General features: G+C 67.3%; 208 protein-coding genes, 1 tRNA gene, 2 rRNA genes and 1 other RNA gene (1 of these 212 cut by a window edge). 126 read left to right on the plus strand and 86 right to left on the minus strand.

Going from position 1 to position 228277, the window contains the following annotated elements; translation table 11 throughout:
* The 4 genes from CFB52_RS02515 to CFB52_RS02535 form a co-directional block, all read left to right on the plus strand.
* Nucleotides 1-239 (plus strand): 23S ribosomal RNA (locus tag CFB52_RS02515); the annotation flags it as partial.
* A gap of 189 nt (nt 240-428) precedes the next feature.
* Nucleotides 429-541: ribosomal RNA gene (gene rrf, locus CFB52_RS02525) — 5S ribosomal RNA — on the plus strand.
* A 379-nt stretch (nt 542-920) separates the two neighbouring features.
* Complete coding sequence (locus CFB52_RS02530) at nt 921-2996, plus strand: molybdopterin-dependent oxidoreductase (protein WP_099316043.1); 2076 nt, start codon at nt 921-923, stop codon at nt 2994-2996.
* Between the two features lie 137 nt (nt 2997-3133).
* On the plus strand, nt 3134-4807 hold the full coding sequence (locus CFB52_RS02535) for a long-chain fatty acid--CoA ligase (protein ID WP_059580818.1): 1674 nt from the start codon (nt 3134-3136) through the stop codon (nt 4805-4807).
* Nucleotides 4808-5095: 288 nt separating this feature from the next.
* Here the strand turns inward: CFB52_RS02535 and CFB52_RS02545 are convergent, their stop codons facing one another.
* Nucleotides 5096-6247, minus strand: a complete 1152-nt coding sequence (locus CFB52_RS02545) for a porin (RefSeq protein ID WP_099316045.1) — start codon at nt 6245-6247, stop codon at nt 5096-5098.
* Between the two features lie 276 nt (nt 6248-6523).
* Here CFB52_RS02545 and coq7 point away from each other — a divergent pair, with 276 nt between their 5' ends.
* From coq7 to lpxC, 18 genes are all read left to right on the plus strand, one after another.
* Nucleotides 6524-7150 (plus strand): 2-polyprenyl-3-methyl-6-methoxy-1,4-benzoquinone monooxygenase, encoded by a 627-nt coding sequence (gene coq7, locus CFB52_RS02550; RefSeq protein WP_059580823.1) that lies wholly within the window; start codon nt 6524-6526, stop codon nt 7148-7150.
* Nucleotides 7151-7536: 386 nt separating this feature from the next.
* Nucleotides 7537-7965: a division/cell wall cluster transcriptional repressor MraZ gene (gene mraZ / locus CFB52_RS02555; protein ID WP_006487094.1), complete on the plus strand. Its 429-nt coding sequence runs from the start codon at nt 7537-7539 to the stop codon at nt 7963-7965.
* Nucleotides 7966-7988: 23 nt separating this feature from the next.
* On the plus strand, nt 7989-8930 hold the full coding sequence (gene rsmH, locus CFB52_RS02560) for a 16S rRNA (cytosine(1402)-N(4))-methyltransferase RsmH (RefSeq protein ID WP_059581194.1): 942 nt from the start codon (nt 7989-7991) through the stop codon (nt 8928-8930).
* Nucleotides 8927-9268, plus strand: a complete 342-nt coding sequence (gene ftsL, locus CFB52_RS02565; RefSeq protein ID WP_099316046.1) for a cell division protein FtsL — start codon at nt 8927-8929, stop codon at nt 9266-9268. The genes rsmH and ftsL overlap by 4 nt, the downstream gene beginning before the upstream one ends.
* Nucleotides 9265-11112, plus strand: a complete 1848-nt coding sequence (locus tag CFB52_RS02570; protein WP_059580829.1) for a penicillin-binding protein 2 — start codon at nt 9265-9267, stop codon at nt 11110-11112. Before ftsL ends, CFB52_RS02570 begins: the two co-directional genes overlap by 4 nt.
* The gene (locus CFB52_RS02575) at nt 11109-12647 is read left to right on the plus strand and encodes a UDP-N-acetylmuramoyl-L-alanyl-D-glutamate--2,6-diaminopimelate ligase (RefSeq protein WP_059580831.1); all 1539 of its coding nucleotides are present in this window, start codon (nt 11109-11111) and stop codon (nt 12645-12647) included. Before CFB52_RS02570 ends, CFB52_RS02575 begins: the two co-directional genes overlap by 4 nt.
* Nucleotides 12644-14050, plus strand: coding sequence for a UDP-N-acetylmuramoyl-tripeptide--D-alanyl-D-alanine ligase (gene murF / locus CFB52_RS02580; RefSeq protein WP_099316047.1), 1407 nt, complete (start codon nt 12644-12646; stop codon nt 14048-14050). The genes CFB52_RS02575 and murF overlap by 4 nt, the downstream gene beginning before the upstream one ends.
* Nucleotides 14051-14066: 16 nt before the next feature.
* Nucleotides 14067-15236 carry a phospho-N-acetylmuramoyl-pentapeptide-transferase gene (gene mraY / locus CFB52_RS02585; protein ID WP_006477019.1) on the plus strand — a complete coding sequence of 390 codons (1170 nt, stop codon included), beginning with the start codon at nt 14067-14069 and terminating at the stop codon, nt 15234-15236.
* A 28-nt stretch (nt 15237-15264) separates the two neighbouring features.
* Entirely contained in the window at nt 15265-16773 is a 1509-nt protein-coding gene (gene murD, locus CFB52_RS02590; RefSeq protein ID WP_099316048.1) for a UDP-N-acetylmuramoyl-L-alanine--D-glutamate ligase, read from the plus strand.
* Nucleotides 16770-18053, plus strand: a complete 1284-nt coding sequence (gene ftsW, locus CFB52_RS02595) for a putative lipid II flippase FtsW (protein WP_059580840.1) — start codon at nt 16770-16772, stop codon at nt 18051-18053. Before murD ends, ftsW begins: the two co-directional genes overlap by 4 nt.
* Nucleotides 18054-18174: 121 nt before the next feature.
* Entirely contained in the window at nt 18175-19278 is a 1104-nt protein-coding gene (murG, locus tag CFB52_RS02600; protein ID WP_099316049.1) for an undecaprenyldiphospho-muramoylpentapeptide beta-N-acetylglucosaminyltransferase, read from the plus strand.
* The gene (gene murC / locus CFB52_RS02605) at nt 19275-20672 is read left to right on the plus strand and encodes a UDP-N-acetylmuramate--L-alanine ligase (protein WP_059580845.1); all 1398 of its coding nucleotides are present in this window, start codon (nt 19275-19277) and stop codon (nt 20670-20672) included. Before murG ends, murC begins: the two co-directional genes overlap by 4 nt.
* An 84-nt stretch (nt 20673-20756) precedes the next feature.
* Nucleotides 20757-21698: a D-alanine--D-alanine ligase gene (locus CFB52_RS02610; RefSeq protein ID WP_034206326.1), complete on the plus strand. Its 942-nt coding sequence runs from the start codon at nt 20757-20759 to the stop codon at nt 21696-21698.
* A gap of 19 nt (nt 21699-21717) precedes the next feature.
* Nucleotides 21718-22470: a cell division protein FtsQ/DivIB gene (locus tag CFB52_RS02615; protein ID WP_034186356.1), complete on the plus strand. Its 753-nt coding sequence runs from the start codon at nt 21718-21720 to the stop codon at nt 22468-22470.
* Nucleotides 22471-22496: 26 nt separating this feature from the next.
* Nucleotides 22497-23729: a cell division protein FtsA gene (gene ftsA, locus CFB52_RS02620; RefSeq protein WP_006487138.1), complete on the plus strand. Its 1233-nt coding sequence runs from the start codon at nt 22497-22499 to the stop codon at nt 23727-23729.
* Between the two features lie 116 nt (nt 23730-23845).
* Entirely contained in the window at nt 23846-25042 is a 1197-nt protein-coding gene (gene ftsZ, locus CFB52_RS02625; RefSeq protein WP_021159911.1) for a cell division protein FtsZ, read from the plus strand.
* A gap of 188 nt (nt 25043-25230) precedes the next feature.
* Nucleotides 25231-25737: a peroxiredoxin gene (locus CFB52_RS02630; protein WP_059580848.1), complete on the plus strand. Its 507-nt coding sequence runs from the start codon at nt 25231-25233 to the stop codon at nt 25735-25737.
* A gap of 240 nt (nt 25738-25977) precedes the next feature.
* A complete protein-coding gene (gene lpxC, locus CFB52_RS02635) occupies nt 25978-26895 on the plus strand; it encodes a UDP-3-O-acyl-N-acetylglucosamine deacetylase (RefSeq protein ID WP_059580853.1) in 918 nt (305 codons plus the stop codon).
* 80 nt (nt 26896-26975) lie between these two features.
* Here lpxC and CFB52_RS02640 read toward each other — a convergent pair whose 3' ends face one another.
* A complete protein-coding gene (locus tag CFB52_RS02640; protein WP_006487136.1) occupies nt 26976-27452 on the minus strand; it encodes a DUF721 domain-containing protein in 477 nt (158 codons plus the stop codon).
* A 256-nt stretch (nt 27453-27708) separates the two neighbouring features.
* On the opposite strand from CFB52_RS02640, the gene secA reads away from it, so the two are divergent.
* From secA to CFB52_RS02660, 4 genes are all read left to right on the plus strand, one after another.
* The gene (secA, locus tag CFB52_RS02645) at nt 27709-30507 is read left to right on the plus strand and encodes a preprotein translocase subunit SecA (protein WP_060312593.1); all 2799 of its coding nucleotides are present in this window, start codon (nt 27709-27711) and stop codon (nt 30505-30507) included.
* Nucleotides 30508-30651: 144 nt separating this feature from the next.
* Nucleotides 30652-31893, plus strand: coding sequence for a bifunctional glutamate N-acetyltransferase/amino-acid acetyltransferase ArgJ (gene argJ, locus CFB52_RS02650; RefSeq protein WP_099316050.1), 1242 nt, complete (start codon nt 30652-30654; stop codon nt 31891-31893).
* A gap of 19 nt (nt 31894-31912) precedes the next feature.
* The gene (locus CFB52_RS02655; RefSeq protein WP_027783462.1) at nt 31913-32782 is read left to right on the plus strand and encodes an ATP-binding protein; all 870 of its coding nucleotides are present in this window, start codon (nt 31913-31915) and stop codon (nt 32780-32782) included.
* Nucleotides 32779-33222: an NUDIX domain-containing protein gene (locus tag CFB52_RS02660; RefSeq protein WP_059580864.1), complete on the plus strand. Its 444-nt coding sequence runs from the start codon at nt 32779-32781 to the stop codon at nt 33220-33222. Before CFB52_RS02655 ends, CFB52_RS02660 begins: the two co-directional genes overlap by 4 nt.
* A gap of 57 nt (nt 33223-33279) precedes the next feature.
* Here the strand turns inward: CFB52_RS02660 and CFB52_RS02665 are convergent, their stop codons facing one another.
* From CFB52_RS02665 to CFB52_RS02705, 9 genes are all read right to left on the minus strand, one after another.
* On the minus strand, nt 33280-33480 hold the full coding sequence (locus CFB52_RS02665) for a DNA gyrase inhibitor YacG (protein WP_021159902.1): 201 nt from the start codon (nt 33478-33480) through the stop codon (nt 33280-33282).
* A gap of 28 nt (nt 33481-33508) precedes the next feature.
* Nucleotides 33509-34264, minus strand: a complete 756-nt coding sequence (gene zapD / locus CFB52_RS02670) for a cell division protein ZapD (protein WP_059580870.1) — start codon at nt 34262-34264, stop codon at nt 33509-33511.
* A gap of 109 nt (nt 34265-34373) precedes the next feature.
* Nucleotides 34374-34979, minus strand: a complete 606-nt coding sequence (gene coaE, locus CFB52_RS02675) for a dephospho-CoA kinase (protein ID WP_059580872.1) — start codon at nt 34977-34979, stop codon at nt 34374-34376.
* Nucleotide 34980: 1 nt separating this feature from the next.
* Nucleotides 34981-35892 carry an A24 family peptidase gene (locus tag CFB52_RS02680; RefSeq protein WP_099316051.1) on the minus strand — a complete coding sequence of 304 codons (912 nt, stop codon included), beginning with the start codon at nt 35890-35892 and terminating at the stop codon, nt 34981-34983.
* A 46-nt stretch (nt 35893-35938) separates the two neighbouring features.
* Nucleotides 35939-37144: a type II secretion system F family protein gene (locus tag CFB52_RS02685; RefSeq protein WP_099316052.1), complete on the minus strand. Its 1206-nt coding sequence runs from the start codon at nt 37142-37144 to the stop codon at nt 35939-35941.
* Nucleotides 37145-37146: 2 nt separating this feature from the next.
* Nucleotides 37147-38409, minus strand: coding sequence for a GspE/PulE family protein (locus tag CFB52_RS02690; RefSeq protein WP_099316053.1), 1263 nt, complete (start codon nt 38407-38409; stop codon nt 37147-37149).
* 83 nt (nt 38410-38492) lie between these two features.
* Nucleotides 38493-39785 carry an HlyC/CorC family transporter gene (locus CFB52_RS02695; RefSeq protein WP_081059040.1) on the minus strand — a complete coding sequence of 431 codons (1293 nt, stop codon included), beginning with the start codon at nt 39783-39785 and terminating at the stop codon, nt 38493-38495.
* A 140-nt stretch (nt 39786-39925) separates the two neighbouring features.
* Nucleotides 39926-40002: transfer RNA gene (locus tag CFB52_RS02700), tRNA-Pro, on the minus strand.
* 148 nt (nt 40003-40150) lie between these two features.
* Complete coding sequence (locus tag CFB52_RS02705; protein ID WP_059580886.1) at nt 40151-41146, minus strand: polyprenyl synthetase family protein; 996 nt, start codon at nt 41144-41146, stop codon at nt 40151-40153.
* Between the two features lie 210 nt (nt 41147-41356).
* Here CFB52_RS02705 and rplU point away from each other — a divergent pair, with 210 nt between their 5' ends.
* The 4 genes from rplU (at nt 41357) to proB (ending at nt 44465) form a co-directional block, all read left to right on the plus strand.
* The gene (rplU, locus tag CFB52_RS02710) at nt 41357-41668 is read left to right on the plus strand and encodes a 50S ribosomal protein L21 (protein ID WP_006025184.1); all 312 of its coding nucleotides are present in this window, start codon (nt 41357-41359) and stop codon (nt 41666-41668) included.
* Between the two features lie 24 nt (nt 41669-41692).
* Nucleotides 41693-41956 (plus strand): 50S ribosomal protein L27, encoded by a 264-nt coding sequence (gene rpmA, locus CFB52_RS02715; protein WP_006476999.1) that lies wholly within the window; start codon nt 41693-41695, stop codon nt 41954-41956.
* Between the two features lie 186 nt (nt 41957-42142).
* Nucleotides 42143-43255, plus strand: coding sequence for a GTPase ObgE (gene obgE / locus CFB52_RS02720; protein WP_059580889.1), 1113 nt, complete (start codon nt 42143-42145; stop codon nt 43253-43255).
* 91 nt (nt 43256-43346) lie between these two features.
* The gene (gene proB, locus CFB52_RS02725; protein ID WP_059580892.1) at nt 43347-44465 is read left to right on the plus strand and encodes a glutamate 5-kinase; all 1119 of its coding nucleotides are present in this window, start codon (nt 43347-43349) and stop codon (nt 44463-44465) included.
* Between the two features lie 96 nt (nt 44466-44561).
* Here proB and CFB52_RS02730 read toward each other — a convergent pair whose 3' ends face one another.
* Nucleotides 44562-45170 carry a CNP1-like family protein gene (locus CFB52_RS02730; RefSeq protein WP_059580894.1) on the minus strand — a complete coding sequence of 203 codons (609 nt, stop codon included), beginning with the start codon at nt 45168-45170 and terminating at the stop codon, nt 44562-44564.
* Between the two features lie 13 nt (nt 45171-45183).
* Nucleotides 45184-45828, minus strand: coding sequence for an RNA pyrophosphohydrolase (locus tag CFB52_RS02735; RefSeq protein ID WP_006496762.1), 645 nt, complete (start codon nt 45826-45828; stop codon nt 45184-45186).
* 228 nt (nt 45829-46056) lie between these two features.
* Here CFB52_RS02735 and CFB52_RS02745 point away from each other — a divergent pair, with 228 nt between their 5' ends.
* Together CFB52_RS02745 and CFB52_RS02750 are read left to right on the plus strand one after the other, a co-directional pair.
* A complete protein-coding gene (locus CFB52_RS02745) occupies nt 46057-47793 on the plus strand; it encodes a proline--tRNA ligase (RefSeq protein ID WP_059580899.1) in 1737 nt (578 codons plus the stop codon).
* 20 nt (nt 47794-47813) lie between these two features.
* Nucleotides 47814-48416 carry a MarC family protein gene (locus tag CFB52_RS02750; RefSeq protein WP_059580901.1) on the plus strand — a complete coding sequence of 201 codons (603 nt, stop codon included), beginning with the start codon at nt 47814-47816 and terminating at the stop codon, nt 48414-48416.
* A gap of 92 nt (nt 48417-48508) precedes the next feature.
* Here CFB52_RS02750 and CFB52_RS02755 read toward each other — a convergent pair whose 3' ends face one another.
* Together CFB52_RS02755 and ffh are read right to left on the minus strand one after the other, a co-directional pair.
* The gene (locus CFB52_RS02755) at nt 48509-49060 is read right to left on the minus strand and encodes a hypoxanthine-guanine phosphoribosyltransferase (protein ID WP_059580903.1); all 552 of its coding nucleotides are present in this window, start codon (nt 49058-49060) and stop codon (nt 48509-48511) included.
* A gap of 94 nt (nt 49061-49154) precedes the next feature.
* Nucleotides 49155-50522 (minus strand): signal recognition particle protein, encoded by a 1368-nt coding sequence (gene ffh / locus CFB52_RS02760; protein ID WP_059580906.1) that lies wholly within the window; start codon nt 50520-50522, stop codon nt 49155-49157.
* Nucleotides 50523-50611: 89 nt separating this feature from the next.
* Here ffh and CFB52_RS02765 point away from each other — a divergent pair, with 89 nt between their 5' ends.
* The 7 genes from CFB52_RS02765 (at nt 50612) to CFB52_RS02805 (ending at nt 58543) form a co-directional block, all read left to right on the plus strand.
* Nucleotides 50612-51505: an inner membrane protein YpjD gene (locus tag CFB52_RS02765; RefSeq protein ID WP_059580909.1), complete on the plus strand. Its 894-nt coding sequence runs from the start codon at nt 50612-50614 to the stop codon at nt 51503-51505.
* Nucleotides 51506-51518: 13 nt separating this feature from the next.
* On the plus strand, nt 51519-51827 hold the full coding sequence (locus CFB52_RS02770) for a PP0621 family protein (protein ID WP_059580911.1): 309 nt from the start codon (nt 51519-51521) through the stop codon (nt 51825-51827).
* Nucleotides 51824-52414 carry a 1,6-anhydro-N-acetylmuramyl-L-alanine amidase AmpD gene (gene ampD / locus CFB52_RS02775; protein WP_059580913.1) on the plus strand — a complete coding sequence of 197 codons (591 nt, stop codon included), beginning with the start codon at nt 51824-51826 and terminating at the stop codon, nt 52412-52414. The genes CFB52_RS02770 and ampD overlap by 4 nt, the downstream gene beginning before the upstream one ends.
* A gap of 452 nt (nt 52415-52866) precedes the next feature.
* On the plus strand, nt 52867-55881 hold the full coding sequence (locus tag CFB52_RS02785; RefSeq protein WP_059580916.1) for a ribonucleoside-diphosphate reductase subunit alpha: 3015 nt from the start codon (nt 52867-52869) through the stop codon (nt 55879-55881).
* A gap of 365 nt (nt 55882-56246) precedes the next feature.
* Nucleotides 56247-57458 carry a ribonucleotide-diphosphate reductase subunit beta gene (locus CFB52_RS02795; protein WP_006476978.1) on the plus strand — a complete coding sequence of 404 codons (1212 nt, stop codon included), beginning with the start codon at nt 56247-56249 and terminating at the stop codon, nt 57456-57458.
* Between the two features lie 82 nt (nt 57459-57540).
* On the plus strand, nt 57541-57867 hold the full coding sequence (locus tag CFB52_RS02800; protein WP_081059043.1) for a hypothetical protein: 327 nt from the start codon (nt 57541-57543) through the stop codon (nt 57865-57867).
* A gap of 28 nt (nt 57868-57895) precedes the next feature.
* A complete protein-coding gene (locus CFB52_RS02805) occupies nt 57896-58543 on the plus strand; it encodes a histone H1-like DNA-binding protein (protein WP_081059044.1) in 648 nt (215 codons plus the stop codon).
* A 242-nt stretch (nt 58544-58785) separates the two neighbouring features.
* Here the strand turns inward: CFB52_RS02805 and CFB52_RS02810 are convergent, their stop codons facing one another.
* The 10 genes from CFB52_RS02810 to CFB52_RS02855 all read right to left on the minus strand — a co-directional run bounded on the left by CFB52_RS02810 (nt 58786) and on the right by CFB52_RS02855 (nt 67081).
* Nucleotides 58786-59259 (minus strand): glycine zipper 2TM domain-containing protein, encoded by a 474-nt coding sequence (locus CFB52_RS02810; RefSeq protein WP_059580922.1) that lies wholly within the window; start codon nt 59257-59259, stop codon nt 58786-58788.
* Between the two features lie 19 nt (nt 59260-59278).
* Complete coding sequence (locus CFB52_RS02815; RefSeq protein ID WP_059580925.1) at nt 59279-60217, minus strand: carbohydrate kinase family protein; 939 nt, start codon at nt 60215-60217, stop codon at nt 59279-59281.
* Between the two features lie 85 nt (nt 60218-60302).
* Entirely contained in the window at nt 60303-60806 is a 504-nt protein-coding gene (gene tpx, locus CFB52_RS02820; protein WP_050013872.1) for a thiol peroxidase, read from the minus strand.
* Between the two features lie 71 nt (nt 60807-60877).
* Nucleotides 60878-62287, minus strand: a complete 1410-nt coding sequence (locus CFB52_RS02825; protein ID WP_099316054.1) for a zinc-ribbon and DUF3426 domain-containing protein — start codon at nt 62285-62287, stop codon at nt 60878-60880.
* 45 nt (nt 62288-62332) lie between these two features.
* Complete coding sequence (gene prmA, locus CFB52_RS02830; RefSeq protein WP_099316055.1) at nt 62333-63235, minus strand: 50S ribosomal protein L11 methyltransferase; 903 nt, start codon at nt 63233-63235, stop codon at nt 62333-62335.
* A gap of 2 nt (nt 63236-63237) precedes the next feature.
* Nucleotides 63238-64605, minus strand: coding sequence for an acetyl-CoA carboxylase biotin carboxylase subunit (accC, locus tag CFB52_RS02835; RefSeq protein ID WP_059638042.1), 1368 nt, complete (start codon nt 64603-64605; stop codon nt 63238-63240).
* A gap of 85 nt (nt 64606-64690) precedes the next feature.
* Nucleotides 64691-65164: an acetyl-CoA carboxylase biotin carboxyl carrier protein gene (gene accB / locus CFB52_RS02840; protein WP_059638044.1), complete on the minus strand. Its 474-nt coding sequence runs from the start codon at nt 65162-65164 to the stop codon at nt 64691-64693.
* Between the two features lie 66 nt (nt 65165-65230).
* Nucleotides 65231-65683, minus strand: a complete 453-nt coding sequence (aroQ, locus tag CFB52_RS02845; protein WP_040143361.1) for a type II 3-dehydroquinate dehydratase — start codon at nt 65681-65683, stop codon at nt 65231-65233.
* 194 nt (nt 65684-65877) lie between these two features.
* Nucleotides 65878-66429, minus strand: coding sequence for a TlpA disulfide reductase family protein (locus tag CFB52_RS02850; protein ID WP_059638048.1), 552 nt, complete (start codon nt 66427-66429; stop codon nt 65878-65880).
* Nucleotides 66430-66436: 7 nt separating this feature from the next.
* On the minus strand, nt 66437-67081 hold the full coding sequence (locus CFB52_RS02855; protein ID WP_059580939.1) for a hypothetical protein: 645 nt from the start codon (nt 67079-67081) through the stop codon (nt 66437-66439).
* Between the two features lie 247 nt (nt 67082-67328).
* On the opposite strand from CFB52_RS02855, the gene mpl reads away from it, so the two are divergent.
* From mpl to CFB52_RS02950, 18 genes are all read left to right on the plus strand, one after another.
* Nucleotides 67329-68714 carry a UDP-N-acetylmuramate:L-alanyl-gamma-D-glutamyl-meso-diaminopimelate ligase gene (gene mpl / locus CFB52_RS02860; protein ID WP_059638051.1) on the plus strand — a complete coding sequence of 462 codons (1386 nt, stop codon included), beginning with the start codon at nt 67329-67331 and terminating at the stop codon, nt 68712-68714.
* A complete protein-coding gene (locus CFB52_RS02865; RefSeq protein ID WP_060965552.1) occupies nt 68711-69280 on the plus strand; it encodes a YqiA/YcfP family alpha/beta fold hydrolase in 570 nt (189 codons plus the stop codon). The genes mpl and CFB52_RS02865 overlap by 4 nt, the downstream gene beginning before the upstream one ends.
* Nucleotides 69281-69360: 80 nt before the next feature.
* Nucleotides 69361-71442 (plus strand): RNB domain-containing ribonuclease, encoded by a 2082-nt coding sequence (locus CFB52_RS02870; RefSeq protein WP_099316056.1) that lies wholly within the window; start codon nt 69361-69363, stop codon nt 71440-71442.
* Complete coding sequence (gene aroE / locus CFB52_RS02875; protein ID WP_059580948.1) at nt 71439-72305, plus strand: shikimate dehydrogenase; 867 nt, start codon at nt 71439-71441, stop codon at nt 72303-72305. The genes CFB52_RS02870 and aroE overlap by 4 nt, the downstream gene beginning before the upstream one ends.
* Before the next feature lie 12 nt (nt 72306-72317).
* Nucleotides 72318-73055 (plus strand): monofunctional biosynthetic peptidoglycan transglycosylase, encoded by a 738-nt coding sequence (gene mtgA / locus CFB52_RS02880; protein ID WP_059580951.1) that lies wholly within the window; start codon nt 72318-72320, stop codon nt 73053-73055.
* A gap of 426 nt (nt 73056-73481) precedes the next feature.
* A complete protein-coding gene (locus tag CFB52_RS02885; protein ID WP_180278185.1) occupies nt 73482-75092 on the plus strand; it encodes a S10 family peptidase in 1611 nt (536 codons plus the stop codon).
* A gap of 76 nt (nt 75093-75168) precedes the next feature.
* Nucleotides 75169-75567, plus strand: a complete 399-nt coding sequence (locus CFB52_RS02890; protein ID WP_099316057.1) for an EF-hand domain-containing protein — start codon at nt 75169-75171, stop codon at nt 75565-75567.
* 349 nt (nt 75568-75916) lie between these two features.
* Nucleotides 75917-76816 carry an IclR family transcriptional regulator gene (locus tag CFB52_RS02900; RefSeq protein ID WP_059580957.1) on the plus strand — a complete coding sequence of 300 codons (900 nt, stop codon included), beginning with the start codon at nt 75917-75919 and terminating at the stop codon, nt 76814-76816.
* Nucleotides 76813-77838 carry a 2-dehydro-3-deoxygalactonokinase gene (locus CFB52_RS02905; protein ID WP_099316058.1) on the plus strand — a complete coding sequence of 342 codons (1026 nt, stop codon included), beginning with the start codon at nt 76813-76815 and terminating at the stop codon, nt 77836-77838. The genes CFB52_RS02900 and CFB52_RS02905 overlap by 4 nt, the downstream gene beginning before the upstream one ends.
* Nucleotides 77839-77860: 22 nt before the next feature.
* The gene (locus CFB52_RS02910) at nt 77861-78538 is read left to right on the plus strand and encodes a 2-dehydro-3-deoxy-6-phosphogalactonate aldolase (protein WP_059638065.1); all 678 of its coding nucleotides are present in this window, start codon (nt 77861-77863) and stop codon (nt 78536-78538) included.
* A complete protein-coding gene (locus CFB52_RS02915) occupies nt 78538-79317 on the plus strand; it encodes an SDR family oxidoreductase (RefSeq protein ID WP_099316604.1) in 780 nt (259 codons plus the stop codon). Before CFB52_RS02910 ends, CFB52_RS02915 begins: the two co-directional genes overlap by 1 nt.
* Nucleotides 79318-79428: 111 nt before the next feature.
* A complete protein-coding gene (locus tag CFB52_RS02920) occupies nt 79429-80424 on the plus strand; it encodes an arabinose ABC transporter substrate-binding protein (protein WP_059580965.1) in 996 nt (331 codons plus the stop codon).
* Between the two features lie 67 nt (nt 80425-80491).
* Complete coding sequence (gene araG / locus CFB52_RS02925; RefSeq protein WP_099316059.1) at nt 80492-82003, plus strand: L-arabinose ABC transporter ATP-binding protein AraG; 1512 nt, start codon at nt 80492-80494, stop codon at nt 82001-82003.
* A gap of 88 nt (nt 82004-82091) precedes the next feature.
* A complete protein-coding gene (araH, locus tag CFB52_RS02930; RefSeq protein WP_089434525.1) occupies nt 82092-83108 on the plus strand; it encodes an L-arabinose ABC transporter permease AraH in 1017 nt (338 codons plus the stop codon).
* Nucleotides 83109-83131: 23 nt separating this feature from the next.
* Nucleotides 83132-83941: an SDR family NAD(P)-dependent oxidoreductase gene (locus CFB52_RS02935; RefSeq protein WP_099316060.1), complete on the plus strand. Its 810-nt coding sequence runs from the start codon at nt 83132-83134 to the stop codon at nt 83939-83941.
* A gap of 50 nt (nt 83942-83991) precedes the next feature.
* The gene (locus CFB52_RS02940) at nt 83992-85053 is read left to right on the plus strand and encodes an aldose 1-epimerase (RefSeq protein ID WP_060312623.1); all 1062 of its coding nucleotides are present in this window, start codon (nt 83992-83994) and stop codon (nt 85051-85053) included.
* 39 nt (nt 85054-85092) lie between these two features.
* Nucleotides 85093-85920 (plus strand): orotidine-5'-phosphate decarboxylase, encoded by an 828-nt coding sequence (pyrF, locus tag CFB52_RS02945; RefSeq protein ID WP_006483119.1) that lies wholly within the window; start codon nt 85093-85095, stop codon nt 85918-85920.
* 198 nt (nt 85921-86118) lie between these two features.
* Nucleotides 86119-87177, plus strand: a complete 1059-nt coding sequence (locus CFB52_RS02950) for a phosphorylcholine phosphatase (RefSeq protein ID WP_099316061.1) — start codon at nt 86119-86121, stop codon at nt 87175-87177.
* A gap of 33 nt (nt 87178-87210) precedes the next feature.
* Here CFB52_RS02950 and CFB52_RS02955 read toward each other — a convergent pair whose 3' ends face one another.
* Genes CFB52_RS02955 through thiL form a run of 3 tightly spaced genes read right to left on the minus strand, consistent with a single transcriptional unit; the run spans nt 87211 to nt 89276 of the window.
* Nucleotides 87211-87711: a CinA family protein gene (locus CFB52_RS02955; RefSeq protein ID WP_059580979.1), complete on the minus strand. Its 501-nt coding sequence runs from the start codon at nt 87709-87711 to the stop codon at nt 87211-87213.
* Between the two features lie 31 nt (nt 87712-87742).
* The gene (locus tag CFB52_RS02960; RefSeq protein ID WP_099316062.1) at nt 87743-88288 is read right to left on the minus strand and encodes a phosphatidylglycerophosphatase A; all 546 of its coding nucleotides are present in this window, start codon (nt 88286-88288) and stop codon (nt 87743-87745) included.
* Entirely contained in the window at nt 88278-89276 is a 999-nt protein-coding gene (gene thiL, locus CFB52_RS02965; RefSeq protein ID WP_099316063.1) for a thiamine-phosphate kinase, read from the minus strand. Before thiL ends, CFB52_RS02960 begins: the two co-directional genes overlap by 11 nt.
* A 134-nt stretch (nt 89277-89410) precedes the next feature.
* Between thiL and CFB52_RS02975 the strand changes: the two genes are divergently transcribed.
* From CFB52_RS02975 to CFB52_RS02985, 3 genes are all read left to right on the plus strand, one after another.
* Nucleotides 89411-91753, plus strand: coding sequence for an NADP-dependent malic enzyme (locus tag CFB52_RS02975; RefSeq protein ID WP_367033070.1), 2343 nt, complete (start codon nt 89411-89413; stop codon nt 91751-91753).
* Between the two features lie 375 nt (nt 91754-92128).
* On the plus strand, nt 92129-92560 hold the full coding sequence (locus tag CFB52_RS02980; protein WP_060312627.1) for a ribonuclease domain-containing protein: 432 nt from the start codon (nt 92129-92131) through the stop codon (nt 92558-92560).
* A 16-nt stretch (nt 92561-92576) separates the two neighbouring features.
* Nucleotides 92577-93140, plus strand: coding sequence for a barstar family protein (locus CFB52_RS02985; RefSeq protein ID WP_059581000.1), 564 nt, complete (start codon nt 92577-92579; stop codon nt 93138-93140).
* Nucleotides 93141-93447: 307 nt separating this feature from the next.
* On the opposite strand, the gene CFB52_RS02990 is transcribed toward CFB52_RS02985, so the two are convergent.
* The 3 genes from CFB52_RS02990 to speE form a co-directional block, all read right to left on the minus strand.
* A complete protein-coding gene (locus CFB52_RS02990) occupies nt 93448-94215 on the minus strand; it encodes a 16S rRNA (uracil(1498)-N(3))-methyltransferase (RefSeq protein ID WP_060313526.1) in 768 nt (255 codons plus the stop codon).
* 17 nt (nt 94216-94232) lie between these two features.
* On the minus strand, nt 94233-94649 hold the full coding sequence (locus tag CFB52_RS02995) for a glyoxalase/bleomycin resistance/extradiol dioxygenase family protein (RefSeq protein WP_059581002.1): 417 nt from the start codon (nt 94647-94649) through the stop codon (nt 94233-94235).
* Between the two features lie 88 nt (nt 94650-94737).
* Nucleotides 94738-95595 carry a polyamine aminopropyltransferase gene (gene speE, locus CFB52_RS03000; RefSeq protein ID WP_059581005.1) on the minus strand — a complete coding sequence of 286 codons (858 nt, stop codon included), beginning with the start codon at nt 95593-95595 and terminating at the stop codon, nt 94738-94740.
* A 217-nt stretch (nt 95596-95812) separates the two neighbouring features.
* Between speE and tkt the strand changes: the two genes are divergently transcribed.
* Together tkt and gap are read left to right on the plus strand one after the other, a co-directional pair.
* Complete coding sequence (tkt, locus tag CFB52_RS03005) at nt 95813-97885, plus strand: transketolase (RefSeq protein WP_059581007.1); 2073 nt, start codon at nt 95813-95815, stop codon at nt 97883-97885.
* An 87-nt stretch (nt 97886-97972) separates the two neighbouring features.
* Nucleotides 97973-98983 (plus strand): type I glyceraldehyde-3-phosphate dehydrogenase, encoded by a 1011-nt coding sequence (gene gap, locus CFB52_RS03010; RefSeq protein WP_060312631.1) that lies wholly within the window; start codon nt 97973-97975, stop codon nt 98981-98983.
* A 77-nt stretch (nt 98984-99060) separates the two neighbouring features.
* On the opposite strand, the gene CFB52_RS03015 is transcribed toward gap, so the two are convergent.
* Entirely contained in the window at nt 99061-99951 is an 891-nt protein-coding gene (locus tag CFB52_RS03015; protein WP_059638093.1) for a LysR family transcriptional regulator, read from the minus strand.
* A gap of 152 nt (nt 99952-100103) precedes the next feature.
* Here CFB52_RS03015 and CFB52_RS03020 point away from each other — a divergent pair, with 152 nt between their 5' ends.
* Both CFB52_RS03020 and CFB52_RS03025 read left to right on the plus strand, forming a co-directional pair.
* Nucleotides 100104-100877, plus strand: a complete 774-nt coding sequence (locus CFB52_RS03020) for an SDR family NAD(P)-dependent oxidoreductase (protein ID WP_099316605.1) — start codon at nt 100104-100106, stop codon at nt 100875-100877.
* A gap of 15 nt (nt 100878-100892) precedes the next feature.
* A complete protein-coding gene (locus tag CFB52_RS03025) occupies nt 100893-101951 on the plus strand; it encodes an L-idonate 5-dehydrogenase (protein WP_099316064.1) in 1059 nt (352 codons plus the stop codon).
* A gap of 250 nt (nt 101952-102201) precedes the next feature.
* Here CFB52_RS03025 and CFB52_RS03030 read toward each other — a convergent pair whose 3' ends face one another.
* Nucleotides 102202-102924: a FadR/GntR family transcriptional regulator gene (locus CFB52_RS03030; RefSeq protein ID WP_179231710.1), complete on the minus strand. Its 723-nt coding sequence runs from the start codon at nt 102922-102924 to the stop codon at nt 102202-102204.
* A gap of 210 nt (nt 102925-103134) precedes the next feature.
* Between CFB52_RS03030 and CFB52_RS03035 the strand changes: the two genes are divergently transcribed.
* The 3 genes from CFB52_RS03035 to CFB52_RS03045 all read left to right on the plus strand — a co-directional run bounded on the left by CFB52_RS03035 (nt 103135) and on the right by CFB52_RS03045 (nt 106140).
* Nucleotides 103135-104454, plus strand: a complete 1320-nt coding sequence (locus CFB52_RS03035) for a C4-dicarboxylate transporter DctA (protein WP_059581022.1) — start codon at nt 103135-103137, stop codon at nt 104452-104454.
* A 130-nt stretch (nt 104455-104584) separates the two neighbouring features.
* Entirely contained in the window at nt 104585-105592 is a 1008-nt protein-coding gene (gene alc, locus CFB52_RS03040) for an allantoicase (protein WP_059581025.1), read from the plus strand.
* Nucleotides 105593-105606: 14 nt separating this feature from the next.
* The gene (locus tag CFB52_RS03045; RefSeq protein WP_099316065.1) at nt 105607-106140 is read left to right on the plus strand and encodes an ureidoglycolate lyase; all 534 of its coding nucleotides are present in this window, start codon (nt 105607-105609) and stop codon (nt 106138-106140) included.
* 93 nt (nt 106141-106233) lie between these two features.
* Here the strand turns inward: CFB52_RS03045 and fur are convergent, their stop codons facing one another.
* Entirely contained in the window at nt 106234-106662 is a 429-nt protein-coding gene (gene fur / locus CFB52_RS03050; protein ID WP_006400349.1) for a ferric iron uptake transcriptional regulator, read from the minus strand.
* A gap of 141 nt (nt 106663-106803) precedes the next feature.
* Between fur and CFB52_RS03055 the strand changes: the two genes are divergently transcribed.
* From CFB52_RS03055 to CFB52_RS03095, 9 genes are all read left to right on the plus strand, one after another.
* Complete coding sequence (locus CFB52_RS03055; protein WP_059581029.1) at nt 106804-107601, plus strand: outer membrane protein assembly factor BamE; 798 nt, start codon at nt 106804-106806, stop codon at nt 107599-107601.
* Between the two features lie 65 nt (nt 107602-107666).
* On the plus strand, nt 107667-108464 hold the full coding sequence (gene dapB / locus CFB52_RS03060) for a 4-hydroxy-tetrahydrodipicolinate reductase (RefSeq protein WP_059581032.1): 798 nt from the start codon (nt 107667-107669) through the stop codon (nt 108462-108464).
* A 19-nt stretch (nt 108465-108483) separates the two neighbouring features.
* Nucleotides 108484-109152 carry a MotA/TolQ/ExbB proton channel family protein gene (locus CFB52_RS03065; RefSeq protein ID WP_099316066.1) on the plus strand — a complete coding sequence of 223 codons (669 nt, stop codon included), beginning with the start codon at nt 108484-108486 and terminating at the stop codon, nt 109150-109152.
* 24 nt (nt 109153-109176) lie between these two features.
* Nucleotides 109177-109632 carry a biopolymer transporter ExbD gene (locus tag CFB52_RS03070; RefSeq protein WP_060965568.1) on the plus strand — a complete coding sequence of 152 codons (456 nt, stop codon included), beginning with the start codon at nt 109177-109179 and terminating at the stop codon, nt 109630-109632.
* 182 nt (nt 109633-109814) lie between these two features.
* Nucleotides 109815-112409, plus strand: coding sequence for a leucine--tRNA ligase (leuS, locus tag CFB52_RS03075; RefSeq protein ID WP_059581040.1), 2595 nt, complete (start codon nt 109815-109817; stop codon nt 112407-112409).
* 38 nt (nt 112410-112447) lie between these two features.
* A complete protein-coding gene (lptE, locus tag CFB52_RS03080; protein WP_006483412.1) occupies nt 112448-112999 on the plus strand; it encodes an LPS assembly lipoprotein LptE in 552 nt (183 codons plus the stop codon).
* 18 nt (nt 113000-113017) lie between these two features.
* Nucleotides 113018-114112, plus strand: a complete 1095-nt coding sequence (holA, locus tag CFB52_RS03085) for a DNA polymerase III subunit delta (RefSeq protein WP_059581043.1) — start codon at nt 113018-113020, stop codon at nt 114110-114112.
* A gap of 166 nt (nt 114113-114278) precedes the next feature.
* Nucleotides 114279-115550 carry a glutamate-5-semialdehyde dehydrogenase gene (locus CFB52_RS03090; protein ID WP_060965571.1) on the plus strand — a complete coding sequence of 424 codons (1272 nt, stop codon included), beginning with the start codon at nt 114279-114281 and terminating at the stop codon, nt 115548-115550.
* Between the two features lie 23 nt (nt 115551-115573).
* Entirely contained in the window at nt 115574-115996 is a 423-nt protein-coding gene (locus tag CFB52_RS03095) for a CopD family protein (RefSeq protein ID WP_089464534.1), read from the plus strand.
* An 88-nt stretch (nt 115997-116084) separates the two neighbouring features.
* On the opposite strand, the gene CFB52_RS03100 is transcribed toward CFB52_RS03095, so the two are convergent.
* Nucleotides 116085-116933: a MurR/RpiR family transcriptional regulator gene (locus CFB52_RS03100; protein ID WP_059581048.1), complete on the minus strand. Its 849-nt coding sequence runs from the start codon at nt 116931-116933 to the stop codon at nt 116085-116087.
* Between the two features lie 294 nt (nt 116934-117227).
* Here CFB52_RS03100 and edd point away from each other — a divergent pair, with 294 nt between their 5' ends.
* The 4 genes from edd (at nt 117228) to CFB52_RS03125 (ending at nt 121822) form a co-directional block, all read left to right on the plus strand.
* Nucleotides 117228-119084 (plus strand): phosphogluconate dehydratase, encoded by a 1857-nt coding sequence (gene edd, locus CFB52_RS03105; protein ID WP_099316067.1) that lies wholly within the window; start codon nt 117228-117230, stop codon nt 119082-119084.
* A gap of 19 nt (nt 119085-119103) precedes the next feature.
* The gene (gene eda / locus CFB52_RS03110) at nt 119104-119730 is read left to right on the plus strand and encodes a bifunctional 4-hydroxy-2-oxoglutarate aldolase/2-dehydro-3-deoxy-phosphogluconate aldolase (RefSeq protein WP_059581053.1); all 627 of its coding nucleotides are present in this window, start codon (nt 119104-119106) and stop codon (nt 119728-119730) included.
* A 213-nt stretch (nt 119731-119943) separates the two neighbouring features.
* On the plus strand, nt 119944-121305 hold the full coding sequence (locus tag CFB52_RS03120; protein ID WP_059581055.1) for a GntP family permease: 1362 nt from the start codon (nt 119944-119946) through the stop codon (nt 121303-121305).
* A gap of 13 nt (nt 121306-121318) precedes the next feature.
* Nucleotides 121319-121822 carry a gluconokinase gene (locus tag CFB52_RS03125; protein ID WP_059581058.1) on the plus strand — a complete coding sequence of 168 codons (504 nt, stop codon included), beginning with the start codon at nt 121319-121321 and terminating at the stop codon, nt 121820-121822.
* Nucleotides 121823-121899: 77 nt separating this feature from the next.
* On the opposite strand, the gene CFB52_RS03130 is transcribed toward CFB52_RS03125, so the two are convergent.
* The gene (locus CFB52_RS03130) at nt 121900-122547 is read right to left on the minus strand and encodes a TetR/AcrR family transcriptional regulator (RefSeq protein WP_059581060.1); all 648 of its coding nucleotides are present in this window, start codon (nt 122545-122547) and stop codon (nt 121900-121902) included.
* A gap of 284 nt (nt 122548-122831) precedes the next feature.
* On the opposite strand from CFB52_RS03130, the gene CFB52_RS03135 reads away from it, so the two are divergent.
* Entirely contained in the window at nt 122832-124253 is a 1422-nt protein-coding gene (locus CFB52_RS03135; RefSeq protein ID WP_059581063.1) for an FAD-binding oxidoreductase, read from the plus strand.
* A 76-nt stretch (nt 124254-124329) separates the two neighbouring features.
* Here CFB52_RS03135 and purB read toward each other — a convergent pair whose 3' ends face one another.
* Nucleotides 124330-125718, minus strand: a complete 1389-nt coding sequence (gene purB, locus CFB52_RS03140; RefSeq protein ID WP_059581065.1) for an adenylosuccinate lyase — start codon at nt 125716-125718, stop codon at nt 124330-124332.
* 255 nt (nt 125719-125973) lie between these two features.
* On the opposite strand from purB, the gene CFB52_RS03145 reads away from it, so the two are divergent.
* The gene (locus tag CFB52_RS03145) at nt 125974-126939 is read left to right on the plus strand and encodes a LysR substrate-binding domain-containing protein (RefSeq protein WP_099316068.1); all 966 of its coding nucleotides are present in this window, start codon (nt 125974-125976) and stop codon (nt 126937-126939) included.
* A gap of 21 nt (nt 126940-126960) precedes the next feature.
* On the opposite strand, the gene CFB52_RS34520 is transcribed toward CFB52_RS03145, so the two are convergent.
* A complete protein-coding gene (locus CFB52_RS34520) occupies nt 126961-127128 on the minus strand; it encodes a hypothetical protein (protein WP_155634631.1) in 168 nt (55 codons plus the stop codon).
* Between the two features lie 93 nt (nt 127129-127221).
* Here CFB52_RS34520 and CFB52_RS03150 point away from each other — a divergent pair, with 93 nt between their 5' ends.
* The 5 genes from CFB52_RS03150 to CFB52_RS03170 all read left to right on the plus strand — a co-directional run bounded on the left by CFB52_RS03150 (nt 127222) and on the right by CFB52_RS03170 (nt 131915).
* Nucleotides 127222-128508 carry a Glu/Leu/Phe/Val dehydrogenase gene (locus tag CFB52_RS03150; protein ID WP_059581070.1) on the plus strand — a complete coding sequence of 429 codons (1287 nt, stop codon included), beginning with the start codon at nt 127222-127224 and terminating at the stop codon, nt 128506-128508.
* 289 nt (nt 128509-128797) lie between these two features.
* Nucleotides 128798-129691 carry a glutamate/aspartate ABC transporter substrate-binding protein gene (locus CFB52_RS03155; protein WP_059581206.1) on the plus strand — a complete coding sequence of 298 codons (894 nt, stop codon included), beginning with the start codon at nt 128798-128800 and terminating at the stop codon, nt 129689-129691.
* Between the two features lie 84 nt (nt 129692-129775).
* On the plus strand, nt 129776-130516 hold the full coding sequence (locus CFB52_RS03160; protein WP_059581071.1) for an amino acid ABC transporter permease: 741 nt from the start codon (nt 129776-129778) through the stop codon (nt 130514-130516).
* Nucleotides 130516-131193 (plus strand): glutamate/aspartate ABC transporter permease GltK, encoded by a 678-nt coding sequence (gene gltK, locus CFB52_RS03165; protein WP_059581074.1) that lies wholly within the window; start codon nt 130516-130518, stop codon nt 131191-131193. Before CFB52_RS03160 ends, gltK begins: the two co-directional genes overlap by 1 nt.
* Entirely contained in the window at nt 131190-131915 is a 726-nt protein-coding gene (locus CFB52_RS03170) for an amino acid ABC transporter ATP-binding protein (RefSeq protein WP_059581077.1), read from the plus strand. The genes gltK and CFB52_RS03170 overlap by 4 nt, the downstream gene beginning before the upstream one ends.
* 82 nt (nt 131916-131997) lie before the next feature.
* On the opposite strand, the gene CFB52_RS03175 is transcribed toward CFB52_RS03170, so the two are convergent.
* The gene (locus CFB52_RS03175; protein ID WP_099316069.1) at nt 131998-137229 is read right to left on the minus strand and encodes an autotransporter outer membrane beta-barrel domain-containing protein; all 5232 of its coding nucleotides are present in this window, start codon (nt 137227-137229) and stop codon (nt 131998-132000) included.
* Nucleotides 137230-137846: 617 nt separating this feature from the next.
* A complete protein-coding gene (locus CFB52_RS03180; protein WP_180278186.1) occupies nt 137847-138761 on the minus strand; it encodes a class II glutamine amidotransferase in 915 nt (304 codons plus the stop codon).
* A gap of 204 nt (nt 138762-138965) precedes the next feature.
* On the opposite strand from CFB52_RS03180, the gene pyrC reads away from it, so the two are divergent.
* The 3 genes from pyrC to rnpB all read left to right on the plus strand — a co-directional run bounded on the left by pyrC (nt 138966) and on the right by rnpB (nt 141341).
* Complete coding sequence (gene pyrC / locus CFB52_RS03185) at nt 138966-140030, plus strand: dihydroorotase (protein ID WP_059638126.1); 1065 nt, start codon at nt 138966-138968, stop codon at nt 140028-140030.
* The gene (locus CFB52_RS03190; protein WP_099316070.1) at nt 140027-140917 is read left to right on the plus strand and encodes a DUF3025 domain-containing protein; all 891 of its coding nucleotides are present in this window, start codon (nt 140027-140029) and stop codon (nt 140915-140917) included. Before pyrC ends, CFB52_RS03190 begins: the two co-directional genes overlap by 4 nt.
* A 12-nt stretch (nt 140918-140929) precedes the next feature.
* An RNA gene (rnpB, locus tag CFB52_RS03195) (RNase P RNA component class A) lies at nt 140930-141341 on the plus strand.
* A gap of 67 nt (nt 141342-141408) precedes the next feature.
* Here rnpB and CFB52_RS03200 read toward each other — a convergent pair.
* Both CFB52_RS03200 and CFB52_RS03205 read right to left on the minus strand, forming a co-directional pair.
* Nucleotides 141409-141873 (minus strand): OsmC family protein, encoded by a 465-nt coding sequence (locus tag CFB52_RS03200; RefSeq protein ID WP_012492957.1) that lies wholly within the window; start codon nt 141871-141873, stop codon nt 141409-141411.
* 410 nt (nt 141874-142283) lie between these two features.
* Nucleotides 142284-142589, minus strand: coding sequence for a DUF1090 family protein (locus CFB52_RS03205; protein ID WP_059581090.1), 306 nt, complete (start codon nt 142587-142589; stop codon nt 142284-142286).
* 311 nt (nt 142590-142900) lie between these two features.
* Between CFB52_RS03205 and rplM the strand changes: the two genes are divergently transcribed.
* From rplM to erpA, 3 genes are all read left to right on the plus strand, one after another.
* The gene (gene rplM, locus CFB52_RS03210; protein WP_009687896.1) at nt 142901-143329 is read left to right on the plus strand and encodes a 50S ribosomal protein L13; all 429 of its coding nucleotides are present in this window, start codon (nt 142901-142903) and stop codon (nt 143327-143329) included.
* 11 nt (nt 143330-143340) lie between these two features.
* Complete coding sequence (gene rpsI, locus CFB52_RS03215) at nt 143341-143733, plus strand: 30S ribosomal protein S9 (RefSeq protein ID WP_011883283.1); 393 nt, start codon at nt 143341-143343, stop codon at nt 143731-143733.
* A 228-nt stretch (nt 143734-143961) separates the two neighbouring features.
* On the plus strand, nt 143962-144333 hold the full coding sequence (gene erpA, locus CFB52_RS03220) for an iron-sulfur cluster insertion protein ErpA (RefSeq protein WP_034187117.1): 372 nt from the start codon (nt 143962-143964) through the stop codon (nt 144331-144333).
* A 107-nt stretch (nt 144334-144440) separates the two neighbouring features.
* On the opposite strand, the gene CFB52_RS03225 is transcribed toward erpA, so the two are convergent.
* On the minus strand, nt 144441-145589 hold the full coding sequence (locus CFB52_RS03225) for an anhydro-N-acetylmuramic acid kinase (protein ID WP_099316071.1): 1149 nt from the start codon (nt 145587-145589) through the stop codon (nt 144441-144443).
* A gap of 142 nt (nt 145590-145731) precedes the next feature.
* Between CFB52_RS03225 and tyrS the strand changes: the two genes are divergently transcribed.
* Genes tyrS through CFB52_RS03240 form a run of 3 tightly spaced genes read left to right on the plus strand, consistent with a single transcriptional unit; the run spans nt 145732 to nt 148117 of the window.
* On the plus strand, nt 145732-146973 hold the full coding sequence (gene tyrS / locus CFB52_RS03230; RefSeq protein ID WP_059581097.1) for a tyrosine--tRNA ligase: 1242 nt from the start codon (nt 145732-145734) through the stop codon (nt 146971-146973).
* Nucleotides 146970-147428: a D-aminoacyl-tRNA deacylase gene (dtd, locus tag CFB52_RS03235; protein ID WP_006483442.1), complete on the plus strand. Its 459-nt coding sequence runs from the start codon at nt 146970-146972 to the stop codon at nt 147426-147428. The genes tyrS and dtd overlap by 4 nt, the downstream gene beginning before the upstream one ends.
* A 23-nt stretch (nt 147429-147451) precedes the next feature.
* Nucleotides 147452-148117, plus strand: a complete 666-nt coding sequence (locus CFB52_RS03240; protein WP_059581098.1) for a histidine phosphatase family protein — start codon at nt 147452-147454, stop codon at nt 148115-148117.
* Nucleotides 148118-148178: 61 nt separating this feature from the next.
* Here the strand turns inward: CFB52_RS03240 and CFB52_RS03245 are convergent, their stop codons facing one another.
* The 10 genes from CFB52_RS03245 to CFB52_RS03290 all read right to left on the minus strand — a co-directional run bounded on the left by CFB52_RS03245 (nt 148179) and on the right by CFB52_RS03290 (nt 158727).
* Nucleotides 148179-149303, minus strand: coding sequence for a ParB/Srx family N-terminal domain-containing protein (locus CFB52_RS03245; protein ID WP_099316606.1), 1125 nt, complete (start codon nt 149301-149303; stop codon nt 148179-148181).
* Between the two features lie 147 nt (nt 149304-149450).
* The gene (locus CFB52_RS03250) at nt 149451-150404 is read right to left on the minus strand and encodes an oxygenase MpaB family protein (protein ID WP_099316072.1); all 954 of its coding nucleotides are present in this window, start codon (nt 150402-150404) and stop codon (nt 149451-149453) included.
* Nucleotides 150405-150428: 24 nt separating this feature from the next.
* On the minus strand, nt 150429-151499 hold the full coding sequence (ruvB, locus tag CFB52_RS03255) for a Holliday junction branch migration DNA helicase RuvB (protein ID WP_059581103.1): 1071 nt from the start codon (nt 151497-151499) through the stop codon (nt 150429-150431).
* A 108-nt stretch (nt 151500-151607) separates the two neighbouring features.
* The gene (gene ruvA / locus CFB52_RS03260; protein WP_031402135.1) at nt 151608-152189 is read right to left on the minus strand and encodes a Holliday junction branch migration protein RuvA; all 582 of its coding nucleotides are present in this window, start codon (nt 152187-152189) and stop codon (nt 151608-151610) included.
* Nucleotides 152190-152372: 183 nt separating this feature from the next.
* Nucleotides 152373-152915: a crossover junction endodeoxyribonuclease RuvC gene (gene ruvC, locus CFB52_RS03265; RefSeq protein ID WP_059638140.1), complete on the minus strand. Its 543-nt coding sequence runs from the start codon at nt 152913-152915 to the stop codon at nt 152373-152375.
* A gap of 156 nt (nt 152916-153071) precedes the next feature.
* Nucleotides 153072-154637, minus strand: coding sequence for a bifunctional phosphoribosylaminoimidazolecarboxamide formyltransferase/IMP cyclohydrolase (purH, locus tag CFB52_RS03270; protein WP_089464543.1), 1566 nt, complete (start codon nt 154635-154637; stop codon nt 153072-153074).
* Between the two features lie 44 nt (nt 154638-154681).
* On the minus strand, nt 154682-154915 hold the full coding sequence (locus tag CFB52_RS03275) for a Fis family transcriptional regulator (RefSeq protein WP_006476892.1): 234 nt from the start codon (nt 154913-154915) through the stop codon (nt 154682-154684).
* Entirely contained in the window at nt 154912-155979 is a 1068-nt protein-coding gene (gene dusB / locus CFB52_RS03280) for a tRNA dihydrouridine synthase DusB (protein WP_059581116.1), read from the minus strand. Before dusB ends, CFB52_RS03275 begins: the two co-directional genes overlap by 4 nt.
* Nucleotides 155980-156116: 137 nt before the next feature.
* Entirely contained in the window at nt 156117-157304 is a 1188-nt protein-coding gene (locus CFB52_RS03285; RefSeq protein ID WP_099316073.1) for a UbiH/UbiF/VisC/COQ6 family ubiquinone biosynthesis hydroxylase, read from the minus strand.
* 37 nt (nt 157305-157341) lie between these two features.
* On the minus strand, nt 157342-158727 hold the full coding sequence (locus CFB52_RS03290; RefSeq protein WP_099316074.1) for an aminopeptidase P N-terminal domain-containing protein: 1386 nt from the start codon (nt 158725-158727) through the stop codon (nt 157342-157344).
* Between the two features lie 188 nt (nt 158728-158915).
* Between CFB52_RS03290 and CFB52_RS03295 the strand changes: the two genes are divergently transcribed.
* Nucleotides 158916-159527 carry a glutathione S-transferase family protein gene (locus CFB52_RS03295; protein WP_059581211.1) on the plus strand — a complete coding sequence of 204 codons (612 nt, stop codon included), beginning with the start codon at nt 158916-158918 and terminating at the stop codon, nt 159525-159527.
* Nucleotides 159528-159643: 116 nt separating this feature from the next.
* Here CFB52_RS03295 and CFB52_RS03300 read toward each other — a convergent pair whose 3' ends face one another.
* From CFB52_RS03300 to CFB52_RS03310, 3 genes are all read right to left on the minus strand, one after another.
* Nucleotides 159644-161263, minus strand: coding sequence for an FMN-binding glutamate synthase family protein (locus CFB52_RS03300; RefSeq protein ID WP_099316075.1), 1620 nt, complete (start codon nt 161261-161263; stop codon nt 159644-159646).
* 120 nt (nt 161264-161383) lie between these two features.
* Complete coding sequence (mnmA, locus tag CFB52_RS03305; protein ID WP_099316076.1) at nt 161384-162550, minus strand: tRNA 2-thiouridine(34) synthase MnmA; 1167 nt, start codon at nt 162548-162550, stop codon at nt 161384-161386.
* Nucleotides 162547-163056, minus strand: a complete 510-nt coding sequence (locus tag CFB52_RS03310) for an NUDIX hydrolase (RefSeq protein ID WP_059501004.1) — start codon at nt 163054-163056, stop codon at nt 162547-162549. Before CFB52_RS03310 ends, mnmA begins: the two co-directional genes overlap by 4 nt.
* A gap of 282 nt (nt 163057-163338) precedes the next feature.
* Here CFB52_RS03310 and CFB52_RS03315 point away from each other — a divergent pair, with 282 nt between their 5' ends.
* From CFB52_RS03315 to CFB52_RS03325, 3 genes are read left to right on the plus strand one after another with little or no spacing between them, the layout of a single operon-like run.
* Nucleotides 163339-164478 (plus strand): Re/Si-specific NAD(P)(+) transhydrogenase subunit alpha, encoded by a 1140-nt coding sequence (locus CFB52_RS03315; protein ID WP_059638152.1) that lies wholly within the window; start codon nt 163339-163341, stop codon nt 164476-164478.
* 11 nt (nt 164479-164489) lie between these two features.
* Complete coding sequence (locus CFB52_RS03320; protein WP_006476884.1) at nt 164490-164816, plus strand: NAD(P) transhydrogenase subunit alpha; 327 nt, start codon at nt 164490-164492, stop codon at nt 164814-164816.
* Nucleotides 164813-166267, plus strand: coding sequence for an NAD(P)(+) transhydrogenase (Re/Si-specific) subunit beta (locus CFB52_RS03325; protein ID WP_059581136.1), 1455 nt, complete (start codon nt 164813-164815; stop codon nt 166265-166267). The genes CFB52_RS03320 and CFB52_RS03325 overlap by 4 nt, the downstream gene beginning before the upstream one ends.
* A 107-nt stretch (nt 166268-166374) precedes the next feature.
* Here the strand turns inward: CFB52_RS03325 and CFB52_RS03330 are convergent, their stop codons facing one another.
* The 9 genes from CFB52_RS03330 to CFB52_RS03375 form a co-directional block, all read right to left on the minus strand.
* Complete coding sequence (locus CFB52_RS03330; RefSeq protein WP_089464547.1) at nt 166375-166782, minus strand: T6SS amidase immunity protein Tai4 family protein; 408 nt, start codon at nt 166780-166782, stop codon at nt 166375-166377.
* Between the two features lie 405 nt (nt 166783-167187).
* Nucleotides 167188-167874: a YafY family protein gene (locus CFB52_RS03335; protein WP_059581139.1), complete on the minus strand. Its 687-nt coding sequence runs from the start codon at nt 167872-167874 to the stop codon at nt 167188-167190.
* A 73-nt stretch (nt 167875-167947) separates the two neighbouring features.
* A complete protein-coding gene (locus tag CFB52_RS03340; RefSeq protein ID WP_059581142.1) occupies nt 167948-168352 on the minus strand; it encodes a VOC family protein in 405 nt (134 codons plus the stop codon).
* Nucleotides 168353-168666: 314 nt separating this feature from the next.
* Nucleotides 168667-169968 carry a class I SAM-dependent RNA methyltransferase gene (locus CFB52_RS03345; protein ID WP_059581144.1) on the minus strand — a complete coding sequence of 434 codons (1302 nt, stop codon included), beginning with the start codon at nt 169966-169968 and terminating at the stop codon, nt 168667-168669.
* 158 nt (nt 169969-170126) lie between these two features.
* Nucleotides 170127-172256, minus strand: coding sequence for a site-specific recombinase (locus CFB52_RS03350; RefSeq protein WP_059581147.1), 2130 nt, complete (start codon nt 172254-172256; stop codon nt 170127-170129).
* A 483-nt stretch (nt 172257-172739) separates the two neighbouring features.
* The gene (locus tag CFB52_RS03360; protein WP_059581149.1) at nt 172740-173462 is read right to left on the minus strand and encodes a membrane integrity-associated transporter subunit PqiC; all 723 of its coding nucleotides are present in this window, start codon (nt 173460-173462) and stop codon (nt 172740-172742) included.
* Nucleotides 173459-175078 (minus strand): intermembrane transport protein PqiB, encoded by a 1620-nt coding sequence (locus CFB52_RS03365; protein WP_059581152.1) that lies wholly within the window; start codon nt 175076-175078, stop codon nt 173459-173461. The genes CFB52_RS03360 and CFB52_RS03365 overlap by 4 nt, the downstream gene beginning before the upstream one ends.
* Nucleotides 175071-175706 carry a paraquat-inducible protein A gene (locus tag CFB52_RS03370; protein ID WP_059581155.1) on the minus strand — a complete coding sequence of 212 codons (636 nt, stop codon included), beginning with the start codon at nt 175704-175706 and terminating at the stop codon, nt 175071-175073. The genes CFB52_RS03365 and CFB52_RS03370 overlap by 8 nt, the downstream gene beginning before the upstream one ends.
* Nucleotides 175703-176368, minus strand: a complete 666-nt coding sequence (locus CFB52_RS03375; protein WP_059581157.1) for a paraquat-inducible protein A — start codon at nt 176366-176368, stop codon at nt 175703-175705. Before CFB52_RS03375 ends, CFB52_RS03370 begins: the two co-directional genes overlap by 4 nt.
* A 258-nt stretch (nt 176369-176626) precedes the next feature.
* On the opposite strand from CFB52_RS03375, the gene CFB52_RS03380 reads away from it, so the two are divergent.
* The 7 genes from CFB52_RS03380 to CFB52_RS03415 all read left to right on the plus strand — a co-directional run bounded on the left by CFB52_RS03380 (nt 176627) and on the right by CFB52_RS03415 (nt 181692).
* On the plus strand, nt 176627-177187 hold the full coding sequence (locus CFB52_RS03380; protein ID WP_059581160.1) for a cytochrome b: 561 nt from the start codon (nt 176627-176629) through the stop codon (nt 177185-177187).
* Nucleotides 177188-177195: 8 nt separating this feature from the next.
* Nucleotides 177196-177756, plus strand: a complete 561-nt coding sequence (locus CFB52_RS03385) for a YceI family protein (RefSeq protein ID WP_006482463.1) — start codon at nt 177196-177198, stop codon at nt 177754-177756.
* Between the two features lie 65 nt (nt 177757-177821).
* Nucleotides 177822-178403, plus strand: coding sequence for a YceI family protein (locus CFB52_RS03390; protein WP_034187441.1), 582 nt, complete (start codon nt 177822-177824; stop codon nt 178401-178403).
* 200 nt (nt 178404-178603) lie between these two features.
* The gene (locus CFB52_RS03400; protein ID WP_099316077.1) at nt 178604-179881 is read left to right on the plus strand and encodes an MFS transporter; all 1278 of its coding nucleotides are present in this window, start codon (nt 178604-178606) and stop codon (nt 179879-179881) included.
* A 211-nt stretch (nt 179882-180092) separates the two neighbouring features.
* Nucleotides 180093-180833 carry a LysM domain-containing protein gene (locus tag CFB52_RS03405; RefSeq protein ID WP_059581167.1) on the plus strand — a complete coding sequence of 247 codons (741 nt, stop codon included), beginning with the start codon at nt 180093-180095 and terminating at the stop codon, nt 180831-180833.
* Nucleotides 180821-181255 (plus strand): lysozyme inhibitor LprI family protein, encoded by a 435-nt coding sequence (locus CFB52_RS03410; protein WP_059581169.1) that lies wholly within the window; start codon nt 180821-180823, stop codon nt 181253-181255. The genes CFB52_RS03405 and CFB52_RS03410 overlap by 13 nt, the downstream gene beginning before the upstream one ends.
* Nucleotides 181256-181260: 5 nt before the next feature.
* The gene (locus tag CFB52_RS03415; RefSeq protein WP_226094209.1) at nt 181261-181692 is read left to right on the plus strand and encodes a hypothetical protein; all 432 of its coding nucleotides are present in this window, start codon (nt 181261-181263) and stop codon (nt 181690-181692) included.
* Between the two features lie 14 nt (nt 181693-181706).
* Here the strand turns inward: CFB52_RS03415 and CFB52_RS03420 are convergent, their stop codons facing one another.
* Nucleotides 181707-181949, minus strand: coding sequence for a hypothetical protein (locus CFB52_RS03420; protein ID WP_099316078.1), 243 nt, complete (start codon nt 181947-181949; stop codon nt 181707-181709).
* Nucleotides 181950-181951: 2 nt separating this feature from the next.
* On the opposite strand from CFB52_RS03420, the gene CFB52_RS03425 reads away from it, so the two are divergent.
* Nucleotides 181952-182257, plus strand: coding sequence for a hypothetical protein (locus CFB52_RS03425; protein ID WP_257219930.1), 306 nt, complete (start codon nt 181952-181954; stop codon nt 182255-182257).
* 151 nt (nt 182258-182408) lie between these two features.
* Here the strand turns inward: CFB52_RS03425 and secF are convergent, their stop codons facing one another.
* From secF to yajC, 3 genes are all read right to left on the minus strand, one after another.
* Nucleotides 182409-183359, minus strand: a complete 951-nt coding sequence (gene secF, locus CFB52_RS03430) for a protein translocase subunit SecF (protein ID WP_059581175.1) — start codon at nt 183357-183359, stop codon at nt 182409-182411.
* An 18-nt stretch (nt 183360-183377) separates the two neighbouring features.
* Complete coding sequence (gene secD, locus CFB52_RS03435; protein ID WP_059581177.1) at nt 183378-185396, minus strand: protein translocase subunit SecD; 2019 nt, start codon at nt 185394-185396, stop codon at nt 183378-183380.
* A gap of 106 nt (nt 185397-185502) precedes the next feature.
* On the minus strand, nt 185503-185826 hold the full coding sequence (gene yajC, locus CFB52_RS03440; protein WP_006476868.1) for a preprotein translocase subunit YajC: 324 nt from the start codon (nt 185824-185826) through the stop codon (nt 185503-185505).
* Between the two features lie 593 nt (nt 185827-186419).
* Between yajC and CFB52_RS34110 the strand changes: the two genes are divergently transcribed.
* The gene (locus tag CFB52_RS34110; RefSeq protein ID WP_124658310.1) at nt 186420-186980 is read left to right on the plus strand and encodes a hypothetical protein; all 561 of its coding nucleotides are present in this window, start codon (nt 186420-186422) and stop codon (nt 186978-186980) included.
* Entirely contained in the window at nt 186970-187308 is a 339-nt protein-coding gene (locus CFB52_RS03450; RefSeq protein WP_124658309.1) for a hypothetical protein, read from the plus strand. Before CFB52_RS34110 ends, CFB52_RS03450 begins: the two co-directional genes overlap by 11 nt.
* A gap of 292 nt (nt 187309-187600) precedes the next feature.
* Here CFB52_RS03450 and tgt read toward each other — a convergent pair whose 3' ends face one another.
* Both tgt and queA read right to left on the minus strand, forming a co-directional pair.
* Nucleotides 187601-188800 (minus strand): tRNA guanosine(34) transglycosylase Tgt, encoded by a 1200-nt coding sequence (tgt, locus tag CFB52_RS03455; protein WP_059581185.1) that lies wholly within the window; start codon nt 188798-188800, stop codon nt 187601-187603.
* A 197-nt stretch (nt 188801-188997) separates the two neighbouring features.
* Nucleotides 188998-190065, minus strand: a complete 1068-nt coding sequence (gene queA / locus CFB52_RS03460) for a tRNA preQ1(34) S-adenosylmethionine ribosyltransferase-isomerase QueA (RefSeq protein ID WP_059581187.1) — start codon at nt 190063-190065, stop codon at nt 188998-189000.
* Nucleotides 190066-190232: 167 nt separating this feature from the next.
* Between queA and recG the strand changes: the two genes are divergently transcribed.
* The 7 genes from recG (at nt 190233) to ubiA (ending at nt 198406) form a co-directional block, all read left to right on the plus strand.
* Nucleotides 190233-192548 carry an ATP-dependent DNA helicase RecG gene (gene recG, locus CFB52_RS03465; RefSeq protein ID WP_099316079.1) on the plus strand — a complete coding sequence of 772 codons (2316 nt, stop codon included), beginning with the start codon at nt 190233-190235 and terminating at the stop codon, nt 192546-192548.
* 126 nt (nt 192549-192674) lie between these two features.
* A complete protein-coding gene (locus CFB52_RS03470) occupies nt 192675-193634 on the plus strand; it encodes a LysR substrate-binding domain-containing protein (RefSeq protein ID WP_006754461.1) in 960 nt (319 codons plus the stop codon).
* A 394-nt stretch (nt 193635-194028) separates the two neighbouring features.
* A complete protein-coding gene (locus tag CFB52_RS34970) occupies nt 194029-194157 on the plus strand; it encodes a hypothetical protein (RefSeq protein WP_257219934.1) in 129 nt (42 codons plus the stop codon).
* A 101-nt stretch (nt 194158-194258) separates the two neighbouring features.
* Nucleotides 194259-196445, plus strand: coding sequence for a catalase/peroxidase HPI (katG, locus tag CFB52_RS03475; protein ID WP_060312681.1), 2187 nt, complete (start codon nt 194259-194261; stop codon nt 196443-196445).
* Between the two features lie 110 nt (nt 196446-196555).
* Nucleotides 196556-196726: a hypothetical protein gene (locus CFB52_RS34525; protein WP_167351603.1), complete on the plus strand. Its 171-nt coding sequence runs from the start codon at nt 196556-196558 to the stop codon at nt 196724-196726.
* 120 nt (nt 196727-196846) lie between these two features.
* Nucleotides 196847-197335 (plus strand): non-specific DNA-binding protein DpsA, encoded by a 489-nt coding sequence (gene dpsA, locus CFB52_RS03480; RefSeq protein WP_059574306.1) that lies wholly within the window; start codon nt 196847-196849, stop codon nt 197333-197335.
* A 207-nt stretch (nt 197336-197542) separates the two neighbouring features.
* Entirely contained in the window at nt 197543-198406 is an 864-nt protein-coding gene (gene ubiA, locus CFB52_RS03485) for a 4-hydroxybenzoate octaprenyltransferase (protein ID WP_099316080.1), read from the plus strand.
* A 105-nt stretch (nt 198407-198511) separates the two neighbouring features.
* Here the strand turns inward: ubiA and proC are convergent, their stop codons facing one another.
* The 6 genes from proC to CFB52_RS03515 all read right to left on the minus strand — a co-directional run bounded on the left by proC (nt 198512) and on the right by CFB52_RS03515 (nt 205639).
* Entirely contained in the window at nt 198512-199324 is an 813-nt protein-coding gene (proC, locus tag CFB52_RS03490) for a pyrroline-5-carboxylate reductase (RefSeq protein ID WP_099316081.1), read from the minus strand.
* A 53-nt stretch (nt 199325-199377) separates the two neighbouring features.
* Nucleotides 199378-200076 (minus strand): YggS family pyridoxal phosphate-dependent enzyme, encoded by a 699-nt coding sequence (locus CFB52_RS03495; protein WP_099316082.1) that lies wholly within the window; start codon nt 200074-200076, stop codon nt 199378-199380.
* 115 nt (nt 200077-200191) lie between these two features.
* Nucleotides 200192-201418 carry a glycolate oxidase subunit GlcF gene (gene glcF, locus CFB52_RS03500; protein ID WP_099316083.1) on the minus strand — a complete coding sequence of 409 codons (1227 nt, stop codon included), beginning with the start codon at nt 201416-201418 and terminating at the stop codon, nt 200192-200194.
* Nucleotides 201419-201425: 7 nt separating this feature from the next.
* A complete protein-coding gene (gene glcE, locus CFB52_RS03505) occupies nt 201426-202514 on the minus strand; it encodes a glycolate oxidase subunit GlcE (protein WP_059574301.1) in 1089 nt (362 codons plus the stop codon).
* Between the two features lie 183 nt (nt 202515-202697).
* The gene (locus CFB52_RS03510) at nt 202698-204191 is read right to left on the minus strand and encodes an FAD-linked oxidase C-terminal domain-containing protein (protein ID WP_099316084.1); all 1494 of its coding nucleotides are present in this window, start codon (nt 204189-204191) and stop codon (nt 202698-202700) included.
* 38 nt (nt 204192-204229) lie between these two features.
* Nucleotides 204230-205639: an FAD-binding oxidoreductase gene (locus tag CFB52_RS03515; protein WP_059574299.1), complete on the minus strand. Its 1410-nt coding sequence runs from the start codon at nt 205637-205639 to the stop codon at nt 204230-204232.
* 136 nt (nt 205640-205775) lie between these two features.
* Between CFB52_RS03515 and CFB52_RS03520 the strand changes: the two genes are divergently transcribed.
* Together CFB52_RS03520 and hmpA are read left to right on the plus strand one after the other, a co-directional pair.
* Nucleotides 205776-206327, plus strand: coding sequence for a cob(I)yrinic acid a,c-diamide adenosyltransferase (locus CFB52_RS03520; protein WP_059574298.1), 552 nt, complete (start codon nt 205776-205778; stop codon nt 206325-206327).
* 95 nt (nt 206328-206422) lie between these two features.
* The gene (gene hmpA / locus CFB52_RS03525; RefSeq protein WP_059574297.1) at nt 206423-207631 is read left to right on the plus strand and encodes an NO-inducible flavohemoprotein; all 1209 of its coding nucleotides are present in this window, start codon (nt 206423-206425) and stop codon (nt 207629-207631) included.
* Between the two features lie 90 nt (nt 207632-207721).
* On the opposite strand, the gene CFB52_RS03530 is transcribed toward hmpA, so the two are convergent.
* The 6 genes from CFB52_RS03530 to CFB52_RS03560 form a co-directional block, all read right to left on the minus strand.
* Nucleotides 207722-208111: a type II toxin-antitoxin system VapC family toxin gene (locus CFB52_RS03530; protein WP_059574296.1), complete on the minus strand. Its 390-nt coding sequence runs from the start codon at nt 208109-208111 to the stop codon at nt 207722-207724.
* Nucleotides 208108-208377, minus strand: a complete 270-nt coding sequence (locus tag CFB52_RS03535; RefSeq protein ID WP_099316085.1) for a type II toxin-antitoxin system Phd/YefM family antitoxin — start codon at nt 208375-208377, stop codon at nt 208108-208110. The genes CFB52_RS03530 and CFB52_RS03535 overlap by 4 nt, the downstream gene beginning before the upstream one ends.
* Nucleotides 208378-208501: 124 nt before the next feature.
* On the minus strand, nt 208502-209575 hold the full coding sequence (gene aroG / locus CFB52_RS03540; RefSeq protein WP_059642150.1) for a 3-deoxy-7-phosphoheptulonate synthase AroG: 1074 nt from the start codon (nt 209573-209575) through the stop codon (nt 208502-208504).
* Between the two features lie 395 nt (nt 209576-209970).
* Nucleotides 209971-211437, minus strand: coding sequence for a metalloprotease TldD (tldD, locus tag CFB52_RS03550; RefSeq protein WP_059574293.1), 1467 nt, complete (start codon nt 211435-211437; stop codon nt 209971-209973).
* 86 nt (nt 211438-211523) lie between these two features.
* Nucleotides 211524-212351, minus strand: coding sequence for a carbon-nitrogen hydrolase family protein (locus CFB52_RS03555; protein ID WP_099316086.1), 828 nt, complete (start codon nt 212349-212351; stop codon nt 211524-211526).
* Between the two features lie 60 nt (nt 212352-212411).
* Complete coding sequence (locus CFB52_RS03560) at nt 212412-216611, minus strand: YhdP family protein (protein WP_099316087.1); 4200 nt, start codon at nt 216609-216611, stop codon at nt 212412-212414.
* Between the two features lie 233 nt (nt 216612-216844).
* On the opposite strand from CFB52_RS03560, the gene glnE reads away from it, so the two are divergent.
* Nucleotides 216845-219649 carry a bifunctional [glutamate--ammonia ligase]-adenylyl-L-tyrosine phosphorylase/[glutamate--ammonia-ligase] adenylyltransferase gene (glnE, locus tag CFB52_RS03565; protein WP_059574290.1) on the plus strand — a complete coding sequence of 935 codons (2805 nt, stop codon included), beginning with the start codon at nt 216845-216847 and terminating at the stop codon, nt 219647-219649.
* Nucleotides 219650-219778: 129 nt separating this feature from the next.
* On the opposite strand, the gene recN is transcribed toward glnE, so the two are convergent.
* Together recN and CFB52_RS03575 are read right to left on the minus strand one after the other, a co-directional pair.
* Nucleotides 219779-221428, minus strand: a complete 1650-nt coding sequence (recN, locus tag CFB52_RS03570; RefSeq protein ID WP_059574289.1) for a DNA repair protein RecN — start codon at nt 221426-221428, stop codon at nt 219779-219781.
* Nucleotides 221429-221447: 19 nt separating this feature from the next.
* The gene (locus CFB52_RS03575; protein WP_006492558.1) at nt 221448-222350 is read right to left on the minus strand and encodes an NAD kinase; all 903 of its coding nucleotides are present in this window, start codon (nt 222348-222350) and stop codon (nt 221448-221450) included.
* A gap of 131 nt (nt 222351-222481) precedes the next feature.
* On the opposite strand from CFB52_RS03575, the gene hrcA reads away from it, so the two are divergent.
* The 3 genes from hrcA (at nt 222482) to CFB52_RS03590 (ending at nt 225202) form a co-directional block, all read left to right on the plus strand.
* Nucleotides 222482-223504, plus strand: coding sequence for a heat-inducible transcriptional repressor HrcA (hrcA, locus tag CFB52_RS03580; RefSeq protein WP_059451324.1), 1023 nt, complete (start codon nt 222482-222484; stop codon nt 223502-223504).
* Nucleotides 223505-223645: 141 nt separating this feature from the next.
* Nucleotides 223646-224710 (plus strand): ferrochelatase, encoded by a 1065-nt coding sequence (gene hemH / locus CFB52_RS03585; RefSeq protein WP_060312709.1) that lies wholly within the window; start codon nt 223646-223648, stop codon nt 224708-224710.
* Nucleotides 224711-224794: 84 nt separating this feature from the next.
* Nucleotides 224795-225202 (plus strand): RNA-binding S4 domain-containing protein, encoded by a 408-nt coding sequence (locus tag CFB52_RS03590; protein WP_059574287.1) that lies wholly within the window; start codon nt 224795-224797, stop codon nt 225200-225202.
* Here the strand turns inward: CFB52_RS03590 and CFB52_RS34530 are convergent.
* Nucleotides 225174-225335: a hypothetical protein gene (locus tag CFB52_RS34530; protein ID WP_006476841.1), complete on the minus strand. Its 162-nt coding sequence runs from the start codon at nt 225333-225335 to the stop codon at nt 225174-225176. The genes CFB52_RS03590 and CFB52_RS34530 overlap by 29 nt on opposite strands.
* 353 nt (nt 225336-225688) lie before the next feature.
* Between CFB52_RS34530 and grpE the strand changes: the two genes are divergently transcribed.
* The 3 genes from grpE to dnaK form a co-directional block, all read left to right on the plus strand.
* Complete coding sequence (gene grpE / locus CFB52_RS03600) at nt 225689-226234, plus strand: nucleotide exchange factor GrpE (protein WP_059574286.1); 546 nt, start codon at nt 225689-225691, stop codon at nt 226232-226234.
* Between the two features lie 10 nt (nt 226235-226244).
* Nucleotides 226245-226700: a co-chaperone YbbN gene (locus CFB52_RS03605; protein ID WP_099316089.1), complete on the plus strand. Its 456-nt coding sequence runs from the start codon at nt 226245-226247 to the stop codon at nt 226698-226700.
* Nucleotides 226701-226848: 148 nt separating this feature from the next.
* Nucleotides 226849-228277, plus strand: partial view of a molecular chaperone DnaK gene (gene dnaK / locus CFB52_RS03610; protein ID WP_059574284.1) — the 5' portion only. Its footprint extends 524 nt past the window's final position; only the first 1429 of its 1953 coding nucleotides appear in the window; it begins with the start codon at nt 226849-226851; its stop codon lies beyond the right edge, outside the window.

Here is a 228277-nt window from a genome sequence, read left to right on the forward strand (position 1 = left end):
CCGGAGTGGACGAACCTCTGGTGTACCGGTTGTCACGCCAGTGGCATCGCCGGGTAGCTATGTTCGGAAGAGATAACCGCTGAAAGCATCTAAGCGGGAAACTCGCCTTAAGATGAGATATCCCTGGAGGCTAGACCTCCTTGAAGGGTCGTTCGAGACCAGGACGTTGATAGGTCGGGTGTGTAAGCGCAGTAATGCGTTCAGCTAACCGATACTAATTGCCCGTAAGGCTTGATCCTATAACAAGTCTGTCTCGATGCCCGTTAGCGCTTTAGCGCTTACGGACATCGAGCGTCGAGTGCAAGGCACTCGACGTACGACGGTTGAAGTACCGCGTACGTGTGAGATACAGCTCACAACCCAAATCAAAATTACTGCTTCTTCCAAGATTGGTTCTGTTGGCCATGCCAGCAGAACAACCCCCTTTGCCTGATGACCATAGCGAGTCGGTCCCACCCCTTCCCATCCCGAACAGGACCGTGAAACGACTCTACGCCGATGATAGTGCGGATTCCCGTGTGAAAGTAGGTAATCGTCAGGCTCCCTCAAGCCAAAAACCCCCGCCCGACAAGGCGGGGGTTTTTGCATTTCAGCGATGGAAATGCACGCGGACGGGCAAAGCGTTGCCAAGGTGACCTACCTGAGTGAACTTCCCGTCCGACACATCGATCGCGGCGTCGATTCTCCCAATGGCTGCCATCTCTAGTGATTCAGCCGCATACTGGCCGTATCTCCGATCAAGGTCGCATTTGCTTTGAAGCGCCTCACCGGCAAGCAGTCCAGTGCGGTTGCTTTCCCTCCACCGCACCCGGCACCTCCACTTGGTCTTCGGTCAGATAATCCCCAATCGGTGCGAAATGAACGCGTTATTCAGCGTGTCCACGTAAAATTTGCGAATCCCCATCTCTGCATTCAAGACCATGAACGCCGCCACCCAAGTAGCCCGGGCCGTTTGCCCGCATGATTGTCCGGACACATGCGCAATGCGTGTAACCGTCGAAAATGGCAAGGCGATCAAGGTCACGGGCGATCCCGACCATCCGCCGACGCAGGGCGTGTTGTGTACGAAAGTCAGCCGATACGCGGATCGCGTTCATCATCCCGACCGCCTCACTGTCCCGCTCAAGCGTGTCGGTGCCAAGGGGGAAGGGCGTTTCGTGCCAATCAGCTGGAGCGAGGCGTTCGACGAGATTGGACGTCGACTCGGTGAAATCGCCGCGCGCGCGCCGGAGGCGATCGTGCCATACAGCTATGCGGGAACGATGGGGCTCGTGCAAGGCGAGGGCATCGCGCAGCGCTTTTTTCACAAGCTCGGCGCCTCGCGGCTCGAGCGCACGATCTGCTCGGCAGCCGGCGCAGCGGGGTTGCGATATACGTACGGCGGCAACGTCGGCATGCATCTCGAGTACTTCGAGGAAAGCGAGCTGATTCTGATATGGGGCGCGAATCCGATTGCATCGAGCCTGCACTTCTGGACCCGCGCGCAGGAAGCGAAGCGCCGGGGCGCGCGTCTTGTCGCGATCGACCCGTATCGTTCGCTGACCGCGGAGAAATGCCACCAGCACATCGCATTGAAGCCCGGTACCGATGGCGCGTTTGCGCTCGGCATGATGCATGTGCTGATTACCGAAAACCTGCTCGATCACGGTTACATCGCCGACCATACGCTCGGCTTCGACGCGCTCAAGGCGCGCGCCATGTCCTATCCGCCGGAACGCGTTGCGCAGATCTGCGGCATCGACCCATCGGAACTGATCGATCTTGCGCGTCGCTACGGCGCCACCCGCAAGGCTTCGATCCGCCTCAACTACGGCATGCAGCGCGTTCGCGGCGGCGGCAATGCCGTGCGCGCGATCGCCAGCCTGCCGGCGTTGACCGGGGCATGGCGCGATCGGGCCGGTGGGCTGCTGCTCTCGTCGTCGGAATCCGCACCGGTCAACCAAGCGGCGCTGCTGCGTCCGGATCTGATGCCGGGTTGGCCGCACAAGCTGCCGCGCATCATCAACATGAATGCGATCGGCGACGCGTTGCTGCACCCGGGCGACGCGACATTCGGGCCGAAAGTCGAAGCGGTGATCGTGTACAACTCGAATCCGGTCGCGGTCGCGCCCGATTCGTCGAAGGTCGCCGCAGGCTTCGCACGCGACGATCTGTTCACGGTCGTTCTAGAGCACTTCAAGACAGATACGGCCGATTTCGCCGACATTGTCTTGCCGGCGACCACGCAGCTCGAACATCTGGATGTCCATAAGTCGTACGGCCACACCTACGTGATGGCAAACCTGCCGGCGATTCCGCCGGTGGGCGACGCGCGGCCGAACACGGAGATCTTTCGCGGGATCGCACGCAGTATGGGACTCGACGAGCCCGCGCTCTATCACAGCGACGAAGAGGTCGCGCGCGCGGCGCTTCGCTGGGACGATCCGGCGCTCGACAGCGACTGGGACACGCTGAAGCAGGCCGGCTGGCTGAAGCTCAAGCTGCCGGACGCGCCGTTCGCGAACGGCGGCTTCCGCACGCCTTCGGGAAAGTGCGAGTTCTACAGCCCGCGGCTCGAGCAGATGGGCAAGGACCCCGTCCCCGACTACCTGCCGCCGTTCGAGTCGGCCGAGGCCGCGCCCGAGCTCGCCGCACGCTATCCGCTGGCGATGATTTCGCCGCCGGCCCGCCACTTCCTGAACAGCACGTTCGTGAACGTCGACAGCCTGCGTTCGACGGAAGGCGAGCCGCATCTCGACATGCACCCGTCCGACGCCCGCGCGCGCGGCATCGCGGAGGGCGACGTCGTCCGCATCTTCAATGACCGCGGCTCGATGCAGGCGCTCGCGCGAATTACCGATCGTGCGCGTGCCGGGCTGGTCGTCGGGTTGTCGATCTGGTGGAAGAAGCTGTCGCCGGACGGCAGGAACGCGAACGAAGTGACGAGCCAGGCGCTGACCGATCTGGGCAATTCGGCGACGTTTTACGATTGTCTTGTGGAAGTTGAGCGGATTTGATCGATTATTGCCGTATGATCAGACGATATCGATAGGGAAGTTCGAAGTGGACATCTAACCCTGTTGTCTCGGGGCGGGGGAGCCGTTAGGATGCGTTTTAGCACGACCATTCGAAAATCTGTGAGGAGACGCGCGGTATGGACAAAATTTGGCTGAAATCGTACCCACCCGGCGTTCCAGCCGAAATTGACTCCTCGCCTTATCCGTCTGTCCCTGACCTGCTCGACGAGAGCTTCCGTCAGTATCGGGACCGTACCGCGTTCGTCTGCATGGGCAAGGGCATCACGTACGGCGAACTCGACACGCTGTCGCGCGAGTTCGGTGCGTGGCTGCAATCCCGCGGTCTGGCACGCGGGGCGCGCGTCGCGATCATGATGCCGAACGTGCTGCAATACCCGGTGACGATCGCCGCGGTATTGCGCGCCGGCTATACCGTGGTCAACGTCAATCCGCTCTATACGCCGCGCGAGCTCGAGCATCAACTGAAGGACAGTGGTGCCGAGGCGATCGTCATCCTGGAGAATTTCGCGTCGACGCTGCAGGCCGTCATCGCCAATACGGCCGTCAAGCACGTGGTCGTCGCATCGATGGGCGACCTGCTGGGCATCAAGGGATGGCTCGTCAATTACGTCGTGCGCAACGTGAAGAAGATGGTGCCGGCGTGGCAACTGCCGTCGTTCACGCGCTTCAAGGCCGCGCTGTCCGAAGGCGCGCGGCAGACGTTCAAGCCGCAGAAAATCGGCCCCGACGACGTCGCGTTCCTGCAGTACACGGGTGGTACGACCGGCGTCGCGAAGGGGGCGACGCTGCTGCACCGGAACATCGTGTCGAACGTGCTGCAGGCGGGCGCCTGGCACCATCCGGCTCATGAGAAATTCCCGGACGTGAAACAGTTCGTGACGGTCGTCGCACTGCCGCTGTATCACGTGTTCGCGCTGACCGTCTGCGGTTTCCTGACGATGCGCACGGGCGGCATGGGCATCCTGATTCCGAACCCGCGCGACATCGCCGGCATGATCAAGGAGCTGAAGGGCTACCAGATCTCGACGATTCCGGCCGTCAACACGCTGTACAACGCGCTGCTGAACCATCCCGAATTCGGTCAGCTCGACCTGTCGAAGCTCGTGATCGCCAACGGTGGCGGCATGGCGATCCAGGAAGGCGTGGCGAAGCGCTGGTATGAAAAGACCGGCACCGCGATCATCGAAGGATACGGGTTGTCCGAAACGTCGCCGGTGGCCACCTGCAACCCCGTGACGGCGACCGAATACAGCGGCACGATTGGTCTGCCGCTGCCGTCGACCGAAGTCGCGATCCGCGACGATGCCGGCAACGACGTCCCGCTCGGCGAACCCGGCGAGATCTGCATCCGCGGACCGCAGGTGATGGCCGGCTACTGGAACCGGCCGGATGAGACCGCGAAGGTCATGTTCGCGGACGGCTTCTTCAAGACGGGCGATGTCGGCGTGATGGATGCGCGCGGCTACGTGAAGATCGTCGATCGCAAGAAGGACATGATTCTCGTATCCGGCTTCAACGTGTATCCGAATGAAGTCGAGGACGTGGTGGCGTCGCATCCGGGCGTATTCGAGGTGGCGGCGGTCGGCGTGCCGGACGAGCATTCCGGCGAAGCCGTGAAGCTGTTCGTCGTGAAAAAGGATCCGGCGCTGACCGACAAGGACATCCTCGCCTATTGCAAGGAGCGGCTCACCGGGTACAAGCGGCCGAAGCTGGTCGAGTTCCGCACGGAGCTGCCGAAGACGAACGTCGGCAAGATCCTGCGGCGCGAACTGCGCGACGGACGCGCGTAACGCGCGCAACGATGCGATCGAACGAGAAAGCCCGGCACTTGCCGGGTTTTTTGTCTGTGGGGCGGGCTGGATGACGGAAGCGCGCGCTACGTGCGGGAGACCGCGGCAAGCCTCGCGTTTCGGCCTGACGGTCGGGGGGAAGGGACGGCGCGCCACGACGTACGTCTACCGTCGACCCGCTCGACCCACTGCCGCCGCCCCGCCACCCGCCGGCCTCCCCGCCGCCCCGGAAAAGAAAAAGGCGCCCGAAGGCGCCTTCAATATGCCGCGGCTTGTCAGACAAGCTGATTAGAACTTGTGACGGATACCGACGCGTGCCGCGACCTGATTGCTCGTGCTCGACCCGGCCAGACCGTTGATCGCTGCCGTTGCCTTCAGGACGTTGCCGTTCGAATCGAGCACGTTGCCCGATGCGTGCTGGTACACGCCGATCGCGTAGACGTCGGTGCGCTTCGACAGGAAGTAGTCGACGCCCAGCGAGCCCTGGTGGTACTTGGCCGCCGAGTTGCCGTCGATCTTGCTGCCTTGCGTGTAGTCGTACGCCGCGCCGAGGATCAACGCCGGGGTCAACTGGTACTTGAAGTTGATTTCGCCGTTGTTGAACGTCGCGGTCTGGTTCACGAACGGGCCCGCCGAGAAGCCCTTGAACTTCGTGTTCGAGTACGTCGCACCGATCGTCGCCGCGCCGAACGTGTAGGCACCGCCCGCGCCGATGACCTGGTACGTGTTCGCGTTGTTCGCGTACGCGCCGTAGATCGGCGACGAGACCGACGAAGACGTCGAGCCGTTGTTGAACATGCCGCCGAACTGGTTCGGCGTGCGTGCGTTCAAGTAACCGACGCCCAACACCAACGGGCCGTTGGTGTAGCCGGCGCCGAGCGACCAGACCTGGTTCTTCGAGAACTGGCCCGCCTGACCGCCGAAGCTGTACAGGCCGCCGAACGTGAGGCCGCCGTAGTTCGCGCTCGTGAACTTGACCGCGTTGTTCACGCGATACGCGTTGTTGAAGTTGTCGAGGTCGCCCGGGTGAGCGGCGATGTAGCCGCCCCACTGGTCGCCTGCCTCGAGCGGGCCGACGAAGTCGACGACGGAGTCGTACTGACGACCCAGCGTGACCGTACCGTACGGGCTCGACAGGCCGACGTAAGCCTGACGACCGAACATCAGGCCGCCCTGACCGAGCCTGCCGCTGTTCACGTCGAAACCGTTTTCGAGGGTGAAGATCGCCTTCAGGCCGCCACCGAGATCTTCGGTGCCGCGCAGGCCGAAGCGGCTGCCTTGCATCACGCCGCTGGCGAGGCCGTACAGGTGCTTGCCGCCTGCGTTGTTGTTGAAGAGGAAGCCTTCATCGATGATGCCGTAAAGCGTCACGCTGCTTTGCGCATGGGCAGCGCCAGCGAACGCGCCCAGCGCGACGAGCGCGAGAAGCGACTTTTTCATTAGCGGATCTCCAAGAATCACTGAATTTTTTTGACGGGGCGGATAGTTATGTTCTGTCGACGAGCCCCATCAACTTCGCAAGAAGTCGGACGTAATGTAGCAAAGCCGATTTTTGCCACAAAGCGAAATGCTGCTGCTCAAGGTCGCCATGTTTCCTTTATGCAACAATGGTTAAAATCACGGGTTAACCGCAATTTCCGCTGAATAATCAAGTCGGTTACGCAGCGGACTCGTGCCTTTGCCGCGCGCAGCGGCACCTGCAGCCAGGAGAACAGGATGGTGTTGGATGAACTGATCAGCGAATTCGATCGTGGCCTGCGATCGCTGACCGGCATTAGCCGGATGAGCCGGCCGGTGCCCGTGCCGGCCGATGCGCCGGACGTCGAACTGACGCTCGCCGAGCGCACGCACGCGGCCGGACTGATGCGTGTGAACCACGTCGGCGAGGTCTGCGCGCAGGCGCTCTACCAGGCGCAGAAGCTCACCGCGCGCACGGCGTCGGCGAAGGCGATGTTCGAGGAGGCCGCGCGCGAGGAGGAGGATCACCTCGCGTGGACCGCGCACCGGCTGAAGGAACTCGACTCGCGGCCGAGCCTGCTGAACCCGCTGTGGTATGCCGGCGCGCTCGCGATCGGCGTGGCGGCCGGCACCCTCGGCGACAAGGTCAGCCTCGGCTTCATGGCCGAGACGGAGCGGCAGGTCGAGAGCCATCTCGAAGGTCACATGTCGGAGTTGCCGGCCACCGACGCCGCGTCGCGCGCCATCGTCGACCAGATGCGGATCGACGAAGTGAAGCACGGGAAGGCCGCGACCGACGCCGGCGGGATCGAGCTGCCGCTGCCCGCGCGGATGCTGATGCGTGCCGCGTCGAAAGTCATGACGAGCACCGCGTACTATCTCTGAGATTTGCGCCGGGGCGGCGTGGGACGTCGCCCCGGTTCGCCGCCTCCGGTATCGCCCGCCTACTCCTCGTTTTCCCGCCCCCGAAAGCCCCGTCCGCACGCCCGTCTGGCCCGTCTTTCTCACGTATCACCTTCACAAGTTGCACTAGCTCATTCATTTATAACGGTTTTTGGTATGAGGGGTCGCATGAGCTTGTGCGCGTAAGTCCTTGTTCTAACTAACAAAATTCGTCAAAAAAGCGGGCCGCTCCCTTGACCGTGCCACACCCTTCCACTAAAGTGGGAGACAGTGTGAGAAAGTGTATTTTTGTGTGATTTAGCAGGCTGTTCCGGCTAAATTCTCAGCATTGAGCGGGTGCTTCGGTGCCCTGAACGGGAGAGCGGAAAGTGTTCCAAGGGGCGTCGGCGCTGACGCTCGATGCGAAAGGGCGGATGTCGGTGCCGGCTCGCTATCGCGAAGCGCTGCAAGGACAGGCAGAAGGACGGGTGACTGTGACCAAGCACCCGGACGGCTGCCTGTTGCTGTTTCCGCGCCCCGAATGGGAAGTGTTCCGCGCCAAGATCGCCGCGCTGCCGATGGACGCGCACTGGTGGCGGCGAATTTTTCTCGGCAATGCGATGGATGTCGATCTCGACAGCGCGGGCCGGATTCTCGTATCGCCCGAGCTGCGCATGGCAGCCGGACTGGAAAAGGAAGTCATGTTGTTGGGAATGGGTAGTCACTTCGAGCTGTGGGATTCGCAGACCTACAACGCGAAGGAGCAGGCAGCGATGGCGCAGGGCATGCCCGACGCGCTGAAGAATTTCACGTTCTGATTGCGGTGACGGAGACGCCCGCGATGGGAAATGAATTGCGGCATCGGACGGTGCTGTTGGATGAGGCGGTCGAGTCGCTCGTGACGCGGCCGGACGGCGTGTATGTCGACGGCACGTTCGGGCGCGGCGGTCACAGCCGCGCGGTGCTCGCGCGGCTGGCGGCGGCCGGGCGGCTGATCGCGTTCGACAAGGATCCGAGGGCGATCGAGACGGCGCAGGGCATCGAGGATGCGCGCTTCTCGATCGTGCATGACAGCTTTGCATCGATGCGCGACGCGCTTGCGGCGCGCGGCGTCGAGAAGGTGTCGGGGGTGTTGCTGGACCTGGGCGTGTCCTCGCCGCAGGTGGACGATCCGGCGCGCGGCTTCAGTTTCCGCGCCGATGGTCCGCTGGACATGCGAATGGATCCGACGCGTGGCGAGTCGGCGGCCGAATGGCTCGCGCGGGCTTCGGTGCAGGAATTGACGGAGGTGATACGGGATTATGGGGAAGAACGGTTTGCTTTTCAGATTGCAAAGGCGCTTGTTGCTCGCCGGGCAGAGTCCGACCGTCTTGGGCCTCTCGACACCACGGGCGAGCTTGCCCAAATCGTGGGTCACGTCGTCAAAACCCGTGAGAAGGGCAAGGATCCGGCAACCCGCACCTTTCAGGCTATACGGATTCACGTCAATCAAGAGCTTGCGGACCTGCAAGTCGTACTAGACGCGGCACTGTCGTTGCTGGAGCAAGGGGGGCGGCTGGTGGTCATCAGCTTTCATTCACTCGAGGACCGGATCGTCAAGCGATTCATGCAGGCGCACGCGAGTGCGCCTGCGGTCGATCGTCGCCTGCCGATCCGTGCCGTCGATCTCCCGAGCCCGCCGCTCAAGATCATCAGCCGCCAGTTTCCGAGCGACGCGGAAGTCGCCGCGAATCCGCGCGCCCGCTCGGCCGTGATGCGCATCGCGGAGCGCGTCACACCATGAGCCGCCTCAATATCTTCCTGCTGATCATCGTGATGGGTTGCGCGCTGTCGGTCGTCAACTCGACGAACCAGCAACGCCAGATCTTCATCCAGCTGCAGCGCGCGCAGTCGCAGGAGCGTCAGCTCCAGCAGGACTACGCGCAGCTTCAATATCAGCAGAGCGCGCTGTCGAAGACGTCGCGCATCGAGCAGCTCGCGAACGATTCGCTGAAGATGCAGGCGATCTCGACGGGCCGCACGCAATACCTGACGCTGCCGCCGGGCGCCGCGAAGGCGATCGACGCGCCGATCCCGGCGTCGGCCGACACGGCCGGCAAGGGCAAGGGAGGCACGCGATGAAGCCGTCCCCGAAGCGCCAGAACGTGAAGTTCTCGTCGAGCCCGGTGCTGGGCGTGCATCTGCCGATGTGGCGCTCGAAGCTCGTCGTGTTCCTACTGTTCATGGCGTTCGTCGCGCTGGCCGCGCGGGCGTTCTGGATCCAGGGGCCCGGCAACGCGTTCTATCAGAAGCAGGGCGAAAGCCGCTACCAGCGCACGATCGAACTGCCCGCGACGCGCGGCAAGATCCTCGACCGCAACGGGCTCGTGCTCGCGACGAGCCTGCCCGTGCGCGCGATCTGGGCGATTCCCGACGCGGTGCCGGACGATCTCGACGCCGACAAGATCAACCAGCTCGGCAAGCTCCTCGGCATGACGCCGAAGGAACTGCGCGTGAAGCTGTCGGAAGACAAGGGCTTCGTCTATGTGAAGCGCCAGGTGCCGATCGACGTCGCGGACAAGGTCGCCGCGCTCGACATTCCCGGCATCTATCAGCGCAACGAGTACAAGCGCTTCTACCCGGAAGGCGAGATCACCGCTCACCTGATCGGCTTCACGAACGTCGAGGACGAAGGGCAGGAAGGCGTCGAGCTGGGCGACCAGAAGATGCTGTCCGGCACGTCGGGCATGCGTCGCGTGATCAAGGACCGGATGGGGCACATCGTCGAGGATGTCGCCGAGCAGATCCCGCCGCACAACGGCACCGACGTCGACCTGTCGATCGACAGCAAGATCCAGTACATCGCGTACGCGAACCTGAAGGCCGCCGTCGAGAAGTTCAAGGCGAAGGCCGGCGCGGCGATGGTCGTCGACGTGCGTACCGGCGAAGTGCTCGCGCTCGTCAACTATCCGACGTACAACCCGAACGACCGCTCGCGCATGACCGGCGAGCAGTTGCGCAACCGGATCATGACCGACGTGTTCGAGCCAGGCTCGATCATGAAGCCGTTTACGGTATCGCTCGCGCTCGACTTGCACCGCGTGACGCCGAACACGCTCGTCGAGACGGGCAACGGGCATTTCGTGCTCGACGGCGCGCCGATTACCGATGACGCCGGCTTCGGCACGCTGACGGTCGGCGGCGTGATCCAGAAGTCGAGCAACATCGGCGCGACGAAGATCGCGATGACGATGCGGCCCGAGGAAATGTGGAACATGTATACGAGCATCGGCCTCGGCCAGGCGCCGAAGGTCGGCTTCCCGGGCGCGGTGGCCGGCCGCCTGCGGCCGTGGAAGAGCTGGCGCCGCATCGAGCAGGCGACGATGTCGTACGGCTACGGGCTGTCGGTGTCGCTGTTCCAGCTCGCGCGGGCGTATACGGCGATCGCGCACGACGGCGAGCTGATGCCCGTGACCATTTTCAAGACCGACCCCAACCAGCCGATCGCGGGCACGCAGGTGTTCAACCCGACCACCGCGCGCGAAGTACGCGCGATGCTCGAGACGGTCGTCGCGCCGGGCGGCACGTCGCCGGATGCGGCCGTGCCGGGCTATCGCGTCGGCGGCAAGAGCGGCACCGCGTACAAGCACGAAGGCCACGGCTACACGCGCAAGTACCGCGCGTCGTTCGTCGGGATGGCGCCGATGCCGAACCCGCGCGTCGTGATCGCGGTGTCGGTCGACGAGCCGACGGCCGGCAGCCACTTCGGTGGCCAGGTGTCGGGCCCCGTATTCTCGGCGATCGCCGGCGACACGATGCGCGCGTTGAACGTCCCGCCGAACATGCCGATCAAGCAGCTCGTCGTGTCCGGCGATTCGCCGGATTCCGCCGCCGCAAAAGGCCCGCAAAAGCTGGCTACGGGGGGCGGCGCGAAGCATATGATCGTATCCAGCACGACCCGTAATTCACCAGGAGTTGTTCGATGAGCGCCGCCCGCAGTTCCCATCCGGCGCATCAGCAGATCGCAGCCGCGCTCGCGTGGCTGCGTCAGCATGTGGCCCCCGCGGCGCAACTGCATGCCGACACGCGCAGCCTCGAGGCTGGCGACGTGTTCGTCGCGTATGCGGTCGACGGGGCAGATAACCGCGCTTTCATGGCCGACGCCGTCGCACGCGGCGCGGCCGCCGTGCTGTATCAGCCGGAAGGGCTGGTCGACGCGCCGGCCGTACCCGTCGCGCTCGCGGTGCCGGCGCTCGATCAACTCGCCGGCGAGATCGCCAGCGGCTGGTACGGCGATCCGAGCGACAGCCTGCTCGCGATCGGTGTCACGGGCACGAACGGCAAGACGTCGTGCACGCAATGGATCGCCACCGCACTGACGGCGCTGCGCGAGCCGTGCGCGGTGATCGGCACGCTCGGCACCGGGATGCCCGGCCAGCTCGTGCCGACGGGCTTCACGACGCCCGACGCGCCGCAGCTGCAGCGCAGCCTCGCGCAATTGCGCGACGCGGGCGCGCAGGCCGTGGCGATGGAAGTATCGTCGCACGCGCTGCACCAGGGGCGCGTGAACGGAACGGCGTTCGACATCGCGGTGTTTACGAACCTCACGCAGGATCACCTCGACTATCACGGCACGTTCGATGCGTACGAGGCCGCGAAGGCGAAGCTGTTCGCATGGCGCGGCCTGCGCGCGGCGGTGATCAACCGCGACGACGCGGCAGGCCGCCGCCTGCTCGAGAAACTGGCCGGCCGCGTGCGCACGATCGCGTACGGAATCGGCGACGCACCGGCGCCCGACGCCGATCGCGCGCTGGTCGCGCTCGACGTGCGCGCCACCGCGACGGGTACCGCATTCCGCCTGCGTTCGTCGTGGGGCGACGCGGACGTCGAGGTCGGCACGCTCGGCACGTTCAACGTCAGCAACCTGCTTGCCGTGCTCGGTTCGCTGCTCGCGGCCGACGTGCCGTTCGACGCGGCACTCGCCGAGATCGAGCGGCTCGAGTCGGTCAACGGCCGGATGCAGCGGCTTGGCGGCCGGCTGCAGAACGACGAACCGCTCGTGGTGATCGACTACGCACACACGCCCGATGCGCTCGAAAAGACGCTCGATGCGCTGCGCCCGATCGCCGCGGCGCGCGGTGGCCGGCTGATTTGCATGTTCGGCTGCGGCGGCGATCGCGATGCGACGAAGCGCCCGCTGATGGGCGCGATCGTGGAGCGGCTTGCCGACGAAGCAGTCGTCACGAGCGACAACCCGCGCAGCGAAGATCCGCAGCGCATCATCGATCAGGTCGTCGCGGGCATGACCGCACCCGATCGCGCACGCCGTATCGAGGATCGCGCGAGCGCGATCCTGCAGGCCGTGCGCGGTGCCGCACGCGAGGACGTCGTCGTGCTGGCCGGCAAGGGCCACGAGGCCACGCAGGAAATCATGGGCAAGAAACGCGCATTCTCCGACCAGGACCACGCACGGCTCGCGCTCGCGGCGCGCGCGACGCACGGCAAGGGAGGCGCCGAATGACGATGCTCAGTCTCGGCGAAGCCGCCCGCCTGATTCCCGGCGCCACCATCCACGGCGACGCGGGTGTTACGTTCGATCGCGTGTCGACCGACAGCCGCACGGTCGGTCCGGGCGACCTGTTCGTCGCGCTGAAGGGCGAGCGCTTCGACGCGCACGACTTTCTCGGCGACGTCGCCGCGCGCGGAGCGGCCGCGGCGCTCGTCGCGCACGCGCCGGCGGGCATCGCGATGCCGATGATCGAAGGCGGCGAAACGCGCGCCGCGCTCGGCGCGCTCGCGCATGGCTGGCGCATGCGGTTCCCGCTGCCGCTCGTCGCGGTGACGGGCAGCAACGGCAAGACGACCGTCAAGGAAATGATCGCGTCGATCTTCGCGGCGGCGGTAGGCGCCGACGCGCGGCTCGCGACGGCCGGCAACCTGAACAACGATGTCGGCCTGCCGCTGACGCTGCTGCGCCTGTCGGCCGCGCATCGTCTCGCGGTGATCGAGATCGGCATGAACCACCCGGGCGAAACCGAAGTCCTCGCGCGTCTTACCGCGCCGACGGTGGCGCTCGTCAACAACGCGCAGCGCGAGCACCAGGAATTCATGGCGACGGTCGAAGCCGTCGCGCTCGAACACGCAGCCGTGATCCATGCGCTGCCGCCGGACGGCGTCGCGGTGTTCCCGGCCGACGACGCGTACGCAAGCATCTGGCGCGTCGCGGCGACCGGCAACCGGATCCTCGATTTCGCGCTGCACGACGCCGAACGGCAGAACGACGCGCAGGTCGTCGGTCGCCTGCACGGCGGCGAACTCGCGATCGACACGCCGGCGGGTGCCGTCACGGTGCGGCTGCGCGCGCTCGGCGAACACAACGCGCGCAACGCACTCGCCGCGACGGCCGCTGCGCTCGGCGCCGGCGTCGCGCTGTCGGCGATCCGGCAGGGGCTCGAATCGTTCGAACCGGTCAAGGGCCGGCTGCAGGTGAAGCAGGCGAGCGTCGGCAGCCTCGCCGGCGCGACGGTCGTCGACGATACCTACAACGCGAACCCCGATTCGATGCGCGCCGCGATCGACGTGCTCGCCGCGCATCCGGCGCCGCGCGTGCTGGTGATCGGCGACATGGGCGAGGTCGGCGATGAAGGGCCGGCCTTCCACCGCGAGATCGGCGCGTACGCGCGCGAACGCGGGATCGACGCGCTGTTCGCGCTCGGCGACGCATCACGCGACGCGTGCACGGCCTACGGCGACACCGCACGCCATTTCGGCGACGTCGGCGCGCTCGTGTCGGCGCTGCTCGCGGCCGGTTACGGCGCGCAGGCGACGGTGCTCGTGAAGGGCTCGCGGTACATGAAGATGGAGCGCGTGGTCGACGCGCTGACGAACCAACCCGCGGCGGGCACGGTGCCCGCCGCACACTGAGTAGAAGGAAGGAAGCATGCTGCTGGCGCTGGCGCAATGGCTGCAAGGAGACGCAAGCTTTTTGCGCTTGTTCACGTACCTCACGTTCCGTGCGGTGATGGCCACCATCACCGCGCTCGGGATCGGGCTCGTGTGCGGACCGTGGGTGATCCGCAAGCTGACGCAAATGAAGGTCGGGCAGGCCGTGCGCAAGGACGGCCCGCAGACCCACCTCGTCAAGTCCGGCACGCCGACGATGGGCGGCGTGCTGATCCTGATCGGCATCGCGGTCGCGACGCTGCTGTGGGGCGACCTGACGAACCGTTTCATCTGGATCGTGATGCTCGTCACGTTCGGTTTCGGCGTGATCGGCTGGGTCGACGATTACCGCAAGGTCGTCCACAAGGACCCGCGCGGGATGTCGTCGCGCGAGAAGTATTTCTGGCAGTCGGTGATCGGACTGTTCGCGGCCGTCTATCTCGCGTTCAGCGTGTCCGAGGCGAACAACGTGCGCGTGTTCGACCTGTTCATGGCGTGGGTGAGGAGCGGCCTGTCGATGGGGCTGCCGGCGCGCGCCGACCTGATGCTGCCGTTCCTGAAGTCGATCAGCTACCCGCTCGGCGTGTGGGGCTTCATCGTGCTGACCTACTTCGTGATCGTCGGCGCGAGCAACGCGGTGAACCTCACCGACGGCCTCGACGGCCTCGTGATCATGCCGGTCGTGCTGGTCGGCGCGTCGCTGGGTGTGTTCGCGTACGTGATGGGCAGTGCGGTCTATTCAAAATACCTGCTGTTTCCGCACATCCCCGGCGCGGGCGAACTGCTGATCTTCTGTTCCGCGATGGGCGGAGCCGGGCTCGCGTTCCTTTGGTACAACACGCACCCCGCGCAGGTGTTCATGGGCGACGTCGGCGCGCTGGCGCTGGGCGGCGCGCTCGGCACGGTCGCGGTGATCGTGCGCCAGGAAATCGTGCTGTTCATCATGGGCGGCATCTTCGTCGCGGAAACGCTGTCGGTGATGCTGCAGGTGTCGTGGTTCAAGTACACGAAGAAGCGTTATGGCGAAGGCCGGCGCCTGCTGAAGATGGCGCCGCTGCATCACCATTTCGAATTGTCCGGCTGGAAGGAAACGCAGGTGGTCGTGCGTTTCTGGATCATCACGCTGATGCTGTGCCTGTTCGGTCTGACCACCCTCAAGCTGCGGTAAAGGAAAGGTAACAAGGATGTCTGGCGAGATGTTTGGAGATCGGCAACGGCCGATGGTGCTCGTACTGGGGCTCGGGGAATCGGGTCTCGCGATCGCGCGATGGTGCGCGAGGCACGGGTGCCGGCTGCGTATTGCCGATACCCGCGAGGCGCCGCCGAACCTTGCCGCGCTGCAGGCCGAAGGCATCGACGCGGAATTCGTCGGCGGGGCGTTCACGCCCGCGCTGCTCGACGGCGGCGTCGAGATCGTCGGGCTGAGCCCCGGGCTGTCGCCGCTGGAGCCGGCGCTCGCGGCGCTGGTCGCGGCCGCGAACGAGCGCGGCATCGCGGTATGGGGCGAGCTGGAATTCTTCGCGCAGGCGCTGCGCGCGCTCGGCACGAGCGGCTACCAGCCGAAGGTGCTCGCGATTACCGGCACCAACGGCAAGACCACGACGACGAGCCTCACGGGCCTGCTGTGCCAGCGCTCGGGCAAGAAGGTCGCGGTCGCGGGCAACATCAGCCCGGCGATGCTCGACCGGCTCGCGAGCGCGATCGACGAAACCGCGTTGCCGGACGTCTGGGTGCTCGAACTGTCGAGCTTCCAGCTCGAGACCGCACGCACGTTCGCGCCCGATGCGGCCGCGATCCTCAACATCACGCAGGACCACCTCGACTGGCACGGCAGCTTCGACGCGTACGCGCAGGCAAAGGGCCGGATCTTCGGCGCGACGACGACGCGCGTGCTGAACCGCGACGACGCGGCCGTGATGAAGTTCGCGCCGGCAGCCGGCGCGGCCGACGCGCCGCGCACGGTCACGTTCGGCCTGAACGAGCCGACGCAGGACGGCGACTACGGGCTGTCGCGCGACAACGGCATCGCGTGGCTGGTGGAGGCCGTCGATCGCGACGCGCCGGATGAGGCGACGACCCGCCGGCGCAAGCGCGACGCCGCGCACACGCCCGACATCGCGCAGAAGCGCCTGATGCCGGCCGACGCGCTGCGCATCCGCGGGCTGCACAACGCCGCGAACGCGCTGGCCGCGTTTGCGCTCGCTCGCGCGATCGATCTGCCGGCCGCGCCGCTGCTGCACGCGCTGCGCGAATACCGCGGCGAAGCGCATCGCGTCGAAGTGATCGCGACGATCGACGACGTCGACTACGTCGACGATAGCAAGGGGACGAACGTCGGCGCGACGGTGGCCGCGCTCGACGGGCTCGCGCAGAAGACCGTGCTGATCGCGGGCGGCGACGGCAAGGGGCAGGATTTCGCGCCGCTCGTCGCGCCGGTCGCGCGCTGGTGCCGCGCGGTGATGCTGATCGGCCGCGACGCGCCGGCGCTGCGCGACACGCTCGCCGAAACGGGCGTGCCGCTCGCCGACCACGCGACGCTCGAAGGCGCGGTGCGCGCGGCGGCCGAGCTGGCCGAGCCGGGCGATGCGGTGCTGCTGTCGCCCGCGTGCGCGAGCCTCGACATGTTCAGGAACTACGCCCATCGCGCGGAAGTGTTCCGCGCGGCGGTCGACGCCATCGCCATCGACAAAGGAGCGACGCCATGAGCTGGTCCGATCGCCTCGTCTCCCGTTTCAACGACCGACGCGACACCGGCGGCAACGCCGCGGGCGGCCGCGTCGCATCGGCCACGCGCGCCGCGACGGGCGGCCTCGCCAGCGTCGTCAACGGCGTGCGTCCGACCCGTTCGCGGATGCTCGATTTCGACTATTCGCTGCTGTGGGTCGCGATCGCGCTGCTCGGGCTCGGCGTCGTGATGGTGTATTCGGCGTCGATCGCGATGCCCGATTCGCCAAAATACGCGTCGTATCACGATTACGCGTTCCTGATGCGCCACTGCGTGTCGCTCGGCGTCGCGTTCGGCGCGGCGGTGATCGCGTTCCGCGTGCCGGTGTCGACCTGGGATAAATACGCGCCGCATCTTTTCCTGATCGCGCTCGTCGGCCTCGTGATCGTGCTGATCCCGCACGTCGGCAAGGGCGTGAACGGTGCGCGCCGCTGGATTCCGCTCGGCATCACGAACATGCAGCCGTCGGAAATCATGAAGCTCGCGGTGACGATTTACGCGGCGAACTACACGGTGCGCAAGCAGGAATACATGCAGAGCTTCGCGAAGGGCTTCCTGCCGATGGCGTTCGCGGTCGGTCTCGTCGGCGCGCTGCTGCTGCTCGAGCCCGACATGGGCGCGTTCATGGTGGTCGCCGCGATCGCGATGGGCGTGCTGTTCCTCGGCGGCGTGAACGGCAAGCTGTTCGGCGGCCTCGTCGCGACGGCGGTCGGCACGTTCACGATGCTCGTGTGGCTGTCGCCGTGGCGTCGCGAGCGGATCTTCGCGTATCTCGATCCGTGGGACGAACGCTACGCGCAGGGCAAGGCCTACCAGCTCACGCACTCGCTGATCGCGTTCGGCCGCGGCGAATGGTTCGGCGTCGGTCTCGGCGGTAGCGTCGAGAAGCTGAACTACCTGCCGGAAGCGCATACCGACTTCATCCTCGCGGTGATCGGCGAGGAGCTCGGTTTCATCGGCGTGCTGGTCGTGATTCTGCTGTTCTACTGGATCGTGCGCCGCGCGTTCGAGATCGGCCGCCAGGCGCTCGCGCTCGATCGCACGTTCGCGGGCCTGATGGCGAAGGGCATCGGCATCTGGTTCGGCGCGCAGACGTTCATCAACATGGGCGTGAACCTTGGGCTGCTGCCGACCAAGGGCCTGACGCTGCCGCTCGTGAGCTACGGCGGTTCGGGCATTTTGCTGAACTGCGTCGCGCTCGCGGTGCTGCTGCGGGTCGATTACGAAAATCGCGTACTGATGCGGGGAGGGAAGGTATGACCTCCCCGCGTCAGTACGCGATTTCGGTGAAGGCTAACTTCGTGCGCGAAGCGCGCGAAGTCAAGCGAAGCGGCCGTAGCCAAAACATGCGTTCATTCTTGCTGATGCGGGGAGGGAAGGTATGACCGCGTCGCAACGCACGCTGATGGTGATGGCAGGCGGCACCGGGGGCCACGTGTTCCCGGGGCTCGCGGTCGCGCACCGGATGGAAGCGGCGGGCTGGCGCGTCGTATGGCTCGGCAATCCGGCCGGGATGGAAGCGACGCTCGTGCCGAAGCACGGCATTCCGATGGAGTACGTGCGGTTCGGCGGGCTGCGCGGCAAGGGCCTGATGACCAAGCTGACGCTGCCGGTCAACCTGCTGCGCGCATGCTGGCAGAGCCTCGGCGCGCTGCGCCGCGTGCGGCCGGACGTCGTGCTCGGGATGGGCGGCTACATCACGTTCCCGGCGGGCGTGATGACCGCGCTGTCGGGGCGTCCGCTCGTGCTGCATGAACAGAATTCGATCGCGGGCCTGACGAACAAGGTGCTCGCGAAACTCGCGAAGCGCGTGCTCGTCGCGTTCCCCGGCGCGCTGCCGCACGCGGAATGGACGGGCAACCCGATTCGCGCGGAACTTGCGCACACCGAGCCGCCCCAGGCGCGCTATGCGTCGCGCAGCGGCCCGCTGAACGTGCTGGTCGTCGGCGGCAGCCTCGGGGCGGCCGCGCTGAACGAAGTCGTGCCGCGCGCGCTGGCGCTGCTGGCGCCGGGCGAGCGCCCGCGCGTCGTGCACCAGGCCGGCGTGAAGCACATCGATGCATTGAAGGCGAATTACGAAGCGGCCGGTTTCGCGGCCGGCGAAGACGTGCGGCTCGTGCCGTTCATCGACGACATGGCGGCCGCGTATGCGGCGGCGGATCTGGTGATCTGCCGGTCGGGCGCGATGACGGTGTCGGAGATCGCGGCGGTGGGCGTGGCGGCGCTATTCGTGCCGTTCCCGTACGCGGTCGACGATCACCAGACGACCAACGCCGCGTTCCTCGCCGATGCGGGCGCGGCCGTGCTGGTGCAACAACGCGACCTGTCGGCGGAACTGCTCGCCGACTGGCTGCGCGGCCAGTCGCGGGCATCGCTCGCGGAGATGGCGGAACGTTCGCGCTCGCTCGCGAAGCCCGAGGCCACCGACGAAGTCGCGCGTGTGTGCGCGAAGGCGGCCGGCGCGAACCTGGAACAACTGCAATGAAACACATCGTCAAACACATTCATTTCGTCGGGATCGGCGGCGCGGGCATGAGCGGCATCGCCGAAGTGCTCGTCAACCTCGGCTACGCGGTCAGCGGCTCGGACCTGTCGCGCAACGCGGTGACCGATCGCCTCGCGGCGCTGGGCGCGCGGATCGCGATCGGCCACGACGCGGCGAACATCGAGGGCGCGAACGCGGTCGTCGTGTCGACGGCCGTGCGTTCGGACAATCCGGAAGTGCTGGCCGCTCGCCACCAGGGCGTGCCGATCGTGCAGCGCGCGGTGATGCTGGCGGAGCTGATGCGCCTGAAGCAGGGCATCGCGATCGCCGGCACGCACGGCAAGACCACGACGACGAGCCTCGTCGCGAGCGTGCTCGCGGCGGGCGGGCTGGACCCGACGTTCGTGATCGGCGGCCGGCTGATCAGCGCCGGCGCGAATGCACGGCTCGGCACGGGCGATTTCATCGTCGCCGAGGCCGACGAGTCGGACGCGTCGTTCCTGAACCTGTATCCGGTGATCGAAGTCATCACGAACATCGACGCCGACCACATGGACACCTACGGCCACGATTTCGCGCGGCTCAAGCAGGCGTTCATCGAATTCACGCAGCGCCTGCCGTTCTACGGCAGCGCGGTGGTGTGCGTCGACGATCCGAACGTGCGGCAGATCATTCCGTTCATTTCGAAGCCGGTCGTGCGCTACGGCCTGTCGCCGGACGCGCAGGTGCGCGCGGAGGACATCGACGCGCGCGACGGCCGGATGCATTTCAACGTGATCCGTGAAGGTCGCGCGCCGCTCGCGGTGGTGCTGAACATGCCCGGCCTGCACAATGTGCAGAACGCACTCGCGGCGATCGCGATCGCGACCGATCTCGGCGTGTCGGACGACGCGATCCAGCTGGCGCTGGCGGAATTCAACGGCGTCGGCCGGCGCTTCCAGCGTTACGGCGAAGTGCCGAGCGCGGACGGCGGCCAGTACACGCTGATCGACGACTACGGTCATCACCCGGTCGAGATGGCCGCGACGATCGCGGCCGCGCGCGGTGCGTTCCCGGGCCGCCGCCTCGTGCTGGCGTTCCAGCCGCACCGCTACACGCGCACGCGCGACTGCTTCGACGATTTCGTCAACGTGCTGTCGACGGTCGATGCGCTGGTGCTGACGGAAGTCTACGCTGCCGGCGAGGCCGCGATCCCGACAGCCAGCGGCGACGCGCTGTCGCGTGCGCTGCGCGCGGCGGGCAAGGTCGACCCGGTGTTCGTCGCGACGGTCGACGACGTGCCGGACGCATTGGCGAAAGTCGCGCAGAACGGCGACGTGGTGATCACGATGGGCGCGGGTTCGATCGGCGGCGTGCCGGCGAAGCTCGTGCAACACACTGAACAGAAGGCATGACATGAAACGACTCCCACGCTTACTTCGTTCGCTGCCCCCCGCGGGGGCGGTCAGCCTCCTTGGGGCGGCCCGGCGGAGGTCGGCATGAGCGGAATCGATCCGAAACGCTTCGGCAAGGTGGCGGTGTTGTTCGGCGGCGAATCCGCCGAGCGCGAGGTGTCGCTCACCTCGGGCCGCCTCGTGCTGCAGGGCCTGCGTGACGCGGGCGTCGACGCGCATCCGTTCGACCCGGCCGAGCGGCCGCTGTCGGCGCTGAAGGACGAAGGCTTCGTGCGCGCGTTCAACGCGCTGCACGGCGGCTACGGCGAGAACGGCCAGATCCAGGGCGCGCTCGATTTCTACGGGATCCGCTACACGGGCAGCGGCGTGCTCGGGTCGGCGCTCGGCCTCGACAAGTTCCGCACGAAGCTCGTGTGGCAGCAGACGGGCGTGCCGACGCCGCCGTTCGAGACGGTGATGCGCGGCGACGATCTGGCCGCGCGCGCGACCGACATTGTCGCGAAGCTCGGCCTGCCGCTGTTCGTGAAGCCGGCGAGCGAAGGCTCGAGCGTCGCGGTGCTGAAGGTGAAGACGGCCGACGCGCTGCCGGCCGCGCTCGCGGAAGCCGCGACGCACGACAAGATCGTGATCGTGGAGAAGAGCATCGAAGGCGGCGGCGAATACACCGCGTGCATCGCCGGCGATCTCGACCTGCCGCTGATCAAGATCGTGCCGGCGGGCGAGTTCTACGACTACCACGCGAAGTACGTCGCCGACGATACGCAGTACCTGATCCCGTGCGGCCTGCCGGCGCAACAGGAGGCGGAACTGAAGCGCATCGCGCGCCGCGCGTTCGACGTGCTCGGCTGCACCGACTGGGGCCGTGCGGATTTCATGCTCGACGCGGCCGGCAACGCGTATTTCCTGGAAGTGAACACGGCCCCCGGGATGACCGACCACTCGCTGCCGCCGAAGGCCGCGCGCGCGGTCGGCATCGGCTATTCGGAGCTGGTCGTGAAGGTGTTGTCGCTCACGCTCAACGACTGACGCAGGAACGGAACGACGTATGTGGAACAACGTTCGCCAACTCAACCTTGCCGCCAGCGCGCTGTACGCGCTGCTGCTGCTCGTGTTGGCGGCGGCCGGCTGCTACTGGCTGATCCAGCGCCCGACGTTCGCGCTGCGGGAAATCCGGATCGACGGCGACACCGAGCACATCAACTCGCCGACGGTGCGCGCGGGCGTGGTCGGCCGGCTGAAGGGCAATTTCTTCACGGTCGATCTCGATGCGGCGCGTGCCGCGTTCGAGCAGATGCCGTGGGTGCGTCACGCGAGCGTGCGCCGGGTGTGGCCGAATGCGCTGGCTGTCACGCTCGAGGAGTACAAGCCGCTTGGGACCTGGGGCAGCGATCAGCTGGTGAGCGTCGACGGCGAGCTGTTCACCGCGAACCAGGGCGAGCTGGAGCAGGAACTGCCGGCGTTCGACGGCCCGGAAGGCAGTGCGAAGGAAGTCGTCACGCGGTATCGCGACTTCGGGAAATGGTTTGCGCCGCTGAAGGCGGCGCCGGAAGAAGTGACGCTGTCGGCGCGGTACGCGTGGACGGTGAAGCTGTCGAACGGCATGCAGGTCGAGCTGGGCAAGGAACGCAACAGCGACACGCTGCATGACCGGAGCCAGCGCCTGGTGGCCGCGTGGCCGGCCGTCACGGAGCGTTGGGGCAACGACATCGAGTACGCGGATCTGCGTTATCCGAACGGATTCGCGATTCGCGCGGCAGGCATGCGGTTCCTGACCGATACCGACAAGCGCAAGAAGTAACGAGAGATCACACGCAAGAGCACTTTATGAGCAAAGACTACAAGGATCTGCTGGTTTCCCTCGACATCGGCACGTCGAAGGTAGTGGCCATCGTCGCCGAGCTGAAGGGCGAGGGTCACTACGAGGTGATCGGTCTCGGCCAGAGCGAGTCGAAGGGTCTGAAGAAAGGTGTGGTGGTCAATATCGAGGCCACCGTGCAGTCGATCCAGCGCGCGCTCGAGGAAGCCGAGCTGATGGCCGACTGCAAGATCACCAACGTGTTTACGGGGATCGCGGGCAGCCACATCCGCAGCTTCAACTCGAGCGGGATGGTCGCGATCAAGGACAAGGAGGTCACGCAGACGGACGTCGCGCGCGTGATCGAGACCGCGAAGGCGATCAACATCCCGACCGACCAGCAGGTGCTGCACATCCTCACGCAGGAATTCATCATCGACGGCCAGGAAGACGTGCGCGAGCCGATCGGGATGAGCGGCATCCGGCTGGAAGTGAAGGTGCACATCGTGACGGGCGCGGTGAGCGCCGCGCAGAACATCGTCAAGTGCGTGCGCCGCTGCGGGCTGGAAGTGAACGACCTGATCCTGCAGCCGCTCGCGTCGTCGCTGGCGGTGCTGACGGAAGACGAGAAGGATCTCGGCGTGGTGCTGGTCGACATCGGCGGCGGCACGACGGACATCGCGATCTTCGCCGAAGGCGCGATCCGCCACACAGCGGTGATTCCGATCGCCGGCGACCAGATCACGAGCGACATCGCGATGGCGCTGCGCACGCCGACGCCGGATGCGGAAGACATCAAGGTCGGCTACGGGATCGCGAAGCAGGCGCTCGCCGATCCGGACGAAATGGTCGAAGTGCCGGGCCTCGGCGAACGCGGCCCGCGCACGCTGTCGCGCCAGGCGCTCGCGGCCGTGATCGAGCCGCGCGTCGAGGAACTGTTCTCGCTCGTGCAGCAGGTCGTGCGCGAGTCGGGTTACGAAGAACTCCTGAGCTCCGGCGTGGTCATTACCGGCGGCGCTTCGATGATGCCGGGCATGGTCGAGCTCGGCGAAGACATTTTCCTGAAACCGGTGCGCATCGGCGCGCCGGAATATGCAGGCGGCCTCTCCGACGTCGTGCGCAATCCGCGCTACTCGACGGCGATGGGGTTGCTCGTCGAAGGCAGTGCGCAGCGCATGCGCGGCCGCAAGGTCGCCGTGCAGTCCGGCAACGCGGGGCAGGTGTTCTCGCGGATGAAGGAATGGTTCCTGAGCAACTTCTGACGAGTCGAACCGAATCGAAATTCGCGCTGGTGCCGGCGGCTGGCGCGCGACAGGGGGTTGCCCGATCTCCTGCCGAATAACGGCCGAGTAGCAGTCATTCTCTTGACGGAGGCAACATGGAATTCGAAATGCTGGAAACCGAGACCAACGGCACCATCATCAAGGTGGTCGGCGTTGGCGGCGCTGGCGGCAATGCCGTCCAGCACATGATCAACCGCGGCGTGCAGGGCGTCGATTTCATCGTGATGAACACGGACGCCCAGGCGCTGTCGCGTTCGCGTGCATCGTCGGTGATCCAGCTCGGCAACACGGGTCTTGGCGCCGGTGCGAAGCCGGAAATGGGCCGTGCGGCAGCGGAAGAGGCGCGTGAGCGCATCGCCGACGCACTGCGCGGCGCGCACATGGTATTCATCACGGCCGGCATGGGTGGCGGCACGGGCACGGGCGCGGCGCCGGTGGTCGCGCAGATCGCGAAGGAGATGGGCATTCTGACGGTCGGTGTCGTCAGCAAGCCGTTCGAGTTCGAAGGCGGCAAGCGCATGCGCGTCGCCGAAGCAGGCTCGCAGCAACTGGAGGATCACGTCGACTCGCTGATCGTCGTGCTGAACGACAAGCTGTTCGACGTGATGGGCGACGACGCCGAGATGGACAAGTGCTTCCAGTGCGCGGACGACGTGTTGAACAACGCGGTGGCGGGTATCGCGGAAATCATCAACGTCGACGGCCTCGTGAACGTCGACTTCGAAGACGTGAAGACGGTGATGGGCGAGCAGGGCAAGGCGATGATGGGCACGGCGACGGTCGCCGGCGTCGATCGCGCGCGCCTCGCGGCGGAACAGGCCGTGGCGAGCCCGCTGCTCGAAGGCGTCGATCTGTCGGGCGCGCGCGGCGTGCTGGTCAACATCACGTCGAGCCGCTCGCTGCGCCTGTCGGAAACGCGCGAAGTGATGAACACGATCAAGAGCTACGCGGCGGAAGATGCGACGGTGATCTTCGGTGCGGTGTACGACGACGCGATGGGCGATGCGTTGCGCGTGACGGTCGTGGCGACGGGTCTGGGCCGTGCGGCGAAGAAGCAGCAGTCGGCACCGATGACGCTGCTGCGCACGGGTACGGACAACCAGCCGGTCAGCGCGGTGTCGCACGGCTATGCGCCGGCGCATCACGTCAGCACGGCCGACTACGGCGCGCTCGATACGCCGGCGGTGTGGCGCAACTCGCGCGAAACCGCGGCATCGCACGTGCAGGCGCTGCAGGAGAAGGGGGTCGACACGTACGACATCCCGGCTTTCCTGCGCAAGCAGGCTGACTGACGCAAACACAGGCGAAGCCGCGGCGACACCGCCGCGGTATCGCCGGCGTGACGGATGTCACGGACCACGACAGGCCGCGTCGGATGCGACGCCGGGCCGGGAAAGGTGCCCTCTTCGCTTGAGCGGAGCGGGATGGGCCGTGCTGTCCGCGACACGCTGAAAAACCGTATCGCTATGAGGGACCAGCCATGATTCAAGTGGGCGACGCGCTGCCCGACGCGCAATTGTTCGAGTTCGTCGACGACGCGCGCGAAGGGTGCACGCTGGGGCCGAATGCCTTCAGCGTGCGCGACCAGGTTGCGGGAAAGCGGGTGGTGATCTTCGGATTGCCGGGCGCGTTCACGCCGACCTGCTCGGCGCAGCATGTGCCGGGCTACGTCGAGCACGCCGAGCAACTGCGCGCGGCGGGTATCGACGAGATCTGGTGCGTGTCCGTCAACGACGCATTCGTGATGGGCGCATGGGGACGTGATCTGCACACCGCGGGCAAGGTGCGCATGATGGCGGACGGCAGCGCGGCTTTCACTCATGCGCTGGGGCTGACGCAGGATTTGTCCGCGCGTGGCATGGGAATTCGTTCCCTGCGCTACGCGATGGTGATCGACGGCGGTGTGGTCAAGACGCTGGCCGTCGAGGCGCCGGGCAAATTCGAAGTGAGCGATGCGGCGAGTGTGCTCGCGACGTTGACGTCCTGATCGTGCGGCGCGCCGTTGCCTTCCGGCAACGCTGCTCGCCGGCCTCAGGGCAGTTGTAACACGGGTCGATGACCGGAAACGCCTCCGTTCCGGGCATCGGCCCGTCCCGTATCGGCGCGGGTAAACAGTCGAAACAGATTGATACGCAGTTTCAGACAGCGTTGAATTGGGAATTACGCTATAATCGCGCCTATCGAATATAACTCCTGATTGATATCCTCAATCAAGACGAAGAAGACCATGTTGAAGCAGCGCACCATCAAATCCATCGTGAAGACCGTCGGTATCGGTCTCCACTCGGGCCGCAAGGTCGAACTGACGCTCCGTCCGGCCGCGCCGGGCACGGGTATCGTGTTCTCGCGCGTCGACCTGCCCACGCCCGTCGATATTCCGGCCTCCGCGATGTCGATCGGCGACACGCGGCTCGCGTCGGTGCTGCAGAAGGATGGCGCGCGCGTGTCGACGGTCGAGCACCTGATGTCGGCGTGCGCCGGCCTCGGCATCGACAACCTGTATGTCGACGTGACGGCCGAGGAAATCCCGATCATGGACGGCAGCGCCGCGTCCTTCGTGTTCCTGATTCAATCCGCCGGCATCGAAGAGCAGAACGCGCCGAAGCGCTTCATCCAGGTGAAGAAGCCGGTCGAAATTCGCGATGGCGACAAGTTCGCGCGTCTCGATCCGTATTTCGGCTTCAAGCTGAAGTTCACGATCGACTTCCGTCACCCGGCCGTCGACAAGACCGGCCAGGAGTTGGAGGTCGATTTCGCGAATACGTCGTACGTACGCGAGATCGCGCGCGCGCGCACGTTCGGTTTTGCCCATGAAGTCGAAATGATGCGCGAGCTGGGTCTCGCCCGCGGCGGCAGCATGGACAACGCGATCGTGCTCGACGAGTACCGGATCCTGAACAACGACGGGCTGCGCTACGACGACGAGTTCGTGAAGCACAAGATGCTCGATGCGATCGGCGACCTGTACGTGATCGGCCACCCGCTGCTGGCGTCGTACACCGCGTACAAGTCGGGCCACGGGCTGAACAACGCGTTGCTGCGCGAGTTGCTCGCGCACGAAGACGCGTACGAGATCGTGACGTTCGACGATCCGCAGGCGGCGCCGAAGGGGTTCGCGTTCGACGCGCAGACGGCCTTCGCGTGAACTGTGTTCAGCGCAAGCAATAAAAAAGCGACCCTCGGGTCGCTTTTTTATTGGCGGGCCGCCGCCTGCGGCCCTGGCGATCAACGCGGCTTCGCGCCGTGCCGTGCCGCCATCCGCGCGAGCGCCGCCTGCAGCGGCGACGGTTCGAGGTGATCGGCGAGGTCGCGCAACGCGGCGGCGCCGGCCGAGGTCATCCGCGCCTGCTTCACATGTGGCGGTTCGGGCGCGTCCTTCGGCCGCACGCGCACCCGCAGCGTCGTCACCGGCCAGCCGCGCTTCTGGAGATCGCCGAGCAGCCGCACTTCGACCTGCCGCAGCCGTGCTGCCAGCGCATTGTGTGCGGCAAAGAGGGTCAGGGTGCCGTCCTTGATGAAGCCCGGTTCGACGTGATTCGCCAGATAATCGGGCAGGCACGCGCCGAGGTCGCGCTGCAGCGACGCGATCTGCTCGACGCCGGCGCGCAACGCCGCGAACGCGTCGGTACGGCCGAGCACTTCGGACACGGGTTGCGGACGATAGGCGGCGAGCGGGCCGAAACGCTTGGAAAATCGGTTCATCGAGGCTTTCTTCGAGCGCGCACGCGCGCGGAGGTTGCAGCCGATTGTACTCGCGCCGGCTCGCGCACGCGCGGCTTTCGCCCCTGTCCGCCCGGCCCCGGCGCGCGATGGCCGTCCGGCCGGGACGCGGGCGCATGCGTCCCCGCGTGCTAAAATTCGACGTTTGAGTCCACTAATTCGCTAAGCCGCCGAGGCTCGGGCGCCGGGGCGCGCAACACGCGCCGGGCGCCGGTGCTGCGACGCAGGATCCGATCCGATGACAACCGGTTTTCTCCAGAAAATTTTTGGCAGCCGCAACCAGCGGCTCGTCAAGCAATACCAAAAGACCGTCGCGACGATCAATGCGCTCGAAACGCAGATCGAGAAGCTGACGGACGACCAGTTGCGCGGCAAGACGGACGAATTCCGCCAGCGGGTCGCGGCCGGCGAGTCGCTCGACAAGCTGCTGCCCGAAGCGTTCGCGGTCTGTCGCGAGGCAAGCCGCCGCGTGCTGAAGATGCGCCACTTCGACGTGCAGCTGATCGGCGGCATGGTGCTCCACTACGGCAAGATCGCGGAAATGCGCACCGGCGAGGGCAAGACGCTCGTCGCGACACTGCCCGTGTACCTGAATGCGCTGGCCGGCCGCGGCGTGCACGTCGTGACCGTCAACGACTACCTCGCGCAGCGCGATGCCGAGTGGATGGCGCGCCTCTACAACTTCCTCGGTCTGTCGGTCGGCATCAACCTGTCCGGCATGGAGCACGACCAGAAGCAGCAGGCGTACGCGGCGGACATCACGTACGGCACGAACAACGAATTCGGCTTCGACTACCTGCGCGACAACATGGTCTACGAGACCGACGCGCGCGTGCAGCGGGCGCTGAATTTTGCCGTCGTCGACGAAGTGGACTCGATCCTGATCGACGAAGCGCGTACGCCGCTGATCATTTCGGGTCAGGCCGAGGATCACACCGAGCTGTACGTGCGGATGAACGCACTGCCGCCGCTGCTCGAGCGCCAGATCGGCGAAGAGAAGGCCGACGGCACGGGCGTCGAGAAGCCGGGCGACTACACGCTCGACGAAAAGTCGCGCCAGGTGTTCCTGACGGAATCGGGCCACGAGAAGGCCGAGCGCCTGCTCGCCGAATGGGGCCTGATCGGCGAGGGCGAGAGCCTGTACGCGCCGCAGAACATCACGCTGATGCACCACGTGTACGCGGCGCTGCGCGCCCACACGCTGTTCCACAAGGATCAGCACTACGTCGTGCAGAACGGCGAAGTGGTGATCGTCGACGAATTCACGGGCCGCCTGATGGCCGGCCGCCGCTGGTCCGACGGCCTGCACCAGGCGGTCGAGGCGAAGGAGCACGTGAAGATCCAGAGCGAGAACCAGACGCTCGCGTCGATCACGTTCCAGAACTACTTCCGGATGTACGCGAAGCTTGCCGGCATGACGGGTACCGCGGACACCGAAGCGTACGAATTCAACGAGATCTACGGCCTCGAGACGGTCGTGATCCCGACCAACCGCCCGCCGAAGCGGATCGACAAGCAGGACCAGATCTACAAGACGGCCAAGGAGCGCTACGACGCGGTAATCCGCGACATTCGCGACTGCTACGAGCGCGGCCAGCCGGTGCTGGTCGGCACGACGTCGATCGAGAATTCCGAACTGCTGTCGCACCTGCTGAAGCAGGCGGGGCTGCCGCACGAAGTGCTGAACGCGAAGCAGCACGAGCGTGAAGCGGCGATCGTCGCGGAAGCCGGCCGTCCGAAGCGCATCACGATCGCGACCAACATGGCTGGCCGCGGTACCGACATCGTGCTCGGCGGCAACGCGGAGAAGCAGGCGGCGTTCATCGAGGCCGACGATGCGATTCCGGCCGACGAGAAGGCACGCCGCATCAAGCAGCTTCACGACGAGTGGGAAACGCTGCACGAGGAGGTGAAGGCCGCAGGCGGCCTGCACATCATCGGCACCGAGCGCCACGAATCGCGCCGGATCGACAACCAGCTGCGCGGCCGTGCGGGCCGTCAGGGCGATCCCGGCTCGTCGCGCTTCTACCTGTCGCTCGACGATCCGCTGCTGCGCATTTTCGCGGGCGACCGCGTGCGCTCGATCATGGATCGCCTGAAGATGCCGGAAGGCGAGGCGATCGAGGCCGGCATCGTCACGCGGTCGATCGAATCGGCGCAGCGCAAGGTCGAGGCGCGCAACTTCGACATCCGCAAGCAGCTGCTCGAATACGACGACGTGTCGAACGACCAGCGCAAGGTGATCTACCAGCAGCGCAACGAACTGCTCGAAGCGCACGACATCACCGAGACGATCACCGCGATGCGTCACGGGGTGATCACCGAAGTCGTCCGCCAGTTCGTGCCGGAAGGCAGCATCGAGGAGCAGTGGGACGTGCCGGAGCTCGAGGAAGCGCTGCGCAACGACTGGCAGCTCGATCTCGCGATCCAGGAAATGGTGAACGAGTCGTCGTCGATCACGGCCGACGAGATCCTCGACGCCGTGACGACGGCCGCCGACGAGCAGTACGAGGCGAAGGTCGCGATGGTCGGCCGCGAATCGTTCAGCGCGTTCGAGCGCTCGGTGATGCTGCAGACGGTCGACCGCCTGTGGCGCGAGCACCTCGCGGCGCTCGACCACCTGCGCCAGGGTATTCATCTGCGCGGCTACGCGCAGAAGAACCCGAAGCAGGAGTACAAGCGCGAGGCGTTCGAACTGTTCGCCGCGATGCTCGACGCGATCAAGCAGGAAGTCACGCGCATCGTGATGAACGTGCAGATCCAGTCGCCGGAGCAGCTCGAGGAAGCCGCCGAACAGATCGAGGAGCGCAGCGGTCATCTCGAGAACGTCGAATACCAGCATGCCGATTACGCGGACGCCGGCGCGCCGGTGGCGAACGTCACGGCAGCCGCGGCGGCCACGGCGACGGCCGACATGGTCGGCAGCGCGATGACGCACAGCGGGCCCGGCGGCGAAATGCCGAAGGTCGGCCGCAACGATCCGTGCCCGTGCGGCAGCGGCAAGAAGTACAAGCAATGTCACGGGAAGCTGTCATGATCGGCGGCGGCGCGCATCACGCGCGCCGCGTCGTTCGCAGCTTCCAGTCAGTGACGTGAGTTGTGGCGGCCCGCGCGTGCGGCCGCCGGTTCTTCCAATCGATGCCGGCACGTGCCGGCATTTTCCATCCGGCAGGTGTGCCCCATGGCTGTCAATTTTCCGTCGATCGATCCCGCCCAACTCCATCCCGTCGCCGGCGTCACGCTCGGCTGGGCGGAAGCGAACATCCGCAAGCCGAATCGCAAGGACGTGCTGGTCATCTCCGTCGACGAAGGCGCGGCGGTCGCGGGCGTGTTCACCGAAAACCGTTTCTGCGCAGCGCCGGTCACCGTCTGCCGCGAGCACCTGGCGAAGGTGCGTGCCGGCGGCGCGGGCATTCGCGCGCTGGTCGTGAATACGGGCAATGCGAACGCGGGCACCGGCGAGCCGGGCCTCGTGAACGCGCGCGAAACCTGCACGGAACTCGCGCGTCTGGCCGGCATCGAGCCGGCGCAGGTGCTGCCGTTCTCGACCGGCGTGATCCTCGAGCCGCTGCCGATCGATCGCCTGAAGGCCGGCCTGCCGGCCGCGCTCGCGAACCGCAAGGCCGCGAACTGGTTCGACGCCGCGCAGGCGATCATGACGACCGACACGCTGCCGAAGGCGACGTCGCGCCAGGTGACGATCGACGGCCACACGGTCACGCTGACGGGCATCAGCAAGGGCGCGGGCATGATCAAGCCGAACATGGCGACGATGCTCGGCTTCCTCGCGTTCGATGCGAACGTCGCGCAGCCGGTGCTCGACACGCTCGTGAAGGAAGTCGCCGACCGCTCGTTCAACTGCATCACGATCGACGGCGACACGTCCACGAACGACTCGTTCATCCTGATCGCGTCGGGCAAGAGTACGCTGCCCGCGATCACGTCGACCGATTCGCCCGCCTATGCGGCGCTGCGCGACGCGGTGACGGAAGTCGCGCAGGTGCTGTCGCAACTGATCGTGCGCGATGGCGAAGGCGCGACGAAGTTCATGACGGTGCAGGTCGAAGGCGGCAGGAGTGTCTCCGAATGCCGCCAGATCGCGTACGCGATCGGCCATTCGCCGCTCGTGAAGACCGCCTTCTACGCATCCGACCCCAACCTCGGCCGGATTCTCGCGGCGATCGGCTATGCGGGCGTCGCGGATCTCGACGTCGGCAAGATCGATCTTTATCTCGACGACGTGCTGGTCGCGAAGGCGGGCGGCCGCAATCCGGCCTACCAGGAAGAAGACGGCCAGCGCGTGATGAAGCAGAGCGAGATCACGATCCGCGTGCTGCTGGGGCGCGGCGATGCGCAGGCCACCGTCTGGACGTGCGACCTGTCGCACGATTACGTGAGCATCAACGCGGATTACCGCTCCTGATCGGGAGCGCTCGAACGACATGGACAAGCTTGAACAGTTTCTGACACGCGCGGAAGCGCTGCTCGGCCGTCTCGAAGGGATGTTGCCGCCCGCGCCGGCGGCCATCGACTGGAACGCGGCGCACGCGTTCCGCTGGCGCAAGCGCCAGGGGCGCGGTTACCTGCAGCCGGTGCCGGCCGTGTCGTCGATCACGCTCGGCGACCTGCACAACATCGACCGCCAGAAAGCGCTGATCGACCAGAACACGCGCCAGTTCGTGCAGCGCAAGCCGGCCAACAACGTGCTGCTGACCGGCGCACGCGGTACCGGCAAGTCGTCGCTGATCAAGGCGTGCCTGAATGCGTACGCGAACGACGGGCTGCGCCTGATCGAAGTGGACAAGGACGACCTGCACGATCTCGGCGACATCGTCGACCTGATCTCGCAGCGGCCGGAGCGGTTCATCGTGTTTTGCGACGACTTGTCGTTCGAGGACGGCGAATCGGGCTACAAGGCGCTGAAGGTCGCGCTCGACGGCTCGATCGCCGCGCAGTCGGACAACGTGCTGATCTACGCGACGTCGAACCGCCGTCACCTGCTGCCCGAGTACATGAGCGACAACGAGTCGTACAAGCATCTGCCGGACGGCGAGATTCACCCCGGCGAAGTCGTCGAGGAGAAGATCTCGCTGTCGGAGCGCTTCGGCCTGTGGGTCAGCTTCTATCCGTTCAAGCAGGACGACTACCTCGACATCGTCGCGCACTGGCTGCGTCACTTCGGCTGCCCGGATGCGGAGATCGAGACCGCGCGCGGCGACGCGCTCGTATGGGCGCTCGAGCGCGGCTCACGCTCGGGCCGCGTCGCGTGGCAGTTCGCGCGGGACTGGTCGGGCCGCAAGGAGCAGGCATGAGCGCGGATCAGGCACAAGGCGCCGTGCGGGCGCCGGACGGCCGCAAGGTGACCGAAGTCGCGGTTGGCGTGATGGTGCAGCCGGACGGCAGGTATCTGCTCGCGCAACGCCTGCAGGGCAAGCCGTATGAAGGTTACTGGGAGTTCCCGGGCGGCAAGCTGGAGGCCGGCGAAAGCGTCGAGGACGCACTGGCGCGCGAGCTGCACGAGGAACTCGGCATCGAAGTCACGGCCAGCCACCGCTGGCACACGCTCGAGCACGATTATCCGCACGCGTATGTCCGGCTCTATTTCTGCAAGGTGACGGGCTGGACGGGCGAGCCGCACAGCAAGGAAGGACAGGCGTTCGTGTGGCAGCAACTGCCGGTCGAGGTCGCGCCGCTGTTGCCGGCGGCGCTGCCGGTGCTCGAACTGCTCGAGAAGGAAGCGGCGTCGCAGTGACGCCGCGGCGGCCTGCCTGAAACGCAGGCCATATTGGCGGACGGCGCCGCGCGCCGCTCAACTGTCGCGGCGATTGTCCGTGCCGTCTTCTTCCGACGACGGGCCCTCGTCGGAAGAACCGCCGATCCGATACTTTTCCGCGGCCCATGCGCCGAGGTCGAGCTGCTTGCAGCGGGCCGAACAGAAGGGACGGAACTTGTTTTCAGGCGTCCAGCGCACTTCTGCGCCGCACGAAGGACATTTCACGACGGTAGTCATACGAAAGCGTTGAACCGGCACGCGGCCGTTACAGATTACACAGGGTCAGATGGAACGGCACGTCGATGTCCACCGCGCGCGGCCGCACGTCGCCGTCCTGCATCGTGAACCGCACCCACAGCATGTATTTGTTGGCGCTCGCCTCGGGAATCACGCGCAGCTCCGGCGACACCCGCACCTGCATCAACTGATAGCTGCGCCCGGACAGCATCTGCTGGTAGCTGCCCTGCATCGCCATGACCTTCGACGCCTGACCCGATTCGCGCGCGAGCCGCAGCACGATCGCCGCTGCGTCGCGCAACGGCAGCAACGGCAGGATCCACTTCGCGATGTCCTGGCGCCGCTGCTCGGCCGGCCATTGCTGCCACGCGTAGTACGACGGCAGGTCGAATTTGCACGTACCGCCCGGGATCACCGCGCGGCTGCGGATGCTGGCGAGCCACTCGTTGTCGACGAGGTGCTGGCCGGTCTTGCCCTGCATCTGCGCGAGATTCGCGAGCGTCTGCTCGATTTCGCCGAGCACGGCTTCGAGCGCGTTCTGCTCGATGCCCGGATTGCCGCGAAAGGGGGCGAGCGTCTGGCGTTGGCGTTCGAGCTCCTTCATCAGATCCGATTTCAGGTCCGCGCGGCCCGTCACCTCGGCGATTTCGAACAGCGTCGTCAGCGCGACGTGGTGCTCACGCGGGTCCTCCTGAGCCAAAAAGAACGCGAAGCGCTCGAACAGATCTTCGAGACGCAACAGCGTGCGAATTCGCTCGTTGAACGGATACTCGTAAAGAATCAAGCGCGCTCGCCTCTTGGGTAGGGATTGAAACAATGAAGGACATTCTAATGCCCCCTCTCTACCCTAGCAACGCGCCAATTTCGTACACCATCAGGATTGCATGCGATGCTCAGTGCGCGGCTGCGAATCCGACGTAGCGTTGGTGCAGTGCATCGACCTGCGCGGCGAGCGCGTCGGGCGTGACCGCGTCGTTGACGATCACGTCGTCGGCCGCCGCGAGGCGGGCCTCGCGCGTCGCCTGTCGCGCGATGATCGCTTCGACCTGTTCGCGCGTGAAGCCGTTGCGCCGCATCACGCGCGCGATCTGCGTTTCGACCGGGCAGTCGACGACGAGCACGCGATCGCTCCGCGCCTTCCAGGTGCCCGACTCGACGAGCAGCGGCACGACGAACATCACGTACGGGCCCCGCGCCTCGCGCGCCTCGCGGTCGGTCTCCGCGCGGATCAGCGGATGCGTGATCGCTTCGAGGCGCCGGCGCGCGTCGTCGTCGCTGAAGATCAGCGTGCGCATCTTCGCGCGATCGAGCGAGCCGTCGGCGGCCACGAAGCCGCGGCCGAAGGCCTGCTCGATCGCCGGCATCGCGAGACCGCCCGGCGCGGTGATGCGGTGGGCGATCAGGTCGGTATCGACGAGCGATGCGCCACGGGCGCCGAACAGGTCGGCAACGGTCGTCTTGCCGCTGCCGATGCCGCCCGTGAGTCCTACTGAAAACATGTCAGCCTCCGAGCGCCGCATAGAAAGGGGTGCCGAAAAACAGCGTGGCGACGCCGCCGGCCGCGAGGAACGGGCCGAACGGAATCGGCTCCTCGAAGCGCATGCGGCCGCGCCAGGTCGCGACGAGCCCGACGATCGCGCCGGTCACCGCCGCGAACAGCACGACCTGCGGCAGCGCGGCCCAGCCCATCCATGCGCCGAGCGCGGCAAGCAGCTTCAGGTCGCCGAAACCGATGCCCTCGATGCCGCGCAGCCACTTGAACAGCCAGTAGATCGACCACAGGAACAGGTAGCCGGCCATCGCGCCGATCACGGCCGAGCGCAGCGACGTGAAGGTGCCGCCGAGGTTGAGCGCGAGCCCGGCCCACAGCAGCGGCAGCGTCATCGAATCGGGCAGGTAGCCGGTGCGGATGTCGATCGCGCTCATCGCGAGCAGCGCCGCGCACAGCGCGAACGCGGCAAGCGCGGCGACGGTCGGGCCGAACGCCGCGAGCGAGACGGCGGCGAGCAGCGCGCACGCGAGTTCGACGAGCACATAGCGGATGCCGATCGAATGGCCGCAGCGCCGGCAGCGCCCGCGCAGCACCAGGTAGCTGACGAGCGGGATGTTCTCCCAGGCGCGTAACACGTGGCCGCAATGCGGGCAGGCGCTGCGCGGGCGCCACAGATCGTAGCGCGGCGGATAACCGTCGTCGGGCGGCGGGGGCTCGGTGCCCGTCGCTTCGGCGATTTCGGCCTGCCACGCACGCTGCATCATCACGGGCAGCCGGTGCGCGACCACGTTCAGGAAGCTGCCGACGCACAGGCCGATGACGATCGCGAACGCATACTGCAGCGCAGGCGGCAGCATCGCCAGCGCGAGCAGCGTGCTCTCGGGCGAATCGGAAACGGCGGGCAGGAGCGCTGGCGTCATGAGGATCAAGGTTCGGGACAAAAAGGCGACAGAGTCGGTTGCGATGCTACACCACGTTGCCGAGCTGAAGGATGGGCAGGTACATCGCGATCACGAGGCCGCCGACGAGCGCGCCCAGGACGATCACGATCAACGGTTCGCCGAGCGCCGCGAGCGCATCGAGGCGCGCGTCGAGCTGACGTTCGCACAACGCGGCGATGTCGGCGAGCATCGTGTCGAGCGCACCGGTTTCCTCGGCGACGGCGATCGGTTGCACGACGTCGTCCGGAAAGCAGCCGGCCGAATGCATCGCATCGGCCAGGCGCACGCCGCGCAACACGCGTGCGGCGATGTGCGCGGTAGCCTGCGCGAACACCGGGTGGCCGGCCGTGCGCTCGAGCGTGGCGAACGCATCGGCGAGCGGCACGCCGGCGCCGAGCAGGGTCGCTAGCGAGCGGCACCAGCGTGCGGCCGCGAACCGCTCCAGCGCGCTGCCCGCGAGCGGGGCGCGCAGCAGGTGTCGCGCGAGCGCATGGCGCAATGCGGACGAGCGCCGAAGCGCGTGCTGCGCGGCAAGCCCCGTGGCGGCCGCGCCGGCCAGCAGCACGCCGCCCCACGCCGACAGCGCGGAGGACAGCGCGAGCAGCGCGCGGGTCGGTGCGGGCAGGGCGGCGCCGAAACCGTCGAAGATCTGCCGGAAGGTCGGCACGACCCACACCATCAATGCTGCCGAGATCGCGAGCGCGAACAGGATGACGGCGGCCGGATACGCGAGCGCGGCACGCAGCTTGCGCCATTGCGCGTCGGCGCGCTCGCGGTGTTCCGCGACCCGCGTCAGCACGATGCCGAGCGAACCGGACGCCTCGCCGACCTCGATCAACTGACGATACAGCGTACCGAACTGCGAGGGATAACGTGCGAGTGCGTCGGCGAAGCGCCGGCCGCCGACGATCTCGCGGGCGAGCCCCGCGGCGATGCGCGGCACGCCGTCGCGCGTGCGGGTGCGCGCGAGCATCTCGAGCGACGGTGCAAGCGGCAGGCCGGCCTGCAACAGGCTCGCGAGCTGGCGCGTGAAGCGTGTGATGTCACGGGCGCCGGCCGCCGGCGGACGGGCCGGCCCGCGGACGTCGAGCGATAGTACCGCGATGCCGTCGCGCGCGAGCGTGGCGCGCGCGGCCGCCGCGTCGAAAGCGATGACGATCCCGCGGCGCGGCGCGCCGTCGCGATGGCGGCCGCGCCATGCAAAGCGGGTTTCGCGCGGTGGCGTGCGCATCTTCACGCCGCGGGCGTGGCGGCGACGGCTTCAGCGATGCTCGTCGTGCCGTCCAGCACGCGCGCGAATGCCGCGTCGCGCAGGGTACGCACGCCCTCGGCCGCCACGCATTGCGCGAGTTCGCGGACGCTTGCCCGCGCGACGATGCGCTCGGCCAGCCCGGGCGATACCGGCATCGTCTGATGCAGGCCGATGCGGCCGCGATAGCCGATTCCGTGACAGGCGGAACAGCCGCGCGCGACGAACGGCCGCCAGCCGGTTGCCAGCGCCGCCGGGTCGCAGCCGGCTTCCCGCAGCGCGCGCGCCGATGCGTCCGAATGCACGCGGCAGGCGACGCACAGGCGCCGGACGAGGCGCTGCGCGGTGACGAGGTGCAGCGCGGCCGCGACGTTGTACGGTGCGACGCCGATGTCGAGCAGCCGCGCGACGGCGGCCGGCGCGTCGTTCGTATGCAGCGTCGACAGCACGAGATGGCCTGTCTGGGCGGCCTTGATCGCGACATCGGCCGTCTCCGCATCGCGAATCTCGCCGACCATGATGACGTCGGGATCCTGTCGCAACAGCGCGCGCAGCGCGGTCGCAAACGTGAGACCGGCCTTGTCGGCGACGCCGACCTGGTTGATCCCGTCGAGCTGGATCTCGGCGGGATCCTCGACCGTACAGACGTTGTGCGCGTCGCGATCGAGCATCTGCAGTGCGCAGTAGAGCGACAGCGTCTTGCCGCTGCCGGTCGGGCCGGTGACGAGCACGAGGCCATGCGGCGCGCGGATCGCGGCCTCCATCGCGGCGGCCTGCCGCGCGTCGAAGCCGAGGTTGGCAAGCGTGAGATCGGGCGGCAGCGTTTCGAGCCGCCGCAGCACGAGCTTTTCGCCGAACAGCGTCGGCAGCGAACTGACGCGGTAGTCGCCGCGCGTGCCGCCGTCGATCGCGATGCGCAGCCGGCCGTCCTGCGGAAGCCGCCGCTCGGCGATGTCCATGCGCGAGAGCACCTTGATCCGCGTCACGAGCGCATCGCGCAGGTGCAGCGGCGGTCGCGCATGTTCATGCAGTACGCCGTCGATGCGCAGACGGATGCGCCAGCCGGCTTCGAACGGCTCGACGTGGATGTCTGACGCGTCGCGCACGCGCGCCGCGTGCAGCGTGTCCGTCAGCAGCCGTACGGCGGGGGCATCGTCGAGCTGGGCCGCATCGAGTGCATGGGGTGCGGCGGCGTGCGCGGGCGCCGACTGCGTGTGCGGCGACGCCCCGGAGGAAGGGAAGTGCATGTGAGCCGGCACGCTGGCCGCCTGTTGACCGTGATGCGCAGATGATCGCGCGTCGCGGGCGGCGCCGGCAGTCGGCCGTTCGGCTAGCGGGAGGCGGCGCGCCCGGTGCGCGTGCCGCGCGGCTTGAAGAGCTTGACGGTACGTACTGCCTGATCGTCGCTGCGCATCACTTCGAGCATCACGTCGCCGATTTTCAGGCACACGTCGTCTTCAGGAATTTCCTCGAGGATCTCGAGCACCAGCCCATTCAGCGTCTTCGGCCCGTCGGTCGGCAGTTTCAGGTGCAGCCAGCGGTTCAGTTCGCGCAGCGGCATGCTGGCCGACACGATGCATTCGCCGTTCTCGTCCCAGCCACCCGCGCGTTCGCTGCGCGGCATCGACGTCGTGAATTCGCCGATCAGCTCCTCGATGATGTCCTCGGGCGTGACGAGTCCTTCGAGCTCGCCGTACTCGTTGACGACGAGCGCGGTGCGCTGCCGCGTTTCCTGGAAGAACTGGAGCTGCTGGACCACCGGCGTGCCCGACGGCACGTAGTACGGCTCGGCGAGCAGCGTGCGCAGCGTCTCGCGGTCGAAATCCTGGTTGTGCAGCCCGGTGAGCGTCTTGCGCACGTGCAGTACGCCGAGCACCTTGTCGATGTCGCCTTCGTAGACCACCAGGCGGTTGTGATAGCAGGTTTCGAGCTGATGCAGGATGTCGTCGAGCGGCGCGTAGAAGTTGAGCGACTCGATCTGGCGGCGCGGCACCATCACGTCGTCGACCGTGATGTTCTCGAGGTCGAACAGGTTGAGCAGGATGCTGCGGTGCTTGGTCGGCATGAAACTGCTCGATTCGAGCACGATGGCGCGCAGCTCGTCGGCCGACATTCGCTGGTCGCGGCCCTTCTTCGTGTTGATGCGCAGCACCCACAGCACGCCGTTCGCGAGCGCATTGACGAACCAGACGACCGGCTTGAACACGCGCATCAACGGGGCGATCACGAGGCTCGCGGGCAGCGCGATGCGCTCGGGGAACGTCGCGCCGACGATCTTCGGCGCGATTTCCGCGAACACGATGATCAGGAACGCGACGACGCCGGTCGCGATCGACAGCGCGAGGTTGTTGCGGCCGAACGTATGGAGCGCGAGCGACGTCGTGAGGACCGGAATGATCGTGTTGAACAGGTTGTTGCCGATCAGGATCACGCTGAGCAGCAAGTCAGTGCGCGTGAGCAGCCCCTGCGTGGTTTTCGCGCCGAGCACGCCCTGGCCGGCGAGATGCTTCAGCCGATGGCGATTGAGCGCCATCATCGCGGTCTCGGAAATGGAAAAGAAGCTGGAACAGAGGAGAAGCAGGAAGACGGCGCCGATTTGCGCCCATAAGGGAATTTGGTCCACGCGTTGGAAAGGGCAGTGAAGGACAGGGATGGGGCAAATATAGCAGAGGCCGGCGACCGCGATGTGTCGCGCGCGACACGAGGGCCCGCGGCGGCCGGACGAAAAAAAACCGTGCACAAGGTGCACGGTTTTTTTAAATCTGGTCGGGGTGAGAGGATTCGAACCTCCGGCCTCTACGTCCCGAACGTAGCGCTCTACCAGGCTAAGCTACACCCCGATTTTTGCTCTTCGGACTTCGCCGTCTTCTTGAAGATCGCTGCGTCGTCACAAGCAAGAACGTAACTATAACGATGTTTTTTCTAAAAGGGAATACTTTGGTGAAGAAATTTTTCGAGACAAGGCGTCGCTTCCCGTTCGCCGCGTGTTTACGACTGCCGCGACGTCGAGTATGAACACAACCCGAGCAGGCTTTCCTTGTAGATCGAATCGGGGAACGCGGCAATCGCCGCCGCCGCCGCCTGCGCTTCCTGGCGTGCGCATTCGAGCGTGTGGTCGAGCGCGCCCGAGCGCGTGATCGCTTCGAAAATCGTGTCGAAGCGATCGGTGCCGCCGTGTTCGATCGCCTCGCGGGCGAGCGCCGACTGGTCGGGCGTGCCGCGTTCGATCAGATAGATGAGCGGCAGCGTCGGCTTGCCTTCGCGCAGGTCGTCGCCGGCATTCTTGCCCATTGCCTCCGCGGTGCCCGCATAGTCGAGCCAGTCGTCCATGATCTGGAATGCGGTGCCGATCCGGCGGCCGTATTCGGCGGCGGCGGCCTCGGTCGGCGCGTCGGCGCCCGCGAGCACCGCGCCCAGGCGGGCCGACGCCTCGAACAGCTTCGCCGTCTTGTAGCGGATCACCTGCATGTAGCGCGTCTCGTCGACGTCCGCGTCGTGCATGTTCAGGAGTTGCAGCACCTCGCCTTCCGAAATGATCGTCGTCGCTTCGGACAGGATCTCCATCACGCGCATCTTGCCGACGCCGACCATCATCTCGAACGAGCGCGAGTAGAGGTAATCGCCTACCAGCACGCTCGCCGCGTTGCCGAACAGCGCATTGGCGGTCTGGCGGCCGCGGCGCAGCTCGGATTCGTCGACGACGTCGTCATGCAGCAGCGTGGCCGTATGGATGAACTCGACGACGGCGGCCAGCACGTGCCGCTGGTGCGACGTTTCGCCGAGCGCGCCGGCGACGAGCAGCAGCAACGCCGGACGCAGCCGCTTGCCGCCCGCGCCGATGATGTACTCGGCGATCTGGTTGATCAGCAGCACGTCGGACGCGAGGCTTTGCCGGATAACGCGATTCACCTGCTCCATGTCGCTGGTGATCGGGGCGAGCAGGTGGGCGGCGCTGAGGGTGGGGGAGGCGGTGGACGACGACATGATGATGGAATTGGGTGATGCGGCGGATTATAAGTCGAATCCGCGATATGCCGGTCTGTCAGACATACCCGTGGCGCGATTTTGGCCGTCCGGTCGAGGCCCGCGCGCGGCAATCGTCGATCGGCTTTGACTTGGGTGCTAACCCCATGTATAATCACGTGTTTTCCGCGCGTGGTGTGCGGAAAAATTGGATCCAGAGTGAGGTTCTCAATGTACGCGGTCATAAAAACCGGCGGCAAGCAGTACAAGGTTGCCGTTGGCGAAAAACTCAAAGTAGAACAGATACCGGCTGACATTGACGCTGAAATCACGCTCGACCAGGTTCTCGCAGTGGGCGAAGGCGAATCGATTAAGTTCGGTACGCCGCTGGTCAGTGGGGCTTCCGTCAAGGCCACCGTCGTGTCGCACGGTCGTCATGCCAAGGTCACCATCTTCAAGATGCGTCGCCGGAAGCACTACCAAAAGCACGGCGGCCACCGCCAGAACTACACTGAGCTGCGCATCGACGCGATCAACGCGTAAGCGCCTCGGTAAAGGAGCAATCAGATGGCACACAAAAAGGCAGGCGGCTCTTCCCGGAACGGCCGCGACTCCGAGTCGAAACGTCTCGGCGTGAAAGTGTACGGCGGCCAGGCAATCAACGCTGGCGGCATCATCGTGCGTCAGCGCGGCACGCGCATGCACGCTGGCGAGAACGTCGGCATGGGCAAGGATCACACCCTGTTCGCGCTGGTCGACGGTCACGTCAAGTTCGCGACGAAGGGCGCGGACAAGAAGCATCTGGTCATCGTTGTCCCGGCGGCTGCCTGAGTCAGGCACCCACGGGCTTCGTAGCCGAAAGGCCCCGCAGTCTTCGCGGGGCCTTTTTTATTGGGTCGCCGGCCGCAAATGCGGGCCGGCGACCCTCGCGCAACCGGCGTACGATCGGCCGAACGGCAGATTGTTCAAGCGTGTCGGCGCGCGGCACAATAGCGGAAATACTGGGCGGAGTGACGAATGAAGTTCATTGACGAAGCACGAATCGAAGTCATCGCCGGCGACGGAGGCGATGGCAGCGCGTCGATGCGCCGCGAGAAATTCGTCCCGTTCGGCGGGCCGGACGGCGGCGACGGCGGCCGGGGCGGCAGCGTTTACGCGATCGCCGACCGCAACATCAACACGCTGATCGACTACCGTTACGCGAAGAAGCATCTCGCACGCAACGGCGAAAACGGCCGCGGCTCGGATTGCTACGGCAAGGGTGGCGACGATGTCACGCTGCGCATGCCGGTCGGCACGATCATCAGCGACATGGATACCGGCGAGCTGATCGCCGATCTGACCGAGCACGACCAGCGGGTGATGCTCGCGCAGGGCGGCGCCGGCGGCCTCGGCAACCTGCATTTCAAGTCGAGCACGAACCGCGCGCCGCGCCAGAAGACGGACGGCAAGCCGGGCGAGCGGCGCATGCTGAAGCTCGAGCTGAAGGTGCTCGCCGACGTCGGCCTGCTCGGCATGCCCAACGCGGGCAAGTCGACCTTCATCTCGTCGGTGTCGAACGCGAAGCCGAAGATCGCCGACTACCCGTTCACGACGCTCGCGCCGAATCTCGGCGTGGTGCGTGTCGGGCCGAGCAAGAGCTTCGTGATCGCCGATATCCCGGGGCTGATCGAAGGGGCGGCCGAAGGCGCGGGCCTCGGGCATCAATTCCTGCGCCACCTGCAGCGTACCGGCGTGCTGCTGCATCTGGTCGATCTCGCGCCGTTCGACGAAAGCGTCGATCCGGTCGCGGAAGCGACGGCGATCGTCGGCGAGCTGCGCAAGTACGACGAGGCGCTCTACGAGAAGCCGCGCTGGCTCGTGCTCAACAAGTTGGACATGGTGCCGGAAGACGAGCGCGAGGCGCGCGTCGCGGATTTCCTCGACCGCTTCGGCTGGGACGGCCCCGTGTTCGAGATCTCGGCGCTCACGGGCCAGGGCTGCGAAGCGCTGTGCTACGCGATCTACGACTACCTCTCCGAACATTCGGACGCGCATCGCGCGGCGGAGGCGGAGGATCTCGCGGCGGACGTGCGTTTCCGCGAGGCGCCGTCGGCGAAGGGTGGTGCGGCGCCGGGCGACGACGCCTGAACGGTTCGCTGACGCGCCGGGCGTGCCGCCCGGCGTTGGCGTTCCATCGGGCCCGGCCGGGGCGGGCATCAGATACAGGAGACAGTGCAGGATGCGTTCGATCATCGCGGATTCGAAGCGATTGGTGGTGAAGGTGGGCTCCAGCCTCGTGACCAACGACGGCAAGGGGCTCGATCATGCTGCAATCGGCCGCTGGGCAGCCCAGATCGCTGCGCTGCGTGCGCAGGGCAAGGAAGTCGTGCTCGTCAGTTCGGGCGCGATCGCCGAAGGCATGCAGCGGCTCGGCTGGAGCAAGCGGCCGCGGGAAATCGACGAGTTGCAGGCCGCCGCCGCGGTCGGCCAGATGGGGCTCGCGCAAGTCTACGAAAGCCGCTTTACCGAGCACGGCATCCGCACCGCGCAGATCCTGCTCACGCACGCCGACCTGGCGGATCGCGAACGCTATCTGAACGCGCGCTCGACGCTGCTCACGCTGCTGCGGCTCGGCGTCGTGCCGATCATCAACGAGAACGACACGGTCGTCACCGACGAAATCAAGTTCGGCGACAACGACACGCTCGGCGCGCTCGTCGCGAACCTGATCGAAGGCGATGCGCTGATCATCCTCACCGACCAGTCGGGGCTGTTCACGGCCGATCCGCGCAAGGATCCGAATGCGACGCTCGTCGGCGAGGCCAATGCGGGCGCACCGGAGCTCGAGGCGATGGCAGGCGGAGCCGGTTCGAGTCTGGGCCGCGGCGGAATGCTGACGAAGATCCTCGCGGCGAAGCGGGCGGCGCACAGCGGCGCGAATACCGTGATCGCAAGCGGCCGGGAGTCCGACGTGCTCGTGCGGCTGGCGGCCGGCGAGGCGATCGGCACGCAACTGATCGCACGGACGGCGCGGATGGCGGCACGCAAGCAATGGATGGCCGATCATCTGCAGGTGCGCGGCCATGTCGTGATCGATGCCGGCGCGGTCGAGAAGCTGACGGCCGGCGGCAAGAGCCTGCTGCCGATCGGCGTCACCGACGTGCAGGGCGCGTTCGCGCGCGGCGAGGTGATCGCGTGTGTCGGCCCGGACGGGCGCGAGGTGGCGCGCGGGCTCACGAACTACAGCAGCGCGGAAACGAAGCTGATTCACCGCAAGCCGAGCGGCGAGATCGAGGCCGTGCTCGGCTACATGCTGGAGCCCGAACTGATTCATCGCGACAACCTCGTGCTGGTGTGATCGCCAGCCGGTTTTCGTCGTCGAAATGAAAAAGCCCGCATCGCGCGGGCTTTTCGTTGCAGCGGGGCGATGCGGGCGACGGGCCCCCGCGCGTCGTCAGCGCAGCTGCGTCATCGCGGTGCGGTGGAACCGGATGTTTTCGAGGATCTGCCGGGTGGAGCCCTGGGGCATCTTGTTCGAGCAGAAGTAGTCCTGGTAGAGCGCGGAGTGGTAGGCGTTCAACTCGCCGTTCTCGATGCGCCGCCAGTCGTTCTCGACGGTGCGATCCCAGCCGTTGTGGTCCGCGTTCAGGCCGGCGTACTGGCGCCATTCGTAGGTGTCGCAGCGGATGCCTTCGTAGTTCACGTTGCGCGCGCCGGCCGGGCTCGTGATCACGACGGCGTAGCGCACGACGCCGTCGGTGCCGACGTCGAGCGACTTCGCATCGACGAAGAACTTGAGCGGCGTGTTCTGCGACACGTTGAATGGCAGCAGATCGCCCGTTTGCGGCAGCGGCGGCAGCGTGTCGACGGCGTTTTCCTTCCAGGTTCCCTGACGGTCGAGCAGGTACACGAACTCGCTGTCATCCTTGTTGGACGGCGCTTTCGAGTTCGCGCAGCCGGCCAGGGCGGCCATCGCGGCGATCGATGCGAGCGCGAGAGCAATCGCTTTCAATATGCATTCCTCGTAAAAAAAGGGCGCGACACCAAGGTCGCGCCCGGTCATGCAGTCCAACTCGTCATTTGCCGACGATCACGCGGGGCGGCATCTCGTCGAGCGTGCTCGCTTCCACTTCGATCTCCGAACAGACTACCGATGCGTCGACAATCGTCAGCGTCTGGGCCTGTGCGCCGATGACGCGCGGATAGCGCGACACACGCGGCCCGCGCGGCTTCTCGGCTCGCTGCGCCGGGCGGCGCAGGAAGCGCGACAGTTCCGTCAGCGCCAACTGATAGACATCCCGCTTGAACTCGATCACCGCATCGAGCGGCACCCAGTACTCGTTCCAGCGCCACGCATCGAACTCCGGGTGATCGGTCGCGCGCAAGCAAATGTCGCAATCGCGTCCGACCATCCGCAGCAGGAACCAGATCTGCTTCTGGCCGCGGTAATGACCGCGTACTTCGCGTTTGATGAACTTGTCAGGCACCTCGTAACGCAACCAGTCGCGAGTGCGGCCGATTATCTTGACGTGTTCCGGATGCAGGCCCGTTTCCTCGTGCAGTTCCCGGTACATCGCCTGCATGGGGGTCTCGCCGTACTTGATCCCACCTTGAGGAAACTGCCAGGAATGCTCGCGGAGCCGCTTGCCCCAAAACACCTCGTTGCGCGCGTTCAAGAGGATGATGCCGACGTTCGGGCGAAAGCCTTCACGATCCAGCATACAACCACCTTCGAATCCTTTAAAATTGCTTTGATTATAAACAGATAACGGGCGCTGCGCACCGTGACGGAGCGAATCCGCGCGGGGTACGCCGGCTGAATTGTCCCTGATTAGTCTGCTACGTCGTCTGCGCCATCGTCGTCCCTCGTTGTTCGCCGCGCGCAGCTTTTTCACCTTGAAACTTTTTCGGGCGCCCCGCCTGGGGGCGCCGTTTTTGGAACCGTCCGCATGAAAGCTTCCCGTTTCTTTATCGGCACCCTGAAAGAGGCACCCGCCGACGCAGAGATCGTCAGCCACAAGCTGATGGTCCGCGCCGGCATGATCCGTCGCGTCGCCGGCGGCATCTACAACTATCTGCCGGTCGGCCTGCGTTCGATTCGCAAGGTCGAGGCGATCGTGCGCGAGGAAATGAACCGGGCGGGCGCCATCGAGCTGCTGATGCCGGCCGTGCAGCCGGCCGAGCTGTGGCAGGAATCGGGCCGCTGGGAACAGTACGGCCCCGAGTTGCTGCGCTTCAAGGACCGCAAGGACAACGATTTCGTGATCGGGCCGACGCACGAGGAAGTCGTCACCGACATCGCGCGCAACCAGATCAAGAGCTACCGGCAGATGCCGGTGAACTTCTACCAGATCCAGACGAAGTTCCGCGACGAGATCCGTCCGCGCTTCGGCGTGATGCGCGGCCGCGAATTCATCATGAAGGACGCGTATTCGTTCGACAAGGATGCGGCGGGCCTGAACGAGTCGTACCGCAAGATGTACGACGCGTACGTGCGCATCTTCACGCGCCTCGGCCTCGAGTTCCGCGCGGTGGCGGCCGACAGCGGCTCGATCGGCGGCAACTTCTCGCACGAATTTCACGTGATCGCCGACACCGGCGAGGACGCGATCGCGTACTGCCCGACGTCCGAATTCGCGGCGAACGTCGAGGCGGCCGAAGCGCTGCCGCTGATTGCCGAGCGCGCGGCGCCGGCCGAAACGATGGAAAAGGTCGCGACGCCCGGCAAGGCGAAGTGCGAGGCCGTCGCCGAACTGCTGTCGATCCCGCTCGAGCGCACGATCAAGTCGATCGTGCTCGCGACCGACAATGAAGGCGCCGAGCCGACCATCTGGCTCGTGATGCTGCGCGGCGATCACGATCTGAACGAGATCAAGGTGTCGAAGCTGCCGGGCCTGAAGAACCACCGCTTCGCGACCGAGCAGGAAATCGTCGAGTGGTTCGGCACGCCGCCGGGCTACCTCGGCCCGGTCGGCACGAAGAAGCCGGTGAAGGTAATTGCCGACCGCACGGTCGCGAACATGAGCGACTTCGTCGTCGGCGCGAACGAGGTCGACTATCACATCGCGGGCGTGAACTGGGGCCGCGACCTGCCGGAGCCGGAAGTCGCCGACGTGCGCAACGTGAAGAAGGGCGATCCGTCGCCGGACGGCAAGGGCGTGATCGACATCTGCCGCGGCATCGAAGTCGGCCACGTGTTCCAGCTCGGCACCAAGTACTCGGAAGCGATGGGCGCGACGTTCCTCGACGAGTCGGGCAAGCCGCAGCCGATGCTGATGGGCTGCTACGGCGTCGGTATCACGCGTATCCTGGGTGCGGCGATCGAGCAGAACTTCGACGACCGCGGCATCATCTGGCCCGAGTCGATCGCGCCGTTCGAGGTCGTGCTGTGCCCGATGGGCTACGACCGCAGCGACATGGTGCGCGAGACGGCCGACAAGCTGTACGCGGAACTCGTCGCCGCCGGCATCGACGTGATCCTCGACGATCGCGGCGAGCGCCCGGGCGTGATGTTCGCCGACTGGGAGCTGATCGGCGTGCCGCATCGTCTCGTGATCGGCGAGCGCGGCCTGAAGGAAGGCAAGGTCGAATACCAGGGCCGCCGCGACGCCGAAGCGACGCTGCTGCCGGCCGACGCGGCCGCGGCGACGGTCGCCGAGAAGATCCGCGCCGCGCTCGCGCACTGAGCGCGGCGACCGGGGACACGATGGAATACACGTTCCTGTCCGCCACCGTGCTCCTCGTGCTGATCACGGACCCGCTCGGCAACATCCCGCTGTTCATTTCGGCGATGCGGGATGTGCCGCGCGAGCGGCGCGTGAAGCTGATCCTGCGCGAAGTGGGGATCGCGTTCGTGATCCTGCTGTTCTTCATGCTGGTCGGCGATCGCTTTCTGCGGATGATGAGCCTCACCGACCTGTCGCTGCGGCTCGGCGGCGGGATCGTGCTGTTCTTGATCGCGCTGCGGATGATTTTCCCGCATCCGGACGGCGCGCTCGGCAGCGATCCGCGCGCGGGTGGCGAGCCGTTCATCGTGCCGCTCGCGATTCCCGCGCTGGCCGGGCCGTCCGCGCTCGCGACGGTGATGCTGATGACGTCGCAGGCGCCCGGCAAGATGCTCGAGTGGGTCGGCGCGCTGACGGTCACGATGCTCGTCTGCGCGATCACGCTGGTGCTGGCCGAACGGATCCAGCAGTGGCTCGGCGAGCGGACGGTCGCGGCGTTCGAGCGGCTGATGGGGCTCGTGCTCGTCGCGATCTCGGTCGAGATGCTGCTGGCCGGCATCCGCGCGTTCGCGCACCAGTTATAAGCAGGCGGCGCGGAAACAAAAAAGCGGCGCTCCGGGCAACCGGCGCGCCGCTTTCTATTTATATGGCGGGTATATGGCGGACAGCGCGGCGATCAGACGTTCGCGGTCAGCGCGCGGATCGTCGGCAGGTTGCGCCAGTAGCCCTTCGCGTCCATCCCGCAGCCGAACACGTAGCGGTCCGGCACCGAGAAGCCGCAGAAGTCGGGGTGCAGCGGTTTCGCCTTCGTGAGCGTCTTCTCGCACAGCACGGCGGACATGAAGCGCTTCGCGCCCATGTCGAGGATGCGGTCGCGGATCGCGGCCATCGTCTCGCCTTCGTCGAGGATGTCGTCGAGTACGAGCACGATGCGGTCCTTCACCGATTCGCGCGGTGCGACGCGCCAGTGCATCTCCGGGCTGCCCTGCGTCGTGTTGCGGTAGCGGGTCAGGTGGATGTAGTCGAATTCGAGCGGGAAATCGAGATGCGGCAGCAGCATCCCGGTAAACACCGCGGCGCCGCCCATCACCGAGAGAACGAGCGGGAACGCGTCGCCGATCTCGGCGCGGATCGCGTCGGCCATCTTCGAGATCGACGCGTTGACGGCGTCGGCCGAGACGATCTCTTCGGAGTGGTCGAAAATGTGGAGGGCTTCTTCGCGGTTCATGTGTTCTGGCGGGCAGTCGGTATACAAATAAGGATGAAGCAGAACGGCCGGCGCGCGCTACGGCAAAAACCCGCGCGCCGGCCGACGGGCGAAATCAGCGCATGCCGGGCATCATGCCCTTCAGCCCGCGCATCATCTTCTGCATGTTGCCGCCCTTCAGCTTCTTCATCATCGTACGCATCTGGTCGTACTGGTTCAGCATCCGGTTGACTTCCTGCACCGGCACGCCCGCGCCGGCTGCAATGCGGCGCTTGCGCGTCGCCTTGATGATTTCGGGTTTCGCGCGCTCGGCGGGCGTCATCGAACTGATGATGCCTTCCATCCGGCGGATCGACTTCTCGGCCTGACCCATGTCGGCACCGGCCGCCGCCTGCTGGAACTGCGCGGGCAGTTTGTCCATCAGCGACGACAGGCCGCCCATGTTCTTCATCTGCGAGATCTGCGCGCGGAAATCGTTCAGGTCGAAATCGCCGCCTTTCTTGACCTTGTCGGCGAGCTTCTGCGCGGCCTGGACATCGACGCCGCGTTGCGCTTCCTCGACGAGCGCGAGGATGTCGCCCATGCCGAGGATCCGGTTCGCCATCCGGTCGGGGTGGAACACCTCGAGGCCGTCGAGCTTCTCGGCGACGCCGACGAACTTGATCGGCTTGCCCGTGATGTGCCGCACCGACAGCGCGGCGCCGCCGCGCGAGTCGCCGTCGAGCTTGGTGAGTACGACGCCAGTGAGCGGCAGCGTGTCGTTGAACGCCTTCGCGGTGTTGACCGCGTCCTGGCCGAGCATCGCGTCGACGACGAACAGCGTTTCGGCCGGCTTCAGCACGCCGTGCAGCGCGGCGATTTCCTGCATCATCGCCTCGTCGATGCCGAGGCGGCCGGCCGTGTCGACGATCAGCACGTCATGGTAGTGGCGCTTCGCCCAGTCGACGGCCGCGAGCGCGATGTCGACGGGCTTCTGGTCCGGCGTGGACGGGAAGAAATCGGCGCCGACCTGTTCGCTCACCGTTTTCAGCTGCATGATCGCGGCCGGGCGATACACGTCGCACGACACGGTCAGCACCTTCTTCTTGTACTTCTCGCGCAGCAGCTTCGCGAGCTTGCCGGCGGTCGTGGTCTTGCCCGCGCCCTGCAGGCCGGCCATCAGGATCACCGCGGGCGGCGTGACCGCGAGGTTCAGCTCGGCGGCCTTGCCTTCGTAGTCGCCGCCGATCACGGCGGTGAGTTCCTTCTGGACCACGCCGACGAGCGCCTGGCCCGGCGACAGGCTGCTGATCACTTCTTCGCCGAGCGCCTTTTCCTTGACCTTGGCGATGAATTCGCGGACGACCGGCAGCGACACGTCGGCTTCCAGCAGCGCGAGACGCACCTCGCGGAGCATCTCCTGCGTATTCGCCTCGGTGAGCCGGGCCTCGCCGCGCAGCGTCTTGACGACGCGCGCCATCCGTTGAGTGAGATTGTCGAGCATGGGGAGCGATGGACAGTGGGGCCCGAAGGCGCGGCGGAACCGAACAAAGGGAGCCGTCGCGGGGAGGGGGCCTAGTGTAAACTTCGAACATGGATATTGTACTGTATGCCCTCACCGCATTCCTGTACGGCGGCCTCGCCGTCGCAGGCTGGCGTGCGCACCGCCAGGGTGCGACGCCGCTCGTCGCGAGCGTGCCGGCCGTGCCGGTCCCGGCGTCCGCCGCGTCCGGGATGAGCGGGGCCGGCCGCGCGCTGCTGTTCGCCGCGCTGGTCGCGCACGGCGTGCTGCTGCACATGACGATCTTTCCGAACGACGCGATGGTGTTCGGCTTCGCGTTCGCGCTGTCCGCGATGTTCTGGCTCGGCGCCGGCATCTACTGGATCGAGAGCTTCTTCTTCCCGCTCGACAGCCTGCGCCTGCTGGTGCTGCCGCTCGCGTGCGGCGCGTCGCTGCTGCCGCTGATATTCGGCGGCGTGCGGGTGCTGCCCTATGCCGCGGCGCCGCTGTTCAAGCTGCATTTCCTGATCGCGAACATCGCGTACGGCCTCTTCGCGATCGCCGCGCTGCACGCGATCCTGATGCTGATGGTCGAGCGGCGTCTGCAGTCGCTCAGGAGCGGCGGGCGCGACGGCTCGACGGGCTGGATCGCGAGCTGGCTCGAAACGCTGCCGCCGCTGCTCACGCTCGAGAAGCTGCTGTTCCGCCTGATCGGCGCCGGCTTCGTGCTGCTGACGCTGACGCTCGCGTCGGGCATCCTGTTCAGCGAGCAGGTCGACGCGCGCGCGTTGCGGCTCGATCACAAGACGGTGTTCGCGATCCTGTCGTGGCTGATGTTCGGCGGCCTGCTGGTCGCCCGCAAGACGTCGGGCTGGCGTGGCCGCGGGGCCGCGCGCTGGGTGCTCGTGTCGTTCGCCGCGCTGCTGCTCGCGTATGTCGGCAGCCGGTTCGTTTTCGAGGTGCTGCTGCACCGCTCCGTGGTTTGACCGCAGGTTTCCGATGCGACAGATTCTTCTCCTGATTCTTCTCTTCTTCGCGGGTTCGTGGCTCGCGCGCAAGCTGCGCCACGCGCAGGAACAGGCGCAGGCGCGCGGCGGTCGCGGCGCCGGTAACGGCGGTGCGTCCGGCGCCGGTGCCGCGCGCCCGAACGGCGACGCGCGCTCGCTGCCCGAACCGATGGTGCGCTGCGCCGAGTGCGGCGTGCATGCGCCGAAGGGCGATGCCATCGCCGCGAGCGGCGAATACTTCTGCAGCGCCGAGCATGCGCAGCGCCACGCCGCGCGCGTGAACGGCCGCGACGCGCGATGAGCGACGCGCCGGTGTTGTCGGTCGACGCGAACGGCTGGGTGCGCGAAGCGCGCCATGCGCCGTCGCCGAACTTCGAGGCGCGGCCCGCGGGCGCGGTGCCGACGCTCGTGGTCGTCCACAACATCAGCCTGCCGCCCGGCGAATTCGGCGGCGACGCGATCGAGGCGCTGTTCCTGAATCGTCTCGACTGCGATGCGCACCCCTATTACCAGAGCCACCTGCGCGGCGTGCGCGTGTCCGCCCATTTCCTGATCCGCCGCGGCGGCGAGCTCGTGCAGTTCGTGTCGTGCGACGAGCGCGCATGGCACGCGGGCTCGTCCGAGTTCTTCGGCCGCACGCGCTGCAACGACTTCTCGATCGGCATCGAGCTCGAGGGGGCCGACGACGTGCCGTTCGACGATGCGCAATACGCGGTGCTCGCCGCGCTCTCGCGCGCGCTCGCCGCGCGCTACCCGGTCGATGCGTTCGCCGGGCATTCGGACGTCGCGCCGGGCCGCAAGACCGACCCGGGCCCGCATTTCGATTGGCAACGCTTCGCGAGCGATGCCGGTTTTTCCGCCGAATACTTTCCTTTCCGTCAGCACTGATCGCGGGGTTTTTTGATCGGAGAAAGTTTTTTCTCCGATCAATGCCTTGCCGCGTCTGCGCGTGAGCGATGTCAAGACCTCTATCGCAAATTATCCGTTTGGACGTCCTCCGAATGTCCACTATACTTGGTGCCAGTTGAGCGGTTCTGTACTAGATATAGTGTGTGTCGCAGGGGAAAACCCGAGCGGCACCGGCCGGCGGGCAACGTCGGCGGACAGGGTTCTCAAGGCGGCGCGTCAGGCCGGGCGGTCCGGGCGTCGCGACCAGCGCAGCGAACATCGACGGGGCAGGGTACACATGACGAAGCACACGACCGGCCGGGTTGTCGCGCATCGACCGAACCGGCTTCCCCGGCGCATCGCTCGCCTCTTACCGCTCGCGCACCGCATTGCGCAGCGTTCGTTTTAATCCGCGGTTCTCTCCGCACCATCCAACACCAGGAGCTTTGCACATGCAAACCACCGACAACGCGACGTCCCAGTACGAGAGCGCCTCGAGCCGTCCGCTCGGCGGGACCGAACAGGGCGCGAAGGCGCTCGCGCCGCAGGCCACGTTCGCCGACTACAAGGTGATCCGCCGCAACGGCAGCGTGGTGTCGTTCGAACCCTCGAAGATCGCGATCGCGGTGACCAAGGCTTTCCTGGCCGTCAATGGCGGGCAGGGCGCGGCATCGGCGCGCGTACGCGAGCAGGTCGAGCAACTGACGCACAACGTCGTTCGCGCGCTCGTGCGCAGCCGCCCGAACGGCGGTACGTTCCATATCGAAGACATCCAGGATCAGGTCGAACTCGCGCTGATGCGCGGCGGCGAGCACAACGTCGCGCGTGCGTACGTGCTGTACCGCGAGAAGCGTCACCTCGAGCGCCAGCATGCGGGCGAGGAAGCGGCGGCAGCGGGCGGCGAGTCGACCACCGGCATCAACGTCGTCGACAACGGCGTCACGCGCCCGCTCGACCTGAACGCGCTGCGCGCGCTGATCGTGTCGGCGTGCGACGGCCTCGGCGCTGCGGTTAACCCTGACCCGATCGTCGCGGAGACGGTGAAGAACCTGTACGACGGCGTGCCGATGAGCCAGGTCTACGACTCGGCGATCCTCGCGGCGCGCACGATGATCGAAAAGGATCCGGCATACAGCCAGGTCACGGCCCGCATCCTGCTGCACACGATCCGTCGCGAGATCCTCGGCGAGGAAGTCGTGCAGGCCGAGATGTCGACCCGCTACGCCGAATACTTCCCGCAGTTCCTGAAGCGCGGCGTGGACGCCGGCCTGCTCGACGACAAGCTGCTGCAGTTCGACCTGAAGCGCCTCGGCGAAGCGCTCGACGCGAACCGCGACCTGCAGTTCGGCTACCTCGGCCTGCAGACGCTGTACGACCGCTACTTCCTGCACGTCGAAGGCACCCGCATCGAAATGCCGCAGGCATTCTTCATGCGCGTCGCGATGGGCCTGTCGCTGAACGAGATCGACCGCGAAACGCGCGCGATCGAGTTCTACAACGTGCTGTCGAGCTTCGACTTCATGAGCTCGACGCCGACGCTGTTCAACTCGGGCACGCACCGCTCGCAGCTGTCGTCGTGCTACCTGACGACGGTCGCCGACGATCTCGACGGCATCTATGAGGCGCTGAAGGAAAACGCGCTGCTGTCGAAGTTCGCCGGCGGCCTCGGCAACGACTGGACGCGCGTGCGCGCACTCGGCTCGCATATCAAGGGCACGAACGGCAAGTCGCAAGGCGTGGTCCCGTTCCTGAAGGTCGTGAACGACACGGCCGTCGCGGTGAACCAGGGCGGCAAGCGCAAGGGCGCGGTCTGCGCGTACCTCGAATCGTGGCACCTCGACATCGAGGAGTTCCTGGAGCTGCGCAAGAACACCGGTGACGACCGTCGCCGCACGCACGACATGAACACGGCGAACTGGATTCCCGACCTGTTCATGAAGCGCGTGATGGAAGGCGCCGACTGGACGCTGTTCTCGCCGTCGACCTGCCCGGACCTGCACGACAAGTTCGGCGCGGAATTCGAGGCGGCTTACACGGCTTACGAAGACAAGGTCGCGCGCGGCGAGATCAAGCTGTTCAAGAAGATCCCGGCGCAGCAGCTCTGGCGCAAGATGCTCGGCATGCTGTTCGAGACGGGCCACCCGTGGATCACGTTCAAGGATCCGTGCAACGTGCGCTCGCCGCAGCAGCACGTCGGCGTCGTCCACTCGTCGAACCTGTGCACGGAAATCACGCTGAACACGAGCGACACCGAAATCGCGGTGTGCAACCTCGGCTCGGTGAACCTCGTCGCCCACCTGGTGAAGCAGGCCGACGGCAGCTACGCGCTCGACCATGACAAGCTCAAGCGCACGATCAGCGTCGCGATGCGCATGCTCGACAACGTGATCGACATCAACTACTACGCGGTGCCGAAGGCGCGTAACTCGAACCTGAAGCACCGCCCGGTCGGCATGGGCATCATGGGCTTCCAGGACTGCCTGCACCTGCTGCGCACGCCGTACGCGTCGCAAGCGGCGGTCGAGTTCGCCGACCGTTCGATGGAAGCCGTCTGCTACTACGCGTACTACGCGTCGACCGAGCTGGCCGAGGAGCGCGGCCGCTACTCGAGCTACCGCGGCTCGCTGTGGGATCGCGGCATCCTCCCGCAGGACACGCTGAAGCTGCTGACGGAAGCGCGCGGCGGCTACGTCGAGGTCGACACGTCGGAATCGCTCGACTGGACGACGCTGCGTGCGCGGATCGCCACGCACGGCATGCGCAACTCGAACTGCGTCGCGATCGCGCCGACGGCGACGATCTCGAACATCATCGGCGTGTCGGCCTGTATCGAGCCGACCTTCCAGAACCTGTACGTGAAGTCGAACCTGTCGGGCGAATTCACGGTGGTGAACGAATATCTCGTCCGCGACCTGAAGGAGCGCGGCCTGTGGGACGAAGTGATGGTCGCCGACCTGAAGTACTTCGACGGCATGCTGTCGCGCATCGACCGCATCCCGGCCGACCTGCGCGCGATCTACGCGACCGCGTTCGAGGTCGACCCGACGTGGCTGGTCGAAGCGGCATCGCGTCGCCAGAAGTGGATCGACCAGGCGCAGTCGCTGAACATCTACATGGGCGGCGCGTCGGGCAAGAAGCTCGACGAGGTGTACAAGCTCGCATGGCTGCGCGGCCTGAAGACGACCTACTACCTCCGCACGATGGCGGCGACGCACGTCGAGAAGTCGACGGTCGCGCACGGCGCGCTGAACGCGGTGCCGACGGGCGGTGCGGGCAGCGGCGGTGCAGGCGGTTCGGGCAGCGGCGGCGCGCAAGGCGCGGCGGGCGGCTTCGGTGCGGCAGGCGGCGCTGCATCGTCGGGTACGGTCAACGCGGCGCCGGCGCTCGCGCCGGTGGAAGCAGACGGTCCGGTGTGCACGATGCGTCCGGGCGACCCCGGCTTCGACGAGTGCGAAGCGTGCCAGTAACGCAGTGCGCCTGACCTGAGAAGCAGGCCTGGGCGGCGCGCACGACGACCGATCGAGGTTGAAGTGTGCGCCGCTCTCAACTAAAAAAATGATAAGGAATCTGTAACGCGACACCTGCGTTGCAGGCAGTGACAAGCGATCGAAACAGCCCCGACGACGTCGCGTTTCGATCAGCGTTCGACGCGTCGAGCGCACCTCGCGATACAAGCGCGACTCACGTCGCGCGCTGCATGAATGACGATGCGTTGCTCAAAGTGTTGTATCGAGGTCGCAACGCGAATCGAAAAAAGGATTTTTCGTGAGCGAACCCTTTTATCGCTCAGGAAAAGATGGTACAAACCGTTCTAAATTGATGGTGAGAATTTATGCTCAACTGGGATGACGAGAAGACTGCCGTAACCCCCGCGAGCGGAGCGCAGCAAAACGCGATGCGCACCTCCGCCGGGATGGCTGTCGGAATGCAGGCTGCAACGCCTGCCGCCCATCAGGTCCGTGACATTTTCGAAGGCGATCTTGCGGTGCCGCCGCAAGCATCGGCTGTTCCCGCCGGCGGTACGGAAGCGCGGGTCAATGTCGCCGACAAGCGCATCATCAACGGCCAGACTGACGTCAATCAGCTGGTGCCGTTCAAGTACAAGTGGGCGTGGGAAAAGTATCTGGCCGGTTGCGCGAACCACTGGATGCCGCAGGAAATCAACATGTCCCGCGACATCGCACTGTGGAAGGACCCGAACGGTCTGACCGAGGACGAGCGCCGCATCGTGAAGCGCAACCTCGGCTTCTTCGTGACGGCCGATTCGCTCGCGGCGAACAACATCGTGCTCGGCACGTACCGCCACATCACGGCGCCCGAGTGCCGGCAGTTCCTGCTGCGCCAGGCGTTCGAGGAAGCGATCCACACGCACGCGTACCAATACATCGTCGAATCGCTCGGCCTCGACGAAGGCGAGATCTTCAACGCATACCACGAGGTCACGTCGATCCGCGCGAAGGACGAATTCCTGATCCCGTTCATTCATACGCTGACGGACCCGGCCTTCAAGACCGGCACGCTCGAAGCGGATCAGAAGCTGCTGAAGTCGTTGATCGTGTTCGCCTGCATCATGGAAGGCCTGTTCTTCTATGTCGGGTTTACGCAGATCCTCGCACTCGGCCGCCAGAACAAGATGACGGGTGCTGCGGAGCAATATCAGTACATCCTGCGCGACGAGTCGATGCACTGCAACTTCGGCATCGACCTGATCAACCAGATCAAGCTCGAGAACCCGCATCTCTGGACCGCCGAATTCCGCGCCGAGATCCGCGAGCTGTTCAAGCAGGCTGTCGAACTCGAATACCGCTACGCCGAGGACACGATGCCGCGCGGCGTGCTGGGTTTGAACGCGTCGATGTTCAAGAGCTATCTGCGCTTCATCAGCAACCGCCGTTGCCAGCAGATCGGCCTCGACCCGCTGTTCCCGAACGAGGAAAACCCGTTCCCGTGGATGAGCGAGATGATCGACCTGAAGAAGGAACGCAACTTCTTCGAGACGCGTGTGATCGAGTATCAGACGGGGGGCGCGCTGTCCTGGGAATAACCCGCAGCAGCGAACCCGTTACATGATGGAGCAGCCGGTGGCCTCTCGGCCCCGGCCCAAGGTTTAGGAGCAAGAACGCCTGATGCAAAGCATGCCCGGTGCCTTAGCGGCCCAACGATACGACAGGCACTTTGCGAACCCTTCAGTGGGATGGGCAAACTTCCCTCCGGAAAAAGCGGACGGCCGTGTGGCGGTCCGCTTGATCAAGCGATTAGGGGTAGCGGCGCGAGGTGCGCCGGCTACCGACTTGATTTGGCGCGCGAGGCCGGGTGGTCACGCGCGCCATACCGTATTCATTAGCGTAAGCGCGCGGTATCTGCGTACGCCGATGAATAGCCCGCTTCGAAGCGCACGTCCTGAACAGCGTCCGCGGGAAGCGGGTTTTGACGAAGGGTGTAGTTTGAACTGACTCTCATCTGAACCTGAAGGAGAACAACATGGCTACTGCCAAGAAGAAACCGGCTGCTAAGAAGGTTGCTGCAAAGAAGACCGTTGCGAAGAAGGCTGCTGCTCCGGCGAAGAAGGCCGCGGTGAAGAAGGTTGCTGCGAAGAAGGTCGCGGTGAAGAAGGTTGCCGCGAAGAAGGCAGCACCGGCTAAGAAGGCCGCTGCAAAGAAGGTCGCAGCCAAGAAGGTCGCAACGAAGAAGGTTGCAGCCAAGAAAGTCGCAGCGAAGAAGGTCGCGGTGAAGAAGGTTGCTGCAAAGAAGGCAGCACCGGCCAAGAAGGCCGCCGCGAAGAAGGTTGCAGCCAAGAAAGTCGCGGTGAAGAAGGTTGCCGCGAAGAAGGCCGCACCGGCGAAGAAGGCTGCCGCGAAGAAGGCCGCGCCCGCGAAGAAGGCTGCCGCGAAGAAGGCCGCGCCGGCGAAGAAGGCTGCCGCGAAGAAGGCTGCGCCCGCCAAGAAGGCTGCCCCTGCGAAGACGGCGGCCGCACCGGCGAAGAAGGCTGCTGCCCCGAAGAAGGCCGTCGTGAAGAAGGCCGCGCCGGCAACGACCGCGTCGACCGCATCGGTTGCGCCGGCATCGGGCGTGAAGACCGCGCTCAACCCGGCAGCCGCATGGCCGTTCCCGACCGGCAGCCGTCCGTAATCGCGGCTGAGCAGCATCACCCGGACACTCATGTGTCCGTGGGTTGAGTAGCGCTACTCAATCAGTCCCGCCATCTGGCTCAGCTCAGGTGGCGGGATTTTTTTCGTCCGTATTCGTCCGTATGGGTCATCGATCGGCGGGCCGACGCGAGCGCGGACGAAAACGGGCGGACGAAAAAAAACGCATGCGCGGCTTCGCACATGCGTTCGACCGCGGCTTGCGCCGCGTGCTGAGGATATCGGTTAGTGCGTGACGCGCGTGACGCCGCCGCTCGACAGCAGGCGTACGCGCTCGCCGGCGCGGAACGCTTCGCCGCTCGCTGCCTGCGTGATCGAGCGCAGGTCGCCGTTGTCGAGACGCACGGTGATTTCGACACCGTTCGCCGTGCTGAGGTTTTCGCCGACCGCGTTGCCGGCGACTGCACCGACGAGGCCGCCGGCGATCGCCGTCAGGATCGAACCTTTGCCGCCGCCGATCGCGCTGCCCGCGACCGCACCGAGTGCGCCGCCGCCGAGCGTGCCGATCGCGCTGCCGCCGCCGTCGGACTGGATGCGCACCGCGCGGACGCTTTCGACCGTGCCCATGCGGACAGTTTGTTCGCGCTGCGCCTGGCCGACGCTATAGACATCCGCCGAACCGGGTGCCGTGAAGCAGCCGGCGAGGGTCAGCGTGGCCGTCAGCATGGCCGCGAGCGTGAGGGTTTTTCTGGTCAACATCTTTGCTCTCCCACAATATTCATTTGAGACTGTAACCGAATGCAGTCTCGAAGCGTGCGTCGATTTCCTCGCGCGTCAGTACGTAAGTCTGGGGCCCTTGATGAGCGATCTTGAGCGAGCCCAACAGGCTCGCGAGGCGGCCCGTGGTTGCCCAGTCGAGACCGTGCTCGATGCCGTACAGCAAGCCGCCCCGGAAAGCGTCGCCGCAGCCGGTCGGATCGGCGATGCGCTCGGCCGGCACGACCGGAATCTGCTCCGTGCCCTGCTTGTGGCGGATGGTCGCGCCGTGCTCGCCGCGCGTAATGACGAGAGCGTCGACCCGGCTGGCGATTTCGTCTTCGGACCATCCCGTCTTGTCGCTCACCAGCTTGGCCTCGTAGTCGTTGACCGCTACATAGGTCGCAAGTTCAATGCTGCGGCGCAGCGTCGCACCGTCGAACAGCGGCAGGCCCTGGCCCGGATCGAACACGAACGGCACACCGGCGCGGGCGAGTTCTTCCACGTGCTGCACCATTCCGTCGAAACCGTCCGGGCCGACGATCGCGAGCTTGATGTCCGGCGCGTCGCCCGCATGGTTCAGGTGCGACTGCATCATCGCGCCCGGGTGGAATGCGGTGATCTGGTTGTTGTCGAGATCGGTCGTGATCATCGCCTGCGCGGTGTACGTATCGGGCAGCACGCGCACATGGTCGCGGCGCAGGCCGAGTTGGTCGAACCGGTCGAGATACGGCTGCGCGTCGAACGCGCCCATCGTGGCCATGATGCGCGCATCGCCGCCGAGCAGGTGCAGCGCGTACGCGATGTTGCCCGCACAGCCGCCGAACTCGCGGCGCATCGTCGGCACGAGGAAGCTCAGGTTGATGAGGTGCACCTGGTCGGGCAGGATGTGCTCGCGGAACCGCCCTTCGAAGGTCATGATGGAGTCGTAGGCGATCGAGCCGCAAATCAGCGTAGCCAAGGTGTGCGTTCCTGTAGAAATGAGGGGCCCTGCGCGACAACGCCGCGCGAAGGGCGCGGCGCGGCAGGGGAAAGCGGAAGAAAGCTTACTTCAGTGCGGCGAGCGCTGCATCGTAGTTCGGCTCGTCCTTGATTTCGCCGACGAGTTCCGCGTGGATCACCTTGTCCTGCGCGTCGAGCACCACCACCGCACGCGCGGTCAGGCCGTTCAGCGGGCCGCTCGTCACGTCGACGCCGTACGCGTTCGCGAATGCGCGGCCGGTGCGGAACGTCGACGCCGTCACGACGTTCGCGAGGCCTTCGGTCGTGCAGAAGCGCGTGGCGGCGAACGGCAGGTCGGCGGACACGACGATCACGACCGTGTTGTCGAGCGACGACGCGGCTTCGTTGAACTTGCGGGTGGACGTCGCGCAGGTCGGCGTGTCGAGGCTCGGCACGATGTTCAGCACCTTGCGCTTGCCGGCGAAGCTGGCGAGCGTCAGATCGGCGAGATCCTTGCCGACCAGCTTGAAATCGGCGGCTTGCGCGCCGACGGCCGGGAACGTGCCGGCGAGATCGATCGGGTTGCCACCCAGCGTAACTTTGCTCATGTTCGTGCTCCGAAATAGCGCGCCGCTCGGGCGCGCGGGTTGAGACGGGCGCGCAAGCGCGCCGCGGCGCGTCACGGATAGAAGATCTGGACGCGGAAATTCGAGGCCGGCGTGCCGTTCGTTTCGAGGCGGACGACCATCGTCTGCGTCGTGCCGGGCGGCAGCCCGGCGTCGATCGGCGTGCCCGGGCGCACGTAGTCGCGCGGCGCGAGCACGCGACGCACGGTGACGTGGTTGGTGTCGTCGAGCAGCGTGAGTTCGAGCGACGGGTACGCGAGCGCGACGCGGTAGCGGTTCGTCAGCGGCACCTTGAGTTCGAGCTCGCGCGGGCCGTCGAGCTGGCGCAGGTCGGTCGCGTCGAGCCGCAATCCGTCGATCGCGCGCGGCGGCGTGACCGTGCAGCCGAGCGGCGCGCACGCCTGCCGGAACCAGCCCTGCGTGGCGGGCCAGTAGATCATCAGCGTTTCGCGCTGCCACCACGCCAGTTGCGCGGCGAGCAGGGCGACCAGCGCGGCCGCGACGAGGCCGCCGAAAAAGCCGCCGAGCATCCCGCGCCGCTGCGGCGCGCGCGTCTCGCGCGTGACGGCGAAGTGTGGACGATCGTCATCGGTCGGTGCGGCGGGGAACGGGACGGCCGGTTGGACGGCCAGTTGGACGGCCGGCTGGACGTCTGGCTGGATGATCGGTTCGTCGGCCGCTGCTGTCGTCGGGGCCTTGTCGTGCCGGGCGAAGGTATCGGGTTCCGATGCGGTTTCGGTTTCGGTAACGGCTGGCGCGGGCCTGAACGCAAAGCGCGGTTCGCGCGGCGCGCGTTCGTCGTCGGGCGCCGCGAAGTGCGCGGGCACGACGGGCTCGACCGGTTCGGCGGCGGTTTCCGTTTCGGGCGGCAGGTGAGCGACGAAGCGCGGCTCGCGCGGATCGCGCTCGACGGGCGCGGGCGACGACGCGGCTTCCCCGGTTTCCTGCGGTTCGTGCGGTTGCGGCGAATGCGGTTCGGCCGGTTGCTCGACGGCTGCCGAGGCATCGAGCTCGGCCGGAGACGACGCGAACGGCTCGGGCGTACCCGACAGGTGGACGACGCCGGCTTCCGTGGACGGGAGCGAGAGCGGTATCAGCGGTTCGGTGCGCACGGTCTCGGCGCTGTGCTGCAGCGACGGATCGACGCCGCCGTCGAGCCACGGCGCCCACATGTCCCAGCCTTCCGGCTTGTAATCGGCGCCGGTCGGCAATTCGGGCGGCGCGTCGGTGGCGAACAGCCGAGCCGGGGCGGCCTGCTGGCGTGCGTCGCCGCCCTGCGGCGCGGCAGCCGGTTCGGTCAAGGCCGGCTCGGGCTGCCGCGCGTACTCGGGAACGAGCGATTCGGCGGCGTTGAAGACTTCGTGGCAATGCCCGCAGCGCACGAGCCCCTGGTGCAGCGAGAGCTGTTCCTGCTGCAGCCGGAAGACGGTTTCGCAATGAGGGCAGCGCGTCGCAAGAAGCATGTCGAGCCGGGCGGCCTGCTGGCCAGAGTGAAGGACAGCGCTATTCTAATGGCTTTCGCGGCGGGTTCCGGCGAGGCATACCCAACCTTCGTGCTCGCGCCAGACCGAGATGTCGACGTAGCGCGCATAGACGGCCGCCACTTCGTCGGCCTGGCGCGCGAGCACGCCGGACAGCGCGATGCGCCCGCCCGGCTTGACCTTCGACGCGAGCATCGAGGCCATCAGCTTCAGCGGGTTCGACAGGATGTTCGCGACGACGATGTCGAATTCGCCGTCCGGGCAGGCGTCGGGCAGCCCGTACGTGACTTCCGCGCGGTTGCGTTCGCTGTTCTGGCGCGCCGATTCGACCGCCTGCGGATCGATGTCGATGCCGATCACGGGGTTCGCCCCGCATTTCTTCGCCAGGATCGCGAGGATGCCCGAACCGCAGCCGTAGTCGAGCACCGACTGGCCCGGCTTCACCGACTGCTCGAGCCATTCCATGCACAGCCGGGTAGTGGGGTGGCTGCCGGTGCCGAACGCGAGGCCCGGATCGAGTTCGAGGACGAGCGCATCGGGATCGGGCGCATCGTGCCACGACGGCACGACCCAGATCCGCTCGCCGATCGGGATCGGCTCGAACTGCGACTGCGTGAGCCGCACCCAGTCCTGCTCCTCGACTTCGCGCACGACGAACTTCGGCGTTTCGGCGATGCCGATCTCGTTCGCGGCCGCCGCGAGCAGCACGGCCGGCTCGTGGTCGGCCGACAGCAGCGCGACCACGCGCGAGCGCTGCCACGCGGTGCGATCGGGCACGAGGCCCGGCTCGCCGAAGAGCGGCTGTTCGTCGGGCGTGTCGGCGTCGGCGTCCTCGACGGACACCGACAGCGCGCCGAGCTCGAGCAGCGCGTCGGACAGGGCCTCCGCATGCTCGCGGGCCAGTTCGACGACGAGTTCGCGATAACTCATGCTTACGCTTCTTCCGGTGCGACCTGCTGCTTCTGCGCGAGCCGGTTTTCGAGGTAGTGGATGCTGGTGCCGCCTTCGACGAACTTCGAATCGATCATCAGCTCGCGGTGCAGCGGGATGTTGGTCTGGATGCCTTCGACGACCATTTCCGACAGCGCGATGCGCATCCGGCGGATCGCCTGTTCGCGCGTCGCGCCGTAGGTGATCAGCTTGCCGATCATCGAATCGTAGTTCGGCGGCACGAAATAACCATTGTATGCGTGCGAATCGACGCGCACGCCGGGGCCGCCCGGCGTATGCCACGACGTGATCCGGCCCGGCGACGGCGTGAACTTGAACGGATCTTCGGCGTTGATCCGGCATTCGATCGCATGCCCGCGGAACTGGATGTCGCGCTGGCGCAGCGCGAGCTTCTCGCCGGCCGCGATGCGAATCTGTTCCTGCACGATGTCGACGCCCGTGATCAGCTCCGATACCGGATGCTCGACCTGCACGCGCGTGTTCATCTCGATGAAGTAGAACTCACCGTTCTCGTACAGGAATTCGAACGTGCCCGCACCGAGGTAGCCCATCTTCTTGCACGCGTCCGCGCAGCGGTCGCCGATGCGGTCGATCAGGCGGCGCGGAATGCCGGGCGCCGGCGCTTCCTCGATCACCTTCTGGTGGCGGCGCTGCATCGAGCAGTCGCGCTCGCCGAGCCAGATCGCGTTCTTGTGCGCGTCCGACAGCACCTGGATCTCGATGTGGCGCGGGTTCTCGAGGAACTTCTCCATGTACACCTGCGGGTTGCCGAACGCACGGCCGGCTTCCTCGCGGGTCATGTTGACCGCGTTGACGAGCGCGGCTTCGGTGTGCACGACGCGCATCCCGCGCCCGCCGCCGCCGCCTGCCGCCTTGATGATGACCGGATAGCCGATCGCGCGCGCAATCTTGACGATCTCCTTCGGATCGTCCGGCAACGCGCCTTCCGAGCCCGGCACGCACGGCACGCCGGTCTTGATCATCGTCTGCTTCGCGGTGACCTTGTCACCCATCATGCGGATCGTTTCCGGACGCGGGCCGATGAACGTGAAGCCCGACTGCTCGACGCGCTCCGCGAAATCGGCGTTCTCCGACAGGAAGCCGTAGCCGGGGTGGATCGCCTCGGCATCGGTGACTTCCGCGGCGCTGATCAGCGCCGGCATGTTCAGGTAGCTCAGGTTCGACGGGGCCGGGCCGATGCAGACGGCTTCGTCCGCGAGGCGCACGTACTTGGCTTCCTTGTCGGCTTCCGAGTAGACGACCACCGTCTTGACGCCGAGTTCGCGGCACGCACGCTGGATGCGCAGCGCGATTTCACCGCGGTTGGCAATGAGGATTTTTTCAAACATAGCGAGTATTCGTCTCTTCGAGGGGCGCGCGAACGGCGCCTGGCGAGCATCGGCGGCGCGCGGCCGGCTGGGCCGCGCGGCGGGCTTAGCCGATCACGAAAAGCGGCTGGCCGTATTCGACGGCCTGGCCGTTCTCGACGAGGATTTCCTTGATCACGCCGGCCTTGTCCGACTCGATCTCGTTGAGCAGCTTCATCGCTTCGATGATGCAGATCGTCTGGCCTTCCTTGACCGTGTCGCCGGCCTGCACGAACGGGTCGGCGCCCGGCGACGGCGCGCGATAGAACGTGCCGACCATCGGCGACGTCACGACGTGGCCCTGCGGAGCGGCCGGTGCGGCTGCAGCGCCGGCGGCCGGCGCGGCGGCGCCTTCGGCCGGCAGCGCGGCCGACGGCGCGGGCGCGCTGACTTGCGGGGCATACCCAGCCGTCGGCTGCACGTAGACCGGCGGCGCGTTCTTGACGATACGCACCTTGCCTTCGCCTTCCGTCACTTCCAGCTCGGAGATGCCGGATTCGGAAACGAGGTCGATCAGAGTTTTCAGCTTACGAAGATCCATCGGGAATTCCCCTTTCAATACGTGAAAGCGCCGGTGAGCGGCCGGCGCTGAATCTAGATCGCGAAATCAGCCGCGCGACGCGCCTTGCAGCTTGTCCAGCGCGTACTCGAGCGCGTACAGATAACCTTTCCAGCCGAGCCCGCAGATCACGCCTTCGGCCTGGTCGGAAAAGTAGGAGTGGTGCCTGAACGCTTCGCGGCGATGCACGTTCGACAGGTGAACCTCGACGAACGGAATGCCAACGCCGGCGATCGCGTCCCGGATCGCAACGCTCGTATGCGTGTACGCGGCCGGGTTGATCAGGATGAAGTCGGTCTGTTCCTCCCGCGCGGCCTGGATGCGGTCGACCAGCGCACCTTCATGGTTGCTCTGGAACGACGACAGTTCGGCGCCGGCCTCCTGGGCGCGCGCGGCAAGCGCCTGATCGATCTGCGCGAGCGTGACGCGGCCGTACACCTCCGGTTCCCGGGTGCCGAGAAGGTTCAGGTTGGGGCCGTGCAACACCAGCAATCGTGTCATGGTCGCTTCTATTTCTGCGGAATTGCGCGAACTTTAGCGCTATTTAGAGAAATTTGTCTAGTTTTGCCGAACGGCCAGACGCGTCGGACCCGCAAGAATTACCGGTGCGGATGCAAAGTATCGGCGAATTCACGCGAAATTGCGGCGAATGACCGGCAAATCACCGCGAACGCGCAGGCCGTCGCTTGCGCAGATTACAGCGCGTCGAGCGTCTTTTTCAGCTCGGCCGGCTGGATTTGTCCTAATTTTGTCTCGCGGATCTTGCCGGTTTCGTCGATGACGACGGTAAACGGCAGCGCGCCGGCGGTATTTCCGAAATTGCGGGCCAGGTCGGCGCCCGCATAGCCGCTGACGAAGACCGGATAATCGACCTTCACCTTCTGCAGGAAGTTCTTCACGTTCTGCTCGGAATCGACGCCGATCCCGACGAAACGGATGCCTTTCTGCTTGTACTGGTGCGACAGCGCGACGAGCTCGGGCATCTCCTCGACGCACGGGCCGCACCACGACGCCCAGAAATTGACGACGACTTTCTGGCCCTTGAAGGCGGCCAGCGTGGCCGGCTTGCCGTCGACGCCGGTGAGCGACGACGCCCACAGCTGGTCGACCGGACTGCCGTGGGCGGCCGGCGCGGCGACGGCGACGCCGTCGTCCGTCGTGCCGCGGAACCAGTGGCCGGCGGCGATCCCGCCGGCAACGGCGGCGGCCGCGACCACCGCGAGCGCCAACATGCGTTTCATCATCATCGTTGAATCATTCCGGTTCGGAAGGGGCCTCGCCTGCCGCGACGAGTGCGCGCAGCGCGGCGGCGTCCGCGCGGGCGACGCGGCCGCGCGCGTCGGCCTTCACCGCGCCGCGCAGGTCGTCGCTCGCATACAGCGCGAGATGGATGCCGATCGCGTCCACGTCGCGCCGCGGGCGCCACAGGAAACTGAGCGTTTCGACGTCGCCGCGGCCCGCGAAATGCCGCGTCTCGGACACGTCGTACTGGACGTTCTGGTTCAGCAGGTAGATCGCGACGTCCTTCGGGTTGTCGGTGAATGCCTGCAAATGGATATCCGAATGCGCGTTCGCGGTGCCGTTCAGCACGGCGCCCGTCACATAAGGATGGAACTCGGCGAGCCGGCGCATCCAGTCGAGCGCGATCTCGCGCAGGCGGCGCAGTTCGTCCGGCTGCGTGTCGCTCTGGAACAGCGCGAGGTACTCGCGCAATTCTTCCTCGATCTGGTCGTTATCCGGCAGCCATTCGCCCGCAACGCGCGAATCGCCCAGCAACTGGCGCGCGGCCTTGCGTTTCGCGCCGGCGTAGTCCAGCCCGTCCTCCGCGATCAGGCGGGCGGCGGACTGGGCGATTTCCTCGCGGACGCGCCGCGGGTCGACAAGAGGTTTGCGAGACATGATCCGGCAATCATACTCGATCGTCGCGGCGCCCGAGCACGGGTGCGGCGGCCCGCCGCCCGAGGGTGACGGCGCCGTTCGCCCGCATCGTTCGGGCCGCCGGGCATCGCAGGCCGTCAGTTACAATAGTGCTCTTTTGTGTCGCGGCCAGGTCGTTGGCCGGGCGCCGGCCGCACGGCCTCGCCGGCGCGCCGCGCACGCATCCTTTCCGAATCGACGGCGCCCGGCGGCGCGAAAGCATTCATCTATGCACATCCACATTCTTGGCATCTGCGGCACCTTCATGGGCGGTCTCGCCGTACTCGCACGCGCGGCGGGCCACACGGTGACGGGTTGCGACGCGGGCGTCTATCCGCCGATGAGCACGCAGCTCGAGGCGCAGGGCATCACGCTGATCGAGGGCTACGGCGCGGAGCAGATCGACCTGAAGCCGGACCTGTTCGTGATCGGCAACGTCGTCACGCGCGGCAATCCGCTGATGGAGGCGATCCTCGATCGCGGCCTGCCTTACGTGTCCGGCCCGCAGTGGCTTGGCGAGCACGTGCTGGCCGGCAAGTGGGTGCTCGCCGTGGCGGGCACGCACGGCAAGACGACCACGTCGTCGATGCTCGCGTGGCTGCTGGAAGACGCGGGGCTGAACCCGGGCTTCCTGATCGGCGGCGTGCCGCTGAACTTCGGCGTGTCCGCGCGGCTCACCGATTCGAGCTTCTTCGTGATCGAGGCGGACGAGTACGACACGGCATTCTTCGACAAGCGCTCGAAGTTCGTGCACTACCGGCCGCGCACCGCGGTGCTGAACAACCTGGAATTCGATCACGCCGACATCTTCCCCGATCTCGCCGCGATCGAGACGCAATTCCATCATCTGGTGCGCACCGTGCCCGGCGTCGGGCGGATCGTCACGAACGGCCGCTCCGACGCGCTCGAGCGCGTGCTGGCGCGCGGCTGCTGGAGCGAGGTCGAACGCTTCGGCGTCGATGGCGGCTGGCAGGCGCTGCCGGCCGAGGACGGCGTGCCGGTGGACGAACGCTTCGCGGTGTATCGCCAAGCCGAGCGTGTCGGCGAAGTCGCGTGGCAGGTGCAGGGCGACCACAACCGGATGAACGCGCTCGCGGCGATCGCCGCCGCGCGCCACGTCGGCGTGCCGCCCGCGCAGGCGGCCGTTTCGCTCGCCTCGTTCCGCAACGTGAAGCGCCGCATGGAAGTGCGCGGCAGCGTGGACGGCGTGACCGTCTATGACGATTTCGCCCACCATCCGACCGCGATCGACACCACGATCGCCGGCCTTCGCGCGCGCATCGGCCGCAAGAATGCCCGCATCCTCGCGGTGCTGGAGCCGCGCTCGAACACGATGAAGCTCGGCGTGATGAAGTCGCAATTGCCGTCGAGCCTCGCCGACGCCGATCTCGTGTTCGGCTACGGCGCGCCGACCGGGCGCGATGCGCTCGGCTGGAATCTTGCCGAAGCGCTCGCGCCGCTGGGCGAGCGTGCGCGCGCATTCGACGACCTGCACGTGCTGGTGAAGGCGGTGGTCGAGGCCGCGCGCCCGGGCGACCATGTGCTCGTGATGAGCAACGGCGGTTTCGGCGGCGTGCACCAGAAGCTGCTCGACGCGCTCGGGAGCCGCACGTGATCCTGTATCTGCACGGCTTCCGGTCGTCGCCGGAATCGCAGAAGTCGCGGCTGCTCGCCGCGCGCATGGCCGAACTCGGCCGCACCGGCGAGTGGCGGTGCCCGTCGCTGTCGGTGTCGCCGCTCGACGCGATCGCGATCGCGGAAGCCGAGGTCGCGGGCGCGCGCGACGTGACCGTGATCGGCAGCTCGCTCGGCGGGTATTACGCGACGTGGCTCGCCGAAAAGCATGGCTGGAAAGCCGTGCTGCTGAATCCGGCGATCGTGCCGCAGCGCGATCTCGAACAGCATCTGGGCGAGCAGCCGCTGTGGCACGGCGGCGGCACGATCGTCGTCGAGCGCCGCCACCTGCACGAACTCGACGCGCTGCGCGTGCCGGCGATCACGCGCGCCGACCGCTACTATCTGTTCGCGGCGACCGGCGACGAAGTGCTCGATTATCGCGAGATGCTCGCCCATTACCCGGGCGCGAAAACCCGCGTGATCGACGGCAGCGATCACGGGATCAGCGAATTTGCCGACTATGTCGACGACGTTCTCGCGTTTTGCGACGGAAAGACGTCATAAACCGGCCGCGTGCCGATCGAATCCCCATCATCATGCGGCGCCGCCGACGCGGCGCCCGGCAGTCTGAACGAGAGTACTGAGTGAACGTTTTCTTCGAGGAATCGGGCAGTTTCAAGGCGGGCAGCGTGCTGTCGCGCCAGGGCGACGCATTTCAGGTCGAGTTGCCCGGCGGGCGGCGCGCGAAGGTGCGCGCGAAAGACGTGCTGATCGAATTCGACAAGCCGGCCGCAAGCGAACTGATGCAGGAAGCCGACACGGCCGCGCAGCAGATCGATCTGGATTTTCTGTGGGAATGCGCGCCGCCCGACGAGTTCGCGTACACGGCGCTGGCCGCCGAATACTTCGGCGCGACGTACGGCCCGGTCGAGCGCGCCGCGCTGGTGCTGCGGCTGCACGGCTCGCCCGTCTATTTCCGCCGCAAGGGGCGCGGCCAGTACCAGCGCGCGCCGGAAGAGCAGCTCAAGATGGCGCTCGCGTCGCTCGAGCGCAAGCGCCAGCAGGCGCTCGTGCAGGCGCAGTATGAAGAGGAACTGAAGGCCGGCAAGCTGCCGGAAGCGTTCGCGGGCAAGGTGCTCGGGCTGCTGACGCGGCCGGACAAGAATTCGATCGAATACAAGGCGATGGAAGCGGCGGCCGGCGCGCGCGGCGTGTCGCCGGCGCGGCTGATGCTCGACTGCGGCGGCATCGAGTCGCCGCGTGCGCTGCACGAAGCGCGCTTTCTCGCGGAATTCTTCCCGCACGGCACGGGCTTTCCGCCCGTCACGGTCGGCCCGCTGCCGGACGACCTGCCGCGCGCGAACGTCGAGGCGTTCTCGATCGACGACATCACGACCACCGAAATCGACGACGCGTTCTCGGTCGAGCACCTGTCCGACGGCCGGGTGCGGATCGGCGTGCACATCGCGGCGCCGGCGCTCGGCATCGTGCGCGGCGACCCGGTCGACGCGATCGCGCGTGCGCGCCTGTCGACCGTCTACATGCCGGGCGACAAGATCACGATGCTGCCGGACGACGTGGTGGACGTGTTCACGCTGAAAGAGGGCGACTATCGCCCGGCGCTGTCGCTGTACATCATCGTCAACCGCGAGACGCAGGAGATCGTCGCGAACGAGACGCGCGCGGAGCTCGTGTTCGTGAAGAGCAACCTGCGCCACAACACGCTCGACGAGCTCGTCAATGAAGAGACGCTCGCGGCCGGCACCGGCGACTATCCGCACAAGGACGACATCGCCGTGCTGTGGCCGCTCGCGCAGGCGCTGTTCGAAAAGCGCCAGGTCGCGCGCGCGGGCTACGGGCTGAAGCGCGAGGTGCAGCGCAACACCGACTACAACTTCTACGTCGAAGGCGAGCACGTGACGATCACGCCGCGCCGCCGCGGCTCGCCGCTCGACCTGATCGTGTCGGAGCTCGCGATCCTCGCGAACTCGACCTGGGGCGCGTTCCTGCACGACCATACGGTGCCGGGCATCTACCGGTCGCAGCGCGGCTTCGGCGCGCCGGGCCCGAAGCGCACGCGGATGCAGACGACGGCCGCGCCGCACGAAGGCCTCGGCGTCGCGCAGTACGCATGGAGCACGTCGCCGCTGCGCCGCTACGTCGACCTCGTGAACCAGTGGCAACTGCTCGCGTGCGTGCAGCACGGCGTCACCGCGAAGCTCGCCGCGCCGTTCAAGCCGAAGGACGCCGATCTCTACGCGGTCGTGCAGGGCTTCGACGATACGTATACGGCCTACGCCGACTACCAGCGCCGGATGGAGTACTTCTGGTGCCTGCGCTGGCTCGCGCAGGAGCAGAAGAAGCAGGTGGTCGCGAGCGTCGTGAAGGGAGATCTCGTGCGCCTCGAGGAAATCCCGCTGCTGCTGCACGTGCCGGGGCTCGGCGTGCATGCGCGCGGCACGCGCGTGCTGCTCGACGTGATGTCGCTCGACGAGCTGACGATCGAGGCGTCGGTGCGGCTCTTGAACGTGCTCGACGCGCCGACCGTGACGAGCGGCGACGCGGCCGACGACGAGGATGATGCCGAAGGCGGCGACGACACGCTGGTCGACGCGCAAGACGCGTCGGCGCAAGCCGAGGCCGAGGCGCTGGCCGAATCGGGCGATGCGGCGGCAGAGGGCGGCGAGGCCGCGGGCGGCAACGACGGCGCGGGGCGCGCATCATGAACGCAACTGCGTCGACGAGCGGCGCCGACCGCTATGTCGTGTTCGGCAACCCGGTGGCGCACAGCAAGTCGCCGTTCATCCACGCGCAGTTCGCCGCGCAGACCGGCGAGCCGATCGAGTACACGCACCGGCTCGCGCCGGTCGACGGGTTCGAGGCCGCCGTGCGCGCGTTCGTCGCCGAAGGCGGACGCGGCGCGAACGTGACGGTGCCGTTCAAGCTCGACGCGCATGCGCTCGCCGATACGCTGTCGCCGCGCGCGGCGGCGGCCGGTGCGGTGAACACGCTGCGCATCGACGCCGACGGCCGCCTCCACGGCGACAACACCGACGGCGTCGGCCTCGTGCGCGACATCGAGGCGAATCTCGGCGTGTCGCTCGCCGGTGCGCGCATCCTGCTGCTCGGCGCGGGCGGCGCCGCGCGCGGCGTCGTGCTGCCGCTGCTCGACCGCGCGCCGCTGTCGATCGAAATCGTGAATCGCACCGCGAGCAAGGCCGAGGCGCTCGTCGGCCAGTTCATGCAGGCCGCGCACGATGCGGGCTGCACGCTCGCGGGCGGCGGCCCCGGCGTCGTGCGCGCCGAGCCGTACGACGTGGTGATCAATGCGACGGCCGGCAGCCTCGATGCCGCGCTGCCGGAATGCGACGCGGCCGCGTTCGGCACGGGCACGCTCGCGTACGACATGATGTACGGCGCGCAGCCGACCGTGTTCATGCAGCACGCGGCGTCGCTCGGCGCGCGCACGGCCGACGGACTCGGGATGCTCGTCGAACAGGCCGCGGAATCGTTCTTCATCTGGCGCGGCGTGCGGCCGGACGGTGCGCCGGTGCTGGCCGCGCTGCGTCAGGCGCTCGCGGCGAGCTGAACGGAGCGGCACGTGGTGGCGGTGAGCGGCATGCAGCGCACGCGTACGGTGAGCGTCGCTCGCTGGCTCGTCTACGCAGGGTCGGTGTTCGCGGGCGCGTGGCTCGCGACGCAACTGTTCTATCTCGCGCAGATCGCGCTGTGGTCGTTCGTGAATCCGGGCTCGACCGCATTCATGCGCACCGACGCGTGGTGGCTGTCGCGCGACACGCCGCCCGCGCAGATCCGGCACCAGTGGGTGCCGTACGACCAGATCTCGCGCAACCTGAAGCGGGCGCTGATCGCCTCCGAGGATTCGACGTTCGCGACCAACAACGGCTACGACGTCGACGCGATCCTGCAGGCGTGGGAGAAGAACAAGGCGCGCGGCAGGATCGTCGCGGGCGGCTCGACGATCACGCAGCAGCTCGCCCGCAACCTGTTCCTGTCGCGCGAGAAGAGCTACATCCGCAAGGGGCAGGAGCTCATCATCACGTGGATGCTCGAAACGGTGCTCGACAAGGAACGCATCTTCGAGATCTACCTGAATTCGGTCGAATGGGGCCGCGGCGTGTACGGCGCCGAGGCGGCCGCACGCTATTACTACAGGATTCCCGCGAGCCGGCTCGGCGCGTGGCAGTCGGCGCGTCTCGCGGTGATGCTGCCGAAGCCGCGCTGGTTCGATGCGCATCGCGGCTCGGCCTACCAGGCGCAGCGTGCGGCGGTCATCGCGCGCCGGATGGGCGCGGCCGAGCTGCCGCAATCCGAGTAAGCGGCGCGTCTGCGCCGCTGTATTGTCCGTTTCGCCGCCGACGCGCGATTGGTGCGCTGCAGCGCGTTCGTGTCATCCCCATTTCGGGCCACATCCTTTAGACGAATACATCTATTTCGCTTTGCTGAGCAATGCCGTCGACCGCGCGATTTTGGTGGTCGGCTTCGCACGAAATCGGTGCTTTTTTAGTCATCGCGGGTAAACGCGAAAGTCGATGAAAGCGACGTGAAATGCAACGTTTCGCGAATCGAAGCATTCCTGAAAGGTGTGCGCCGCACCGGCCGCACGCCAAATATTTCCAAATTTTTCAAAGCCGGCGGGCTCGCGTATATTGGCCGGCGCCTCGGCTCATCGGCCGCAATCGAGGCGGGGGGCGGCTTATCCGGCTGCTCGACACGAAAAACATCCGAGAGAAGGAACGCAACGATGCCAGCGAGCAAAGCGAAGCTGTTGTTGGGGGTGGTGTGTTCTTCGCTGATTCTGACGGCCTGCAACGACGACGTGACGTCGTCCGCTGCGGCGAGCGCCGCGAATTCAGCCGATCCGGCCGGTCAGGTCGACCGCGCGTACAACGATCCGAACAGTTATTCGTCGAGCGCGAACGCGTCGCTCGACGCGGCCGCCGCGGTCGAAAAGGCGGCCGTCACGCACCACCAGATCACGCTGAACGGCAAGACGATCCGGTACACGGCCACCGCCGGCCACCTCGTCGCGCGCAATCCGCAGACGGGCGCGCCCGAAGCGTCGTTCTTCTACGTCGCCTACACGGCCGACAACCAGCCCGCCGCGAAGCGGCCCGTCACGTTCCTGTACAACGGCGGCCCCGGTTCGGCCTCGGTGTGGCTGCATCTCGGCTCGTTCGGCCCGCGCCGGATCCAGACCGGCGACCCGAACGCGAACACGTCGACGTTCCCGTTCGTCGACAACCAGGACACGCTGCTCGACACGACCGACCTCGTGTTCGTCGATGCGATCGGCACCGGCTTTTCGGAGGCGATCGCGCCGAACACGAACCAGACGTTCTGGGGCGTCGACCAGGACGCCGGCGCATTCCGCGATTTCGTGACGCGCTACCTGAACGTGAACCAGCGCGGCGCTTCGCCGAAATACCTGTTCGGCGAATCGTACGGCACGCCGCGCACCGACGTGCTCGCGAACCTGCTCGAGACGGCCGGCGTGAAGCTCGACGGCATCGTGCTGCAGTCGTCGATCCTGAACTACAACACCAACTGCGACATGGCGAGCGACTATGTCGGCAACTCGAACAACGGCGCGAGCCCGGTGAGCTGCGCGGGCTTCGTGCCGTCGTACGGCACGGTCGGCGCGTACTACCAGCTCGACAACCCGAACCCGTCGAACCTGCCGCAGTATGCGGACCAGATGCGCCTGCTGACGGCCGGCAGCTACGCGCCCGCCGTGAACGCGTACCTCGCGAGCCACACGCCATCGCCGCCGAACCTGGTCACGACGATGGTGAATTCGACCGGCGTGAAGCAAGCGCTGTGGAATGCGGACTTCAACGTGGTCCCGACCTTCTTCGACAACAGCTTCCAGTTGTCGCTCGTTCCGGGCACGCTGATCGGCCGCTACGACGCACGCGTGAACGTGCCCCTGTCGAGCCCGCTCGCGGCCGACGGCGATCCGTCCAGCTCGTTCATCACGAAGCCGTTCACCGACACGATCGGCGGCTACCTGCCGAACGAACTCAAGTACACCGCGCAGTCGGCCTACTCGGTGAGCAGCAATGCGATCAACACGTGGGACTGGACGCACGACGGCCTCGCGATGCCCGACACGATCCCCGATCTGGCCGCGGCGCTGACGCTGAATCCGCAGTTGAAGGTGCTGTCGCTGAACGGGTATCACGACATCGCGACGCCGTTCTACCAGACCGAGCTCGACCTCGCGCGGCTCGGCACGCAACCGAACCTGACGATCAAGGACTATCAGGGCGGGCACATGGTCTATCTCGACGATACGTCGCGTCCGCAGGAGAAAGCCGACCTCGTGACCTTCTACAACGCGGCCGCGCACTGATGCGCGAGGCCGGCGACAGGCGCCCTCGGCGGCGCCGCTCGCCGGCAGTCGACCTCATTCCAGACTGGAGCCTGACATGAAGAATCGTTTCATCGTCGTTGCTGCGGCGCTTGCATGCGTCTGCGCTGCCACATCCATTTCCGCGTTCGCACAGGCGAGCGACGCCGTCGCGCCGGCGCGTGCGCGCCAGGCGCAGCTCGGCGATCCGTACGTGCCGCCGGCCGCGCGCCACGCGAGCGCCGGCACGCAGACGACCGGCGCCGCACTGCATGCGCAGGTGGTGCGCAAGCTCGCGCGGCAGTTCAGCGCGGCCGATACGCAGAACACGGGTTCGATCACCGAGTCGCAGGCGCGCGCGGCCGGCCTCGGCTACGTCGCGAACCACTTCCGGCAGATCGATGCGGGCGGCAGCGGCCGCGTGTCGTTCGCCGACGTACAGCGCTACATGCAGGCGCGCGGCACGAGCCAGCAGTAAGCGCGGGACGCGGTGAGCAAACGGGGGCGGAACCTGCGGCACGGCGGGTTCCGCCCCCGTGCGCATCGCCGGGCGGTTGCGCGAGCCCCGGGTCGATCTCGCCTGAATTCTCATTATCTGGACAACGCATTCAAATATTGGAGCCGAGTGCGTGCGCTCCTACAATCCGAAGCACATCGACAGCTTCGGACCCACGCATCGCGCGGCGCCCGTCGCACACGGAGACACCTTCCATGAAGTTCGCCGGGCGCTTTACTCGGTGCATCGACCGCCGCCACGCCGCAGCACGGGACGCAGTTCCGGCGCCGCGCGAGCGGCTTCACCGATTCCGTTGAAGAAGCCCCGCCCCATGACCAAGATGCCAGACTCCCTTGCCCTCGACGCCCGGCGCGCGATGCCGGCCGAACCGTCGCTGACCGACAGCATCGGCGCGACCAGCACGCCGCTCGACCTCGCCGCGCAGCAGGCCGGCACGCAGACGCTGCTGCGCGGCCTCGCGATTCTCGAGGCGATCGCGAACGGCGCGCGCGACATGCGTGCGATCGGCGCCGCGCTCGGCACGACGCGCAGCACGACGCATCGCCTCGTCAGCAGCCTCGTGCAGGCGCGCTATCTGCGCCAGGTGCAGGGCGGCTACCTGCTCGGCCCGAAGCTGATCGAGCTCGGCACGATCGCGCTCGAACAGATGCCGCTCACCGCGGTGGCGCGTCCGCATCTGGAGGCGCTCGCGGAAGCGACGCTCGACACGATCCATCTCGGCGTGCGCGACGGCGACGACGTGCTGTACATCGACAAGATTCCCGGCACGCGCGGCCTCGAGATGCGCTCGCGCGTCGGCCACCGGATGCCGCTCGCATCGACCGGCATCGGCAAGGCGATGATGCTCGACCTCGATCCCGAGCTGTGGCGCTCGCTGTTCGAAGCCGCGCGCCGCGCGCTGGCCGGCGTCAACTTCAAGCCCGACAACCGGCCCGAGACGAATGCGTTCCTGCAGCGCATGGCCCATTACGCGGCCGGCGGCTATACGTTCGACCTCGAGGAAAACGAGGCGTCGATCCGCTGCGTGGCCGCGCCGATCCGCGACGCGTCGGGCGCGATCGTCGCGGCGGTGTCGGTCGCGAGCACGATTCCGTACATGCCGCACGACCGGATGGACGAACTGATTCCGCTCGTGCAGCGCGAAGCGCGAGCCATTTCCGCGGAACTGGGCTGGAGCCCGCCGCAGGGTACCCGCAGGATCAAACGATGACGACTTCGACCCGGCCCGTTCCGGATGCCTGTTCCGCCGCCCCGTCGCTGATCGCGCTCGACTGGGGCACCACGTCGCTGCGCGCCTATCTGTACGACGCGCATGGCGTGCCGATCGACACGCGCAGCCGGGCGGCCGGCGTGATGCACGTACCGGGCGGCGGCGCGCGTGCGTTCGACGCGGTGTTCGAGGAAGCGTGCGGCGACTGGCTCGACCGCACGCCCGGCCTGCCGGTGCTCGCCGCCGGGATGGTCGGCAGCGCGCAGGGCTGGCGCGAAGCGCCGTACGTCGCGGTGCCGGCCGGCGCCGACGCGCTCGTCGCGGGCCTCATCACGGTGACCACGGCGCGCGGCGCGACAGTCTCGATCGTGCCGGGCGTGATCGCGACGGGCGACTTGCCCGACGTGATGCGCGGCGAAGAAACGCAGATCGTCGGCGCGCTCGCGAGCGATCCCACGCTTGGCGCCGATCGTTCAGGGGTACTGATCGGCTTGCCGGGCACGCATGCGAAATGGGCGTGGGTGAAGGACGGGCTGATCGAACGCTTCCAGACCTTCATGACCGGCGAGCTGTTCGCGGTGCTGCGCGATCACACGATCCTCGGCCGCACGATGCGCGCGGGTGCGTCGCCCGACCGTGGCGCGTTCGTGCGCGGCGTGGCGGTCGCGCGCGGCGCGCGGCACACGGGGCTGCTCGCGACGATTTTCAGCACGCGCACGCTCGGCCTGACCGACCGGCTCGCACCCGATGCGCAGGGCGACTACCTGTCCGGCCTGCTGATCGGCCATGAGCTCAATGCGCTCGACGCGATGCTCGCGGAGCGCGGCATCGCGCTCGCGGACCAGCCGCTGCTGCTGATCGGCGACGACGGCCTGTGTTCGCGCTACGTCGATGCGCTCCAGGTATTCGGCCATGCGCATGCGCGTGTCGCCGCGCAGGCGACCGAGCGCGGCCTGTGGCGGATCGCGTCGCGCGCCGGGCTCGTGCGCGCGGACGGCGAGCCCGTCTGCGCCGACCAATGAACTGCTTGCAGAGGAATCTTCGATGCCGTCCGACCTGACATTGCCCGCGCCGTACACGCCCCACGCCGCATTGATGCGCGCGTTCGATGCGTGCCCGCTGATCGCGATCATGCGTGGCATCACGCCCGCGGAAGCGGCCGACCACGGCCGCGCGCTCTACGAAGCCGGCTTCCGGATCGTCGAGGTGCCGCTGAACTCGCCGGAGCCGTTCGACAGCATCGCGGCGCTGCGCCGCGCGTTGCCCGACGACATGATCGTCGGTGCGGGCACCGTGCTGCGCGCCGAGTACGTCGACCGCGTGCAGGACGCGGGCGGCGCGCTGATCGTGATGCCGCACAGCGACGCGGCCGTGATCCGCCGCGCACGCGAGCGCGGGCTGGCGAGCGCGCCGGGCGTCGCAACGCCGACCGAAGCATTCGCGGCGCTGACGAACGGCGCCGACGTGCTGAAGATGTTCCCGGCCGAGCAGCTCGGCGTGACGGTCGTGAAGGCGTGGCGCGCGGTGATCGACCGTGCGGTGCCGCTGGTTCCGGTCGGCGGGATCGCACCGGACAACATGCGGCCGTTTCTCGACGCCGGCGCGAACGGTTTCGGGCTCGGCTCGGCGCTGTACCGTCCCGGCCAGTCGGCGGATACGACCGCGGCGAATGCGCGCGCGTTCCAGGCCGGCTTGCGCGCGGCACGCGGCGGAGCCGCATGATGGGCCGCCTCGCGGGCAAGGTCGCGATGGTGACGGGCGCGGGCCGCGGCATCGGCGCCGCGATCGCGCGTGTGTTCGTGCGCGAAGGCGCGGCCGTCGCGCTCGTCGATCTCGACTTCCCGCAGGCGCAGCACACGGCCGCCGCGATCGCACACGAATGCGACGGCGCGCGCGTGCTGCCGTTGCAGGCGGACGTCGCGCGGCAGCAGGCGGTGCGCGATGCGCTCGCGCGGACGGAAGCGGCGTTCGGCCCGCTCGACGTGCTCGTGAACAACGCGGGCATCAACGTGTTCGCCGATCCGCTGACGATGACCGACGACGACTGGCGCCGCTGCTTCGCGGTCGATCTCGACGGCGTGTGGCACGGCTGCCGCGCGGCGCTGGAGGGCATGGTCGAGCGCGGTCGCGGCAGCATCGTGAACATCGCGTCGACGCATGCATTCAGGATCATTCCGGGGTGCTTTCCGTACCCGGTCGCGAAGCACGGCGTGCTCGGCCTGACACGTGCGCTCGGCATCGAATACGCGGCGCGCAACGTGCGCGTGAACGCGATCGCGCCGGGCTACATCGAGACGCAACTGACGCGCGACTGGTGGGACGCGCAGCCCGATCCGGCCGCCGCGCGCGCCGAGACGCTCGCGCTGCAGCCGATGAAGCGGATCGGGAAACCGGAGGAGGTCGCGATGACGGCCGTGTTCCTCGCGTCCGACGAGGCGCCTTTCATCAATGCCGCGTGCATCACCGTCGATGGCGGGCGCGCGGCGCTGTATCACGACTGACACGATTGACGTAACGATTCGAAAGACCGCACGTGCGACGGCCGCGCGCACGCTGCGTCGAAACCAACAAGCGGCTGCATCCTGTTCGATGAAAACAAGGAGACACTGGAGATGAAACGCAGAACGTTCGTAACGCTGGCCGCCGCGGCCGCGGTGGTGATGGGCAGCCCGGTCGCGCACGCGGCCGACCCGGTCAAGATCGGCTTCCTCGTGAAGCAGCCGGAAGAGCCGTGGTTCCAGGACGAGTGGAAATTCGCCGAGATCGCCGCGAAGCAGAAGGGCTTCACGCTCGTGAAGATCGGCGCGCCGTCCGGCGAGAAGGTGATGAGCGCGATCGACAACCTGTCCGCGCAGAAGGCGCAGGGCTTCATCATCTGCACGCCCGACGTGAAGCTCGGGCCGGGCATCGTCGCGAAGGCGAAGTCGCACAACCTGAAGATGATGACGGTCGACGACCGCCTCGTCGACGGCGCGGGCAAGCCGATCGAGTCGGTGCCTCACATGGGGATTTCCGCATACAACATCGGCAAGCAGGTCGGCGACGGCATCGCGGCCGAGATCAAGAAGCGCGGCTGGGACATGAAGGACGTCGGTGCGATCGACATCACGTACGAGCAGTTGCCGACCGCGCACGACCGCACGAGCGGCGCGACCGACGCGCTGGTGGCCGCCGGCTTCCCGAAGGCGAACGTGATCGCGGCGCCGCAGGCGAAGACCGATACCGAGAACGCGTTCAACGCGGCGAACATCGCGCTCACGAAGAACCCGCAGTTCAAGCACTGGGTCGCGTACGGCCTGAACGACGAGGCCGTGCTCGGCGCGGTGCGCGCGGCCGAAGGGCGCGGCTTCAAGGCCGACAACATGATCGGCATCGGCATCGGCGGTTCCGATTCGGCGTTGAACGAGTTCAAGAAGCCGCAGCCGACGGGCTTCTACGGCACCGTGATCATCAGCCCGAAGCGCCACGGCGAGGAAACCTCGGACCTGATGTACGCGTGGATCACGCAGGGCAAGGCGCCGCCGCCGCTGACGCTGACGACGGGCATGCTCGCGACGCGCGAGAACGTGTCGAAGGTGCGCGAGGAGATGGGGCTCGCATCGAAGTAAGCGGCCCGCCGGCTGCCGCGGCGACGCGGCGGCCGGCGGTCGATGGATCCGGAAGTGGGGAGACGACGTGTCAGCGGCACTGCGTTTTGACAATATCGGCAAGGTATTTCCCGGCGTGCGCGCACTCGACGGCATTTCGTTCGACGTGCATGCGGGCGAGGTGCATGGCCTGATGGGCGAGAACGGCGCGGGCAAGTCGACGCTGTTGAAGATTCTCGGCGGCGAATACCAGCCCGACGCGGGCAGCGTGCTGGTCGACGGCCAGCCCGTGCAGTTCGCGAATGCGGCCGCGTCGATCGCGGCCGGCATCGCGGTGATTCACCAGGAATTGCAGTACGTGCCCGACCTGACGGTCGCGGAAAACCTGCTGCTCGGCCGCCTGCCGAATGCGTTCGGCTGGGTCAGGAAGCGCGAGGCGAAGCGTTACGTGCGCGAGCGGCTCGCCGAGATGGGCGTCGATCTCGACCCCGACGCGCGGCTCGGGCGGCTGTCGATCGCGCAGCGGCAGATGGTCGAGATCTGCAAGGCGCTGATGCGCAATGCACGCGTGATCGCGCTCGACGAACCGACGAGCTCGCTGTCGCATCGCGAGACGGAAGTGCTGTTCAAGCTGGTCGACGATCTGCGCGCGCAGGGCCGTGCGCTGATCTACATCTCGCACCGGATGGACGAGATCTACCGGCTGTGCGACGCGTGCACGATCTTCCGCGACGGGCGCAAGATCGCGTCGCACGAGGCGCTGGCCGACGTGCCGCGCGAGCGGCTCGTCGCCGAGATGGTCGGGCGCGAGATCGCCGACATCTACCATTACGCGCCGCGCGCGCTCGGCGACGTGCGGTTTTCCGCCGAAGGCGTCGACGGCCCGGCGCTGCGCGAACCCGCGAGCTTCTCGGTGCGCGCGGGCGAGATCGTCGGCTTCTTCGGGCTCGTCGGCGCGGGCCGCAGCGAGTTGATGCGGCTCGTGTACGGCGCGGACCGCCGGCGCGCGGGCGTGCTGACGCTCGACGGCGAGCGCATCGACGTGAAGCGCACCGGCGACGCGATCCGCCACGGCATCGTGCTGTGCCCCGAGGACCGCAAGGAAGAAGGGATCATCGCGATCGCGTCGGTCGCGGAGAACATCAACATCAGTTGCCGCCGCCATTCGCTGCGCGCGGGGCTCTTCATCAACGGCAAGACCGAAAGCGAAACGGCCGACCGCTTCATCCAGCGGCTGAAGATCAAGACGCCGAACCGGCGGCAGAAGATCCGCTTCCTGTCGGGCGGCAACCAGCAGAAGGCGATCCTGTCGCGCTGGCTCGCGGAGCCCGACCTGAAGGTCGTGATTCTCGACGAGCCGACGCGCGGGATCGACGTCGGCGCGAAGCACGAGATCTACGACGTGATCTACCGGCTCGCGGAGCGCGGCTGCGCGATCGTGATGGTGTCGTCGGAGCTGCCGGAAGTGCTCGGCGTGTCCGATCGCATCGTCGTGATGCGCGAAGGGCGGATCGCCGGCGAGCTGGCGCGCGCCGACGCGAACGAGCACGCGGTGCTGAACCTCGCGCTGCCGCAGACGAGCGCGGCCGAGGCGGCCTGACGCGGCCGGATACGTCCGGACAAGCCCGGGACAATCGAATCGAACACGCGCGGCGCGGGCCGCGCGATGCAGGAGCAGGAGACACACCATGCAAGCCAACGAAAACCTTGCCAGCGCCGCCGTGAAGCCGTCGGCCGACGCGCTGGTTCCGCAGCAGAGCGACCGCCAGAAGTGGTGGCAGCATCTGACCGAATACAGCCTGATCGCGATCTTCGCGGTGATGTTCATCACGATGTCGCTGACCGTCGATCACTTCTTCTCGATCGACAACATGCTCGGCCTCGCGCTGTCGATCTCGCAGATCGGCATGGTCGCGTGCACGATGATGTTCTGTCTCGCGTCGCGCGACTTCGACCTGTCGATCGGCTCGACCGTCGCGTTCTCCGGCGTGCTGTGCGCGATGGTGCTGAACGCGACCGACAACACGTTCGTCGCGATCGTCGCCGCGGTCGCGGCCGGCGCCGCGATCGGCTTCGTGAACGGCGCGGTGATCGCGTACCTGCGCATCAACGCGCTGATCACGACGCTCGCGACGATGGAGATCGTGCGCGGGCTCGGCTTCATCGTGTCGAAGGGGCAGGCAGTCGGCGTGTCGTCGGATACCTTCATCGCGCTCGGCGGGCTGTCGATGTTCGGCGTGTCGCTGCCGATCTGGGTCACGCTGCTGTGCTTCATCGGGTTCGGCGTGCTGCTGAACCAGACCGTGTACGGCCGCAACACGCTCGCGATCGGCGGCAATCCGGAAGCGTCGCGGCTCGCGGGGATCAACGTCGAACGCACGCGCGTGTACATCTTCCTGATCCAGGGCGCGGTGACCGCGCTCGCGGGCGTGATCCTCGCATCGCGCATCACGTCGGGCCAGCCGAACGCCGCGCAAGGCTTCGAACTGAACGTGATCTCCGCCTGCGTGCTCGGCGGCGTGTCGCTGATGGGCGGCCGCGCGACGATTTCGGGCGTCGTGATCGGCGTGCTGATCATGGGCACCGTCGAGAACGTGATGAACCTGCTGAACATCGACGCGTTCTACCAGTACCTCGTGCGCGGCGCGATCCTGCTCGCGGCCGTGCTGCTCGACCAGTTGAAGAACCGCGGCGTACGCGACTGACCGAATCCACGGAGACGATACGCATGACCATCGACCCATCAGTGCACGGCGCGCACGCGGCCGCGAGCGACGCGCGCTATGCGCGCTACCCGAGCCTCGAGGATCGCGCGGTGCTGATCACGGGCGGCGCGACCGGCATCGGCGCGTCGTTCGTCGAGCACTTCGCCGAACAGGGCGCGCGCGTCGCGTTCGTCGACCTCGACGCGGCGGCCGGCGCCGCGCTGGCCGAACGCCTCGCGCACGTGCGCCATGCGCCGCTGTTCCTGTCCTGCGACCTGACCGACATCGACGCGCTGCGCCGGGCGATCGACGCGATCCGCGCGCGCATCGGCGCGATCGCGGTGCTCGTGAACAATGCGGCGAACGACACGCGCCATGCGATCGGCGACGTGACGCCCGCGTCGTTCGATGCCGGCATCGCGGTGAACCTGCGTCACCAGTTCTTCGCCGCGCAGGCGGTGATCGACGACATGAAGCGGCAGGGCGGCGGCTCGATCGTCAATCTCGGCTCGATCAGCTGGATGCTGAAGAATGGCGGCTATCCCGTCTACGTGATGGCGAAGGCGGCCGTGCAGGGCCTGACGCGAGGCCTCGCGCGCGATCTCGGCCCGTTCGGCATCCGCGTGAATTCGCTGGTGCCCGGCTGGGTGATGACCGACAAGCAGCGCCGGCTGTGGCTCGACGACGCGGGCCGCGCGGCGATCAAGGCCGGCCAGTGCATCGACGCCGAACTGCTGCCGGCCGACCTCGCACGGATGGCGCTGTTTCTCGCGGCCGACGACAGCCGGATGATCACCGCGCAGGACGTGATCGTCGACGGCGGCTGGGCCTGACCGTTCGCACCGACCTGCATCGTTTTTTCGACGAAGGAAAGGAGCTCACCATGACCGCCACGTCCTCGCGCGCATCGTCGTCCGCCAGCCAGTCGCGCCGCGCGCGTCTGGCCGCCGCCGCCCAGCCGGTCAGCCCCGGCCCGCAGACGGCCGTGTTCGCGCAGGGCGTCGGCGCCGCGCATGCGGCGGCCGTCACGCTGTCGAACGCGTCGCTGCGGCTCGACGTGCTGCCGCACCTCGGCGGCGGCATCGCGCGCTTCGACTGGCGCGGCGACAACGGCGCGCTGATGCCGGTGTTCCGCCGTTGCGAGCACCCGGAGACGGCGACGGACCCGAACGAGCTCGCATGCTACCCGCTGCTGCCGTACTCGAACCGGATCGGCGGCGGGCGCTTCGAATGCGACGGGCGCAAGGTCGCGGTGCCGCGCAACCGCCGCGACGAGCCGCTGCCGATCCACGGCGACGGCTGGCTCGCGCCGTGGCAGGTGGACGATGCGACCGACACGTCGCTGCAACTGTCGCTCGATCGTGCGGCCGGCGCGCCGTATGCGTTCCGCGCGATCCAGTCGTTCGAACTCGACGACGCGACGCTGTCGATCGCGCTGACGATCGAGAACGCGGGGCGCGCGCGGCTGCCGTTCGGGCTCGGCGTGCATCCGTTCCTCGTGCGCGATACGGAGACCGAGCTGGCCGCGGCGGCGGGCGGCCTGTGGCTGTCGGGCGCCGATTTCCTGCCGGTGCGGCACGTCAGCGTGCCGCCGGCCTGGCAGTTCGGCGTCGCGTATCCGCTGCCGGCCACGCTCGTCAATCACGCGTTCACCGGCTGGGGCGGCCACGCGACGGTGAGCTGGCCGCGCCGCCGGCTGTCGCTGACCGTCGCGGCCGACGCGGACGCGTACGTGCTCTATACGCCGCCGGGCGAGGATTTCTTCTGCTTCGAGCCGGTCGATCATCCGATCAATGCGGTGAACCTGCCGGGCGGCGCGGCCGCGCACGGGATGACGCTGCTCGCGCCCGGCGAGCGGCTCACGCGGCGCTTCGCGTTCACCGTCGAGCGCGCCGATGCGCGCGGCAATGGCGCGACACGCGAGGCAGCGCGGCGACGCGGGTAAAATACGCGGTCTACCAACGGTTTGCCGCGAGTATCCGCCATGTCTTCCCCGCTTACTTTCATCGAATCGCTGCGCGCCGCGTGGCAGCGCACGAATTCGCTGCTGTGCGTCGGCCTCGATCCCGAGCCGTCGCGCTTTCCCGTGCAGTTCGACGGCCAGCCCGACGCGATCTTCGAATTCTGCCGGCAGATCGTCGACGCGACCGCGCCGTATGCGAGCGCGTTCAAGCCGCAGATCGCGTACTTCGCCGCGCATCGCGCGGAAGACCAGCTCGAGCGGCTGATCGCGCACATCCATCTCCAGCATCCGGGCCTGCCCGTGATCCTCGACGCGAAGCGCGGCGACATCGGCAGCACGGCCGAGCAGTACGCGCGCGAGGCGTTCGAGCGCTATCGCGCGGACGCCGTCACGGTGAACCCGTACATGGGCTACGACTCGGTCGAGCCGTACTTCGAGCATGAAGGCAAGGGCGTGATCGTGCTGTGCCGCACGTCGAACCCGGGCGGCTCGGACCTGCAGTTCCTCGATACGAACGGGCGGCCGCTGTATCAGGTCGTGGCCGATCTCGCGGCGAACAAGTGGAACGCGAAGAACGGCCAGCTCGGCCTCGTGGTCGGCGCGACGTTCCCGAAGGAAATCGAGATCGTGCGCGGGATCGTCGGCGACATGCCGCTCCTGATCCCCGGCATCGGCGCGCAGGGCGGCGACGTGCAGGCGACCGTCAACGCGGGCCGCACGGCCGACGGCACCGGGATGATGATCAACTCGTCGCGCGCGATCCTGTATGCGAGCAAGGGCGAGGATTTCGCCGAAGCCGCGGCGCTCGCCGCGCAGAAGACGCGCGACACGATCAACGCGCATCGCTGAAATACCGGCCGCCCGCTCGGGCGGCCTTCGACCGCCGCGCCCGCGTTCGCGGGCCGCGCGCCTTCATCGTGTATTCGCCGTCCTGGCGCACGCGAACAATTTTCCGTCGCTTCCGTATCGCATACGCGCAGTTTATTCGCGCGATGCTGCCGCTTGTCATCGATCCGTCACAAAAATGTCAAAGAAGGGAGCGACGCCATGCCCAAGCTGTCCCGCCGTCTTCTGAGCGCGTTCGCCGCGTCGCTGTGCATGACGTTCGCCCATGCGGCGGACCTGTCGCACTGGCCGGCCGACAGCGCGAAAGCGCTGAACGCGATGATCGCCGCGCACGCGAACCGCGGCGACTACGCGGTGTTCGACGCCGACAACACGACCTACCGCTACGACCTCGAGGAATCGCTGCTGCCGTATCTCGAGAACCACGGCGTGCTGACGCGCGACTCGCTCGACCCGTCGCTGAAGCTGATCCCGTTCAAGGATTCCGCCGACTACAAGGAATCGCTGACGAGCTACTACTACCGGTTGTGCGAGATCGACGATCTGGTCTGCTATCCGTGGATCGCGCAGGCGTTCGCCGGGCAGTCGCTCGCCAGCCTGAAGCGCCACGTCGACGCGATGCTCGCCGACGGCAAGCCGATCCCGATCCGCTACTGGCAGGGCGACAAGGTGGTCGACGGCACGGTGAATCCGCCGCGCTTCTTCCGCGGGATGCAGGAGCTGTACAACGCGCTGCGCGAGAACGGCATCGACGTCTACGTGATGACGGCCGCGCACGAGGAACTCGCGCGGCTCGTGCTGTCCGACCCGAAGTACGGCTACAACGTGAAGCCGCAGAACGTGATCGGCGTGACGACGCTGCTGCGCGACCCGGCCACCGGCGCGCTGACCACGTCGCGGCTGCAGATCAAGGCCGGCAAGTACGACGAGGCCGCGAACCGCAACCTCGTGATCACGCCGTTCCTGATGAACCCGATGACGTGGTACGAAGGCAAGCTCGGTTCGATCGTCGGCTGGATCGACCAGTGGAAGAAGCCGGTGCTCGTCGCGGGCGACACGCCGAGCTCCGACGGCTACATGCTGCTGAACGCGACCGACGCCGCGCGCGGCGGCGTGCGCGTGTGGGTCAACAAGAAGGACAAGCAGATGACGCAGATCCGCGCGTGGTCGGACGAATCGGCCGCGAAGCAGAAGGCGCTCGGCCTGCCGGTGACGGCGGACAAGAACTGGATCGTCGTGAAGCCCGACGCGATCCAATAAGCGGGCGCGGCGCGCCACGCGCGCCCGGGCCGCTCAGCCTTCGTGTTCGTCGAGCAGCTTCAGCAGCCCGCGCAGCGCATGCGCGGCCGCCTGCGTGCGGATCTGTTCGCGGTCGCCCTTGAACACGCGCGTCTCGACGTCGGTATGCAGCCGGTTGCTCCAGCCGAACGACACGGTGCCGACCGGCTTCTTCTCGCTGCCGCCGGCCGGGCCCGCGATGCCGGTGACGGACAGCGCGACCTGCGCGCGGCTGTTGCGCAGCGCGCCTTCGGCCATCGCGCGCGCGACGGGCTCGCTGACGGCGCCGTGCTTGTCGATCAGGTCGGGCGGCACGCCGATCATCTCGATCTTGGCCTGGTTCGAGTACGTGACGAAGCCGCGCTCGAACCACTGGCTGCTGCCGGAAATGTCGGTGATCGCCGTGGCGATCATCCCGCCGGTGCAGGATTCGGCGGTGGCGAGCGTGAGGTGCTCGTCACGCAGCTTGTTGCCTGCGCGGATCGCAAGCTGGTGGACGACGGAATCGGTTGGCATGCGCGTCGGGAAACGGGAGTCGGGAAATCGGTCAGCCGGCGACGGAGCGCCACAGTGCGATCACGAGCAGCGTCATGAACGCGGCGACGAGATCGTCGGCCATGATGCCGAGCCCGCCTTTCAGGCGGCGCTCGAAGTAGCGGATCGGCGGCGGCTTGAGCATGTCGAAGAAGCGGAACGCGACGAACGCCCATAGCTGGCCGACGAAGGTCGCCGGCGTGACGAACAGCATCACGAGCCAGATCGCGACGATCTCGTCCCAGACGACGGCGCCCGGATCGGACACGCCGGCCTGCTTCGCGGTGAAACCGGTGATCCACGTGCCGGCCGCGAAGCCGACGGCGATCAGCGCCCACCATTCGGGCACCGTCAGGTAGCGGTTGAGCACGACGAACGTGAGCCAGCCGAACAGCGAGCCGAACGTGCCGGGCATGATCGGCGCGAGCCCGCTGCCGAAGCCGAGCGACACGATATGCGCGGGGTGCGACAGCATGAAGCGGGCCGTCACGCGTGTCGGCGCGGGCCGCGCGGCGCCGGACTCGGCCGCGGCGTGCGCGGGCGTCGGATCAGTCTGCATGGAAGTGGTCGAAGCCGTGCAACGTGAGAGCGAGGGGCGCGCCGGCGGCGTCGCGCCACGCGATGGCGGGCTGCGCCGACGGCGCGGACAACGCGCGTATTGTACCGATTCGCGTGACCGGCACGCCGGCCGCGGCGCCGGCCGCTTCGACCGCCGCGCGGGCCGCGACGGGCGCCGTGAAGCACAGTTCGTAATCGTCGCCGCCCGCCAGCGTGCAGCGGCGCTGCACGTCGGCCGGCAGCGTCGCGAGCGCGGCCGAGCGTGGCACCGCGTCGGCGTCGATCTCGGCGCGCACGTTCGAGCGCGTCAGGATGTGCTGGAGATCGCCGGCGAGGCCGTCCGACAGGTCGAGCGCCGCGTGCGCGACGCCCGCGAGCGCCAGGCCCAGCGTGACGCGCGGCTCCGGGCGCTCGAGCGCGCGCCGGAACGCGGCGGCTTCATCCGCGCCCGCCGTCCATTCGCCGCGGGCGACGCCGAGCCCCGCGCGCGCATCGCCGAGCGTGCCGGATACCCATACGTCGTCGCCGTCGCGCGCGGCATCGCGCCGCAGCGCCGCGCCGGGCGCGACTTCGCCGAACACGGTCACGCACAGGTTCAGTGGCCCGCTCGTCGTGTCGCCGCCGATCAGCTCGCAGCCGTATCGCTCGGCCAGCGCGAACAGCCCGTTGCTGAACGCTTCGAGCCACGCCGCGTCGGCGCGCGGTAGCGCGCACGCGAGCGTGAACGCGCGCGGCTCGGCGCCCATCGCCGCGAGATCCGACAAATTGACCGCGAGCGTCTTGTGGCCGAGCGCGTCGGGCGCGACATCGGGAAAGAAGTGGCGGCCTTCCACCAGCATGTCCGTCGAAATGGCCAGTAATTTCCCGGATCGGGGCGCAATCAGTGCGCAATCGTCGCCGATGCCGAGCGTCGACGCGCGGGCGCCCCGGGCCGCGCGGCGCGTGAAGAAGCGTTCGATCAGCGAAAACTCGGAGAGGGCGGCTGGCACGGCGGGCGGTCCGAAACGGTTGAAGGAACGGCATTGTACGAGGCGGGCGGCGGCGCGCCTGTACCATCCAGTTCATTTTTGTCGCGACTGTCGCACCCGAATCGCCGGTCTGGCGGCCGGTGATTGGCGCTACAATGCCGTCGAACAGTTATTCTAATCCGCCCGTCACGAGACACATGTCTACCCAAGCCTCCTCCAAAGCCAAGCTCCGCGAAGCCGCGCTCGACTATCACGAATTTCCGACCCCCGGCAAAATCGCGATCGCCCCGACCAAGCAGATGATCAACCAGCGCGACCTCGCGCTCGCGTATTCGCCGGGCGTGGCGTACGCGTGCGAGGAGATCGTCGAGAATCCGCTGAACGCCGCGCGCTTCACCGCGCGCAGCAACCTGGTCGGCGTCGTCACGAACGGCACGGCGGTGCTCGGTCTCGGCAACATCGGCCCGCTCGCGTCGAAGCCGGTGATGGAAGGCAAGGCCGTGCTGTTCAAGAAGTTCGCGGGCATCGACGTGTTCGACATCGAGCTGAACGAGTCGGACCCGCACAAGCTCGTCGACGTGATCGCCGCGCTGGAGCCGACCTTCGGCGGGATCAACCTCGAGGACATCAAGGCGCCGGACTGCTTCATCGTCGAGCGCGAAGCGCGCAAGCGGATGAAGATTCCGGTGTTCCACGACGACCAGCACGGCACCGCGATCGTCGTGGCCGCGGCCGTCACGAACGGCCTGAAGGTCGTCAACAAGGACATCAAGAAGGTCAAGCTCGTCGCGTCCGGCGCGGGCGCGGCCGCGCTCGCGTGCCTGGACCTGCTGGTCGACATCGGGCTGCCGCTCGAGAACATCACGGTGACCGACCTGGCCGGCGTGGTCTACAAGGGCCGCACCGAGCTGATGGATCCGGACAAGGAGCGTTTCGCGCGCGAAACCGACGCCCGCACGCTCGCCGAGGTGATCGACGGCGCGGACATCTTCCTCGGCCTGTCGGCCGCCGGCGTGCTGAAGCAGGAGATGGTGAAGGGCATGGCCGAGCGCCCGCTGATCCTCGCGCTCGCGAACCCGACGCCGGAAATCCTGCCGGAACTCGCGCTCGAAGTGCGCCCGGACGCCGTGCTGGCCACCGGCCGCACCGATTACCCGAACCAGGTCAACAACGTCCTGTGCTTCCCGTTCATCTTCCGCGGCGCGCTCGACGTCGGCGCGACGACGATCACGCGTGAAATGGAGATCGCCGCCGTGAACGCGATCGCCGAACTCGCGCAGCACGAGCAGAGCGACATCGTCGCGACCGCGTACGGCATCCAGGATCTGTCGTTCGGGCCCGAATACCTGATTCCGAAGCCGTTCGATCCGCGCCTGATCGTGAAGATCGCACCGGCCGTCGCGCAGGCCGCGATGGACGGCGGCGTCGCGACGCGCCCGATCGAGGACATGGACGCGTACAAGCAGCACCTGCAGCAGTTCGTGTACCACAGCGGCACGACGATGAAGCCGATCTTCCAGATCGCGCGCGCCGCGCCGGAAGAGAAGAAGCGCGTGGTGTTCGCGGAAGGCGAGGAAGAGCGCGTGTTGCGCGCCGTTCAGATCATCGTCGACGAAAAACTCGCGAAGCCGATCCTGATCGGCCGCCCGTCGGTGATCGAGCACCGTATCCAGCGCTACGGCCTGCGCCTGACGCCGGGCACCGACTTCACGGTCGTCAACACCGAGCACGACGAGCGCTACCGCGACTTCTGGCAGACGTACTACAAGATGATGGCGCGCAAGGGCATCAGCGAGCAGCTCGCGCGTGTCGAAATGCGCCGTCGGACGACGCTGATCGGCTCGATGCTGGTGAAGAAGGGCGAAGCGGACGGGATGATCTGCGGCACGATCAGCACCACGCACCGCCACCTGCACTTCATCGACCAGGTGATCGGCAAGCGCCCGGGCTGCAGCGTGTACGCGGCGATGAACGGCCTCGTGCTGCCGGGCCGCCAGATTTTCCTCGTCGATACGCACGTGAACGTCGATCCGACCCCGGAGGAGCTGGCCGAGATCACGATCATGGCCGCCGAAGAAGTGCGCCGCTTCGGCATCGAGCCGAAGGTCGCGCTGGTGTCGCACTCGAATTTCGGCACGAGCAACGCACCTTCGGCGAAGAAGATGCGCGATACGCTCGCGATCCTGCAGGAAACCGCGCCGGAGCTGAAGGTGGACGGCGAAATGCACGGCGACGTCGCGCTCGACGCGGCGCTGCGCAAGGAGATCCTGCCGGAATCGACGCTGGAAGGCGAAGCGAACCTGCTGATCCTGCCGAACATCGACGCCGCGAACATCGCGTACAACCTGCTGAAGACGGCCGCCGGCAACAACATCGCGATCGGGCCGATCCTGTTGGGCGCCGCGCAGCCGGTGCACGTGCTGACCGAATCGGCGACCGTTCGTCGCATCGTCAACATGGCGGCGCTGCTCGTGGCCGACGTCAACGCCGCGCGCTGAGCCGACACGAACGCGCGGCGCCGGTCGAACCGGGGCCGCGCGCCGGGCGAAATTGTAAACAAAGGCAAAAAGAGGCGTGCCCGCAAGGGGCACGCCGCGGGCAGGGCGCAACCGCGCTTCCCATAAGCAACAGCAGCATCTTTCCACTCCGGGTAGCGAGTGTGGCAAGGAGGCAGGTCTTGCCATGCGAAAGATGCCGCACGCATTTTATCCTATGTAAGATAAATGTAGTGCAATTTCGGTAAAAAATGCGGAATTCGGGGCGTCGCGTGGCTTTCGATTCCCAAACGGACATTGATTCGCGCGGCCAATAACGCTACGCTAACGCCTTTGTTGGTCGTCAACTACTTGATTTAACAGCGGGAACCCTGGTTCATGGCACGCAAGTGGCTCCGCAACGGCGCGCTCGCGTCCGTCTTCGCGATGTTCGCGATGGGTATCGTCGGCACGCCGACGGGCAGTCTGGTTTCCGCCGCTTACGCACGGGAGGCCGTTCCGGCCGACGTGGCCGCCAGCGGGCTCGATACGATCCCGACTGCCAGTCTTCCGCGCGAGGCCGTGACCACGCTGGGCCTGATCAGCGCCGGCGGCCCCTATCCGTACGAGAAAGACGGCGTCGTGTTCGGCAACCGCGAGCGGATCCTGCCGAAGGCGAAGCGCGGCTACTACCATGAGTACACGGTGCCGACGCCGCGTGCGCGCAATCGCGGCGCGCGCCGGATCGTCTGTGGCGGGCCGTTGCGCCGGATCGACAACTGTTATTACACGGGCGACCACTACAACAGTTTTAAACGTATTGTTGAATGACTTCGGGACGAATGGCATGAGCGACTCCATCTACGCGCACGATACGGCGGCGGCGGATCTGTTCGCGGCCGGCGACGGCAATCTGTTTCAGCGTGTGATTCAGCTGCACGCGGCGGCGCAGGCCGGCGGCACGCCGGAGCAACAGGAAGCCGAGCCCGGGCTTTCATCGAACGAGGAGCCTATGAGCCTTTTCACGACCGTGCGACCCAATCTCGTGCAGTCGATCCGCGCGTTCCGCGTGCAGGATCTCGCCGACGAAGCCGGTCGGCTCGGCCAGCATTTCCTGTATGCGTATTGCGGCGCCGCGCAGTCGAAGCAGGAAGTGATGGAAACGATCGCGACCTCGTTCCTGTTTCCGAAGCATTTCGGGAAGAACTACGACGCGCTGTACGATTGCCTCACCGATCTCGTCGCGAAGGCCGGCGCGCAGCCTGGTTTCGTGATCGTCCTCGAAGGGTTGCCGATCGCGCAGAAATTCGACAAGGAAGGGCGCGAAACGCTGCTCGACGTGTTCCGCGAGGCGGCCGAGTTCTGGGCCGAGCGCAAGGTCGCGTTCCGCGTGTTCTACTCGTTCGCGTAAGCGCGTCGGCGGGCCGGTACGCCGCGTTGTCGCAGCTTCCGGTCGTTGTTCGCCGCCGGCACCGGAATCCGGTGCGCAGCGTCTCGAAAACCCGCCATTGCGCGGGTTTTTGTGCATCTGGCGACTGAATCGGCGAGTGCGCCGTACGCCCGATGGGCGTACTTCACGTCATTGCAGCGATGCCGGCGACGAGCATGCGCTTGCACGGATCGTCCCGTACACGACAACGCAATTCATCGCCGCGGAATGAACCCGAGACGATCCGCGCGTTGAAGTCGAGCCGGAGCGAATCGCTCGCGGTCGCCGATCACCACCCGCCCCAGCGTGCCGCCAGCGCCGCGAGCACGGCCGCGCCGGCCGTCTCGGTGCGCAGCACGCGCGGCCCGAGCGACAACGCGGTGAACCCGCGTGCGCGGGCCGCATTTTCCTCGTCCGGCGACAGCCCGCCCTCCGGGCCGATCAGCAGCGTGACGGCGCCCGCGGGCGGCGCGTCGGGCAGCGACGCGAACGGGATGCTCGCGCGCGGCGACAGCAGCAGCCGCAGTTCGCCGTCGGCCGGCGCGGCCGGCAGCGCGTCGAGCCACGCGTGGAAGCCGGCCACCGGCGCGACGTCGGGCACGCGGTTGCGTCCGCACTGTTCGCACGACGCGCGCACGACGCCGCGCCAGTGCGCGACGCGCTTGTCCGCCCGTTCGCCGGCGAGCTTCACGACGCCGCGCGCGGTCGACAGCGGCACGACCGCCGCGACGCCGAGCTCGACGGCTTTCTCGATCACCCAGTCCATCTTGTCGCCGCCGGCGATGCCCTGCGCGAGCGTCACGCGATACGGCGGCTCGGCCTCGGCGGGCTCGAACGTATCGACCTGCACGAGCGCGCCGCGCTTGTCGACCTCGACGAGCCGCGCGCGGTACTGGCCGCCCGTGCCGTCGAACAGCGCGAGCGCGTCGCCGGGCTGCAGGCGCAGCACCTGCACGTGGCGCGCGACGTCGGCCGGCAATGCGAGCGGGGTGTCGGCGCGCGGCGCGGCGTCGACGAAAAAGCGCGGCACGGCCGCGGTGGTGGTGGCTTCATTCATGCGTGTGGCGGTTTCGGTCATGCGTCGAGACGGCACCCGAGCGCCCAGCGGTAGCCGTCGAGATCCTCGATCTGCGCGAACCGGTCGCCCCAGAACTGATCCTGCGGCGCGCTCAGCGATTTCGCGCCCGCGTCGAGCGCGCGCTGCCAGGTGGCGTCGACGTCGTCGACATACAGATAGAACGATTGCGGCGCGGTGGCGTTCGCGCGCTTCGGCGTGAGCGCGGGCGAGCCGAACGCGCCCTCGGGCGCGAACATCACGATCAACTGGCCGCGATAGGCCATCTCGACGTGCATGATCGCGCCGTCCTCGTCGTGCACGTCGCGTACCGTGAAGCCGAATGCGGCCTGGAAGAACTCGATGGCCGCGCGCGCGTTGCGCACGGTCAGGTAGGGCGTCAACCAAGGCACGTTGGCCGGACGTGGATCGGTCATGAAAATCTCCTGTTGCACGGTATCGGCGCCGCGGCGCCTGCGCCGGTCTCATGCTGGAACGACGGAACGTTGCGCGGCGTGCCGAGGTTCAGCGGCGAACGCCCAGTGTATCGCGCAGCGCGCGCGGCAGGGCAAAGAGGGACGCATGCAGCCGCGCATCGTAGTAGCGCAAGCCGTCGACGCGGCGGGCCGCGAGCCGTTCGTCGACGTCGTGCGCGAACAGCGCGGCCGCATCGAGCGTGTCGCTCGCGATCGCCATCAGCCACTGCGAGCCGTACAGCGGCACGTGCGCCGACAGTGGGTCGACGACCGCGAAGCTCGCGCGCAGATCGTCGAGCAGCGCGGCGATGCGCGCGGCATGGAACACCGGCGAGCCGAGATGCATCGAGATCGCGCCGCAGCGCGTGAGGATTCGCTTGAGCCGCGCGTAGAACGCACGCGTATAGAGGCCGGCCGCCGGCGAATCGGGCGGCGTGAGGTCGAACACCACGAGATCGAAATGTTCGACCGTCGAATCGACGAAGTGCGCGGCGTCGCCGATCACGACCTCGACGCGCGGGTCGTCGAGCGCGCCCTGGTGCACGTCGTCGAGATAGCGGCGCGCCATCCCGACCACCTCGTGGTCGAGCTCGGCGATCACGATCCGTTCGATGCACGCGTGCTTGAGCAACTGGCGCGCCGCGCCGCCGTCGCCGCCGCCGAGCACGAGCGCTTTCTTCGGCGCCGGATGCGCGAGCGCGGCCGGGTGCGTCATGCACTCGTGATACACGTACTCGTCGCCGACCGACGTCATCGGCCGGCCGTCCAGCGTGAACAGGCGCCCGAGCTGCGGCGTTTCCCACACTTCGATGCGCTGGTGCGGCGACGCCACATGCGCGAGCCGGCGCGCGTTCGGGAAGCCGTAGGCGGCGTTGGGCGTGGGATGGAAGAGAAGGGTCGTGCTCACGGGTGGGGCCGCGGGAGGCGGGCAGTTCCGACGCCTGAATTATAGGAGGCGGGCGGTTTGGCGGAAAACCGTGCCGGAACACGACGCGCCGACAAGGGAAATGCCGGCCCATCTGTTAAAATGACGAGCTTTGCAGCCCCGTCCGTTGGCTCCGTCCGCTTCGCGTCCGTCAGGCGCCGCACCGCGCGCCGGGAACGATTGACGCTCGAGCTTCCGGATGCCGCCGTGCCCCCGTTTCCTCGACTCGTTCTCCGGACTCGACATGACGACTTCGTCTCCCGCCTCCACCACCTTGATGGCCAACGCGATCCGTGCGCTCGCGATGGACGCCGTCCAGCAAGCGAACTCCGGCCACCCGGGCATGCCGATGGGCATGGCCGAAATCGGCGTCGCGCTCTGGTCGCGCCATCTGAAGCACAACCCGGCGAACCCGCACTGGGCCGACCGCGACCGTTTCGTGCTGTCGAACGGCCATGGCTCGATGCTGCTGTACTCGCTGCTGCACCTGACCGGCTACGACCTGCCGATCGAGGAGCTGAAGAACTTCCGCCAACTGCACTCGAAGACGCCGGGCCACCCCGAATACGGGATCACGCCGGGCGTCGAGACGACCACCGGCCCGCTCGGCCAGGGTCTCGCGAACGCGGTCGGCATGGCGCTCGGCGAAGCGCTGATGGCCGACGAGTTCAACCGTGACGGCGCGAAGATCGTCGATCACCACACGTACGTGTTCCTCGGCGACGGCTGCCTGATGGAAGGCATCTCGCACGAAGCCTGCTCGCTCGCGGGCACGCTGAAGCTGAACAAGCTGATCGCGCTGTACGACGACAACGGCATCTCGATCGACGGCGACGTCGTGAACTGGTTCCACGACGACACGCCGAAGCGCTTCGAAGCGTACGGCTGGAACGTGATCCCGAACGTGAACGGCCACGACGTCGACGCGGTCGACGCGGCCATCGCGAAGGCGAAGTTGTCGGACAAGCCGACGCTGATCTGCTGCAAGACGGTGATTGGCAAGGGCGCGGCGACCAAGGCCGGCGGCCACGACGTGCACGGCGCGGCGCTCGGCGCGGAAGAAATCGCGAAGACGCGCGAAGCGCTCGGCTGGAAGTGGGAGCCGTTCGTGATTCCTCAGGAAGTCTATGCGGCCTGGGACGCGAAGGAAGCCGGCAAGCGGGCCGAGTCCGAATGGGACGCGACGTTCGCGGCCTATCGCGCGAAGTTCCCGGCCGAAGCGGCCGAATTCGAGCGCCGGATGGCGAACAAGCTGCCGGCCGACTGGGCCGAGAAGGCCGCGGCGATCATCGCCGGCGCGAACGAGCGCGCCGAGACGGTCGCGACCCGCAAGGCGTCGCAGCAGGCGATCGAAGGCCTCGCCGCCGCGCTGCCCGAGCTGCTCGGCGGCTCGGCCGATCTGACCGGCTCGAACCTGACCAACTGGAAGGCGTCGAAGGCGGTGCGCGCGAATCCGGAAGGCGCGGGCGTGCTGCTCGGCAACCACATCAACTACGGCGTGCGCGAATTCGGCATGAGCGCCGCGATCAACGGCCTCGCGCTGCACGGCGGCCACAAGCCGTTCGGCGGCACGTTCCTGACGTTCTCCGACTACAGCCGCAACGCGCTGCGCGTGGCCGCGCTGATGAAGGTGCCGTCGATCTTCGTGTTCACGCACGATTCGATCGGCCTCGGCGAAGACGGCCCGACGCACCAGTCGATCGAGCACGTGTCGAGCCTGCGCCTGATCCCGAACCACGACGTGTGGCGTCCTGCCGACACGGTCGAGACGGCCGTCGCGTGGACCCACGCGGTCGCCGCCGATCGTCCGTCGAGCCTGATCTTCAGCCGTCAGAACCTTGCGTTCAACCCGCGTACCGATGCGCAGATCGCGAACATCGAGAAGGGCGGCTACGTGCTGAAGGACTGGGACGAGGAAATCGTCGCGCGCAAGATCATCCTGATCGCGACGGGCTCGGAAGTCGAACTCGCGATGAAGGCCGTCGAGCCGCTCGCGCAACAGGGCATCGCGGCCCGCGTCGTGTCGATGCCGTCGACCAACGTGTTCGATCGCCAGGACGCCGAATACCGCGAACGCGTGCTGCCGCACGGCGTGCGCCGCGTCGCGATCGAAGCGGGCGTGACGAGCTTCTGGCACAAGTACGTCGGCCTCGAGGGCGGCGTCGTCGGGATCGACACGTTCGGCGAATCGGCGCCGGCCGGCGTGCTGTTCAAGTACTTCGGTTTCACCGTCGAGCACGTCGTCGAGACCGTGAAGGCCGTGCTGGCCTGAAAGCATACGCGACGCGCGCCACCCGTTGCGCGCGTCGCACCGTGAAGCTGCACGAAACGAATTTTTTCAGCCATCAGGAGATAGACCATGACGATTCGCGTCGCAATCAACGGCTACGGCCGTATCGGCCGCAACACGCTGCGCGCGTTCTATGAAAACGGCAAGAAGCACGATCTCGAGATCGTCGCGATCAACGACCTGGGCGATGCGAAGACCAACGCGCACCTGACCCAGTACGACACCGCGCACGGCAAGTTCCCGGGCGACGTGTCGGTCGACGGCGACTACCTCGTCGTGAACGGCGACAAGATCCGTGTGCTCGCGAACCGCAACCCGGCCGAACTGCCGTGGGGCGAGCTGGGCGTCGACGTCGTGATGGAATGCACGGGCTTCTTCACGACGAAGGAAAAGGCGAGCGCGCACCTGAAGGGCGGCGCGAAGAAGGTGATCATCTCGGCGCCGGGCGGCAAGGACGTCGACGCGACGATCGTCTACGGCGTGAACCACGACGTGCTGAAGGCCGAGCACACGGTCATCTCGAACGCATCGTGCACGACGAACTGCCTCGCGCCGCTCGTCAAGCCGCTGAACGACAAGATCGGCCTCGAAACCGGCCTGATGACGACGATCCACGCGTACACGAACGACCAGGTGCTGACGGACGTCTATCACGAAGACCTGCGCCGCGCGCGTTCGGCCACGCACAGCCAGATCCCGACGAAGACGGGCGCCGCATCGGCCGTCGGCCTCGTGCTGCCGGAGCTGAACGGCAAGCTCGACGGCTACGCGATCCGCGTCCCGACGATCAACGTGTCGATCGTCGACCTGTCGTTCATCGCGAAGCGCGACACGACGGTCGAGGAAGTCAACGCGATCATGAAGGAAGCATCGGAAGGCGCGCTGAAGGGCATCCTCGGCTACAACGACGCACCGCTGGTGTCGATCGACTTCAACCACAACCCGGCTTCGTCGACGTTCGACGCGACGCTGACCAAGGTGTCGGGCCGTCTCGTGAAGGTGTCGAGCTGGTACGACAACGAGTGGGGTTTCTCGAACCGCATGCTCGATACGGCAATCGCATTCGCGAACGCGAAGTAATCGCGCACGTCGCGCGGCGGCCGCAAGGCGGCCGGCGTGGCGAACGAACCCGGCCCGGGGTTTCCCGGCCGGGTTTTTTATTGCCCGGCGTTCGCCGTCACCTGCCCGATCGCATCGACGAACGCGCGTTTCAGCGGGCTGTCGAGATCGGTCCACGCGAGGCCGACGCCGCTGCGGTGACCGGCCAGATCGAGCGGCCGCGCGAGCACGTTCGGCGGCAGCGCGCTGGCCGCTTCCGCCGGGATCAGCCCGATCCCCATGCCGGCCGCGACGAGCGCGAGCATCGTCGTGAATTCGCCGAACTCCTGCGCAATGTCGAGCGTCGTGCCCGCGCGGCTCAATGCGAGCAGCATGTCGTCGTGAAAGCCGGGCGCGTAGCGGCGCGCGAGCACGAACGTGGGCTGGCCGCGCAGCGCGGCCGGTGAAATCGCGTCGTGCGCGGCCAGCGGATGGTCCAGCGGCAGCGCCACGACGAACCCTTCCTCGAGCACCACGCGCGTGTCGATGCCCGCGTAGGCGGCCGGCAGCCGGATCATCCCGAAATCGATCCGGCGCTCGCGCAGCGCGGCGATCTGGTCGGGCGTCGGCATGTCCTTCAGCTCGAGCGCGATCAACGGATAGCGCTCGCGCATCGTGCGCAGCACGGCCGGCAACAGCGCCGGCAAGACCGACGACACGAACGCGATCCGCAGCGTGCCGATTTCGCCGCGGCTCGACCGCCGCGCGATCTGTTCCGCGCGCGCGGCCTGCTGCAGCGTCGCCCGCGCTTCGGGCAGGAACACGCGCCCGGTGTCGCTCAATTCGACCTTGTGCCGGTCGCGCTCGAACAGGCGCGCGCCGAGTTCCGCCTCGAGCGCCTTGATCTGCATGCTCAGCGCGGGCTGCACGATGCACAGGCGCTGCGCGGCGCGCCCGAAATGCAGCTCTTCCGCGAGCGTGACGAAGGCGCGCAATTGCTTGAGTTCCATTGGGGCGGCGGGTGCGAGAAGGCGGTAATCAGTTTTCATGATAACCGGATCAAAAAAGACCATTGGCGCGGACCCGGCCGGCGGCCGAAGATACCGTCGATGCGAGACCGGCCGCGATGGGCAGCCGGCTCGACCGGCACGAGGAGACATCCATGGCTAACGCGCTTGACCGGTTCCGCCTCGACGGCCGCCGCGCGCTGATTACCGGTTCCGGCCGCGGGATCGGGCTGACGCTCGCCCGCGGGCTCGCGGAAGCCGGCGCGGCGATCGTCATCAACGATCGCAATGAAGAGAAGGCGGCGACGCTCGCGCGCCAGTTCCGCGACGAAGGCTTCGCGGCCGACCATGCGGTGTTCGACGTGGCCGAGCACGCGCAGGTACGCGCGGCGATCGACGACTTCGAGGCGCGCGTCGGCGCGATCGACATCCTCGTGAACAACGCGGGCATCCAGCGCCGCGCGCCGCTCGACGCATTCGACCCGGACGATTGGCATGCGCTGATGCGCGTGAATCTCGACGGCGTGTTCAACGTCGCGCAGGCGGTCGCGCGGCACATGATTGCGCGCGGCCACGGGAAGATCATCAACATCTGCTCGGTGCAGAGCGAGCTCGCGCGGCCGACGATCGCGCCGTATGCGGCGACCAAGGGCGCGGTGCGAATGCTGACCAAAGGAATGTGCGCCGACTGGGCGCGCCACGGCATCCAGGCGAACGGCCTCGCGCCCGGCTATTTCGAAACCGAGCTGAATCGCGCGCTGGTCGACGACGCGGCGTTTTCCGACTGGCTGTGCAAGCGCACGCCGGCCGGCCGCTGGGGGCAGGTCGACGAGCTGTGCGGCGCGGCGATCTTCCTCGCGTCGGCCGCGTCCGATTTCGTGAATGGCCAGACGTTGTTCGTCGACGGCGGCCTGACCAGCGCCGTCTAACGAGGAGAGCGTGTCATGCGTATGCGTTGCATGTGTGTCGTGATTCACGGGCCGAACGACCTGCGGGTCGAGGAGCAGGACGCCGGCGAGATCGGCCCGGGCCAGGTGCGCGTCGACGTCGCGATGGGTGGCATCTGCGGCTCCGACCTGCATTACTTCCGGCATGGCGGCTTCGGCGCGATCCGGTTGCAGCAGCCGATGGTGCTCGGCCACGAGGTCGCCGGCACCGTCGCGGAGGTGGCTCCGGACGTGACGTCGGTGAAAGTCGGCGATCGCGTCGCGGTCAACCCGAGCCGGCCGTGCGGCGCCTGCCGCTACTGTCTCGAAGGGCTGCCGAACCAGTGTCTCGACATGCGCTTCTACGGCAGCGCGATGCGGATGCCGCACGTGCAGGGTGCGTTCCGCAATGCGCTCGTGTGCGACGCGGTGCAGTGCGTGAAGGTCGCCGATCACGTGCCGCTGTCGCTCGCGGCGCTCGCCGAGCCGTTCGCGGTCGGCCTGCATGCGGTGTCGCGCGCGGGCCCGCTGATCGGCAAGCGCGTGCTCGTGTCGGGTTGCGGGCCGATCGGCGTGCTGGCGGTCGCGGCGGCGCGCGTGCACGGCGCCGCGGAGATCGTCGCGACCGATGTCGTCGACGCGCCGCTCGCGGTGGCGAGCGCGCTCGGCGCGGACCGCACGATCAACGCGGCGGCCGATGCCGGTTGGGTCGAGCGCTACGGCGCCGACAAGGGCACGTTCGACGTGATGATCGAATGTTCGGGCAATGCGCGCGCGCTGCGCGACGGGCTGGACGTGATGCGGCCGCGCGGCGTCGTCGTGCAGCTCGGGCTCGGCGGCGACGTGAGCCTGCCGCAGAACGTCGTGGTCGCGAAGGAACTGTCGATCTGCGGCGCGTTCCGCTTCCACGCGGAGTTCGCGCTCGCGGTGCAGCTGATCAACGCCGGGCGCGTGGACCTGCGGCCGGCCGTCACGCGCGTGTTTCCGATGCGCGACGCGAACCGCGCGTTCGAACTGGCAGGCGACCGGCAGCGCGCGATGAAGGTGCTGATCGATTTCGCGAACGAGGCCGCGTGACGGGGCAGCGTTAGCGCGCGACGGCAGCAGCGCCCTTGGCAAAAAGGCACGCCCGCGATGCGCGGTGCGTGCCTTTTTGTCGTGCGGTGGAAACGGACTGCCGGATTGCCGGCCTGCCGCATCACTGCGTGACCCGCCGCGTGCCGCAGCGTCCCGGCGCGCCTTCATCGAGCGCGTGCTCGCGTAGCGCGATCCGTCGGAACGGTGACCGGTACGGCCGGGAGGAAGGCCGCGCGGCGGCGCGGAAGGATTACGCGCCGGGTGTCGGGAAGAAGACGCCCGCGCGCTGTGCGGCGTTCGCGATGTGCGTTTCGATCGCGGTGCCGGCGGCGGCCGCGTCGCGCGCGATCAGCGCGTCGACGATCGCGCGGTGCTCGTGCCACGTCGACAGCAGCAGCTCGCGCCGGTAGAACGGCATGCGCTGGCTTTCCTTCATGATGTCCGCGCTGCTGCGCAGGATCGACTCGATCGCCGCGTTGCCGGCCAGATGGATGATTCGCATGTGGAAGTCGAAGTCGAGCCGCGATGCCTCGTCGAGCGCGCTGTCGGTCAGCGCGACGTGCAGGTCCGCGAGGTTGTCCTCGAACCATGCGATGTCTGCGTCGCTGACGACGTGCGCGGCCATCCGCGCGGCGAAGCCTTCGAGCGCATAGCGCATCTGGTAGGTGTCGGGCGGCGACGACTGCTCGGCGAATTGCCACGGATGCGCGGCCGACGCCTGCGCGCTTTCGACGTACACGCCCTTGCCCGCGCGGATGCGCAGCATCCCGAGCGCCTCGAGCGTCGACAGCGCCTCGCGCAGCGACGCGCGGCTGATCTCCAGCTCCTCGGAGAGCTGGCGCTGGGCCGGCAGCAGGCTGCCGACCGGATACACGCCTGCCTCGATCCGGTCGCGGATCGTCGCGATGGCGGCGTCGGTCACGGTATGCGGAACATTTCTCATGATGTGAACGATGGCCGGTCTGACCGGCATTGTAATCCGCACGCAGGCGGTGCACGCGGCCGTACGGGAAAGCCACGATCCGCCCCCTTTCGGGCCCCGGAAGCACGGGCGCGGGGGCGGGAAATCCCTATTTTGTCCGTCCTTGACGCCACTATATCGGCTTCCTACTATCCACCATAACATCACTGGTCTTACCAGTATGAACAGACGAAACTGCAACCGTTGGATCGGGAGAGCGCCGTGTCGAAATTCCTTAATTCGCTGTTTGGCCGGGTAGTCGTCGCCTTGATACTGGGGGTCGCGCTCGGCGCGTTCTTCCCGCACTTCGCCGAGTCGCTGCGTCCGCTCGGCGACGGCTTCCTGAAGCTCATCAAGATGGTGATCGGCCCGATCGTGTTCTGCGTCGTGGTGAGCGGGATGGCCAACGCGGGCGACCTGAAGAAGGTCGGCCGGGTCGGCCTGAAGGCCGTCGTCTACTTCGAGGTGATGACGACGCTCGCGCTCGGCATCGGGCTCGTGCTCGCGTGGTTCACGCGCCCGGGCGTCGGGATGAACATCGACCTGCGCTCGCTCGACGCGGCGTCGCTGTCGACCTACGCGAAGAACGCCGAAAGCCTGAAGGACACGGCCGGCTACCTGATGAAGATCATCCCCGACACCGCGATCGACGCGTTCGCGAAGGGCGACATCCTGCAGATCCTCGTGTTCGCGGTGCTGTTCGGCTCGGCGCTGTCGCTGCTCGGCGACAAGGCGCAGCGCGTCAACTCGCTGATCGAGGAGCTGTCGCACGTGTTCTTCCGGATCATCGGCTTCATCATCAAGCTCGCACCGCTCGGCGTGCTCGGCGCGATCGCGTTCACGACCGGCAAGTACGGCGTCGCGTCGCTCAAGCAGCTCGGCTATCTGGTGGCGGTGTTCTACCTGAGTTGCTTCGTGTTCGTCACGGTCGTGCTCGGCGTCGTGATGCGGCTCGCGGGCTTCTCCGTGTTCAAGCTGATCCGCTACCTGCGCGAGGAGCTGTCGATCGTGCTCGGCACGGCGTCGTCCGACGCGGTGCTGCCGCAGGTGATGAGCAAGCTCGAATACATGGGCATCAAGGATTCGACCGTCGGCCTCGTGATCCCGACCGGCTATTCGTTCAACCTCGACGGCTTCTCGATCTACCTGACGCTCGCCGTGCTGTTCATCGCGCAGGCCACCAACACGCCGCTGTCCACGCACGACCTGATCGTCGTGCTGCTCGTGTCGCTCGTCACGTCGAAGGGCGCGCACGGCATCCCGGGCTCGGCCATCGTGATCCTCGCGGCGACGCTGTCGGCGATTCCCGCGATTCCCGTGCTCGGCCTCGTGCTGATCCTGCCGGTCGACTGGTTCGTCGGCATCGCCCGCGCGCTGACCAACCTGATCGGCAACTGCGTCGCGACGGTGGTGGTCGCGGTGTGGGAGAACGACATCGACCGCGCCCGCGCGACGCGCGTGCTGAATCGCGAACTGCGCTACGTGGCCGACGCGCCCGGCAGCGCCGCCCCCGTCGCAGGCGACCAGGCCCACGCGCTCTGACCCCGACGCTCGCGCGGCGCGGGTTCCCTGGCCGGGCGCCCTTGGCCGGCCCCCCGGCCACCCCGTGCGACCGACCTTCACGCGGCCGGCGCGCCGACGCGCCGGCGCTTCTCAAAACAATGGAGACGACATGGCAGCCCCCATCCTCGATCCGAACGCGCCGGCTTTCACGCGGCGCTACATGAACCTCGCCGACCCGCGCCTCGGCGCGCAGGCGCTCTTTGCCAGCGACGAATTCTTCGCGCCCAAGGAGCGCATGCTCAATCCCGAGCCGGCCGTGTTCATTCCCGGCAAGTACGACGACCACGGCAAGTGGATGGACGGCTGGGAAACGCGCCGCAAGCGCACGACCGGCCATGACTTCTGCGTGGTGCGCCTCGCGCGGCCGGGCGTGATTTACGGCGTCGACCTCGATACGAGCCACTTCACCGGCAACTTTCCGCCGGCCGCGTCGATCGAGGCCTGCGCGGTGGACGGCGACACGCCGCCCGACGACGCCGAATGGCGCACGATCGTGCCCGCGACGACGCTGCAGGGCAATTCGCACCATTACGTGAGCGTCGACGATGCGCGGCCGGTCACGCATCTGCGCGTGAACCTGTACCCGGACGGCGGGCTTGCGCGGCTGCGTGTGTACGGCCAGCCGCAGCGCGACTGGCGCCACGTGCCGGCCGGCGAGCTCGTCGATCTCGCGGCGATCGAGAACGGCGGTTATCTCGTGGCCGCGAACAACCAGCACTTCGGCCCGGCCTCGCAGATGCTGATGCCGGGGCGCGGCGCGAACATGGGCGACGGCTGGGAAACGCGGCGCCGCCGCGAGCCCGGCAACGACTGGGCGATCGTCGCGCTCGCGCGGCCGGGCATCATCCGGCGCGTCGAGGTCGATACGGCGTTCTTCAAGGGCAATTTCCCCGACCGCTGCTCGCTGCAGGCCGCGCACGTCACGGGCGGCACCGACGATTCGCTCGTCACGCAGGCGATGTTCTGGGCCGAACTGCTCGGCGAGCAGAAGCTGCAGATGGACCACGTGCACACGTTCGACGCGCTCGCGGCGCTCGGCCCCGTCACGCACGTGCGGTTCAACATCTTCCCGGACGGCGGCGTGTCGCGCCTGCGTCTGTGGGGCGAGCCGGCTTGAGGGAGGGGGGCGGCATGAGCGGAACTCCGATCCTGCGCGTCGAGCGCCTGACCCGCGAAGCGTTCGCGCCGTTCGGCGACGTGATCGCGCTCGAAGGCGCGCGGCATTTCCCGATCAACGGCGGCACGACCGAGCGCTTTCACGATCTCGCGACGATCGACGTGTGCGCGGACGGCGGCCGGCCGCTTGTCAGCGTGTTTCGCGCGCAGCCGCGCGCGCTGCCGGTGGCGATCACGCTGATGGAGCGCCATCCGCACGGCAGCCAGGCGTTCATCCCGCTTGCGGCCGTGTCGCGTTATGCGATCGTCGTCGCGCCGGCCGGCGAATTCCGGCCCGATGCGATGCGCGCGTTCCTGGCCGAGGGCTGGCAGGGCGTCAATTATGCGAAGGGCGTCTGGCATCATCCGCTGCTCGCGCTCGACGCGGTCAGCGATTTCGTGATCGTCGATCGCGGCGGGCCGCAGCCGAACTGCGACGAGATCCCGCTGGAGCGCGCGTGGACGCTGGCGTTCGAGCCGGTCTGCGAGGGAGTAGAAGGGCTTTCGTAAGCATTCCCGGCGCGCGGCAGGCGCGCCGAAAAAGCACACGGCCCGGGCGGCGAGATGCCGGCCGGGCCGTGCCGCGTGCGCGGGTGGCGCGATTCAGTGCTTGCGGTGCGGGCAGTTCTCGGTCGTGCACGAACCGTACATCGCGAGCGAGTGCTCCTGGAGCCGGAAGCCGCGCTCCTTCGCGATCGCCTGCTGGCGGCTCTCGATCTCGGCGTCGAAGAATTCCTCGACGCGGCCGCAATCGAGGCACACGAGGTGGTCGTGGTGCGAGCCTTCGTTCAGCTCGAACACCGCCTTGCCGGATTCGAAGTTGCTGCGCGACAGCAGGCCGGCCTGCTCGAACTGCGTGAGCACGCGATAGACGGTGGCGAGCCCGATGTCGAGCTGTTCGTTGAGCAGGTTGCGGTAGACGTCTTCGGCCGTCAGGTGGCGCACGGGGCTCTGCTGGAAGATCTCGAGAATCTTGAGGCGCGGTAGGGTGGCCTTTAGCCCGATATTCTTGAGATCCGTCGGATTGGTCATGGCTAGGCATCCCTAGAGTACAATGCAGGGCTTCAATGTTACCGGCTTTTCGCCGTTCCAGATATACGCGCGGCCTGTACGCGGGCCAGCACGGTGAAGGAAATGATCCCAGAATCGCTTTCGCACTTTCAGAGGAGTCGCATGCGGAGTGCCATCATCGCTGCCGCCGCCGTTGTCGCGCTGGCGGGTTGTTCGTCGTACGACAGCGTGACGCAGCGCATCGCGCAGAGCATCACGCCGTATCGGATCACCGTCGTGCAAGGCAACTTCGTGTCGCAGGAGAAGGCCGCCCAGCTGCAGGTCGGCATGACGCGCGAGCAGGTCCGCGCGCTGCTCGGCACGCCGCTGCTGGCGGACATGTTCCACGCGGATCGCTGGGATTACCTCTTCTACTTCAAGCGCGGCTCGACGTCGATCGTCCAGCAGCGCGACCTCGTCATCAACTTCTCGGGCGATCGCGTCGCGAGCTGGAGCGGCGCCGACAACCTGCCGTCCGAGCTCGACCTGCTGGCCGACATCGACGGCGACCGCGGCGGCAAGAAGGCGAAGGCCGCTGCCGCGGCGAAGAAGGCGTCCGAAGCCGCTGCGGCCGCGAGCGCCGCGCAGGCTGCCGCCGCCGCGAGCCCGGCCACCGAGCCGGCGCCGGGCGCGGTGGTCGACCAGGATGCGAACGCCCAGGCGGCGCGCGCGGCGAACCGCGCGACCAACCAGGTGTCGGGGCAGGGTGCGGCGTCGCGCCGGTTCACGCCGGCCGCGCAGGCCTCGGGCGGCGCGCCGGTGCCGGGCGGCCAGCCGCCGGGCGCCGCGCCGGCGATCCAGCCGCAGTTCCAGTTCCATCGTCCGCCGCAGCCGAACGTGTCGAACGAGGCGTCGCCGCCGGTCGGCCCGCAAGGCTCGGACAACCTGCAGAACCAGCCGCTCACCGCACCGGCGCAGTAAGCGGCCGGCGTGCGGAAACGGGGCGGCATGCGCCGCCCGCCTTTAGACCTGTCGTGTAGAAAGCCATGAAGATTGCGATTGCCGGCGCATCGGGCCGAATGGGCCGGATGCTGATCGAAGCCGTTCTCAACGATGCCGACGCGCAGCTCGTCGGCGCGCTCGACCGCGCCGGTTCGCCGTTCCTCGGCCAGGACGCCGGTGCGTTTCTCGGCAAGGACACCGGGATCAAGCTGACCGACGATCTCGACGCCGTGTTCGCGCAGGCCGACTATCTGATCGATTTCACGCGTCCGGAAGGCACGATGGCCCACATCGAGGCCGCGCTGCGCCACGACGTGAAGCTCGTGATCGGCACGACCGGCTTCACCGCCGAGCAGAAGGCCGAGTTGCAGGCCGCCGCGGGCAAGATCGGCATCGTGTTCGCGGCGAACATGAGCGTCGGCGTGAACGTCACGCTGAAGCTTCTCGAATTCGCGGCGAAGCATTTCTCGCACGGCTACGACATCGAGATCATCGAGGCGCATCACCGCCACAAGGTCGACGCACCGTCGGGCACCGCGCTGATGATGGGCGAAGCCGTCGCCGGCGCGCTCGGCCGCTCGCTCGACGACTGCGCGGTGTACGGCCGCCACGGCGTGACGGGCGAGCGCGATCCGTCGTCGATCGGCTTTGCGGCGGTGCGCGGCGGCGATATCGTCGGCGATCACACCGTGCTGTTCGCCGGGATCGGCGAGCGCATCGAGATCACGCACAAGTCGTCGAGCCGCGTGTCGTACGCGCAGGGCGCGTTGCGTGCGGTGCGCTTCCTGTCGGCGCGCGGCGCCGGCCTGTTCGACATGCAGGACGTGCTCGGCCTGCGCTGACACCCGCGAGGAAACTCCGATGGCGATTCCCACCGGCGTTGTCCACTACCTCGAAAGCGGCGATGCGATCACGCACGCCGTCGCCTATGTGCTGCTGGCGATGTCCGTCGCCAGCTGGTGCTTCCTCTTCATGAAAGCCTGGCTGCTGGTCCGCGCGAAGCGGCAGGGGCCGCGCGCGCTCGCCGCGTTCTGGCGCGCGCCGTCGCTCGACGCGGGCATCGCCGCGCTGGCCGGCGCCGATCGCGAGCGCGTGTTCGTGCCGCTCGCCGAAGCCGCGCGCGACGCGGCCGACGACCACGACCCGACCGCGCTGGCCGCGCGCGTCGAGCGCGGCGAACGCGTGCTGCGCGCGTTGCGTCACGCGATGCTGCGCTCGCAGCGGCGCCTCGAATTCGGCCAGGTGCTGCTCGCGTCGATCGGCAGCACCGCGCCGTTCGTCGGGCTGCTCGGCACCGTGTGGGGTATCTACCACGCGCTCGGCAGCATCGCCGCGAGCGGGCAGGCGCAGATCGAGAACGTCGCGGGCCCGGTGGGCGAGGCGCTGATCATGACCGCGTTCGGGCTGGTCGTCGCGATTCCCGCGGTGCTCGCGTACAACATCCTCGGCCGGCTCGTCCGGCAGCTTGCCGAGGAACTCGACGGCTTCGCGCGCGATCTGCACGTATTCGTGTGCGCGCAGGGCGCCTGACGCGCCGGCCCCGGAGGAACGACCATGGCATTCGGCGGGCTCGAGCACCACAAGACGTCCGCGCCGATGGCGGAGATCAACATGACGCCGCTGATCGACGTGATGCTCGTGCTGCTCGTCATCTTCATCATCACCGCGCCGCTGATGACGCACGCGATCCGGCTCGACCTGCCGAAGGTGGCGGCGAGCGTCGCGCGCGACACGCCGCAATCCGTCACGCTGTCGATCGACGACGCGGGCAAGCTGTACTGGGACGACGCGCCCGTGGCGCTCGACGCGCTGCCCGCGCGGTTCCGGGCGGCGGCCGCGGGCGCCGCGCCGCCCGAGTTGCGGCTGCGCGCGTCGCGCGCGACGCGCTACGACGTGATCGCGCAGGTGATGGGCGCCGCGCAGGCCGCGGGCCTCACGCGGATCGGCTTCGTGACCGACGTGCCGCCGGCCGGCGGCGCCGCGCCGCCCGCCGCCGGCGCGAAACCCTGATACGCCGTCGTTGCGGGCCCCGGCCCGCGAGAGACCGGCCGTGCGGGCCCGCACGGGCGGTATAATCCACGTTTTTCCCGGCCCGGAACCGCTCAGCCCGTTCCCGCGCCGGGCACGCACGATTTCGATCCAATCCTGCGCGCGAGCCGTCGCGCCGCTTAAAGCCTAGCCCGAACCACACCATGCACGAGAGATACGTACCCGCCGACGTCGAAGCCGCCGCCCAGGGCGACTGGCGCGCAGCCGATGCCTACAAGACGAAGGAAGATTCGCAGAAGCCGAAGTTCTACTGCGTGTCGATGCTGCCGTACCCGTCCGGCAAGCTGCACATGGGTCACGTGCGCAACTACACGATCAACGACGTGATGTACCGCTATCTGCGGATGAACGGCTACAACACGCTGATGCCGATGGGCTGGGACGCGTTCGGGATGCCGGCCGAGAACGCCGCGATGGCGAACGGCGTGCCGCCCGCGAAGTGGACCTACGACAACATCGACTACATGAAGGGCCAGATGCAGTCGATGGGCCTCGCGATCGACTGGTCGCGCGAAATCGCGACGTGCAAGCCCGACTACTACAAGTGGAACCAGTGGCTGTTCCTGAAGATGCTCGAGAAGGGCATCGCGTACAAGAAGACGGGCACCGTGAACTGGGATCCGGTCGACCAGACCGTGCTCGCGAACGAGCAGGTGATCGACGGCCGCGGCTGGCGCTCCGGCGCGCTCGTCGAGAAGCGCGAGATCCCGATGTACTACCTGCGCATCACGCAGTACGCGGATGAGCTGCTGAACGACCTCGACGGCCTCGGCTGGCCCGAGCGCGTGAAGATCATGCAGCAGAACTGGATCGGCAAGAGCTTCGGCGTGAACTTCGGCTTCCCGTACGAACTCGACGGCGAGCAGAAGCTGCTGCGCGTGTTCACGACGCGCGCCGACACGATCATGGGCGTCACGTTCTGCGCGATCGCGGCCGAGCACCCGCTCGCCACGCGTCTCGCGCAGGACAAGCCGGAGCTGCTCGCGTTCATCGACGAATGCAAGCGCGGCGGCGTCGCCGAGGCCGACGTCGCGACGATGGAGAAGAAGGGCGTCGCGACCGGCTTCTCGGTCAAGCACCCGCTGACCGGCGAGCCGGTCGAGGTGTGGATCGGCAACTACGTGCTGATGAGCTATGGCGAAGGCGCGGTGATGGGCGTGCCGGGCCACGACGAGCGCGATTTCGCGTTCGCGAAGAAATACGATCTGCCGATCAAGCAGGTGATCGCGAGCGAAGGGCAGACGTACTCGCTCGACGCATGGCAGGAGTGGTACGGCGACAAGGAAACCGCGGTCTGCGTGAACAGCGGCAAGTACGACGGCCTGCGCTACACGGAAGCGGTGGACGCGGTCGCGGCCGACCTGAAGGCCGGCGGCTTCGGCGACAAGCAGGTCACGTGGCGCCTGCGCGACTGGGGCGTGTCGCGCCAGCGCTACTGGGGCACGCCGATCCCGATCATCCACTGCCCGTCGTGCGGCGACGTGCCGGTGCCGGAGGCCGACCTGCCGGTCGTGCTGCCGGAAGACCTCGTGCCGGACGGCACGGGCAACCCGCTCGCGAAGTCCGAAGCGTTCCTGAACTGCACGTGTCCCAAGTGCGGCGCGGCGGCGAAGCGCGAAACCGACACGATGGACACCTTCGTCGATTCGTCGTGGTACTTCTCGCGCTACACGGCGCCGGACGCCGAGACCATGGTCGACGCGCGCACCGATTACTGGATGCCGATGGATCAATACATCGGCGGCATCGAGCACGCGATCCTGCACCTGCTGTATTCGCGCTTCTGGACCAAGGTGATGCGCGACCTCGGCCTCGTGAAGTTCGGCGAGCCGGCGAAGAACCTGCTCACGCAGGGGATGGTGCTGAACGAGACGTACTACCGCGAGGACGCGGCCGGCAAGAAGACCTGGTACAACCCGCTCGACGTGACGGTCACGCACGACGACAAGGGCCGCCCGGTCGGCGCGACGCTGAATGCGGACGGCCAGCCGGTCGTGCTCGGCGGCATCGAGAAGATGTCGAAGTCGAAGAACAACGGCGTCGATCCGCAACTGCTGATCGACCAGTACGGCGCCGATACCGCGCGCCTGTTCACGATGTTCGCGGCGCCGCCGGAGCAGCAGCTCGAGTGGTCGGGCGCGGGCGTCGAGGGCGCGAGCCGCTTCCTGCGCCGCGTGTGGAGCTTCGGCTTCGGCAACCGCGAAGCGCTCGCGGCCCGCGCGGGTTTCGATGCCGCCGCGCTGGGCGAAGCCGACAAGGCGCTGCGCCGCGAGATCTACAGCGTGCTGAAGCAGGCCGATTTCGACTACCAGCGCCTGCAGTACAACACGGTCGTGTCGGCCGCGATGAAGATGCTGAACGCGATCGACGGCGCGAAGGGCGCGGCGCCCGCCGTGCTGCGCGAAACCTACGGCGTGCTGCTGCGCGTGCTGTACCCGGTCGTGCCGCACATCACGTTCGAGCTGTGGAAGGCGCTCGGCTACGCGGACGAATTCGGCCCGCTGCTCGATGCGCCGTGGCCGAAGGTCGACGAGGCCGCGCTCGAGCAGGCCGAGATCGAACTCGTGCTGCAGGTGAACGGCAAGGTGCGCGGCGCGCTGAAGGTCGCGAAGGACGCGAGCCGCGACGCGATCGAAGCGGCGGCGGTGGCCGACGAGGCATTCGCGAAATTCAGCGACGGCAAGCCGGCGAAGAAGATCGTCGTCGTGCCGGGCCGCCTCGTGAACATCGTCGTCTGACGGCCGCGGGCCGTCGGGTGCACACAGAAGGAGCGAAGGTGATCCGCAGATCGTTTTTGATGCTCGTCGGCAGCGCGGTCGCGCTGTCGGCATGCGGCTTCCAGTTGCGCGGCCAGCAGGACTACGCGTTCAAGCACCTGTTCGTGGCCGGTGCGCCGGCGCCCGTCGAGGCGCGGCTCACGCGCCTCGTCCAGGCCGGCAGCGACACGAAGATCGTCAAGTCGGCGGACGATGCCGACGCCGTGCTGCGCATGTGGGAGTCGCGTGGCCAGAACACGCTGACGCTCAACAAGTACGGCTCCGCGCAGGAATACGCGCTGTTCTACACGCTGAACTACACGCTGACGAGCAAGGACGGCACCGTGCTGATCCCGCCGAGCGCGATCGCGCTGAACCGCGCGATGACCTACAGCGACCAGTACACGAACGCGAAGGCGCAGGAAGCCGACATCCTGTACGGCGACATGCAGAACGACGCAGTCGACCAGTTGATGCGGCGTCTCGCGATCGTCCATTCGCTGACGCCGGCGCCGGAGGACGTGGTGCCGGGCGTGGCGCCGCGCGCGCCGCTGCCGCCGCCGCCGCTCTGATCGCGGGCGCACGCAGCGATGCAATTGCGACTTGATGCGCTGGAGCCGCACCTCGCGAAGGGGCTGGCCGGGCTCTACACCGTCTACGGCGACGAGCCGCTGCTCGCGCAGGAAGCGTGCGACCGCATTCGTGCGGCCGCGCGCGCGGCCGGCTTTACCGAGCGTTCGGTGCATACGGTCGAACGCGGCTTCGACTGGAGCGTGCTGCTCGGCGCGACCCAGGCGATGTCGCTGTTCGGCGAGCGCCAGCTGATCGAGCTGCGCATTCCGTCGGGCAAGCCCGGCAAGGAAGGCGCCGACGCGCTGAAGACGCTCGCGGCCACGCCGAACCCCGACGCGCTGATGCTCGTCACGTTGCCGCGTCTCGACGCGGCCACGCAGAAATCCGCATGGTTTACCGCGCTGCAGAACGGCGGCGTCGCGCTGAAGATCGATCCGGTCGATCGCGCGCAACTGCCGAACTGGATCGGGCAGCGCCTGTCGATGCAGGGCCAGCGCGTCGCATCCGGCGACGACGGGCGCCGCGCGCTGCAGTTCATCGCGGAGCGCGTCGAGGGCAACCTGCTCGCCGCGCACCAGGAAATCCAGAAGCTCGGGCTGCTGTATCCGCAGGGTGCGCTGTCGTTCGAGCAGGTGCACGACGCGGTGCTGAACGTCGCGCGCTACGACGTGTTCAAGCTGAACGAGGCGATGCTCGCCGGCGATGCCGCGCGGCTCGCGCGGATGATCGACGGCCTGAAGGGCGAGGGCGAGGCGATCGTGCTCGTGATGTGGGCCGTCGTCGAGGAATTGCGCACGCTGCTGCGGATCAAGCGCGGCACGACGGCCGGCAAGCCGCTCGCGACGCTGCTGCGCGAGAACCGCGTGTGGGGGCCGCGCGAGCGGTTGATCGCGCCCGCGCTGAACCGCGTGTCGGAAGCGGTGCTCGAAAAGGCGCTCGCATTCGCCGCGAAGCTCGACCGGCAGGTCAAGGGGCTGACGGCCGTCGCGCCGGGCCGCCGCACGCAGGACGAACCGCCGCCCGACCCGTGGGACGGGCTGTTCCAGCTTGCGATGACGGTCGCGGGCGAGCGCGGCGAGCGACCGCCGACCGCGGGTCGCGTGCGACGCTAAGTCCCGTTCGGGCCTTCAGCGCGCGCTGCGCAACCCGCTTACAATGTTTCGATGACCGGGCGCCGCTGCACGGCGCCGTCTGGCGGCCGCCACCGCGCACGGATGGCCGCCCACGCTTCCCCACGAATTCATGCCGCTCCGCGCGGCTCGCTTCTCGAGTCACACGATGGATATCGATCAGTACATGACCGACCTGGGCCGTCGCGCCCGGCACGCTTCCCGCGCGATGGCGCGCGCCAGCACGGCCGCGAAGAACGCGGCGCTCGACGCCGTGGCCCGCGCGATCGAACGCGACGCGCAGGCGCTGAAGGACGCGAATGCGCGCGACGTCGCCCGCGCCCGCGAAAAGGGGCTCGATGCGGCGTTCGTCGACCGCCTGACGCTGTCGGACAAGGCGCTGAACACGATGGTCGAAGGGCTGCGCCAGGTCGCGTCGCTGGCCGATCCGATCGGCGAGATCGGCAACCTCAAGTTCCGGCCGAGCGGGATCCAGGTCGGCCAGATGCGCGTGCCGCTCGGCGTGATCGGCATCATCTACGAGTCGCGCCCGAACGTGACGATCGACGCGGCCGCGCTGTGCCTGAAGTCGGGCAACGCGACGATCCTGCGCGGCGGTTCCGAAGCGCTCGAATCGAATGCGGCGCTCGCGAAGCTGATCGGCGAAGGGCTCGAGGCGGCCGGCCTCCCGCAGGATGCGGTGCAGGTCGTCGCGACGGCCGATCGCGCGGCGGTCGGCAAGCTGATCACGATGACCGAATACGTCGACGTGATCGTGCCGCGCGGCGGCAAGAGCCTGATCGAACGGTTGATCAACGAGGCGCGCGTGCCGATGATCAAGCATCTGGACGGCATCTGCCACGTGTACGTCGACGACCGCGCCGATCTGGCGAAGGCGCTGACCGTCTGCGACAACGCGAAGACGCACCGCTACGGCACCTGCAACACGATGGAGACGCTGCTCGTCGCGAGCGATATCGCCGCGAAGCTGCTGCCGCCGCTCGGCAGGCTGTATCGCGACAAGCAGGTCGAACTGCGCGTCGATGCAGCCGCGCGCGCGGTGCTCGCCGATGCGGGCGTCGGCCCGCTCGTCGACGCGACGGAAGAAGACTGGCACACCGAATATCTCGCGCCGGTGCTTGCGATCAAGGTCGTCGACGGCCTCGACGCCGCGATCGAGCACATCAACCATTACGGCTCGCATCACACCGATGCGATCGTCACCGAGGATCACGACCGCGCGATGCGCTTCCTGCGTGAAGTCGATTCGGCGAGCGTGATGGTCAACGCGTCGACGCGCTTCGCGGATGGTTTCGAATTCGGCCTCGGCGCGGAAATCGGCATCTCGAACGACAAGCTGCACGCACGCGGCCCCGTCGGCCTGGAAGGGCTGACGTCGCTGAAGTACGTCGTGCTCGGGCACGGCGAAGGCCGTCAGTAAGTCAACCGCGAGGCGCACAACCGATGGCAATGCTCTGGGTCAAGACGTTTCATATCGTTCTGATCGCCGCGTGGTTCGCGGGGCTGTTCTACCTGCCGCGCATCTACGTGAACCTGGCCATGGAGACCGATCCGGCCGCGGTGCGGCGCCTGCTGCTGATGGCGCGCAAGCTGTTCCGCTTCATGACGATGATCGCGGTGCCGGCACTGGCCTGCGGGTTGTGGCTCTGGCTCGTGATCGGCATCGGGCAGGGGCAGGGCTGGATCCATGCGAAGGTGACGGTGGTGCTGCTGCTGATCGTCTATCACGCGTATTGCGGGCACCTGCTGCGGGTGTTCGAGCGCGGCGAGAACCGCCGCACCGACAAGTGGTATCGCGTGTTCAACGAGCTGCCGGTGCTCGGCATGCTCGCCGCGGTCGCGCTGGTGGTGATCAAGCCGTTCTGAGTTCGCCGCAACGCGCGGCCGGCGATCGATGCGCAACGGCGCCCTTCGGGGCGCCGTTGTTCGTTTACGCGCGGCGTCCCGCTCCGGCTCAATCCTTCACCGGATCGTCAATCCGGCGCCGCGTGATCGCTTCCTTCGCGCGGCCGACGCGCTCCATCAGCGCCGGCCCGCGCGACAGCGCGACGCCGACCGCGAGGATGTCGCCGATCGCGAGATGCGACATCCGTGACGTCATCGGCGAGAACACGTCCGTTTCCTCGGCGACGTTCGACGCGAGGCTGACCGTCGCGAGCTTCGCGAGCGGCGAATGGCTCTGCGTGATCGCGACGACTTTCGCGCCGCACGCGAGCGCGGAGCGCGCGGCGTCGACGATATCGCGCGTGCGGCCGGTGTTCGAGATCGCGACGACGACGTCGTGCGGCCCGAGCAGCGCCGACGACATCGAGAACGTGTGCGGATCCGAATACGCGACGCTCGGCACGCCGAGCCGGAAGAACTTGTGCTGGATGTCCTGCGCGGCGATGCCCGAGCCGCCGGCGCCGTAGAACTCGATGCGCGACGCGTTCGACAGCAGCGCGATCGCGTCGGCGACGCTGCCCGCCGACAGGCTGTTGCGCACCTCGATCAGCGCGCCGATCGTGCGGTCGAACACCTTGCCGATGATGCCGGGCGCCGGCTCATCGGGCTCGACGTCGCGATACACCGACGACACGCCGGGCGCGACGCTCTGCGCGAGCCGGATCTTGAATTCGCGAAAGCCGCTGCAGCCGAGCGCCTGGCAGAAGCGCGCGATCGTCGGCTGGCTGACGCCCGCGCGGGCCGACAGCTCGGTCATCGCGAGGTCGAGCACCTCGCGCGGTGCGGCGAGAATGTAGTCGGCGAGCTTGCGCTCGGACGGGCGCAACTCGGCGCGGATCGCTTCAATGCGGGGCAGCATGGGACGGCACGTGGAAATCGGGTTCGGATGAGCGAGTGTATCGCAATCGAATTGTAGAAAATCTACATGAAAATACTAGCGGAATTGCGAGCGTTGCCATGCGGGTCTGGCGAGCCGAATTAGGGTTTTTACTGATTAAAGCCTTGCTGGTGGCGGGAATAAGGGTTGCACACGCGTCGATCTACATTGCGTGCATGTAGTTTTTCTACTAGACTTGCGTCGTTCGGTCGACGAAGCGCGACCGTCCCCACGATTCCAACCGCCGGTGTCGGCCGGCATACAGGAGCGCCCAGCATGACGTCGCTGCACCCCACCCTGGCGAAGGTCACCGAACGCGTGATCGCCCGCAGCCAATCGACCCGTTCCGCCTATCTGCAGCGCATCGACGGTGCGCAAGGCAAGTTCCCGGCCCGCGGCGCGCTGTCGTGCGCGAACCTCGCGCACGGCTTCGCAGGCCTCGAGGGCAACGACAAGTTCCAGATCAAGGCGATTCGCGAACCGAACATCGGCATCGTGTCCTCGTACAACGAGATGTTGTCCGCGCACGCGCCGTACAAGAATTTCCCCGACATCATCAAGGCGGCCGCGCGCGAGAACGGCGGCGTCGCGCAGTTCGCCGGCGGCGTGCCGGCGATGTGCGACGGCGTCACGCAGGGCAACCCGGGCATGGAGCTGTCGCTGTTCTCGCGCGAGGCGATCGCGATGGGCACGGCGATCGCGCTCACGCACAACATGTTCGACGCGGCGCTCTGCCTCGGCATCTGCGACAAGATCGTGCCGGGCCTCTTGATCGGCGCGCTGCAGTTCGGCCACCTGCCGACCATCTTCGTGCCGGCCGGCCCGATGACGAGCGGGCTGTCCAACGACGACAAGGCGAAGATCCGCCAGCAGTTCGCGACCGGCCAGGTCGGCCGCGACGCGCTGCTCGAAGCCGAATCGGCCGCCTATCACGGCCACGGCACCTGCACGTTCTACGGCACCGCGAACAGCAACCAGATGCTGATGGAGCTGATGGGCCTGCACCTGCCGGGCTCGGCGTTCATCCATCCACACACGCCGCTGCGCGACGCGCTGACGGCCGAGGCCGCGCGCCGCGTGCTCGACCTGACCGTCGGGCGCGGCCAGTACACGCCGATCGGCCATGTGATCGACGAGAAGGCGATCGTCAACGGGATCGTCGCACTGCTCGCGACGGGCGGCTCGACCAACCACACGCTGCACCTGGTCGCGATCGCGCGCGCGGCCGGCATCCTGATCGACTGGAACGATTTCGACGAACTGTCGGCCGCCGTGCCGCTGCTCGCGAAGATCTACCCGAACGGCAAGGCCGACGTGAACCATTTCCACGCGGCGGGCGGTGTCGCGTTCCTGGTGCGCAACCTGCTCGAAGGCGGGCTGCTGCACGAGGACGTGACGACGGTCGCGGGCAAGGGCCTGTCGCACTACACGAAGGAGCCGAAGCTGATCGACGGCAAGCTGACGTGGGTCGACGGCACGGCCGAGAGCCACGATACGAAGGTGCTGCGCGGCATTCGCGACCCGTTCCAGCCGGACGGCGGCCTGCGCCTGATGCAGGGCCGGCTCGGCCGCGGCGTGATCAAGATTTCGGCGGTCGCGCCGGAGCACCGCAAGGTGACGGCGCCCGCGATCGTGTTCGACTCGCAGGAAGCCGTGCAGGAAGCGTTCGATCGCGGCGAGCTGAAGCGCGATTTCGTCGCGGTGGTGCGCTTTCAGGGCGCGCGCGCGAACGGCATGCCCGAGCTGCACCGTTTGACGCCGCTGCTCGGCGTCCTGCAGGATCAGGGCTTCCACGTCGCGCTGGTGACCGACGGCCGCATGTCGGGCGCGTCGGGCAAGGTGCCGGCCGTGATCCACGTGTCGCCGGAAGCGCTGCTGGCCGGCCCGATCGGCAAGGTGAAGACGGGCGACATGCTCGTGATCGACGCGGAAGCCGGCGTGCTCGACATCGAGGTCGACGACGCCGAATGGCTCGCGCGCCCGGTCGCGCAGCCGCAGCATCAGGCCGAGAACGAAGTCGGCTTCGGGCGCGAACTGTTCGGCGTGTTCCGCGCGGCCGCGGCGCCGGCCGAGCAGGGCGCATCGGTTTTCGGGACGCTGGTCGGCGAAACGGCCGTCGGCGTCGCCGCATGAATTTCAAGGAGCCAATTCAATGAAGACGATTGCTGAAATCGTGAAGCTGGGCCCGGTCATTCCGGTGCTCGCATTCGACTCGGTCGAGCAGGGCGAAAACGTGTCGCGTGCATTGCACGCGGGTGGCGTGAAGGTGCTCGAGATCACGCTGCGCACGCCGGCCGGCCTGGAGGCGATCCAGCGCGCGAGCCAGCTCGCGGACGACATCGTCGTCGGCGTCGGCACGATCACGAAGCCCGAGCACTGCGCGCAGGCGAAGCGCGCGGGCGCCACGTTCGGCGTGTCGCCGGGCCTGACGAAGGACCTGCACCTCGCGTCGCTCGACGCGGGCCTGCCGCTGCTGCCGGGCGTGATGACGCCGAGCGACATCATCCAGGCGCTCGAATTCGGCTACGACATCGTGAAGTTCTTCCCCGCGCAGCAGGCGGGCGGCGTGCCGATGCTGCAGGCGTTCCACGGCCCGTTCCCGGCGCTGAAGTTCTGCCCGACGGGCGGCATCACGGTCGACACCGCGCCGAACTTCCTGAAACTGCCGAACGTCGTGTGCGTCGGCGGCTCGTGGCTCACGCCGAAGGCCGCGCTCGCCGCGCAGGACTGGGCCGAAGTCACGCGCCTCGCGCAAGCGGCGAGCCAGTTGCCGCGCTAATACTTGTATCAAACGACGATTCAGCCCTCGGAAAACAAGCGTTAGTGCTTGTTTTACCGAGGGTTTTTGCTGATGGAACCGGTTCTATCCGCGGATCGCAAAGATAAGTAAAATTCAGCGTCCTGACGGGGGGTACCCCCGTGTTTCGGAGACCTGCATAGCCGGGCATACTCGCAACGCGCCCGGTTCGAACAATTCTAGGAGGAGTGCCACATGGCGGCCGTCCAAGGCAGCATGCTGCTCGTATTCACGCTGATCGCGATTGCCGCGCTGATCCTGATGATCGCGCGCTACAAGATCTACCCGTTCCTGGTGCTGATCATCGTTTCGCTCGGCCTCGGCCTCGTCGTCGGCATGCCGATGGACAAGATCGTCAAGTCGTTCGAGACGGGCACCGGCGGCACGCTCGGCCACATCGCGATCGTCGTCGGCCTCGGCACGATGCTCGGCAAGATGATGGCCGAATCGGGCGGCGCCGAACGGATCGCGACCACGCTGATCGACTGGTTCGGTGAAAAGAACATCCACTGGGCGATGATGTTCGTCGCGATCATCGTCGGCCTGCCGGTGTTCTTCGAAGTCGGCTTCGTGCTGCTGATCCCGATCGCGTTCAACGTCGCGAAGCGCACCGGCAAGTCGCTGCTCGTCGTCGGCCTCCCGATGGTGGCCGGCCTGTCGGTCGTGCACGGGCTGATCCCGCCGCACCCGGCCGCGCTGCTGGCCGTCCAGCAATACGGCGCCGATATCGGCAAGACGATCGCGTTCGGCCTGATCGTCGGCGTGCCGACCGCGATCATCGCCGGTCCGCTGTTCGCGCTGGTGATCTCGAAGTTCGTGAAGCTGCCGGAAAACAACCCGCTCGCCGCGCAATTCGTCGATTCGCGCGCGGATGGCGGCAAGCGCGAACTGCCGAGCTTCGGCATCACGCTGTTCACGATCCTGCTGCCCGTCGTGCTGATGCTCGTCGGCAGCTGGGCCGACCTGGTGTTCACGCCGAAGTCGCTGCCGAACAACCTGCTGCGCTTTGCGGGCAACTCGGACGTCGCGCTGCTGATCGCCGTGCTCGTGAGCTTCTGGACCTTCGGCGCGAAGCAGGGCTTCAACCGCGACCAGATCCAGAAATTCTGCGGCGAGTGCCTGGCGCCGATCGCCGGCATCACGCTGATCGTCGGCGCGGGCGGCGGCTTCGGCGGCGTCCTGCGCGACAGCGGGATCTCGCAGCAGATCGTCGAGACCGCGAAGCACGCGCACCTGTCCCCGCTGCTGCTCGGCTGGTTCGTCGCGGCGCTGATGCGTCTGGCCACGGGCTCGGCGACGGTCGCGATGACGACGGCCTGCGGCATCGTCGCGCCGATCGCGGCGGCGTCGGGCGCGGCGGTTCGTCCGGAACTGCTCGTGCTCGCGACGGGCTCGGGCTCGCTGATCTTCTCGCACGTGAACGACGGCGGCTTCTGGCTGATCAAGGAATATTTCGGGATGACGGTCGGGCAGACGTTCAAGACCTGGTCGCTGCTTGAAACCATCATCTCGGTGCTCGGTCTGAGCTTTACGCTGCTGCTGAGCCTGGTTCTGTAACAAGGGGTAGTCAATGATTCTGATCGCAATGGGCGTGTCGGGCGCGGGCAAGTCGCGAATCGGCGAAATGCTGGCGGAACGCCTGTCGTGCAGCTATACCGACGGCGACGCATTTCACAGCGCGGCGAACAAGGAAAAGATGCACCACGGCATTCCGCTGACCGATGAAGACCGCTGGCCGTGGCTGCGCACGATTCGCGCGGCCATCGAGGAAAAGCAGCGTGCCGGCGAGACGGCCGTGTTCACGTGCTCGTCGCTGAAACGGTCGTACCGCGACGTGCTGCGCGGCACCGACACCGACGTGCGGTTCGTGTATCTGAAGGGTTCGTTCGAGGTGTTGCAAGAGCGCCTGAAGAGCCGCACCGGCCATTTCTTCGATCCGTCGCTGCTGAAGAGCCAGCTCGATACGCTCGAGGAGCCGGGCCCGGATGAAGCGATCGAGGTCAGCATCGAGCTGACGCCCGAACAGATCGTCGATCAGGTCATGCTGAAGATCGGCCTCGCGCATCAGCACTGAGCGCGGTTCGCGGCCATCGTCATGGAAAAGGCGCCTTCATTCGGGCGCCTTTTTCGTTGGCGGCGCGTATGCCGATGTCAGGCCGCGCGCGCGCGTTGCGCGATGCCGTCGAGCAGCACGTCGAGCATCGTGTCGTGCACGACGGCCGGATCGAGCTGCGCATAGAGCGGGGCGGCCGACTTGACAAGCGGATGCGCGGTGTCGGACAGCGCGTGCATTTCCGCGAGCTCGACGTCGTTCGCGGCGCGCGTGAGGCCACCCGCTTCGGCGGCGGCGAGGCCGATCACGGCCGCGTACCAGCCGACGCATACCGACGGCAGCGCCGCGCGCGGGATGCCGGCGTCGGTCAGCGCGCGATGCACGGCCTCGATGTGCGCGAGATCGGCCGGCCCCGTGCTCATGTGCCGCTGCAGCAGCGCGAAGGCGGCCGGGTAGCGCAGCGCGAGCGCGCGGTACTGGCGCGCGAGGTCGCGCAGCCGTTCGCGCCACGGCTGCGACGGATCGACCGGCACGAGCGAGCGCGACAGCGCATTCGCGATCGCGCGGCTCAGGCCGTCCTTCGACTTGAAGTGATACAGCACGCTCATCGGGTCGCAGCCGACCGATTGCGCGAGCTTGCGCACGCTGAACGCGGCCTCGCCGACGTCTTCGAGCAGCGCGAGCGCGGCCGCGACGATCGCGTCCTTGTCGAGGCCGCGCGGCCCCTGGGTGGGTGTGTCTTTCATCGAGGCAGGCTGGCAGGCGCGGCATCGCGCCGGCTGTAAACTTGACGAAAGCTTATTCTACACTGTAGAATTATTTCTGCGGTGTAGAAATTGGGTGTCCCGGCACCTCTCAATACGTGCTTTCGCACAGTCCGGGATTCAGGCAGACGCGAGCGTGTCTGCCGTCAACACGGGCCATCGCGCCCTTATCTCGTTGACACCCAAGTGGAACCGGCTGCCCCACCCGCGAAGCCCCGAAGCAACGGGGCGCTTCGACAGGCGGCCAAGACCATGCAAGTGCAATCATGACTTCCAATCACAAGCCCCTGATCCAGGGCGAATCGCGTTTCGAGCAAACGCAACTGAATATCGAGAAAGACAACTGGAACTGGTGCGATCCGGTCCGCTACGACGGCGAGCGCCCGGCGAACTGGTACGAGGCGTCGCTGTCGCGCCATGAAAACAGCGCGCCGCTCGCGCAAGACGCCGTCTGCGACGTGCTCGTGATCGGCGCGGGGCTGCTCGGCGCATCGGCCGCGCTGCATCTCGCGGAAGCGGGCGTCGACACGATCCTCGTCGACAAGCATCACGTCGGCTCGGCCGCGTCGGGCCGCAACGGCGGCCAATTGACGCCCGGCCTCGCGCGCTGGGAAGCGGCCGACATGATCGAGAACCTGTCGCACGACGATGCGAAGCGGTTGTGGCGTTTCGCGTCGGCCGAGTCGATGGACCTGATCGACGGGATCGGCGCGCGTTACGCGCTCGATCTCGACCGCAAGCGCGGCCACGTCACCGCGGCGGTTCACCCCGGCCACATGAGCGCGCTGCTCGACGGCGCCGATGCGCGCCGCCATCTGGGCGATGCGGGCGTGACGCTCGTCGGCCGCCATCAGCTGCACGACGAATACGTGCGCTCGGGGCTGTATCACGGCGCGGCGATCGACGCGATCGGCGGGCAGATCCATCCGCTCGCGCTCGTGCGCGGCCTCGTGCACGGCTTCCGGCTGAACGGCGGCGCGCTGTTCGAGGGCACCGAGGTGCTGGAGCTGGACGAGACGCCCGCGGGCGTCGTCGCGACGACGCCGGGCGGCACGATCACCGCGCGCCGCGGCGTCGTGCTCGCGCTGCACAACACGACGTTCCGCCTGCTCGACGACGGCGCGGCGACCACGGTGCCGTTCTTCACGTACGTGAGCGTGACGGCGCCGCTCGACGTCGACGTCGCGACGCTGATGCCGGCAGGCATGCCGGTGTACGACACGCAGTTCCAGATCGACTACTACCGGCCGGTGCGCGGCAATCGCCTGCTGTTCGGCGGGCAGGGCACCGGCAGCTGCTGGGCGCAGTCGGACGTGAACGCGTACTTGCTGACGCGGCTGAACACGGTGTTTCCGCAGCACGACGGCGGCTTCGCGCTCGACTACTGCTGGAGCGGCGTCAGCGACTTCACGCTGAACGGCGCCACCGACAGCCGCAAGACCGACGGCCGCGTGCCGATGTACATGGTGCAGGGCTGGAGCGGCCACGGCGTCGCGCAGACGGTGCGAATCGGCAAGGCGATCTGCGACGATTTCGTCGGCCGCAACGACGATTTCTCGATGCTCACGGGCATCGACCATCGCGCGATTCCGCTCGGCCGGCAGCTGTCGCCGATCGCGATCCCGGCCGCGAAGGCGGCGATGAGCGTGATGAGCGCGCTGAACCCGGGGCGGATGATTTCGTTCTGACCGGCTGCGGCAGGCAACAAAAAGCCCGATGCGAAACGCTTCGCATCGGGCTTTTTTTCGTCCGGCGACGCGGCGCTTACGCGATCCGCTTCGCGAGTTCGACGGCCTTGCCGATGTACGACGCCGGCGTCATCGCCAGCAGGCGATCCTTCGCATCCTGCGGGATCGCCAGCGTGCCGACGAATTCCTGCAGCGCTTCGCGCGTGATGCCCTTGCCGCGCGTCAGTTCCTTCAGTTGCTCGTACGGGTTCTCGATGCCGTAGCGGCGCATCACCGTCTGCACCGGCTCGGCAAGCACTTCCCAGCAGTTGTCGAGATCTTCGTTCAGGCGCTGCGGGTTCACTTCGAGCTTGTCGAGGCCGCGGATCAGCGAGTCGTACGCGAGCAGCGAGTAGCCGAGCGCGACGCCCATGTTGCGCAGCACCGTCGAGTCGGTCAGGTCGCGCTGCCAGCGCGACACCGGCAGCTTGTCGGCGAGGTGGCGCAGCGTCGCGTTCGCGAGGCCGAGGTTGCCTTCCGAGTTCTCGAAGTCGATCGGGTTGACCTTGTGCGGCATCGTCGACGAGCCGATTTCGCCGGCCTTCGTCTTCTGCTTGAAGTAGCCGACCGAGATGTAGCCCCACACGTCGCGGTCGAGGTCGAGCAGGATCGTGTTCGCGCGTGCGACCGCGTCGAACAGTTCGGCCATGTAGTCGTGCGGCTCGATCTGGATCGTGTACGGGTTGAACGTGAGCTTCAGGCGGTTTTCGATCACGTCGCGCGAGAACGCTTCCCAGTCGAATTCCGGATACGCGGACAGGTGCGCGTTGAAGTTGCCGACCGCGCCGTTCATCTTGCCGAGGATCTCGACCTTCTCGATGCGCGCGATCGCGCGGGCGAGGCGCGCGGCGACGTTCGCGAGCTCCTTGCCGAGCGTCGTCGGGCTGGCCGGCTGGCCGTGCGTGCGCGACAGCATCGGCTGGTCGGCATGCGCGTGCGCGAGCGCGACGAGGCGCTGGTGGACCGTGCGCAGCGCCGGCAGGATCACGTGTTCGCGCGCGCCGGCGAGCATCATCCCGTGCGACGTGTTGTTGATGTCCTCGGACGTGCACGCGAAGTGGATGAACTCGCTCGCCTTCTCGAGTTCGGCCTGGCCCTTCACCGATTCCTTCAGCCAGTACTCGACGGCCTTCACGTCGTGGTTCGTCACGCGCTCGATTTCCTTGATGCGCGCGGCGTCGTGCGCGGTGAAGCGCTCGGCGAGCTGCAGCAGGAATTGCTCGGAGGCTTCCGAGAAGCGCGGGACTTCGGCGAAGCCGGCGCGCGACAGCGCGATCAGCCAGTGCACCTCGACGGTGACGCGGTGGCGCATGAAGGCGGCTTCGGAGAGCCAGTCGCGCAGCGCCTCGGTCTTGCTGGCGTAGCGGCCGTCGATGGGCGAGAGCGCGGTGAGGGCGAAAAGCGTATCGGGACGAGTGTCGGACATGATCGGGCAGGGCCTTTTGGGGCCGGGGCGAACGAGGGGAGGAGAATCCGGCATTTTACCATCGGCGCGCGTCGCTCCCGACCGAATCGGTCCGACCGCGGGCGCCACGGTCGAGCGATGCGCACGCGGCGCGCGCATGGCCGGCCGGCAGCCGCGCGCCGGCGCGTCGGGCCCGCCCGCCCAAGCCGCCGGCCGGGCCCGCCCGCCGGTAGAATGCAGGCTTCTTCCCGACCGCCGCCCGCCGCGCCCGCCTGCATGGAACTGAAATGGCTCGAAGACTTCGTCTCGCTCGCGGAAACGCGCAGCTTTAGCCGGTCCGCCGAGCTGCGGCACGTGTCGCAGCCGGCGTTTTCGCGGCGCATCCAGGCGCTCGAGGCGTGGCTCGCGACCGAGCTGATCGATCGTTCGGTGTATCCGACGCGGCTCACGCAGGCCGGGCAGATCTTCTACGAGCAGGCGCTGACGATGCTGTCGCAGGCGCACGAGGCAAGGACGCTGCTGCGCGGCCACGTCGGCGCGCCGGTGCCGACGATCGAGTTCGCGGTGCCGCACACGCTGTCGCTCACGTATTTCCCGCGCTGGCTCGAGCGGATCGAGGCGAAGATGGGCCAGGTCCACACGCGGCTGCGCGCGCTGAACGTGCACGACGCGGTGCTGTCGCTCGTCGAGGGCGGCTGCGACCTCGTGATGGGCTACCACCACCCGAGTCACCCGGTCGCGCTCGACCCGGCCCGCTACGACATGCTGGTCCTCGGCAGCGAGCCGATCAGCCCGTTTTCCGCGCCCGGCCGCGCGGGCCGGCCGCGCCATACGCTGCCGGGCGCGGCCGACGCGCGCGTGCCGTACCTGTCGTATACGCCGAACGCGTATCTCGGCCGGATGACCGAAGTCATCATCGCGAACGCGCCCACCCGGCTGTTTCTCGATCGCGTCTACGAAACCGACATGGCCGAAGGGCTGAAGGCGATGGCGCTCGCCGGCCACGGCGTCGCGTTCCTGCCGCACAGCGCGGCCGACGATGCGGTCGCGGGCGGCCGGCTGATCCGCCTCGACCGGTCGGTGCGCGGCGGCGCGCATCCGTTCACGCTGACGATGGAGATCCGGCTGTACTGCGACAAGCTCGCGCTGCAGGGCGACGATCCGCGGCAGAAGCTCGTGCGTGCGCTGTGGGACGTCGTGCGCGACGAACTGCGCGAGACTGCCGGCGACACCGCCGGTTGATCGACGATTAACCGCCGACGGTTAATTGGACCGGCCGCCCGGCTGACGGCGGCTTTGCCGCGCCTGTCGGACGGCCGTCCGCGGGCCTGCCCGTGCCTGGCCGATCCGGTTTTCCCCGAACACGATGCCCGGCCAATCGCCGGCGTTCTTGCGCAAATCGACCGCGGATTTGCGGAAAATCGCGATCATGCAAGAAACGCATAATCGAATAAACAAACGGCATTGGATAAAAAAAACGGCTTTTTCGACAATGGGCGCAATCCGTTGAACGTTGGAGCTTCCATGTCTTCGCAACAGCAGTCCATCCCGTCCTACCTGCACGCCGACGATCTCGGCCCGTGGGGCAACTACCTTCAGCAGGTCGATCGCGTCGCGCCGTACCTCGGTTCGCTGTCGCGCTGGCTCGAAACGCTGAAGCGTCCGAAGCGCATCCTGGTCGTCGACTGCCCCATCGAGCTCGACAACGGCACCGTCGCGCACTTCGAGGGCTATCGCGTGCAGCACAACGTGTCGCGCGGCCCGGGCAAGGGCGGCGTGCGCTACCACCAGGACGTGACGCTGTCGGAAGTGATGGCGCTGTCGGCATGGATGTCGGTGAAGAACGCGGCCGTGAACGTGCCGTACGGCGGCGCGAAGGGCGGCATCCGCGTCGACCCGCGCAAGCTGTCGCGCGGTGAGCTCGAGCGCGTGACGCGCCGCTACACCAGCGAAATCGGCATCATCATCGGCCCGAACACCGACATTCCGGCGCCGGACGTCAACACCAACGAACAGGTGATGGCGTGGATGATGGACACGTACTCGATGAACCAGGGCCAAACGTCGACCGGCGTCGTGACCGGCAAGCCGATCGCGCTTGGCGGCTCGCTGGGCCGCAAGGAAGCGACGGGCCGCGGCGTGTTCGTCGTCGGCTCGGAAGCGGCGAAGAAGAAGGGCCTCGAGATCGAAGGCGCGCGCATCGCGGTGCAGGGCTTCGGCAACGTCGGCGGCATCGCGGCGAAGCTGTTCCAGGAAGCGGGCGCGAAGGTGATCGCGGTGCAGGATCACACGGGCACGATCTACCAGCCGGCCGGCCTCGATTCGAACAAGCTGCTCGACCACGTCGCCCGCACGGGCGGCGTCGCGGGCTTCGAAGGCGCGGAGCCGATGCCGAACGACGAGTTCTGGACGGTCGAGACCGACATCCTGATCCCGGCGGCGCTGGAAAACCAGATCACCGAGAAGAACGCGGCGAAGATCCGCACGAAGATCATCGTCGAAGGCGCGAACGGCCCGACGACGACGGCGGCCGACGACATCCTGAGCGCGAACGGCGTGCTCGTGATCCCCGACGTGATCGCGAATGCGGGCGGCGTGACGGTGTCGTACTTCGAGTGGGTGCAGGATTTCTCGAGCTTCTTCTGGACGGAAGACGAGATCAACCATCGTCTCGAGCGCGTGATGCGCGAAGCGTTCGCCGGCGTGTGGGCGGTCGCGGAAGAGCACAAGGTGACGGTGCGTACGGCGGCGTTCATCGTCGCGTGCAAGCGCATCCTGATGGCGCGCGAAATGCGCGGCCTCTACCCCTGATCGGGCGTCCCTGACCGGGCGTCCCTAACCGGGCGTCCCTAACCGGGCGTCCCTGACCGGGCGTCCCTGATCAACGACCATGATCGATTCATGATGCAATCCACCCGATTGCGGAAATGAACCCTCGCGGGCGATGCCGAATCCGGCATCGCCCGCGCGCGCATTCGGGGCGCCCGAAGCCGGGAGGACGGCTTCTCGCACGGCGATTCGTAGTGCGGTTAACAACCAGTACTTTCAAAAATATTACTTTGATACACTGGCGCGGGTTTTAGCCAAGGAGATGACCAAAATGAAATACCACAAGGCAGTCCTGATGGTCGCGGCGCTTTGCGCGTTCGCAAGCGGCGCGCATGCTCAGGAGACGGGCACGCTGAAGAAGATCAAGGACACCGGCGTGATCGCGCTGGGCCACCGCGAATCGTCGATTCCGTTCTCCTATTACGATCAGAACCAGCAGGTGGTCGGCTATTCGCGCGAATTCCAGATGAAGATCGTGGACGCGGTGAAGAAGAAGCTGAACCTGCCGAACCTGCAGGTGAAGAACATCCCCGTCACGTCGCAGAACCGCATTCCGCTCGTGCAGAACGGCACGGTCGACATCGAGTGCGGCTCGACGACCAACAACCTCGAGCGCCAGCAGCAGGCCGCATTCTCCGACACGATCTTCGTGATCGGCACGCGCCTGATGACGAAGAAGGATTCGGGCGTCAAGGATTTCGCCGACCTGAAGGGCAAGACGGTCGTGACGACGGCCGGCACGACGTCGGAGCGCCTGCTGCGCAAGATGAACAACGACAAGCAGCTCGGCATGAACATCATCAGCGCGAAGGATCACGGCGATTCGTTCAACACGCTGGAATCGGGCCGCGCGGTCGCGTTCATGATGGATGACGCGCTGCTCGCGGGCGAGCGCGCGAAGGCGAAGCAGCCGGGCGAGTGGGTGATCGTCGGCACGCCGCAATCGGAAGAGGCTTACGGCTGCATGATGCGCAAGGGCGACGCCGACTTCAAGAAGGTCGTCGACGACGCGATCTCGCAAGTCGAGAAGTCGGGCGAAGCCGCGAAGATCTACGCGAAGTGGTTCGAGAACCCGATCCCGCCGAAGGGGCTGAACCTGAACTTCCCGCTGTCCGATTCGATGAAGAAGCTGTACGCGAACCCGAACGACAAGGCGCTCGACTGACCACGCGGCCGTTGACGCAGAAATGACGCTACTGAAACGGAAGAGGCCATGCTTCTTCCGTTTCTTTTTGCTGGAGTCTTGCCCATGTCTTACCACTGGAACTGGGGCATCTTTCTGAGCCCCGTGTCGACCGGCGAGCCGACGACCTATTTCGGCTGGCTGCTGTCCGGCTTCTGGGTGACGATCGAGGTGTCGCTCGTCGCCTGGGTCATCGCGCTGATCGTCGGATCGCTGTTCGGCGTGCTGCGCACCGTGCCGAACAAATGGCTCGCCGCGATCGGCACCGTGTACGTGTCGATCTTCCGGAACATCCCGCTGATCGTGCAGTTCTTCGTCTGGTATCTCGTGATACCCGAGTTGCTGCCCGCGTCGATCGGCACGTGGATCAAGCAGTTGCCGCCCGGCACGCAGTTCTTTACCGCGTCGATCGTCTGTCTCGGCCTGTTCACGGGTGCCCGCGTATGCGAACAGGTGCGCTCGGGCATCAACGCGCTGCCGAAGGGCCAGCGCGCGGCCGGCCTCGCGATGGGCTTCACGCAATGGCAGACGTATCGCTACGTGCTGCTGCCCGTGGCGTACCGGATCATCGTGCCGCCGCTCACGTCGGAATTCCTGAACATCTTCAAGAACTCCGCCGTCGCGTCGACGATCGGCCTGCTCGATCTGTCCGCGCAGGCGCGCCAGCTCGTCGACTACACCGCGCAGACCTACGAGTCGTTCATCGCGGTCACGCTCGCGTACGTGCTGATCAACCTCGTCGTGATGGCGTTCATGCGCTGGATCGAAGGCCGTACGCGGCTGCCCGGCTATATCGGAGGCAAGTGATGCATCAGTTCGACTGGAGTAGTATTCCCGGCGCGCTGCCGACGCTGTGGTCGGGCGCGATCGTCACGTTCAAGATCACGCTGATCGCGATCGTGGTCGGGATCGTCTGGGGCACGCTGCTGGCGCTGCTGCGGCTGTCCGGCGTGAAGCCGCTCGCGTGGTTCGCGAAAGCGTACGTGACGGTGTTCCGCTCGATCCCGCTCGTGATGGTGCTGCTGTGGTTCTTCCTGATCGTGCCGCAGGTGCTGCAGGGCGTGCTCGGGCTGTCGCCGACGATCGACATCCGCCTCGCGTCGGCGATGGTCGCGTTCTCGTTGTTCGAAGCCGCGTATTATTCCGAGATCATCCGCGCCGGCATCCAGGCGGTGCCGCGCGGGCAGGTGAATGCCGCGTTCGCGCTCGGCATGAACTACGCGCAGGCGATGCGCCTCGTGATCCTGCCGCAGGCGTTCCGCGCGATGGTGCCGCTGCTGCTCACGCAGGCGATCGTCCTGTTCCAGGATACGTCGCTCGTGTACGTGATCAGTCTCGCGGACTTCTTCCGCACGGCCGCCAACATCGGCGATCGCGACGGCACGACCGTCGAGATGGTCCTGTTCGCCGGCGCATGCTATTTCGTGATTTGCTCGTTGGCGTCTGCTCTCGTCAAGGGTCTCCAGAAAAAGGTCACAAGATGATTTCCATCAAGAACGTTTCGAAGTGGTACGGCCAGTTTCAGGTCCTTACCGAATGCACGACCGAGGTCAAGAAAGGCGAAGTGGTCGTCGTGTGCGGCCCGTCGGGCTCCGGCAAGTCGACGCTGATCAAGACCGTGAACGGCCTGGAGCCGTTCCAGCAGGGCGAGATCCTCGTGAACGGCCAGTCGGTCGGCGACAAGAAGACGAACCTGTCGAAGCTGCGCTCGAAGGTCGGGATGGTGTTCCAGCATTTCGAGCTGTTCCCGCATCTGTCGATCACCGAGAACCTGACGCTCGCGCAGATCAAGGTGCTCGGCCGCGGCAAGGACGAAGCGGCGGAGAAGGGCATGAAGCTGCTCGATCGCGTCGGCCTGAAGGCGCATGCGCACAAGTTTCCGGGCCAGTTGTCGGGCGGCCAGCAGCAGCGTGTCGCGATCGCGCGCGCGCTGTCGATGGACCCGATCGCGATGCTGTTCGACGAGCCGACGTCCGCGCTCGATCCGGAAATGATCAACGAAGTGCTCGACGTGATGGTCGAACTCGCGCAGGAAGGGATGACGATGATGGTCGTCACGCACGAGATGGGCTTCGCGAAGAAGGTCGCGCATCGCGTGATCTTCATGGACAAGGGCGCGATCGTCGAGGACGACCGCAAGGACGATTTCTTCTCGAATCCGAAATCGGAACGCGCGAAGGACTTCCTCGCGAAGATCCTGCACTGAGCGTTCGCGCGTTTTCGCGCGCTCCCATGCGAAAACCGCCCGGCACGTAGCCGGGCGGTTTTTTTTCGTCCGCCGCCGGGCGTTACCAACTGTACCGGTAGCCGACCTGCCCGACGATGCCGCGCCGGTAATCGCCGCCGATGTTGCGCGCGATCTTCGCATTCGCGTACAGCTCGCCCGACTTGCCGAAGCCGGCGGTCACGCCGACGCCCAGCTCGTACCAGGTGCGCCCGAGATGCGTCGCGAACGGCGTGCCGCCGACGACGGTCTGCCCCGGCGACAGGAAGTCGTGCAGCACGTCGGCCGTGAAGTACGGCGTCGCGGCGCCGCCGCCCGCGTCCGACTGGAGGTTCGGCCGGAAGATGCGCACGCCGACGCGGCCGCGCAGCGCATTCGACGTCGTGCCCGATACGGCCGACACGTTGTCGTTGAACCCGTTCAGCTTCAGGTACTGAACCATGAGCTGCGCCTGCGGCTCGACCGCGACCGGCAGCGTGCCGATCGCGAACGGCTTGCCGACTTCCTGTGACAGCGCGACGCCGAAGCCGTTCTGCGACGCTTCGTTGCCGTAGCTGTCACGATAGCGGTTGCCGTAGTGCGTGACCTGGCCGACGCTGTCGAAGTAGGTGCCGTCGGACAGGTAGCGCGTCCAGTAGCCGCCGACGCTCTGCGCGTGCATCTCGACCGAGCCCGTCGACGTCGACAGGGTGGGCGAGCCGGCGCGCGCCATGTCGCTGAAGCTCGCGTTCGACACGCCGATGCTGGCCGTCACGCCCGCATGCGTGCTGCCGGCGCCGTCCGGCGCCTGGTCGAGGGTCCAGTCCTTGCCGAACTGCGCGAAGAACGTGCGCTCGTCGGCGGAGAAACGGCCCGCGTTCGCATCCAGGCTCTGGCCGCCGATGCGCCCCCACACGCCGTCGCGATTGCCCGGCGCCTGCTTCTCGACGTTGTAGATGTCGCCGACGCGCTCGTGCAGCCTGCCGAGCGTCGAAAAGCCGTAGTCGGCGTTCAGCAGCGGTGTCATCGCGTAGCCGGAGACGCCCGGACGATACGCGAGCGCGCCGCCGCTGCCATTCCCGTTTCCGTTGGTGCCGCCGTCGCCGCCGCCCGACGGGTGGATCGGGTCGCCGGGGTCGGTCGGGTCGAGCTGCGAACGCAGGTACCAGCCGTTCGCATCGCCTTGCCCGCCGCGATAGAGCCGGTATTCGTACGCGCCGGCCTGTACCGGGCCGGCGAGATGGAACGCGGACGCGGCGGTCGTGCCGCCGTTGGCCGTGACGACCACGGGAATCCCGTCGCCGGTCGTCTGCGCGCCGGTGCCGGCCGTGTTGGCGATCTTCAGGCCGGTCGTGCCGCTCGCCGTGCCGCCGTTCACGATCAGACGGTCGGTCGGCGACGCGTCGGCGCCGAGATACGTGTTCAGCGCGATCGTGCCGCCGTTGCCGACGTAGCCGCCGGTCGTCAGCGTCTTGTAGCTGCCCGTCAGCGTCGGCGAGCCGGTCGGCGCGGCGAACGCGACGAGGCCCGCGTTGTTCAGGCGGCTCAGCACCGAGCTGCCCGTCATGCGCCACGTGCTTGTGCCGTCGACGGTCAGCGCGACCGGGTCGATCTTCCCGGTCAGCGTCGTGCCGTTCGCGAGGAACACGTTGCCGGTGCTCGACGCGTCGGAGACGATGTCGCCCGCGAGGTTCACCGCCGATGCGTCGAACGTCACGTTGCTGCCGTTCGCGAGGTTCAGCAGCGTGCCGTTGCCGGCCGTCACGACCGTGCCGTTGCGCACCGCGATGTCGGCCGTGCCGCCGCGCGCGGCGAAGGCCGGCCCGGTGACGGACGTCACGCTGCCGCCGTCGACGAGCACCGAGCTGGTCGCGCCGTTCGCGAGCGTGTCCGACGTCAGTACGCCGGCCGTCGCGCCCGTGAGCGTCGTGCCGGTCAACGCGAGCACGCCGCCGCTGTTCGCGGTTGCGCCGTTGCCGGCCGCGCTGGCGAGCGACGAACCCGTATCGGCGATGCGGCCGCCGTTTTGCGCGACGATGGCGTCGGCCGCATTGCCCGACGCGGCGACTTTCGCACCCGACAGCAGGGCCGTCGCGCCGCCGTCCATGACGATCGCATGGGCGTTCGCGCCGGTCGTCGCGACGGTCGTTCCGCTGGCCGCGAGCGTGGAATCGGCGCCTGTCACGGACAGGCCGCGCGCGTCGGCGCCGGTCGTGCGGACGACCGTGGCCGCATCGGTCGCGATGCGCGCGCCGGCGCCGGTCGACGTGAGGCCGGCGGCGCCGTTGCCGGTCGTGGCGACCTGCGTGCCGGACAGCGCGATCGTTGCATTCGCACCGAGGTTGCGGATCGCGCTGCCGGATCCGCTAACCGCGATCGACGTCGCGCCGGCCGCGATGCCGCCGCCCGTGACGGTCGAGTCGATCAGCACGCCGTCGGCGCTGCCGTTCGCGGTGACGGTGCCGGCGCCGGACAGCGCGACCGATGCACCGGCCCCCGTCAGGCGCACACCCGCGACGCCGTCGTCGGCTTCGATCGAGCCTGCGTTGGCGAGCGTGGCCGATGCGCCTTGCACGAGCGCGCCGGTGCCGTTGGCGACGCGGATCGTCGACGCGTTGTTCACCGTGCCGAGCGTGCCGGCCACGACGCCCGTCGAGCCGGCGCCGGTCAGCAATATCGTGCCGCGATTCTCGAGCGTGCCGAGGTTCCGCGCGATGAAACCGGTCACGCCGGCGGTCGACGACGTGACGGCGGCGTGGTTGGTGAGCGTCGTCGCGACCGGCGCGCCGGCATTCGCGCCGGCGAGGTCGTGCGCCTGCCCGTCCACCACGCCCGCGGTCGCGCCGGCCGCGTTCAGGTCGATCGTCGCGCCGGCGTCGATCGTGCCCTTCGCGCCGCCTTCGACCGCGATCGCGATGCCGTTCGCGCCGTTGACGTGGTAGACCGCGTTGCCGGTCGACAGCGTGGTGCCGGCGTCGGTCGCGAGTACGCCGCGCGCCCGCTGGCCGTTGACGTCGGTCGTCAGCGCGCCGGCCGCCGACGCGCCCGTGTAGGCCGCGCCGCCCGCGACGCGGAACAGCGTCGAATCGTCGGTGTCGACGCCCAGATGCTGCGCGGCGACGTTGATCCTCGACCCCGCGCCGTACGCATAGAAGCCGATCTGGTTCGTGCCCGACATGAAGGCCGGCACCGCGTCGGCGCCGACGTTGATCGTCGCGCCCGAACGCGCATGCACGCCGATCGCGCCGGTGCCCGTCAGGTCGAGCGCGCCGTCGAGCGTGGCCGTGGCGCGCGGCCCTTCGGCCCAGACGCCGTAGTTGCGCGTGCCCGAAGCGGGATCGAGGCCGCCGGCGACGTCGATCGTGCCGGTCGACGTCGCGGCCGTCGCGTTCGCGCCGGTCCCGACGACCATGATGCCGATGCCGTTCACGCCATTCAGCGTGATCGTGCCCGTGTTGGTCACGGTCGCGGCGGTGTCGGCTGCCAGCATGCCGACGTTGGCGAGCGGCGTGCCGGGCGCGGCGCCGTTGACGACGATCGCGCCCGCGTTGGTCAGCGTGCCGGAGCTCGAGCCGATGCTCGCCAGCGCGGCGCCGTTCTGCGTCTGCGTGCCGATCACGATCGTGCCGAGATTGCTCGCGGTGCCCGATGCGCCGAGCAGGATGCCGTACGCGTGCGCGGCGAGCGCGACGTCATTTGCCGTCTGGCCGGGCGCGTACTGCGCCGAGCGGCCGAGATAGATCGTGCCGCCGGCTTCGTTCGTGAAGCGGCCGCCGGCGACGAGGCCGCCGATCACCTGGCTGTCGAGCGTCGTCGCATTGACGCCGACATTGATCGTGCCGGCGTTCGACGCCGTTGCGCCGTCCGTCACGGCGACCGCGTAGTTCTGCAGGTCGGGCCGGTTGCCGTCCAGCGTCCACGCGCCGACGTTCATCACGCCGTTGTTGACGAACGACGTGCCCGCGCCGTTCGCGAACACGCCGGCGCCTTCGGTGTACGCGTTGTAGTTGAAGTTGTTCGGCGGCGCGCTGCCGCTCGTGTCGAAGTCGTCGCCGGACGCGTACCCGGACGAAATCACGCCGTTGTTGACGCCGCTTGCGCCGCTCAGCAGGCGCACCAGCGTGAAGTCGCCCGACAGGCGGCCGTCGTTGATGAAGTGCGCGCCGTTTTCCGCGAGGACGGCCGAGCTCGACACGATCGTGTTGGTGCCGCGAAAGTCGATCTGGCCGTCCTTGCCGATCTGCAGCGTCGCGTTCGCGCCCGTGCCGTGCATCACCGACAGGAAATCGATCGGCAGCGTGTTCTTGTCGCCCGCGGATACGTCGTTACGATACTGGAAGGCTTGCTGCGAGAACGTGACGGCCTGGCTAAACGCGCTGTCGTAGGCGGCCTGCGAGCCGAGCGCGCCGCTTTGCACCGAGCGCACGAGAAAATCGTTGTACGCGGCGAGCGACGCGGCGTCGGTCACCTGCCACGTGCTGCCGTCGAATGCGGTGAAGGTGCCCGCGTAGGCCGGCACGTCGAGCTGGCGGGTGCCGACCGCGCCGCCGTCCGCCAGGTAGTCGCCGGTGGTGAACCGGATCTGGTTGCGCGAATTCCAGTTGACGGTGCTTGCCGCGGCACCCGTGCCGTCCGCGACGGTAAGGTCGGTCGCCTTCGCGGCCATCGAGATCGCGTTGCCCGGCGCATCGGGGGCATTCGCCGCATTGCCGATCGACACGTTGAGCGTACCGCCGGTGGCGGCGACGGTGCCGATGCGCGTGTTCACATACTGATCGCCGTTCACGTCGCGGTAGACGGGCACCTCGGTCGCGCCGGCCGTCGACGCGGAGAACGCGGACGAATCGTAGGTCGCGACCGACGTGTGGGTGCGGGTGATCGAGTCGGGCGTGCTGACGCTGTGCGTCTTGCCGCCGAGCGACAGCAGCGGCTGGTTCGGGTTGCCCGACACGAGGGTCGTGCTCCCGATCGGCGTGAGCGAGTAGCCCGGGTCGCCGGCGGCGGCGCTCCATGCGCCCGACACGCCGACGGTATCGCCGCCGGACACCGTGGCGGAGCCGGCCAGGTTGTCGTTGACGGTCGGGCCGAAACCGTCGAGCGCGCAGGTGCCGCCGTTCGCGATGGCCGTACCGCCGCCGCACGTCGATGCATGCGCGGCGCCGACCGACAGCGCGGCCAGCAACGCGCCGAGTGCCGCTGCGCGACGGCCCGTGCCCGATTCGGCGCCCGAGCGCTTGCCGCGCGCGCGAGTCGTTTCCGCCACCGCGACCCAGCAGCCGGCGGCTTCGCTCCATATCGATCGAAATGAGTGATTCACGACATACCCCTCTTTCTTCTTTTTGACGTGGTATTCGCCGCCATTCGGCGAATTCGCATTCCGCGGTGGAGAAATGATCCGAAGGGGGCGTGCGGCGGCTATGGCTGCGTGTCGCGCCAATCGTGTTTCGTTGACACCGAGGATGGGCGGAGTCTACTGATTCGAGTGGCCGTCGATTATCGATAAGCCGGAAACTGTAATGATGCGAACCGTAATGCGTGGTATTTTTGATTTGTGTGGTTAATCGAACCGAAAGCCGTGGTGGGGGCGGCGGTTGGGGCGGTGCGTGAAAATCCGGAAGGGTTGCAGGAGTAGGTGGGATAGCGCACGGTTCCCGCAGGCGCGATACGCTAAAATGCCGGTGCGGGATCCTGTTTTAATTGAGGGTTATTTATTTGATTCCCTCTGCTATTTTACTTTCGCTCGTCAATTAATAAAATCAAGCGAATGTCGTGCGGCATCGGGCGATTTGCGCCGGTCGGCGGCCGAAATGAAACCGTATTGGCTGGAGCGGGCGATTTGCGCCGATGGCGGGCGTGGCCGGTTGCGCGGCATGAAGTTCGCGCAGCAGGCAGGAAACGAGCAGAAAGCGGGCGCGGCCGGTACCGCGCCGGGTTTCAGAAATCGATCGCGTCGTCGGAGTCGCCGTCGGCCGCGGTGGCGAGCGCTTCGCGAACCGCCGTGCGCGGCGCCGATGCCGACGCGTCGAGCGACGGGTTGCGCAGCTTCTCGAGCACGCGCTCGGGCACCGGAATCCGCATCCGCGCGGCGACGTCGCCGCACTGGAACATGATCAGCTCGCCCGGCTCGAATGCGGTCCAGACCTCGTTGTCGGTGAGCGGCTGCGTCGCGATCACCGCGACGCGATCCTCGGGCGTCGTGTATTTCGCGAAATCGATCGACAGGTCTTCGTCGACGAGATGCGCGGTCGAGAACGGCCAGCGCCGCACGAGGTAGTGCAGCCGCGTCGAGCAGTGCGCGAAGAGCGCCTGGCCGTTCGACATCAGGAAGTTGAACACGCCGTGATCGGTGATGCCGCGCGTCAGTTCGCCGAGCCGCTCGAACAGCTCGGGCAGCGGCGGCTGCGCGCCGGGAAAGGCCTCGCGCAACCCCTGCATCAGCACGCAGAACGCCTGTTCGCTGTCGGTCGTGCCGACCGGATGATAGACGCTGCCGTCCATGTCCGGCGCGTAGTCCTGCAGGTCTCCGTTATGCGCGAAGATCCAGTGCCGGCCCCACAGCTCGCGCATGAACGGATGGCTGTTCTCGAGCAGGATGTGCCCTTGCGTCGCCTTGCGGATGTGCGCGATCGTGTTCTTGGACTTGATCGGGTAGCGTTTCACCATTTCGGCGATCGGCGACGTGGCCGATGCCTGGTGATCGATGAAGAGGCGACAGGCCTTGTCCTCGAAGAACGCGATGCCCCAGCCGTCGGCATGGTGATCGGTGAGCCCGCCCCGGGCCGCGAAACCTGTGAAGGAGAATGTGACGTCCGTCGGCGCGGCGCAGTTCATTCCAAGGAGTTGGCACATTTTACGTGGGGCGGCAGGCTGAAGCGGGGGTAACGAACCGGGCGAACCCCGGTACAATGCGGCTTCTAGCATATCACCGAGCCCTGAGCGGTAAAAAGCGGATTCCGCTGGCCAAAGGCCCCGTGTTGCGGTTTGCCGTCAGTCGGCCCGCGCACGCGCGTTCCGGCCCCGCCGATGGCAAGCCCGTTCCTCACGACGCCTCCTATGACTGCCTCGAACGCTTCTTCCCCGGCGACGCTTTCGCTCGCCCGTCCCGACGACTGGCACCTGCACCTGCGAGACGGCGACATGCTCGCCGCCGTGCTGCCGCACACCGCCCGCCAGTTCGGCCGCGCCATCGTCATGCCGAACCTGAAGCCGCCCGTCACGACCACCGCGCAGGCGCAGGCCTATCGCGAGCGCATCCTCGCCGCGCTGCCGGCCGGGATGACGTTCGAACCGCTGATGACGCTGTACCTGACCGACAACACGCCGCCCGACGAAATCCGCCGCGCGCGCGAAAGCGGCTTCGTGCACGGCGTGAAGCTGTACCCGGCAGGCGCCACGACGAATTCCGACCACGGCGTCACCGATCTCGCGAAATGCGCGAAGACGCTCGAGGCGATGCAGGAAACCGGCATGCCGCTGCTCGTGCACGGCGAGGTGACCGATGCGTCGATCGACCTGTTCGACCGCGAGAAGGTGTTCATCGACCGCGTGATGACGCCGCTGCGCCGCGATTTCCCGGGCCTGAAGGTCGTGTTCGAGCACATCACGACGAAGGACGCGGCCGATTACGTGCGCGATGCCGACGCGGCGCCCGGCCTGCTCGGCGCGACGATCACCGCGCACCACCTGCTGTATAACCGCAACGCGCTGTTCGTCGGCGGGATTCGCCCGCATTACTACTGCCTGCCGGTGCTGAAGCGCGAGACGCATCGCGTGGCGCTGGTCGAGGCCGCGACGTCGGGCAACCCGCGCTTCTTCCTCGGCACCGACAGCGCGCCGCACGCGCGCGGCGCGAAGGAAACCGCGTGCGGCTGCGCGGGCTGCTACACGGCGCTGCACGCGCTCGAACTGTACGCGGAAGCGTTCGACACGGCCGGCGCGCTCGACAAGCTGGAAGGCTTCGCGAGCTTCTTCGGCGCCGATTTCTACGGGCTGCCGCGCAGCGCGGAGACGGTCACGCTGCGCCGCGAGGCATGGGAGCTGCCGCGCGAGATCTTCGCGGGCGACACGCCGGTCGTGCCGCTGCGCGGCGGCGAGACGATCGGCTGGAAGCTCGTGTGAGCGGCGCGCCGCCGCGCGGATCCGGCCCCGCGGCCGGGCGCCCGGCGGCGGATTTCGCGCGGATCGACTGGTCCGCGCCGTGGCTCGCGCCGTACGCGGAGCCCGGCCGCGTGTGGCAGGCGGCCGCCCGTGCGGGCGAGGCCGCGCTGCTCGATGCGTTGAACGGCGCGTTGGCCGGCGTGTCGCGAGGCGGCGATCGCGTCACCGGTCGCGGCAGGCCGCTGCGCTTCGTGCCGCAGGCCGGGCTGCCGCCCGGCGTCGCGTACGAGACCCATATCGCGGGCACCGGCGGCGTGCCGACCCGCCACAATCTTCACGACTTCTTCAACGCGCTCGTCTGGTTCGCGTACCCGCGCACCAAGGCCGCGCTGAACGCACGCCAGGCCGCCGCGATCGACGCGGCGGGCGGCGTCGGCCCCGTGCGCGGCACGTTGCGCGATGCACTCACGCTGTTCGACGAGAATGGTGCGCTGTTCGTCACCGCCGAGCGCGCGCTCGCCGATGCGCTGCGCGGCTTCGACTGGGCGCGGCTGCTGGTGGCCGCGCGCGATGCGTGGGGCACGCGCTGCGAGGCGCGGCTCGTCGGCCACGCGCTGCTCGAACAGCTCGTCGCGCCTTACAAGTCCTGCACCGCGCACGTATGGATCGTCGAAGTGAGCGCCGACTATTTTTCATGGCCCGACGCGCAACGGATCGCGCACGTCGACGCGCGAATCGCCGCCGAACTCGCGACGCGCGCGCTGACGCCCCGCGATTTCGCGCCGCTGCCGGTGCTCGGCGTGCCGGGCTGGTGGGCGGCGAACGCCGACCCCGCGTTCTACGACGATCCGGCCGTGTTTCGCTGCGGCCGCCGCTCGCGCGCTGCCGACGGCGGCGCGCAGTGCTAGAATGCGCGTCGCAAAGCAGGCCAGGCAGTCGCGGCCTCGGCGCCTTCGGGCGCGCGGGGGCGAGGAAAGTCCGGACTCCACAGGGCAGGGTGATGGCTAACGGCCATCCGTGGCGACACGCGGAACAGGGCAACAGAAAGCAAACCGCCGATGGCCCGGCGCAAGCCGGGATCAGGTAAGGGTGAAACGGTGCGGTAAGAGCGCACCGCGGCGACGGCGACGTTCGCCGGCACGGTAACCTCCACCCGGAGCAATTCCAAGTAGGCAGGCGCGCATCTTCGGATGCAGGACGGGGCCCCCGTCTCGTCTGCGGGTAGGAAGCTTGAGCGCGTCAGCAATGGCGCGCCTAGAGGAATGACTGCCACGCGTTGCGCGCTCCGGTGCGCAGCGTGCACAGAATCCGGCTTATCGGCCTGCTTTGCCGTTCGAATGCGAAAGGGCCGGCGCTCCCCACGGGGCGCCGGCCCTTTTTTCATGCGTGCGCCCCGTGCTCAGGCGGCGACGATGTCGAACGAATGCGTGAGTTCGGCCGTCTTCGCGATCATGATCGACGCCGAGCAGTACTTGTCGTGCGACAGGTTGATCGCGCGCTCGACCGTGGCCGGGTTCAGGTTGCGGCCGGTGACCGTGAAGTGGAAATGCACCTTCGTGAACACCTTCGGATCCTCGCTCGCGCGCTCGGCCTTCAGCGTGACCGAGCAGCCGGTCACTTCCTGGCGGCTCTTCTTCAGGATCAGCACGACGTCATAGGCCGTGCAGCCGCCGGTGCCGAGCAGCACCATTTCCATCGGCCGCGGCGCGAGGTTGTGGCCGCCGCCTTCGGGCGCGCCGTCCATCGTGACGAGATGGCCGCTGCCGGTCTCGGCGGAAAACGCCATGCCGTCCTGACCCATCCAGCTTACTTTGCATTCCATGCTTGCACTCCAGCGTTGCCTGATTCGGATTCGATCCGGCATTGTAGCCCGTGGCGCAACGGTCGGCTGATGCGCTGCACGACGTGCAATGCCCGTGCATCGCGAGCGGAGCGACGCGTGGCGATTTCCCTGTCGGATTTAGGGGTTTTGCTCTAGGTGCGGACAGTTTTAGGTCATGTCTGACGTATTTATGCCTTTGATTTCCAAGAGAAATTTGTTTTTGTGAACGCGTCGGCAGATATCTCGTATCGTGAGATTTGATTTCGCATTGCAAATTTTCTTGTGAAATCGGCGGGGCATTCGTATAATGAGCCTCATTGGTTGTCGCGCTGCGGCAACCTCCGAATGTCTCCTCCACCCTCCTCCTAAGGTGGATTAAGCCCGAACCAGCCGTTCGGGCTTTTTTTCGTCCCATGCAAACGTCGGCGCGCGGTTTGCGCGCGCCGCGATCGTCACGCCGGCTGTCGCGCGGCCGGCTGCGACGTCGCGTCGGGCGGCGTGCCGCGCGAGCCGGCATCGGTCGCCGGCGCATGGGCAGCCGATGCGTCGCCGTGGCCGCGTGCGCAGAAGTGGCGCACGCGTTCGCGCACCGCGCGCAGGCGCGCGATGCGGTCTTCGGCGTGGGCGGTTCGGGCTTCGGCGATGCGTGCATCGAGCGCCTCGAGCTTGGCTTCGCAGCCGGAGCCGGCGGCGACGGCGGGCGCCGCCGCGGCCACCAGGGCGGCCGCGAGGAAGGGCGTGAGTCGTTGTTTCATCATGCTGGTTTGTTGTTTTTCGGGTTCGGCCGGTCTGGCGCGGCAAGGTCATGTGCCGCGCGTCGATGGGTGCCGCCTCAGGCGCTCGGTTCGCCTGGCTTGTCGGGGCACGATCGAATTTTGGCCCATTTCGGCCGCCGCGAACACGGGGCGTGGATTCTCTTTGACCACGCAGCCGTATTTCCTTTATAATTCAGGGCTTTTCCGCATTCATGCCCACGGAAAAAGAACAGGGAGAGCCTGCACCGCGCCTCGAAGCGCACACAGACAAGCAGGAAGAACACATCGGGCAAAGCATTTTTTTTGGATCGATCATGAAGACGTTTTCCGCAAAAGCCCATGAGGTGACGCGCGAATGGTACGTGATTGACGCGACGGATAAGGTTCTCGGCCGTGTTGCCAGCGAAGTGGCACGCCGTCTGCGCGGCAAGCACAAGCCTGAGTTCACCCCGCACGTCGACACTGGTGATTTCATCATCATCATCAACGCGAGCAAGTTGAAGGTCACGGGCAACAAGACGCTGGACAAGAAGTACTACCGTCACTCGGGCTACCCGGGCGGTATCTATGAAACGACGTTCGGCAAGATGCAGGAACGCTTCCCGGGCCGCGCGCTCGAGAAGGCGGTCAAGGGCATGCTGCCGAAGGGCCCGCTCGGCTACGCGATGATCAAGAAGCTGAAGGTCTACGCAGAAGCGACGCATCCGCATTCGGCTCAACAGCCGAAGGCGCTCGAGATCTAAGGGGAGCCCACATGATCGGTAACTGGAACTACGGCACGGGCCGCCGCAAGAGCGCAGTCGCACGTGTCTTCATCAAGGCTGGCAAGGGCGACATCATCGTCAACGGCAAGCCCATCGCTGACTACTTCTCGCGCGAAACGTCGCTGATGATCGTGCGCCAGCCGCTGGAACTCACGAACCACGGCCAGACGTTCGACATCAAGGTCAACGTCAACGGCGGCGGCGAAACGGGTCAGGCAGGCGCAGTGCGCCACGGCATCACCCGTGCACTGATCGACTACGATGCGACGCTGAAGCCGTCGCTGTCGAACGCAGGCTTCGTCACGCGCGATGCACGTGAAGTCGAGCGTAAGAAGGTCGGTCTGCGCAAGGCACGCCGCGCGAAGCAGTTCTCGAAGCGTTAATTCCGCTTCATGGCCTCGCCGCTTTCGGGCGGCGTCCGCCGGGAAAACCGCCAGCTTTCACGCTGGCGGTTTTTTTATGCCCGCTGTTTACCCACGCCCGGGCCGCCGTGGCGGCCGCCCGTGCAGGCACGCTTGACGAAATCGACAAGAACCTATTGATTTCATGGACATCAGCACGATCTTCTGATCGGCCCTACAATAGCGGCTAAAGCTTTTTGGAGAGTTCGAATGAACGCTGTTACCGAATCCGCAGCAACGACGACCGATATGCCGCTGCCGTTCGTCTTCACCGACGCCGCGGCCGACAAGGTCAAGCAATTGATCGACGAAGAGGGCAATCCCGACCTGAAGCTGCGCGTGTTCGTGCAGGGTGGCGGCTGCTCGGGCTTCCAGTATGGCTTCACGTTCGACGAGGAAGTCAACGAGGACGACACCGTGATGGACAAGAACGGCGTCCAGCTCCTGATCGACTCGATGAGCTACCAGTACCTGGTCGGCGCCGAGATCGACTACAAGGACGACCTCAACGGCGCCCAGTTCGTGATCAAGAACCCGAACGCGACCACCACCTGCGGGTGCGGTTCGTCGTTCTCGGTCTGAACGCACGACTGATCCGCGCCGGTTCGCCGGAATGAAAAACGGGGCTTCATGCCCCGTTTTTTAATGCGCGCTCGTCCTGCACCGCCCGCGACAGGCCGGGTACCGCATCAGCGCGGATAGAGCGCGCCGAGCACGCGGTTGGCGGCCGCGCCGGTGACCGTCGCGAGATTGCCGGGCTGGCGCACGGTGAAGCGGTACGCAAGCCACGCGAACGCGAGCGCTTCGACCTGCTGCGGCGGCACGCCGAGCGCGGCCGTCGTATCGACGCTCGCCGGCACGCCGGCCTCGCCTAGCGCGTGCCGAAGCGCGTCGAGCAGCACCGGATTGCGTGCGCCGCCGCCGCAGACGAAAACGGCCTTGCAGCCCGGTGCGTGCTGCGCGATTTCGCGCGCCACCGACACGGCGGTGAGCGCGGTGAGCGTGGCCTGTACGTCCTCCGGCGCCACCTGCGGGAACGCGGCGAGCTTCGCATCGAGCCACGCGGGATTGAACAGGTCGCGCCCGGTGCTCTTCGGCGGCGGCGCGGTGAAATACGGTTCGTCGAGCAGCGCATCGAGCAGCGCCGCGTGGATGGCGCCGCGTGCGGCGAACTTTCCGCCGTCGTCGTACGGCTTGCCCAGATGGCGGGTCGCCCATGCGTCGATCAGCGCATTCGCGGGGCCGCAGTCGAAGCCGCGCACGTCGCCGCCCGCGCCGGGCAGGATCGTGATGTTGCTGATCCCGCCGAGATTGCACACGACCCGCGTTTCGCCCGGCGCGCCGAACACCGTCGCGTGGAAGGCCGGCGCGAGCGGCGCGCCGTGGCCGCCGGCCGCCACATCGCGGCTGCGGAAATCGGCGATCACGTCGACCTGGGTCAGCTCGGCCAGCAGCGCCGGATTGTTGAGCTGGCGCGTATAGCCGCGCTCGGGGCGGTGGCGCACCGTCTGGCCGTGCACGCCGATCGCGCGGATCTCGTCGCGCGACAGCCCGGCCGTGCGCTGCAATTCATGGCAGCACACCGCATAGCGCGCGACGAGCGCATTCGCCGCGAGCGATTCGCGGTCGATCTCGTTGTCGCCGGGCTGCTGCAGCGCGAACAGCGCGTCGCGCAGCGATTGCGCGAAGCCGACGAACGCTTCGGCGAGCACGACCGGCGCGCGGCCGGCCTCGAAACGCACGGCGACACCATCGACGCCGTCCATGCTGGTTCCCGACATCAGCCCGAAGTAGATGCCGTCTGCCGGATCGGCATGCTGCGGCTGTCGTTGCGGCACGTTGGATTCTCCTGGATCGTGCGGCGCGGGCCGGTGCCGCGCGCCTTGCGCCCGATTATCCGCGCAACGCGACGCGTCGTTAAGCGATGCGCGCGCAAGTTATGGGAAAATCCCTGTTTTTGCGACATTCTTCCTGGCACCGATGAGCACCGAACCCAGTTCCAAGCCCGTTTTCCCGATCACCGACGAAGTCCGGCATGCGCTCGCCGTCACGAAGCGCGGCGTCGACGAGCTGCTGATCGAGGAAGAGTTCGCGCAGAAGCTCGCGCGCAGCGCCGCCACCGGCACGCCGCTGCGCATCAAGCTCGGCCTCGACCCGACCGCACCGGACATCCACATCGGCCATACGGTCGTGCTGAACAAGATGCGGCAGCTGCAGGACCTCGGTCACACGGTGATCTTCCTGATCGGCGATTTCACGTCGCTGATCGGCGATCCGTCGGGCCGCAACGCGACGCGTCCGCCGCTCACGCGCGAGCAGATCGAATCGAACGCGAAGACCTACTTCGAGCAGGCCGCGCTCGTGCTCGATCGCGACAAGACCGAGATCCGCTACAACAGCGAATGGTCGATGCCGCTCGGCGCGGACGGGATGATCAAGCTCGCGTCGCGCTACACGGTCGCGCGGATTCTCGAGCGCGAGGATTTCACGAAGCGCTTCCAGGGCGGCGTGCCGATCTCGATCCACGAATTCCTGTACCCGCTGATGCAGGGCTACGATTCGGTCGCGCTGAACGCCGATCTCGAACTCGGCGGCACCGACCAGAAGTTCAACCTGCTGGTCGGTCGCGAACTGCAGAAGCAGTACGGCCAGGAACAGCAGTGCATTTTGACGATGCCGCTGCTCGAGGGCCTCGACGGCGTCGAGAAGATGTCGAAGTCGAAGGGCAACTACGTCGGCATCAGCGAGAAGCCGACCGACATGTTCGGCAAGCTGATGAGCATCTCGGACACGCTGATGTGGCGTTACTTCGAGCTGCTGTCGTTCCGCAGCCTCGACGAGATCGCCGGCTTCAAGCGCGAGGCCGAAGGCGGCCGCAACCCGCGCGATTTCAAGGTGCTGCTCGCGCAGGAAATCGTCGCGCGGTTCCACTCGCAAGCCGATGCCGAGCGTGCGCTGGAAGACTTCAACCACCGCGCGAAGGGCGGCGTGCCGGACGACATTCCGTCGGTCACGCTGGCCGGCGCGCCGCTGGCGATCGGCCAGTTGCTGAAGCAGGCCGGCCTCGTGCCGTCGACGAGCGAAGCGCTGCGCAACATCGAGCAGGGCGGCGTGAAGATCGACGGCGCGACCGTGTCGGACAAGGGCCTGAAGGTCGAGGCCGGCGAGTTCGTCGTGCAGGTTGGCAAGCGCCGCTTCGCACGCGTCACGCTGACCGCATGATCGCGCTGATCCAGCGCGTGACGCGCGCCGACGTCCGCGTCGGCGGCCGCACGACGGGCGAGATCGGCGCGGGCCTGCTCGCGCTGGTCTGCGCGGAGCGCGGCGATACCGAGGCCGCGGCCGACAAGCTGCTCGCGAAGCTGCTCGGCTACCGCGTGTTCAGCGACGCAGCCGGCAAGATGAACCTGCCGGTGTCGAACATCGACGGCGAAGGCCGCGCAGGCGGCCTGCTGCTCGTGTCGCAGTTCACGCTCGCGGCCGATACCAACAGCGGGCTGCGTCCGAGCTTCACGCCGGCCGCGCCGCCCGACGAAGGCGCGCGGCTGTTCGACTATTTCGTCGCGGCCGCGCGGGCGCGCCATCCCGTCGTCGAGACGGGCGAGTTCGGCGCCGACATGCAGGTGTCGCTCGTCAACGACGGCCCCGTGACGTTCTGGCTGCAAGTGCGGCCCTGATTCTTTCCCGGAGGCGCGCCGCGATGGCCACCACGCAGATTCTTTTCATCCGCCATGGCGAGACGGCCTGGAACCGCATCAAACGCATCCAGGGGCATATCGACATCCCGCTGGCCGACACGGGGCTCGCGCAGGCGCAGCGGCTGGCGGCGCGGCTCGCGCGCGAGGCCCGCGACGGCGCCCGGATCGATGCGGTGTATTCGAGCGACCTGATGCGCGCGCAACAGACCGCCCAACCGTTCGCCGATGCGCTCGGGCTGCCGCTGCTGCTGCGCGAAGGGTTGCGCGAACGCTCGTACGGCGCGTTCCAGGGGCACGACAGTACCGAGATCGAGGCGCTGTTTCCGGACGCGTATGCGGTGTGGCAGACGCGCGATCCAGGTTTCGCGCCGGAGGGCGGCGAGTCGCAGCGTGAGTTCTATCACCGCGTGCTGCATGCGCTCGAACCGATCGTCGCCGCGCATCCGGGCGGCCGGATCGCGTGCGTCGCGCACGGTGGCGTGCTCGATTGCGTGTATCGCTTCGCGAACGGGATCGAGCTGTCGGCGCCGCGCAACTATCAACTGCTCAACACCAGCATCAACGTCGTCGATTACGTCGATGGTCGCGCGCAGGTCGTGCGGTGGGCCGACGTGTCGCATCTCGAAGCCGCGAGCGACGATGACGACGGGTACCGCAAGGTGCTCTGAGCACGCCAATCGCGTCCGGCCTGGCCGGCTCCCGGGGTCGTGCTTTCTTCCGGCGTGACCCTTACTGCGGCAGCCCGTGACGCGTCTTGTAGTCGAGCGCGTACGCGATCTTGCCGGGCTTGTCGGCCGTGATCGGCTGGCGCAGCTTGTCGAATTCCCCCTTGCTGTATTTCTTCCCGCCGTTGATCGCATCGGCGCGCCCGAGGTCGGCGCCCGTCTTGCCGTCGATCACCGGGTCCGTGGCCGCGACCATCCGCGCAGACGCATTCCAGACCGCATTCAGGTAGCCCGTGTCGGCCTTCGCCGGATCGGGATCGGTCGTGCCGCCGCGCGTCAGGTCGTAGCTCGCCAGCGCGAACGTGCCTGGCTGCGCCCGCAGCCAGTCGGCCCAGTAGAACTCGAGGTAGTCGGTTGCTTGCGCGGGTTTGCTGTAGCCGATGTCGCGCGTGAAATAGACGAGCGACCGGTAGCGGTCGTTCGTCATCCCGCGCGTCAGGCCGAGGCCGCTCGGCAGTTGCGCGGTCGCGATCGGCTTGCCTTCGCCGTCCTTCAGGCGCAGATAGCCGCGGCTTTGCATCTGCTGCCAGAACGCGTCGCCCGAGTAGTCGCCGAGGTTGTCCTTGACGACGACGTGCACGTGCAGCGCCGGGCCGCCGTCGGGCGTCTCGTAGTAAGTCGACAGGCCGTGGTGGCCGTCGGTCAGGTACAGCGTATCGCCGTTCGGGCCGATCACGACGGGGTTCAGCACCGAGCGGTCGCGGGCGGTCGCGTCGGTCGTCGCGCACGTGTAGCTCGCCGGATCGCGCAGCGACGATCGGGTCGTGTAACCGCCCGATGCGATGCCGCCGAGGCCCTCGTCCGCGCAGAAGTCGTCGAACTTCTTGTCGGGCTGCAGTTCGTAGCGGCCGAGCTTGTAGTAGATCTGGTCGTAGCCGATCGCGCCCTGCGTCGGATGGAGATCGCCTAGCGTCACGTCGAGCAGGTCGCCGGCGCGGGCGGCTTTCCATTTGCCCGGTTGCGGCGTGGCGGTTGCGGGCGGCGTGGGAGCCGGCGTCGTCGTGCTGCCGGACGGCAGTTGCGCGTCCGTGCGTGCGACGGCGGCGACATCGTCGCCTCCGCACGCGGCGAGGGCGAGGACACCGGACAGGCTGGCGGCAAGGGCGAAACGGATCGGCAGGCGTGGCATCACGGGCATCGGGTGTCGTAGCGGGTAGGCGGAACTCCGCGCGGGCCACGGGCGTGCGTGACGAGCCCGACGTGCGACCGTGCGCGAGCGTGTCAGCTTGCCACAGGTATTTGACGGTAAATTGAAATGATCCGAAGAAACGGATCGTCAGCCAGGCGGGGCGCCGTCGGACGGGGCGGCCGTCGCGCGGCGGCGCGCACGCTTCGACGCGCCGTTGACGAGCGCCCAGCGCAGCACGGGCGCGACCGCGCGTATGCCGGGCCGGACCAGCGCGCGCCGCACCGGCGCGAACGCCGACACGCCGAGCATGCGCTGCGCCCACGGCGGCAGCAGGTCGATTCCGGCATGCATCACCAGCGACGCGGCAGGCCGCAGCGCCGGCTTCGCGACCGGCACATTCAGCAGGATGGACATCACGTCGAACGTGCGCGGCCCGGCTTCGAGTTCGGGCAGCATGCGCGCGAGATAGGCCGCCACCTCGGCGCGCGAACGCGGCACCGCTTGGGCGCCCAGCAGCTCGGCGATCAGCGCCGTCTCCGCGTAATAGCGGTCCTGCAGTTCGCCCGGCAGCGCCGGATTCACGTAACGCAGATGCGCGGCGAGGAAGCTCGATACTTCCGCGACATGCACCCAGGTCAGCAGCGCGGGATCGTCGGCGCGGTACGGCCGGCCGTCCGGCGCGTTGCCCGAGATGTGCGCGTGGATCGCCTTCACGCGCTCGATCAGCGCGAGCGCGTCCGAGCGGCTGCCGAACGTCGTCCCCGTGATGAACGTGGCGGTGCGCCGCAGACGGCCGAGGATATCGGTGCGGAACGACGAATGATCCCAGACGCCCGCGAGCGCGAGCGGGTGGAGCGCCTGCAGCAGCAGCGCGGCGATGCCGCCTGTCATCATCGACGTGAAATCGGCATGCACGCGCCAGCAGACGGCGTCGGGGCCGAACAGCCCCGGGTCGCCGGGCGGTGAAGAGAGATCGATCGACGGGCCGCCGCCGCCGACCGTCAGGTGCGTGATGCCGGCCACGAGCCGCTTGCGGATCGGCTCGGCCCAGCGCGGGCCCGGCGCGGGTGCGGTGGGGTGGTGGCTGGGCGGCGTCGTCATGGCGGGTGCGACTCGGGCGACGGACTACTTCCCGTCCGGAGTATCCCACTCGTCGCGTTCGGTGCGGCGGGCCTCGGGCACCGACAGCCCGAAGTGGCGATACGTGAGCAGCGTCGCGACGCGCCCGCGCGGCGTGCGCTGCAGGAAGCCCTGCTGGATCAGGTACGGTTCGAGCACGTCCTCGATCGTGTCGCGCTCCTCGCCGATTGCCGCCGCGAGATTGTCGATGCCGACCGGGCCGCCGTCGAACTTGTACAGGATCGCTTCGAGCAGCTTGCGGTCCATCAGGTCGAAGCCGACCGGATCGACGTCGAGCATCGCAAGTGCGGCATCGGCGACGGCCGCGGTGATCTGGCCGTCGGCCTTCACTTCCGCGAAGTCGCGCACGCGGCGCAGGAGCCGGTTGGCGATCCGCGGCGTGCCGCGCGAGCGCTTCGCGATTTCCAGCGCGCCGTTCGGATCGATCTGCGCATTGAGCAGCGACGCCGAGCGCCGCACGATGCGCGACAGTTGATCGGCGTCGTAGAACTCGAGGCGCGCGACGATCCCGAAACGATCGCGCAGCGGGTTGGTCAGCATCCCCGCGCGAGTGGTCGCGCCGACCAGCGTGAACGGCTGCAGGTCGAGCTTCACGCTGCGCGCGGCCGGGCCTTCGCCGATCATGATGTCGATCTGGTAATCCTCGAGCGCCGGATACAGGATTTCCTCGACGACCGGCGACAGCCGGTGGATTTCGTCGATGAACAGCACGTCGTTCGCCTCGAGGTTCGTGAGCAACGCGGCGAGATCGCCCGCGCGCTCGAGCACGGGCCCCGACGTCTGGCGCAGGTTCACGCCCATCTCGCGCGCGATGATGTGGGCGAGCGTCGTCTTGCCGAGACCCGGCGGCCCGAACAGCAGCACGTGGTCGAGCGGCTCGGAGCGGCGTTTCGCGGCTTCGATGAAGATCTCGAGCTGGCCGCGGACCTTTTCCTGGCCGACGTAGTCGTCGAGCTGGCGCGGCCGCAACGCCCGTTCGAACACCTCCTCGTGCGACGAGGCGGGTGTGGCGGCGATGATCCGCTGCTCGGTGGCGAGTTTGTCGGTTTCAATCATGCGGCCATTGTACCGCGCGACGGAGCCCGGGCCACCTGGCCGAACGGCCGACTGGCGCGCGCCGCGCGGCGGCGCGACACTGGCTTCGACGGCCGGATCGACCGCGTGTTACGCCTTCGACAACGCCTTCAGCGCGAGCTTGATGCCTTCGGACACGCCGGTGCCGGCCGGCACGTTCTTGATCGCGGCAAGGCCTTCCTTCTCGGAGTAGCCGAGCGCCAGCAGCGCGTTGAGGATGTCGGTCGCGTGGTCGGACGGCGAAGCCGCGCCGGCGAGCGCGCCGAGGTCGGCGCCGAGCTTGCCCTTCAGCTCGAGCAGCAGGCGCTCGGCCGTCTTCTTGCCGATGCCGGGCAGGCGCGTGAGGCGTGCGGCGTCCTGCATCGTCACGGCCTGTGCGAGCTCCTGCACGCTCATGCCGGACAGCACGGCGAGCGCCATGCGCGCGCCGATGCCGGTGATCTTCAGCAACTCGCGGAAGGTCGTGCGTTCCTGCGGCGTCAGGAAGCCGTACAGCAGGTGTGCGTCTTCGCGGACGATCTGCTGCGTGAGCAGCACGATGCGTTCGCCCGTTTGCGGCAGGTTGTAGAAGGTGCTCATCGGCACGTCGATTTCATAGCCGACGCCGTTGCAGTCGACGAGCAGATGAGGCGGGTTCTTTTCGAGCAGGATGCCGGCGATGCGACCGATCATGGAGGACGGGATGCGAGGAAGAAAGCGCGAGTGTAGCGCACGCGCGGCGCAATGCCGATGGGCGCGGCCGTCAGGCCGAAGCGGCGCGCGTCGCGGGCATGTCGGGCGTGGGTGAAACGATCGAGGCGGCCAACGCAGCCCGCGCAGTCGAGCCGACGCGCGCGGCCGCGGTGCGCGGCAGCGTCAGCCGACCAGCCTGCCGCGCCGCACGCGCAGCCCTTTCTGCGCGAGCGCCGGCGCGAGCCCGCCCAGCGTGCTGAGCGTGTTGCCGCCGTGCGCGTGGCAGATCGCCATGCCGAGCGCGTCGGCGGCGTCCGAGCCCGGCTGGCCGGACAGGTTGAGCAGCCGCGTGACCATGTCCTGCATCTGCGTCTTGGTCGCGCGGCCGTAGCCGACCACGGCCTGCTTGAGCTGCAGCGCCGTGTATTCGGCGACCGGCAGCCCGCCCGCGACGAGCCCGCAGATCGCGGCGCCGCGTGCCTGGCCGAGCAGCAGCGTCGACTGCGGGTTCACGTTGACGAACACCTTTTCGATCGCGGCCTGGTCGGGCGCGTGTTCGCGCACGATCGTCGAGATGCCCTGGAAGATCGTGCCGAGCCGGGTGGCCAGGTCGGCCGTCGGCGTGCGGATCACGCCGCTCGTGACATAGGCGAGCCGGTGGCCGCTGACGTCGATGACGCCGAAGCCGGTGACGCGCAGGCCGGGGTCGATGCCGAGAATTCGCATGAGTGAGGAGAGTGGCGTGATGCAGCGATACTACAACGAATGGGGCGGCAAGCCGGTCGCGCGGTCGCGCGCGAAGGCGCCGCGCAATAAAAAACCCGGCGGAGGTGATGCCGCCGGGTTCCGGTGCAGCGGCCGCGCGCGGGCCGCATGCGGCGATCAGTGACGGAAGTGGCGCACGCCCGTCAGGATCATCGCGATGTTGTGCTCGTCGGCTGCCGCGATCACTTCGTCGTCGCGCATCGAGCCGCCCGGCTGGATCACGCAGGTCGCGCCGGCCGCCACGACCACGTCGAGGCCGTCGCGGAACGGGAAGAACGCATCCGACGCGACGGCCGAGCCGGCGAGCGTCAGCCCCGCGTTCTGCGCCTTGATGCTCGCGATACGGGCGGAATCGACGCGGCTCATCTGGCCGGCCCCGACGCCGAGCGTCATGCCGTTGCCGCAGAACACGATCGCGTTCGACTTCACGTACTTCGCGACGCGCCATGCGAACAGCAGGTCGTCCATTTCCTTCGGCGTCGGGTGGCGCTTCGTGACGACGCGCAGCTCGTGCGGCTGCACGTTCTTCGAATCGAGCGACTGCACGAGCAGGCCGCCGCCCACGCGCTTCAGGTCGAATGCGTTGTGGCCGTCGCCGAGTGCGATTTCCAGCAGGCGCACGTTCTGCTTCGCGGCGAACACCTGCTTCGCGGCGTCGGAGAACGACGGCGCGATCAGCACTTCGACGAACTGCTTCGCCACCGCTTGCGCGGCCGCTTCGTCGACTTCGCGGTTGAACGCGATGATGCCGCCGAATGCGGAGGTCGGGTCGGTCTGGAATGCCTTCGCATACGCGTCGGCCGAGTCGTTGCCAACCGCGACGCCGCACGGATTCGCATGCTTGATGATCACGCAGGCCGGCGCGTCGAACGTCTTCACGCATTCCCACGCCGCGTCCGAGTCCGCGATGTTGTTGTACGACAGTTCCTTGCCCTGCAGCTGGCGGTAGTTCGCCAGCGCGCCGGCCGGCGCCGCGAGGTCGCGGTAGAACGCCGCGCTCTGGTGCGGGTTCTCGCCGTAGCGCAGGTCCTGCACCTTGTCGAACGCCAGGTTCAGCGTGGCCGGGTACGTGTTGCGCGATGCGTGCTTCAGCTCGTCGGTCAGGCTGGTCAGGTAGTTCGTGATCGCGCCGTCGTATTGCGCGGTGTGCGCGAACACCTTCGTCGCGAGACGGAAGTTGGTCGGGTAGCCGACGGTGTTGCCGTTCGCCTTCATTTCATCGAGCACGACCGCATAGTCGGCCGGGTCGACCACGACCGTCACGTCGCGGTGGTTCTTCGCTGCCGAGCGCAGCATCGTCGGGCCGCCGATGTCGATGTTCTCGATCGCGTCGGCGAGCGTGCAGTCGTCCTTCGCGATCGTCGCGACGAACGGATACAGGTTCACGACGAGCAGGTCGATCGTCGGGATGCCGTGCTGCTCCAGCGCCTGCATGTGCTCGGGCAGGTCGCGGCGGGCGAGGATGCCGCCGTGCACCTTCGGGTGCAGCGTCTTCACGCGCCCATCGAGCATTTCCGGGAAGCCCGTGTAATCGGCCACTTCGGTCACGGGCAGGCCGGCGTCGGCGAGGAGTTTCGCGGTGCCGCCCGTCGACAGCAGCTTGACGCCGAGGTCGGACAGCGACTTCGCGAAGTCGACGATGCCGGTCTTGTCGGAAACGGAAATGAGCGCTTGCTTGATCATGATGGAACCACCAATAGCCAGGGAAACGGGGACGGGACGGCCGCCTACAGCAGGCCGTGCTGCTGCAGCTTCTTGCGCAGCGTATTGCGATTGATGCCGAGGTACTCGGCGGCGAGCGACTGGTTGCCGCCGGCCTGTACGAGCACGACCTCGAGCATCGGCTTTTCGACGCAGGACATCACCATTTCATAGACGTCGTGCGGATTGGAGCCGTCTAGATCCCGGAAATACACGTCCAGGCTCTCGCGGACACATTGTTCGATGTTGTGCTTGCTCATGCTGCTAACTGGTTATGGTCGTCCGGCTCGCCCCGGCCGTTTTCCGCTTCGTCATCGACGTAGACGAGGTGGTCCGACAGCGCTTTTTGCGCCTCGAAGAATGCATTGACGGCGGCGAGCTGCTCGCGGGTGGAATCGAGCGTGTTCATTCGGTGCCGGAACCCGTTGGCACCGGAAAGGCCGCGAGTGTACCAGCCGATGTGCTTGCGCGCAGTACGGACGCCGGTGAATTCGCCATAGAAAGCGTAGTGGTCTTCCAGGTGTTCGTTCATCACGTGCTGGATCTCGTCGATCCGCGGCGGGGGCAGCAGCTCGCCGGTTTGCAGGAAATGATCGATTTCGCGGAACAGCCACGGCCGGCCTTGCGCGGCGCGACCGATCATCAGCGCGTCGGCGCCGGTTGCGTCGAGCACGGCCTTCGCCTTGGCGGGCGACGTGATGTCGCCGTTCGCGACGACCGGAATCCGCACGGCCGCCTTCACGGCGGCGATGGTGTCGTACTCGGCGTCGCCGCGGTACAGGTCGGCGCGCGTGCGGCCATGCACGGTGAGCATCGAGATGCCGGCCGCTTCGGCCAGGCGCGCGACCGTGATCGCGTTCTTGTGCTCGCGGTCCCAGCCGGTGCGGATCTTCAGCGTGACGGGCACCGCATCGGGCCCGGTGCCGACCGCCGCCACGACGGCCTCGACGATCCGCTGCACGAGCGGCTCGTTCTGCAGCAGCGCGGAGCCGGCCGCGACGTTGCAGACCTTCTTTGCCGGGCAGCCCATGTTGATGTCGATGATCTGCGCGCCGTTGTCGACGTTGTAGCGGGCCGCTTCGGCCATCATCGCCGGATCGGCGCCGGCGATCTGCACCGCGATCGGCTCGACCTCGCCTTCGTGGTTCGCGCGCCGCATCGTCTTCGCGCTCTTCCACAGCTGCGCGTTGGACGCGACCATCTCGGACACCGCGTAACCGGCCCCCAGCCGCTTGCACAGCTGGCGGAACGGACGATCCGTCACCCCGGCCATCGGGGCGACGAACAGGTTGTTACGCAATACGTGAGGGCCGATAACGGGCATCGCAATGGCGCCGCCCGCGACACGCGCGGGCAGGGGAAGGGAAGGCGGAAAACGGGCATTTTACCGTATTCCCATGCCCCGCCGATTTGACCCGGTTTGCCTGGTGTGCCCGGAGGGGCCGTACGGTGCGCCGCGCGTCAGTTGCGCTGGCCGAACATCATCTGGCGAGCGATCGCCTTCTTGAGCGGCGGCACGAATTCGAGCGCGGTGAGCGCCGCGCCGCGCAGCAGCGGAAGCGGGCCCGAGTCGATCGTAAACAGGCGCGCCAGCGTGTCGGTCGCGCCGATCGTGAGGCGCCGGTCGAGCGCGCGGCGCGCGTTGAAGGTCGCGAGCGCGGTCGCTTCGAAGCCTTGCGCGGAGAGTGCGTCGACGAGCGTATGCGCATCGCGCAGCCCGAGGTTGAGCCCCTGGCCCGCGACCGGATGCAGCGTTTGCGCGGCGTTGCCGACGATCGCGATGCGGCCGCTCACGAGCGTTTGCGCCGCGCTCAGCCCGAGCGGGAACGACGCCCGCCCCGCGATCGCGACGAACCGGCCCATCCGCTCGCCGAATGCCGCGCCGAGCTCGCCAAGGAAAGCGTCGTCGGGCAGCGCCGCGCGGCGTGCGGCCTCGTCGGGCGTGCAGCACCATACGAGCGAATACTCGGCCTGACGCGGCCCGCCGAGCGGCAGCAGCGCGAGCGGGCCTTCGTGCGTGAAGCGCTCCCACGCGACGTTCGGGCGCGGTGCCGATACCGTGACCGTCCCCACGATCGCGGTCTGCCCGTAATCGCGGCGATGCTTGCCCGTATCGGCGTGCCGTTCATGAAACAGCCCGCCTTCGGCATTGATGACGATGCGCGCGCGCAGCGTGCGTTCGCCCTGAGGGCCGTCGAGCGTCAGCGTGACGCCGTCGGTGTCCTGCCGCGGCGTGCGTGCGGTGGTGGACGTGAGCCAGTCGACCCGCGTGTCGCGCACGGCGCCCGCAAGCGCCTGCACGATCGAGCCGTAACGCACGACGTAGCCGAGCGCGGCGAGCGCGTGTTCGTCGCGGTCGATCAGCGTGCGGCCGAAATGGCCGCGTTGCGACACGTGGATATGTTCGATCGGCGTGGCGTCGGCCGGCCACGCGAGCGTGTCGAGCAGCACGCGGCTGCCGTGCGATACGGCGATCGCGCGCGGGTCGTTCGCGCTCGCGGCAGGTTCGCGCGCGTCGATCAGCGCGATCGACGCATGCTGGGTCGCGCTGCGGCGTGCGAGCCAGCCGGCGAGCGCGAGTCCGACGGGGCCCGCGCCGACGATGGCGAGGTCGTAATCCGGCGTGGCCGGCGAGGAAGCGGTCGTCATCTTGATTCGTGAAACGGAGGTAACGGTCGGCGGCCGGTCATGCGTCCGCGCGCATCAGCGCCTCGATCTCGTCGGCCGCGACCGGCACGCCGCGCGTGATCAGCTCGCAGCCGTGCTCGCGCACGATCGCGTCGTCCTCGATGCGGATGCCGATGTTCCAGTACTCGGGCGGCACGTCGTCGGCCGCGCGCACGTACAGGCCGGGCTCGACGGTGAGCGTCATGCCCGGCTTCAGCGTGCGCCACGGCAGCGCGCCGTTCGCGTCGCGCGCGGCGAGCCGCTCGCGATAGTCGCCGCAGTCGTGCACGTCCATCCCGAGCCAGTGGCCGGTGCGGTGCATGTAGAAGCGCGTGTATGCGCGCTCGGCGATCACGTCGTCGACGTTCGAGAAGCGCGTTTTCGGGATGATGCCGGTATCGAGCAGCCCCTGCGCGAGCACGCGTACGGCCGCATCGTGCGGCGCCTCGAACGGCACGCCCGCGCGCGTCGCGTCGATCGCGGCCTGCTGCGCGGCGAGCACGATGTCGTACAGCGTGCGCTGCGCGGGCGAGAAGCGGCCGTTGGCCGGGAACGTGCGCGTGATGTCCGATGCATAGCCGTCGAGTTCGCAGGCGGCGTCGATCAGGATCAGGTCACCGTCCCGCGCGGCCGCGTTGCCGGCCGGGTAGTGCAGCACGCACGCATTCGCGCCGGCCGCGACGATCGACCCGTACGCGGGCGCCTGCGCGCCGTGCTTGCGGAACAGGTACAGCAGCTCGGCCTCGAGTTCGTATTCGCGGATGCCGGGGCGGCACGCCTGCATCGCGCGGCGGTGCGCGAGCGCGGAGATGTGCGCGGCGCGCATCATGATCGCGAGTTCGTGTTCGTCCTTCACGAGCCGCATGTCGTCGAGCAGCGGCGTGAGGTCGAGCAGCGCGTCCGGCGCGGCGACGCCCGTGCGTGCCTGCGCGCGCACCGCGTCGATCCAGCCGGCGAGCTGGCGCTCGAACTCGGCCGACGCGCCGAACCGGTAATGCACGGTGCCCGCATCGGCGAGCAGGCGCGGCATTTCGGTGTCGATCACGTCGACCGCGAAGGCCGCGTCGAAGCCGAACGCGTCGCGCGCGGCATCGGGCCCGTAGTGAAAGCCTTCCCAGATTTCGCGGTCGACGTTCTTGGCGCGGCAGAACAGGATCGATTCCGGCGCGCCGTGCGGCGCGGCCGCGTCCAGCACAAGCACGGCATCCGGCTCGGTGAAACCCGTCAGGTAATGGAAGTAGCTGTCGAACCGGTACGGGTAGGCCGTGTCGCGGTTGCGCAGCATTTCCGGCGCGGTGGGGACGATGGCGACGCCGCCGCCCGCGGCACGCAGTGCGGCAAGCACGCGTTCACGGCGCTGGCGGTAGACGTCGACGGCGATGGCGGTATCGAGGGGCGCGTTCATTCGTGCGATTGTAGCGCCGCGCGCCGCGGTGCGTGAGTGTGGGGCCGGAAGCCGCGCCGGCCGGGCCGCGCGTGGCGGCTGTTGCAAACCATCCACAGGCCGGACGGCCGATTTTCTACCCGGCCGCGCGGGCCGGTTATGATCGGCGACAACGTATACTCGCGGCGGTTCCCTTAAAAAGGCAGATGATGAAATTAATCGGTTCGCTCAGCAGCCCGTACGTCCGAAAGGCGCGGATCGTGCTTGCCGAAAAGAAGATCGACTACAAGCTGGAGCTCGAGAACGTGTGGGCGCCGGATACGAACATTCACGCGTCGAATCCGCTCGGCAAGGTCCCGTGCCTCGTGATGGAAGATGGCGCCGCGGTGTTCGATTCCCGCGTGATCTGCGAATACGTCGATACGCTGTCGCCGGTCGGCAAGCTGATTCCGCCGTCGGGCCGCGAGCGCGTCGAAGTGCGCTGCTGGGAGGCACTGGGCGACGGCGTGCTCGACGCGGCCGTCGCGATCCGTCTCGAACACACGATGCGCGACGAAGCGCAGCGCAGCGCGAGCTGGATCGCGCGCCAACAACGCAAGATCGACGACGCGCTCGTCGCGATGTCGCAGGGTCTCGGCGGCAAGACGTGGTGCGTCGGCAATCATTACACGCTTGCTGACATCGCACTCGGCTGCGCGCTCGGCTATCTCGACTTCCGGATGCCCGAGCTCAACTGGCGCGATCGCCACCCGAACCTCGACAAGCACTTCGTGAAGCTGCAACAGCGACCGTCGTTCGCCGATACGCTGCCGCAGAACTGAGCCGCGGCCCGGCCTTCACGCATTCGCCAGACGAAAGAAAAGCAAGAGCGCCCCGCGGGGCGCTTTTGCTTTTGCGGCGCGGGCCGGCCGCCGTCGTAAAGGGGCTGCCGTGCGCTTTACTCGATCGACGCGTACACGGCTTCGCCGAGCGTGAACGAATCGCTGCGCGCGATCGGCCACCACTTGTCGTACAGCGAGAAGCCGCAGGTCTGGCCGTCGAGCAGCGCACCGGGTTTCAGGTATTTCAGCAGTTGCGACATCAGCCGCACTTCGTGCGGCGCGACCCGCTGCACGATGTGGTGCGCGCGCAGCTCGGACGGATGCGCGAGGCCGGCCGCCTGCACGAGTTCCTGCAGCGCATGCAGCGTATTGCGGTGGAAGTTGTACACGCGCTCGGCCTTGTCGGGCACGACGAGCGCCCGCTGGCGCACCGGGTCCTGCGTCGCGACGCCGGTCGGGCAGCGGTCGGTGTGGCAGTGCTGCGCCTGGATGCAGCCGACCGCGAACATGAAGCCGCGCGCCGAGTTCACCCAGTCCGCGCCGATCGCGAGCGTGCGCGCGATGTCGAACGCGGTGATGATCTTGCCGCTCGCGCCGATCTTCACGCGGTCGCGCGCGCCGATCCCGACGAGCGTGTTGTGCACGAGCAGCAGTCCTTCCTGCAGCGGCACGCCGACGTGGTCGGTGAATTCGAGCGGCGCCGCGCCCGTGCCGCCTTCCGCGCCGTCGACGACGATGAAGTCGGGCACGATGCCCGTCTCGAGCATCGCTTTCGCGATCCCGAAGAATTCCCACGGATGGCCGATGCACAGCTTGAAGCCGGTCGGCTTGCCGCCCGACAGCGTGCGCAGCCGTTCGACGAATTCGAGCAGCCCGCGCGGCGTCGAGAATTCCGAGTGCGTCGCGGGCGAGATGCAGTCCTTGCCCATCGGCACGCCGCGCGTCTCCGCGATTTCCGGCGTGATCTTCGCGGCCGGCAGCACGCCGCCGTGGCCGGGCTTCGCGCCTTGCGACAGCTTCACCTCGATCATCTTGACCTGCGGATCGGCGGCCTGCTTCGCGAACTTGTCCGGGTTGAAGGTGCCGTCGTCGTTGCGGCAGCCGAAGTAGCCGGACGCGATTTCCCAGATGATGTCGCCGCCGTTCTCGCGGTGGTACTTCGACAGCGAGCCTTCGCCGGTGTCGTGCGCGAACCCGCCTTTCTTCGCGCCGAGGTTCAGCGAGCGGATCGCGTTCGCGGACAGCGAGCCGAAGCTCATCGCCGAGATGTTGAAGATCGAAATGTCGTACGGCTGCGCGCGATTCGCGCCGACGCGGATACGGAAATCGTGGTTCGGCAGCTTCGTCGGCGCGAGCGAATGGCTGATCCATTCGTGCGCGACGGCCTTCACGTTCAGTTCGGTGCCGTACGGGCGGTTGTCGGCGACGTTCTTCGCGCGCTGGTAGACGAGGCTGCGCTGCGCGCGCGAGAACGGTTTTTCGTCGGTGTCGTCCTCGACGAAGTACTGGCGGATTTCAGGCCGGATGAATTCGAACAGGAAGCGGAAGTGGCCCCACAGCGGGTAGTTCCGCAGGATCGCGTGGCGATCCTGGTTCAGGTCGTACAGGCCGAGTGCGACGAGGGCGATGGGGATGACGATCCACAGCCAGGAAAGGAGGTGGACCGACGCGAGTGCGGCCGCGGCGACGAGCAGCAGGACGGCGCACCACATCGCGAGGTAGCGTCTGGAAAGCATGGGGGACTCCGTAAGAATCTTGAGATACCGCCATGCGTACGCTGCGAAGGCGGCGCGCCGGCCGCGACGGAATCGTGTTCCGCCGGGCGCGGCGTGCCGCAAGTCTAAACCGAATGGGTGTCAGCGTGCTTCGGCGAGCGCCGGCGCGTGGGCCGCCGCCGCAGCCTGACCGGTCGCCGCGGATTCGATGATGCCGCCGCCCAGACAGATCTCGCCGTCGTACAGCACGGCCGACTGGCCGGGCGTGACGGCCCACTGCGCATCGTCGAACGCGAGCGAGAAGCGCGCCTCGCCTGCCGGGCCGGCTGCCGCGGCGTCGATCGCGGCCCGACCGAATACGCACGCCGCATCGGCCTGCCGGTAGCGCGTCTTCGCGCCGCACGCGAAGCCGTCCGCCGGCGGCTCGCCGGCGACCCAGCTCACGTTGCCGGCGACGAGCTCGCGCGACAGCAGCCACGGATGATCGTGGCCCTGCACGACGTACAGCGTGTTCGACGCGATGTCCTTCGCGGCGACGAACCACGGCTCGCCGCTGCCGCTCCTGCTGCCGCCGAGCCCGATGCCCTTGCGCTGGCCGAACGTGTAGAACGCGAGGCCGATGTGCTCGCCGACCACCTTGCCGTCGGGCGTCTTCATCGGGCCGGGCTTCGTCGGAAGATAACGGTTCAGGAAATCGCGGAACGGCCGCTCGCCGATGAAGCAGATGCCGGTCGAATCCTTCTTCTTCGCATTCGGCAACCCGATCTGCGCGGCGATCTCGCGCACCTTCGTCTTCGGGATCTCGCCGAGCGGGAACATCGTCTTCGACAGCTGCGCCTGGTTCAGCCGGTGCAGGAAGTACGACTGGTCCTTCGTGTGATCGAACGCCTTCAGCAGTTCGAAACGCCCGTCACGTTCGCGCACGCGCGCATAGTGGCCGGTCGCGATCATTTCCGCGTCGAGCGACATCGCGTGGTCGAGGAACGCCTTGAACTTGATCTCGGCGTTGCACAGCACGTCGGGGTTCGGCGTGCGGCCGGCCGAGTATTCGCGCAGGAATTCGGCGAACACGCGATCCTTGTATTCCGCCGCGAAGTTGACGGCTTCGACGTCGATGCCGATCAGGTCGGCCACCGACACGACGTCGATCCAGTCCTGGCGCGCCGAGCAGTACTCGCCGTCGTCGTCGTCTTCCCAGTTCTTCATGAACAGGCCGACCACGTCGTAGCCCTGTTCCTTCAGCAGCCACGCGGTCACCGACGAATCGACGCCGCCCGACATGCCCACCACTACACGGCGCTTGCTCATTTGCCGACCGCCTGACGTTCGAATGCCTCGGGGCGCGGGGCGACCGAGTGCGTGTGTACGAAATCGAGCGGAATGCGCCGCCCGGCGAGATAGTCGTCGACGCAGCGCATCACCGCGGGCGAACGATGGCGCTCGCTGCAGGCGCGCAGCTCGTCCGCCGTCATCCACAGCGTGCGGACGATGCCGTCGTCGAGCACGTGGCCCGCGACCGGTTCGCCGGCCGTGCCGCAGAACGTGAAGCGCAGGTAGGTCGCGCCGGCGCTGCCGGGGCGGTCGTAGTGCGCGAGATAGACGCCGACGAGTGCGTCGGGCGTGAACGGGTGCGCGGTTTCCTCCAGCGTTTCGCGGATCACCGCGTCGGCCAGCGTTTCGCCGGCTTCGAGGTGACCGGCCGGCTGGTTGATGCGCAGGCCCGTCGAGGTTTCTTCCTCGATCACGAGAAAGCGGCCGGCGCGCTCGACGAGCGCGGCGACCGTCACATGCGGGGTCCAGATTTCGGGTTTCATGGTTCGGCATTTTACCGGTTGCGCCCGAAGGCTGCCGGCCGTTCCGTTAGACGAATCCGACCCTTTCGGATTCGTCGGCCCCGGCGGGACATGGCGGCGCGGATCAAACCGACGTCGCATTCGAGCACGATCGTGCGGAAAGTGCTGGCGGGGCCATCGCTTTCGGTTAAAGTGCAGCGTGAACGCCGTTGCTCGTGAGCCGGTAAGTCAGCCTGTCCGGCTCGTTGCGCAGTAAAAAGATCGCAAGAAAAGAAATACTGACAATGACTGGAGGAACTGACGATGCATATTGGAGTGCCTGCTGAAACGCGGGCCAACGAGGCGCGTGTGGCCGCGACGCCGGAAACCGTGAAGAAATACGCGGCGGCCGGCCATCGGGTCAGTATCGCGAAAGGGGCCGGCACCGCGGCCAGCTATCCCGACGAAGCCTATGCGGCCGCCGGCGCCGAATTGACCGACCAGTCGGCCGCTTTCGACGCCGACATCGTGCTGAAGGTCCAGGCGCCCACCGACGCCGAACTGCCGTCGCTCAAGCGCGGCACCGTGCTGGTCGGCATGCTCGAGCCGTTCAATGGCGAGCAGGCGGCGAAACTCGCCGCGGCCGGCGTGACCGGTTTCGCACTCGAGGCCGCGCCGCGCACGACGCGCGCGCAGAGTCTCGACGTGCTGTCGTCGCAGGCGAACATCGCCGGCTACAAGGCCGTGCTGGTGGCCGCGTCGCTGTATCCGCGCTTCATGCCGATGCTGATGACGGCCGCGGGTACCGTGAAGGCGGCGCGCGTGCTGATTCTCGGCGCGGGCGTCGCGGGCCTGCAGGCGATCGCGACCGCGAAGCGGCTCGGCGCCGTGATCGAGGCGTCCGACGTGCGGCCGGCCGTGAAGGAGCAGATCGAGTCGCTCGGCGCGAAATTCCTCGACGTCCCGTTCGAAACCGACGAAGAGCGCGAAGCCGCGCAGGGTGTCGGCGGCTATGCGCGCCCGATGCCGCCGTCGTGGCTCGGCCGCCAGGCCGCGCTCGTGCACGAGCGTGCGAAGCAGGCCGACATCGTGATCACCACCGCGCTGATTCCGGGGCGCCCGGCGCCGACGTTGATCTCGGTGGAGACCGTGCAGTCGATGAAGCCCGGCGCGGTGCTCGTCGATCTCGCGGCCGGCCGCGGCCCGGAATTCGACGGCCGCAAGGGCGGCAACTGCCCACTGACCGTCGCCGACCAGGTGATCGTGCACAACGGCGTGACGATCGCCGGCTACACGAACCTCGCGTCGATGGTCGCGTCGGACGCGTCGGCGCTGTACGCGCGCAACCTGCTCGATTTCATGAAGCTGATCGTCACGAAGGAAGGCACGCTGAACATCGACCTGACCGACGACATCGTCGCCGCGACGCTGCTGTGCCGCGACGGCGAAGTCACGCGCAAATAACGGAGGAGACCATGGAAGTCATCAATCACACGGTGATCAACGTGATCATCTTCGTGCTGGCGGTGTACGTCGGCTACCACGTCGTCTGGAACGTCACGCCTGCGCTGCATACGCCGCTGATGGCCGTGACCAACGCGATCTCGGCGATCGTGATCGTCGGCGCGATGCTCGCGGCGGCGCTCACCGTCGGCGCGACCGGCAAGTTCTTCGGCACGCTCGCGGTCGCGCTCGCGGCCGTCAACGTGTTCGGCGGCTTCCTCGTGACGAGGCGCATGCTCGAGATGTTCCGCAAGAAGGAGCCCAAGCGTGTCGAGGGCGGCAAGGAGGGCGCGCGATGAGCATGAACGTCGTTACGCTGCTGTACCTCGTCGCGTCGGTGTGCTTCATCCAGGCGCTGAAGGGCCTGTCGAACCCGAAGAGCGCGCGGCGCGGCAACCTGTTCGGGATGGTCGGGATGGCCATCGCGATCCTCACGACGATCGCGCTGATCGTCAAGCAGGCCGCGTGGCTCGGCGCGAACCTGCCGCTCGGCCTCGCGCTCGTGCTCGGCGCGCTGATCGTCGGCGGCGGCGTCGGGGCATTCGTCGCCGCGCGCGTCGAGATGACGAAGATGCCGGAACTCGTCGCGGCGATGCACTCGCTGATCGGTCTCGCGGCCGTGTGCATCGCGTATGCGGTGGTGTCGGAGCCGGAAGCGTTCGGGCTCGTGCCGCAGGACGCGGTGTCGTCGAGCTTCATCCCGTACGGCAACCGCGTCGAGCTGTTCATCGGCACGTTCGTCGGCGCGATCACGTTCTCCGGTTCGGTGATCGCGTTCGGCAAGCTGTCGGGCAAGTACAAGTTCCGGCTGTTCCAGGGCGCGCCGGTCGTGTACGCGGGCCAGCACCTGATCAACCTGATGCTCGCGATCGCGATGCTCGGCTTCGGCATCCTGTTCTTCATCACGCAGGCGTGGCTGCCGTTCATCATCATGACGGCGATCGCGTTCGTGCTCGGCGTGCTGATCATCATCCCGATCGGCGGCGCGGACATGCCGGTGGTCGTGTCGATGCTGAACTCGTACTCGGGCTGGGCCGCGGCCGGCATCGGCTTCTCGCTGAACAACGCGATGCTGATCATCGCCGGTTCGCTGGTCGGCTCGTCGGGCGCGATCCTGTCGTACATCATGTGCCATGCGATGAACCGCTCGTTCTTCAACGTGATCCTCGGCGGGTTCGGCGGGGAAGCGGCGGCCGGCGGCGCGGGTGGCGCGCAGGAGCAGCGGCCGGTGAAGTCGGGCTCGGCCGACGACGCGGCGTTCATGCTCGGCAACGCGGAATCGGTCGTGATCGTGCCGGGTTACGGGCTCGCCGTCGCCCGTGCGCAGCACGCGCTGAAGGAGCTGACCGACAAGCTGGTCGAGAAGGGCATCGACGTGAAGTACGCGATCCACCCGGTCGCCGGGCGGATGCCGGGGCACATGAACGTGCTGCTCGCGGAAGCGGAGGTGCCGTACGAGATCGTGCACGAGATGGAGGACATCAACGGCGAATTCGGCCAGGTGGACGTGGTGCTCGTGCTCGGCGCGAACGACGTCGTGAACCCGGCCGCGAAGAACGATCCGAAATCGCCGATCGCGGGGATGCCGATCATCGAGGCGTACAAGGCGCGCACGGTGATCGTCAACAAGCGCTCGATGGCGGCCGGCTACGCGGGCCTCGACAACGACCTGTTCTACATGGACAAGACGATGATGGTGTTCGGCGATGCGAAGAAGGTCATCGAGGACATGGTGAAGGCCGTCGAGTGACGACAGGGCAGCGCGCCGGCTGCGTTCATGACGGAGCGAATGCGGTCGTGCGCATGCCATGACATGTGCAATGCAGGGGCGCACGTATTGGCCCCCGCCGCGCAGCGCTAGCGCGCTTTTGTCAGCCGATCGGAAAGCGCGTCGAGTTCCCGACTGTGGAAGAGGTCGATGCACTTCATCGTATTGAACGACGCTGGAATCGATCCGCTGTATTGTCGTTCGACATACCGTTGCGTGAGCGCGCGGAGCGCGTCGTAGGCCTCGATTGGCTGATCGCCGAATTCCAGATAGGCGCTTGCGGTGGCATTGGCGTCGTCACGATCGCGGGTATCGTGCGCGATCCCGGCCAGGCAAACGCTGAGTGCCGAGTTCTTCAGCAACGTTTTTTGCGAATGCCGTTCGACAGCATGGCGAGCATCGGGGGCCGCGACCGTGGCTTGGGGTAACGCCGTGACGGGGCCGATTGCGAGAGCCATCGCGAGCGCGAGCCGCGGGTCTTTCAGCGCAATACCCATATCGATGCGGTTTCCGGAATCCGTGTCCCGACTTCATCGACTGAAACTTTGACTCTCATGAAGGCGTGCCATCCACTGGAGAATGACGGTCTCGACATGTTGTTAATCCAATCGGAATTGACTGAGAGGCGCGAGCCGATTCCTCAAATCCTCAGGATCATGGGCGGATCGTGCCGTGAAAAAATCGACAAGCAAGCTCGATTGTGCGCAGTGCTGACGATTCAGAAAATGGGACGTGTATGGAAAATCTCGCCGGTTTCGTTGATTGTGCGACGAACGGTTCCGTCCGACCGCTACGTTCCAAGAAGCGGTCGGTACGGAAATTCGAATGAAAACGAGAGAGATTCGAAAGTGACGGCGCCGATTTTCCCGGCGCCGTTTTCCATCCCGCGGCGGCCCGATGCGTCACTTCATCGGCGCTTCCGCGATCCGCATGTAGTCGGCGATCCGACGGCCTTCCATGTCCGGAAACTGCTCGTGCACGGTGATGTCGCCCATCCGCGCGATGTCGAAGGTGCGGAAATCGCCGCGCAGCTCGCACCACGCGCCGATCGTCCAGCGCCCGCCCCAGTAGACGAGCCCGAGCGGCCATACGCGGCGCTGCGAATGCGCGCCGAGCCGGTCGCGATAGGCGAAGCTGACGATGTGGCGCGTGTCGATCGCCTGGTGGATCGCGTCGACCTTCGCGCAAAACGTCTCGTCGATGTGGAACGACGGCGCGAACACGGGCAGGCGGTCGAGCGCCGTGCGCTTGTCGGCCGGCATCGCCGACGCGATCTTCGCGAGCGCCGAGCGCGCGCCGCTCGCGAAGCGCGCACCGCCCCAGGTTTCGAGCATCCGCGCGCCCGTGGCGAGCGCCGCCAGCTCCTCGGCCGTGAACGTGAGCGGCGGCAGGCTCGCGTTGCGGTTCAGCCGGTAACCGATGCCGGCTTCGCCTTCGATCGGCACCCCTGACAGTTGCAGGTCGCGCACGTCGCGATAGACCGTGCGCGGCGACACCGACAGCCAGTCGGCCAGTTGCTGCGCGGTCGTGAGACGACGCCCGCGCAACAGCTCGGCGATCTGGAACAGACGGTCGGCACGGCGGGTCATGACGGCACCTCGATTCCTCTGGCTACGGGGACTTCGCGATGATAGCGCCGCGCCGGCCCGCTGACCGCTGCGCTCAGTGGCATTTCGGCGCGTGCAGGCCGACGCGGTTGCCTTCCGTGTCGATCAGGTAGCCGACGTAGCCGTAGTTGTTCGGCAGCTCGACGACCGAGCCCTGCACGACGCCGCCCGCGCGCTTCGCGCGTTCGAGCGCGGCGACGACCGATTCGCCGGCGTTCAGGTAGACGAGCACGCCGTTCGCGCTCGGCTTCATCTGCTGCGGATCGAACACGATGCTGCCGCCCGTGCTCGACGCTTCGTGATCGAACATCGCCATCGGCACGCCGCCGATGACCTCGCGCTGCAACGTGGTTTGCAGCACGGTTTCGTAGAAGCGGATCGCACGGTCGAAATCGAGGGACGGAATGTCGAACCACGCGATCGCGCGTTCCAGAGTTGCGGTTGCAGTTGCGGACGTCATGACGAGCTCCTTGTTGTTCGGGTTGTTCTGGACGGAAACCAGCCTTGCATTGCGCCGGGATTGCAGTGTGAGCGGGGGCTCCTGACAGCGTGCTGTCAGTAGTGATGGCGGTGCTGACAAAAGGGCCCCGTCGACCGCATCGGCGGCGTGCGCCCGGGCGGCGGCGCGTACGGGGCCGTGCGGGCGGAGCGGGCGCGGCCCCGCTTGCATCGGTGCCGCGCAAAACGAAACGCCCGGCGGATGCCGGGCGTCATCGGAGTGTCAGCAGGCGGCAGCGGCCGCCGCGACGTTCGCGCGAGTTCGGCGCGTCAGGGTCAGGCGTCGCCTTCCTGCGCGGCCGGGCGCGCCTTCACGCTGCCTGCGATCAGGTCGAAGCGGAACAGCCGGCATTCGAGCGCGCCGTTGAACAGCGGCGTCTTGGCCGATTCGCGCAGCCGCAACTGGCCCGGCAGCGAACGGTCGGACGTCAGCAGGAACGCCTGCCAGCCCGTGAAGCGCTGCTTCAGCGCATCGCCGAGCGCGTTGAAGAACTCGCTGTCCGGCGCGTCGGTGTGCGTGCGGCGGAACGCGTCGTCGTTGCCGCGGTTGCGGCCGGTCTCGCGCACCTCGCCGCGCGCGCTGCGGCCGCGCACTTCGATCCGCTCGCCGTACGGCGGGTTCGCGAGAAGGATGCCCGGCCCGTCGCACGGCGGCGTCATCCCGCGCGCGTCGACCTGCTTGAGCCACACCGACGGCACGCCCGCGCGCTCGAGGTTCGCGCGTGCCTTCTCGAGCATGTCGCCGGAGATGTCGCTGCCGTACACGCCGAGCGCTTCGCCGCGCTGGGCCCGCGCCGCGCGCTTCGCGTCGAGCGCCGGCACCTTCAGCCCCTGCCACGCGGTGATGTCGTACTGCTTGAGCTTTTCGAAGCCGAACCGGCGCTCGACGCCCGGCGCCACGCCGAGCGCGATCTGCGCGGCTTCCGCGAGGAACGTGCCGCTGCCGCACATCGGGTCGTACAGCGCGGTGCCGGGCTTCCAGCCCGTCAGCCGCAGGATGCCTGCCGCGAGGTTCTCGCGCAGCGGCGCCGCGCCCTTGTCGAGGCGCCAGCCGCGCTTGAAGAGCGGCTCGCCCGACGTGTCGAGGTACAGCGTGCATTCGCCCGCGGTCAGGAACGCGAACACGCGCACGTCCGGCGCACCGGTGTCGATGCTCGGGCGCGAGCCGGTTTTCTCGCGCATCCGGTCGCAGATCGCATCCTTCACGCGCAGCGTCGTGAATTCGAGGCTCTTCAGCGGCGACTTGATCGCGGTGATGTCGATGCGCAGCGTCTGCGTCGACGCGAACCAGCGTTCCCACGGCTGCTCGAGCGCGAGCGCGTAGACGTCCTGCTCGTTGCGGTACGGGCCGTGCGCGATCTTCAGCAGGATCCGGCTCGCGATCCGCGAATGGAGGTTGGCGGCCATGCCGGCGGCCCAGCCGCCGCTGAAATGGACGCCGCCCGGCACCTGCGCGCCCGCGGTGAACGGCGCGCCGTTCAGGTGGCGGCCGGCGATTTCGGCCAGCTCGGCGGCAAGCGCCGCCTCGAGGCCGCGCGGGCAGGGGGCGAAGAATTCGAACAGGGTGGGCGAGGACATAAGGCGGGTGAGGACGTGCAAAAGTCCACTATTGTACGCGGCGCGGGCGACCGGGGCCGGCGTTTCGGCGCGGCGGCGCCGGCGCAACCGCCGTTCGCGCGCGCCGGCAGGGGCGGCGAGGCAGGGGGGGCGGCCGGGCGCCGCCGCCTCGCCGCCGGTCAGTGCGCGCCCGGCTGGCCGACGCGCGTGCTCGGATTGCCGGCCGGCCAGAACAGCGCCAGCGGATTCGACAGCATCGTGCGGACGATCGCCGCGACGAGCGCGCGCACCTTGGTCGGGCGCAGGCTGCGCGAGCGCACGGCCATCGTGAACGCGAGCGCGAAGCTCACGAGCACGTTGAGGATCGCCATGCTCAGCACGCCGGCGGCGGCCCACCACAGCTCGGGCGTGCCGAGCGCGCCCTTGCCCAGTACGCCGAGCGCGACGCCGATCGAGCCGGCCGACAGCGTCACGTGCCGCACCTCGAACGGGAACATGAACACGGTGACGATCGCCGGAACGAGGCCGAGCATCAGGCCGAGACCGACGTTCGCGACCACGCCGGCGACGTTCGACCGGCAGAAGTGCGCGAGCTTCGCGGCGCCGGCCGCGCCGAGCGTGAGGCGCAGCCGGCGGTTGTACGTGAGCGCGTCGCCGACCCGGTGCAGCACGAACCAGTTGTCGGCCCAGCCCGCGAGCAGGCTCGACGCCCACAGCAGCACGCCCGTCAGCGCCGCGTAGAACGGCGTCGGGCCCAGCAGCGAGAACGAATGCAGCGTCGCGTGCGCCTTCTCCGGCGAAATCACGTTCGTGTGCAGCACGTTGGCCGCGAACAGCTGCACGAGCAGGCACACGGGCAGCACGACGAGCACGTTGCCGGAAATCGCGGCCGCCTGCGTGCGGATCAGCGCGATCACCGACGCGACGAACGCCTTCACGCCGTCGTCGTGGCCGGTGTCGTCGAGCTCGCGCGCGAGCGTCGGCGCGGTCATCGCGGGCTGCTTGGTCGCGAGCGTGAAGTGCAGGAAGTGCATCAGCATGAAGCTGGCCGCGTAGTTGATGCCCGCGAGCAGCCCTTCGAGCATCGACTGCAGGTGCGCGCCGGTGATCGCGAACTTCACGCACACCGTCGCGACGGTGACGAGGCCGCCGCCAGCGGCCATCCGCAGCATCTTCAGGTACTCGGCGCGGCCGCGCGAGATGTAGTGTTCGCCGGTGTCCGCGTTGGTCTCGACGAGCTTGCGCGCGAACAGCGAGAAGTTGCTGCGCACGAGGTGCGCGACGCTCTGGCTGTTCTGGTTCGCGTCGACGAGCTCCGCCGTCAGGTGCGCCATTCCGTGCAGGTCGTCGCGCGCCATCCACGCGTTGAGCAGCGTTTCCGCGCGCAGGATGCGCATGCGCATCCGCTCGACCTGGAACACGATGTCGACCGACACGCCGTTGCGGTACAGGTGCGCGAACACGTCGTCGACGGCGATCCGGCATTCGTCGAGCAGCACGCGCAGGTAGTTGACCTCGTGCAGCAGCTTGCTCGGGTCGCCGCCGTCCTCGACGGCCGCATGCGCGGTCTCGACCGCGAGCATCGCGCGCGTCAGGCGGTAGAACGGCTGCGATTCGAGCGGCTGGCGTTCCAGCGGCTTGCGCGCATCGTCGTCGGACAGCCGGCTGCGCACCGTCTGCGACAGGCCGGTCGAGCTGATCTGGCAGGTCAGGTTGTGCAGCGCGGCCAGCAGGTCGCGCGAGAACGAGCCGGGCTCGTGGCGCTCTTCGTCGGTGACGTCGAACGACAGCAGTCGGGCGAGGCGCGCGAGCAGGTCGTCGGGCAGCGCGTCGATCCATTTCGCGTCCTCGGGCGCGGGGAACATCAGCGTGAACAGCGCCGACAGCTCGCGGCGGTTCGGCGCGGGCGGGATCAGCGACGAGTCGATCCGCTCGAACAGCGCGCCGAAGAAGCCCGAATGCACGGGCATGCCGGCGTCGCACAGCAGCGAGATGCCGTCGCACTCGCGCAGGATGCCGCGCAGGATGCGCGCGGCGTGCGCTTTCCACGCGGGGTTGCGATCGAGCACATGGAACAGGTAGCGCAGCCGCGCATGGGCCGGATACGCGCGCGTGTCGGCGTCGCGCGCGGCCGGCGCGTCCTGCACCGTGCCGTTGCGGCGCAGCCAGTGCGCGAGCTCGATCAGCCATTCGCTGCGCTCGGCGTACGACGCGTCGGCGTCGGCGTGCGCGAGCAGCGCATCGAGCTGGTGACCGGCATTGCGCGACGCGCGCCACTTCTTGATCAGGGTCGTCAGGGAACGAAACATAAACGGAATAGCGAAAGCCCGGGACGGGCGGGTTCGGGATGCCGGCCGGGAAAACGGCGCGGCGCCGGTGAGCACGGGTGAGACGGGGCCGGTGGCCGGACGACGCGCGGCGACCCGCGATGCGGCTGCCCCGCCGCGGTGCACGCGATTCGCGTGCGGGCGCCGGGAGGCACGGCGGTCGGGCTGAACGCGGCCCGGCGCCGCTGGCTGGCGCGCACGACTAACGGCGCAAGCCTGAAAGTGCGTAGGATCGTCAATCGGGCCGGAAAACGCAAGCCGACCGCTTGGCATGGCGCGGGTTCCGCCGGCTTTGACAAAGAATGTCAACGGCCGTTTCGGCCGATGGGACGCAGGTGCGAGGCGGGCTGCGGCGGCGCGCTGCCGGTGTCCGGCGCGTGCGACCGGACGCGCCGCGCCGTTCGACACCGCGCACGCGAACGCCGCGCCGTGTCGAACGTTCGCGCCCGTGCCGCCTGCGTTCGCTTATGCGCCCGACTTGCCCGTCGCGCCGGCGTCGCCGCCGGACGTCGGGTTGGCCGGACACGGCACGACCGGCGCGGCGGCCGTCTTGCCACCGGCAACCGGCGCGGCCGCCGCGCCGCCGCGAGCGGCCATCGCGCGCACGCCGGCCGCGGCCTGCGTCGCAATCACGTCGAGCGCGCGCCGGTGGCCGGCGACGAGCGCGTCGTAGCCGTCGGCGACCGGTTCCGCGACGCTCGTGCGGCAGGTCATCACGGCCTGCGTGGCGAGCGAGCGCACGCTCCACACGGCGTCGAGCGCGGCGCGCTTGCCCGGCCACGACTCGAAGCGCTGCACGTTCACGCTGATCCGGTATACGGGCACGCCGGCCGGATACGCGGAATTCGCGACGTCGATCGTGCCGAGCTGCGCGGCGAGATCGTCCGACAGCGCGCGGCGGATCTCGTCGGCGGGCGGCGACGCCCAGCGTTCCTGCTCGAGCACGTCGACCTGCGCGGCGTTCTTCTGCACGACCAGCTGGTTCTTCGCGACCTGCTCGGGCACGCCGACCGACGGCACCTCGATCAGGAACGCCGGGTTGGCAGGCGCGGTGCGCAGCGGCGCCGCGGCGTCGGCCGGGCTGAGCGTGTAGAACCGCGCGGGCGGCGAGCTGCACGCGGCGAGCGCGAGTGCGGCGAGTGCTGCCGCCGCGCCGCTCGCGAAACCGTTCACGCGTGTCGTCGTCATGGTTGATCTCCTGGCTTGCCCTTGAGCAGCGATTCGGGGTGACGCTCGAGATAATCGGCGAGCGCGTTCAGCGATTGCAGCGTGCGCGTGAGCTCCTTCAGCGCGCCGCGCACGTCGGACTGCAGCGGTGAATCCTGCTGCAGCGTCGCCTCGGCGGTCGAGAAGGTCTGCTTCGCGGCCGACAGCGTGTCGCGCGCTTGCGGCGCGACCTGCGTGTCGAGCTGCTTGAACAGCTTGTCGGCGTTCGCGAGCGCGCTGTTCAGGTTTGCGCCGATCTGGTCGAACGGCACCTTGTCGAGCTTCTTCGCGATGTCGGCGACCTGCAGCTGCAGCTCGTCGAGCGTATTCGGCACGGTCGGCAGCTCGAGCGGCTGGCGGGCCGTGTCGATCTTCGCGGCCGGCGCCTTCGGGAAGAAGTCGAGCGCGACGTACAGCTGGCTCGTCAGCAGGTTGCCGGTGCGCAGCTGGCCGCGCAGCCCGTGCTGGACGAGCCGCTCGACGATCTCGCGGCGCGCCGGTTCGCCCTTGCTCTCGATCGTCTCGCGGAAGCGGCGGCCGAGGCGTTCCGGATACACGTTCATCGTCACCGGCATCAGGAAGTTCTTCGTCTTCGGATCGAAGTCGATGCCGATGTTCGTCACCTCGCCGAGCACGATGCCGCGGAAGTCGACCGGCGCGCCGACGGCGAGCCCGCGCAGCGACTGGTTGAAGTTCATCACGACCTGCAGCGGCTGGCCGTCCGGGTCGCGCATCGCGTCGCCTTCGTCGGAGCCGAGACGGAACGTCGTGTTGTTCGGCGCGGTCGTGCCGGTGCCCTGGTTCGGCGGCGTCTGGAACGCGATGCCGCCGAGGATCACCGTCGCGAGCGACTGCGTGTTCAGCTTCAGGCCGCTCGAATCGAGCCGCAAGTCGACGCCGCTCGCTTGCCACCACCGCGTGTTCATCCCGATGTACTGGTCGTACGGCGCATTGACGAACACGTTGAACGTGACGCCCGTGCCGTCCTTGTCGAGCGAGAAGCCGACCACCTGGCCGACCTGGACGCGGCGGTAGTAGACCGGCGAGCCGATGTCGACCGAGCCGAGCGAATCGCCGCGCAGCACGTACTGCGTGCCTTTCTGGTCGCCCGTGACGGCGGGCGGCGTCTCGAGGCCCGTGAAGTCGGTCAGCGTGTCCTGGCCGTGGCCGGCGTCGACGCCGATGTATGCGCCGGACAGCAGCGTGCCGAGCCCCGACACGCCGGTCGCGCCGACGCGCGGCCGCACGATCCAGAAGCGCGAGCCCTTGACCGCGAAGTCCTCGGCTTCCTTCTTGAGCTGCACCTGGACCAGCACGCGCGACAGGTCCTTCGACAGCTTGATCGTCTTGACCATGCCGATCTCGACGTCCTTGTACTTGACCTGGGTCTTGCCCGGCTCGAGCCCTTCGGCGCTGTGGAAGCTGATCGTGATTTCCGGGCCGCGCTCGCGCACGGACTTGATCACGAGGCCGATGCCGATCAGCGCGGCGATCAGCGGCACGAGCCAGACGAGCGACGGCAGCCAGCCGCTTTTCGTCGAGATCGCCGGATCGGGCGGCCGGGGCGCGTCTTGCTGCGGGCCTTGTGGATTATTCATGGTGATTCCCTGAGGTTTCGACTGGATCCCAGATCAGGCGGGGATCGAACTGCATCGACGCGAGCATCGTCAGGATCACGACCGAGCCGAACGCGAGCGCGCCGGGGCCGGCCGTGATGACGGCGAGCGAACGGAAATGGACGAGCGCGACGGTCAGCGTCACGACGAAGATGTCGAGCATCGACCAGCGGCCGATGCGCTCGACGATCCGGTACAGGCGCGTGCGCTGCAGCGGCCGCCAGGCGGCGCGGCGCTGCGCACTCGTCGCGAGGATCGTCAGCACGCCGAGCTTGAGCATCGGCACCAGAATGCTGGCGACGAACACGACCACGGCGAGCGGCCAGTCGCCGGACGTCCAGAAATAGATGACGCCGCTCATGATCGTGTCCTGCTGCGAGCCGACGATCGACGACGTGCGCATGATCGGCAGCAGGTTCGCCGGAATGTACAGGATCGCGGCCGCGAGCAGCAGCGCCCACGTGCGCATGATGCTGTTCGGCGTGCGCACGTGAAGCGCGCTGCCGCAGCGCGCGCAATGCGCGTGCGGCTGGTCGATCGTCTGCACGAGCCCGCATGCGTGGCAGCTGGCATAACCCTCGCGGGCGGCGGTCGGCGTGGGGCTCGTCATCGGCGGGGCGCGTCCGGCAGCGGCGCGGCGGCGTCGGGCCGCCCGGGCGCGCGGCCGGCGCGCAGGTCGTCGGCTATGTCCCATACCGTACGCGGGTCGAACATCAGCACGACGGCGGTCATCAGCGTGAGCGCGCCGAACGCGAACAGCGCCGCATCGGGCACGACGCGCGCGAGGCTCACCATCTTCACGATCGTGACTACGATGCCGAGCATGAACACCTCGATCATCCCCCACGGCCGCACGAGCTGGATCGTGCGCAGCACGAGGTTCAGGCCCGGCGGCACGACGCCGCGGCGGATCGGCAGCAGCACGTAAAGCAGCGCGGCCATCTCGACGAGCGGGAACAGCACGGTCGAGCAGAACACCATCACGCCGACGGCCGCCATGTCCTGATGCCACAGCGTGTCGATCGCGCCGATCAGCGTCGTCTGCACGCGCGTGCCGTTCAGGTCCATTTCCAGGATCGGGAACGCCTGCGCGATGATGAACGTGACGAGCGCCGCGACCGCGAGCGCGGTGATGCGCTCGATCTGCGTGGTGCTGTTGCGATAGAGCAGCGCGTCGCAGCGCGGACAGCGCGCGATCTCGCGACCGTGAAGACGCGGTTTATGCAACAGTGCGTCGCATTCGTGGCAGGCAATCAGGTCGTATCGTTGCATGGAAAAGGCGGTGTTGCGGCGGCTCGGGGACGCGTCGACGGGGCCGGAACCCGCGCCAATCTTACCAAAAGGGCTTTTTCGATGGGTCAAGGATCGTGTGCTGCGTGACCGATCGGTAACATGACGGGAAGCCGTCAGCCGGCTGGCGCGCCTGTCCTCAGAGTCCGCGCGCGTCAAAAGGTTGCGGTAGCATGGCGCCCTTGACATGCGTCGGACGAATTTACCGGCGCAGCCGTTCGCTGAACTGAGGAACCCACGATGGCATCGAAATCCCCGCCGGCCGTGCCGGCACGCTACGCGCATACCGCGATCGCGCTGCACTGGCTGATCGCACTGCTGATCGTCTGCGGCTTCGCGCTCGGCTGGGTGATGACGGACATCCCCGGCTTCACGCCGACCAAGCTGAAGTACTTCTCGTGGCACAAGTGGATCGGCGTGACGGTGTTCGCGCTGGCCGTCGTGCGCGTGCTGTGGCGTGCGACCCACGTGCCGCCGCCGCTGCCGGGCGACACGCCGGCGTGGCAGCGCGCGGCGTCGCACGGCGTGCACATGCTGCTGTACGTGCTGATGATCGTGATTCCGGCGACGGGCTACCTGTACAGCTCGGCGTCGAACATCCCGGTCGTCTATCTCGGCATCGTGCCGCTGCCGCGCCTGATCGACCCCGATCCGGCGCTCAAGGAAACCTTCAAGACGCTGCACGTGACTTTGAATTACATTCTGCTTGCGCTCGTTTCGCTGCACGTGCTCGCGGCGCTCAAGCACCAGTTGTTGGACCGCGACGGCCTGCTGTCGCGCATGCTTCCCTTTGCCAAATGAAGGATCCCATGAAAGTGTCTTTCTCCCGCTCCATGCTGACCGCGTTCGCCGCGGCGGCGCTTGTCGCGTCGGGCGCGGCGCATGCCGACGTCGATCTCGCGAAGAGCAAGGTGTCCGCCGTGTCGAAGCAGATGAACGTGCCGACCGAAGGCGCGTTCAAGAAGTTTTCCGCGCAGGTGAAGTTCGACCCGGCCAAAGCCGCGCAGGGCAGCGCGCAAATGACGATCGACGTCGCGAGCTTCGACCTCGGCGACAAGATGTACAACGACCAGGTCGCCGGCAAGGACTGGTTCGACGCGAAGACCTATCCGCAGGCGACCTTCGTGTCGTCGGCGATCGCGCCGGCCGGCGGCAACAAGTACAACGTGACCGGCAAGCTGACGATCAAGGGCAAGGCCGAGACTGTCACGGTGCCTGTCACGGTCGCGCAAAACGGCGCGACGCAGACGTTCGACGGCGTGCTGCCGATCAAGCGTTCGGCCTTCAACGTCGGCACCGGCGAGTGGAAGGACACGTCGATCGTCGCGGACGAAGTGCAGATCAAGTTCCATCTCGTCGCCACGAAGTAAGCGGCTGGTTGCCGCCTCAACTGAATGCCGCGCGAGGGCGCGGCGCCGTTTCCAGGAGAAAAAGTTTGAAAAAGCATCTGATCATCGCCGCAGGCGCGCTGGCCGCTTCGCTGTCGTTCTCGGCCTTCGCCGAAAGCGCAACGTACCAGTTCGACCCGAGCCACACGTACCCGAGCTTCGAGGCCGACCATTTCGGCGGCCTGTCGGTCTGGCGCGGCAAGTTCGACAAGTCGAGCGGCACCGTGACGCTCGATCGCGCGGCGAAGACCGGCACGGTCGACGTGACGACCGACATCGCGTCGATCCACACGGGCAGCGCGAAGCTCGACGAGCACCTGCAGACGGCCGAGTTCTTCGACGTGGCGAAGTTCCCGCAGGCGAACTACAAGGGCACGATCAAGTTCGACGGCGACAAGCCGGTGTCGGTGGTCGGCAACCTGACGCTGCATGGCGTCACGAAGCCGCTCACGCTGAAGATCGATTCGTTCAAGTGCATGCCGCACCCGATGCTCAAGCGTGAAGTGTGCGGCGTCGACGCGGTCGGCGAATTCAGCCGCGACGATTTCGGCCTCGACTACGGCAAGCAGTACGGCTTCAAGATGAAGACGAAGCTGCTGATCACGGCCGAAGCCGTCAAGCAGCAGTAATATTCCCCGACGCGGCCGGCCATCGCGCCGGCCCCCCGCGGGCAAACCGCCGCGCTCCCGTTACCGGGGCGCGGCGGTTTTTTTGCGCGCCTATAATCGCCCGAACGTCGCATGTGGCCATGCGGCGCCGGGCAGGCCGACGGCGCGACGTCGGCCGCCTCGAACATCGAACAGAACGTACAACGACAAGGAGATCGCCGATGCATGCCGTCACGCAGTCCAGCTCCATGGCTTCGTCGCCGCGCGTCTGGCGCGCGGTGGTCGCCGCGTCGATCGGCAACGCGCTCGAGTGGTTCGATCTCGTCGTCTACGGCTTTTTCGCGGTGACGATCTCGAAGCTGTTCTTCCCGGCCGGCAACGACACCGTGTCGCTGCTGCTCACGCTCGGCACGTTCGGCGTGTCGTTCTTCATGCGGCCGCTCGGCGCGATCGTGCTCGGCGCATACGCCGATCGCGCGGGCCGCAAGGCCGCGCTCACGCTGTCGATCCTGCTGATGATGGCCGGTACGCTCGTGATCGCGGTGCTGCCGACTTACCAGACGATCGGCGTCGCGGCGCCGCTGATCCTCGTCGCCGCGCGGCTGATGCAGGGCTTCTCGGCGGGCGGCGAGTTCGGCAGCGCGACCGCGTTCCTCGCCGAGCATGTGCCCGGGCGGCGCGGTTTCTTCGCGAGCTGGCAGGTCGCGAGCCAGGGGCTCACGACGCTGCTCGCGGCCGGCTTCGGCACCGTGCTGAACGCGCAGCTCACGGCGGACCAGATGGCTGCGTGGGGTTGGCGCGTGCCGTTCTTCTTCGGGCTGCTGCTCGGGCCGGTCGCGTACTACATCCGCGCGAAGGTCGACGAGACGCCCGAATTCCTCGCGGCCGAAAGCACCGCGAGCCCGCTGCGCGATACGTTCGCGTCGCACAAGGCGCGGCTCGTCGCGGCGATGGGCGTGGTCGTGCTGGGCACCGTCGCGACCTATCTCGTGCTGTTCATGCCGACCTACGGCGTGAAGCAGCTCGGCCTCGCGCCGTCCGCCGCATTTGCCGCGATTCTCGTCGTCGGCGTGATCCAGATGGCGTTCGCGCCGCTCGTCGGCCACTGGTCGGATCGCTACGGCCGCGTGCATGTGATGATCGCGCCGGCCGTCGGCATTCTCGTGCTGATCTATCCGGCGTTCGCGTATCTGGTCGCGCATCCGGGTTTCGGCACGCTGATCGCGCTGCAGGTGCTGCTCGCGTTCCTGATGACCGGCTATTTCGCGGCGCTGCCGGGGCTGTTGTCCGAGGTGTTTCCGGTGCAGACGCGCACGACCGGGATGTCGCTGGCGTATAACGTCGCGGTGACGATCTTCGGCGGCTTCGGGCCGTTCATCATCGCATGGCTGATCAAGACGACCGGGATGAAGACCGCGCCGAGTTTCTACCTGATGTTCGCGGCCGTGCTGAGCCTCGTGGCGCTGGTGGTGCTGCGGCGGCGGTTCGGGTTCCGGTGAGGCTTGGGTGAGGCGGGCGGTGGTTTTTATGTGCTGCCAACCATGCCGCCATGCGCCGCCTTTTTCGGCTGGTGATGTTTCAGCGATTGCCCCTGGCTCGGAATGAGCCTTACAAAATTCAGTCACGTCTTATGGCGATTTTGTCCCGTGCTTTGTAGAGTCTTGCGGGATATCTCGCACACCACCCGGCAATTGACCGGAAAGGACTGATATGGCGATTCAAGCACCAGCGAAGACAGGTTTCGAGAAATGGCAGGACGGCATTGACAAGGCGGCCGGAGATGCCAAATGGGATTCCTGGGATTGCGAAATCCGGATGGCAGTTGATGAGTACAACCGTCATCTTTCCGGGATAGCTGGGTATAGGCCGTTGGATTGGCAGCTTGTCAAGGCAATGTTATGGGTCGAATCCGGTCCGGCTAACTCGGAATGGAACATCAGGCCGATGCGCATCGGCGTTCCTGGCGATCCAGGGCTGTCATCCTTGCTGTCGGGAAACGAGGGTGGCGACTTGATTCTGCCACCGGCCTGGAAGGGACAACTGACGATGGGGTCGGTCCGAAGCATGCCGGCACATAACATTCGTGCGGGGATCGGTTACTTGCTGATGAAAACGGCTCATTATGAGTACCGCAGCGTGTCGAACGTCGATGTCAAAATCTATGAGGTCATCGTTAAGCCAGGCGATAACCTCGACAAGATTGCAAAGGCGCAAGCAAGCACAGTAGATACGCTGAGAAAGTTCAATCCGACCGCTGCCGTTCTACGACCTGGGCAGACGTTGAAGTATCAGAAAGCGTCTGTGCAACGCGTCATCACAAGCTGGCGACAGATCTCCACAACGTTGATAGCACAACGCTATAACGGAGGAGGCGATTTCAATTACGCGGCAAAACTCGACTATGCATTGAAGGCGATGCAGAAAAGGACGGGGGCGATATGCGTAGAATAGTATTTTTAGTTGCAGCTGTTGCCTTTCCGCTCGTTTCGATAGCTGCCTCGCATACTTCGGTTCAGAGCGAGCGCGAACTGCGCGGCGAATGCTCGAATGGAGTGACTGGCGTAAGAGAGTGTTTGCAGCGGAAGCAGGAGGACAGTGAGGTCGAGCTGAGGCGTGCCGAAGAAAAGGTGCGTAATGCGTTTGCCAAGTGGGATGAGGACTCCAAGTTCATCAGTCTGGCCACGACAAGGCTGGCCGCGTCGAAGAAAGCTTTCGTGAAATACCGTGAAGCGCAATGCGCATTCGCCTCGGCATTGGGCGGGGGCGCCATTGGCAATGCGCTTGAGATGAGGAGGCTAGCCTGTGTTGCAGAACTCAATAACAGGCGCGCCGCGCAACTACGCGACGCGGTGTCTGACTTGCCACTGAAGTAGCGCGCATGAATTGGCGCGTGCTCATGGTCTTGGCGGCGTCCACCTCTCCTGGCGGTGTCTGGAGTGCGACAGTCGCTGCCGACAACGCTTTTACAGGCAACTTCCAGGGAACCGGCAGAGCCTGTTCGGGTGCACTCTATGTACGCGCTAAGACGATCGAGTGGAATTCAAGCTACAGCATCTGCAAGTCGTCCCCCTACGAAATTCTGGAGAAGAAATTCGATGGCGACCAGGAGCGAATAGTCTTTCGTTTGAAGAATCGCAGTAGTCGATGCCGTTACTCTGTCGTAGAAGTTGAGCGAGCAAGCGGCTACAACTGGAACGTGAGCGGCTACCAATCTTTGGAAGGGTTTCGGAAAAGAGATTTACCGGAATGGAGTAATTCACCGTTACCAGAAAGGCAAATATTGTCGTGCTCGATGACCGGGCCAGATTGAGTTGGAAGCCGGAATCATGTAGACGGATTACCTTCCGATTCGCAGACCGGCTTCGCCAGCATCGACCATGGTTTCGCATCAACCTTCGCAATCGCGCGCCCTACCAGCGCATCGAGCGCTTGCCGGAGTTGCGAGTCGACGGTCGTGCCGATTTCACGCGGCGGCAGCGCCGCGCTCGTCGACCGAGCGACCTTCGCGTGCGGGAACGGGACGGGCACGAGCCGGTTCGCATCGGGCGCGCCGGGTGGTGGTTTCACTTATGCGGCAAAGCCAACTGCGCATTGAAGGCGATGCAATAGGGGACAGGGCGAATATGCGAAAAATCGTATTATTAGTCGCGGCTATTACTTTTCCAATCATCTCCATAGCCGCGCCGGATACCCCGGTTCAGAGTGAGCGCGAACTGCGCGGCGAATGCTCGAACGGAGTGATTGGCGTCTCCTCATTGGGCGGAGGTGCTATAGGCAATGCACTTGAGATGCGGCGTCTGGCCTGTGTTGCAGAACTCAACAACAGACGCGCCGCGCAACTACGCGACGCGGTGTCTGACTTGCCGTTGAAATAGCGTGGCCATATCCCCATCGCGACGCGACGGCACGATACCGTAGCCCGCCGCCCGTGCCGTCGCGTCGCGAGAAGAGGGCGGCGACGCCCACATGAAAAAAGGCCGGTCCAACAGGACCGGCCTTCGTATATCCGCCGAAACCGCGCAGCGCTCAAACCTGCGCGCCCGCGTTCGGATCGTCCGGATCGTGCGCGGTCTTCTTTTCCTTGATCAGGTCTTCGCGCTTGATGCCGAGCCACATCGCGAGCGAGCCCGCGACGAACACCGACGAGTAGATGCCGAACATGATGCCGACCGTCAGCGCGAGCGCGAAGTAGTGCAGCGTCGGGCCGCCGAAGAAGAACATCGACAGCACCATCATTTCCGTCGACGTGTGCGTGATGATCGTACGCGACATCGTGGTCGTGATCGCGTGGTTGATCACTTCCTGCACGCTCATCTTGCGTTCGCGGCGGAACGTCTCGCGGATCCGGTCGAAGATGACGACCGACTCGTTGACCGAGTAGCCGAGCACCGCGAGGATCGCCGCGAGCACCGCCAGCGAGAACTCCCACTGGAAGTACGCGAAGAAGCCGAGAATGATCACGACGTCGTGCAGGTTGGCGATGATGCCGGCCACCGCGTACTTCCATTCGAAGCGGAACGACAGGTAGATCACGATGCCGATCACGACGCACGCGAGCGCGAGCAGACCGTCGGTCGCGAGCTCGCGGCCGACCTGCGGACCGACGAACTCGACGCGCTGCAGCGTGACGTCCGGGCTCTGCGCCTTCAGCGCGCCCATCACCTGGTCGCTCTGCTGCGCGGACGTGAGGCCTTCCTTCAACTGCAGGCGGATCAGCACGTTGCGCGACGTGCCGAAGTTCTGCACCTGCGCGTCGGCATAGCCGAGCTTGCCGAGCGTCGCGCGCACGGGTTCGAGCTCCGCGGCCTGCTGGTACTGCACCTCGATCACCGTACCGCCGGTGAATTCGACGGACAGGTGCAGCCCGCGGTGGAACAGGAAGAACACGGCGGCGAGGAACGTGACCAGCGAGATCACGTTGAACACCAGCGCGTGCCGCATGAACGGAATGTCTTTACGGATGCGGAAAAATTCCATGGCTTCGTCTCCGGGGCCTTATTGGGTCGAGCCCGGTTTCTTCGGCGACACGCCTTGCTGCGCGCGGTTGCGCAACTGCGGCTTGCCGGCGCGCGGCGCATTGCCCTTCGCCGGGGCGGCGAGCTTCGCGGCGCGCGCGGTGTCGGTCGATTCGTCCGCGTCGGTGAACGACGCGGCGGCCGCGCCTTCCGGCTTCCACACCTGGCCGATCGCGAGCGACTTCAGCTTCTTGCGGCCGCCGTACCAGAGGTTGACGATCCCGCGCGAGAAGAACACCGCGGAGAACATCGACGTCAGGATGCCGAGGCAGTGCACGATCGCGAACGCGCGAACCGGGCCCGAGCCGAACGCGAGCAGCGCGAGGCCGGCGATCAGCGTCGTGACGTTCGAATCGAGAATCGTCGCCCACGCGTGCGCGTAGCCGGCCTGGATCGCGAGCTGCGGCGGCTGGCCGGCGCGCAGTTCTTCGCGCACGCGCTCGTTGATCAGCACGTTCGAGTCGATCGCCATGCCGAGCGCGAGCGCGATTGCCGCGATACCGGGCAGCGTCAGCGTCGCCTGCATCAGCGACAGCACGGCGACGAGCAGCAGCAGGTTCACCGACAGGCCGATCACCGATACCACGCCGAACAGCATGTAGTACGCGATCATGAACACGGCAATCGCGCAGAAGCCCCAGATCACCGAGTGGATGCCCATCTTGATGTTGTCGGCGCCGAGGCTCGGGCCGATCGTGCGTTCCTCGATGATGTCCATCGGCGCGGCGAGCGAACCGGCGCGCAGCAGCAGCGCGAGATCGGCCGCGGCCTGCGGCGTCGGCTGGCCCGTGATCTGGAAGCGGTCGCCGAGTTCGGACTGGATCGTCGCGACCGTCAGCACTTCGCCCTTGCCCTTCTCGAACAGCACCATCGCCATCGGCTTGCCGATGTTCTCGCGCGACACCGTGCGCACCGCGCGGCCGCCCGCCGAATCGAGGCGGATGTTGACCGACGGACGCTGGTGTTCGTCGAAGCCGGCCGATGCGTCGATGATGCGGTCGCCGGTGAAGATCACGTCCTTCTTCAGCAGCACGGGCGCCTGGTTGCCCTGCGTGAACAGCTCCTCGCCCGGCGGCACGGGGTCGTTCGGGTTCGGGTGCGTGTTGATCGGATCGGCAAGACGCGCCTCGAGCGTCGCGGTGCGGCCGATGATGTCCTTCGCCTTCGCGGTGTCCTGCACGCCCGGCAGCTCGACGACGATGCGGTCGCTGCCCTGCTGTTGCAGGATCGGCTCGGACACGCCGAGTTCGTTGACGCGGTTGTGCAGCGTCGTCAGGTTCTGCTTGAGCGCGGCGTCCTCGACGGATTTCTGCACGGCCGGCGTGAAGGTGCCGACCACCTGCGTGCCGCCGCCGCCGGGCTGGGTCGCCCATTGCAGCTCGGTGATCGACGCGGCGAGCACCTTGCGGGCATCTTCCGCCGTCTGCGCATCGCTGAAGTTGACGACCACGGACTGCTCGACGCGGCTCACGCCGCCGTCGCGGATGTTCTTGTCGCGCAGCAGCGCGCGTGCGTCGGACGCGTCGGAGTCGAGTTTCTTCGTGAGCGCGCCCGTCATGTCGACCTGGAGCAGGAAGTGCACACCGCCGCGCAGGTCGAGGCCGAGATACATCGGCAGCGCGTGCAGCGCGGTCAGCCAGCGCGGCGACGCGCTCTGCAGGTTCAGCGCGACGACGTACTGCGGATCGTTCGGGTCGGTGTTCAGCGATTTCTGCAGCAGGTCCTTGACGCGCAGCTGCGTATCGGTGTCCTTCAGGCGCACGCGGATGTTCGCGCTGGTCGCCGTGTTCTCGAAGGTGATGTCGTCCGGCTTGATCTGCGCGGACGCGAGCGCCGATTCGACCTGGGTCAGCGTGGTCGAGTCGAGCTTGACCGTGGCCTTGCCGCTCGACACCTGCACCGCCGGCGCTTCGCCGAAGAAGTTGGGCAATGTGTACAGAAGGCCGATGGCGAGCGCCACGACCATCACGACATATTTCCAGAGTGGATAACGATTCATGAGGGGGCCGAACGGGTGGTTGGCGTGAAAGCGTCGCGTCCGGCGCCGCGGCGGCCCGCTCTCTCAGGCGGGCACGGCGCGGGGAGCCGGACGCTCGGTGAAGGCCTTACAGCGACTTGATCGTGCCCTTCGGCAGAATGGTCGTGACGGCAGCCTTCTGCACGGTGATTTCGGTGCCTTCGGCGATTTCGACGCCGATGTAGCCTTCGGTGACCTTCGTCACCTTGCCGACGAGGCCGCCGCTCGTGACGACTTCGTCGCCCTTCGCCATGGCCGCGAGCATGTTGCGGTGTTCCTTCTGGCGCTTCATCTGCGGACGGATCATGATGAAGTACAGCACCGCGAACATCAGGATGAGCGGCAGGAAGCTCATCAGGCTCGATTCGGCGCCACCGGCACCTTGCGCGAAGGCATTGGAAATGAACGGCACGTTGGTCTCTCCGTAGGGGAAGATCGAAAAATAAGCCGGTCATTCTACCACCGGCCCCATGCCGCAACGGAGCGACACATGCGCTTTGAGATCAAGTGCTTAAAGTGCGAGCCGGCGACGTTGCGACTGATATGGAAGGTAATTGTAATGTTTGGCGATCTGGACTGATAGATGTCGGCGCGTTTTTAGTACTAGTCCTATTCTTGCTGGCCACCTGGTCGGCCGGCCGACGTTATGTGGAACGCGTCAAGCATATGGGTCTCGACCGTTTGGTCGATTGCGGCGACGAACCGCAGGGCGCGAGCCGTGCTGCGCGGACGGTACTACGGCTTGCATCGACTCGCCGCGGCGAATGCCGGTGTGTCGCGTGGCGGGCGGCATCGTGCAGTCGGACAGGCCGATGTCGTTCGAGACGTACTCGATCAGCCCTCACCGCGAGCAGACCGGCAACGGGTAGCGGCGGGCATTCCGACAGGCCCGCGAGCGATTCGCCCCTCGCCACCGGGCTGGATCGGCGCGTAATGGGATCTCGCTATTTTCGAGATGGAATTTCGGTTACGGTGATGTCAGGATAATTGACAGTAGAGGTGCAGATGTCGCTTCGTTCCGCCGTGATTCAGGGCATCGACGAAATAAATCGTGAACGAATCAATGGATTTCGCCCCGATCTGTCTCGCTTGTTCGTCGATTTGAGTCGGCATCCCGGTAATGTCGGCGCGATTGTTGTTGCACCAGCCGAAAATCATGTTGGCTACGAGGTATTGTCATTTTCCCCGTCGTCTGAATTGCCTGAACCGGAAGCGTCCCTCGGGGTGGATCTGTGGGAGTGTGCGAAAGATCATTATGGTCTAACAGGCTCGGCTGTTTTGACGGGTGTGGCTGGAATGCCGATCCATAAAAAACTTCTTGGACACATGGTGCATCCAAGGGCCAGTAAATACACGAATATTGTCAGTAGTGTGGGTCTCAAATTTTTCCCGAGATTGGTATTGCCTTCCGGCTCCATGGCGGCGAGACTTGCCCGGAAAACTCTGGGTACGATTCGTGTATTCGGAGTTGTTGGACGCGCTTCCGGGTATGGTGCTATTGCTCTGGGGGTGATCGACGCAGTGGTTATTGGCAAGTGTGCGTATGACGCGAGATATGGAAGCTGAAGCTCGACCGGTGCCGTCTAAAAAGGAGATCATCGAGACGGTGATTGATATTTTTGTCAGGGAGATTGGGTTTGTTGAGCGGAGCGAGATATCAAAAGATACGGATATTCTCGGCGATTTCAAAATTGATCACGATGATATTACGATGTTCATAACGATGACGTTCAAGCATTTTAATATCCCGGTGTTCATCGAGGACGATTTTCCGCTAACCATAGAGGGTGTCTCGGATTTTATTTTCGACTACATCTCGTCGGGACGAAAGGATGAAGACCCGCGGGACAAGCAAGGGCTCTGGGGGAAGTTCCTGAAGTGGATCAGCTTATAAAAAAGGATGTATGGCGAACGAGACGCTTGTGCGCGCTTTTCATGTTGCGGTGCGGACTGACTTGTCAGGGCGACAAGCGGACCTCGACTCCGGCGTGCTGCAGAAGAGTGCGCATCGACTCATCGGCCGGCTGAATGTCGGGGGCACGGATTGCTATCGAGCGGCGTTCGAGGCATGGCTTCGGCCGGCCGCGTGACACGGGAGCGTGCCCGGCACGCGGCAGGCCGGCTTTTCGGCATAAGCGCAACTCGATGGTGATGGAAGATCGCGCGCGCCGTGTGCGAATTTACCGTCAGTCGACCCCTCTCGCCCGATCCTCCGCGAAGCGCTGCCGGAATGCGTCGAACGTATGCGTTTCGATCGCGTCGCGGATCTCGCTCATCAGTTGCAGGTAGTAGTGCAGGTTGTGGATCGTGTTGAGCTGCGCGCCGAGGATTTCGCCGACCCGGTGCAGGTGATGCAGGTAGCCGCGCGAGAAGTTCTGGCACGTGTAGCAGGTGCAGGTCGAATCGAGCGGCTTCAGCGAGTTCTTGTGCGTCGCGTTGCGGATCTTCACGTCGCCGAAGCGCGTGAACAGCCAGCCGTTGCGCGCGTTGCGGGTCGGCATCACGCAGTCGAACATGTCGATGCCGTTCGCGACGCCGTCGACCAGATCCTCCGGCGTGCCGACGCCCATCAGGTAGTGCGGCTTGCTGGCCGGCAGCTTCGGGCCCACGTGCCGCAGCACGCGCATCATGTCTTCCTTCGGCTCGCCCACCGACAGCCCGCCGATCGCGAGGCCGTGGAAGCCGAGTTCCGAGAGGCCCGCGAGCGATTCGTCGCGCAGATCCTCGAACATCCCGCCCTGGACGATCCCGAACAGCGCGTTAGGGTTGCCGAGCCGGTTGAATTCGTCGAGCGAGCGCTTCGCCCAGCGCAGCGACATGCGCATCGAGTCGGCCGCTTCCTTGTGCGTCGTCGGCACACCGTTGGTCGCGTACGGCGTGCATTCGTCGAACTGCATCACGATGTCCGAGTTCAGCACCTTCTGGATCTGCATCGACACTTCCGGCGACAGGAACAGCTTGTCGCCGTTGATCGGCGACGCGAACGTGACGCCGTCCTCGGTGATCTTGCGCAGGTCGCCGAGCGAGAACACCTGGAAGCCGCCGGAGTCGGTCAGGATCGGCTTGTTCCAGCCCATGAAGCCGTGCAGGCCGCCGTGCGCGTCGATCGTGTCGAGGCCCGGGCGCAGCCACAGGTGGAACGTGTTGCCCAGGATGATCTGGGCCTTGATCTCGTGCAGCTCGCGCGGCTGGATCGCCTTCACGGTGCCGTACGTGCCGACCGGCATGAAGATCGGCGTCTCGACCGTGCCGTGGTTGAGCTTCACGCGGCCGCGGCGCGCGTGGCCGTCGGTCGTCAGCAGTTCGAATTCGAGCCCGTTGGCGGGGCGGTCCTGCACGGGGGCGCTCGGATGAGCGTGCGTATCGTGGGATGAACCTTCGGTCATCGCGTCATTCTCCTTGCCACCGAAGAACAGTTCGGCGCATGTTGGAAACGCCGCCGGGCAGCCGGCGGCGGGGAAAGCGGGTGCGCGCCATCGTAGCGCGTACGGCGGGAAAACGGGGTAACAGCGCGCGGCGCGACCGCGCGGCACGCACCGGCTGCTGGCGATCGCAGGCCGGTGCGTGATCGCGCACGCCGCGCTTACGCGCCCGGCGCCTCCGGCGTGTCGCGCCGCGTGAGCAGCATCGCGTCGCCGTAGCTGAAGAACCGGTAGCGTTCTTCGATCGCGTGCCGGTACGCGGCGCGGATCGTCTCGACGCCCGCGAACGCGGACACCAGCATCAGCAGCGTCGATTTCGGCAGATGGAAATTCGTGACGAGCCGGTCGACCACGCGGAAACGATAGCCGGGCGTGATGAAGATGTCGGTCTCGGCCTGCGTCGCCGCGAGCGCGCGGCCGGCTTCGTCGGCCGAGCGCGCCGCGGCTTCGAGCGCGCGCATCGACGTCGTGCCGACCGCGATCACGTTGCCGCCGCGCGCACGCGTCGCGGCGATCTTGTCGACGAGCGACTGCGGCAGGTCGTACCACTCGCTGTGCATCTTGTGCTCGGCGATGTTCTCGACGCGCACCGGCTGGAACGTGCCGGCGCCGACGTGCAGCGTGAGCGTCGCGCGCTCGACGCCCATCGCGTCGAGCTTCTCCAGCAGGGGCTGGTCGAAATGCAGGCCGGCCGTAGGAGCAGCGACCGCGCCCGGGTTGCTCGCGTAGACCGTCTGGTAGCGCGTTTCGTCGGTCGCGTCGGGATCGTGCTCGATATACGGCGGCAGCGGCAGGCGGCCGTATTGCTCGATCAGGTCGAGGCACGGCGCGGGAAAGTGCAGCGTGAAGAACGGCTCGACGCGCTCGCCGACCGTCACGTCGAACGCATCGGCCAGACGCAGCGTCGTGCCGGCGCCCGGCGACTTGCTCGCGCGGATCTGCGCGAGCGCCGTGTGCGTGCCCGTCACGCGCTCGATCAGCACCTCGATCCTGCCGCCGCTGGCCTTCTGGCCGAAGAAACGCGCCTTCAGCACCTTGGTATCGTTGAACACGAGCAGGTCGCCGGGCGCGATGCACGCCGGCAACTCGGTGAAATGGCGGTCGACGAGGCGGGCGGGCTCGACGGTGCCGTCGACCTCGAGCAGGCGGCTCGCGGTGCGGTCGGGCAGCGCGGTTTGTGCAATCAGCTCGGGCGGCAGATTGAAATCGAAATCGGAAAGCGTGAACATGCGGGCTGGTTCGAAGCGGCCGGCGGGCGTCGCCGGCAGGGCGGAAACGCGTGATCGGGGCGCGCGAGCCGCTATGATGACGGGATGCGCGGCCTGGCCGGCGTCGTTCGTTCGGACGACGTGAAAGCCGCTATTGTACTTGCCTTGCGAAGCACCCAGACGATCCGATGCCCGTGTCACCACGCCGTTCCCCCGCTGCCGTTGCCGATTCCGCCGATCCGTTCGACGCGGACGATGCCGCCTCGTTAGCGCCGCCCGCAGCGGGCCCCGGCGCGCGCCGCGCCGGCCCGAAGCGCGGCGCCGACGGCCGGCTCGCGCAGCCCGCGGCGGCCGCGCCCGAGGCCGACGGCGCCGCCGCCGCGAGCGACGAAGCAGGCGCGGCCGGCGCGAAGCGCAAGAAGAAGCCGGCCGCCGACAAGCCGGTGAAAACCGCCGACAAGCTCGCGAAGCTCGGCCTCACGCGTTCGATCGATCTCGTGCTGCATCTGCCGATGCGCTACGAGGATGAAACCACGCTCACGCCGATCGGCGAGCTGTTGCCGGGCGGCATCGCGCAGACCGAAGGCGTCGTGTTCGACAACGAGGTCGCCTACCGGCCGCGCCGCCAGCTGGTCGTGAAGATCCAGGACGACGACGGCGAGCAGCTCGTGCTGCGCTTCCTGAATTTCTACGGGTCGCAGGTCAAGCAGATGGCCGTCGGCCAGCGGCTGCGCGTGCGCGGCGACGTGCGCGGCGGCTTTTTCGGGATGGAGATGGTGCATCCGGCCGTGCGCGTCGTCGAAGCCGACGCGCCGCTGCCGCAGGTGCTCACGCCCGTCTACCCGAGCACGGCCGGCGTATCGCAGGCGTACTTGCGCAAGGCGATCGAGAACGCGGTCGAGCGCACGCCGCTGCCCGAACTGCTGCCGCCGGAGATCCAGCGCGATTACCTGAAGCCGCTCGACGTGCCGACGCTCGAGCAGGCGGTGCGCATCCTGCACCATCCGCGCGTCGATTCCGACGAAGCCGCGCTGATGGACGGCTCGCATCCGGCGTGGACGCGCATCAAGTTCGAGGAGTTGCTCGCGCAGCAACTGTCGCTCAAGCGCGCGCACGAGGAGCGCCGCACGCGCGCCGCGCCCGCGATGCCGCGCCGCGGCGCGGCCGATGCCGATGCGCTGACGACGCGTTTCTACGCGGCGCTGCCGTTCACGCTGACCGGCGCGCAGGCGCGCGTCGTCGACGAAATCGCGCACGACCTCACGCTCGCGCACCCGATGCAACGCCTGCTGCAGGGCGACGTCGGCAGCGGCAAGACGGTCGTCGCCGCGCTGGCCGCCACGCAGGCGATCGACGCCGGCTACCAGGCCGCGCTGATGGCGCCCACCGAAATCCTCGCGGAGCAGCACGCGCGCAAGCTGCGCGCGTGGCTCGAGCCGCTCGGCGTGAAGGTCGCGTGGCTGGCGGGCAGCCTGAAGGCGAAGGAGAAACGCGCGGCGATCGAGGCGGCCGCGCTCGGCACCGCGCAGCTCGTGATCGGCACGCACGCGATCATCCAGGATACGGTCGAATTCGCGCGGCTCGGCCTCGTGATCGTCGACGAGCAGCACCGTTTCGGCGTCGAGCAGCGTCTCGCGCTGCGCGCGAAGGCGGCGAATGCGGCCAACGGCGCGCGCGACTTTCAGCCGCACCAGTTGATGATGTCGGCCACGCCGATCCCGCGCACGCTCGCGATGACGTACTACGCGGACCTCGAGGTGTCGACGATCGACGAGCTGCCGCCCGGCCGCACACCCGTGCTTACGCGCCTCGTCGGCGACGCGCGGCGCGACGAGGTGATCGCCCGCGTGCGCGAGGCCGCGCTGACCGGGCGCCAGGTGTACTGGGTGTGCCCGCTGATCGAGGAGAGCGAGACGCTGCAGCTGCAGACGGCCGTCGAAACCTACGAGACGCTCGCCGCCGCGCTCCCCGAACTGAAGGTCGGCCTCGTGCATGGCCGGCTGTCGCCGGCCGACAAGGCGGCCGTGATGGACGCGTTCACGCGCAACGAAGTGCAGCTGCTGGTCGCGACGACCGTGATCGAGGTCGGCGTCGACGTGCCAAACGCGTCGTTGATGGTGATCGAGCACGCGGAGCGCTTCGGCCTGGCGCAGCTGCACCAGTTGCGCGGCCGTGTCGGGCGCGGCACCGCGGCGTCGGTGTGCGTGCTGCTGTACACCGGGCCGCTGTCGATCGCCGGTCGCGAGCGGCTGAAGACGATGCGCGAGACGACCGATGGCTTCGAGATCGCGCGGCGCGACCTCGAAATCCGCGGGCCCGGCGAATTCCTCGGCGCGCGCCAGTCGGGCGCGGCGATGCTGCGCTTCGCGAACCTCGAGACCGACGGCTGGCTGATCGAGCCGGCCCGCGAGGCCGCGGCGCGGCTGATTGCCGCGTATCCCGAGGTCGTCACGCAGCATCTGGCGCGCTGGCTCGGCGCGCGCGAGCAGTACCTGAAGGCCTGATCCACCGGCTCGGGGCCGGATCGAACGCCACCGATCGACGCATCGCGATGCAGAGAAACTTGGCGAACCGGTGCCAACAGGTGTATAAATTAAACCTATCGCCTGTATATCTCTGATTGACCCACAATGACGCTGACTGAATTGAAATACATCGTCGCAGTCGCGCGCGAGCGGCATTTCGGCCGTGCGGCCGAAGCGTGCTTCGTGAGCCAGCCGACGCTATCGGTGGCGATCAAGAAGCTCGAAGACGAGCTCAACGTGCAGATTTTCGAGCGCGGCGCGAGCGAAGTGAGCGTGACGCCGATCGGCGACCAGATCGTCACCCAGGCGCAGCGCGTACTCGAGCAGACTTTCGCGATCAAGGAGATCGCGAAGCAGGGCAAGGACCCGCTCGTCGGCCCGTTCCGCCTCGGCGTGATCTACACGATCGGGCCGTACCTGCTGCCGACGCTCGTCAAGCAGATGATCCAGCGGGTGCCGCAGATGCCGCTGATGCTGCAGGAGAACTACACGCTGAAGCTGCTCGAACTGCTGAAGCAGGGCGAAATCGACGCCGCGATCATGGCGCTGCCGTTCCCCGAAACCGGCCTGATGGTGCGCCCGCTGTACGACGAGCCATTCGTCGTCGCGCTACCGGCCGGCCATCCGTGGGAGAAGCGCGACGAAATCGACGCCGAGGACCTGAAGCAGGAAACCATGCTGCTGCTCGGCAACGGCCACTGCTTCCGCGATCACGTGCTCGGCGTGTGTCCGGAGCTGATGCGCTTCTCGCAGACGGCCGACGGCATCCAGAAGACCTTCGAGGGCTCGTCGCTCGAGACGATCCGCCACATGGTCGCGAGCGGCGTCGGCATCACCGTGCTGCCGCGGATGTCGGTCGCCGAGATCGGCCCGCGCGCGAACGGCCCGGATGCCGAGCTGTTGTCGTACGTGCCGTTCAACGAACCGGTGCCCGACCGCCGCGTCGTGCTCGTATGGCGCAAGAGCTTCACGCGGATGCCGGCGATCGACGCGATCAGCGACGCAATTGCCGCGTGCGAGCTGCCGGGTGTCGCGAAGCTCGACATGCCGGCCACGATGAACTGACGCGCCTTCTGCATGCGCGTGTGGCGGCGTGATGAACGGGGTCGTGCGACCCCGTTTATTTTTCCCTATCAAATAGATTAAATTTATTAAATTCAAATAATTGATAGATTTATATAGAATCCTCACCATGGATCGGCATCGAGCCGACGTGCGGGATGCACGTTGAATGCAAGCGTCAAAGGAGGATGTCATCATGCGGTCGGTATTGCAGCACGCGCAGTGGAACGTCCCGTCGCGCGGGACAATCGTGCATCGCGCCAGGGCGGCGGTCCGCAGCCTGCGTCCGATTGCATTCGCGTACCTGGCGGATCGTGTGTATGGCGGATGAGTGCCGCCCCGCGCCGGTCTTGTGTTCCCCCGATTCACCTGCCGTCAAGCCATGACGGAGCATCGCATGTCCGATACCGGAAAAAACACCCGCCTCGCCGGCACGACGGCAGCCGGCGGCCGCTTCCCCGAGCGCCCCGCCTGCGGCGCGCGACAGCGGGAACGCGTGCGGAAGGCCGCGCACGACGTCCGGTAGCGCGACAGGAGAACCCGCCCGTTCTGTTTCTTACCCCCCGCAATGCTCCACGAACCGCGCCCGGCACGTGGGGGCCTACGAGCAAGTAAAGGAGAAAAAGCATGTCGAACGAATCGAAGTGCCCGTTCAACCACACCGCAGGCAGCGGCACGACGAACAAGGACTGGTGGCCGAATCAGCTGAACCTGAACGTCCTGCACCGGCATTCGGCGCTGTCCGATCCGATGGACCCGGATTTCGACTACGCAGAAGCGTTCAAGAAGCTGGATCTCGCCGCGGTGAAGCAGGACCTGCACGCGCTGATGACGACCTCGCAGGACTGGTGGCCGGCCGACTTCGGCCACTACGGCGGCCTGTTCGTGCGCATGGCGTGGCACAGCGCCGGCACCTACCGCACGGCCGACGGCCGCGGCGGCGCCGGCGGCGGGCAGCAGCGCTTCGCGCCGCTCAATAGCTGGCCGGACAACGTCAGCCTCGACAAGGCCCGCCGCCTGCTGTGGCCGATCAAGCAGAAGTACGGCCGCAACATCTCGTGGGCCGACCTGCTGATCCTGACCGGCAACGTCGCGCTCGAATCGATGGGCTTCAAGACCTTCGGCTATGCCGGCGGCCGCGTCGACACGTGGGAGCCGGACGACGTCTACTGGGGCTCGGAAAAGATCTGGCTGGAACTGAGCGGCGGCCCGAACAGCCGCTACACCGGCAAGCGCGAGCTCGAAAGCCCGCTCGCCGCGGTGCAGATGGGCCTCATCTACGTGAACCCGGAAGGCCCGGACGGCAACCCCGACCCGGTCGCCGCCGCGCACGACATCCGCGAGACGTTCGCGCGCATGGCGATGAACGATGAGGAAACGGTCGCGCTGATCGCGGGCGGCCACACGTTCGGCAAGACGCACGGCGCCGGCCCGGCGTCGAACGTCGGCCCCGAGCCGGAAGCCGCGGGCATCGAGCAGCAGGGCCTCGGCTGGAAGAGCACCTTCGGCACGGGCAAGGGCAAGGACACGATCACGAGCGGCCTCGAAGTCACGTGGACGTCGACGCCGACGCAGTGGAGCAACGATTTCTTCAAACACCTGTTCAGCTACGAATGGGAGCTCACGAAGAGCCCGGCCGGCGCGCACCAGTGGGTCGCGAAGGATGCCGACGAAGTGATTCCCGATGCGTACGACGCGTCGAAGAAACATCGCCCGACGATGCTGACGACCGACCTGTCGCTGCGTTTCGACCCGGCCTACGAAAAGATCTCGCGCCGCTTCTACGAGAACCCGGCCGAGTTCGCCGACGCGTTCGCACGCGCATGGTTCAAGCTCACGCACCGCGACATGGGCCCGCGCTCGCGCTATCTCGGCCCGGACGTGCCGGCGGAACACCTGCTGTGGCAGGACCCGATCCCGGCCGTCGATCACCCGCTGATCGACGCCGCCGACGTCGCCGCGCTCAAGGCGAAGGTGCTGGCCACCGGCCTGTCGGTGTCGCAGCTCGTGTCGACCGCATGGGCGTCGGCGGCGACGTTCCGCGGCTCGGACAAGCGCGGCGGCGCGAACGGCGCGCGCATTCGTCTCGCGCCGCAGAAGGACTGGGAAGTGAACCAGCCGGCGGCGCTCGCGGCGGTGCTCGAAACGCTCGAAGGCGTGCAGAAGGCGTTCAACGATGCGCAGACGGACGGCAAGAAGGTGTCGCTGGCCGACCTGATCGTGCTGGCCGGCGCGGCCGGCGTCGAGCAGGCCGCGAAGAACGCGGGTGTCGCGATCACGGTGCCGTTCGCGCCGGGCCGGATGGATGCGTCGCAGGAAGAAACCGACGTCGACGCGATGGCCGTGCTCGAGCCGGTGGCGGACGGGTTCCGCAACTACCTGAAGCACGCGTACAAGACGCCGGCCGAGGCGCTGCTGGTCGACAAGGCGCAGCTGCTGACGTTGACGGCGCCGGAGATGACGGTACTCGTCGGCGGCTTGCGCGTGCTCGGCGCGAACGTCGGCGACTCGAAGCACGGCGTGTTCACCGATCGTCCGGGCACGCTGACGAACGATTTCTTCGCGAACCTGCTCGACATGGGTACGGAGTGGAAGCCGGTGTCGGGCGCGAACGACGTGTTCGAGGGGCGCGACCGTGCGACGGGGGCGGTCAAGTGGACGGGCACGCGCGTCGACCTGATCTTCGGCTCGCACTCGCAGTTGCGCGCGCTGGCCGAGGTGTACGGCAGCGCGGATGCGAAGGAGAAGTTCGTGCGCGACTTCGTCGCCGCCTGGAACAAGGTGATGAACCTCGACCGCTTCGATCTCGCGTGAACCCGGCCGCATCCTGATGCGGTGATGCAGTCACGCAGTAACGTGAAGCGGCCGGTCGAACGACCGGCCGTTTCTTCTCTGAACGATGTCTTGTCGAAGGAGTGACGACCATGACCCAGATGATGCTCAACGTGCGCGCCGCGGCGTCGCCCATTCTGCGATCGCCGGTCGAGCTGGCGCGTTACGCCGTCGGCTTCGCGATCGTCGTCGGCGGGGCGGCGGAACTGGTCTCGCAGGCGCTGCACGCGCTCGGGCCGTTCATGTCGATCGCCGGCGGTTGAGTGCGGCGACGCCTTCGCGACGTTAAACTGGCGAGTCGCGAACGGATGCCGCGCGACGCGGCATGCGGCTTGCTCGACGCATTTTCGCCGGTTCAACATTTCGAATGAGGAGTCTCGAAGATGGCCAAGAAAGGCAACGCCACGCAAATCAACATCGGCATCAGCGACAAGGACCGCAAGAACATCGCGGACGGCCTGTCGCGCCTGCTTGCCGATACGTTTACGCTGTACCTGAAGACCCACAATTTCCACTGGAACGTGACCGGACCGATGTTCAACACGCTGCACCTGATGTTCGAGGAGCAGTACAACGAACTGTGGCTCGCGGTCGATTCCGTTGCCGAGCGCATTCGCACGCTGGGCGTCGTCGCGCCCGGCACGTTCGCCGATTTCGCGAAACTGTCGTCGGTGCCCGAAGCGAAGGGCGTGCCGGCCGCCGAGGACATGATCCGCCAGCTCGTCGAAGGGCACGAGGCGGTCGTGCGCACCGCGCGCGAGATCTTCCCGATCGCCGACGCGGCGAGCGACGAGCCGACCGCCGACCTGCTGACCCAGCGTCTGCAGACGCATGAAAAGACCGCATGGATGCTGCGGTCGCTGCTCGCGTAAGCTTCGCGCTGCCGCGGACTTCAGGCCGGCCCGATGCCGGCCGGTCTCGAATCTGTCCCCTGATCGATGCGTGCGACCGTGTGGCCACGCGCGGCGGGCCTCGGCGGCCAGCCGGCCCGCCTAGGCCGCTGGCCGCGGGTCGCGCCGACATGACGCGGAGCACCGCTCGGCTCTAAAATGCCGGGATTCCCTTCCCGGTGCTTCACCATGCTTGCCCGCTTCCCCCTGTATCTGCGGCTCGTCCGGATGGACAAGCCGATCGGCAGCCTGCTGCTGCTGTGGCCGACGCTCAACGCGCTGTGGATCGCATCGGACGGCCACCCGCGCTGGCCGCTGCTCGTAATCTTCGTGCTCGGCACGCTGCTGATGCGCTCCGCCGGCTGCGCGATGAACGACTACGCCGACCGCGATTTCGACCGCCACGTGAAGCGCACGGCCGACCGGCCGCTGACGTCGGGCAAGATCCGGGCGTGGGAAGCCGTCGCGATCGCGGTCGGGCTGTCGTTCATCGCGTTCCTGCTGATCCAGCCGCTCAATACGCTGACGAAGGAACTGTCGGTCGTCGCGCTGTTCGTCGCCGGTTCCTATCCGTTCATGAAACGCTTCTTCGCGATTCCGCAGGCGTATCTGGGCATCGCGTTCGGCTTCGGCATCCCGATGGCGTTCGCGGCGGTGCAGGACACGGTGCCGGTACTGGCCTGGGTGATGCTGGTCGCGAACATCTTCTGGTCGGTCGCGTACGACACCGAATATGCGATGGTCGACCGCGACGACGACATCAAGATCGGCATCCGCACGTCGGCGCTGACGTTCGGCCGCTTCGACGTCGCGGCAGTCATGCTGTGTTACGCGGTGACGCTCGGCATCTACGTGTGGATCGGCGTGACGCTGGGTTTCGGCCTCGCGTACTGGGCGGGCTGGGCGGCGGCGGTCGGCTGCGCGCTGTATCACTACACGCTGATCAAGGATCGCGAACGGATGCCGTGCTTCGCGGCGTTCCGCCACAACAACTGGCTCGGCGGCGTGTTGTTCGCGGGCATTGCCGTGCAGTACGCGCTGGCCGGTCATTGAACGACGCTGCGCGTGTCTTTGCACGCAACGCTGGACGTAAAAAAAGCGACCGTCGGGCCGCTCTTTTTACGTCCAGCGCCGGCAAAACCGGCGCCGCTGTTGCGCTTACGCGCGGCCGAGCTCGTCGCCCATTTCCTTCGCGCGCGCTTCGGCCGCGAGCGCGCCGCGCACGATCGCTTCCTTCACGCCCTGCGCGTCGAACGCCGCGAGCGCGGCGGCCGTCGTGCCGCCTTTCGACGTCACGCGTTCGCGCAGCACGCTCGCCGGTTCGCCCGACTGCGCGGCGAGCTGCGCGGCGCCGGTGAACGTCGCGACCGCGAGCGCACGGCCCTGCTCGTCGTTCATGCCGAGGCGGCGCGCGGCTTCCTGCAGCGCTTCGATGAAATAGAACACGTACGCGGGGCCGCTGCCCGAAATCGCGGTGACCGCGTCGAGCTGCGATTCGTCGTCGAACCATACGATCTCGCCGACCGCGCCGAGCACGGTCGATGCGAGTTCGCGGCCCGCGGCGTCGACGCCCGGCAGCGCGGCCAGGCCCGTGACGCCCATGCCGACCAGCGCGGGCGTGTTCGGCATCGTGCGCACGACGCGCGCGTAGCCGCCGAGCCAGCGGGCGAGATCCGTGCCGCGGATGCCGGCCGCGATGCTGATCACGAGCTGCGATTTCAGGTGCGGCGCGAGCGCCTGCGCGACGTCGTGCAGCACCTGCGGCTTCACCGCGAGCACGATCGCGTCGTAGTCGGCGAGCGTCGCGTCGATCGCCGCGCCGGTGCGCACGCCGAATTGCTGCGCCGCGCGCGCGCGGACGTCGTCGTTGATGTCGATGGCATACAGGCCGTCCGCGGCGACGCCGCGCTTGATCAGGCCGCCGATCAGGGCCGCGGCCATGTTGCCGCCGCCGATGAATGCGATTTTCATGATGTCGGGAATGAGCGAGTGAATGAACGGAAAGGCGGAAAAGGGCGCGGCGTTCAGTGCGCGTAATCGCGCGCGCCGAAGATCGCGGTGCCGATGCGCACGATCGTCGCGCCCTCGAGCACAGCCGCCTCGATATCGGCGGACATGCCCATCGACAGCGTGTCGAGCGGCAGGCCGTCGGCGCGCAACGCGTCGAACAGCGCGCGCAGCGCGCGATGCGGCGCGCGTTGCGCGGCGGTGTCGCCGGCCGGTTCGGGAATCGCCATCAGGCCGCGCAGCCGCAGGGACGGCAGCGCGGCGACCGCCCGCGCCACCTCCGCCACGTCGGCCGGCGCGACGCCGCTCTTCGACGCCTCGCCGCTGATGTTCACCTGCACGCACACGTTGAGCGGCGGCAGGTGGGCGGGGCGCTGCTCGGACAGGCGCTGGGCGATTTTCAGCCGGTCGACCGAATGGACCCAGTCGAAGCGCTCGGCGACGGGGCGCGTCTTGTTCGATTGCAGCGGCCCGATGAAATGCCATTCGAGGCTCGCGCGCAGGTCGGCGAGCGCGTCGATCTTGTCGATCGACTCCTGCACGTAGTTTTCGCCGAACGCGCGCTGCCCGGCCGCATGCGCGGCGCGCACGTCGTCGGCCGGAAACGTCTTCGACACGGCGAGCAGCGAGACGGTGGCGGGGTCGCGGCCGGCCGCGCGGGCGGCGTCGGCGATGCGGCGGTGAACGGAGTCGAGACGGGCGGCGAGATCGGACATGACGGGCACGAAAGCGGGCACGGAGGCAGCACGGAAGCGGGTATGAAGCCGATGCGCGGCGACGCGCCGCGCATCGATCCGCTCATTATACGGACGGCGCGCGCGTGAACAGGCCCTAACCGTACAGCAGATGCTCGACGAGCTGGACCCAGTGGGCGACCGGCACCTGCGTGCCGCTTTGCAGATGCGCGATGCAGCCGATGTTGCCGGACACGATCATCTGCGGCTCGAGCGCTTGCAGCTTCAGCAGCTTCTGCTTGCGCAACCGGTACGACAGCGACGGCTGCGTCAGCGAGTAGGTACCGGCCGAGCCGCAGCACAGGTGGCTGTCGGCCGGCAGCCGCACGTCGATGCCGAGCGTCTCCAGCAGGCGCTCGACCTTGCCGCGCGACTGCTGGCCGTGCTGCAGCGTGCATGGCGGGTGGTAGGCGACCGTATGGATCGCGCGGCGCCGCGCGATCGTCGCGAGCTCGGCCTCGAACGCGAGCAGCACGTCGGAGATGTCGCGGGTCAGCGACACGATGCGCCGGGCCTTCTCCGCGTAGGCCGGATCGTCGCGCAGCAGGTGCGCGTATTCGAGCACCGTCGCGCCGCAGCCCGACGCGTTCATCACGATCGCCTCGACGCCCTGTTCGACGTGCGGCCACCACGCGTCGATGTTGCGGCGCGCATCGTCGAGCGCCTCGTCGTGATAGTTCAGGTGCAGGCGAATCGCGCCGCAGCAGCCCGCGTCGGGCGCGACGACCGTCTCGATGCCGAGCGCGTCGAGCACGCGTGCGGTCGCGATGTTGATGTTCGGCAGCATCGACGGCTGCACGCAGCCGCCGAGCATCAGCATCTTGCGCGTATGCGTGCGGTGCGGCCATTCGAGCAGCCGCGTGCGCGGCGGCACCTTGTCGCGCAGCCGCTTCGGCAGCAGCGGCCGCACGTGCTGGCCGAGCCGCATCACCGGCGAGAACAGCGCCGCGTTCGGCACGACGCTCGCGAGCACGCGGCGCATCAGTCGCTGCTGCGCGGGGCGCTGCACCTGCGCCTCGACGTGCTTGCGCCCGATCTCGACGAGCCGGCCGTACTGAACGCCGGACGGGCAGGTCGTCTCGCAACTGCGGCACGTGAGGCAGCGGTCGAGATGCTGTTGCGTGCTGCGCGTGACGGCGGCGCCCTCGACCATCTGCTTGATCAGGTAGATGCGGCCGCGCGGGCCGTCGAGTTCGTCGCCGAGCAGTTGATAGGTCGGGCAGGTCGCGGTGCAGAACCCGCAGTGCACGCACTTGCGCAGGATCGCGTCGGCCTCGTCGCCGTCGGGCGTGTTGCGGATGAAATCGGCGAGGTTCGTTTGCATCCAGCCCTCAGAGTTCAGGGTAAAGCCGGCCGCGATTGAAGATGCGCGCGGGATCGAACGCGCTCTTCAGCCCGCGGTGGATCTTCATCATCGGCGCGGGCAGCGGCGTGAACACGCCCGCGCTGCGGTCGTAGGTGTCGCCCGCGCGGAACAGCGTCGCATGGCCGCCGGCCTGCTTCGCGCTCATGCGCACGGTTTGCGCGTCGGCGTCGGTGATCCACCAGCGCTGCGCGCCGCCCCATTCCATCAACTGGGTGCCGGGCAGGTGCATCGGTTCGGTGATCGACGGCAGCGACAGGCGCCACAGCGCATAGCCGGGCGGGATGCCGTTGAAGAACGGATCGGTGTGTTCGCGCACGCCGGACCAGAAGCGCTCGGCCTCGACCGCGTCGACGACCTCGCCGCCGAGCAGCGTTTTCGCGGATTTCACCGCGGCTTCCGCGCCCGACAGGCGCAGCACGAGCGTGCCGTTGCGCCACGCGCTCGCGCTCACGGGCAGCGGATGGCCGCCCCATTCGTTGAGCTTGCGCACCGCGTCGGTCGCGGTCATCTCGAACTTCAGCGTGACTTCGGCGACGGGCATCGGCAGCACCTTGATCGACAGGTCGAGCATCAGCCCGAGCGTGCCGAGCGCGCCGGCCATCAGCCGCGACACGTCGTAGCCGGCGACGTTCTTCACGACCTGCCCGCCGAAGCGCAGCATGTCGCCGCGGCCGTTCATCAGCGTGACGCCGAGCACGAAATCGCGCGGGGCGCCGCAGGTGGCGCGGCGCGGGCCCGCGAGCCCGGCCGCGACGCAGCCGCCGACGGTGGCCGCGCGGCCGAAATGCGGCGGCTCGAACGGCAGCATCTGGCCGCACTCGGCGAGGACGGTTTCAAGCTGCGCGAGCGGCGTGCCCGCGCGGACCGTGACGACGAGTTCGGCCGGGTCGTACGACACGATGCCCTGAAACGCACGCGTGTCGAGTATTTCGCCCTCGAGCGCCTGGCCGTACCAGTCCTTGGTGCCGCCGCCGCGAATCCGCAGCGGCCGGCCGTCGGCACTGGCGGCGCGGATGCGCTCGGCCCATCCGGCGACGATGTCGTCCTCTTCCATGTTCCGTTGCTTTCTCGTCTCGTTGTCCGGTCGATTGTACCGGGGTGGCGCGATTGCACATCGCGACTATCCCTAAGCCCCATCGCGGTTGCGGCACGCCGGCGCCGGCGCGCAAACGCGCCGAGCGGGTACGGCAGAGCCCCGTACCGCGGCCGCCGATGCGCGCCGCGGCCCGCACGCCGCTCAGAAGCGCGGCAGGTCGGGGTGTGGCAGCAGCCCGCCGCGCACGTGCTGGCGGCCATATTCGGCGCAGCGCGCGCGGGTGGGGATGCCCTTGTCCGGGTTCAGCAGCCCGGCCGGATCGAACGCGCGCTTGACCGCGAAGAACGCGTCGCGCTCCTGCGGCGAGAACTGCACGCACATCGAATTGAGTTTTTCGATGCCGACACCGTGCTCGCCCGTCACGCTGCCGCCGAATTCCACGCAGCATTCGAGGATTTCCGCGCCGAACTGCTCGGCGCGGTGCAGTTCGTCCGGATCGTTCGCGTTGTACAGGATCAGCGGATGCATGTTGCCGTCGCCGGCATGGAACACGTTGATGCAGCGCAGCCCGTAGCGCGTCTCGAGGTGCTCGATGCGCGCGAGCAGCGGGCCGATCGCGCGGCGCGGCACGGTGCCGTCCATGCAGTAGTAATCGGCGGAAATACGGCCGGCGGCCGGGAACGCGTTCTTGCGGCCGGACCAGAAGCGCAGCCGCTCGTGTTCGTTGCGCGACACCTGGATGCGCGTCGCGCCGTGCTCGCGCAGCACGGCCGTCATCCGCACGATTTCCTCGGCGACTTCTTCCGGCGTGCCGTCCGATTCGCACAGCAGGATCGCCTTCGCGTCGAGGTCGTAGCCCGCGTGCGTGAACGCCTCGACGGCCTGCGTGGCCGGCTTGTCCATCATCTCGAGCCCGGCCGGGATGATGCCCGACGCGATGATCGCAGCCACTGCCTCGCCGCCTTTCACCACGTCGTCGAAGCTCGCCATCACGAGCTGCGCGGTCTGCGGCTTCGGGATCAGCCGCACCGTGACCTCGGTGACGATCGCGAACATCCCTTCGCTGCCGATCATCACCGCGAGCAGGTCGAGGCCCGGCATGTCGAGCGCGAGCGAGCCGAATTCGACGATCTCGCCGTCGATCGTCACCGCGCGCACGCGCATCACGTTGTGCACGGTCAGCCCGTATTTCAGGCAATGGACGCCGCCGGAATTTTCCGCGACGTTGCCGCCGATCGTGCAGGCGATCTGCGACGACGGATCGGGTGCGTAATACAGGCCGTACGGCGCGGCCGCTTCCGAGATCGCGAGATTGCGCACGCCTGGCTGCACGATCGCCGTGCGCGCGTACGGGTCCACTTCGACGATACGCGTGAAGCGCGCGAGCGACAGCACGACGCCGAGCGCGATCGGCAGCGCGCCGCCCGACAGGCTCGTGCCGGCGCCGCGCGGCACGATCGGCACTTCCATGCGGCGGCAGATCTGCACGATCCGCTGCACCTGCGACTCCGTCTCCGGCAGCGCGACCGCGAGCGGCAGCCGGCGGTAGGCGGACAGGCCGTCGCATTCGTACGGCGCCGTGTCCTCGTCGCGGTACAGCAGGCAGTGGGTCGGCAGCACGGCCATCAGCGCCTGCACGATTTCGCGCTGGCGCTGCGCGCGGGCGGCGCTCGACAGTTCGACGGGAGCGTTCATGGGGTCTCCTGCGTGGGGCGCGACGTCGCGCCGCCGTGTCAGCACGTGAAAATCTTGCCCGGATTCATCAGGTTGCGCGGATCGAGCGCGAGCTTGATCGCGCGCATCGTGTCGATCGCGTTGTCGCCGTGCTCCTTCGGCAGGAAGCGCATCTTGTGCAGCCCGACGCCGTGCTCGCCGGTGCAGGTGCCGCCCAGGCGCAGCGCACGCTCGACGATCCGGTCGTTGATGTGTTCGGCTTCGGCCAGTTCCTCCGGCTTGTCGGGATCGATCAGGATCGCGACGTGGAAATTGCCGTCGCCGACGTGGCCGACGATCGGGCAGGGCAGCGACGACGCACGCAGGTCGACCTCGGTTTCCTCGACGCACGCGGCGAGCTGCGAGATCGGCACGCATACGTCGGTCGTCACCGCGCGGCAGCCGGGCTTCAGCTGAAGCATCGCGAAATACGCGTTGTGGCGCGCGGACCAGAGCCGCGTGCGATCCTCGGGGCGCGTCGCCCATTCGAAGCCCTGGCCGGCGTTCTGGCCGGCGAGCGCCTGCACGAGTTCGGCCTGTTCCTTCACGCCGGCCTCGGTGCCGTGGAATTCGAAGAACAGCGTCGGCGCTTCGGCGAGCGTCAGGTTCGAGTGACGGTTGATCGAGCGCACCGCGAGTGCATCGACGAATTCGACGCGCGCGATCGGCACGCCGATCTGGATCGTCTCGATCACTGTGCGCACCGCGTCACCCATGGTCGGGAACGTGCAGATCGCGGCCGACACGGCCTCGGGCAGCGGGTGCAGGCGCAGCGTGATCTCGGTGATCACGCCGAGCGTGCCTTCGGACCCGACGAACAGACGCGTGAGGTCGTAGCCGGCCGACGACTTGCGCGCGCGCGAGCCGGTTTTCACCACGCGGCCGTCCGCGAGCACCGCGGTGAGGCCGAGCACGTTCTCGCGCATCGTGCCGTAGCGCACGGCGTTGGTGCCGGAGGCGCGGGTCGCGGTCATCCCGCCGATGCTGGCGTCGGCGCCCGGATCGATCGGGAAGAACAGGCCGGTGTCGCGCAGCGCGTCGTTGAGCGCCTTGCGCGTGATGCCCGGCTCGACCGTCACGGTCAGGTCTTCGGCGTTGATCGACAGCACACGGTTCATTTCCGACAGGTCGAGCGACACGCCGCCGCGTACCGCGAGCAGGTGGCCTTCGAGCGACGAGCCGGCGCCGTACGGGATCAGCGGCACGCCGTAGAGCGAGCACAGCGACACGACTTCGCGCACGTCGTCGGTGCTGCGCGCGAACACGACGGCGTCGGGCAGTTGCGGGTCGAACGGGGATTCGTCGCGGCCGTGATGGGCGCGGACCGCGTCGGCGGTCGACACGCGCTCGCCGAAGGCGGCGCGCAGCGCATCGAGCATGGCGGGGGGCAGCGGGCGGCGCGTGGCGGCCGGCGGGGCAGGGTGATTCACGAATGTCTCCTGACTGCTTGTCGTACTGTCGGCTCATTCTACGCCGTAACGTCCGCTGCGCCTCGCGCCGCGGGCTGCGATAATCGCGTTCCAGCCAACCGGGCCGCGTGGCGGCCGCGCACGAGAGGACATTCGCATGGGCAACCGCTTGAGCAAGATCGCGACGCGCACGGGCGACGACGGCACCACCGGCCTCGGCGACGGACGGCGCATCGGCAAGGACGACGCGCGGATCGCCGCGATCGGCGACGTCGACGAACTGAACTCAAATCTCGGCGTGCTGCTGGCCGAGGCGCTGCCGGACGACGTGCGCACCGCCCTCGTCACGATCCAGCACGACCTGTTCGATCTCGGTGGCGAGCTGTGCATCCCCGGCCACGCAGTGCTCGACGATACGCATCTCGCGCGCCTCGACCAGTGGCTCGCCGACTACAACGCGACGCTGCCGCCGCTGAAGGAATTCATCCTGCCGGCCGGCTCGCGCGCGGCGTCGCTCGCGCACGTCTGCCGAACCGTGTGCCGCCGCGCGGAGCGCTCGATCGTCGCCCTCGGGCGCGGCGACACGCTCAATGATGCGCCGCGGCGGTACGTGAACCGGCTGTCCGACCTGCTGTTCGTGCTGGCGCGCGTGCTGAACCGCGTCGACGGTGGCGCCGACGTGCTGTGGGAGCGCGGGCGCGTCCGCTAGCCAACCGTCACGCTTGTTGCGCGCTGCGACAATTTGCCCGAGGGGTGTTCGTTTTTAAACAAGTATCGTATGTGCATGTTTAACGGAGAACGAACATGACCCACCTCACCGCCGACCAGATGGCCCGTGTGAAGGCCACCGCCCCCGTCCTCGCCGAGCACGGCGCGACGATCACGAAGCACTTCTACCAGCGCATGTTCGCGCGTCATCCGGAACTGAAGAACCTGTTCAACCAGACGCACCAGAAGACCGGCAGCCAGCCCGAGACGCTCGCGAAGGCCGTCTACGCGTATGCGGCGAACATCGACAATCTGGGCGCGCTGGGCGGCGCGGTGTCGCGCATCTCGCACAAGCACGCGAGCCTGAACATCCGTCCCGAGCATTACCCGATCGTCGGCGAGAACCTGCTCGCGGCGATCGTCGAAGTGCTCGGCGACGCGGTCGATGCCGGCACGCTCGAAGCGTGGCGCGTCGCGTACGGCCAGCTCGCGCAGATTTTGATCGGCGCCGAGGCCGACCTGTACGCGAATGCCGCGTGGAGCGGCTTCCGCCCGTTCAAGGTCGCGCGCAAGGTGCGTGAAAGCGACGAGATCACGTCGTTCTACCTGACGCCCGCCGACGGCGGCGAAGCGCCGACGTTCGAGCCGGGCCAGTACATCACGGTGAAGCGCTTCGTCGGCGATCTCGGCGTCGACCAGCCGCGTCAGTACAGCTTGTCCGACGCGCCGCATGGCAAGTGGCTGCGCATCTCGGTGAAGCGCGAGGCCGGCAAGCCGGAAGCGATCCCGGCCGGCAAGGTGTCGACGCTGATGCACGACGGCGTGGAAGAGGGCGCGATCGTCGAGGCGACCGCGCCGATGGGGGACTTCTCGCTGAAGCGCGAGGCCGATACGCCGGTCGTGCTGATCTCCGGCGGCGTCGGCATCACGCCGATGATGTCGATGGCGTCGACGCTGATCGCCGAAGGCAGCAAGCGCGACGTGCGCTTCATCCACGCATGCCGTTCGGGCGCGGTGCACGCATTCCGCGACTGGCTGAACGACGCGGTGCGCGAGCATGCGAACGTCAAGCGCACGGTGCTGTACGAGCTGGTCGGTCCGAACGATCGTGCCGGTGTCGATCACGACCTCGAAGGCCGCCTCACGCAGGAGCGTGTGAAGCAGTACGCGCTGGTGCCGGATGCCGATTACTACATCTGCGGCCCGATCGCGTTCATGAAGGCGCAACGCGACGCGCTGGTCGCCCTCGGCGTCGCGCCGGAACGCGTGAACACGGAAATCTTCGGGTCGGGCGCGCTCGAGTGAGGTCCGGCGGCCGGTTTCGGCCAATGCAACGATGCAATGACGAAGCCCGGCGCGAGCCGGGCTTTTTACTTGCGGCGCCTTGGGGCGACTTCAGGCGCGCAACATCAGCGTTGCGTGGTAGCGCCACATCTTCGGATCGGCACTGACGAGCGGCATGCCTTCATGGAGTGCCTGCGCGACCATCACGCGGTCGAACGGATCGGCATGGTCCGGGAAATCCGGCAACGCGGCGACTGCCTCGGCGTGATCGCTGCTGATCGGCAACTCCGCAAAACCTGCCAGCCGAAATGCCGAACGCGCATCTCTCGGATGGACGGGCAGATTGCCTTTGCGGTACTTGATCGCGATTTCCCAAATCGACGCGGCGCTGACGTACAGCGTGTTTTGGGGATGTTCGATCAACGCGGCCGCGGCTGCCGAAAGTTGCGGTGCGCCTTCGGCCGCCCAGAGCGCGATGTGCGTATCGAGCAGCAGCTTCACGGTGCAAGCCCATGGTCCGAGCTGGCATCGAAGTCGGCGGCGATCGATTCATCGCCGGCATTGAATGCCTCGACGCTTGTCGGAATGTTCAGTCCGGCAAGCAACTGACGGGCTGCGCCGATCCGCTTCGGCGCGGTGTACGGAACGATCCGGGCGACCGGATGACCATTGCGCGCGATCACGACTTCGGCTTCGCGCCCCGATTCAAGCGCTTCCACGAGGCTGGAAAGCCGCGACTTGGCATCGTGCATGTTGACGGTCGACATGATCGATCCTCTGGTTAGCTAGATGATGTTAGCTAGTCTAGCAGAGCAACACGCCGACCGCAGGCTGGCCGTACGGCCAATTCGGCGCCAGGCGGGGCCATACGATCAACCTGGCGGCGTTTCTTCAGTTCCCGCTGCCGCGCGCGACGCGCCGCGCCTTCACCGATTCCGCGAGGCCTTCGAGCACCTTCACGCTGTCGTCCCACGCGATGCACGCGTCGGTGATGCTCTGGCCGTAGGTCAGCGCGCAGCCTTCCTTCAGGTCCTGGCGGCCCTCGACGAGGTGCGACTCGATCATCACGCCGACGATGCGCTCGTCGCCGGCCGCGATCTGGCGGCCGATGTCCGCGCACACGGGGATCTGGTTCTCGTGCTTCTTCGAGCTGTTCGCGTGGCTCGCGTCGATCATCAGGCGCGCGGCGAGGCCGGCCTTGCCGATGTCCGCGCAGGCGGCGTTCACGCTGTCCGCGTCGTAGTTCGGCGTCTTGCCGCCGCGCAGGATCACGTGGCAGTCCTCGTTGCCGGCCGTCGACACGATCGCCGAATGGCCTCCCTTCGTCACCGACAGGAAATGGTGCGGCTGCGACGCGGCCTTGATCGCGTCGACCGCGATCTTCACGTTGCCGTCGGTGCCGTTCTTGAAGCCGACCGGGCACGACAGCCCCGATGCCAGCTCGCGGTGCACCTGCGACTCGGTCGTGCGCGCGCCGATCGCGCCCCACGAGATCAGGTCGGCGATGTACTGCGGGCTGATCATGTCGAGGTATTCGGTCGCGGCCGGCAGCCCCATTTCGTTGATCTGCAGCAGCAGCTCGCGCGCGGTACGCAGCCCTTCGTTGATCTTGAAGCTGTTGTCCAGATGCGGATCGTTGATGAGCCCCTTCCAGCCGACCGTCGTGCGCGGCTTCTCGAAGTACACGCGCATCACGATTTCCAGTTCGCCCTTGAAGCGCTCGCGCTCCTTCACGAGCCGGCCCGCGTATTCGATCGCCGCCTTCGTGTCATGGATCGAGCACGGCCCGATCACGACGATCAGCCGGTCGTCCATCCCGTGCAGGATGCGGTGCATCGACTGGCGCGCGTGGTAGATCAGCTCGGACGCGGCTTCGGAGCACGCGAATTCGCGGATCAGGTGGGCGGGCGGCGTGAGTTCCTTGAGTTCGCGAATGCGGACGTCGTCGGTGTTGTGCGGGGGCATGCTGTTTCTCCTTGGTTCCGGGCGCCGTTCGGTCAGTGCGCGTGCGGCAGATTCATCAATTCAGGCAATTCAGTGGTGCCGGTCGGGGCTGCGGGCCGCTGCGGCGGCGACCGGCTGGCGAAGGGCGAAAAAAAACCGCCGGGTTCGCCGGCGGTTTTTTCGGGAATTTCGGTTGCGCTTCACGCGCCATCAACCCTCTCGATCCGCCAGCGGTCTGAGATACCAAAAAAAGTAAAAGTAAAACTTGGCGGACATGACGGAAATTCGGCTCGTCAAAAAAGTTGATTCGGAATTTATACCCGGTCAGCGCGCGGCTGGCAACCGGGGGTGCTCAAAAATGCGGACAACCCGCGCGTTTTCATCGAAATGCGCGGATTGTCTGCGCCGCGATGCGGTTATGCCGTACCGCCGACCGTCATCTTGTCGATCCGCAGGGTCGGCTGGCCGACGCCGACCGGCACGCTCTGGCCTTCCTTGCCGCATACGCCGACGCCCGTGTCGAGCGACATGTCGTTGCCGATCATGCTCACGTACTTCAGCGACTCCGGGCCGCTGCCGATCAGCGTCGCGCCCTTCACCGGGTAGGTGACCTTGCCGTTCTCGATCATGTACGCCTCGGACGCCGAGAACACGAACTTGCCGTTCGTGATGTCGACCTGGCCGCCGCCGAAGTTCACCGCGTACAGGCCGTTCTTCACCGACGCGATGATTTCCTGCGGGTCCTTGTCGCCGTTGAGCATGTACGTGTTCGTCATGCGCGGCATCGGCAGCGCCGCGTACGACTCGCGCCGCGCGTTGCCCGTGACCGGCATCTTCATCAGGCGCGCGTTCAGCGTGTCCTGGATGTAGCCCTTCAGGATGCCGTCCTCGATCAGCGTCGTGCACTGCGTCGGGTTGCCTTCGTCGTCGATGTTCAGCGAGCCGCGGCGGTTCGGCAGCGTGCCGTCGTCGACCACCGTCACACCCTTCGCGGCGACCTGCTCGCCGATCCGGCCCGCGAACGCGGACGAGCCCTTGCGGTTGAAGTCGCCTTCGAGCCCGTGGCCGATCGCCTCGTGCAGCAGCACGCCCGGCCAGCCCGGGCCGAGCACGACCGTCATCGCGCCGGCCGGCGCGGGGCGGGCGTCGAGGTTGACGAGCGCCGCGTGCACGGCGTCGTCGACGTAGCGCGACAGGACTTCGTCGGTGAAGTAGCCGTAGTCGAAGCGGCCGCCGCCGCCGCCCGAGCCGATCTCGCGGCGGCCGTTCTGTTCGGCGATCACCGTGACCGACACGCGCACGAGCGGGCGGATGTCGGCCGCGAGCGCGCCGTCGCTGCGCGCGACGAGCACGACGTCGTATTCGCCGGCGAGGCCGGCCATCACCTGCGTGACGCGCGGGTCGCGCCCGCGCGCCATCTGTTCGATGCGTTCGAGCAGCTTGACCTTGGCCGTCGCGTCGAGCGACGCGAGCGGGTCGGACGGCAGGTACAGGTCGCGGCCCGAGATGCCCGTCAGCGACGTGGCTGCCTTGATCTTCTGTCGGCCGCCGCCGGCCGCCGCGATCGCCTTGGTGGCGGCAGCGGCTTGCGCGATCGCTTCGGGCGACAGGTCGTCCGAGTACGCGAACGCGGTGCGGTCGCCCGCGACCGCGCGTACGCCGACGCCCTGGTCGATGCTGAAGCTGCCCGATTTGACGATGCCTTCCTCGAGGCTCCATGCCTCGCTGCGGGTCGCCTGGAAATACAGGTCCGCGTAATCGACGCGATGCGTGAAGATGTCGGCGATCGTGCGCGTGAGCAGGCTTTCGTCGAGGCCGTACGGCGTGAGCAGGATGTCCTTCGCCAGCGCGAGGTTGCGGATGCCGGGTTCGATGATGTTCATGCGGATATCGGGAGTTCTCAAAAAAGTTGTCGGGTGCTGCCGGGCAGATGGGTGGGCCGCGCGGCGTTTCAAGCGGTGCGGCGGATTCAGGTCAGCACGCGGTGCCGCCACGCGGGCAGGCTCTGGCGTACGTCGGCGATGCGTTGCGGATCGAGCGTGCCGAGCACGACGCTCGCACCCTCGTCGCGCACCGCGACGATCTCGCCCCACGGGTCGATCAGCATGCTGTGGCCCCACGTGCGCCGGCCGTTCTCGTGCTTGCCGCCCTGCGCGGCCGCGAGCACGTAGCACTGATTCTCGACGGCCCGCGCGCGCAGCAGCGTTTCCCAGTGCGCGCGGCCCGTCGTATACGTAAACGCCGACGGCGCGACCATCAGCGCGCAGTCGCCCATGCGGCGATACAGCTCCGGAAAGCGCAGATCGTAACAGACCGACAGGCCGACCCGCCCGAACGGCGCGTCGAACGCGACGACCGTGTCGCCCGCGCGGATCGTGCGCGCCTCGTCGAACGATTCGTCGCCTTTCTCGAAGTTGAACAGGTGGATCTTGTCGTAGCGCGCGGCCTCGTTGCCGGACGGATCGAACACGAGCGTCGTGTTCAGCACGCGGTCGGGCTGCGGCGCCTTCAGCGGCAGCGTGCCGCCGATCACCCAGATGCCGTGGTCGCGCGCGGCGTCGGCGAGGAATTGCTGGATCGGGCCGTCCCGGTACGGTTCGGCGAGCGCGAGCTTGTCGGTGTCGCGGTGGCCCATGAAGCAGAAATACTCGGGCAGCAGCACGAGCTGCGCGCCTTCGCCGGCGGCCTCCGCGATCAGGCGCCGCGCTTCGGCGAGATTGCGGGTGACGTCCGGCGCGCTCACCATCTGCAGCGCGGCGACCTGGAAGGGCGTGGCGGAACGGGCGTGGTCGGTCATCGCGGAATCGCTTGCGTCATAAATGGGGTGCGGCCCGGCACCCTGCGGCGCGATATGCGCTCAATGGCTCGATGCATCGGCCGGACCGTGATTCATCTTACCCTGATCGCTCCGCACCCGCTCGATGTGCGGGTGCGCCCACGAGCCGGTGATCGCGTAGTCGAGCGCGAACGCGTGCGACAGCGTTTCGGACAGCGCGTAGTTCGCGGCCAGCACGCCGACGCCGAGCAGCGGGTTGATGATGGCTGCCCCGATCGCGGCCGCGCCCGCGCTGATCTTCGGCGCGACGTGCGCATGCAGGTCCTGCGTCTCGGCCCCGAGATCGACCGCGCCGCGCACGGTGACGTTCGCGGGGCCCGTCATCATCGAGAAGTCGTCGGTGCGCGCGATCCCGTTCGAAATCCGGCCGGTGCCGGTGATCTTGTCGAACGGCAGCCCCTTGCCGACCACGTCGCGGAAGTTCAGCGTCAGGAAGCGCGCGAGGCTCTGCAGGCTCAGCACGCCGAGCAGTTTCGCCGCGCCCGGGTCGACCTTCAGGATCTTCCCGTGTTCGAGGTCGACCGCGACCTGGCCGCCGAGCGACGGGAAGTCCAGCGCGGTCGGGCCGCCGCGCCAGCCGACCTTCCCCGTGACCGAGCCGTGACCGTCCGCGAGCGTGCGCGGCAGGCCGACGCGGTCGAGCAGCGCGCCGGCGTTGTCGATGTCGAGCTTGAAGTCGAACACGGTGCGGCGCGGCGCGTCGTTTTCGTCGGCGCCACGGGCGAGCGCGCGGCGCGACGTGCGCCAGTTGCCGGTGGCCGTGAGCTTCGCGGCCGGGTTCGACAGTTCCAGCTTGTCGAGCTGCCACACGGGCGTGCCGTCTTCGTCGATGTTGCGCGCGTTCACGACGAGCCGGCCGATGTCGTGATCGCGCGCGACGACCTGGTCGACGATCAGGTCGATCGACGGCATCGGGCGGTCGGTCGGCGTCGGCAGGTTCATCGCGCGGCCGACGAGATCGTGCTGCGCACTCTGCGGCACGACGAGCTTCGCGAGCCGCGCGTTGAGCACGCCCGCGCCGTTGTGGCCGCCGCCCGGCGCCCACGACAGGTAGCCCGACACCTGGTTCGACGCGATGTTCGCCTGCCACAGGTCGTCGACGTGCGACGCGCCGACGATCACGTTCTCCCAGTTGCGCTTGAGCAGCTTCAGCGTGCCGAAATGGAACGCGAAGCGCTTCGGCGCGAAGCTCGCGAAATCGACGCGCGGCGCGGCCGGCGGCGCCGGTGCGCGCGGCGTGTCGGGCCGCAGCGTGTGGGCGAGCGCGAGCCACGCGTCGGCGTCCAGCTCGGCGACGTCGACGGCCGCGCTCACGCCGTCCTGCGGCATGTCGGGCATCCGGTGGATGCCCATCGCGCCGCGCACCGCGCGCAGCGGCTGGCCGCGCGTCGCGTCGAGCAGGTAGGTCGCGGACACCGGGCCGAGCGTCAGGTCGGCGTGTTCGAGGCGTTTGCCGTCCGCCTGCGGCGCCGGCTGGAGCGTGAAGCGGAACGGCATCGGCGTGCCGGCCGGTTTCGCGAACGGCGCCGGGAAGTTCAGCGCGACGCCCGTCAGGTCGGATTGCGCGCTGACGTCGGGCAGGCGGCCCGGCGCGCCACGCACGGCGACCTGGTACGGTGCGTCGCCGACCACGTGTTCGAGCAGCGCGGCGGCCGCGCCGTGCAGGTTCAGGCCGCGCGCGGCGTCGAGCGCGAGCCGGCCGTCGACGTCCACCGCGTACGGGCCATGCGACCGGAATGTGCCGTTCGCGCGCACCGGGCCGCCGAGGAAGCGCCCCGACAGGCCGTGCAGCGACGCGCCGGCCTCGGTGAAGCGGACGCTGCCGCGCAGGGCCGACAGCGGCGGCACGCCGCTCGTCGACAGCGTGTTTCCGCCGAACGCGAGCGCGCCTTCGACGTGCGTGTGCGGATGGGGGACGTGCTGCGGAATCGTGATCTTGAGCGCGAGCGACGCGGGCCCCTGCGCATCGATCCGCTGGCCGATGTGGCCGCTCATCGTGCCGAGCGAGCTGTTGTCCGCGTAGTCGATCAGGTCGGCTAGCGGGCCCTGCGCATGGCCGTCGATGATCAGCGGCGAGTGCGACGGATTGCCGAGATCGTCGATGCGGCCCGCGACCTTCGTCAGCGTGACGCGCTTGTAGCGCGCGCGCTCGATGTCGAAACGCAGCTTGTTCTGCGCGAGTTCGAACACGCCGTCGATCCCGTCGAGCGCCGGCCAGACGCTCGGCGTGCCGTTCGCGAGCTTGCGCGGCGGGTACGGCGTCGGCTCGAAGCGGCCGCCGGTGAACGGCGCGACGATGTGGAACACGCCGGCGTCCGGCTCGTGTTCGAACGGGAATTTCTCGAGCGGGCCGCGTGCGACGATCGACGCGCCCTTGGTCACCTTGCCGTCCTGCAGCGCATGGCCGAGATAGTCGCGCAGGTGCTCGGACATCCCGGTCGGCAGGTAGCGCGGAATGCGCGCGACCGACGCGCGCGCGAAATCGGCGCGCAGGTCGAGCGAGCCGCGGCCGTGGCCGGGGTTCGTGTACGAGCCGGACACCGCGATTTCGGCATCGGGGTTCGACACGAGCAGATCGGGCAGCGACACGTCGACGCGCGCGTGCTTGTCGCCGGGCGCGGGCGTGATCGTCCATTTGGCGTTGCCGCGCAGCCGGTCGAACGTCAGGCGCGGCTCGTCGAATTCGCCGGGCACGGTGACCGCCGCGTTGACCGTGTCGATATGCGCGGAGCCGCCGGTCTCGTTCGCATCGACGCGGCCCCACAGGTTCTCGACGCCCGGCCAGCCGGCGCGCGGGTGGCCGCGCGGCGAGAGCCCGGGCGGCGGCTCCTGCGCCGCGAAGCTGATGCCTTGCAGATCGCCGAGGAAGCGGTAGCGGACGATCGGCGCGGCGCCCATGCGCCGCTCCTCGTCGGCGAGATCGGCGTGCGCGGGTTTCGCGCGCTCGACCTCGATGTGATAGTTCGACACCATCCCGCGCGGGTCGATCTTGATCAGCTCGTTGCGCAGGCGCGCCGGCAGCGGCAGCCCGCGGATGAATTCGCTGAGGATGCCGAGATCGACGCGGTCGCCGACCACGCTGAGCAGTTGTCCCTGGGTCGCGGTCGGCACGCGGTAGCGTGCCGTCAGCGTCGACAGCGCGAGCGAGCGGGCGAGCGGCGTGCCGTCCGGCAGCGGCGGCTGGCCGAGCTCCGCATTGAAGCGCGTCAGGTGCAGCGTGTAGTCCTGGCCCGCATCGAGCGCCATGTCCCAGCCGAAGCGGACCGTCGGCACGTCGAGCCGCGGCTGCGTCGGGCGCACGCGCAGCGCGACGTCGGCGCCTTGCAGATCGCCGCCCGCCGAGCGCAGGTGGCCGTCGCCGAAGGTCGCCCAGATTGCGTTGTCGATCCGGCCCGCGTGGATCGTGAGCGGCATGTCGAGGTAGCGCGCGAGCGTCTGCAGGTCGACCGGGCCGGTCGACAGGTACGCGTCGCCGGTCCAGTTCGACGGCTTGCCGATCGGCGCGAGCGGCTTGTGCTTGAAGCGCGCGCGGAAATCGAGCGGGCCGAGCAGCAGCGTGCCGTTCGCGGGCGCCTGCAGCGCGGCCTTGTGCACGCGGCCGTCGTTGAGCACCGCGAGCCGGATGCCCGACAGCACGAGCTCCGGTGCATCGTGCTGCGCGTCGCGCCAGCGCAGCGTGCCGCCGCGTAGCACGATCGCCTCCTGTTTCAGCAGCCACGTGCCGAACGTGTCGTTGCCGCCGTGGGTGGTGGCCACGCCGACGCCCGCGACGCTCAGCGAGCCGTCGGCCGCGCGCGCGACGACGAGGTCGGGCTGGTCGACGATCAGGCTCGACAGCGCGGGCGACAGCCGCAGCAGCGACATCCACGACAGCGCGGCCGTCGCGTGCGGCACCGACAGCGCGACCTTGCCGTCGCGGCCGCGGATCGTCAGGTTCGTGAGCTCGACGCCCGGCTGCATGCCGGACCAGTTCGGGGAAAGCTTGCCGATCGAAAGCTGCGCGTGGAGCTTGTCGGACACGGCGCGCTCGATGCGCGGGCGGTATTCGTCGATGCGCGGCAGCAGCACGTAGCGCAGCCCGAGGAACGCGCCGGACGCGACGAAGTAGGTGCCGATCCCGACTGCCAGCGTCACCCTGAACACGCGACGCAGGACCGGGTGATCGTGCTTCGGAGGTCCCGCTTCGGGCGCAGCTACGGCGGATTCCTGACGGTCGGACATGCGGCGGACGGGCGGCGATATGGTAGTTTTGCAGACTGACGTTGAAATGTATCACACGGGTTCGTGTCGGCGGCCGTTGGGGGCCGTACGGCACGGGCTTTCCGGCGCGCGGCGTCGCGACGGGCGCACGCGCGTCCGGCGCGGCCGCGCCGAGTCCATTCGGGCCGGTCGGCAGCGGGGCGCGCACGTGCCGGCCCGCTGCCCGCCGGTCTTTCCGCCAGGCCCGCTTCTCGATGACCGACGCTTCCGCCCTGCTCAGCACGTCCTATTCCCGATACCTTGCCCGCGCGGCGGCCGCCCGGCCCGCGCTGGCCGCGCAGATCGCCGCGTGGGCGGCCGCGCCGCTCGGCCGCGCGCGGCTCGACGCGCGCCTCACCGAGCTGCTCGCGACGCCGGCCGGCACGTCCGCGCCGGACGAGGAGCAACTGAAGCGCGCGCTGCGGCAACTGCGGGCCGAGGCGTTCGGCGCGGTCGCGGAGCGCGACCTGCGCGGGCTGGCGGACGTCGCCGAAGTGACGGGCGCGATGACCGATCTCGCCGAAGTGGCCGTGCAGCGTTCGCTCGCGCTGCTGTCGGCCGAACTCGAGGCGCTGTACGGCGAGCCGCGCGGCGCCGACGGCCAGCGCGTCGTGCTCGGCGTGGTCGGGATGGGCAAGCTCGGCGGCCGCGAGCTGAACGTGTCGTCGGACATCGACCTGATCTTCGTCTACGAGGACGACGGCGAGACGACGGGCGGTACGCGTTCGCCGCTGTCCACGCAGGAATACTTCACGCGGCTCGGCCGGCGCCTGATCGGCGTGCTGTCCGAGGTCACGGCCGACGGCTACGTGTTTCGCGTCGACATGCGGCTGCGCCCGAACGGCGATTCGGGGCCGCTCGTCTGCAGCATCGGCATGCTCGAGGAATATTTCTACGTGCAGGGGCGCGAGTGGGAGCGCTATGCGTGGATCAAGGGGCGGCTCGTGTCGGAAGGCGACAGCGACGCGGCGCGGCGGCTCGCGGCGCAGCTCGAGTCGATCGTCAAGCCGTTCGTGTATCGCCGCTACCTTGATTTCGGCGTGATCGGCGCGATCCGTTCGCTGCACCAGCAGATCCGGCAAGAAGCCGCGCGGCGGGCGTCGATGCGGCCCGACAAGGCCGACGACATCAAGCTCGGGCGCGGCGGGATCCGCGAGATCGAGTTCAGCGCGCAGGTGTTCCAGTTGATCCGCGGCGGCCAGGATGCGGAGTTCCGCGTGCGGCCGACGCTCGCGGTGCTGCGGCATGCGCAGGCGCGCGGGCTGATCGGCGACGACGTATGCGCGCGCCTGACCGACGCCTACCGTTTCCTGCGCACGCTCGAGCACCGGCTGCAATACCGCAACGACGCGCAGACGCACGCGATGCCGGTCGAGCCCGACGAGCGCGCGGCGCTGGCCGCGTCGCTCGGGTTTGCCGACTACGCGGCGCTGATGACGGTGCTGGACGAGCACCGGAACTTCGTCGAGGCGCAGTTCGACCAGATCTTCGCGGACAAGGTGAAGGGCGGCGGCCCTTGCACGGCCGGCGACGACACGGCCGCCGCGTGGATCTGGAGCGGCGCGCTGGCCGACGACGGCGAGGACGACGCGCTGGTCGCTCGCCTCGACGGCCTGGGCTTCGCCGATCCGGCCGCCGTGCTCGCGCGGCTGCGCGCGATCTGGCAATCGTCGCGCTATACCGGGCTGCCGGAAAAGAGCCGGCAGCGCTTCGACAGCGTCGCGCAGCGCGCGCTCGACGCCGCGCCGACGATCGACGCCGCGCGCCGCGACGAGACGATCGTGCGCCTGTTCGACCTGCTGGAGACGGTCAGCCGGCGCGGCGTCTATCTCGCGCTGCTGACCGAATACCCGGCCGCGCTCGACCGCGTGCTGTCGGTGCTCGGCGCGACGCGCTGGGGCGGCGGCTACCTGATCCGCCACCCGCAGCTGCTCGACGAGCTGCTCGACGACGAGGCGATCGCGAGCCCGTTCGACTGGCCCGCGTTCAAGGAGGCGCTGCGCGCGCGGCTCGCCGCGGCCGACGGCCCCGAGCAGCAGATGGACCTGCTGCGCCATGCGCAGCACGCGGAGGTGTTCCGGATCCTGCTGATCGACCTGGCCGGGCAACTGTCGGTCGAGCACGTGAGCGACCGGCTGTCCGAGCTGGCCGACGCGGTGCTCGACGTGACGATCGAAGTCGTCTGGTCGCAGCTCGCGAAGCGCCATCGCGACGTGCCGATGTTCGCGGTGATCGCGTACGGCAAGCTGGGCGGCAAGGAGCTCGGCTATGCGTCCGATCTCGACCTGATCTTCCTGTACGACGATCCGGACGAGCGTTCGGCGGACGTCTACACGACCTTCACGCGGCGCCTGATCACGTGGCTCACGACGGCGACCGGCGCGGGCGCGCTGTTCGACATCGACCTGCGGCTGCGGCCGAACGGCGAGGCCGGGTTGCTCGTCACCGATCTCGACGCATTCCGCCGCTATCAACTGCGCGAGGGCGACGCCGCGAACACCGCGTGGGTGTGGGAGCACCAGGCGCTGACGCGCGCCCGCTACAGCGCGGGCGACGCGCGGATCGGCGCGGCTTTCGAGGCGATCCGCCAGCAGGTGCTGACGACGCCGCGCGACGGGGCGATCCTCGCGAAGGAGATCGTCGACATGCGCGGGAAGGTGTTTGCCGGCCACCCGAACCAGACCGGGCTGTTCGACCTGAAGCACGATCGCGGCGGGATGGTCGACATCGAGTTCATCGTCCAGTACTGGGTGCTGCTGCACGCGTCGAGCGACGCCGAGCTGATCCGCAATACCGGCAATATCGCGCTGCTGCGCGAGGTCGCGCGCTTCGGGCTGATGGGCGCGGACGAGGCCGAGCGCGTCGGCGCGGCGTATCGCAAGTACCGCAAGCTGCAGCACAAGCTGCGGCTCGACGGGATGGAGAAGGCGCGCGTCGATCCGGCCCTCGTGGCCGACGAGCGGGCGGCCGTGACGGCGCTGTGGGCGCGCGTGTTCGGGGCGGTCGAAACGGGCGTTTGAGTCGCCCGTTCGAATCCGGCGTACGATCGGCGGCGCGGGCCGGCCGCAATCGACCGGCTGGCCTGCCGTAACAAAAAAGACCGGCGCATGCGCCGGTCTTTCCGCATCCGGACCAACGTGGAGCCGGCGTCAGGCCGCTAGCATTTCCTTCGCGTGCTTGCGTGTGGTCGCGGTGATTTCGAGCCCGCCGAGCATCCGCGCGACTTCCTCGATCCGGCTGGCGCGGTCGAGCGCGACAACGGTCGATACCGTGCCACCGCGCTCGTCGGCGCCCTTCGCCACCTGGAAATGATGGTCGCCGCGCGCGGCGACCTGCGGCAGGTGCGTCACGCACAGCACCTGGCGGTCGCGCCCGAGCTGGTGCAGCAGGCGGCCGACCACTTCGGCGACGCCGCCGCCGATTCCCGTATCGACTTCGTCGAAGATCAGCGTCGGCGTCGGGCTCGCGGCGCTGGCGATGACCGCGAGCGCGAGGCTGATCCGTGCGAGCTCGCCGCCCGACGCGACCTTCGCGAGCGGCCGCAGCGGCACGCCCGGGTGCCCGGCCACGCGGAATTCGACCTGTTCCAGCCCGTGCGGGCCGCCGTCGGCGAGCGGCACGAGCGCGACTTCGAAGCTGCCGCCTGCCATCGACAGTTCCTGCATGCCGGCCGTGACGGCCGTGCCGAGCGCCTTCGCGGCCTGCGCGCGCGCCTTCGACAGGCGTTTCGCATCGGCGAGATAGGCTTCCCGCGCCTTGGCCTGCGCGGCCTCGAGCGCGCCGAGATCGGCGGCGGCGTCGAGCGCGGCGAGTTGCGCACGGCGCGCCGCATGCTCCTCGTGCAGCGTGTCGGGCGGCAGCCGGAACTTGCGGGCGGTCGAGTGCAGCGCGTCGAGCCGCGTTTCGACCTGCGCGAGCCGCTCCGGGTCGAGATCGACGCGTTGGGCATAGTGCGACAGCGAATACACGGCTTCCTGCAACTGGATCTCGGCCGGCTCCAGCGATGCCAGCGCATCGCCGAGCGCGGTGTCGTAGTCGGCCAGGCTGCGCAGCTTCGACACGATCGCGCCGAGCTGCGCGAGCATCGCGTCGTCGGACTCGGACAGCGCGTTGAGCGCGCCGCGCACGCCTTCGATCAGGTTCGCCGAATGCGACAGGCGCTTGTGTTCGTTGCTGACTTCGTCCCATTCGCCGGCTTGCGGCGCGAGCTTGTCGAGTTCGGCGAGCTGCCACGCGAGCTTTTCGCGCTCGAGTTGCAATTCGCGCTCGTGCGCCTTCGCGGCGTCGATCGCCTGCGTCGCGTCGCGCCACACGCGCCACGCGCGCGCGACGTTCGCGGCATCGGCGACGAGCCCCGCGTGCGTGTCGAACAGCTCGCGCTGCGCGTCGGGCCGCATCAGCAACTGGTGCGCGTGCTGGCCGTGGATGTCGACGAGCATCTCGCCGAGTTCGCGCAGTTGGGCGAGCGTGGCGCTGGTGCCGTTGATGAACGCACGCGACCGGCCGTTCGCGTCGATCACGCGGCGCAGCATCACGGTGTCCTCGGCGTCGAACGCGTGGTCGTCGAGCCAGCGCGCGACACGGTCGTGCGGCGTGAACTCGGCCGTGATGTCGGCGCGGCCGCAGCCGGTGCGCACGACGCTCGCGTCGGCGCGTTCGCCGAGCGCGAGGGCGAGGGCGTCGATCAGGATCGACTTGCCGGCGCCGGTTTCGCCTGAAAAGACGGAAAAGCCGCTGTCGAATTCGAGATCGAGCGCGGCGACGATGACGAAGTCGCGGATCGAGAGGTGGCGGAGCATGGTGTCGGGCGGAGCGGCGTCAGGACGCCTTGTCGTCTTCGTTCGATGCGTGTTCGTTCCAGTGCAGCTTCTTGCGCAGCGTCGTGTAGTAGCTGTAGCCGATCGGGTGCAGGAACGGCACCGTGTGCTTCGAGCGGCGCACCTCGATCGTGTCGTTCAGCTCGAGCGACGTGAACGACTGCATGTCGAAGTTCACGTTGACGTCGCGGCCGCCGACGATCTGGATCGCGATCTTCGAATCGTCGGGCAGCACGATCGGCCGGTTCGACAGCGCGTGCGGCGCGATCGGCACGAGCACGATGCCCGCCAGCTGCGGATGGAGGATCGGGCCGGCCGACGACAGCGCATACGCGGTCGAGCCGGTGGGCGTCGCGACGATCAGGCCGTCCGAGCGCTGGTTGTACATGTAGCGGCCGTCGACCGACGCACGCAGCTCGACCATCCCGGAGAAGCCGCTGCGGTTCACGACGACGTCGTTGAACGCGAGCGCGTGGTAGATCGGTTCGCCGTCGCGTACGATCCGCGCCTCGAGCAGCGAGCGCTCCTCGCGCTCGAACTTGCCGGCCAGCATCACGGGCACGAGCGCCTGCATGTCGGAGGCCGCGATGTCGGTGATGAAGCCGAGCCGCCCGTGGTTGATCCCGATCAGCGGTGTCCGGTACGGCGCAAGCTGGCGGCCGATGCCGAGCATCGTGCCGTCGCCGCCGAGCACGATTGCCACGTCCGCTCGTGCCCCGATTTCGGCCGGGGTGAGCGCCGGGTAGCCGGCGATGCCGATTTCCCGCGCGGTATCGCCTTCGAACACGACCTCGAAGCCGAGCGTGGCAATGCTGTCCGCCAGCGTGGCGAGCGGCTCGGCGATGCCGGGCGTGTTGCTCCGGCCGACGAGCGCGACAGTGTTGAACTGATTACCGGTTTTCATGCCGGCATTACACCATAGCTCGTTGACGAAAAGAACCGCCCGTGCGCCGACGGGGCCGGATCGGGCCGGCCCGCGCAATGGTGGTCGACGCCACTCGCCGTGCTTGCGCGGTTGCGCTAAAATTTTCCACCATGCTAGATCCTCGCGCACGAACCCTCCTGAAAACCCTGATCGAACGGTATATCGCCGACGGTCAGCCAGTCGGATCGCGCACGTTGTCCCGTTACTCCGGGCTCGAGCTGAGCCCGGCGACGATCCGCAACGTGATGTCCGACCTGGAGGAGCTCGGCCTCGTGTCGAGCCCGCACACGTCGGCCGGCCGCGTGCCGACGCCGCGCGGCTACCGGCTGTTCGTCGACACGATGCTGACGGTCGAGGCGCCGATCGACGCGGAGGCCGTCGCGCGTCAGGTGCAGAACACGCTGCAGGCCGGCGAGCCGCAGCAGCGGGTGGTGGCGGCCGCCGCGAGCGTGCTGTCGAACCTGTCGCAGTTCGCGGGCGTCGTGCTGACGCCGCGTCGCAGCCACGTGTTCAAGCAGATCGAATTCATGCGCCTGTCCGACAAGCGCATCCTGCTGATCATCGTCACGCCCGAGGGCGACGTGCAGAACCGCATGCTCGCGACGCCGCGCGACTATTCGCCGTCGCAGCTGACCGAGGCGTCCAACTACATCAACGCGCATTTCGCCGGCCTGTCGTTCGACGAGGTGCGTCGCCGCCTGCGCGACGAGATCGACCAGTTGCGCGGCGACATGACGACGCTGATGCACGCGGCCGTGACGGCCAGCACCGAGGTGCCCGACACCGAGGACACCGTGCTGATTTCCGGCGAGCGCAACCTGCTCGAGGTGGCGGACCTGTCGTCCGACATGGCGCGGCTGCGCAAGCTGTTCGACGTATTCGACCAAAAGACGGGCCTCCTGCAACTGCTCGACGTGTCGAGCCACGCCCAGGGCGTGCAGATCTTCATCGGCGGCGAATCGACGCTCGTGCCGATCGAGGAAATGAGCGTCGTGACCGCGCCTTACGAGGTGAACGGCAAGATCGTCGGCACGCTCGGCGTGATCGGCCCGACCCGCATGGCGTACAACCGCGTGATACCGATCGTCGACATCACCGCGCGCCTGCTGTCGCTCACGCTGAGCCAGCAGTAGCAGCCGCCCCCGACGCCGTCCCGCCATCGTGCCGCGGCGTCGCGCGCGCCGCCAGTCGGCCGAACGGCCAGCCGACCCGAGCGCTGCGGCCCGCTATAATTGAGGGCCGTCCGACTGCGTGCCCCGAGCACGTTCCTGCCCATGCGTTTCGATCTTGAGCCGCCATCGAGTGTCGCGGCTGCCCATCGCATCGGTGTGCTGCTGATCAATCTCGGCACGCCCGACGCGCCCACCCCGCGCGCGGTGCGGCGCTACCTGGCCGAATTCCTGTCGGATCCGCGGGTCGTCGAAATTCCGCAGGCCGTCTGGCAGGTGCTGCTGCGCACGCTGATCCTGCCGCTGCGCGGCCGCGCGTCCGCGAAGAAATACGCGGCCGTCTGGATGCCCGAGGGCTCGCCGCTGCGTGTCTACACCGAGCGCCAGACCGACAGCGTGCGGCACCTGCTCGCGTCGAACGGCTATCACGTGATGGTCGACTACGCGATGCGCTACGGCAGTCCGAACATTTCGCACGCGCTCGCGCAGTTCAAGCGGGCGGGCGTCGAGCGCGTGCTGCTGATGCCGATGTATCCGCAATACTCGGCGTCGACCACCGCCACCGCGTTCGATGCCGCGTTCGGCGCGCTCGCGCGCATGCGCAATCAGCCGGAAGTGCGCACGGTGCGGCACTACGCCGACCATCCGGCCTATATCCACGCGCTGGCCGAGCAGGTGCGCCAGTACTGGGCGCAGCACGGCCGGCCCGATTTCGCGGCCGGCGACAAGCTGGTGCTGAGTTTCCACGGCGTGCCGAAGCGCACGCTCGACCTCGGCGATCCCTATCACGACCAGTGCCAGCAGACGGGCGCGTTGCTGATGGCCGCGCTCGGGCTGTCGGCCACCGAATGCCGCGTCACGTTCCAGTCGCGCTTCGGCAAGGCCGAATGGCTCCAGCCGTATACCGCGCCGACCCTGCGCGAATTCGGCGAGGCCGGCGTGCGGCGGGCCGACGTGTTCTGTCCCGGCTTCACGGCCGATTGCCTCGAGACGATCGAGGAAATCGGCATGGAAGTGCGCGACGAGTTTCTCGCCGGCGGCGGCAAGACGTTTCACCGCATTCCGTGCCTGAACGGTGCCTCCGCATGGATCGGCGCGCTCGGCGAGATCGTCGCGGAAAATCTGCAGGGCTGGCCCGTCAAGGCCGCGCAGCCCGAACCGGTCAATTGAGATGAAACGATTCCCACGCGCGCGTTGTTCGCCGTTCCCCGGGGCGGCGGTCAGCCTTCACACGGCGGCCCGGCGGAGGCTTGCATGAACTACAGGATTTCCACGGAGCCGGGCGCGAAGCTGCGCATCGACAAATGGCTGTGGGCAGCCCGATTCTTCAAGACGCGCTCGCTCGCGACCGATGCGGTCGACAAGGGCCACGTGAAGATCGGCGGCGCGGCGGTCAAGCCGGCGAAGGACGTACGGGTGGGCGACGAGGTCGAGATTGCGATCGACGGCATCGTCTGGCACATTGCCGTGCTGGGCGTGTGCGACGTGCGCGGGCCCGCGAGCGTCGCGCAGACGCTCTACGAGGAAACGGCTGCGGGGCGAGCCGCGCGGCTCGCCGAACTGGAGCGGCGCCGGACGTATCGCGAGCCGGCGGCCGAATTGCACGGCCGGCCGACGAAGCGCGACCGGCGCATCATCGACAGATTTTCTGGTGGGAGCTGAACATCTGGTCGAACGTCGCCCGCGCGCTGCCGTATTCGGTCGTGCGGTCGGTGACGGCCCCCGACAGGCAGATGGTGGTGGTGCCGGCAATGAGTACCAGCGCGACCACCGATATCGCAAAGGTCAGTTTCACGGTACTCCCCTCGAGAACAAGGGTGAAAACGGCGCCAGGTGGAAGGTCACGCGGCGGTCAGCTAGGGTAAACACGCTTTTCCGACGCTTGAGTGGAGTGTAGTGCAGCCGGCCTGTGTGCAGCTAGTACTTGCCGGGTAAGCGTTGTTACAGGCCGTTTCGCCCGAGGCGGCGGACGATGCGACGCCTGCATCCGCAGACGCGCGGTTGTTTCGCGGCATTGGAGAATGCCGGCGAATAACCCTCTTGAAACCGCAGTTTTCGCCCTTATTTGCACCAGTAATGTGCGGTGCCGCCGGGTATACGTCCGGCGGTTGCCGATTTGGCTTCAACCTCTAATCGACTTTCAGCGACATGGAAAACACGCAAGAGAACCCGGCTACCCAATCGGCCGAAGACATCGGCAGCGAGAAGCAGGCGGAGCAAGGCGCCGCACCCGCCGCCGAAGCCGCCGACGCGGCGCTCGCGGAGGCTCAAGCCAAGGTCGCCGAGCTCCAGGAAAGCTTCCTGCGGGCGAAGGCCGAAACCGAGAACGTGCGCCGCCGCGCGCAGGACGACGTGTCGAAGGCGCACAAGTTCGCGATCGAGAGCTTCGCGGAGCACCTGCTGCCCGTGCTGGACAGCCTGGAAGCGGCCGTCAACGATACCTCCGGCGACATCGCGAAGGTGCGCGAGGGCGTCGAGCTCACGCTGCGCCAGTTGACGAGCGCGCTCGAGAAGGGCCGCGTCGTCGCGATCAATCCGGTCGGCGAGAAGTTCGATCCGCACCAGCACCAGGCCATTTCGATGGTGCCGGCCGAGCAGGAGCCGAACACCGTCGTCACGGTGCTGCAAAAGGGCTACATGATCGCCGACCGCGTGCTGCGCCCCGCGCTCGTCACCGTCGCGCAGCCGAAGTAAGGCGGCCGACATGGTGCCCGCCGGCGTCGATCCGGCCGCGTTCGACGCGTTCGACATGCAGGCGCTCGACGCCGGCACGTTCGACGCGGCCGTCGACGGCGCGGGCGATGCGCTGGCCGTGGTGTTCTTCTGGGGTGTCGACTGCTTCAACTGCGAGATCGCGAAGAAGGCGATGCTCGCCCAGCCCGACGCGATCCGCGCGCTGGGCCTGAAGTGGTTCCATTGCAACGTGTACGAGCACCATCAGCTGGGGCGCCGCTTCGGGCTGCACGGCGTGCCGACGTGGTTCTTCTTCCACCGCGGCAAGCGGTTGGGCCGCGCGACGGGCTGGCATGGTCTCGCGCAGTTCCGGGCAGCGGTTGCGGCGGCACGCGCGAAGATCGGCGCGGCGGCCGGTGCCGCGGCGGCCGGTGCGCCGTTCCGCGAGGGCACCGGCCCACACGATCCGCTGGCCGGCGGCGATTGAAAAAATTTAATATCCGCATCGCTCGTCGGGTCTTGAAAACGGATCGGGCGGACGCATTTCGGGAACAGAGTTGAATTCTGGCGTGCGAAACCGCCCAAAAACGCGGCGTTTCGCGCAGCAAACAAGCATTTCTGGAGATTAGGAAAAAATGGGAAAGATCATCGGTATTGACCTCGGCACCACGAACTCGTGCGTCGCCATCATGGAAGGCAACCAGGTCAAGGTCATCGAGAACTCGGAAGGCGCTCGCACCACGCCGTCGATCATCGCGTACATGGACGACAACGAAGTGCTCGTCGGCGCGCCGGCCAAGCGCCAGTCGGTGACCAACCCGAAGAACACGCTGTTCGCGGTGAAGCGCCTGATCGGCCGCCGCTTCGAAGAGAAGGAAGTCCAGAAGGACATCGGCCTGATGCCGTATGCGATCATCAAGGCCGACAACGGCGACGCATGGGTCGAAGCGCACGGCGAAAAGCTCGCGCCGCCGCAGGTGTCGGCCGAAGTGCTGCGCAAGATGAAGAAGACGGCCGAAGACTACCTCGGCGAGCCGGTCACGGAAGCCGTGATCACGGTGCCGGCATACTTCAACGACAGCCAGCGCCAGGCGACCAAGGACGCCGGCCGCATCGCGGGCCTCGAAGTCAAGCGGATCATCAACGAGCCGACCGCGGCCGCGCTCGCGTTCGGCCTCGACAAGGCCGAGAAGGGCGACCGCAAGATCGCCGTGTATGACCTCGGCGGCGGCACGTTCGACGTGTCGATCATCGAGATCGCGGACGTCGACGGCGAAATGCAGTTCGAAGTGCTGTCGACCAACGGCGACACGTTCCTCGGCGGCGAAGACTTCGACCAGCGCATCATCGATTACATCATCGGCGAGTTCAAGAAGGAGCAGGGCGTCGACCTGTCGAAGGACGTGCTCGCGCTGCAGCGCCTGAAGGAAGCCGCCGAAAAGGCGAAGATCGAGCTGTCGTCGAGCCAGCAGACCGAAATCAACCTGCCGTACATCACGGCGGACGCGTCGGGCCCGAAGCACTTGAACCTGAAGATCACCCGCGCGAAGCTGGAAGCGCTGGTGGAAGACCTCGTCGAGCGCACGATCGAACCGTGCCGCATCGCGATCAAGGACGCAGGCGTCAAGGTGTCGGACATCGACGACGTGATCCTGGTCGGCGGCCAGACCCGCATGCCGAAGGTGCAGGAGAAGGTGAAGGAGTTCTTCGGCAAGGACCCGCGCCGTGACGTGAACCCGGACGAAGCCGTCGCGGTTGGCGCGGCGATCCAGGGCCAGGTGCTGTCGGGCGACCGCAAGGACGTGCTGCTGCTCGACGTGACCCCGCTGTCGCTCGGTATCGAGACGCTCGGCGGCGTGATGACGAAGATGATCAACAAGAACACGACGATCCCGACGAAGCACGCCCAGGTGTATTCGACGGCGGACGACAACCAGTCGGCCGTGACGATCAAGGTGTTCCAGGGCGAACGCGAAATGGCGGCGGGCAACAAGCTGCTCGGCGAGTTCAACCTCGAAGGCATTCCGCCGGCCCCGCGCGGCGTGCCGCAGATCGAAGTGACCT

The organism is Burkholderia sp. AU18528 (assembly GCF_002223215.2).
GTDB classification, from domain to species: Bacteria; Pseudomonadota; Gammaproteobacteria; order Burkholderiales; family Burkholderiaceae; genus Burkholderia; species Burkholderia semiarida.

Coding starts and splice junctions, on each gene's coding strand:
- CFB52_RS02530 (WP_099316043.1), top strand. CDS start 921: ATGAACGCCGCCACCCAAGTAGCCCGGGCCGTTTGCCCGCATGATTGT.
- CFB52_RS02535 (WP_059580818.1), top strand. CDS start 3,134: ATGGACAAAATTTGGCTGAAATCGTACCCACCCGGCGTTCCAGCCGAA.
- CFB52_RS02545 (WP_099316045.1), bottom strand. CDS start 6,247: ATGAAAAAGTCGCTTCTCGCGCTCGTCGCGCTGGGCGCGTTCGCTGGC.
- coq7 (WP_059580823.1), top strand. CDS start 6,524: ATGGTGTTGGATGAACTGATCAGCGAATTCGATCGTGGCCTGCGATCG.
- rsmH (WP_059581194.1), top strand. CDS start 7,989: ATGGGAAATGAATTGCGGCATCGGACGGTGCTGTTGGATGAGGCGGTC.
- ftsL (WP_099316046.1), top strand. CDS start 8,927: ATGAGCCGCCTCAATATCTTCCTGCTGATCATCGTGATGGGTTGCGCG.
- CFB52_RS02570 (WP_059580829.1), top strand. CDS start 9,265: ATGAAGCCGTCCCCGAAGCGCCAGAACGTGAAGTTCTCGTCGAGCCCG.
- CFB52_RS02575 (WP_059580831.1), top strand. CDS start 11,109: ATGAGCGCCGCCCGCAGTTCCCATCCGGCGCATCAGCAGATCGCAGCC.
- murF (WP_099316047.1), top strand. CDS start 12,644: ATGACGATGCTCAGTCTCGGCGAAGCCGCCCGCCTGATTCCCGGCGCC.
- mraY (WP_006477019.1), top strand. CDS start 14,067: ATGCTGCTGGCGCTGGCGCAATGGCTGCAAGGAGACGCAAGCTTTTTG.
- murD (WP_099316048.1), top strand. CDS start 15,265: ATGTTTGGAGATCGGCAACGGCCGATGGTGCTCGTACTGGGGCTCGGG.
- ftsW (WP_059580840.1), top strand. CDS start 16,770: ATGAGCTGGTCCGATCGCCTCGTCTCCCGTTTCAACGACCGACGCGAC.
- murG (WP_099316049.1), top strand. CDS start 18,175: ATGACCGCGTCGCAACGCACGCTGATGGTGATGGCAGGCGGCACCGGG.
- murC (WP_059580845.1), top strand. CDS start 19,275: ATGAAACACATCGTCAAACACATTCATTTCGTCGGGATCGGCGGCGCG.
- CFB52_RS02610 (WP_034206326.1), top strand. CDS start 20,757: ATGAGCGGAATCGATCCGAAACGCTTCGGCAAGGTGGCGGTGTTGTTC.
- CFB52_RS02615 (WP_034186356.1), top strand. CDS start 21,718: ATGTGGAACAACGTTCGCCAACTCAACCTTGCCGCCAGCGCGCTGTAC.
- ftsA (WP_006487138.1), top strand. CDS start 22,497: ATGAGCAAAGACTACAAGGATCTGCTGGTTTCCCTCGACATCGGCACG.
- ftsZ (WP_021159911.1), top strand. CDS start 23,846: ATGGAATTCGAAATGCTGGAAACCGAGACCAACGGCACCATCATCAAG.
- CFB52_RS02630 (WP_059580848.1), top strand. CDS start 25,231: ATGATTCAAGTGGGCGACGCGCTGCCCGACGCGCAATTGTTCGAGTTC.
- lpxC (WP_059580853.1), top strand. CDS start 25,978: ATGTTGAAGCAGCGCACCATCAAATCCATCGTGAAGACCGTCGGTATC.
- CFB52_RS02640 (WP_006487136.1), bottom strand. CDS start 27,452: ATGAACCGATTTTCCAAGCGTTTCGGCCCGCTCGCCGCCTATCGTCCG.
- secA (WP_060312593.1), top strand. CDS start 27,709: ATGACAACCGGTTTTCTCCAGAAAATTTTTGGCAGCCGCAACCAGCGG.
- argJ (WP_099316050.1), top strand. CDS start 30,652: ATGGCTGTCAATTTTCCGTCGATCGATCCCGCCCAACTCCATCCCGTC.
- CFB52_RS02655 (WP_027783462.1), top strand. CDS start 31,913: ATGGACAAGCTTGAACAGTTTCTGACACGCGCGGAAGCGCTGCTCGGC.
- CFB52_RS02660 (WP_059580864.1), top strand. CDS start 32,779: ATGAGCGCGGATCAGGCACAAGGCGCCGTGCGGGCGCCGGACGGCCGC.
- CFB52_RS02665 (WP_021159902.1), bottom strand. CDS start 33,480: ATGACTACCGTCGTGAAATGTCCTTCGTGCGGCGCAGAAGTGCGCTGG.
- coaE (WP_059580872.1), bottom strand. CDS start 34,979: ATGTTTTCAGTAGGACTCACGGGCGGCATCGGCAGCGGCAAGACGACC.
- CFB52_RS02680 (WP_099316051.1), bottom strand. CDS start 35,892: ATGACGCCAGCGCTCCTGCCCGCCGTTTCCGATTCGCCCGAGAGCACG.
- CFB52_RS02685 (WP_099316052.1), bottom strand. CDS start 37,144: ATGCGCACGCCACCGCGCGAAACCCGCTTTGCATGGCGCGGCCGCCAT.
- CFB52_RS02690 (WP_099316053.1), bottom strand. CDS start 38,409: ATGCACTTCCCTTCCTCCGGGGCGTCGCCGCACACGCAGTCGGCGCCC.
- CFB52_RS02705 (WP_059580886.1), bottom strand. CDS start 41,146: ATGTCGTCGTCCACCGCCTCCCCCACCCTCAGCGCCGCCCACCTGCTC.
- rplU (WP_006025184.1), top strand. CDS start 41,357: ATGTACGCGGTCATAAAAACCGGCGGCAAGCAGTACAAGGTTGCCGTT.
- rpmA (WP_006476999.1), top strand. CDS start 41,693: ATGGCACACAAAAAGGCAGGCGGCTCTTCCCGGAACGGCCGCGACTCC.
- obgE (WP_059580889.1), top strand. CDS start 42,143: ATGAAGTTCATTGACGAAGCACGAATCGAAGTCATCGCCGGCGACGGA.
- proB (WP_059580892.1), top strand. CDS start 43,347: ATGCGTTCGATCATCGCGGATTCGAAGCGATTGGTGGTGAAGGTGGGC.
- CFB52_RS02730 (WP_059580894.1), bottom strand. CDS start 45,170: ATGACCGGGCGCGACCTTGGTGTCGCGCCCTTTTTTTACGAGGAATGC.
- CFB52_RS02735 (WP_006496762.1), bottom strand. CDS start 45,828: ATGCTGGATCGTGAAGGCTTTCGCCCGAACGTCGGCATCATCCTCTTG.
- CFB52_RS02745 (WP_059580899.1), top strand. CDS start 46,057: ATGAAAGCTTCCCGTTTCTTTATCGGCACCCTGAAAGAGGCACCCGCC.
- CFB52_RS02750 (WP_059580901.1), top strand. CDS start 47,814: ATGGAATACACGTTCCTGTCCGCCACCGTGCTCCTCGTGCTGATCACG.
- CFB52_RS02755 (WP_059580903.1), bottom strand. CDS start 49,060: ATGAACCGCGAAGAAGCCCTCCACATTTTCGACCACTCCGAAGAGATC.
- ffh (WP_059580906.1), bottom strand. CDS start 50,522: ATGCTCGACAATCTCACTCAACGGATGGCGCGCGTCGTCAAGACGCTG.
- CFB52_RS02765 (WP_059580909.1), top strand. CDS start 50,612: ATGGATATTGTACTGTATGCCCTCACCGCATTCCTGTACGGCGGCCTC.
- CFB52_RS02770 (WP_059580911.1), top strand. CDS start 51,519: ATGCGACAGATTCTTCTCCTGATTCTTCTCTTCTTCGCGGGTTCGTGG.
- ampD (WP_059580913.1), top strand. CDS start 51,824: ATGAGCGACGCGCCGGTGTTGTCGGTCGACGCGAACGGCTGGGTGCGC.
- CFB52_RS02785 (WP_059580916.1), top strand. CDS start 52,867: ATGCAAACCACCGACAACGCGACGTCCCAGTACGAGAGCGCCTCGAGC.
- CFB52_RS02795 (WP_006476978.1), top strand. CDS start 56,247: ATGCTCAACTGGGATGACGAGAAGACTGCCGTAACCCCCGCGAGCGGA.
- CFB52_RS02800 (WP_081059043.1), top strand. CDS start 57,541: ATGCAAAGCATGCCCGGTGCCTTAGCGGCCCAACGATACGACAGGCAC.
- CFB52_RS02805 (WP_081059044.1), top strand. CDS start 57,896: ATGGCTACTGCCAAGAAGAAACCGGCTGCTAAGAAGGTTGCTGCAAAG.
- CFB52_RS02810 (WP_059580922.1), bottom strand. CDS start 59,259: ATGTTGACCAGAAAAACCCTCACGCTCGCGGCCATGCTGACGGCCACG.
- tpx (WP_050013872.1), bottom strand. CDS start 60,806: ATGAGCAAAGTTACGCTGGGTGGCAACCCGATCGATCTCGCCGGCACG.
- CFB52_RS02825 (WP_099316054.1), bottom strand. CDS start 62,287: ATGCTTCTTGCGACGCGCTGCCCTCATTGCGAAACCGTCTTCCGGCTG.
- prmA (WP_099316055.1), bottom strand. CDS start 63,235: ATGAGTTATCGCGAACTCGTCGTCGAACTGGCCCGCGAGCATGCGGAG.
- accC (WP_059638042.1), bottom strand. CDS start 64,605: ATGTTTGAAAAAATCCTCATTGCCAACCGCGGTGAAATCGCGCTGCGC.
- accB (WP_059638044.1), bottom strand. CDS start 65,164: ATGGATCTTCGTAAGCTGAAAACTCTGATCGACCTCGTTTCCGAATCC.
- aroQ (WP_040143361.1), bottom strand. CDS start 65,683: ATGACACGATTGCTGGTGTTGCACGGCCCCAACCTGAACCTTCTCGGC.
- CFB52_RS02850 (WP_059638048.1), bottom strand. CDS start 66,429: ATGATGATGAAACGCATGTTGGCGCTCGCGGTGGTCGCGGCCGCCGCC.
- CFB52_RS02855 (WP_059580939.1), bottom strand. CDS start 67,081: ATGTCTCGCAAACCTCTTGTCGACCCGCGGCGCGTCCGCGAGGAAATC.
- mpl (WP_059638051.1), top strand. CDS start 67,329: ATGCACATCCACATTCTTGGCATCTGCGGCACCTTCATGGGCGGTCTC.
- aroE (WP_059580948.1), top strand. CDS start 71,439: ATGAACGCAACTGCGTCGACGAGCGGCGCCGACCGCTATGTCGTGTTC.
- CFB52_RS02885 (WP_180278185.1), top strand. CDS start 73,482: ATGCCAGCGAGCAAAGCGAAGCTGTTGTTGGGGGTGGTGTGTTCTTCG.
- CFB52_RS02890 (WP_099316057.1), top strand. CDS start 75,169: ATGAAGAATCGTTTCATCGTCGTTGCTGCGGCGCTTGCATGCGTCTGC.
- CFB52_RS02900 (WP_059580957.1), top strand. CDS start 75,917: ATGACCAAGATGCCAGACTCCCTTGCCCTCGACGCCCGGCGCGCGATG.
- CFB52_RS02905 (WP_099316058.1), top strand. CDS start 76,813: ATGACGACTTCGACCCGGCCCGTTCCGGATGCCTGTTCCGCCGCCCCG.
- CFB52_RS02910 (WP_059638065.1), top strand. CDS start 77,861: ATGCCGTCCGACCTGACATTGCCCGCGCCGTACACGCCCCACGCCGCA.
- CFB52_RS02915 (WP_099316604.1), top strand. CDS start 78,538: ATGGGCCGCCTCGCGGGCAAGGTCGCGATGGTGACGGGCGCGGGCCGC.
- CFB52_RS02920 (WP_059580965.1), top strand. CDS start 79,429: ATGAAACGCAGAACGTTCGTAACGCTGGCCGCCGCGGCCGCGGTGGTG.
- araH (WP_089434525.1), top strand. CDS start 82,092: ATGCAAGCCAACGAAAACCTTGCCAGCGCCGCCGTGAAGCCGTCGGCC.
- CFB52_RS02935 (WP_099316060.1), top strand. CDS start 83,132: ATGACCATCGACCCATCAGTGCACGGCGCGCACGCGGCCGCGAGCGAC.
- CFB52_RS02940 (WP_060312623.1), top strand. CDS start 83,992: ATGACCGCCACGTCCTCGCGCGCATCGTCGTCCGCCAGCCAGTCGCGC.
- pyrF (WP_006483119.1), top strand. CDS start 85,093: ATGTCTTCCCCGCTTACTTTCATCGAATCGCTGCGCGCCGCGTGGCAG.
- CFB52_RS02950 (WP_099316061.1), top strand. CDS start 86,119: ATGCCCAAGCTGTCCCGCCGTCTTCTGAGCGCGTTCGCCGCGTCGCTG.
- CFB52_RS02955 (WP_059580979.1), bottom strand. CDS start 87,711: ATGCCAACCGATTCCGTCGTCCACCAGCTTGCGATCCGCGCAGGCAAC.
- CFB52_RS02960 (WP_099316062.1), bottom strand. CDS start 88,288: ATGCAGACTGATCCGACGCCCGCGCACGCCGCGGCCGAGTCCGGCGCC.
- CFB52_RS02975 (WP_367033070.1), top strand. CDS start 89,411: ATGCCGTCGAACAGTTATTCTAATCCGCCCGTCACGAGACACATGTCT.
- CFB52_RS02980 (WP_060312627.1), top strand. CDS start 92,129: ATGGCACGCAAGTGGCTCCGCAACGGCGCGCTCGCGTCCGTCTTCGCG.
- CFB52_RS02985 (WP_059581000.1), top strand. CDS start 92,577: ATGAGCGACTCCATCTACGCGCACGATACGGCGGCGGCGGATCTGTTC.
- CFB52_RS02990 (WP_060313526.1), bottom strand. CDS start 94,215: ATGAATGAAGCCACCACCACCGCGGCCGTGCCGCGCTTTTTCGTCGAC.
- CFB52_RS02995 (WP_059581002.1), bottom strand. CDS start 94,649: ATGACCGATCCACGTCCGGCCAACGTGCCTTGGTTGACGCCCTACCTG.
- tkt (WP_059581007.1), top strand. CDS start 95,813: ATGCCGCCGTGCCCCCGTTTCCTCGACTCGTTCTCCGGACTCGACATG.
- gap (WP_060312631.1), top strand. CDS start 97,973: ATGACGATTCGCGTCGCAATCAACGGCTACGGCCGTATCGGCCGCAAC.
- CFB52_RS03015 (WP_059638093.1), bottom strand. CDS start 99,951: ATGGAACTCAAGCAATTGCGCGCCTTCGTCACGCTCGCGGAAGAGCTG.
- CFB52_RS03020 (WP_099316605.1), top strand. CDS start 100,104: ATGGCTAACGCGCTTGACCGGTTCCGCCTCGACGGCCGCCGCGCGCTG.
- CFB52_RS03025 (WP_099316064.1), top strand. CDS start 100,893: ATGCGTATGCGTTGCATGTGTGTCGTGATTCACGGGCCGAACGACCTG.
- CFB52_RS03030 (WP_179231710.1), bottom strand. CDS start 102,924: ATGCCGGTCAGACCGGCCATCGTTCACATCATGAGAAATGTTCCGCAT.
- alc (WP_059581025.1), top strand. CDS start 104,585: ATGGCAGCCCCCATCCTCGATCCGAACGCGCCGGCTTTCACGCGGCGC.
- CFB52_RS03045 (WP_099316065.1), top strand. CDS start 105,607: ATGAGCGGAACTCCGATCCTGCGCGTCGAGCGCCTGACCCGCGAAGCG.
- fur (WP_006400349.1), bottom strand. CDS start 106,662: ATGACCAATCCGACGGATCTCAAGAATATCGGGCTAAAGGCCACCCTA.
- CFB52_RS03055 (WP_059581029.1), top strand. CDS start 106,804: ATGCGGAGTGCCATCATCGCTGCCGCCGCCGTTGTCGCGCTGGCGGGT.
- dapB (WP_059581032.1), top strand. CDS start 107,667: ATGAAGATTGCGATTGCCGGCGCATCGGGCCGAATGGGCCGGATGCTG.
- CFB52_RS03065 (WP_099316066.1), top strand. CDS start 108,484: ATGGCGATTCCCACCGGCGTTGTCCACTACCTCGAAAGCGGCGATGCG.
- CFB52_RS03070 (WP_060965568.1), top strand. CDS start 109,177: ATGGCATTCGGCGGGCTCGAGCACCACAAGACGTCCGCGCCGATGGCG.
- leuS (WP_059581040.1), top strand. CDS start 109,815: ATGCACGAGAGATACGTACCCGCCGACGTCGAAGCCGCCGCCCAGGGC.
- holA (WP_059581043.1), top strand. CDS start 113,018: ATGCAATTGCGACTTGATGCGCTGGAGCCGCACCTCGCGAAGGGGCTG.
- CFB52_RS03090 (WP_060965571.1), top strand. CDS start 114,279: ATGGATATCGATCAGTACATGACCGACCTGGGCCGTCGCGCCCGGCAC.
- CFB52_RS03095 (WP_089464534.1), top strand. CDS start 115,574: ATGGCAATGCTCTGGGTCAAGACGTTTCATATCGTTCTGATCGCCGCG.
- CFB52_RS03100 (WP_059581048.1), bottom strand. CDS start 116,933: ATGCTGCCCCGCATTGAAGCGATCCGCGCCGAGTTGCGCCCGTCCGAG.
- edd (WP_099316067.1), top strand. CDS start 117,228: ATGACGTCGCTGCACCCCACCCTGGCGAAGGTCACCGAACGCGTGATC.
- eda (WP_059581053.1), top strand. CDS start 119,104: ATGAAGACGATTGCTGAAATCGTGAAGCTGGGCCCGGTCATTCCGGTG.
- CFB52_RS03120 (WP_059581055.1), top strand. CDS start 119,944: ATGGCGGCCGTCCAAGGCAGCATGCTGCTCGTATTCACGCTGATCGCG.
- CFB52_RS03125 (WP_059581058.1), top strand. CDS start 121,319: ATGATTCTGATCGCAATGGGCGTGTCGGGCGCGGGCAAGTCGCGAATC.
- CFB52_RS03130 (WP_059581060.1), bottom strand. CDS start 122,547: ATGAAAGACACACCCACCCAGGGGCCGCGCGGCCTCGACAAGGACGCG.
- CFB52_RS03135 (WP_059581063.1), top strand. CDS start 122,832: ATGACTTCCAATCACAAGCCCCTGATCCAGGGCGAATCGCGTTTCGAG.
- purB (WP_059581065.1), bottom strand. CDS start 125,718: ATGTCCGACACTCGTCCCGATACGCTTTTCGCCCTCACCGCGCTCTCG.
- CFB52_RS03145 (WP_099316068.1), top strand. CDS start 125,974: ATGGAACTGAAATGGCTCGAAGACTTCGTCTCGCTCGCGGAAACGCGC.
- CFB52_RS34520 (WP_155634631.1), bottom strand. CDS start 127,128: ATGATCGCGATTTTCCGCAAATCCGCGGTCGATTTGCGCAAGAACGCC.
- CFB52_RS03150 (WP_059581070.1), top strand. CDS start 127,222: ATGTCTTCGCAACAGCAGTCCATCCCGTCCTACCTGCACGCCGACGAT.
- CFB52_RS03155 (WP_059581206.1), top strand. CDS start 128,798: ATGAAATACCACAAGGCAGTCCTGATGGTCGCGGCGCTTTGCGCGTTC.
- CFB52_RS03160 (WP_059581071.1), top strand. CDS start 129,776: ATGTCTTACCACTGGAACTGGGGCATCTTTCTGAGCCCCGTGTCGACC.
- gltK (WP_059581074.1), top strand. CDS start 130,516: ATGCATCAGTTCGACTGGAGTAGTATTCCCGGCGCGCTGCCGACGCTG.
- CFB52_RS03170 (WP_059581077.1), top strand. CDS start 131,190: ATGATTTCCATCAAGAACGTTTCGAAGTGGTACGGCCAGTTTCAGGTC.
- CFB52_RS03180 (WP_180278186.1), bottom strand. CDS start 138,761: ATGTGCCAACTCCTTGGAATGAACTGCGCCGCGCCGACGGACGTCACA.
- pyrC (WP_059638126.1), top strand. CDS start 138,966: ATGACTGCCTCGAACGCTTCTTCCCCGGCGACGCTTTCGCTCGCCCGT.
- CFB52_RS03200 (WP_012492957.1), bottom strand. CDS start 141,873: ATGCCGGATCGAATCCGAATCAGGCAACGCTGGAGTGCAAGCATGGAA.
- CFB52_RS03205 (WP_059581090.1), bottom strand. CDS start 142,589: ATGATGAAACAACGACTCACGCCCTTCCTCGCGGCCGCCCTGGTGGCC.
- rplM (WP_009687896.1), top strand. CDS start 142,901: ATGAAGACGTTTTCCGCAAAAGCCCATGAGGTGACGCGCGAATGGTAC.
- rpsI (WP_011883283.1), top strand. CDS start 143,341: ATGATCGGTAACTGGAACTACGGCACGGGCCGCCGCAAGAGCGCAGTC.
- erpA (WP_034187117.1), top strand. CDS start 143,962: ATGAACGCTGTTACCGAATCCGCAGCAACGACGACCGATATGCCGCTG.
- tyrS (WP_059581097.1), top strand. CDS start 145,732: ATGAGCACCGAACCCAGTTCCAAGCCCGTTTTCCCGATCACCGACGAA.
- dtd (WP_006483442.1), top strand. CDS start 146,970: ATGATCGCGCTGATCCAGCGCGTGACGCGCGCCGACGTCCGCGTCGGC.
- CFB52_RS03240 (WP_059581098.1), top strand. CDS start 147,452: ATGGCCACCACGCAGATTCTTTTCATCCGCCATGGCGAGACGGCCTGG.
- CFB52_RS03245 (WP_099316606.1), bottom strand. CDS start 149,303: ATGCCACGCCTGCCGATCCGTTTCGCCCTTGCCGCCAGCCTGTCCGGT.
- CFB52_RS03250 (WP_099316072.1), bottom strand. CDS start 150,404: ATGACGACGCCGCCCAGCCACCACCCCACCGCACCCGCGCCGGGCCCG.
- ruvB (WP_059581103.1), bottom strand. CDS start 151,499: ATGATTGAAACCGACAAACTCGCCACCGAGCAGCGGATCATCGCCGCC.
- ruvA (WP_031402135.1), bottom strand. CDS start 152,189: ATGATCGGTCGCATCGCCGGCATCCTGCTCGAAAAGAACCCGCCTCAT.
- ruvC (WP_059638140.1), bottom strand. CDS start 152,915: ATGCGAATTCTCGGCATCGACCCCGGCCTGCGCGTCACCGGCTTCGGC.
- purH (WP_089464543.1), bottom strand. CDS start 154,637: ATGATCAAGCAAGCGCTCATTTCCGTTTCCGACAAGACCGGCATCGTC.
- CFB52_RS03275 (WP_006476892.1), bottom strand. CDS start 154,915: ATGAGCAAGCACAACATCGAACAATGTGTCCGCGAGAGCCTGGACGTG.
- dusB (WP_059581116.1), bottom strand. CDS start 155,979: ATGCCCGTTATCGGCCCTCACGTATTGCGTAACAACCTGTTCGTCGCC.
- CFB52_RS03285 (WP_099316073.1), bottom strand. CDS start 157,304: ATGACGACCGCTTCCTCGCCGGCCACGCCGGATTACGACCTCGCCATC.
- CFB52_RS03290 (WP_099316074.1), bottom strand. CDS start 158,727: ATGAACGCGCCCCTCGATACCGCCATCGCCGTCGACGTCTACCGCCAG.
- CFB52_RS03295 (WP_059581211.1), top strand. CDS start 158,916: ATGAAATTAATCGGTTCGCTCAGCAGCCCGTACGTCCGAAAGGCGCGG.
- CFB52_RS03300 (WP_099316075.1), bottom strand. CDS start 161,263: ATGCTTTCCAGACGCTACCTCGCGATGTGGTGCGCCGTCCTGCTGCTC.
- mnmA (WP_099316076.1), bottom strand. CDS start 162,550: ATGAGCAAGCGCCGTGTAGTGGTGGGCATGTCGGGCGGCGTCGATTCG.
- CFB52_RS03310 (WP_059501004.1), bottom strand. CDS start 163,056: ATGAAACCCGAAATCTGGACCCCGCATGTGACGGTCGCCGCGCTCGTC.
- CFB52_RS03315 (WP_059638152.1), top strand. CDS start 163,339: ATGCATATTGGAGTGCCTGCTGAAACGCGGGCCAACGAGGCGCGTGTG.
- CFB52_RS03320 (WP_006476884.1), top strand. CDS start 164,490: ATGGAAGTCATCAATCACACGGTGATCAACGTGATCATCTTCGTGCTG.
- CFB52_RS03325 (WP_059581136.1), top strand. CDS start 164,813: ATGAGCATGAACGTCGTTACGCTGCTGTACCTCGTCGCGTCGGTGTGC.
- CFB52_RS03330 (WP_089464547.1), bottom strand. CDS start 166,782: ATGGGTATTGCGCTGAAAGACCCGCGGCTCGCGCTCGCGATGGCTCTC.
- CFB52_RS03335 (WP_059581139.1), bottom strand. CDS start 167,874: ATGACCCGCCGTGCCGACCGTCTGTTCCAGATCGCCGAGCTGTTGCGC.
- CFB52_RS03340 (WP_059581142.1), bottom strand. CDS start 168,352: ATGACGTCCGCAACTGCAACCGCAACTCTGGAACGCGCGATCGCGTGG.
- CFB52_RS03345 (WP_059581144.1), bottom strand. CDS start 169,968: ATGTCCTCGCCCACCCTGTTCGAATTCTTCGCCCCCTGCCCGCGCGGC.
- CFB52_RS03350 (WP_059581147.1), bottom strand. CDS start 172,256: ATGTTTCGTTCCCTGACGACCCTGATCAAGAAGTGGCGCGCGTCGCGC.
- CFB52_RS03360 (WP_059581149.1), bottom strand. CDS start 173,462: ATGACGACGACACGCGTGAACGGTTTCGCGAGCGGCGCGGCGGCAGCA.
- CFB52_RS03365 (WP_059581152.1), bottom strand. CDS start 175,078: ATGAATAATCCACAAGGCCCGCAGCAAGACGCGCCCCGGCCGCCCGAT.
- CFB52_RS03370 (WP_059581155.1), bottom strand. CDS start 175,706: ATGACGAGCCCCACGCCGACCGCCGCCCGCGAGGGTTATGCCAGCTGC.
- CFB52_RS03375 (WP_059581157.1), bottom strand. CDS start 176,368: ATGCAACGATACGACCTGATTGCCTGCCACGAATGCGACGCACTGTTG.
- CFB52_RS03380 (WP_059581160.1), top strand. CDS start 176,627: ATGGCATCGAAATCCCCGCCGGCCGTGCCGGCACGCTACGCGCATACC.
- CFB52_RS03385 (WP_006482463.1), top strand. CDS start 177,196: ATGAAAGTGTCTTTCTCCCGCTCCATGCTGACCGCGTTCGCCGCGGCG.
- CFB52_RS03400 (WP_099316077.1), top strand. CDS start 178,604: ATGCATGCCGTCACGCAGTCCAGCTCCATGGCTTCGTCGCCGCGCGTC.
- CFB52_RS03405 (WP_059581167.1), top strand. CDS start 180,093: ATGGCGATTCAAGCACCAGCGAAGACAGGTTTCGAGAAATGGCAGGAC.
- CFB52_RS03410 (WP_059581169.1), top strand. CDS start 180,821: ATGCGTAGAATAGTATTTTTAGTTGCAGCTGTTGCCTTTCCGCTCGTT.
- CFB52_RS03415 (WP_226094209.1), top strand. CDS start 181,261: ATGAATTGGCGCGTGCTCATGGTCTTGGCGGCGTCCACCTCTCCTGGC.
- CFB52_RS03425 (WP_257219930.1), top strand. CDS start 181,952: ATGCGGCAAAGCCAACTGCGCATTGAAGGCGATGCAATAGGGGACAGG.
- secF (WP_059581175.1), bottom strand. CDS start 183,359: ATGGAATTTTTCCGCATCCGTAAAGACATTCCGTTCATGCGGCACGCG.
- secD (WP_059581177.1), bottom strand. CDS start 185,396: ATGAATCGTTATCCACTCTGGAAATATGTCGTGATGGTCGTGGCGCTC.
- CFB52_RS34110 (WP_124658310.1), top strand. CDS start 186,420: ATGTCGCTTCGTTCCGCCGTGATTCAGGGCATCGACGAAATAAATCGT.
- CFB52_RS03450 (WP_124658309.1), top strand. CDS start 186,970: ATGGAAGCTGAAGCTCGACCGGTGCCGTCTAAAAAGGAGATCATCGAG.
- tgt (WP_059581185.1), bottom strand. CDS start 188,800: ATGACCGAAGGTTCATCCCACGATACGCACGCTCATCCGAGCGCCCCC.
- queA (WP_059581187.1), bottom strand. CDS start 190,065: ATGTTCACGCTTTCCGATTTCGATTTCAATCTGCCGCCCGAGCTGATT.
- recG (WP_099316079.1), top strand. CDS start 190,233: ATGCCCGTGTCACCACGCCGTTCCCCCGCTGCCGTTGCCGATTCCGCC.
- CFB52_RS03470 (WP_006754461.1), top strand. CDS start 192,675: ATGACGCTGACTGAATTGAAATACATCGTCGCAGTCGCGCGCGAGCGG.
- CFB52_RS34970 (WP_257219934.1), top strand. CDS start 194,029: ATGTCCGATACCGGAAAAAACACCCGCCTCGCCGGCACGACGGCAGCC.
- katG (WP_060312681.1), top strand. CDS start 194,259: ATGTCGAACGAATCGAAGTGCCCGTTCAACCACACCGCAGGCAGCGGC.
- CFB52_RS34525 (WP_167351603.1), top strand. CDS start 196,556: ATGACCCAGATGATGCTCAACGTGCGCGCCGCGGCGTCGCCCATTCTG.
- dpsA (WP_059574306.1), top strand. CDS start 196,847: ATGGCCAAGAAAGGCAACGCCACGCAAATCAACATCGGCATCAGCGAC.
- ubiA (WP_099316080.1), top strand. CDS start 197,543: ATGCTTGCCCGCTTCCCCCTGTATCTGCGGCTCGTCCGGATGGACAAG.
- proC (WP_099316081.1), bottom strand. CDS start 199,324: ATGAAAATCGCATTCATCGGCGGCGGCAACATGGCCGCGGCCCTGATC.
- CFB52_RS03495 (WP_099316082.1), bottom strand. CDS start 200,076: ATGTCCGATCTCGCCGCCCGTCTCGACTCCGTTCACCGCCGCATCGCC.
- glcF (WP_099316083.1), bottom strand. CDS start 201,418: ATGCAAACGAACCTCGCCGATTTCATCCGCAACACGCCCGACGGCGAC.
- glcE (WP_059574301.1), bottom strand. CDS start 202,514: ATGGAAGAGGACGACATCGTCGCCGGATGGGCCGAGCGCATCCGCGCC.
- CFB52_RS03510 (WP_099316084.1), bottom strand. CDS start 204,191: ATGAACGCTCCCGTCGAACTGTCGAGCGCCGCCCGCGCGCAGCGCCAG.
- CFB52_RS03520 (WP_059574298.1), top strand. CDS start 205,776: ATGGGCAACCGCTTGAGCAAGATCGCGACGCGCACGGGCGACGACGGC.
- hmpA (WP_059574297.1), top strand. CDS start 206,423: ATGACCCACCTCACCGCCGACCAGATGGCCCGTGTGAAGGCCACCGCC.
- CFB52_RS03535 (WP_099316085.1), bottom strand. CDS start 208,377: ATGTCGACCGTCAACATGCACGATGCCAAGTCGCGGCTTTCCAGCCTC.
- aroG (WP_059642150.1), bottom strand. CDS start 209,575: ATGCCCCCGCACAACACCGACGACGTCCGCATTCGCGAACTCAAGGAA.
- tldD (WP_059574293.1), bottom strand. CDS start 211,437: ATGAACATCATCGAACCCGGCATCCGCAACCTCGCGCTGGCGAAGGAC.
- CFB52_RS03555 (WP_099316086.1), bottom strand. CDS start 212,351: ATGACCGACCACGCCCGTTCCGCCACGCCCTTCCAGGTCGCCGCGCTG.
- CFB52_RS03560 (WP_099316087.1), bottom strand. CDS start 216,611: ATGTCCGACCGTCAGGAATCCGCCGTAGCTGCGCCCGAAGCGGGACCT.
- glnE (WP_059574290.1), top strand. CDS start 216,845: ATGACCGACGCTTCCGCCCTGCTCAGCACGTCCTATTCCCGATACCTT.
- recN (WP_059574289.1), bottom strand. CDS start 221,428: ATGCTCCGCCACCTCTCGATCCGCGACTTCGTCATCGTCGCCGCGCTC.
- CFB52_RS03575 (WP_006492558.1), bottom strand. CDS start 222,350: ATGAAAACCGGTAATCAGTTCAACACTGTCGCGCTCGTCGGCCGGAGC.
- hrcA (WP_059451324.1), top strand. CDS start 222,482: ATGCTAGATCCTCGCGCACGAACCCTCCTGAAAACCCTGATCGAACGG.
- hemH (WP_060312709.1), top strand. CDS start 223,646: ATGCGTTTCGATCTTGAGCCGCCATCGAGTGTCGCGGCTGCCCATCGC.
- CFB52_RS03590 (WP_059574287.1), top strand. CDS start 224,795: ATGAACTACAGGATTTCCACGGAGCCGGGCGCGAAGCTGCGCATCGAC.
- grpE (WP_059574286.1), top strand. CDS start 225,689: ATGGAAAACACGCAAGAGAACCCGGCTACCCAATCGGCCGAAGACATC.
- CFB52_RS03605 (WP_099316089.1), top strand. CDS start 226,245: ATGGTGCCCGCCGGCGTCGATCCGGCCGCGTTCGACGCGTTCGACATG.